Source organism: Fibrobacter sp. UWB3, assembly GCF_002210405.1.
Lineage (GTDB): Bacteria > Fibrobacterota > Fibrobacteria > Fibrobacterales > Fibrobacteraceae > Fibrobacter.
Genome location: NZ_MWQJ01000002.1, coordinates 173,015 through 403,700 on the forward strand (window position 1 = coordinate 173,015; position 230,686 = coordinate 403,700).

Below are 230,686 nucleotides of genomic sequence, written 5' to 3' on the forward strand. Positions count from 1 at the left end.
CAGCATTGCCGAACGCAAAAAGCAGTTGCAGAGCGAAGAATCCGAAACGCCGATTGTCGATGACAACGTTATCCGTGACGTCATCAGCAAGATGACGGGAATTCCGGTTCGCAGGCTCGGTGGCGAAGAAGCTCAAAAGCTCATCCACCTTGGCGATGAAATCAAGCAGCGCGTGATTGGGCAGGACCAGGCTGTGGATGCAATTGTGAAATCCATTCGCCGTAGCCGTGCAGGCATCCGCAACAACAAGCGCCCGATGGGCAGCTTCCTCTTCTTGGGCCCGACGGGTGTGGGTAAGACGGAACTCGCGAAGGTGCTTTGCAAGGAACTTTTCGGTAGCGAAGATTCGCTTGTGCGTATCGACATGAGCGAATACATGGAAAAGCATAGCGTGAGCCGCTTGATTGGCGCTCCTCCGGGATATGTGGGCTTTGAAGATGGCGGTGGTCAGCTGAGCGAAAAGGTTCGCAAGCATCCGTATTCTGTGGTGTTGCTCGATGAAATTGAAAAGGCGCATCCGGACATTTACAACTTGCTCCTCCAGATTTTGGACGATGGCATTTTGACGGATAGCTATGGCCGCAAGATCAACTTCAAGAATACGATTATCATCATGACGAGTAACGCTGGTGCCCGTGAAGTTCGCCATAGCAGTGGCATGGGCTTTACCAAGATGGGCGAGACCGACGATTACGAACGCATGGAAACCGCTATTCGTGAAGAAGTCAAGCGCGTGTTCTCTCCGGAATTCCTGAACCGTGTGGACGAACAGATTGTGTTCCGAGCTCTCTCGAAGAAGGACCTCGTTTCTGTCGTGGATATCCAGATGGGATTCTTGCAGAAGAATCTTTCCGATCGCGGTATCCTCTTGGAAATGAGCCAGGAAGCAAAGGAATTTGTCGTAAACCACAATTACGATGCTTCGCTGGGTGCACGCCCGATCCGCCGCTCCATTCAGAATCTGGTGGAAGACGAAATCGCCGAAGGGCTTTTGCTCGGGACGATGACGGACTTCTCCACGATTTACGTGGGCGTTGAAAATGGCAAGCTCTCGTTCAAGTGCGAAAAGATCAAGTCGTAGTGCTTTGTTACCTCGGCTGAGCCTGCCCCGGACGAGTTCCAGGGTGTCGGGGTCATCTTTTTTTCTATATTTGTCGCGAAAATTAACAATCAACCTATGAGGTTATAAATGTCTCAGATTTCTGCAGTTCTTATCTTCGGTGCACCGGGTTCTGGCAAGGGCACTGTGGGCGCAAAGCTCGCCGCTACGACCGCTCTCAAGCACCTCTCCACGGGCGACATCTTCCGTGGCATCGCTCCGTCTAGCGAATCCGGCAAGCTCCTTGCTTCTTACTCCAGCAAGGGTCTCCTCGTTCCGGATGAAGCAACCGTTGAAATCTTCGGTCGCTTTGTCGAAGGCCTCGTGAACACGAACAAGCTCAACCCGGAAAAGGACACCCTCCTCCTCGACGGTATTCCTCGCACGGTTGCTCAGGTCGATCTCATCAAGCCGATCGTTGACGTGAAGCACATCTTCGTTCTCGACATCAAGGACGAAGAAACCATCGTTGCTCGCCTCCTCAACCGTGCTAAGATCGAAGGCCGTAAGGACGACGCTGACGTGAACGTCATCAAGAACCGCCTCAACGTTTATAAGGAATCCACTGCTAAGGTTCTCGAAAAGTACGATCCGAAGATCATTAGCCACATCGTTGGCGACAACACTCCGGACGAAGTCTTCCTCGATGTGCTCAAAGCATACGTGGACTTTACGAAGAACGCTTAATTCGTTCGCTGAAACTTATTCAGAATGCACCTTGCCCCGCGGCAGGGTGTTTTTTTTGTGCTGTTATGCCCGTCACTTGTCATTCCCGACTTGATCGGGAATCGCCTTCTTGTATCGCAAAACACTATGCTGTGTCATATACGAAAAATCTTTATTTTTAGTATTGAATTTTAACGAAAAATACGTGTTTTGTATCATTGAAAGCGTTGAATAGGGTATATTTGGTTACATGAAACCGATAACAGAATACAAAGATTATTATTCCTTGATCAAGGATTTCTACGAAGATCAAAAAAGAACTTCGTATTTCTCTTGGCGGGAATTTGCAAAACTTGCGGGTTTTTCTTCTCCGACTTATTTGCGACTTGTGAGCGAAGGCAAGAGCAAGTTGAGTCGAGTGTCGATGAACCGCATGATTTCGGCAATGGGGCTTGCTGGTTTCGAAGCGAACTACTTCATAGCGCTTGTCAATTTTTGCAACGCTAAGAATGATGAAGCCAAAAAGCCGTATTGGAAAGAAATGCGTCAGATTGCGCTTGAGTACAAAGTACGCGTCGTCGATAAAGAAGCTGTCGAGTATTTCGATGGTTGGAAAAATCAGGTTGTTCGCGAACTTGCTCCGATGATGCCTGGCGCCACTCCAGGGCAGATTGCTAAAACTTGCTGCAACGAAATCACAGCCGCAGAAGTCAGCAAATCGCTCGAATTCTTGACGAAGGCGGGATTTCTGAAGAAAGGTGCGGATGGTTCGTATCGCCAGACCGAAAAGAATGTAGCCGCGTCAAAGGAAGGTATGGCCTATGCCGTGCACGCTATGCAGCACAAAATGTTGCAGCTTGCCGATGAATCAATTGAACGATTTGAACCGCAAGAACGCAGCGTGTCTAGTGTGACTTTTACGGTCAATCGCGAATGCTATGAACGCATTGTGCAAGAAATCGATTCGTTTCGAAGAAAAATTGCCGCAATGCCTTCGGAAATAGAAAAGGCTGATCAAATTTATCATTTGAATATGCAACTATTCCCGCTAACCTGGAAATTGAATAAAGATGAGGACAAATAATATGAACAAGAGAATTTACAGCTTGATAGCTTTGGGTGCGCTTCTTTTTGTGGCTTGCTCCGACAATTCATCTCCAGTTTCGGGATCGACGAGTGTTCCGAATATGGGAAATAATCTGAATAACCTGCGATCGCCTGTGCTGTGCAGTGTGGCTGGCGTGAAGGATTCCTTGGAAGCCGTGGAAAAAGGGTGTATATGGTCACCTGAAATGTGGAACCGTACATCGGGATACCGCGTGCACACAGGTTTCGATAATGGGACGAATACTTCGGGTATTTGGACTTGGCATGTAGAACAGGGCGATGGTGGCGATGTACGATTTGAATGGCCTGGTGTGGCTACGGCCGAATATGATTCCATGGCGCTTGCCGATGTGATTGACAAGTGCGGTGGTAGCTTGTGTGGTAAGGTTGTATATGAATTGAATGAAAATAAAGCTGATTCCGATGCCGAAAATGTATTTGACAGGCGCGCTTCTGTGGAATTCTATTTTGCGGGGAAGGATTCTTTGGGAAACATTAAAGAAGTCGATGCTAGCGCTTTGCAAGGAATTTGTATGGAATATTCGGGGGATATTACGGTAGAATTTATACCTAGTGATTCTATTGCTAGTTTAAATAAAATATCTACTTATGGGTTCCGTACATATTCGTGGGATTCTGAAAATTCTCTGTCTAAAAGTAAAAAATTGTGCAATATGTGGGGTGGATTTGGATTTTACACTGATAATCAAAATTGGTCTGAAATTGGACTTGTGCCAATGGAAGATGTCCTCGCACATTTAAAGGGCGTTCGATTTATATTCAACTATAATGCAGAAAATACAGACTTTAATATTATAAGTATTGACTGGTATAATTTGGCTAATGTTCCAATGACGGATTCTCATCCTTACGATGGAACATGTGAACCGATTTACGTGGAAGCATCTTACTGTGAATGCGAGTTCTCGGAAGAAAGTGCTATTGATATGGCTTCGGTTGACGCAAGGCTCTATCTCGATAGAAAGAAGAATAAGGCTGAAAATGATACAGTCCCCCTTTCTGATTTAACGAAAGTATGTTTAAAAAATGCCCTTGATAGCTTGGATAATTTACATGAGATAAGACGGAGTAAGGCATTTGGTTCTGCTCCTTGTGACAATCCTCGACCTCTACAGTTTGCATGCGCCGATGGGTCACATAGTACTACAATTGAGTTTTATGAAAAATATGGGGAATATAAGGATAAGATTGTAAAACCTCTTGCAGAAAAAATGGAAGTTGCTGTTGATTCCCTTTTCGATCATTGCATGTCTTTAAGTGATTAAGTTGTTGTTTGTTTTTAAGTAATTCATTTGCGATTGTGTGAAAATGTAAAAAGCGACCAGAGTAATCTGATTGCTTTTTTTATTAGAAAAAGTTTGTTTTTTATGTATAAACTTTGTATATTAGGCCTTACGATTAAAATAAAAAAGGAGTGTTATATATGAATTACAAAAAGATAGGCCTTGGCCTTTCTCTTTCTATGGCTATGAATTTTATGGCTTGCGGTGATGATTCCTCATCTCCAGTGTCAGCTTCTGATACGCCTGATACGAAGGTGTCTTCTAGTTCTGTTGAGTCTTCTCCGAGTTCTAGTTCTGTGGTTGCAAGTTCTTCGAGCGCTGCAGAAGAACCGTCTAGCTCTTCCGTAAAAGAAGCAGACCCCTGTGGCTTTGCTGCAACGGACGATGTCTGGACAATTTCGTACAAGGGGAGTGATGGAAAGAACAGTGCAAAAATTACAACAACGTATGAAATCAAGGGCGAAGACCTTGTCATTCGCGATTCCATCCGCTATACGGGCAGCATGACGAGCATGATGTGCCGCATTGATCCGACATCTTCCAATAAGTCTTCTGACGGCATTTTTGTGGGTGAACGTTCTTGTGACGAAGATGGCAACACTGTTATCTATGTTTCTAGCACGACGGAAAAAGGTTACTTTGCAAATAGAACTCGCGAAAATGTCTTTCACAACGTGCAGAATGCGTGCAGGGCCGGTATTGAAGGTGGTGAGTTTGACAAGATTACGTTTGAACCTGTGACCAAGTGTGACTTTACCATGGATGATGCTGAATGGAGCTACTTTTATAAGGATGAAGACTTGAAGGGCGATACGGTTCCCAAGAAGAAGCTTGTGTTCCTTGATCCGGAAGATGGACGTTATGTCAATATGAACTACTCGATTTACCCGATGTCCCATCTTGAATGCGTTTCCAAGAACTTTGCCGATTTCAGCGGCATCCACTATTGCACTGCTGATGCATACTTGAACATTGCATCTTCTAGCACATCCTTTGATAAGGCTACGCTTTTTGAAATCGAACAGAAGGCTTGCAAGGAATTCATGCCGGCTCAATCTACCGCAACAGAAGATCCTGAAAACAAAGATCCTGAAAACAAGGGCTCTGGTGAAACGCCGGCAGGCGACATGGTCTCTTGCGATATCCCGGGTGTCTTGGGCGAATGCCTTGAATTCCCGGCAGGTAGCGACGAAGCTATTGCGATGAAGACTCAGTGCGAATCCGTTTTGGAAGGTACGCTCGGCACGGGTTGTGCTAAGTAATAAAAACCGTCTGATTCGCGAAGGTTAAGTTATCCTTCTTACAAAAAAAGCGGCCGGAGAAATCCGGTCGCTTTTTTTGTAAAAGGAGATTCCCGGTCGGAACCGGGAATGACAGCCTTCGCAGGAATGACAATGCGATTAGGCGAGGGCCTTAATAATGGCGTCGCCCATACCAGTCGTGCCGACCTTGGTGCAGCCTTCCTGGTAAATGTCGCCAGTGCGGTAACCCTGAGCGATGACCTTTTCGCAAGCAGCTTCGATAGCCTTTGCAGCTTCTTCTTCCTTGAAAGTGTAGCGGAGCATGAGGGCCACGGAGAGAATCTGTGCGAGCGGGTTAGCAATACCCTTGCCTGCGATGTCCGGAGCAGAACCACCGGCCGGTTCGTAGAGACCGAAGCTTCCTTCGGCGATAGAAGCGGACGGGAGGAGACCCATGGAACCGGTGAGCATGGCGCATTCGTCGGTGAGGATGTCGCCGAAGAGGTTCGGGCAGAGGAGCACGTCGAATTCACGCGGGCGCTTGAGGAGCTGCATGGCAGCGTTGTCCACGTAGAGGTGTTCGAGTGTGAGTTCCGGATAGTCCTTGATGACTTCGTTCACGACTTCGCGCCAGAGAACGCTTGTGGTGAGCACGTTGGCCTTATCGATAGAAGCGACCTTCTTGTTGCGGAGCATGGCGGCGTCAAAGGCGAAGCGGGCAATGCGTTCGACTTCGTAGCGGCTGTACTTCATGGTGTCAAAGCCGATTTCTTCCTTGGAACCCGGAACGCCTTCGCGGCCCTTCGGCTGGCCAAAGTAAACGTCACCCGTCAGTTCGCGGACGGTGAGGATGTTGAAACCATCGCCAACGATGTCTGCACGGAGCGGGCATGCGCCTGCGAGTTCCTTGTAAACGCGGGCCGGGCGGAGGTTGCAGAAAAGCTTGAAGTGCTTGCGGAGCGGGAGGAGGGCGCCGCGTTCCGGCTGGAGGTTCGGCGGAAGGTGTTCCCACTTCGGGCCACCGACAGAACCGAAAAGAATACAGTCAGAAGCTTCACCGAGCTTGAGGGTGCTTTCCGGAAGCGGAGAACCGCTTTCGTCGTATGCTGCACCACCGACATTTGCCCATTCGGCGTTCACGTCGAAACCGAACTTCTTGGAAACAACGTCCAACACGCGGACAGCTTCTTTCATCACTTCCGGACCGATACCATCGCCCGGGAGCACTGCAATCTTGTAATTCTTGCTCATTGTTAATCCTTGTTTAAATTTGAACGGCGTAAAGATAGAAACTTTTGCTGCTATTTGTCCTTGACACAGCGGATTCCGAAGCGGTAGAGGTTGTTACTCATGTTGATCGATCTTTTAATAACTCTCTTGTTCACGCGATTGGTTTGGGTAGACGACATGATGTAATAGTAGCCCCTCTCGTTTACAACGTCTTCCGCACCAATGCACGCCACGGCCTCGTCACTGACATTGGCCAAGTCGTAGCCGTCATTATACCGGTAGCAGGTATTCGGGATAATGCCCATGCCATACGTATCACCACCCTGGCTGTATGAAGGCCATCTGAATGTGTATCTCAAATCGTAGGCATATGTTGCTGAATCGTTTGCTTGGGCAAAGGCGAGCAGGCTATCCCAATCTGCGGTCGTCGAAACATGCCAGCCATCGGGGCAGAGGGGGTTCGAACCTGTTGAATCAAACGGGTAAGTGTAGTGTAATCCGTAGATGTCGCAGGAATCTTTATTGCAGGTGCTGTTTTTTGATTCGTATTTGAGGTTTTCGGCCATCCATGTCGTGCCGTTGATTTCTACAGTCCTGTATTCATGGCCGTCGCGTTTATCGACAAGCGTGCCGTATGTCCCCTTATACCCGTACGCCACCTTCTCTTCGCTCACGCAGCGGACGTTAAACTTAGAGTTTTCCTTGGCGTATGCTTTAGAAACGTACGCAGAATCTGTATAGGCAACTCTATAGGCGACCAAGGTGTATACCGCAGAATCTTTGTACACTGTACTTGACCACAGATAGGTAGCCGTATCTCTAAAATCATCCCTGCCATTCCATATATACCCTTTCATTATAAGCGAGAATCCCAAAGTGTTGTACCCCTTGTAGGTATCATTCTCCTCGGATACCAAATAACGGGCTTTTTTACTAGGGGCTATATACACCAATGTGTCGAATTCTTCCTTTGTGGGCAGGCGCCACCCTGCAGGGCAGGCCGTCAACGCATCTTCGTACAGATAATACCTTCCGTATCGGTTACATGAGAACGAATTAATATCGCGGGTTCCTCCATTACAGACGCTGCTGTCAGTCTCAAATTTCAGGTTTTCCGCCATCCATTTGGTGTGCCCGATGTCTATGGTCTTGTAAGTCCTGTTATCGCGTTTATCGGTAAATTCCCCATATTCAAGATTGGGGTTCATTAAACTCAATGTATCATCAATAAGGCGACCCTTCATGCAAAGCACCCCGGACACGTTCGCGGTATCGTCACTTAAAGTCGCGATATTCGAGCCTTTCTTAAATATTACGGTTCCCGTTATTTCGCCCTTCTTGCTCCCTCCTATAGGAAACGTGACCCCATCACTGTCCATGGGCTTAATACCGACACCAAGTGCATCAAGGGCGTAATCATCGCCCCATCCATCTTGCGCCTTGAGTGTGTACCCTGCATAGCAGGAGCCACCGGCAGTATATAAAAGATCTTCCCATTCGCTTCTGCTAGGAATATGCCATTCAAAGGGGCACGTCTTTTTGCCTTTTTCTTCAATGAATAGATTAAATGGGCCATATTCAAAATAGTAATCGCTAGAACTGCGTATCCATTTTGAAATATAGGTGCTGCCGTCTGCTTCTTTTCTACACTTGTTTTCTCCGTTTTTATTGCAAGCCTTTGTGCTAATAAAAGATTCTGGTTCAACTCCGTTACACACCTTGCGGTCATCGCCACGCACACCCAATGTAGTCGTCGGCCTAGTTACATCGGGAATCAAATCTCCTTTAATGCACCGCAACGAGGCTGAGTCCGTAACATTTGCGGGACCATGGACTCCGGCTCCCGAATAGGAAAATCTAATGAAGTCTGGTGAACCGGACGACCATTGCGTAATTGTAAAGAAATCAAGGGCTGCTTGATCATCTTTTCCCGGGACGGCGATTGATAAACCATACGCATCAATTCCCTCGTAATAATCATTATCCTTGGAAAATAGATACGGAGAGAGACCAGACCATTTGTGGAAATCGGGCGACGACCCATACAGTTTGTTTAGCAACTCAATCCATTCCCATGCAGCCGGAATTCTCCATCCATCCGGGCAAATTCCCTGTAGAGGCGGACTACACTTATCATGGAGTCCACAATGCGATTTAGTGGAATCGAGAATATCACCCCAAGTGTAGATTCTTCCATATTTGGTGCAGTCCTTGTTGTCTCCTTTATGGCAACCGATGCTAGATGCTTTCGCGTAGTTCAGGTTCTGTGCCATCCATGTTTGCCCATCAATGGTAACGGTTTTATACTTGTGACCGTCGCGCTTGTCGGTAAACGAGCCCGTCTCGATTTTAGAGACATCGAAAAGGGAACTTGACGAAAGCGGAGCCCTATGGGAAGAGCTGGAACTAGTACTGGAACTGGAGCCCTTCTTGCTCGAACTGGAACTTTTTTTGTTAGATGAACTAGAATCCTCTTCTTGAGATGTTTCATCATCAGGTGCGGAAACGGATGACTTGTCATCTCCGCAGGATGTCATGGCTAACAAAAATGCTGTTAGTAGAATGAAAATTTTATCTCTCATAGAGCCCTATTTTGATGAACGCTGCAATAATGTTTATATAAAGTTTTCTTTATAAAATATAAATTACTGGTGCTTTGAAACAAGGTTCCTTGTATGAAATTTGTACTTAAAATAGGTTGATGGCGTGGTTATAAAAAAAAGGAACCTTGCGGTTCCTTTCTGCTTGAAAGGTCGATGAAATTATTCGTCGGCAGCGGTACTCTTGGGCTTAGCGCAACGGTCCCTAGACCAGTTGGTTTGCTTGAAGCAGGCACTTCTGGTGTAACAACATCCCTCGGCGTTGTTAGTTGTTATTTCGCAATTGCAAGCGATTCCGTCTCCTTCCTTCTCTTCGTCGATAAGTTCACCGTTAGCGCAGACCACCATGAATCCGCCTTTGTGATAACTTGTGTTGATGCAGGTCTGCAGGGTGTTGTGGCATTTGCCGAAGTAGGTTCCCAAGGCGTTGCACGATACGCGGCGCGTCTCGTTTGTAAGGTCAAACTCGAAAGGCCCCACTCGGTCATTAACGTCAGTGTGGGTATAGTCTTTCCAGTTGTATCCTGTAACGATCTTCACGGCCATTTTTTCTTCGGGAATCAGGGCCTTCCATTTATTTTTCGTTTCGAAATCCCTGAACGGCGGGTAGTCGGGATCTTCATCCTTGAGAATTTGTTTGCAACGTTTCTCGTCGTAGCAGGGGTTTGGATTGGAGGGAGATCCCACCATTGGTTCACCCCAGCATGGATCACAATCAGAACATTGGTTTATGTCGCATTCGTAATCCATCTTCTGTGGATCGGTGCCCTCTCTACAAGCGACGGGACATTTGTAATAGTCCTTGTCGAGCGGGTCGAACTTGTTATGGAGCCGTTCCCATTGCCCGTCGACGCACCTGTACATGATGGCGTTGTTGTTGATGTCATTGTCGCACCTCAGTTCGCCGTTAAGGCACTCGCCGCAGATGGCCTTGTCGGTACGGCACGACTTGTTGCCGCATATGGAAACGGCTTTCTTGGCTTCGCCGGCGACACATTCGTAGACGGTTCCCTTTCCGGCTTTATCGTTGGTGCAGGTGTGTTCGTAGTTCGTGCATTCGCCGCAACCGTTGTTGCTTTGATTGCAGGATTTTTCTCCGCAACTTTCGGTCACCTTCTTACCGTTTTCGCAGCGGGTGACTGTTGCGTGGAAATTATTGTCTTCGGTACAGGTCTGGACGTCGTCAAGGCATTTACCGCATTCTGTTCCTTCTTCGTTGCAAGAGACCGTGCTGCACGAGCGGTTCACGAAGACTCCTTTTACGCATTCCTTGACAATGCCGACTCCTAAGGGGCTGTTGGAACATGTGCTCTTGTCGCTGTCGTTGCATTCTTTTTCAAAGACGTCCTTGTTGGCGCATTCCTTGCTCTTGGTATTGCAAAGCACGCCTTCGTCACAGGGGGAACTCTTACAGACGCAGACTCCGTCGTTTTCTGTACCGCCGGATGCCTCGCACAAGTCGGCGAAGGTTGGTTCTGTAGAAGAACTGGACTTGGAATCCGAAGAGTTTTCGACAGGTTCACTCTGGTTTCCGCAGGCACCCGTGATGGTGTTGCAGAGTACGCCTTCGTCACAGGATGTTTTCTTACAGACGCAGATGCCATCTTTGGCATTACCGCCAGACGCCTTGCACAAATCGTTGAAGGTAAGGTCGGTAGAAGGGTCGATGGGGTCGGATTCCGGTGGAACATCGGAGGGCTTGCTCTGGTTCCCGCAGACTCCCGTGATGGTGTTGCAGACAGCACCTTTGTCGCAGCGTTCGCTATCGCAGATGCAGATACCGTCTTTTGCTTTACCGCCGGAAGCTACGCAAAGGTCAGCGAAGGTGAGTTCTGTAGGGTCATCGCTGGATTTAGAGTCGCTGGATTTTGAATCCGATGGAATATCGGTGGGCTTGCTTTGGTTGCCGCAAATACCTGTAACGGTATTACAGACTGCACCGACATCGCAGAGCTCTTTTTTACAGACGCAAACACCATCTTTGGTGGTACCTCCAGAAGCCTTACACAGTTCGGTGAACTTCTTGAGTTCGTCCTTGGTCATGGACGAGGAACTTACCTTGCTGCTGCTAGATGATTTTTCAGATTCTTCATTGGAAACGGGGATCCAGTTTTCGTTGTGGCAGTAGTATTCGGCGTCTTCTTTTTTGGCGTATACGGTGTCGCCTTCGTTTTCGTCGCCACATTTTCCAAGTTCGTAGATCGACTCGACTTCCGTAATGATTTCTCTTGGGAGGTTCTCGTCGCTAGACTCGTTACTACAGGCTACAAAGATTGTAGCAGCTGTAGTGGCCGCAAATAAAAGGGCTGGAATTACTTTTTTCATGATTTTCCCCGATGATCAGGATAAAGAAATAAAATTTTTGCGGAAAATTTAAATAGAAAAACAGCGCATGTCAATGCGCTTGTTCTCTCGGGTGGAAACTGCGGTGTTCTACTTTGATAAATTCTTTGTCGATGTGCGTGTAAATTTGCGTGGTCCCGATGTCGGCGTGTCCGAGCAGTTCCTGCAATACGCGCAAGTCCATACCCGCTTCTAGGCAGTGCGTGGCAAAGCTGTGGCGGAACGTATGCGGCGAGACTTGCTTGCTCAAATGCATCGTATGCAGTTGAACGATTTTCCATGCCCCCATGCGGGTCATCGGCTTACCGTGCGCGTTGAGAATGATGTTGTCTGTAGTCGGGTGGGTGAGGGGGCGGCCCTCTTCAATCCATGCGCGGAGGTTTTCTTTGGCCTTGCTGCCAAGTGGCACAAGACGTTGCTTGTTGCCCTTGCCGATGGGCATCAGCCATTCGTTTTCCAGATCGATTTGCGAAAGCTTTATGCTGAGCGTCTCTGAAATTCTGAGCCCGCCGCTGTACATCAGTTCGAACAATGCGGTATCGCGGAGCGGGTTCTTGCCGTTTGCTGCGCTCTCAAATACGCTATCGATTTCTTCACGGGTCAGGTACTGCGGCAGGTAGTGCCCGAGTTTGGGTGTTGCAAGCATCGATTCAGTGCTGTAATCGTACTCGCCTTGGTTCTGCATGTACTTGAGGAACCCGCGCAGGCTCGAAAAATGCCTAGCGACAGATGTGGGGGAGTATTCCTCCTGCCCTGCGGTGAATGTCAAAAATTCGTCTAGCTTTTCGGGCTTTAAATCCTTGAGGTCAATCCCATTTTCGTCTAGCCAGGCAATAAAGTGCCGCAAGTCTTCCTGATAGCTCTGGATAGTCACGGGCGAAAGGTTTCGCTCGACTCCGAGGTGCGAAAGAAATGCGTCTAGACGGTTGGAATTGAAACTCATTATTTGGATTCTTCGTTAAAGAGAGTGTCGTTTAGGCAACGGACGGACGCGTAGGTTCTCCATGATCCAGATGTTTTTGAATAGCTTGCACGTAAAGTGTCAGACACATCGCTTTTGTACGCATATAACCCGTATGCAGTAGAATCAGATTTTGGCGTGCTGCTCCAAAGGAACGCCACACCGCTATAAGACATTTTTTTTGCTTGTTTTTTGTCGTAAAAACCACTAAAAAACGTAGAACCTTCTCCACTACCCGCCATAACTAATGAAAATCCGTAAGTATCATCACCAAAGTTGTAGGCCGAGAACAAGTTGTTTGTTTTGTGGTAAATGGCTCCGAAGGACATCAGTGTGTCGAATTCGTCCTTTGATGGTAAATGATACCCTGCGGGGCATGCGTTTTGAGCATCCTCGAACGAATATAGCCGTCCTAGTGATTTGCAATAACTTGAATAAAAGTAGTCTTGATAGCAGACGCTAGAATCGCTTTCGTAATTCAGGTTCTGAGCCATCCATTTTTGCGGACCGATTATTGTCGTCTTGTATGTTTTCCCGTCGCGAGAATCAGTGAATTCTCCGTAATTGAAATTTGGATTAAAGAAAGAACTTGAGATATCCGGCGCAGGGGTACTTGTGACGCAATAAAGATTGGCACTATAATCATCATTGTATTGCAAAAAGAACGAACGTCCTGTGGAAAAATATGCCATGTACTTATATGTTGTATTTAAGCTGTCTCTGACGACAAATGTGGTTGCTGTTTCTTTTTCATAAAATTCTCGCCCTTGAGAAACTCTTTTTTTCTCGTAATCAAGCCATGTGGAGTAGTAGCCCGTCGGCTTAATGTCAAATCCGTAAGCGTTAAATCCATTCCCGCTTTCCCAGCCTTTTTGCGAAGCCAACATTTTGGTGGCAAAACATTTTCCTCCGACATTTTGAATGAGTTCATTCCAATCTTCTGGGTCTGGAACTCGCCATCCTAAGGGGCATGTTCGCGAGTCGTAAAGCGGATATACGATTTTATCGTAGTCCATCCATTTTTGATTTCCGATTTTTATTGTTTTTTTGCCCTCAAATTCGCCGTATTCGCAATTGTCTTTGCCATTGATATTGCAAGGCGGAATCTTAGGGGTCCAAACCGAATCTTTGCAGTTTTTGTCGTAAGACCTGATTGTAGCTGGGTTGTTTAAATCTGGTTTGGGGGTTGTATCTTGAATGCAACGAAGATATGCTTTTGGATAGTCTTGGGCAGATCCAGACAAGTATGCGTCCTCACCTAATTTAGCGGTTACAACGCGTCTGTCGTCTCTTTGGTCTCTGAAGTTTGTTGATGTCCAAAATTCCACGGTAAGCGCAGAAAATCCGTAAACGTCAGAACCGTAGAAGTCCTTTGAGCGAAGGCGATAACCTGCTTCAATTTTTATTCCGTCTTTATCTCGAATGCCGATGCGAGTTATAAGTGTGTCCCATTCATCTCTTGTAGGAATTCTCCATCCGTCGGGGCAAATACCTTGAATGGGTTCAGCGCATATTCTATAGGATTCGCAATAACCTGAAGCGGCATCGATTATGGCTTGCCATTTGTAGAGTAATCCTTTTTTCTCGCACTTTTTATCTGTGGAGTCGGCTTCGCATTCGCTGTCGGAGCTCGTCTTGTAGTTCAGGTTCTCAGCCATCCATGTTTGGTCGCCTATGGTTACGGTTTTATAGACTCTTCCGTCGCGCTTGTCGGTGAATTTTCCTTTGGAGACCGTTTTGGGGTCTATTTTAAATTCTGTGGAGTATGTTTTTGAACTGGACGAATTTTTTGTAGAGGAGGAGCTATAGCTAGACGAAGAGTTTTTCTTCGAAGAAGAACTGTCTTTTTTTGAAGAAGAGCTGCTTTTCGACTTGTAATCTTTTTGGGAAGAACTGGAAATATCTTCGTCATCGGGAGAATTTGGGGATTTTTCATCGCCACAGGCTAGAAATAACAGCGAAAATAGAAGTGCGGGGAGCAGTTTTGTCATGGTGATAGATGCGAAAAATTGTTTACAACGTAGAATATAGCAAAAAAAAATGAATTTTTTCTCCATATTCCCCTTGCCAATCGCTTTCAATATTTCTAACATTGAGCCCGTCCTAAGCGACTATGGATGATTAGCTCAGTTGGTAGAGCAGCTGACTCTTAATCAGCGGGTCGCAGGTTCGACCCCTGCATCATCCACTAAATACCAAACCGCAAGGTGAGGTATTGCAAATACAAAAGCGTCAGACAAAGCTAAGCGTTTTTGAAAGCGAAAGCGGAATTTAACGAACTTTGAAACTGCGGCTTTTGATTTTTGCAAAGACATAGCTGAAAAGCGACCTAAGAATTTTGGATGATTAGCTCAGTTGGTAGAGCAGCTGACTCTTAATCAGCGGGTCGCAGGTTCGACCCCTGCATCATCCACTAAATACCAAACCGCAAGGTGAGGTATTGCAAATACAAAAGCGTCAGACAAAGCTAAGCGTTTTTGAAAGCGAAAGCGGAATTTAACGAACTTTGAAACTGCGGCTTTTGATTTTTGCAAAGACATAGCTGAAAAGCGACCTAAGAATTTTGGATGATTAGCTCAGTTGGTAGAGCAGCTGACTCTTAATCAGCGGGTCGCAGGTTCGACCCCTGCATCATCCACTAAACACCATCTTTAACGAGATGGTGTTTTTTTTATAGAACTTGTTGCGGGAGCAGTGATTACATAGAATGAAAAAAGACCTTAATAAATGCTTATGCTTTTTTTTAGATACAATTTTTTTATATTTTGCCTTAAGTAAGGGTGTTTGATACACACTGTAATAAAAAGGGTTTTGAATGAAAATTGTTCTTCCTGTTGCTGGAAATGGCATTCGCCTACGTCCATACACGGAAAATTTGCCTAAGTGCTTGCTTCCTGTTGCTGGTAAGACAATCATAGATTGGATTGTTGATGGTGCTCTTTTTTTGAAGCCTTCTGAGACGATTTTCATAACGGGGTATAAGGCTTCCGTTGTCGATGATTTTTTAAAGCAGAGATCGGAATGGGGCGCTGTGCGCACGGTGGTTCAGTCTAATCCGCAGGGGCTGGGTGAAGCTATTAGCCTTGCTCTCCCGTATGTGAACGACGATGAACCTCTCTTGATTATTCTTGGCGATACGCTGTTCGAGGCGGACTTGTCTATTCTGGACAAGGCTACGGAAAATATTCTCTACACGTTCAAGGTCTCTGATCCAAAGCGTTTCGGTGTGGCAGTGACGGATAAGAATGGCCATATTGAACGTCTTGTAGAAAAACCGCAGGAGTTCGTTTCGGACGAGGCAATTGTTGGTATTTATTATATCAAGGATGTCAAGGCTCTTAAGGAGGCCTTGAACTACCTCATGCAGAACGACATCCGTACGAAGGGCGAATTCCAGTTGACGGATGCTCTTGAACGCATGATTCAGGGCGGCAGCAAGTTCCGCACGGCTCCGGTTGAAAAGTGGCTGGACTGCGGCCTTGTCGAGACGCTGCTTGAAACGAATGCGCATGTTCTTGAACGCAACGAAAAGGTGGCTCCGAAATTTGACGGTTCTGAAATTGTCATGCCTTGCTACATCGGCAAGAACGTGGTCATCAAGAATTCCAAGGTCGGTCCTAACGTGTCGGTTGGGGATGGCTGCGTGATTGAAAATTCTGAAATCAGCAATGCGATTCTCTGGGACGGCGTGAAGGTTCAGGACAAGAAACTTGAAAAAGTTGTGGTCCACGAATAAAATCGAAATAGACGCAATTAAGTCTTTGTTTATAAGCCCCTTTTTGGGGCTTTTTCTACTTTTAAAATATGGTTACGTTAGCTCTTTCCCATTTTGAAAAAAGTTTCCCGGCAGCGCTTCGTGGTAAGCGCCTGGGTGCGGTTCTCCATCCAGCTTCGGTCTGTGCCGATTTGAGTTATACGCTTGACTTGCTCAAGGATTTGGATGGCAAGCTCTTTAAGCTTTCGGCTTTGTTTGGCCCGCAGCACGGCATCAAGGGACACACGCAAGACAACATGATTGAATGGGAAGGCTACGAAGATCCGGAATTGCATATTCCGGTTTACAGCCTTTACGGTGAACATCGTGAACCGACCGCAGAAATGCTTTCGCATGTGGATGCGATGCTTGTGGATTTGCAGGATGTGGGCGCGCGTTACTACACGTTCATTTGGACGCTTTTCCTCTGCATGAAGGCATGCGAAAAGGCGGGAATTCCGGTGGTCGTGGTGGATCGCCCGAATCCGATTAACTGCGTGGACGAAGAAGGGCCGGTGCTCGACCTCAATTACACGAGCTTTGTGGGCTTGCATAGCATCCGCACTCGCCATGCCAAGACGATTGGAGAACTTGCTGAACAGTTCAAGGCCGAACGTTTCCCGAAGTGCGAACTTTATGTGATGCACATGGACGGTTACGATAAGCGCATGTGGTTTGATGAAACGGGACTGCCGTGGATTTTGCCGAGCCCGAACATGCCGACGCTCGATACCGCAATTGTGTATCCGGGCATGTGCTTGTTCGAAGCGACTAACGTGAGCGAAGGCCGTGGCACGACGCGTCCGTTCGAAATTTTCGGTGCGCCGTTTATCGATGCAGTCAAACTTTGCAAGTACATGAACGGGCTCAAACTCCCGGGCGTGTATTTCCGCGAAAACTACTTCCAGCCGACATTCCACAAGGGTGCTGGGCAGATTTGTGGCGGTGCGCAGATTCACGTGACGGACCGTAACAAGTTCCGCAGTTTTGAAATGGCGGTGAAGTTGTTGCAGTACATCTTCAACGAATACCCGAAGGACTTTGCGTGGAAACAGCCTCCGTACGAGTATGAATTCCACAAGCTGCCGATTGATATTTTGCTTGGTAACGGAACGTTCCGCAAGGAATTTATCGAGTCGAGTATTTAATGCTTGTAGGGACTGCCGCGAAAAATGCGAAAATGCGCCTAGCTTTGTTTAATCTATGAAACTTAGACTTTCGACAGAAACTTTGAACCGCCTGAAGCGCTTCCGCAAAAACAAGCGCGCCTTTTGGTCGCTTGTGATTTTGGTGGTGGCGTACTTGCTTTCGCTCACGAGCCCGTGGACGGTGAATGACGAACCGTTCTATTTGCGCTACAACGGCAAGAGCTATTTTCCAGCGTTTGCGCGTTACAGCGAAGCGGACTTTGGTGGCGAATACAAGACGGAACAGGATTACGCAAAGCTTTTTGCAGATGTCGAAGAATGTAAGCAGGACGAAGAGGACGGATTCCCGCGTGCTGGAGGCTGCCCCGAGATGTGGGCGCTCATGCCGCCAGTGCCGCACGATCCGCTGAAGGCGGATCTGAGCGAGGAGGGAACCCCTCCATTTGCGCCGAGCGCAAAGCACTGGCTTGGGACTGATAGCAATGGGCGAGATGTTCTTTCGCGTTTGATTCACGGGTTCCGCATTTGCATTAGCTTTAGCTTGCTCTTGACCGTGCTCGGAACGTTCCTCGGCATTGTCATTGGCGGTATCCAGGGCTATCTCGGGAAGTTCTGGGATACGGGCATGCAGCGTATGATTGAAATCTGGTCGTCGCTCCCGATGCTTTACGTGGTGATTCTCATCGGCAGTATTTACGGCCGCAGTTTCTGGCTTTTGATTTTGATTATGGCGGCGTTCAACTGGCTTTCGCTCAGCTATTACATGCGTGCGGAATTCCTGAAGCTCCGCAGCATGACGTACGTGATGTCTGCGAAGGTGCTTGGACTTGGGCATCGCCATATCTTTTTCAAGGAAATCTTGCCGAATGCAATGACTCCCGTGGTGACGCTTTTCCCGTTCACGTTGATTGGTGGAATCGGAAGCCTCACATCGCTAGACTTCTTGGGCTTTGGACTCCAGCCGCCTACGCCGAGCTGGGGCGAACTCATGAGCCAGGGCCTCAACAACCTCTATGCTCCGTGGATTTCCGTGAGCACGGTCGCGGCGCTCTTTGTGACGCTTTTGCTCACGACATTCGTCGGTGAAGGCGTGCGAGATGCCATGGACCCCAAATCGGGAGACCGTTATGTTTAGTCAAGATAATCGCGTCATCCTGAGTCCCGGAACGGAGTCCGGGATAAACTCCGTCGAAGAATCCAGTAAAGTCCCCGTTTTGCGTGTAAAAGATGTTTCGGTGGCGTTTGGGTTTGACAAGAACGGTAACTCGCGTGATGGTAGATCACCGTTGCAAGTGACGGACCGCGTCTCGTTTGACATTTTCCCGGGCGAATTTTTTGCGCTGGTGGGCGAGTCTGGTTGCGGAAAGAGCGTGACTGCGATGAGCATTTTGCGCTTGTTGCCGTGGCCAAGCGCAAAAATTGTGAACGGCGAGATTTTGTTCGATGCGATGGCTCAAGATTCGCGCGATGCTGACGATGGGAAAGTTCGCGACCTTGTAAAGCTCCCGCTCAAGGATTTGCAATCCGTCCGCGGTTCTGAAATTGCATGCATTTTCCAGGAACCAATGCAAGCGCTGAATCCCGTCGTCACCATCAAAAAACAACTCCTCGAAGTTTTCAAGTTCAGCGCAGTCTCGATGGGCGCCGTTTCAAAAAGCGCGCAGTCCAAGCAAGATTCCGCGCCATCTCGGAATGCGCAAAACAATCCTCTCGACGTTATCCGCGAGCAGCTCCGCTTGGCCGGTTTTACCGATCCTGATCGTGTCTTAAATTCGTACCCGCACGAACTTTCGGGCGGCATGCTTCAGCGCGTTTGCATTGTGATGGCGCTTTTGCCAAAGCCCAAATTGATTATCGCCGATGAACCGACGACCGCTTTGGATGTGACTGTTCAGGCTCAAGTTCTTGCCGTACTCAAGGAAATGGCGGAAAAAACGGGAACAGCTGTTCTCCTCATTACGCACAACATGGGTATCGTTTCGCAGTATGCCCACCGTGTTGCCGTGATGTATGCTGGTCGCATTGTCGAAGAAGGCCCCGTTCGCGAAGTCATCAACCATCCGATGCACCCGTACACGCAAGGACTCTTGGCGGCTATTCCCGAAAGCCATAGCGACTTGCGTACGCTTGCGTCCATTCCGGGTTCTGTGCCTCATCCGAAAGACTTTGCTGAGGGGTGCCGCTTTGCCGACCGCTGCTGCAAATGCGCCCAATCTTCTGCCGAAGTTCGCGAAAAATGCCTTTCCGCCGAACTCCCGACGAAAATTGCCGAAGCAAATCATTTTGCGTATTGCTTTTGTGCCAAGTAATTAATCCTAGCGATTGTTTTTTGCATAAGTTTTACATCCCGTTCTTTCTCGTTTTTTAATATTATCATCGAAGGTTGCCGCTAAATTTTTTAGAGGCTCCCTATGGATGTTGAAAGCTCGATAATATTATTGGGGAAAACGCTATGTTCTGTAAAGAGTGTCATAAGAATCTAAAGGATTTTGAAACTTTAATTGATAAAATGGAAAATTGCCCGTTTTGCGGTGCAAAATTGGTGCGCCCAGCGGTCAAGGTGGCGCAAAAAGATGTCAAGGCTTTGTGTGATGCTCTTGTGCAAAAAGTCGGTGATTCTATTTTCGCAAACGAATCGACTTTGGAAAAAGAACTGCGCAATTTAAACGTTCCCGAATTTGCAGATGCCAAGGACCGTTTGTTCCTGCTTGTCTTAAAGCAAATCCCGTCAAGCATGTATGAGATCAGAAGTTTTTCGGATGGCGAACAGCAAGAAGTTTTGGAGGCTTGCCAAAGACGACTTTGCGTGGATTTAGGGCTCTCTTTTGAACCGTGCGCACAAATGCTCGATATCTTGCAGGAATACATTTGGCAAAAAAGGTTTTCGCTTTCCCCGAATCTTTTTGAATCGCAGTTTGTCGACCCTCGCGATGGTCAGGTCTACAAGACCGTAAGGATTGGCGATCAAGTGTGGATGAAGGAACCCTTGAAGTACAAGTGCGTGGGTTATACGGGCGAGGGCTTGTACGAATGGAGCTCGGTGAACAAGTATTGTGCCGTAAGGGGCTGGCGCGTTCCGAGCAAAAAGGACTTTGAAACATTGATCAAAACTGCTGCTGGTTTAGGGCTTGGTGACCCGTCGAGCGTGCTCATGTCTCGCAAGGGCTGGGAAAAGTGTAATGTGACCCCGACAGATAACTTGGGATTTGAAGCGACTCCGGTCAAATGTAGCACAGGTATCAGCAATAACTTCTTTAGTCATTTCTGGACCTCCGAGGACAAGTTCTGCTTTGAAATTTTCCCCGGCCGCGTGACTTTCAGTACACATTCGCAGTCTTTTGTCCGATTGATTAAAGACGATACTGCCGAAAAGAAAATTGAAAAGTAAAGAAAAGGCTGCTCAAAACGAGCAGCCTTTCAGTTAGCAATGGATTTTTTTTAAAGCATTCCTTCGAGCGTTTCGAACAAGATATCGGGCTTTACAGGTTTGCTTAAATGTGCGTTGAGGCCTGCTTGCAAGCTGCGCTGAACATCTTCATCGAATGCGTTTGCCGTGAGCGCGATAATCGGAATCTTTTTGGCGTCGGGGCGGTCCAATTTGCGGATTGCCGCCGTCGCTTCCAAGCCATCCATCTCTGGCATGCGCATATCCATAAGAATGGCGTCGTAATAGCCGACTGGTGATTTTTCGAACATCTCGACGGCGATTCTTCCGTTTTCGGCATGCTCCGTACTCACCTGACGCATCTTCAGAATTTCAATCATGATTTGGGCGTTCACTTCCATGTCTTCGGCAAGGAGGATGCATCTTCCTGTAAGTTCCGCCTTCGTCTTTTTGGGTGCTGTATGCTGGCGTTTCTTCTTGAGGATGTCCTTGAGTTCGTCCAGAAGGTGGTCCGTCAAGATCGGTTTTGCGATAAAGCTATCGACGCCAGCGGCGTGCGCTTCGTCCAGAACATCGTCCCAGTTGTAGGCCGTGAGCACGATGATTGCCGTGTCGTCGCTTGTGACTGCGCGAATTTGTCGAGCCGTTTCTACGCCGTCCATTTCGTTCATCTTCCAGTCCAAAACGACAAGGCTGTATGGGTTGCATCTGGCGTGGCGGAGCTTTACCATCTCAATGGCTTCTCGTCCTGAAGGGGCTGTTTCGACGGCAATTCCCGACTTTTCAAGAACGACCTTGGCGTGTTGTAATGCCACATCATCATCGTCGACGACGAGGACGCTCATTTCGCTCGGACGGATTTCCACATCGTTACTTTCGATAACATCGGAGCGGCCAGAATTCAAAAGCGTGAGCGTAATCGTAAATGTCGTACCCTTGCCCTTTTCACTTTCGACTTCAATCTTGCCGTTCATCATGTCGACAATACCCTTGGTAATAGCAAGCCCAAGACCGCTACTTCCGTACTTATTTGTCGTTCCCGAGTTTTCCTGGCTGAACGGTTCAAAGAGCTTGGGTAAGTATTCCTTGCTCATGCCGATGCCAGTGTCGCTAATCTTGAAGGTTAGCGTAGAATTTTTGTCGAATTTAGCAGTCTTTTTGATGTCAAAGGCTATATTGCCGTCCTTCGGCGTGAATTTGACTGCGTTTCCAAGAATGTTGATGAGAATTTGGCGGATCTTTATGCCGTCACCAATATAATAGCTGTCGATTTTCTGGTCGACATTGCAGCTGTAATGGATGCCTTTTTCTTCGCACTGGCCGTTGAAAATGGTATTCACTTGTTCGAGAAGTTTCGTGAAAGAAAATTCTTCGTTGCGGATAGTCAGTCTTCCACTTTCGATTCGGCTCATGTCTAGGATTTCGTTGATGAGGCTCAAAAGGTGCTCGGCAGAGGAACCGATCTTTTCGAGATAGTCTTGCATCTTTGGGGAAATGTTTTCTTCGTGGAGTGCAAGGCTGTCAAGGCCGATAATGGCGTTCATCGGGGTGCGTATTTCATGGCTCATGTTCGAGAGGAAAACGGTCTTTGCCTTGTTCGCTTCTTCGGCGACCTTTAACGCATCAATGAGTGCTTGGTTTTTGGCGAGAGAGTCGCGCATTTCTTCGTCAATGTCGGAGAACCCGACGCCAATAATGCGGAGCGTTTCGCTGTTCTCGTCATCTCGCACGCCTGCCATGCGAAGCATTTCGTAGCTTTCCTTGCCGTCGCGGATGACCATGTAGCGTAACGCAATGAGTGCGTTTTTCTGCAATCTCCTGACAATGTTTGCGGGGTCGATAAATTCAAGAAATTTCTTTTGGTATTCCGGAGCGACGTATTTATGGGCGTATTGAGTAAACGATTCGCTGAATTTAAACTTGTCACCCTTCTTGAATGGTGTTGGAACGGAATCGTTTTTGCGATAGCAAATAGAGATGTCCTTTTCCAGGTCTACATAAAAAACGCTTTGGTAATCTGATGCCATTGCCGTAATCATGTAACTTTGTTCGTTACGCTTGCGCTCCTGGTCGATGAGCTTTTGCTGGAGCTCAAGTTCGTCTTCAAGTTTCTTCTGCTTGACTCTGTTTTCGGCATCAATGATTTCACGCTCGATTTTGAGCTTTGCTGTGCGTCGTGTTTGGATAAGGAAGAAAATGAATAAGATAATGATGACGAATAAAATAATAATAGCGATGATGAGGTTCCTCTCAAGAATGCCTTCAGAAAATGAACTCATCTGTTCTGTGGAAACGTTATCACGAACGAGGTATGTCAACATCCAGTCTGTAGACTTGACGGGCATATAATAAACGGTTTCTTGCATGCCGTTGTATGAAAATGACGTAGAACCCTGCCTGTGAGCCGCGAAGTCATCACGAATCTTGTCTATGGTGTAGCCATCTTCAAATGTTGCGTGCTCCATGGCTGTGAACAAGTTCTCATCGTTGGTGAGTCCTCCGAGAACCATGCTCTTCAGCGACTTGCCGTCTTTTGTATAAATGTTGCAAGATGCCGCGCTATTCGTGTCTAACTGTAGGGAAACTCCTTCGAGAAGGCGCGCAATGGTGATTTCCATAAAGGAAACGACAAGTTTTTTCTTGTTGTAATATTTGTTGTTAATCGGAATAGCGACGATGAGTGTCTTGTTTTCGTCTTCGGCTTTTTTTAGTGAAATTACGGGCTTGGTGAGATTCTTGTAATCGAAATCGTAAAGATCGATGTCGTTACGTGTTCCGTTGGAGGTGTAAATGAGCCCGTTTGAATCGACGAAGGCGAATCGTTCCAATCCATAGACATGCTTTAGACGGTGCTGGTATGATTGAAAGTTTTTTTCACTAGATAAATTTTCTGTTGTCAAAAGCTCAACAGCAAATTCAAGGCTGTTGATATAGTCTTCAAGTTTTGACTCGACAAACTGTTCTCTACGTCCGGCCAGTTCTTCCATGAACATGGAGCTAACGTTTTGTACCGCGCTATAGCCTAGGACTATAAAGCCTGCGATTAGAGCTATGGCCATAACGATGTTTCCGACGGCTGTGTCTTTTATGCCGTTCCTTTTTTTCCACACCATATAATCCTTCCCTTTATAAGTTAGGTTGTATTTGTATTAAGTAAGCGCAAATATAAGTAACGTTGTGCTATAAGTTGTCATTGTAATAAATTTGATAGCAAAGTTATATAAATGTAAGAAGTTTTAGTAAAATGACATAAAGTGTCATTGTTATTTGTGAAATAAGTAATAAAAAAGAAATACTCATACATAAGTTTTATGTTTAAATTTGTCACACCTTTTTTACGGGTGTGGAAATTATGGACAAAACAAATAAATTGATTGGATTGATGATTCCCGATATCGGAAATTACGAAGAAGACATCGTGAACCTGTAAATAAAGCTTTATAATGAATAAAATGTAACTAAAAAAACATAATCTATTTTGTGTCTATTTCTTACATTTAGACTCATAGAATGGATTGGAGATTGCCCACATGGATTTTGTTGGACAACAGGGTGTTTTAAGGCGTCGTGTACTTGTTGTAGACGACGAAATGGTGAACCGCGAAATTTTAGGAAATTTCCTTTCGACGGTTTATACGGTCGATTACGCTAGCAATGCGAAAATCGCACTTGGGATGCTGATGAATCCTGATGTCGAGTATTCGCTTGTGTTGCTGGACTTGATTATGCCTGTGATGAGTGGCATCGAGTTCCTGGAACACCGCGTTGAAAGCGATCGCCTCAAGTCGATTCCTGTTGTCGTAATGACTTCGGAGAAGGCTTTTGAAATCAAGTGTCTAAAGCTTGGAGCCGCTGATTTTATCACGAAACCGTTCAATTTGCCCGAAGTTGTATTAGCTCGGTGCGAGCGCATTATTGAACTTTTTGAAAAGAAAAGTATCATCCGCAATACCGAAAAAGATGTGCTTACGGGGCTTTTGGCTAAAGACTACTTCTTTGAGTATGTACGTCGATCGGAACTGTTGGGTAAGCAGATTCCCAGGGACGCTCTGGTTTTCGATATTGAACGCTTCCATTTGGTGAATGAATTTTGTGGGCGTGCTTTTGGCAATATGCTCCTTTCCAAAATTGGTGAAGCCCTGCTCGCGCTCGTTCCGCAGATGAATGCTTTTGCGTGCCGTGCCCATGCGGATACGTTCTACATTTTTGCAGAGCATCAGGAAGATTATTCTGATTTGCGTAAAGCCTTAGATTCTGTAATTGCCAGTTTTTTCCATATCAGCAATATTCGAATCCGTTATGGAATTTGGGAAAATGTCAGCCGAGAATTCGAAATTGAAGTTTGGTTTGACCGCGCAAAGATCGCCTGTGATTCAAATCGCGGAGATTCATCGAAATGTATTGCGCGTTACAATAATGAATTACATGCAAAGTATATCTTTGAAGAAACGCTCATCCATGATCTTGATGAAGCCATTGCCAATAAGGAATTGAAAGTCTATTACCAGCCCAAGTATAGCATTGTGGGTGAAAAACCGCGACTGACGAGCGCTGAGGCTCTGGTGCGTTGGATTCATCCGAAACTGGGCTTCATTAATCCAGGTGATTTTATTCCTTTATTTGAATCTAACGGGCTTATCCGCAAAGTGGATAACTATGTGTGGAAGGAATCTGCTGCACAAATCCGACGTTGGAAAGATTTGTATGGAGAATCTATACCGGTATCTGTGAACGTCTCCCGTATCAACATCATGGATCCAGATCTTGAAGCGAAGCTGGAAGACATTTGTTCAAGGTATGAAATTTCTACGAGCGAAATCATGCTGGAAGTCACAGAAAGTGCATATTCCGAAAATACGAATAGACTTGTCGAGGTTGTTGACAAGCTACGTAAAAATGGATTCCGCATAGAAATGGATGACTTTGGTGCAGGATACTCGTCCTTGAACATGATTACTACGGTTCCGGTTGATGTATTAAAGATTGATATGTCTTTTGTCCGTAATATGGAAAAGGACGAATGCAACTTGAAACTCGTAAAGATTATTATTGAAATTGCGAAGTTTCTCAAGATTCCGTCAGTTGCTGAAGGCGTTGAAACCGAATCTCAGTTGAACATGTTAAAACAAATGGGCTGTGATATTATTCAGGGGTATTACTTCTCCAAGCCTGTGCCTGCAATGGATTTTGCTCCATTTATAGAGCGTGAAATAAGTGAAAAAAATTTGAAAAAAGGGGAATAACCTGTGATTACTATTGAAAAATTGAATTCTTTCGGTGTCGACACGGCCGAAGGCCTTGAACGCTGCTTTGGAAACGAAGCCCTGTATTTGAAACTTGTGACGACGATTCCTGACGACGCTACTTTTGAACGATTGGAGAAGAAAGTTGCGGCCAAGGATTTGGATGGTGCGTTTGAAGCGGCTCATGCGCTAAAGGGCGTTCTCGGGAACCTTTCGCTCACGCCGCTATATACGCTTGCTGTCGAGATTACCGAACTCTTGCGCAATCGCACGCAAATGGATTACAGCGCACTTTTGGTCAAATTTTTCGAAAAACGAGATGAGCTCGGCAAGCTTTGTGCTGAATAAAAATAGTCAATAGTCATTGGTCAATAGTCGATAGAATTATAATCGTGAAATTCGTCAAACTATTAACTAAAAACTAATGACTAAAAACTAATGACTACTTGAATTCTTCGCACCACTTGGGAACGATTTCTGTTGCCTTCCCTTGAATGACGACGTCCGTGTATGGGTCGCCATAGGGGGTTTCTAGATTTAAGCAAGTGACTTTTGCTCCGTAGGATTTCGCAAAACTCTTGAACCCTGCAGCTGGATACACGACGCTGCTTGTGCCGATGTAGGCGAATTCATCGCAGTTCATGAGCGCTTCCTGAATCTCGTCCATGTACAAAGGCGTTTCGCCAAAGAACACAATGTCCGGGCGCACGGGGCTTCCGCAAATCGGGCATTTTGTGTCCAATGTTTCTTCACCCGTAAATTCAAATTCGTGCTCGTTTTTAGTGCAACGGAGTTTCATCAGGTCTCCGTGCATGTGCAAAACGCGCTTGCTTCCTCCACGTTCGTGGAGGTCGTCGACGTTCTGCGTCACGAGCAAGAATTCGTCGCCGAGGCGCTCTTCGAGCTTCGCAAGCGCGATGTGCGCCGCATTCGGAGCGTGCTCGGGGAGTCCCTTTCGCAAGAAGTTGTAAAAGTCCTTGACGCGTTTCGGGTCGCGACGGAGGGCGTCTGGCGTGCAGACGTCTTCGATGTTTTCGTGTTCCCACATGCCGTCGTTTCCGCGGAATGTGCGGAGGCCAGATTCTGCGCTGATTCCAGCGCCAGTCAGTACGACGAGTCTTTTACGTTTCATAGATCCTCCTTACGAAATGGATGCAAAGAAAAGCGCTTCTGCAACGATTCCGCTTTCGAAATCGGGCAGGTAAAGGCTTTCGTTTTCGCCATGGGCGTTGCATTCCGGGTCTTCGAGGCCCGTGAGCAAAATCGGGATGTTACCGAGCGTGTTACGGAAAAGCTCTGCACCTGGGATGCTTGCGCCGCAGCCTATGAATTTGGTGGGGGAGGCGTAAGCGTCTGCCATGGCTTCGCTCATCTTCTTGAAGAACGGGTGATTCGTGTCGGTCGTGAATGGATTGGCGCCGTCTTCCTTGTCGATGGTGATTTCCATGTTGTTCGGAACTTGGGCCTTGAGGAAGTCGGCGAGCATGTCGGTGCATTTCACGGCGTCCATGCCGGGAGCAAGGCGGATGCCGATTCGGGCATAGGCGCTGTCTTGCAAAACGTTACCGGCGTTCACGCGGGAACCGGATTCAATTGTGCTTACGATGATGCTCGGGCGGCGCCACAGTGAAAGCAAAATCTCATCTTCGGGCACGTTCAACTTTACTTGTTCAAGAACGCCGCCGTCGTTGCGGAAAATTTCTTCGGTCATGCCGAGCGACTTGTAAGATTCAAGCTCTTCCTTGGTCGGCGGGATAATGTCATCTTCGTAATGCGGGATGAGAATCTTGCCGTCCTTGTCGGTGAGGCTTGCAATCATGCGGCAAAGAGCCTGGGCGGGGTCTGGAATCGGGCCGGACCAAGAGCCAGAATGGAGCGGAGCCTTTGTCGCACGGAGCGTGACGTTGATGGCGCTCATGCCGCGGAGCGTCGTCGTGATGGACGGTGTTCCCTTCGCGAAGTTTCCGAGGTCGGCGATAATGACGGCATCGCTCTTCAAGAGTTCTGCATGTTCCGTGAGAATTTTTTCGAAGCCTGCGCTTCCGGATTCTTCTTCGCCTTCAATGATGAACTTGAGGTTCGGACCATTGCCTTTGAGTTCTCGGCGAACCTGTTCAAGGGCTGCGAGATGCACGATGATGCCCGCCTTGTCGTCAGCCGTGCCGCGTCCAAAGAGACGGTCGCCTTTCTGCGTGGCCGTAAACGGCGGCGTGTCCCACAATGCTTCTCGCATGGGCGGCTGCACGTCGTGATGAGCGTACAAAAGGATGGTCGGCTTGTCCGGGCTTGTAAGGCTTTCGGCGTAAACGCTCGGACGCCCGCTTGGCGGCATCAAAAACTGGATGTTCGTGAGTCCCGCTTTTTCAAACATCGCCTTGACGGCGTTTGCGCTATCCAAAACGTACTTCTGGTCAAAATTGTCAAAACTGATGGATGGAATGGCTACCAGGCTCGAAAGCATGTCGATATAGCGCGGCATGTTTTCGTGAATATCTTTCTTGATTTTGTTTTGCATAATTTACTCTCTTGTCTAGTAAGAATTATAAAATTTTTCGTATCATGGCAATAGGTGGTTTGTTGGTTCTATAAGTCTAGCTAGGCTGTCTTTGGTATCAGATTTTTCTATTTTACTACTCATGAACAATAATTGCATCAACCACGAATACTATATGCGCGTGAGTGACCGCATTTTGGCACTTATTCGCCGTATTTTCCACAATAATCCGGAATTTCGCCATGATTCCCTGAAGCATGTGGCACGCTTTGCTCCGGTGATTCCGTTCATGGGCGGTCGCCCGGACTTGAGCAAGACTCTGAATCGCGTGGTGACGTTTGCCGATGGCTCGAATCCGCTCCATTTTGGGGCTCCGATTGTGCTTGCGGCTGGTGCAAACAAGACGGCTCTTCGCATTTGCGATTTTGCCAACATGGGATTTGGCGGCATCTCCGTCGGGACAGCCACTCGTCACGTCCGCGAAGGAAATACGCATAGACCGCGTATCGGATTTATTGAAAAAGACCGTGCTATTCACAACAGCATGGGCCTCAATAACGATGGCGTTGAAGCGGTGACACGTCGCACGGACGCTCAAATTGCAGCCGCTCATAGGGCTGGTATGTGCGTGGGCATCTCCGTTGCCGAAACTCCGGGCCTTACGGACGAAAATGAAAAAGTCAAGGACATCATCGAAAGTTTCTCCATTGCTTACCGCGTGGCAGACTACATCGAAATTAACGTGAGCTGCCCGAATACGGGCGAGAACCGCCTCGATCTTGACATGTCCTTTATCGACAGGATTTTCTCTGAAATCAAGAAATACCGCGATGCTCAAAGCTACCGCAAAGCCGTTTATGCAAAGCTCAGCCCGGATATGGCCGAAGCACATACGGCGACCATCATGGATGCTCTTGTGAAGGCAGGCGTGAATGGCGTTGTCATCGGCAATACGTATCCGACTAAAAAGCTCACCGACCTCCCGGTTCATGTGAAGTACGATGATTTGACCCCGCTCCGTGCTGACGGCGATCGCGGTGGCATGTCTGGCCGCCCGCTTTACGAAAACATGGTCAAGAATGTCAAGTTCATTCGCGAACATTACCCGCAGATGAGCGTGATGGCTTGCGGTGGCATTGACCATGGCTACAAGATTTACGACCTTATCAAGTTAGGCGTCGATGCGGTGCAGTGCTATTCTGTTGTGGCTTTCCGCTGGATGGCTGCCCATGCCATGCGCAAGGAACTTGAAGAAGCTCTTTCGAAAGACGGTTTCAGGACTCTCGCCGATTATGACGCCAAGAATTTCGACGCCAAGAATCCAAAGGGCTGATGATCGCTGATGCTCCGGAGCCTTAGGATATTCTTCGCAGCGCTTTTGCTTGTATGTGTCCAGTCTTTCGCTGGATACTTTATCGAGCAACCTTACGAAGAGGCTCCTGTGGCTGATACGCTTTCGGCGCTCTCGTTTGGAGGCGAGCTAGAACTTGTCTATTATTTGGGGGCTGTGCATCCAGGCGTTTTGCTGAGTGGCGAGTATCGCTTCCATAAGCACCATTCGGTGGACTTCTTTGGGGCAGCCTTGTTTTCGGGCGATTATTTTGAACTTGGCGTAGATTGGCGATTCTTTTTCCGCGGAACTCGCGAAGATGACTTTGTTCGCCTAGGCGCTTCGTTTGTCTCTTTTGAGCACTTTGACAAAAGCTATTTCCCTCCGCGAGTAACGCTTGGCTATGGACGTGATATTACCTTTTTCAAAAACGCAAGTTTCTTGTGCCGTATCGAATTGAACGCCAGTTACATTATTGGCGAGCCTCTAACCAAAAAGGAAAATGATTTTTCTTATCGCGAGGCTCATTTTACTGCAGCTATGAATATCGGTTTTTATCTCTTTTAAATAGCAATTTATAGGATGGATCAAATGTCGAAAATCATTCGTGCAATTTGTGTTATCATGCTTCTCTCGGCTTCTGCGTTTGCGGGACCGTGGCTTGGACTCATTTACAAGAAATCCCTCTATGAAAATCACCTTGCGCTTCTTGTTTCTGGTGTGCATCCGGAATCGGGTTGTTTGGCAGCTGGTGTTGTTTCGGGCGATTTGGTTATCGGTTTTGATGGCAAGGATTTGGTCAACGTGGCGCAGATGCAAGATGTCATGAAGAAGGCGAAAGTCGGTTCGAAGGTTGCGATTGAAATTTTCCGCGATGGCAAGCGTATCCCGCTGACTGTCACGCTTACGGAACGCCCGGACGATATTTCAAGCCTCACGGGTTCTGCTATCGGAAGCAAAATGGCTGAATTTGGCAAGAACTTCTACAAGAACGGCGAAAAGAGAAAGGAAGCTCCGAAGGCGACTCTTCTCGATTTCTGGGCCACTTGGTGCGGACCTTGCCGCCAGACGCTCCCCGTGCTCGAAAAAATCTATAACAAGTATTCTAGCCAGGGGCTCGAAGTCATCGGCATTTCGTCTGAACAGACCAAGCCGCTCCTTGCTTTCTACAAGAAACAACATGCATCTCCGTATCCGCTTTACCGCGATGCTGATCAGGGACTCTGGCGCCGTTACGGGATTCATGCGGTCCCGACGCTCATGCTCCTTGATTCAAACGGCTATATCAAGCGCGTCTGGAGTGGCGCTCCGAGCTTTGAAATGCTCGAAAAGCTCGTGCTTGAAGTTCTCGAAAAGTAGCTGCGGCCTGTGAAGCGGATTCATCGTACAATAGCGAAACTCCTCGTGGTGAACGGTTACTTGCCAAAGCTTGGGCTTGCCGCTGTAATCGGTTTTGTGACGGGGCTTGTCGCGGTCGCGTTCCATTGGGGGCTTGACCACGCGGTGGATTGGGTTCGCATGCCGTGGACGCTTGGACTTTTGCCGTGGTACGCTTTTGCTGCGGTGCCTGCGATTGGCGGACTTGTTGTCGGGCTTTTCATCCACAAGGTGGCGCATGCACCAGAGACGGCGGGGCAGGGCACCGACAAGATGATTTATTCATTCCATCATCAGGGCGGGAACGTTCGTGCGCGCGTGGCTCCGGTCAAGTTCTTTGCTAGTATTATCACGCTTGCGACGGGTGGCTCGGCGGGGTACGAGGGACCGATTTCGCAGATTGGCTCTGGCATTGCATCCACGATTTGCAAGTTTTTTAAGATGCCGCGCATGATGCGTGGACAGTTCTTGCTGGCGGGCACGGCGGCTGGGCTTGGTGCTATTTTCAAGGCTCCGCTCGCGGGAGCGCTCACATCGGTCGAAATGCTTTACCGTGAGGACTTTGAATCGAACGCTTTTGCGACTTCTATCGTATCCTCGGTGGTGTCATTTGCGGTTTACGTAGCGTTTGTGGGGACTTCTCCTTTGATCGGTGGCGTGCCTGCGTTCCCGTTTACGGGCGGCGTGGAGCTTTTGGCATGTGCGCTTCTTGGCGTGCTGTGTTTTCCATTCTCGTATCTGTACGTGCGTTTTTACTACGAGTCGGAGCGCCGTTTCAGCAAGTGGGAAATCCCTGTATGGCTCAAGCCTGCGTTGGGTGGCGCGTTCATTTCTCTGTTGGTTTTTGCGTACCCGGAAGTTTCGGGTGGCGGCTTTGATTTTATTGACAACCTAATGGCGGGGCTTGTGCCGCATTCGCTGTGGGGCGTTTTGCTCTTGCTCGGTATCGTGCTTGCAAAGATTGTGGCGACCGCGCTTACGGTCGGTTCGGGCGGTTCCGGGGGTGTCTTTGGACCATCGCTATTTATTGGTGGGGTTATTGGCGCTATGTTTGCAGGAATATGCGAACTTGCGTTCCCGGGAGTTATCCGCATGCCCGAAATGTTCATTCTCGTCGGGATGGCGTCGTTCTTTGCGGGGGCTGCGAAGGCTCCGATTGCAGGCGTCGTGATGGTCTGCGAAATGACAGGTAGCTATAGTTTACTGCCGGGGCTTCTGATTGCATCCGTGATGCACATTGCCTTCTCGCGCAACTGGACGATTTACAAGAGCCAGGTGCTCAACAAGTTTGCGTCCCCGGCGCACCGACGTGACATGGACCGCGAGCTCATCCAGGCGTACGATAAAATCGCTAAGGAATAGCGTTTGTTTTAGGTTTATGGAAAACCTTAAAAAATCCCAAAATTTTGTATTTGTAGCTTGCACGTAACTTGTTGATTTTCACCAAGTTACATTTTTTATAATGCAAAAAAGTGGCGTTTTTGAGCAAATTTCGCCATTTGTATAATATTTTGTATGCTTAAAGTAAGAAAATTCTTGTCAAGGGATGTTTGAAAAAATACCTGTTGATAACTTGTGCTAATAATAAGTGATAATTTTGTTGCACATACGTTCGTAAGGGTGGTGTAAACTGGAAAAAGTGTGATAAAAATTGTTTCTAAAAATTTTTTGCCATTTTTGAGCGAAAAATAGGGATTTCGAAAAAAAAATAGTTGGGGTGCTTGTGGTTCGGGATTCGTTTCTTATTTTTTGCTTGCTCTTTTATACTTTGGATTGGTTTTTTAGATCGTGGAAAATACTGTTTCTTTGTTGGATATTGCAGAGTCGCCCTGGCAACAGGTGCTCGATCGCGTGCGTTCGGAATGTAAGGACTTTTTTGGTGCCGTCATTCTCGACGCTCTTGGTTATGAGGGAATGTGCAATGGCTATGCCTTGCTCACTGTTCCCGACGAGCTTCGCGAGAACTGGGTGAATTCCCACTATGGCGATTTATTGCGCAAGTCCTTTACAGCTGTATTTGGTAGTGAATTTGTTGATTATCGCATTCGTCAGATTGCTCCTTCGGATCCAATTCCCGAAATCAAGCTCACGATGCCGGTTATTCCACGTCCCGAGAAAAAGAAAGCCGAAGTTAAGCGCCCGAAGCAGCCTTTAGCGCTTTATGCACGCTATACTTTTGAAAACTTTGTCGAAGGGGAGTGCAATTCCACGGCTTTCCGCGCATGCCAGGCTGTTGCTGAAAATCCGGGTGACCCGGCTTTGAATCCGCTTTTTGTCTATGGCGAAAGTGGCCTTGGCAAGACGCACTTGTTGCAGTCCATTGCCGCAAAAATCCAGAAGAGCCGTCCAGAAGCTTCCATTGTCTATTGCCACGCTTATGACTTTTTGCGTGATGCAACGGCTATGGCTTCTGCTCTCCACAACAAGACGGGCAATGTGCGTGAACTTGCAGAAAAGTTCCGCGAACGCTATGAGCTTTGCGATGTGCTTTTGCTCGACGATGTGCAGCTCTTGGAAAAGGGCCTCTGGACGCAAGACCGCCTTGCTATTCTGATTAAGCATTTGCGCGCCGAAGGCAAGCAGGTCGTGATTTCTTGCGACCGCCATCCGAACTTGTTTAGGGTGGTCGATACGGATAACGAATCCCGCGGTTCTTCGAGATCTTCGATTCCGAGTATTTCCAAGAAACTCCTTGCTCCGCTTGCCTCCTGTGTGGCTGTGGGCATTGATGAACCGGACCTTGCAACCCGCATGAACTTGATTAGCAAGAAGTCCGAGGACTTGCCGTTTGCAAAGGCTGACCGCGAAGAAATTTGCCGCTACCTCTCGATGCAGCCGCGTAAGAACGTTCGCCTGATTGAAGGTCTCTTGAACTTCCTTGGCGCGATGAACATGTTCTGCAAGGCTGATTTGAACTTGAATGGCGTGAAGCGCCTCGTGGCACCGTCGGAACATGGCGGCCATGTGGAACTCACAGCCAAGAACATTATTGAAGCGGTGGCTATGGATTACCGAGTCGAAGTCTGTGAACTCTCGTCCAAGCGCCAGTCTGCCGCAATTTCTATGCCCCGCAAGGTGGCGATGTTCCTTTGCCGCGAACTCACGACCGATTCGCTCCAGAATATCGGTGCGATGTTCTGCAGGGACTATGCCACTGTAATCGCCGCCATAAATTCCCTCAAAAAGCAGATGGAAACGGATGCGTCCCTCGCAAGGCGCGTTCAAGATATCCGTTATATGCTGGAAGCCTAGCATGATTGCTCTTTTAACGGGTGGCGCCGGCGTCGTAGGGAAGGCGTTGTGCCGGGAACTAATAGCACGGGGAGTGTGTGTCCGCGTCTTGACGCTTCCGGGCGATTCTTTGGCGAAGTCCTTACCGAGCGAGGTGGACGTCCGTTATGGCGATGTGACTGATTTTGATTCTATCCGAGATGCGTTCGAAAACGTCGATGTCGTCTATCACTTGGCGGCAATTCTTTTATCGACAAAACGCGGTGCTTTTGAACACGTGAATACGTGGGGAACCCGCAATGTTATTGAGGCTTGCAAACTTGCTGGTGTGCGGCGATTCCTTTATGTTTCTAGCATTTCCGTGACGTACCCAGTGCTTACGCCTTATGGCGAAAGCAAAAAGAAGGGCGAGGCTTTGGTGCATGCCTCCGGACTTGACTGGACGATTGTGCGCCCGACGCTTGTGATTGGCGATGGGGGCGGTGTCGAGTTCAACATGTTCCGCGATTATGTAAAAAAGTTCCCGCTCTATTTTATGCCGGGGGGTGGCAAATGTCTCAAACGTCCGGTTTGCAGTGTGGACTTGGTCAAGGGTATTGCTGTGGCTGGGCTTATGAAAAGTGCGGTGGGGAAGACTTACGCCCTTGCGGGCTCGACGGTTATGACGATGGCGGAGATGGCTAAGCATGTGCTGACTGACGCCGGGATGCATCACCTGATGGTTCCGCTCCCGTGGTGGATTTCCAAACGACTTGCCGTCCTGAAAAACTGGATTGGCGGCAAGCGCGTGTCTGCCGAGCAGGCTTTGGCTGGATTTTTGTACGATGCTGCCCCGTCCATCGAAGATGCCGAATGCGACCTCGACTACCATCCGGGTTGCCCTTTTTAGTAATTAAGAATTAGGAATTGTCATGCCCGTCCCGGAAAAACATACGAGGCGAGTGCCGCGACAAAATGCTTGCATTTTGGCATGGTTGAGCCGAAGGGTGTTGCGCTTGCGCAACAAGTCCGGGATGACAGTCGGGCATCTCCATATAATACATTTTCTCGAAAATTTGGCGTTTTTGAGCGTTTTTTGCTTGTTTACTGTGTAATTTGTAAACATTTATTGGTCCAAATTGGACTAAATAGATTATATTAATATGTATGAATAAGAAAAAGTTACTTGCTCTTTTAGTTTCCTCGGCTTTCCTCTTTGCTGCTTGCGGAGACGACGATAGCCCTTCTTCTCCAAAGAATAACCAAGAAGAAGTATCATCTTCTTCCGAAGAAGATGATTGCGATTCCGATGAATGCGACGAAAAGTCCTCTTCGTCGAAATCCAATGATAAGAAGTCTTCTGATTCAAAGGATAATGACAAGTCCTCCTCTTCTAAGAAGGGTGATGACAAGTCTTCCGATTCCAAGGACGAAAAGAGCTCTTCTAGCTCTGCAAAGGATGATGAAAAGTCTTCTGATTCCAAGGATGATGACAAGTCCTCTTCGAGCGCTGAAGAGCCGGAATCTTCGTCTTCTGCGGACGCGCCGAAAGGGGCCCGTGCAGCAAAGCTTGCAGACCTCGAAAAGAACTATGAACTCAAGATTTTTGATCAGACAGTTTACCTGTCGACCGGCAGTAAGCAGGGCCTTATCGCTCTCCGCATTCCAGATGAAATGTGGCTTGTGACTTATACGGATTTTGCAAATGGCGAAATTAAATTCACTGATGACAATGTTGGCAAGCAGTATGCAGAAACGGATGCTGTTAAAAAGATTTTGGAAAAACTCAAGTCCAAGGACGGTTTCACGCTTTCGTTCATTGTCGATAAGGATGACGTTGTCAAGTATTCTGTCAATGGATCGAAAGATTATAACGAAGCTGTAAAGGCTAGCGTCGCTGTGACAAAGGGCAAGGTTTCCAAGGCTGCCGACATTCAGGACAAAATTTTCGAATGCACCGATGGCGATACGACGAGAACATTTACGTTCTTCGACAATTCGTATATCGTTGACGTTACGGCGGGCAAAAAGCTTGCTTACTGGATCGGCGGGCATTATGACATCCAGCGTAGCACGTTGTTGATGCGCCCTGCATATTTCAGCAAGCCTGTTTATTCGATGTATGCCTATTCTGTCGGAACGGACAACACTATTGCTTCAGATGGTGCGACAATGAACTGCAACGTCGAAGCTAGCGAATATGAATACGAAAAGGCTAGCGATTTTGTCGGCGAATGGCAAGCTAAGAAAGATGGTATCGATTGGGAATTCACGCTCAAGGCTGATGGTACCTACGAACTTTCAGCATTTGAAGGCAACAAGAATGTTGAGGCCAAGAATGGCGTCTGGGAAATCTATGGTTACCACATGATGATGCGCAATAAGGGGTGCTTGCATCCGGATAAGTGCACATCGAGCCTCCATGGACAGCTCCAGACGGGACCGATCGATAAAGCAACCAACAAAATTAGCGGATTCTCGTTCATTCATAATGATACGGATACGCCGAAAATCCCGACCTCTTTCGATGCTCCGCAGTACGAGTAGTAGTTAGAACTTAGAACTTAGAACTTAGAACATTGCTCGTCTCTCTAAGCTCTGCTAACTAAGTTCTGCCAACTTGCATTTTATAGTGCATTTAAAAAAGTGCATCGCTCATGGGCGGTGCATTTTTTTATTTTCTAGAGCAGAGGATATCCAAATGAAACTTTATGTGGTACAGATGAAGATTTTGCCGGGCAATGTCTCGGCAAATATGCAAACGATGAAGGCCGCTTTTGATCGCGCTAAGGCTGCCGAAGTAGATTGCGTTGTGTTTCCACGAAATGCTTTGACGGGGCCTTCGAACAAGGCTCTCCCTGTAGACTGGGCCGAAATCCGCAAGTATGCGGGCAACATGCCGTTCTTCTTGTGCGGTGACGTGCTTGACGATACGCCACTTTTGAATGTGGCCCATGTGACCCATGGCAGTGACTTTTATGTGGTTGGCCGTCGCGAAGTCGAGAACAAGGAACTTTCGCACTTGGCGAAGGATTGTGCGATGCCGGTCATTTGCCTGAACGGTGTTGGGACTGACAATACCGGTAAGAACATCTATGCGCTTGCTGGCGGCAGCCGTGTGTTTGACTGCGATGGAAAAATCGTCTTTGAAATGCCTCTCTTTAGCGAGGCCGGAGCGGTGGTCGAATTTGTCGATGGCAATGTGCAAGTTTATGCGGATTCTTCAAAACCGTACACGAGCGAAATCGCCGAAATTCACGATGCGCTTGTATTCATGATCCGCGAAAACTTGAAGATGTTCCATATCTCGCGCATGGTCATTGGCGCAAGCGGTGGCATTGATAGTGCTGTTTCTGCTGCGCTTTATGCCGAAGCGATTGGACCGCAGAACGTGTATCTCGTGAACATGCCGACGCGCTTCAATTCGGATACGACAAAGAATGCGGCTCGTGACTTGGCCGAGAACCTTGGAACGCCGTACATGGTCGCTCCAATTTCGGACATTATTGAATCTGTTTGCCACACGCTGGAACGTTGCTCCTTTGTGCGCAACGACACCGTGATGAAAATTGCAGGGATCAACCACGAGAACTTGCAGGCGAGGACGCGCTCTGCATCGATCCTTTCAACGGTGGCTTCTGTTGTTGGCGCTGGTGTGACTTGCAACGGCAACAAGAGCGAGGCGATGGTCGGTTACTGCACTCTGTACGGTGACACTTGCGGCGTGATGTGCGCTCTTGGAGACTTGTGGAAAACGCAGGTCTATGCGCTTGCTCGTTACATTAACCGTGATTCAGAAATCATCCCGAAGGCTTCGATCGATATTCCGGCGAGTGCGGAACTCTCCGAAGCGATGAACGTCGATGAAGGCAAGGGCGACCCGATCCTTTACCCATACCACGACAAGCTCTTTGCCATGTGGGTCGAGAAGGGCGTGAGCCTTGCGCATACCGAAAGGCTTGCGGTGGAAGGGACGCTTTGCGAAACGCTCGGCGTAGATGCAGCTTACTTCAAGTCGAAACTCCCGACGGTCGAAGCGGCTCTCGAGGACATGCGGTTCTGGTACCGTAGGTTCAAGGGACTTGCCTTGGCTAAGCGCATCCAGTTCCCGCCGATACTCTCTGTAAGTGGGCATGCCTTCGGCGGCGAATACCGCGAAAGCCAGATGAGCTGCTAAGATCGCTCCGAAATCCTAATTCTTAATTTTTCTACATTTGCGGCTCATAGTTCAACCGCGGGTTTGACTCGCGATTCTAAAGGATATTTATGAAAATTGCAGAAAAAACAGTCGTCCAGATGCATTACACCCTCAAGTCCGACGAAGGTGCCGTGATCGATTCTTCGGAAGGTCGCGAACCGCTCCAGTACATTCAGGGCATGCACATGATCGTTCCGGGCCTCGAAAAGGCCATGGTCGGTCACGATGTGGGCGACAAGTTTGATGTTGTCGTCATTCCGGCTGAAGGTTACGGCGAATACGATGAACGCATGACCCAGGAAGTTCCGCTGAACGTTTTCCAGGGTGTCGATCATGTCGAAGCCGGCATGATGTTCTATGCCCAGACTCCGAATGGCCCGATGCCGATTCGCATCAAGTCTGTTAGCGAAAAGACGGCTATCATCGATGCAAACCACGAACTTGCTGGCAAGAATCTCAACTTTGCTATTGAAGTTGTCACTGTCCGTGAAGCAACAGAAGAAGACCTCAAGCCGTTTGAACATCACTGCTGCTGCGGTGGTCACGACGGCGAAGACCATGAATGCAAGTGCGGCGAAGAAGGCCACGAATGCGAATGCGGTGGCCATGGCAACAAGGAAAATTGCGATGGTAACGGCGGCTGCGGCTGCGAACACCACGCTGAACACCACGGTAAGTAAGGCTTTGGGCGAGGCTCGCTGATTTCCCTTAAAAAATGTGAAAAAAGACTGGAACCGGACGTACGTTCCGGTCTTTTTTTATTTAATTTAAATCGAGGAGTGTGGCAATTTACACCAGAGGTTGGATATGCGTTTTGCGAAAATTTTATCTGTGGCAGCGTTGCCAATGTTTCTTTTTGCCTGTAGTGATGATAATTCATCGTTTGCAACTACAGCGCCTGAAAGTGAAAAACCTGAAGAACAGCAGCCCCCGCTTGACTCTATTCCAGAAAACGAGAAAGAGGTCAAGCTAACTCGAGATTTTTCGGATGTCTGGAGTGGTAGCGGAACAGCTGAAGATCCGTTCCTTGTTACCAATGAACAGCAACTTGCATCCATCGAGTTCTATGTAAGCGATTCTGCAATGACCTTTAGGGGCATGTATTTTAAACAGACCGCAGATATTGCGCTTACAAAAGCATGGAAGCCGATTGGCATTTTTGGAAAGAATGCCTATGGGTATGGAAATCGCTCCTTTAGCGGTTCTTATGACGGTAGTTCCAAAACAATTTCAGGCTTGACTATCAGCGATACGGCTAGCTATAGCGGTCTATTTGGCTTGACCCGTGGAGCTCGCATCAGTAATGTTGTGCTTAAGGGCGCCAAGATGAACGTCGGCACAAATGCAGGTGTCCTTGCCGGAAAGATGGATTCGACGATCGTAGAAAACTGCGTTCTTGAAGATATCGAAATTAGCGGAAAGGACCGCGTAGGCGGCTTAGTCGGTGAAGCTTCGAATGTCAGTGTGGCTAATGTTGCAGTCTCCGGTATTGTAAAGGGCGAAAATTCTGTGGGTGGTGTTGTTGGCCGCTTGCAAGATGGTTCATTTGATAATGTGGTGAATAAAGCTGATGTCACGGGTAAGTCCACTGTAGGTGGTGTTGCTGGTGCTTTTGCCACTACAAGTAAAAATGAAGCTGCTGCTGAAAACGTTGGCTTTGTTCGTGATTTGCTGAATTACGGTAACGTGACAGGAACTTCGAATGTCGCTGGTGTTATCGCCTCCCTTTCATCGACTAAGGCTGATCACGTTGGCAATTATGGTGCTGTTACCGCCGATGAAGGCGCGATGAGCAATGTTGCAGGTGTCTTTGCGGAAACCTCGAACAATTCTGTTGTCAATGAAGTTTTCAATGCAGGGAAGGTCTCTGTAAAGAAGGCAATGGCAACTGGTGGCGTTTTCGGTAGCTTGAAAAACTCTACGGCAAAGAATGTGTTCAACCAAGGTGAATTGGCTGGGCAGGCTTCCAATTTGGGCGGTCTTGCAGGCATTATTGATGGCCAGTCCAATGTCGAATCGAGCTATAATGCAGGAACGATTCCTAATGAAAACTATGCAGGAACCGTGGCCGGCAGTGGCAAATCGACAATCACCTTGACAAAAGTCTTTTATGATTCGACGGTTGGTGAAGGCTGCCAGGTCTTTGGTGGTGATGCTCCGTTTGGCATCGCCATCCCGACGGGCGTTACGACTGCCGATATGAAGGCTGCTACGTTTGTGGCTACATTGAACGGCGCCGGCAGTGTTTGGACCATCGATCCGACCAAGTTTAACGGCTATCCGTCTTTTAGCTGGATTAAGTAATTTCTACATTTAGAACATGGCTAAAAAGAAAAAATTTTGGAAGTCGCCTTCTGCTGAGGCGGCTTTTCGTGGTAAAGAAGACCGTCTTCGCAAGACTCTTTGCGAAATTGTGAACGGACAAAGCCGTTTGTTGCACCGTCCGGACGAACTGTACGAGGCGATTGCGAACGGTCTTGACGATATTGAAAAAATCAAGGATGTGAAGCTCCAGCTTGAACTTTTGGCATGGACGCTTCGCTGCGATTTCTTGGCATTCAAGGCTGATGACGAAGAAATGGATACGTGGAACGACTTGTTCTACGATGCCGGAACGTTCTTTATCGAAGTCGCGAAGACTTATGACGACAAGGATTACATTGCGGACCTGATTCACGATTTGGCTGTGCGCCACGTGGGTGGGGAAGGTCGCGAGGTCGTTTTCCTCTCGATTGAAGACGTGATGCCGGTGCAGCGCGCAAAGGCTTTGATTGAAGAACTTCTAGGCGTGATCGATGCGACTGAACTTGAAAATCGCGAAGACGTTCTCGATGCGATTTGCGATATGGCGGATGCCATCAAGGATACTGAAAACTTTGCGAAGGCTTCGCTTTACAAGGATCCGGACAAGAGCAATGCAACGCTCATCGACATTGCAAACTCCTACTTTGTCGCTGGCAACATTTCTATGGCAAAGCAGTGGCTTGGCGATGTGAAAGATCCGGGTGCCGAAGACGAAGAAGCGTTCCTCGATTTGCAGGCCGCCATTGCTGACCGCGAAGGCCGCAAGACGGATTGCCTCAAGTACGCCACGCGTTTGTACGAATGCTACCCGAAGGTCATGAACCTTTCGAGACTCTGTATGCTCAAGGACGACGCTGGCGTCGACAAGCTTTTATTCGATCACATCAAGTACCGCGATAGTGGTAAGTGCGATACGAGCTTGATGATGCTCCTTGCAAATCTCAAGAAGTTCGAATTGCTCGAAAGCTACGTGAATCATTACGAACGTGATTTGCCGGGCCTTGAGGCCTCTGAGCTGAATGCGATTTCGGATGAGGTGGAACGCGCTGGAGCAACTGAACTTGCAAAGCACATCCGCGAATGGACTGTTGAAGAACCCGAAGACGCCGAACCCCTCGACGATCGCGAATAACGACTACTTGTCGCTTTTCGCGTATTAAGCTGTCATGCAGGATTTGTTCTGACATAGCTCATTATGCTGTCATGCCGGATTTATTCCGGCATCGCCATTTTTATAAATTTCTATTTTTACCCACATGAAAGTCCTTTTATACGATACAACGCTCCGTGACGGTAACCAAGACCGTAAAATAAGTCTCTCCTTAGCTGATAAAGTCCAGATCGCTCGAATTTTGGACCACTTTGGATTTGACTATATTGAAGGCGGTTGGCCGAACCCCAGCAATCCGACCGATGAGGAATTTTTCAAGCTCATCAAGGACGTAAAGCTCAAGCATGCAAAGATTGCCGCATTTGGTTCTACGCGTCGTCCGGGAATTTTGCCCGAGAACGACCCGCTTTTGCAGGCGCTCATCAAGTCCGAAGCTCCTGTCAAGACGATTTTCGGCAAGAGCTGGGATTTGCATGTGACGGATGTTATCCGCACGACTCTCGAAGAAAACCTCGACATGATCGAGTCTTCTGTCGCATATCTCAAGGAACATTCCGAAGAGGTGATTTACGATGCGGAACATTTCTTCGATGGCTATAAGGCTAATCCGGAATACGCGCTCGAAACGCTCAAGGCGGCTGAACTTGGCCATGCCGATTGCATCGTGCTTTGCGATACGAACGGCGGAACGATGCCGTGGGAAATCGAAGAAATCGTAAAGAAGGTTCAGACTAGAATTTCGACGCCGCTTGGCATCCACGTGCATAATGACAGTGGACTTGCCGTGGCAAACTCGATTTACGCTGTGAAGGCGGGCTGTATCATGGTGCAGGGCGTGGTGAATGGCTACGGCGAACGCTGCGGTAACGCAAACCTCACGACAATTGCTGCCGATTTGAAGTTCAAGATGGACTGCGATTTTACGGCTGCAAAGAAGCTCTCTCACTTGCGTCAGCTGAGCGGCAATATCGACCAAATTGTGAACTTGCCGAGCGACGTGCATGCCCCGTACGTGGGCGATGCCGCATTTGCCCATAAGGGCGGTGCTCATATCGATGGCGTCATGAAGGTCAGCCGCAGTTTTGAACATATCGACCCGCATACGGTGGGTAACGACCGCGTGTTCGTGACAAGCGACCAGGCCGGTGGTTCTCTCGTTGTCGAAAAGCTCAAGGCCATCAAGCCGGGCATCGACAAGAAGGATCCGGTGGTGGCAAGCCTCCTCAAGGAAATCAAGGAACGCGAAAATGCGGGCTGGCATTTCGACTCCGCCGAAGCGAGCTTTAAGCTCTTGGTCTACCGCCACTTGGGAATGGTCAAGGAACCGTTCAAGGTGCTCAACTACCGCGTGATTGAAGACAAGACGCCGCAGGGTGTTTCTGTGTCGCAGGCTACGGTCAAACTCCAGGTGGGCGACAAGATTAGCCACCAGGTGAGCGAAGGTGACGGTCCGGTGAACGCTCTTGATGCCGCTCTCCGTAAGGCGCTTTTGCCGTTCTTTCCGTGCATGGAAAGTGTGCGCCTGGACGACTTCAAGGTGCGCGTGCTCGGTTCCAATGTGGCATCCGATGCAACGGTTCGCGTGTGGACGACGTTTGGCGATGAACACGGCTACTGGAACATGGTCGGCGTTTCGAGCAACATCATTGAGGCCTGTTGGACTGCTTTTGTCGATGGCCTTACGTACAAGATTTTGCTTGAAGACAACGTTATCCCGAATGCATACAAGCATTTGGATGTGGCGTCTGTGTAAAATAGCTGAACCGTGACAATTTGCCAAACCGCGCTGGGTTTTAGAGTTTAAAAAATAGAAGGTCTGTTAAAATGAAAATCGTAAAAGTCACTCCGAAGTCTCAAGAGATTGACAGAATTTGTGGTCGTGAAGTTGCTCCGAGCAAGGAAATTCACGACAAGGTCATGGACATTCTCGCCGACATCAAGAACGGCGGTTATGCCAAGGCTGTGGAATACGCTCAGAAGTTCGATGGCCTCAAGGGTAAGAACCTCCGCGTGTCCGAAGCCGAAATCAAGAAGTCTGCCGCCAAGTGCCCGCCCGAAATGCAGCGCGCACTTAAGCAGGCTATCAAGAATGTTCGCGATTTCCACGTGAACCAGATGGAAGATTCTTGGCTCATGGAAGGGAAGGACGGCGTGGTTCTCGGTCAGCGTATCCGCCCGATGAAACGCGTGGGCCTTTATGTTCCTGGTGGTGCTGGCATTTACCCGAGCACGGTCATTATGAATGCGGTTCCGGCCATTGTTGCTGGCGTCAAGGACATCGTTGTCGTGACTCCGATCAAGGGCGAAATCAACCGCGCTGTGGCTTTTGTGCTTTGCGAACTCGGCATTACCGAAGTTTACCACATCGGTGGCGCTCAGGCTATCGGTATGCTCGCTTACGGTGCCAAGGATGGCAAGGGCAAGGTCGTCGTGGAACGTGTCGACAAGATTGTGGGCCCGGGTAACGTCTTTGCCGCAGTCGCGAAGAAGGAAGTTTTTGGCATTGTCGATATTGACATGGTGGCAGGCCCGTCCGAAGTGCTCGTGCTTGCAGACAACACCTGCGATCCGGACTTTGTCGCTGCTGACCTCTTGAGCCAGGCGGAACACGGTTCTGGCTTTGAAGCCGCCATCTGCATTACGGACAACATGGAAACCGCACAGATGATTAGCGAATGCGTCGATATCCAGGTGGAAAATTCTCCCAAACGCGAATTGCTCCAAAAGGTGCTCGACAACTTCGGTCGCATCCTCGTTGTGAAGGACTGGTTCGACGGTGTGGCGATTGCGAACGCCATTGCTCCGGAACACATGGAAATCATGACCGACGAAGCCGAATCTATGGCCGCCCAGATTGAAAATGCGGGTGCCGTGTTTATCGGTCCGTGGTCTTCTGAACCGGTGGGCGACTACTTTGCAGGCCCCAACCACGTTCTCCCCACGAACGGCACGGGTCGCTTCTTCAGCCCGCTCGGTGTTTATGACTTCCTCAAGCGCATGAGCATCATCAAGTATAGCGAAAAGGCTATCAAGAAGAACGCAAAGGCAATCGCTGTCGTGGCTAATGAAGAAGGCTTCATCCACCACGCCGCCGCAGTTCTCAAGAGACTGTAATTGTGAATTGTCATGCCCGCCGGAGCCTGTGCTGAGCGCAGTCGAAGTAAGCGGGCATCTCCCGGCAGTGATGTCATTCCGGCCTCCGAGCCGGAATCTCCTTACACAGTTCTATTTACATTTTATCGAAACGGCTCCGCATTTTGCGGAGCCTTTTCCGTTTGAAAATATCCTCAAATTGCTATATTTGGGGCGGTAAATATTTAGGCTAAAAGAGGTCAAAATGCTCATTCTTCGTGGTACTCCGGCTCTGTCGGATTTCCGTCTGCAAAAGCTTTCATCTGATTTTAAGGCCGCTGGGATTCCGGTTGCATCTGTGTATGCCGAATTCCTCCATGTGGTGGATCTGTCCGCCGACCTGACCGCTTCCGAAAAGGAAACGCTCGAAAAGGTCCTTCATTACGGCCCGATGCGCGAAGTCAAGGCGCTCGAAGGTGAACTCTTTGTGGTCTGCCCGCGTCCGGGTACGATCAGCCCGTGGAGCTCGAAGGCTACCGATATCGCTCACATTTGCGGCCTCCCGGCAATCAAGCGCATCGAACGCGCCATTGCTTACTACGTGAAGTTTGAAGGTGCTGCTCCGGCAGGCGCTCGCGAAAAGATTTCTGCCAAGATTCACGACCGCATGACTCAGGCCGTGTTTGCTGATACTGCCGCTCTCGAAGTGCTCTTCAGCAAGGAAGAACCGCGTCCGCTCAATGTGATTCCGGTGCTTACCGAAGGTCGCAACGCTCTCGTGAAGGCCGACAAGGAAATGGGCCTTGCCCTCTCCGCCGACGAAATCGATTATCTCGTCAAGAACTTCACTGAACTCAAGCGCAACCCGACCGACGTGGAACTTTACATGTTCGCTCAGGCCAACTCGGAACACTGCCGCCACAAGGTGTTCGGTGCCGAATGGACCATCGACGGCGTGAAGCAGGACAAGTCCTTGTTCCAGATGATCAAGAACACTTACCAGCTCCACAATTCCAACATCTTCAGCGCTTACAAGGATAACGCTGCTGTGATGAAGGGTGCAACGGCAGGCCGCTTCTACGCTGACCCGCGCAACAACAAGTACGACTTCCACAACGAAGAAGTCGATATCCTCATGAAGGTCGAAACCCACAACCATCCGACTGCAATTTCTCCGTTCCCGGGTGCCGCTACGGGTAGTGGTGGTGAAATCCGTGATGAAGGTGCAACGGGTAAGGGTTCCAAGCCGAAGGCTGGCCTTACGGGCTTCAGCGTTTCGAACCTCAAGCTTCCGGGTGCAGTTCAGCCGTGGGAAAAGGACTTTGGTAGCCCGTCCCGCATTGCATCCGCTCTCGACATTATGATTGACGGCCCGCTCGGTGGTGCCGCATTCAACAACGAATACGGTCGTCCGAACATCCTCGGTTACTTCCGTACGTTCGAACAGGAAGTTTCTTCTGAAAAGGGGACCGAAGTTCGTGGTTACCACAAGCCGATTATGCTTGCTGGCGGTCTCGGTAACATCAAGCACCAGCACATTGAAAAGGGCCACATTGACCCGGGTGACCACTTGATTGTTCTCGGCGGTCCGGCCATGTTGATCGGTCTTGGTGGTGGTGCAGCAAGCTCTGTGGCTAACGGTGCCGGTAATGAATCTCTCGACTTTGCTTCTGTGCAGCGTGAAAACCCGGAAATGGAACGCCGCTGCCAGGAAGTCATCGACCGCTGCTGGGCGATGAACGAAGAAAACCCGATTACGTTTATTCATGACGTGGGTGCAGGTGGACTTTCTAACGCCTTCCCGGAACTCGTGAACGATGGTGGTCTCGGCGGTAAGTTTGAACTCCGCAACGTGCCGAACGACGAACCGGGCATGAGTCCGTTCGAAATCTGGAGTAACGAATCCCAGGAACGTTATGTTATCGCTATTGCTGGTGACAAACTCGATGTGTTCGACGCTATCTGTAAGCGTGAACGCTGCCCGTACGCAGTTGTGGGCGAGGCTATCCCTGAAAAGCACTTGACCCTTACGGACAAGCACTTCGGTACGACTCCGATTGACATGCCGCTCGGAGTGTTGCTCGGCAAGCCGCCTCGCATGATTCGCAATGAAAAGTCCCAGAAACGCCCGCTCTCTTCTCAGGTGGTGCCGGCTGGCGTGACGGTGAAGGACCTTGCACATCGCGTGCTTGCTAACCCGACCGTTGCAGATAAGACGTTCTTGATTTCCATTGGTGACCGTTCCGTGACGGGTATGATTTGCCGTGACCAGATGGTTGGTCCGTGGCAGGTGCCGGTTGCTGACTGCGCCGTGACGAGTGCAACACTCGACACGTACGAAGGCGAAGTCATGAGTATGGGCGAACGCGCTCCGATCGCTCTCATTTCTCCGGCTGCAGCAGCCCGCATGACGGTTGCTGAATCCCTCACGAACATGGCTGCCGCTTGTGTCCCGGATATGGGCCGCGTAAACTTGTCCGCAAACTGGATGGCTACGCCGAATTACGAAGGCGATGGTGCTGACCTTTACGAAGCTGTGAAGTCCATCGGTATGGAACTCTGCCCGGAACTTGGCATTACGATTCCGGTCGGTAAGGACTCCATGAGCATGAGCACCGTGTGGCAGGACGAAAAGGGTAGCCACCGCGTGACCGCTCCGATTTCTCTTGTGATTAGTGCCTTTGCTCCGTGCGCTGACGTTCGCAAGACGCTCACGCCGCAGCTCTTGCAGAAGAAGGACACGACGCTTGTGCTCGTGGACCTCGCTCGTGGCAAGAACCGCATGGGTGCATCCATTGCCGCTCAGGTTTACAACCTCCTCGGCGACAAGGCTCCGGATGTCGATTCCGCTAAGGAACTCCGCGCCTTCTTCGAAACGATCCAGAAGCTCAATGCCGATGGAAAGATTCTCGCTTACCACGACAAGAGCGATGGTGGCCTCTTTACGACGGTTGTCGAAATGGCTTTCGCAGGCCACGTGGGTGTGACACTCGATGCTACAGCTCTCAAGGGCAATGTGATTGACGCTTTGTTCAACGAAGAACTCGGTGCCGTTCTCCAGGTCGCAAACGCAGACCTCGCTGCTGTGAAGGCTGCTTTCGAAGCTGTCGGTCTCGGCGATACCGTTTCTGAAATCGGTAAGCTCAACGATACGTACAACATTGTGATTGGCGACTACGCCGAAGGCCTCTCTGACCTCCGCGCCATCTGGAGTGATACGACTCGCCGCATTGCCGCTCTCCGTGACAATCCGGAATGTGCCGAAAGCGAATACAAGCTCAAGCTCGAACAGGACGATCCGGGTATTACGCCGAAGGTCACCTTCGATCTCGCTGCTAGCGCCAAGGTCATCAAGGATTACGCAAGCCGCCCGAAGATGGCAATACTTCGTGAACAGGGCGTCAACGGTGAACTCGAAATGGCTGCTGCATTTGCAAAGGCTGGCTTCGAATCCATCGACGTTCACATGACGGACATCCTCTCTGGTCGCGTAAGCCTCAAGGACTTCAACGGTCTCGTTGCTTGCGGTGGCTTTAGCTACGGTGACGTTCTCGGTGCAGGCGAAGGCTGGGCCAAGAGCATCTTGTTCAACCCGAAGGCTCGCGCTGAATTCGAAGCTTACTTCAACCGCAAGGATACCTTCACGCTCGGCGTTTGCAACGGCTGCCAGATGGTCTCGAACCTCAAGGATTTGATTCCGGGCGCTAAGCACTGGCCGCGCTTTGTGCAGAACATCTCCGAACGCTTCGAAGCTCGCTACTGCTCTTTGAAGGTCGAAGATACGCCGGCTGTGCTCCTCAAGGGTATGGCAGGTTCTGTCCTCCCGATCGCTGTTGCTCACGGTGAAGGCCGTGCTGAATTCGCAAGCCGCGAAGCTGCCGAAGCCTGCCTCAAGACGGGTCTCGTGGCACTCCGCTATGTCGACGGCAAGCACGAATACACCGAACGCTATCCGCTGAACCCCAACGGCTCCCCGTTTGGCATCAACGGCCTCTGCTCTGAAGACGGCCGCGCTCTCGTGATGATGCCGCATCCGGAACGCGTGTTCCGCACTTGCCAATACTCTTGGCACCCGGCAGAATGGGGTGAAGATGGCCCGTGGATGCAGCTCTTCCGCAACGGCCGTATCTTCGTAGGGTAATGGTGTCGAGGCGAACATGCCCCGCGCATTGTCTTTCCCGCTTTCGAGCGGGAACAACCTTTGACCGAGTCTTCCTGAGCGGCGAATAGCCTCGAAGGATCCAGTTAAGTCTAGACAAATCCGCTTCTTGCTTTACCGCAGGGGCGGATTTTTTTATAGCTTGTTTTTAATAGTTTATTTGTTTTGTATAATAAAGTATTATTTACAAAGTTTTGTTATATTTTTATTACAATTAGCTAACCATAAAATAAATTTTTAAGATAAATGATGAATTTCCAATAATTCACCAAAAAGAGGTATTTTATGGCAAAAGAAATGGTTGTATTACAGGGTCAATCCTTCTCGATTGAACTGCAATCAATGTTCGGTTCCACAAATTATGGTTGGACTCTGACCAAACTTCCGCAGGGCATCGCTCTGTTGAGTACAGAGACAATCTCAACAGCAACAGGGGTTGCTCCTGTTATCCAGAGATTCTGGTTTGGAGCTGTTTCTGCAACGGAAGACAAGTCTGAACTTGAATTCACGTTGATTAACTTTACGGATATGTCCGCTACGAAAAAGACGCATACGGTGCTGTTGAACGTAATTCCGAGCGATTCTGATGAATTTGCAAAATTTAGCGAAAACTCTGACGCTACAATCAGAGCTGTTGCCGGCCCAGCAATGCCCTATGGCCTTGTTCTCGGCTCGCAAGAAGCCGTTGTGAAGTATGGCTATCCTTGTGGAGTTCAGGATGCTCCCCTGATGAAGTATGGCTATCCCTGTGGCGTTCAAGATGCACCCTTGATGAAGTACGGTTATCCTTGCAATACAAGCGAAGCACCTGTAGTGAAGTATGGGTATCCTTGTGGTGTAAATGATGCACCCTTGATGAAGTATGGTTATCCTTGCGATTTGCCTTTGATGAAGTATGGCTATCCTTGCGGAGCTCAGGACGCATCTCCAAATCGAGAAGCCGCTTTGAAGTACGGTTACCCCTGCGGCACAAATGATGCTCCTTTGATGAAGTACGGTTATCCTTGCGATTTGCCTTTGATGAAGTATGGCTATCCTTGCGGTGTTCAGGATGCTGCATCGAACAGGGAAGCAGCCATGGCATACGGTTACAAGAACTGTACAAATGACGTCGCTTTGAAGTATGGTTATCCCTGCGGAGTACAGGATGCCGCCTTGAAGTACGGCTATCCGTGCGGCGTTCAAGATGCAGCAACGAAAAAAGACGCTGCTTTTATGTACGGCTTCAAGTGCGATTCGCAGAAGTCTGACTGTTAAAATAAATCAGAATACATGATAAAAACAGCCTGCTGGCCTTGAATGCTGGCAGGCTGCTTAGAGGTTTTTATGGCAAATATTGGGTATCAGCCCATCACTGCAGTCTGGGAAGTAACGATGGGCTGCAACTTTCGCTGTGGGCATTGTGGTTCTTCTTGTGAGGGCGCTCTCCCGGGACAATTGAGCACCGAGGAAGCTCTTGATTTGTGTGATCAGATTGCTGATATTGGACTGAAATGGATTACCTTGTCTGGAGGCGAACCTCTTACGAGACAAGATACGCCTGAATTGGTGAAACGTCTTTCTGGTAATGGCGTTATCGTGAATATGATCACGAACGGTTGGCTCCTTGACGCAAAGATGGCAAAAAAGTTAAAAGAGAATGGAATTGCCACGGTTGCGATTAGCATTGACGGAACGCCTGAAATCCATGATAAAATCAGGAAAAAAGGTGCCTTTGAACATGCTAGGCAAGCTTTCGCCGCAATGAAGGAATTGGGAATAAAGACCGGTGCCGTCACGACTATCACGAAGCAGAATATGGATATTCTTCCGGAATTGAAGGAAGAGCTTATCCGCATGGGCGTTGACACGTGGCAGGTTCAACTTGGTTTGCCTATGGGCAATTTGAAGGAACGCCCTGATTGGCTCCTTGAACCGAGACAGGTCAGGGATATCATTGATTTTTGTTACGATACGGCAAAAGAGGGTAGGATCGATATTTATCCTGCGGATTGTATTGGATACTATTCAATGAAGGATCTTGAAACAAGGCGTATGTCCTACAAGTCAAATGGTTATTCCTTGTGGGATGGCTGCAATGCGGGAATTCGTGGTTTCGGGATTTTGCATAATGGTGATATCTTGGGTTGTACTTCGATTCGTTCCAAGGAATTCATCGAAGGGAATATCCGCGAAAGAAAGCTGCGTGAAATTTGGGAAGATGAAAATGCGTTCTTGTGGCGTCGCCAGATGACAAAGAACAAACTTTCTGGCTCTTGCAAAAAGTGCATTTATGGTTCCAAGTGCCTTGGCGGCTGCCCGAATACGCGTCTCACGATGAAGGGTAGCATTTATGAGGAAAATGAATATTGCGCATACAACCTTTCTCTAAAGGAAAAGGAAACGAAGTATGGCAAGTGCGACAGTGCTTCTGCTTTGCTCAAGCTGGCCGAAGCGTTGATTCCTCAGGGCAACTACCAAGAAGCCTCCTTTGCTTTGAAACGTGCGCAAGAACTGGAACCCAATAACGCCGATGTTTACAGGGCGATTGGTTACAGTGAATTCATGTGCGGCAACTATGAATCGTGCCTTGAAGCAAACGAGAAGGCCTTGAACATCAATAGCATGGACACTTATGCTATGGGTGGTCGTGCTTTGGCCTTGTACCGACTCGGTCAGGCTGAAGAAGGCTTGCGCGCTATGCAAGAGGCCGTTTCGCTGTCCGGAGGTCAGGATCCGAATCTTATACAAGATCTCAGATATATGACATCTGACATGGCTGCAAAAGCTGCATACGCAAGCAAGTAAATAGCTTTGTAGCATTATGTAGTAAATCCGCTTCCTGCTTCACCGCAGGGGCGGATTTTTTTTATAAAAATAAACTGCAATGTCATAATATGACATTCTGAAAATCTATTTTAATTCTTGAACGATTTTATGCCGTCTTTTTTTGTATGTAGTCGGCTGGAGGTATTATGAATAAGAAAAATTTATCATTAGATGGTGAAATTATCATGTACCAGCCTGAAGGTGCTATTCAGTTGCCTGTACGAGTTGAAAACGAAACAGTATGGCTGACGATTGATCAAATGGCTCTTCTTTTTGGGAAATCTCGTTCAACTATAAACGAGCATATATTAAATGCCCTATCTGAGGGTGAAATATTGAAAAATGAATCGGTAAGAAAAATCGGAAATTCCGATTTTTCTACCAAACCTACAAATTTCTACAATCTCGACGTCATCATTTCTGTCGGGTATCGAGTAAAATCTATCCAAGGTACACAATTTCGTCGATGGGCAAATCAGGTTCTCAAAGAGCATTTGCTTAAGGGATATAGTGTTAATCGACGATTGATTTCTCAAGAAAATAAACTCGAGAATTTGGACTCTCGTGTTATTAACCTTGAAAAACAGGTGGACTTCTTTGTCAAAGCAAATTTGCCTCCTAGTGAAGGTGTTATTCCTGCTAATGCTCATTGGAGTGGTTATGAATTTGCGGTTCAGTTAGTTCGCTCCGCGAAAAAAGAAATCATAATCATAGATCCGTTTGCTAATGATACATCGCTTTCGCTTGTTGCAAAACGAGTTGCTGGTGTCAATGCCGTCATTTATTCCGCTCGAATTACGCGTGCGATGAACGATGAAGTTGACCGCATAAATCGCCAGTTTCCGACTGTTGTATTGCGGACAATGCGTGAGGTTCACGACAGATTTATCATTATTGACGAAACTGTATATCACATTGGTGCGTCGATTATGGATTTAGGCTGTAAAATGACGGCGTTTTCGGTACTGAACCTTGTGACCAAGGAACAGTTGCTTGCTTTGGTAAAATGAATCTCAATCTCTAGCCGAAAGGTGTAGTTTTTTGTATTTTCTATGTGAAAAATGAAAAAGCTCGTTATTTACATTCACGGGAAAGGCGGTAACGCCGACGAGGCCAATCATTACAAACCTCTTTTCCCAGATTTTGATGTCATCGGTTTTGATTACAAGGCGGAAACCCCGTGGGACGCCAAGCAGGAATTCTCGGCTTACTTTGACTCGGTTGCTGTAAACTACGACGAAGTCGTGCTTATCGCAAATAGCATTGGCGCGTTCTTCTCGATGAACGCGCTCGGCGGTAACCGCATCAAGCAGGCGTTCTTCATTTCGCCGATGGTAAATTTGGAAAAGCTCATTTGCAATATGATGCTGTGGGCGAATGTCTCCGAAGATGAACTCCGCGAAAAAGGCGAAATTGCGACGAATTTCGGCGAGACGCTTTCTTGGAAATACCTTTGCTACGTGCGAGAAAATCCCATCGAATGGAATATCCCGACGCATATTTTGTACGGTTCCAATGACAATTTGACCGACCTCGAAACGATGCGAGATTTTGCTCAAAAAGTGGGCGCGTCGCTCACGATTATGCAAGGCGGTGAACATTGGTTCCATACCGACGAACAGATGGATTTTTTAGACAGGTGGATTGAAAAATGTCAGAACAAACATTAACTCGCGAAAACTTAATTGAATTTTTCGGTGAACAAGAATTTGAAAAACTTTGCCGCCACGAGGCGGGCCACGCTCTAATCGCATTCCTGTTCAAGCGTCAAATTGATTACGTCAGAATCAACAATTCCAAGGAAAAACCGAGTGCCACGCGCATGCCCGGGAGCTCGCTCGATGGTGCCGCTCACATCGCCATTGCTGGCCACATGTCGGACTTTTTAATCCGCAAAAATTTCGCTTGCGATCTCGACACTGTTATGAAAGAACTTCCGATGGAACTTTACAGGAGCGATCCCGATTACCAAAGCTTTCAGGCGGCCTGCTATTACTACCAACTTGCCGAAACAAGCGTTGTCGAACAAGTTTACAACCTCATGATGGCTTGCCAAAAGTCGCTTACCGCAATCGTTGCCGCCCTTAACGAAAAGACCAATTTGAGTGGAGCCGACCTCGCCACCATCATGAGCGGCAAATAAACCCGTTGCACCCCTGTCATTCCGGCTTGTCATCTTTGGAGACCGTCATCCTGACGAACGAAGGGAGGAAGGATCCAGTCAATTTTTCGCTTTTGCACTACAAGAATTTACTGGATCCTTCATTTCGCTAGCGCTTCATTCAGGATGACGAAATGCAGTATGTCATTCCCGTCCCGGAACAAGTCCGGGATGACAGTCGGGAATCTCCATTTTATACTTTATTTTACCATTCGTCATTAAATCTGCTAATAACGTTATATCTATATTATTAGCATGAAATGTTGCTACAAATTCATTTTTCTCTTCTTAGCCGCATGCGTTCTGCTCTCTTGCGAACAGAAACGTGATAATGTTTCTGTTGATTTTATTCCTGGAAAACCGCGACTTTTGCAAGAATCTTTAGCGTTGGCGGACTCTATGGTTGTTTATAACGCGCAGGGCTTGGCCTACACAACGAATAGCTTGAAGGAAATCAAAAAATTTGCCAAGGCCGCGGTGCTTGATGAAGAAAATGTTGAATTTGAAAGAATTCTTAAAGATGATTTCTTAGATAAAGTGAATTTGTCTGTTAGTTTATTTCAAAAAGGGAAACTGATTGATTATTTGTTCTACTATGAAAATTCTTATTCTTGGGATACCCTGTTTGAAGGAATTGTGTATTCGCTGCAAGGCTACGGCAGAATGAAAAAACTGGCCCCTATTTATACTTTTTTCAAAGATCGAAAAATTTCTACGGAAGGCAAAACTGCGGAATTCAAAACACGACCGAATCTACCAGCATTGAAAGTGAATATATATGTTGATACATTTGAATTAAAAGAAGGAAAATTTCTTAGTGATACGATGCCACCACGCGAATTTGAAACGGGACTTGTTAATAGTGTGAAAAGACCTTGTCGTTGGCTTCTTGACAGAACTTTCAAACGATATTATAAAGAGGGCTTTAATCTTTCTGTTGATGCTACGATTACGTTTGGGGATAGTGGCCGCGTTACGAATGTCTCGATGAACACGGAACATCTCGAGTATAAGGATTTTTTGGAAGAAGTTAAGTCCATTTTATATTATGGCTGGATGCCGCCAAAAGTGCAAACTCGTCTTATGGATCCCCTTCCGTGTATGTATATCTCCGATAATTTGCCACCGGAATTACAATCGCGTAAAATTTGGAGCTATGTCGCTGCACAAGAAATTGTCAAGTCAGAAAAGGTCCATCTCTCTTTTTCTAGAGAATATTCCCAAGAATGTAGGGGTGAGGGGAATGAAAAAGATTCCGTTGAAATTATCGGCTATTCAGATAAAATCAAAGAACATTGTGATGAAATCCGATTTACGAAGGACTTTGCTACGGGCGGAATTAATTATTTGGAATGTATAAAAAGAGAGCCGCTATTCACTAAAAAGCCGATTAAATTTCCGACAATATACACGTTGTTTGATAGATATCATGCTATGTACGTCAAAGAAGACCTTTCTTTAAATCAAGTCGTGAAGCTTAAAATTCCGGCCTGCTTTGTGGAAGAATAAATTTTTTATATTGTTAGTATGCGTAGCCTTTACAAATTCTTTTTCCTCATCCTTGCCGCATGCGTTCTCTCTTCTTGCGGAGACGAAAAAGTCATCAAATTGTCTTCGAACGTGAAGCAAAGTTTCGAAGGCTTTGTCCGCGATACGAGTGCGTATGTCATGATCGTTGATTCTAGCGTTCAAAGCAAACCTTTTAAAGAAAAACTTGTTCCTGTTGAAAAGGGTGGTTTTGCAGAACATTTTTCTAAAAATAAACAAGAAAGAGGGCGCAAGATTTTTTATGCGTATTCTGATTCGATAAGCCCTTTTATCAGTGGAACGTCTGATATATCATCATTCTTTGATGTCGTTGAACTTGCGTTTGCCAATCATTATTCCCTGGAAATAAATCCAGATGATATTTGGCTTATGATTTTGGATGGTTTCCGCTACCATGTCAAAAGCAATCGCGAAGCTTTGAAAGATAAGTTTGTTACTCCGGGAACGGATACTGTAGTTACTTTTGAGGACAATTCGCTGACCACCGAATCAACGCATTATGAATGGTTCTGGACGTTTGCGAATTTGTTTGATGCATTGCAGTCTAAGTTGCCTGAAGAGACTGGATTACCGTTGAAAACAAAGTTCTCGACGACAAGTCCGGTGGATTATAACATTTCTAGTGCGATGGTCATGGCTGTGGCTGCGGAATATTACGAGTATGTGGTTTCTACGCTTTGCGGAATCCCCAAAATCAAGATAAATGGTAAAAAAGAAGACTGGGTTTTGCTCAAGGATGCTTTTAACAGACTTGCATCGCGTCTGGATATGGATTGGTGGGCCGTTGGGCTTAATCCTGTTCTTGATGAATTTATCAATGTCTTTGAAGGCAAAATAAATATGGAACATTGGAGAGGGATATACAAGCGTTACATTCCAGAATTTTGTGGAAATGTGACCTTTAATGGTTGGATTTCTAGATTTTTCCCGTACACAGGATTAGATATAAACGAGAGCAATTACATGAACGAACGTATTGATGCTTATAGAAGGCATTCTTCGGATTGGAATGAACAACTGGATGTTAGTAATGTTCCTAGAGGTGTGACCTCGATACGGATTGAATGGAAGTATTTAGGTAAAATGATTCCTTTGAGGCTTTATACCGGTTTTATTGGTATTCAAGTTGATACCACCACGAATATGTTGAAAGCTGCCCGAGGCTACGCTCTTTTCGAAAGCTTAGCGACCCCATAGCCCATACCTCATTTGACAAATCGTCAACGCTTTTAACGGCAGAATTTGGGCTTTCGCCGTTCTTTGTTATATATTTAAATTCGGTGTATGATCTTTCGTTGTTTGGGGATAAAACGCGAATGGCATAGAACCAAAGGATTAACTATGTTGAAACAGCACATTCGCGTTGCTGCTCTTTGCAGCGCGTTCTCTTTTGCATTGGTGTCAAATTCCTTCGCGGCTGATTTGCCGACGGCAAACGAAATGTTTGCGAAGATGGGCTTTGGCATAAACATTGGAAACACGATGGAAGTTCCAGGGAATCCGACGGGGTGGGGCAACAAGTTCCCGACCGAGGCGTATATTGATTCGGTCAAGGCGGCGGGCTTCAGCACGATTCGCATTCCTTGCGCTTGGGATAGCCATGCGAGTAATGGAGTCATCAACAAAAGTTGGATGGATTCGGTGCAGACTGTGGTGGATATGTGCATGCGCGCGGGGCTCGTGACGGTTCTCAATATCCATTGGGATGGCGGCTGGCTCGAAGAAAACTTGAAGGATGCCAAGAAGGATGAGGTGAACGCTAAGCAGAAATCTTATTGGACGCAAATCGCAACGCACTTCAAAAACTACAACGAAAATTTGCTTTTCGCCAGTGCAAACGAGCCTGCAACTACAGATGACAATTACAAGCACGAAACTGAAATTTTGATGGTTTATCATCAGTCGTTTGTGGATGCCGTGCGTGCAACGGGTGGCAATAACGCTAGCCGTACGCTCGTGATACAGGGCCCTTCGACAAGCATCGACCGCACGAGTGAAGTGATGCCTGTGAGCAAACTCCCGAAGGATGTAATTGCGAGCCGCCTGATGGTCGAAGTGCATTTCTATGACCCTTATACCTACACGCTGTTGAATGACGTTGTTGATTGGGGCGCGCAGGTTTACCCGCAGTACTACTGGGGCGATGACCTCGCGACAGGTGCGGATATCGTGCATAACTGCGGCTACAACGCCTGGGCGGGGGCCATGGGCGACAAGTGTACCAGTGCTCAGATTCAGGACCAGTTTGGCAAAATGAAAACAAATTTTGTCGATAAGGGCGTGCCTGTGATTATCGGCGAGTTCGGTGCGAATGACCGCGTGGGCGTGTTGACGGGTGACAATTATGCGAAACACCGCAAGGGCCGCCTCGCTTATTACGATGCTGTGATGAAACTTGCAAAACAAAACAAGGTGGTGCCGATTGCTTGGGATACGGGTCACGAAGGCGAAAACAACATGACGATTATCCGCAGGCAGTCTGCTCCGGACGGCTCCGTGTTCGACAAGGACGTTCTGAACATCATGCGTCACGCATACGGCCTTACGGATTACGTGAATAACGGCATTACGCATGTGGAAAACTTCAAGACCGATGATGGTACGATTTCCATCTTTAAGCGCAATCGCCCGGTGCAGTCCCGCAGCTTGCGCACCTCCCGCACTTACGACTTGCTCGGCAAGCAGAACCCGCAGGCAAGAGTCGTGAAAGTGAAAAAATAATAGACCCCGGAACGGCGTCCGGGGTGACAAGTGTATAAGTCATCCCTAACCTCATACATAAAAGGCGGAGCTCAACTCCGCCTTTTCTCGTCATTAAAAAAGCCGCGCTTTTCAATGCGCGACCTTTGTTTAAGCTAGAATCCTATGCTTGCTTGCACCATGTAGATTCGGTTCTCGTCCTGACCGGTGTAGTATCCGCGTTCTTCGCCCCACGTAGCGGCTTCGATCGAGAAGAATCGCAACACTTCAAGCCCGATACCCGCTGACGGGTAACCGCCTCTGAAACCGCCTGCAAGTCGCAAAGCGATAAAGCGGATTTCGTTATTGAGTCCCGGAATTGCGGCAAGCGTCTGTTCAATTTCAAAACCGAAATTCAGGTGGCTAAAGAACTTGTAATTTCTATCGGCATTGAACATGTCGGCAAAGTCTACGGCCACGTTAAATTTGCGGCCAAAGCCTGTATTGCTGTTCATGAATTTCGGGCTGTAGTTTGCACCGATGGTAAAATTCGGAGTTAACGTTTCACCAGCGAGAGACTTGAAGTAAATGTCTCTGAGCGATGCGCCGAATCGTATTTCACGGTTGAACTGGTAAAGCACGCCTAAGTCGAGGCCAAACGAGAACGTCTTGGAATCGAAGAAATTGTCCGTGGCGTCGCTTGCTTGATCCTTAAGGGTGTCGACGATCGTGCTGTAATTGGCAAGGCCGATGGTTACCATGTTGGTCTTGTGTCGCTTGGCGATTTTACCACCCAAACCGACTGAAAGTTGGTTGGGGATGATTTCGTAGGCACCACCAATCTGTGCGACTGCGTCGATAACGAAAGTGTCCACAACGACGTAGGGGAGGATTAAGCCTGCATCGATGTACGGCGCAACACCTCCGTTTATCCAGAATGCGGCACCAAAGTTATGGAATGCCATTTCTGCATCGAACTTCACTCTTGCTTCCATGGTCTTATGGTCGTAAGAGTTTAATGTCTTGATGTACTTGGGGTTCTTGACCAAGGAATCGAGAATGGCACTTGTCTGGCTGGATTGGGATCCGGCATCTTTTTGTGCATCTCTGAACAAGTCCTGGACATCCTTCACGTCGCTATACGTAGATAGGAACTTGAAAATGTCACCCGCACCACCGAATGTGAGGCGCATGTCGCCAATCCAGTTTCGGGGGTAATATCCTTGCTCTGGGCGCTTTTCGTAATTGCCTAGGCGGTTGATTTGGCTCAAACCAGCATAGTTATAGTGGATGGCTTCTTTATCATCGACAACTGCGACATGGGCGCCACCCATGGATTCCGCACGCAACGAAAAATGCGTCGGCGCTTTTGCAGAAGCTATACTAAAAGTACAGGCGAGAACGGCAAGTAAAGTTAATTTATTCATTCTGCGTCTCCCCTATTAAACCACTGGAGGAATTGTTCTTCCGTGTAATTGTTCCAGCATCCGCCTACCATTTTCTTGCGATCCTTCAAACTGTACTTAGGCGGGTACAAAGTGTCTTTGCGGATGAGTTCCTTGTTCTTGATCAAGGATTCGATTTCTTCAGCGTCCTGCATCACAGGATCGTTATCCTTTTCGAGGAACAACCCGTTCTTGGTATAATTGAATTTGAGTTTGTTTGTGAATTGGAGCAGGTGGTTCTTTTGTTCGTCTCTTTCATTTGGATCGCTGTAGACGTAATGCCATTCATAAGGGTCATTTGGGGGAGATTCAGGATCACCTTCAACCACAGGACCAAATACTCCATTCATGTCGATGTCTACTGGATGGTATTTTTCGATGAATTTTAACGAATCCACTTGGGCCTTCGTGAGGTCGTAATTCGTTACATCTTGGCTTGCTGCTTTTAATTCTTCATAATTTTGCGGTCTCTTCTTCATCAAGACAATCGAACGGCTGTCGCGAACGTCTTCGTCTATTTCGCCGTCGCCATCGTTGTCGTAATTGTCAAGAACTTCTTCGTCTACGCAGCCATCGCCGTCGTCATCACGACTGTTGCCGAATTTGAAGAACACGTCATTACGGTCTTCTTCGACACTCTGGGCTCTGTCGTTCATCTGGATAATGGAGTTGGCAAGCCCAACGGATACATCGGCGTAGTCATCGTCGTCAAAGTCCTGGCGGGTAGAGTCGGGGAGGTAAGCCTTGATGATTTCAGCGGCGGCTTCTGGAGCAACCTTGATAGCTTCAGCGGCGGAGGCCATGTCGTTAAGGAACGGCTTGAGGCTGTCGCCCATTTCGCTAAGCACGGTAAGGTCCATCATCATGCCTGAATTGTTAGCAGAGACTACGGATGTAAGTGAAAGCTTTTCTTGCATTTGGTTTCTTACGGCCCTGATACGGAGGGCGGCCTTGGTGAGCTGCAAAATGGTGTAGCTGTCGGCAATATCCCTGAACCTGACTTTCTTGTCCGTCTTGCCTGTAGTGTCTCGGGCTATGAACTTGTTCAGGTAAATCATGACGGAATCGATTCCTCTTGAAATGGAATCCGCCTTTGCGTCGGACATCGTATTGAATGCGCTTTCGGTTTTGCCGTTTTCTGATTCCTTGGTCTGTGCGTAGGAAACTAGCTCAAATACATTGATACCTTTTTGGGTGTGGAGGACTGATTTGGACAGCCCGACCCAAGCTTCCGAGTGTCCGGAGTCGGCTTTGATGGCTCTGCTGAAAAATGTACGGGCCGCGTGGTAGTTTGCGTTCTGGAATTCTTTTTGACCTTCAAGAGTCAGCGCTGCAGCATCATCGCTATCTGCATCGCGGCCATCTGTTGGGTGGAACAGGTTGCAACCTGCAATGCCTATAGACAATGCTATTGCCGTAGGCCACATCCATTTGCCTTGCAATGTTTTTTTCATATTGCCGATCCTGAAAAATATTATTTCATTACCCTATGTAATAAAATAATTTCATTTTTTCAAAAATGAATAAGGTGCTTTTTTTTATTTGCGCTTTTTACGGTATTCTCGTAAAAAAATATATTTGCGCTCGATGAATGCTTATAAAGAGTATTTTCCGACGAAGGCTTATCGCATTGCCGAAATGCGACTGTCCACCCTGCTCCGGGTCGAAAGGGACCGTCTAGACGGAATTGCGACCGCCTTGGGCCGCGAATGCGCCATAGGTCCGGACAATTTGCGCGAACAGTTGCCCGAAATACTCAAGTTCACCGAAGCATATCATGCCGCCTACGACCAGTACTTGAAGGCCGTGCTCGTACAACAGCCGCGCCCAATCCAGTGTAGGCCCGCCTGCGGGAACTGTTGCCACCACTACCCGATGTCGGTGGAACCGTTTGAGCTGATTTTCATGTACAGCGAGCTGCGCAAGAGGGACGACCTCCTGTCGTTGATGGAGGCCTGCCAGATGCGGTCGGACAAGTTTGAATCTCTGTTCGAATCGCGCAAGGAAGAGGGCTTTTCTGAAGATGATGCCGAAGACAAGGCGCTCCACGACTATTTCTCCTGGTGGCACTCGTGCCCGTTCTCGAACGGGGTGGGGGACTGCACTGTCTATCCACTGCGCACGGTCTCTTGCCGTATGTACTTTAGCGAAACAGATCCGAAGTACTGCACGCCAGATATGCTCCAGACCGAAAAGAATGATAGCTACATAGTTTATATGCCAGATGTTGTTGAAGATGCTGTTTACGGGATCTCGGAACATTATGCGGCTCTGGACTTGCCCGAAAGCTTTTTTGGCGGTCTCTTGGCACTGAATGGCTATGAAGGAGTGCTTGGCGCGTGAATGATGGGCAGTTGGATTTGTTCGGCTTTGTCGCTGAACCGGAGGTGCCCGAAGTCAAGGCGCCGTCGCCGGAATGTTCCGCCAACGGCCTTGTGCATTTCAAGTACAATCCCCTGATGAAAAAAAGCATCCGCTGCAAGGGCGGGTTCTTGTTCGGGCATCCGGAAGTCCTGCTGCCTGCGTATATGAAGGCCCCTGAATTTGCCGATGCTCGTGAACTGGCCGCAGAGTGGGCTGAACATGCGGTGCGTCGTAAAACGCAGAAAAACAAGGCTATTATCAAGGACTTGGTAAACCGCTTTTGGCAGGCGGTAGACCAAATTTTTACAGATAAAGGTGAAGCTCCGCTGGCGAGCAAGGGACGCTTGCCGCCAATTCGTCCGCAGGGCGTCCATCACAACTTGACGGATGTGCTCGCCGCTATCAACAATACGTATTTCGATGGAGCGCTCACATGCCGAATCACGTGGAGCAACCGCGTGGGTGGCTTAAGCTTCCATTCCGTGCGCAAGGATCCGGTGACGGGCGAGAGCTTCCATCTGATTAGTATCAGCCGCGGTTATGATGCAGCAAATTGTCCTTTGTATGCAATTGCGGGGGTCGTTTATCACGAGTGCCTGCATATCGTGATTCCTGTGGAAGAACGGGGCGGGCGCCGCGTTGTGCATGGGCGCGAGTTCCGCCAGCGTGAAAAACGCTACATCTATTACGATGAATGGATCAAGTGGCACAAGGAAGTCTTGCCGCGCAACATTCGTGCCATGCGGCACCACAAAGCTATTTAGAACTTAGCTCGCTTCGCTCTTAGAACTTAGAGCTTAGAACAATGCTCAGATCTCTAAGTTCTGCCGACTAAGTTCTGCCGACTTAATCAAACAAGTCTTGTATTTTCTGGAAGATTTGGCTTAAGATTCCTGTGGAGTCACCGATTTTTTCGATGGCGTGCTGGGGCGTGTGTACGACGATGACGGATTCGTTCTTGTCGTAAGGAATCGAGAAGTCGATTAGACTGCTGCGTTCTTCGGTGATGCTCATGGCCGCAATACAGAGGTCTGTCTTCTCGTTCACGAGCGACGGAATCAACACGTCAAAATTCATGTCTGCAAACTTGATGTTCTTGTTCAGCATCTTGCCGATGGTGTACATGATGTCGATGTCGATGCCTGAAAGCTCGCCCCACTGGTAAAATTCATAGGGCGCATAAAGTGCTTCTGTACCGACAACGAGCGTGTCCGTTCCGATCCAGTCCTGTTTCATCACTCTGACGGCGGACTTGTTCTTGGACCACTTGTTCTTGATTTTCTGGATTTCGCCTTTTTGCTGTAACACCTTGATGCAGGAATCGATACTGGCCTTGAGCGGGCTGTTCTTGCCCATGGCGATACCAAATTCATCCTTGTTCAGGCGGTCTTTAAGAATCGAAAAATCCGGATGTTGCTTGAGGATGGATTCTGCAACCGAGTAGTCCACCGCGATGCCGTCCAGGTTTCTTTGTTCCAGAGCCTTGGTCATTTCGGGAATGTTCGCGAAATACTGGATGCGCGGAAGCTTGATGAGCTGCTGCACCTGCTCGTCGAGCGTTGTCCCGGTCTGGACTCCGACAAATTTACCGGAGAGGTCGGTAAGCTTGTATATCTCGTCCGGTTTCTTCGGTTCGAGATACGTCATCTTAGGAACTTTGCTGATTGTTGCCTCTTTGCCAAAGTCGTTTCGGATGGCAAAAGCCGTTTTTCCGATGTAGTAGGGCTTTGAATAGTCTATTTCGTTCTGGAAGCATTCGCAGACGGTGAATGCCGAAATGATGAGGTCTGCGTCGTTGTTCTTGAGTGTCGTGACGAGCTTGTTGCGGTCCGTCTTGATAATCTTGGTCTTGACGTTCAGTTTTTCTTCGAGGAGCTTCGCTAAATCGATATCAAACCCGACAATCTGGTTCCCGCTAGTGAATGAAAACGGGGGAACGTCGGCTGATGTGGCGATTCTCAGGACTTGTTCGGATTCGCTTTCCTTGGTGCTGATTAGCGGATTTGTTTTTGAGTTCTTGTTCCAATGGTCGTTTAGCTCGGCGAGAGTCCCTGCGGCGTTTAAGCTATCGATAAGCTTGTTGATAATTCCCTTGAGATCGGGGATGGCACTGTGCTTGTTCATGCCGATAACGAATTCTTCGGGCAAGTTCATATCGTTATCGATAAACGTAAGCCCGCTCATGCTGTCGTTAAAGGTATGCGAGAGGATAATCTCGTTGTATGACAAGATGTCGATATCGCCAACTTGCAATGCGAAATAGGCGGTTATTAAGTCTGGATACTGCTTGACTTTGGCCTTGGTAAGCTGCTTTGAGACATTCTCGTAGATGCTGGAATTTTCTTCGACACCGATTGTGTATAGGGATGAATTTGCGTTGGAGACATTGTGTGGAGGGTCCTTGGAAAATCCATTACAACCGGTGATGTTAGCGAAGAAAACACCGAAAACAACGAAAAGTAGAGCAACTCGTTTTTTCATATACGCTAAATGTAAGAAAATAAAATGAAAAAGCAACAAAAAAGTGCTAAAACTCCGGATATCCATCCTTCAGGGAATCGTTGTAGTGCGCACGCTCACCTCCGATGAACTTGGGGCGGGTACGGGCTGCAATAATGATGGCTTTGCCGATGTGGTTCTGCTTTAAGCGCACCGGGACGGCGACTTCGCGGAGGTGCATGCCGATAAGGGTCCCGCCGATGTCTATGCCTGCATTTGCCTTGATGTGCTCGAGCGCTACGGGAGCCTTGAAGCTTGCGTAGCAAGCGGTAGCGAAGGAGCCGCCAGCTTTGGGCTGTGGCACGACATTTACGATTTCGGCATTCGGGACGGCATCGTGCTCGATGATGATGGCGCGGTTCAGGTGCTCGCAGCACTGGGCGGCAATGTAGACGCCTTTGGCCCCGAAAATGCTCTGGAGACCGTCAAAAATGGCCTTGCCGACTTCCGGGACGGAGTGGCTACCGACCTGGTTTCCTAAAGTTTCGCTGGTGCTGCAGCCGACGACGACAATGTCGCCCTTTTTGAGCTTTGCCACTTCGACGAGTTCTGCTGCGACCTTCATGGCATCAGACTTGATTTGTTCAACGATGTTCTTGTCGTCAATTTCGTAAGTAATTCCTGCCATATTAAAACTCCTGCTAAAAGCAATTCAAAAGATAGTCTTTTTTGCCGTTTTAGGCAAAAATAGCGCAAATTGGAACAAAAAAATAGGATGTTCCCGTCCAAAAAATGATATAGCAATGTATATTATTAATAAGAAACTTGATGGGTTTATATGAGTGGAGAAATTGACAATTCTTCGAACGTCGTTGGACTCGACCGAAAGAGAATCAAGGAGTTCTTTTTGCGCAAGCTTCCCGATATGAAGGAAGCGGTTATTGATGCTATTATCGAAATTTTGCCGAGCGTACCGCATTATCAGGAAGAAAACGACCATTTTACGTTCAGAATCATCATGGGTAACGGAAACCCGCCCATGGGCTGGAACCGCCGCATTTATGAATTTTCGGGAGATGCTTTAGAGAGCCTTTTCAAGGAACGCGTCAAGGCCTGCTTGAAAGACGTCATTCATTTCTGCAAGAGCGGCTGCGACCTGATTATTCAGCAGACCCAGACCCGAGAAAAGGCGGAGTCCGCGATCCAGGTGGGGGTGTTCCAGTCGGATATCGGCAATGCGGGTGAAACCGAACGCGCTCTTCTCGAAAAAGGCTTTTTGCTGATTGAATGCGTCAACCGTTCCAAGATTTGTATAAATTCCCATACCTCGTCCGGGGTCAACGATCACTTGCTTATCCGTTTTGACCTGGATGAAAATGAGTTCTCTGACAATTTAGAAGACAATAACCTGGAATCGTACCCCAAGGGCTTCTGGGCGGGGCTTTTCTCGCAGATCAAGAGGGAAGTCCATGGCACAATCTGCCTGTTTGTCGATCCGTCGTGGAACGGCAATGAAGACGAAAATTTCGACAGCGGCAAGATTGTTTTTGACGATTACAAGGAAATGCAAATCAAGCCGGATTCCATGCTTGAAACGCAGACTTTCCGTGACCTGTATGAACAGAACTTTATCCGAAAGATGTTCATCTCGATGCTGAACTACGACGGTATTACGGTCATCGATACGAACGGTTGCGTGCGCGCATTCCACTGCTTTGTTTCTATCCATCGTGGTAAATTTACGTCTGGGGGTGCAAGACACCGCGCTTACAGGGCTCTTGCAAATTTGTTCAAAGACAATGACAAGTACAAGGCTCTTTATTTCCAGTCGCAAGAAGGAAACATCAGGTTCTATCACAAGTTCCGTGTTTCTTCGTCGTTTGATTCCACGGTCATGGATCAATGTGAAAATCTGGAAATTCAGGCCAATGCCAAGAAATCGGGTGAGGTCGTAGATGGCAAGACTGCTTCGCTTGCGTCTGCCGTCAATGCCGGGGTTGCTGAAACTACGGCTGTAGATGATTCTTCGCCGTTGTCGGATTTCCTCAATCATTTGCGTGATGCGCATTTGGGAATTGACAACTTCTATAACGAACCGAAGCCTGCTGAAGACCTGTACAATGCGACTCTCGACATGACGGACGAAGCGTGGAGCCGTGTCAATGTCGGGCGCGTTATCAATGTGCCTTTGATTTGCTTGATCGGTAATTCTTATGGCTATTCTACGAATGCGGAACCGTTTATCAAGAAGTTCCTTGAAAAAATCCCGCAGTCTGTCTGGAAGTCTTACATGGACAATAAGTGCTACGAGGATACGTCGCTTTCGTCTACGTTAGGCAGCAAGAATCAGGAAAGCCAGTGGATGAAGCTCATGAATGAGGCTGGTGCCGACGATGGCGGTGCTGAAAACTATGTGACCGACGAGCTCGCTAAACACGTCAAGGCGGTTTACAAGAAAGTGAGCAAGCTGTTTGCCCAGAAGTTCGAAGAAGAACGCAGCCTCTGGGAAAACCTGTTTAAGGGTTATTAGCTTTCTTTTCTTTATAGAACAGATAAATCATCCACACAAGGCCTGCGAGGATCATCACGGAGCAGAGAGTCTGTCCACGGCTCATGCCAAAGAGGTCCACGCGTCCGAGGTGTGCATCCGGCTTGCGGAAAAATTCAATGAAGAAGCGGAACAGTCCGTAACCCATCAAATAGAGGCAAGGAATCTTGTCGTGGAGCTTTGGGATCTTGCGCAGGTTGTACAAGACGATAAAGAGCACGATGCCTTCGAAGACCATTTCGTAAAGCTGGCTCGGGTGGTGGAGAATCGGGTTTGCTAGCGTGCTGTCGTGAGCGAGCGGGAACCACATGCCGATAGCGCTAGTCGTTGCTTCGCCAAAAAGTTCACCGTTGATGAAGTTGCCCCAGCGGCCCCAGGTGTAGGCTAGCGGGGCGGCGAGCATGGCGAGGTTCAATGTTTTCCAGACGTCGAGCTTGTTGCGCTTTGCGCCGATACAGAAGAAGATGATGCCGAGAATAAGGCCGCCATGGTATGACATTCCGGAAATCCCGACAAAATGGTAACCGAGGTCGTCATGGATCATCGGGAATAAAATTTCAGTCGGGTTTGCAAGATAGTAGCTTGCTTTGTAGAAGAACACATAACCGAGGCGTGCGCCTAGCAAAATGCCCGCGATAATCCACGTGAAGATGTTGTCGAGTTGTTCCTTGGTGTAGCCGAGCTTTTCTTTTTGGCTGATTTTCCACATGGTGATGTAGGCAGTCACGAACGCAAAAATGTACATGATGCCGTACCAGCGCACCGGGAAATTCCCGAGCTGGAATGCCGTTCCATCAAAATAAGTCGGTATTAAGTTCCACCAAGATAATTCCATGATAAGCCTTCTTCTTTTGTGTTTAAATCTAAATTATTTTTTCAGGTCCAGGTTTTGGTGTGCCCAGTAATTGATGACGGTTGCGGCTACCTGCGTTGCCGGTTGTGAACGCATTTCCTTGTGCATCTGCATCACGATGACGACAATGGACTTGTTCGGATCGTTTTTCGCTTCTGCAAATCCCATGAACCAGTCGTAGCGTCCGGCGGGGTCGTTTCCATCGAGAGAGCCTGTCTTGCCGCCGAGGCGGAGCGCTTCGAAATTCTTGCGGGCCATGTTCTTTGTGGACATGTGCTTGCGGGCTGTCCCCTGTGTCACGGAACGGAGCATGGATTCGCGGAGACCGTAGTATGTGTTTTCGGTGAATTTACCAAGGTTGAGGGCGAGTGGCTTTTGCGGGGCGAATGGAGCCATGTCGCGAGCCCATGGAATTTCAAGGGGCTTCTTGGTGAGGATTGCACGGACTTGCGCTGCGGCGAGGAGCGGCGTAAGTGTCGTCGAGGTTGTAAAGCCGCAGGCGACTTCGGCAAGGCCGTAACCCGTGTCCGGGGCGGTGTAGCGCGAGGCATTCGGGGCGTTGCCAGGGAAGTTCTTGTTGTAGCCGAGTTTTGCGGCGGCGGCGTTGAGGCGCTTTCCTCCGACGTTTTTACCGACGATGGCCATTGGCGGATTGGCGGAGCGGGCGAACGCTTCGGAGAGTTCCATCGTGGGGCCGTTATACTTTTCGGGGACGCGGAGCTGGTTCAGGTAAAGCGTGTGGTGGCGTCCGATCATCGGAATGGGCGTGTTGAGCGAGTAGCGGTTGCTTTCCATGGCGGCGGCAATCGTCACAAGCTTTGCAAGCGATGCTGCGGGGAAGGTGGTGCGGCCAATGTAGTCGGGCTTGTTCTGAACCTGACCGTCTCGGCGTTCTCCCCAGGCGATGATTTCGTTTGTCTTGGTATCCACGACGAGGATAACGCCCAAGTCCGGGTGGTAACGGCGTAAAAGAATGTCGATTTTGTCGGCGAGGAGCGGATCTTTTTGTGCTTTGATATGGAGCGTGTCGCGGACGCTGTCTGTGCTTTCGGCAGTAGCGTTTGTGGCGCTTGCCACATTTCCGTTGGCTGTGTTGCCCGAGCTTTCAAAGTCTTCGTCTTCGATGCCTTTCAGGGCGACAAGTCCGTTCGGATTTTGATTTGTATCGCTTGGGGCTATGGCTTGGGCGAGTGTGTCTACGGCTGTTGCAACTTGTGGCTCGGCAGGTTCTGCGGGTGGAACCGGATCGTCTTTGGTGGAACAGTGAACAATGGCAATAATAATCGTGACAAGAACAGTAATCGCAATGCAGCGGTTGCGCATTCTCTGGGCATAGGGGAGTCTTTCCATAGAATTACTTGAAGATGGTCTTTCGGTAATAGGCGAGTTCGGCGATGCTTTCGCGGATGTCGTTTAAAGCTTCGTGGCGTTTTTCTTTCTGAAAATCTTCGAGGTTCGGGTACCAGCGGTAACTGAGTTCCTTGATGGAGCTCACGTCAATATTGCGGTAGCAGAGCCATTCCGAAATTTCGGGCATGTACTTGTACAAAAAGCGCCTATCTTGCGTGATGGAATTTCCGCAGAGGAGGTTCTTGCCTTTTTCGGTAAACGGCTTGATGAACTTGAGCGTTTCTTGTTCGGCGTCCTTGAGGGAATACTGCGAACGGCGGCAACGGTCCACGAGGCCGCTCTGGTTGTGGTGCCGTGTGTTCCATTCGTCCATGCTTTCGAAAACGTTTTCGGGCTGGTGGATAGCGATAACAGGGCCTTCGGCGAGGATGTTCAAGTTGGCGTCAGTAACAATGGTCGCAATTTCGAGAATGACATCTTTTTCAGGATAGAGACCGGACATTTCCAGGTCCATCCAAACTAAATTTCGAGAACTCTTTGGCATACGCGCGAATAATAGCATTTTTTTGAATCGTGTTCCCGCCTTGTTTTTGTCATTCCCACCTCTTGACTTGTCATTCCCGCTTCTTGACTTGTCATTCCCGCCACTGAGCGGGAATCTCCATTCCTAGCATGAAAATTTCACTGGATCCCTCGACTCTACTTACGTTGCGCTCGGGATGACACAGGGGACTATATCTACTGACTAATGACTAATAATGGTTTGTGAGTATTGCGTAATTAAAATAAAAGAAAATGCTATATATATGGATAAATTCTTGCAAAGTTATAAAAATATTCTTGAAAATGTAATTTTTTGTTACAAATTGTCTTTTTCTTGCGTCGCTTACGAAAATGTTACCGTTTTTTTTATTATATTTGGCACATTATGGAAAATGTTGTTATTACAGGTATGGGCTGCGTTTCCTCTCTCGGAAACTCCCCCGAATTATTGTGGCAGAACTTGCTCCAGGGCAAGTCTGGCATTGCTCCCATTCAGCGTTTCGACGCTTCGGCTTACACCTCTCGCATGGCTAGCGAAATCCGTGAGTTCGACGCTTCGGAAATCTACAGCACCAGAGACCAGTCCAGGTTCTCCCGTTGCATCCAGTATGCTGTTTACTCTGCCTTCCAGGCTTTGCGCCAGGCTGGCATTGCTCCGGAAAATGAAAATCCGGAACGCTGCGGTGCTATCATTGGTAGCAGTATCGGTGGTTTGCAGTATTGCTATGACGCCGCTGTGGCTCTTAGCACTCGTGGCCCGTCCCGTGTTTCCCCGTTCTATATTCCGATGGCTATCGTGAATATGCCGGCTGGTGAAGTCTGCAACAAGACTGGCTGGATGGGTCCGTCTTACACGGTCACTTCCGCTTGCGCAACTTCCAACCACTCCATCGCCAATGCCTATGACATGATTCGTCTCGGCCGCTGCGATGTGATGCTCGCTGGTGGTGCCGACGAAACGGTGAACCCGCTCAGCCTCGCTGGCTTTACCAGCATGAAGGCCGTCAGCAAGCGCAATGATGCTCCGGAACAGGCTTCTCGCCCGTTCGACAAGGATCGCGATGGCTTTGTGATTGGTGAAGGTGCTGCAGTCCTCGTGCTCGAAAGCGAATCTCACGCTAAGGCTCGTGGTGCAAAGATTCTCGCCCGTATCGCTGGTGTCGGTGCAAGCTCTGACGCTCACCACATCTCCGCTCCGCGTCCGGATGGCAAGGGTGTGATGCTCGCAATGGCTAACGCTATCAAGGAAGCTGGCATCGAAGCTAAGGATATTAGCTATATTAACACTCACGGTACATCCACACCGCTCGGTGACATTGCAGAATGCTCTGCCATCGAAACGCTCTTCAAGCAGTCCTCTGCATCGGCTCTCGACAACCTCAAGGTCAACTCGACGAAGTCCATGCTCGGCCACTGCCTGGGTGCTGCAGGTGCTCTCGAATCCGTTGTGACCATCATGTCCGTTATGAATCAGAAGGTTCACGGTACGCTCAACGTGTTCGACCAGGATCCGGCTATTCATCTTGATGTCTGCGCAAATGGTGCCGTCAACCAGAAGATTGACTACGCTATGAGCAACGGCTTTGGCTTCGGAGGCCAAAATGGAGTTATTATCTTTGCGAGGAATTAATGCGTAAGTCCAACAGTTCTGCTATTGGCTTACTCGCGTTTGTGCTTATGCTGTCGCTGGTGTTCCCGGCGGCAGCTTTGTCGTCTCCAGGGGATCCGCTCACGTGGCGCGATTCGACCTGGGATTACCGGAGTGAAGATTCTGCCGATATCAAGTCGGAAATCGAGCCTGCTAAGATTTTTGGCGTGGCGTCTCTCACTCTGATTGCCTATGGCGCGGCCTATGGCTTTGTCTTTGAAAAGGGCTGGTGGGATGATGAACGCACCCATTTCCATTTTGAGAACGACTTTGATTATGCGCTGAATTTGGACAAGTTTGGCCATTTTGCGGCAGGCGTTGTCCTTGGCGAGTTCTTTTACGAAGGCTACCACTGGGCAGGGGCTAGCGAATTCCAGTCCTATTTGTTTGCGGGTTTATCCGCTTTGGCAACGCATATTGCCATTGATGTCAAGGATGGCTTTGCTCCGACGTGGGGCTTTAGCATTTTTGACGTGCTTTCGGGTGGGCTTGGCGGATTCTTGCCGATGGCGGAACGCTATGTGCCCCTATTTAAATATATAGACCTCAAATGGAGCTACTGGATTAATTCCAATGCTTATTATGATTCGAATCATGCGGCTTCGGGCGGCGTGTTTACGGATGACTACGTGAACCAGACGTTCTGGCTTTCGGTCAAGCCCTACAGGCTTTTGCCGGAATCGGCTCGCAAGTATTATCCGAGCTGGCTTGCCATTGCCGTTGGTCTTAGCATTGACGAGAAGGTTTTTACCAAGGAACCGCATCCGCGTCGTGAAGTTTATGTCGCCTTGGATTATGACCTTGAAGCATTCCGTCCGCAAAGCCGTTTTGCGCGTTTTGCCATCAAGATGCTGAACTACTTTAAGCTCCCGGCGCCTACGATTCAGGTGTATCCGGAGTTCCACTGGTACTTGCTTTACCCGATTAAGTTCTAGATTTGTGCATGAGGTAAATGATGACAGAAAGAGAAAACTTTAAGTCCCGTCTTGGTTTTATTCTGATTGCTGCCGGTTGCGCCATCGGTCTTGGCAACGTTTGGCGTTTCCCGTTTATCACGGGGCAGTATGGCGGTGCCGCCTTTGTTTTGATTTACCTCTTCTTCCTGTTGATTTTCGGATTCCCGATTCTTGTGATGGAATTTGCGGTTGGCCGCTCGTCTAAGCGTGGCGTGGGCCGTTCGTTCGCCATCCTTGAAAAGCCTGGGCACAAGTGGCATTATGCGGGGATTCCGATGATTGCCGGTAACTACCTTCTCATGATGTTCTATACGACGGTGACGGGGTGGATGCTCTATTACTTCTACCGCATGGTGACGATGGGCGACCTCATGAAGATGACGCCTGCAGAAGTCGGTGCTGAGTTTGGCAAAATGCTCGGAAATGGCCCCTTGCTCTCGTTCTGGATGGTCGTTGCAACTTTTGCTGGGCTTTCGATTGTGGCGCTTGGACTCCAGCGCGGTGTGGAACGCATCACGAAGACGATGATGTCTGCGCTCCTTATCATTATGCTCATCTTGATGGTTCGTGTGCTCACGCTCCCTGGTGCAGGCGAAGGCCTTAAGTTCTACTTGTTGCCGGACTTTGCAAAGCTCAAGGAAGCGGGGATTGGCGAGGTCGTGTTTGCGGCTCTTGGCCAGTCGTTCTTTACGCTTAGCATTGGCATTGGCTCCATGAGCATTTTCGGTAGCTACATCAAGAAACAGCATTCGCTCTTGACCGAAGCTGCTCATATATGCGTGCTTGATACAGGTGTCGCTTTGATTGCTGGGCTTATCATTATTCCGGCGTGCTTTGCGTTTGGACTCAAGCCGGATGCTGGTCCGGGGCTTATTTTTGCAACGCTTCCGAACGTGTTTGCGCAGATGCCGGCAGGTCGTGTTTGCGGTGCAGCATTCTTCCTCTTTATGTCGTTTGCAGCGCTTTCTACGCTTGTGGCGGTGTTTGAAAATATTGTCGCTTACTGGATGGATGTGCGCAATGTGGAACGCAAGAAGGCGGTGAAGTGGAACTTTGTCGCAATTACGATTTTGTCGCTCCCGTGTGCGCTCGGCTTTAACGTGCTTTCGGGTTTTGAACCGTTTGGCCCTGGCAGCTGCGTTTTGGATTTGGAAGACTTCCTCGTTTCGAATACGCTTTTGCCGCTGGGTTCGCTTATCTTTGTGCTGTTCTGCAACTCCCGCTATGGCTGGGGACAGTTCAAGTTTATCTCTGAAGCGAATTTGGGTGTGGGCATGAAGTTCCCGAAGTTAAAGATTTTGCATCTCTACTTCAAGTGGGGCTTGCCGATTATCATTTCCGTGATTTTCGTGCTCGGGTACATGCAGAAGTTCGCACCGGGTTTGTACAACAAGATATTTGAATAAAATCGTTTAGTAAATCGCTTAATATGCCCGCCAGAATGAACTGCGCGGGCGTTGTTTGTATGTCATGCCCGCCTCCGAGCGGGCATCACCTTTTTTAGCTGAATGAAACAATTAATGTTAAGGCAAAGCAAAGCAGAATGCCTGCGTAAAATCCGCCGAGCAGATCATCTGCCATGACTCCCCAAGCTCCGGGGAGTTTTTCCATTTTATGGATGCCGAGCGGTTTGAGAATATCGAAAAAGCGGAACAATCCAAATGCAAGCGCGAGAATCCAAGGACTGTGTATAATGACATCGCACGGAACGAAAGCTAGTGCCATGAAAATCCCGCAGACTTCGTCAATCACGATCCAGCCAGGGTCTTCGGTGCCGGTATCTTTCATGGCTTTTTTCACAAATGGAATGGCGGCGAAAAAGACGAATAATGCGGCAGCAAGGAAGGTCAGGCTTATGAAAATACCGAAGTTCGTGCCGCCGATGTAGAGAACTTCGTCTTGCCCTAAGTGCGATTGTGAAAAAATTGCTATGGGGTAGGCGACAATTGCTGCAGCCAGACTTCCCATGGTGCCGGGCGCTTTCGGGCTCATGCCTGAGCCGAAAAATGTCGTAATCAATGCTGAAATTTTGTCGGTTTTGCGCCATTCGTGCGGAACGCGCTTCTTGCCATACTTTTCTTTAAGTTCTTGTTTATTCATGATGAAGTGGTTGGTAAACAGTGGTTAGTGGTTAGGGGGAATGGTCGTTAGTCATTAGTCATTGGTCATTGCTTGATTGGGTCGTTATGTTTTTTCGTCATGCTGAGTGTAACGAAGCATCCAGGGCGATTTGAAACTTGACTGGATTCTTCGCGGTTTCTCACCGCTCAGAATGACGAATCATGAAGTTTAATTCTAAAAGCCTCATGCCTCAGAGTGGCGTAAGCCTCGAGCCCATACCCCAGAGGCACAACGTGCCGACCTCACACCTCATCCCCCTACCTCCGGCGGCCACGGGGCTTCGGCGATTTCTTTTTCGTGCTTCTCGGCGGCGGCTCGCTTCTCGTGCCAGCGTTCGAGCTGTTCCTTGAAGGCTGCGCGCAGACGTTCCATGCCGATGTTCTCCTTTGCGCTGATTTGAATGGCGTCAGGATAGTTCTGCAAGAGTTCTGTGCGGCGTGCTTCGTCGGCAACTTCGACCTTGTTGAATACGCGGAGTCTCGGAGTATCCTTGTCGATGATGCTTTCGAGCGTATTGTGCGTGACTTCCAAATGATCGCGGTAGTCCGGGGCGCTTCCATCAACGACTTCCAAGATGCAGTCCGCATGGGCGGCCACGCCGAGCGTACTCTTGAATGTTTCAATCAAGTTGTGGGGAAGCTTGCGGATGAATCCGACTGTATCGGAAAGGATGATGTTTTCGCCATCGAGGAATAGCTTACGCGTAGTGCTGTCAAGCGTTGCAAAGAGTTTGTCTTCAACATAAACGTCGGCGCCTGTTAAGCGGTTCGTGAGCGTGGACTTGCCCGCGTTCGTATAGCCGACAATGCCGACCTGGAAAATGTCATTTCGTTTATCTGCTTGCTGCTCGCGGGCATCTTCGATTTTCTCAAGCTTTTTCTTGAGTTCCTGGATGCGCTTGCGGATCATGCGGCGGTCAGTTTCGAGCTGCGTCTCGCCCGGCCCTTTGGTGCCGATGCCGCCATTGTGCTGGCGGCAAAGGTGCGTCCACGCACCGGTGAGACGCGGCATCATGTACTGCAATTGTGCCACTTCAACCATCAGGCGGCTTTCTGCCGTGACGGCGTGCTTTGCGAAAATATCGAGAATAAGTCCCGTGCGGTCGAGAACCTTGATGCCGGGCATGCGTTCTTCGAGATTGCGCACTTGCGAACCCGAGAGGTCGTCGTCAAACACGACCATCTTAGCGTTGTCTTCTTCGAGAGCGCGTTTGACTTCGTTTACCTTGCCTTCGCCAATGAGTGTTGCCGGGCTGAAGTTCTGTACGCGTTGTAAAAAGCTGCGAGTGACGTATGCGCCTGCGGTTTCGGCGAGGCGACCGAGTTCTGCAAGTTGCTCGCCTGCAAGCCACGGACGAACTTTAGGGGTCGCGATGCCTACGAGAATGCATCGTTCTTGCTCTTTCTTGTGCTCGACCGGTTTAGCGCCTTTTTTCTTTGGTTCTTCCATATTCTCTTTCGTTATAAATACGGTTGAAATATATCAAAAAATAAAAGCGTTTTTTTTACGGACTAAAATGGAATATGGTGAATCTATTAAAAAGACTGTAATGGTTTGTTTACCTAATTTGTGGTGTTCTGAATTTCTCAATATTTCGGAAATGTGTTTTTTGAAATTTTTTCAATGTTTATTTGCATACAAATTGCTTATTTGTAATATTTCGTTTATTGTGATATATTGCACATGAAAAAACTTATACTAAATTTGAGGATACAAAAGTTAGGGATTTGTATGAGGAAATATATCTGCCTTGGAATGGGGGCGACGTTTGCGTTCGCCATGAGCGTCTATGCTCAAAATTACAAAATTAATAAAGTCGGTAGTGACGAAGAACAGTCGTTCAACGTTATGCTGAATCAAGCTGTTGTCAGTGAAGCGCCTGCAGGCTCATGGCTTAGCGTAACACCGATAATCCCTGATGGAAAAGTATTTAAAGGCTTTACCGTTTATGATGCATACGGCGATGCTCGTGATCAAAGAACTGTTTCTACGACAGAAAAAAATGATGCGCAGTTCTTGATGCCAAATCATGATGTTTATGTGACAGCTTCGTTTGAATCGCTTCGCTATTTCCTTATTGTTAAAAATACAGATAACGGAAATGTATCTCTTGCGTTTAATGACCGTTATAGGGATCGTACCAAGCCGGGTACAAGAGTTACTGTAAGTCCGAGTGCCGCCAATGGCTTTAAGCTTGCTTCGATTCGCGTAAGCAAGAACCTTGATGATGGTACAATAGTGCCTTGCACTCAGGTAGAACCTGGCTCGCAAATTCCTGGCATGTGGGGAATGGGCGGTAACGCTGTTGAAGGTAGCTGCGCTTTTGACATGCCGAATTTTGATGTTGAAGTTACTGCATCTTTTGTTGCTGAATCTGTTGATTTATCTTCGTCTAGTGCAGAAGAGTCCTCTTCTAGCAGTGAACAGGCAGCTTCTAGTTCTAGCTCCGTGATTGCATCGAGCTCATCGAGTGAGGTTGTAGTTTCTTCTAGCTCAAGTGCAACGCCCGCTTCTTCTAGCAGTGTAAAGGTTGAGTCCAGCTCAAGCGCAAAATCTGTTTCCTCTAGCAGTGCAAAGGCTGTGTCCAGCTCAAGCGCGAAGCCTGCATCTTCAAGCAGTGCAAAGGCTGTGTCTAGTTCGAGTGTCAATGCCGCTTCTTCTAGCAGCGCAAAGGCCACATCCAGTTCAAGCGCAAAATCTGTTTCCTCTAGCAGTGCAAAGGCTGTGTCTAGCTCGAGTGCCAAAGCCGCTTCTTCTAGCAGCGCAAAGGCTGCGTCTAGCTCGAGTGCTAAGCCTGCATCTTCAAGCAGTGCAAAGGCCGCATCTAGCTCGAGTGCCAAAGCCGCTTCTTCTAGCAGTGCAAAGGCCGCATCCAGTTCAAGCGCAAAGCCTGCTTCTTCTAGTAGTAAAAAGTCCTCGTCTAGCTCGAGTGCCAAAGCCACTTCTTCTAGCAGCAAAAAATCAACATCTTCAAGTTCGAAGGCTGTATCTAGCTCCAGCGTTATCCCTGATATCGTTGTCGAAGCTGTGGGCACCGAAGAAGATATGCCGAGTTGCACTGTCAAGCGCGAAAATATGACGTATTATGTGACAGAGCTCAAGACCGTGTTTGTGTGCAAGTCTAGAATTTGGACAAAGTTTAATCCGGGAATGAAGCTTGAAAAGGTTGCGCCTATTGCAAAATTCACGGCTGTCGTGAATGGCCGCAATCTCAAGATTTCGGGCGCTAAAATTGGAAGCGACATTAATTTGCTCGACATGCAGGGCCGCGTGATTTACAACGCTCGCGTTGACGCCGCTAACTTCTCGGTGAATGTTCCTCAGAGTGGGGCCTATGTGCTTCGCATTGGGTCTGAGCAGAGGATTGTGAATGCTCGATAAGTGAAATGTTTTAAGACTCCATGAGCAAACTAGACCCTGCGCAAGTGGGGTCTTTTTTTTTCTATATTTGTCCCCGTCAGGGCCTATCATCCAGGTAGGTTCCTAGTCCGGCCAAAACATGCCTCATGGGCACGGCCGATAAAGGATATATAATGGCAAAGAAAGTTCAGGATGCCCTCAAGGACATCATCTCCCTCTGCAAACGCCGCGGCTTCATTTTCCCCGGCTCCGAAATTTACGACGGCCTCGCCAACACTTGGGACTACGGTCCGTATGGCGTGGAACTCAAGCGCAACATCAAGAATCTTTGGTGGAAGAAGTTCGTGACTTCCCGCCACGATGTGCTTGGTCTCGATAGCTCTATTCTTTTGAACCCCCGCGTTTGGAAGGCTTCTGGCCACGTGGGTAACTTCTCTGACCCGCTCGTGGACTGCCTCGCTTGCCACGAACGTTTCCGCGCTGACCAGCTCCTCGAAGAAAAGCTCGGTGAAGGCTGCTGCGCTGGCAAGAATTTTGACGAAGTTCACCAGATGATGGTGGACAACAAGATCGAATGCCCGACTTGCGGCAAGACCGATTGGACAAAGCCGCGTGCTTTCAACCTCATGTTCCAGACTGAAATTGGCGTGATTGAAGGCGAAGGCAACAAGGTTTATCTCCGTCCGGAAACCGCTCAGGGTATCTTCGTGGACTTCCGCAACATCGTTGACAACGTCCGCCCGCGCATCCCGTTCGGTGTCGGTCAGATCGGTAAGTCTTTCCGTAACGAAATTACTCCGGGTAACTTCATTTTCCGTACTCGCGAATTCGAACAGATGGAACTTGAATTCTTCTGCGAACCGGGTACCGAACTTGAATGGTACAACTTCTGGCGCAAGTATTGCTTCGACTGGCTCGTGAACGATCTCGGCGTGAAGAAGGAAAAGCTCCGCCTCCGCGAACATGCCAAGGAAGAACTTTCTCACTACTCCAACGGCACCACCGACGTCGAATACGAATTCCCGTTCGGCTGGGGCGAACTCTGGGGCATTGCTTCTCGTACGAACTACGACCTCACGCAGCACCAGAACGAATCCAAGGTCAAGCAGGAATACATCGACCCGGTCCAGAACAAACGCTACATCCCGTACGTTGTCGAACCGTCTCTCGGTGTGGAACGTTTGCTCCTCGTGCTTCTCTGCAACGCTTACGAAGTCGAAAAGCTCGAAAACGACGAACGTACCGTGCTCCACTTCGATCCGAAGGTTGCTCCGGTCAAGGTCGCCGTGCTCCCGCTCGTGAAGAAGGGCAAGGTCAAGGAAAAGGCCGAAGAACTTTATCAGAAGCTCCTCAACCGCTGGAACGTCGAATACGACGAAACGCAGTCCATCGGTAAGCGCTACCGCCGTCAGGACGAACTCGGCACGCCGTTCTGCGTGACCGTTGACTTCGACACTGTTGGCGAGGGTGAATCCGATCCGGCAAAGCTCGGCTACGTGACTGTTCGCGAACGCGACTCCATGAAGCAGGAACTCGTCGCTATCGACAAGCTCGAAGCTTACCTCTTCGAAAAGCTCGGCTGCTAATTAGTAGGCTGTAGGCAATGGTGGCGCTTTGCTCCACAATTGTCATGCCCGCCCCGGAACACAGTCCGGGGTGAACTCCGGCGGGCATCTCCTTGTCGGAGGTATGTTTGTAAAAAGAGAACTCGGAAACGGGTTCTTTTTTTATATTTCTGCCAAATGATTCTGAACAAATTTAAAAGTCTGCTGGCCATTCTACTGCTTGCATCGACCTGCCTGTGGGCAGAACCAGTCGGTACATCTGGGAAAAGTTCCGATGACGAACGGAGCTATTGGATCGATATCGCTTTATTCTTTGGCTCGTGGGTTGGTACTACTACGGGTGATGTGAATAAGTATCTTGATGTGAAGATGGGATTTCCGTTCATTATTGATTTCGAATTGCAGCTTTCACGAGTGGCGGTAGGCTTTTACTACAGTTGGGGATTGATACATAGTTTCCCATACCTCTACGACGATGGTTACTTTACCGAATATGATCGCGACAATGAAGCAACGGACGAATCCCTTGGGCTTACTTTGGGTTACGCGGTATTCAATACGCGTTATGTGGAACTGCAGCCTTTTATTGGTATTGGAGGAAATATCTTCAATAATGGCGCTGACGATATGCAATTTTCTACGTTTATCATGGGAGGAAACGTAGATTTTCGCTTTGATTCGGGCTATATTAATGCGGGTGAAATCGGTTTTAATTTGGGACTTATGCTTCGTCTTAAGTATATTGCGGAATTTGGGTCGTTCTCCGATAAATACCGTGATGTCAAATATGAGAACTACTACATAAATCACATATTCGCAATAAGCCTAGGTATAGCGATTATGTAAATTGAGGCTACCTACTTTTTTTTGTACGAAATTTATTATTTTGTAATAGAAGGAGGTGCTGAATTGTACTATTTAATGCTTTTGCTTGCGATTGTCTGCGAAACGGCGGGGACAACGCTTTTGAAATTTTCGGAACAGTTCACGCGTGTTGTGCCGACGGTAGCTTCGCTCATTTGCTATGTGGCATCCCTTTATTTCTTGAGCGTTTGCCTAAAAGTCATCCCAATTGCGGTCGCTTATGCGATTTGGTCTGCACTTGGGGTTGCTTTTATTACTATAATCGGAATTGTAGCCTTTAAGCAGGTGCCAGATATTGGTGCTTATATTGGCTTGTTCCTGATTGTATCGGGAGTCGTTGTGTTGAACCTGTTCTCTAAAATGGATGTGCACTGATGAATTTTTTGAAGGCTTTTGCGATTGTCGCTATTGTTGGTGGAATTGTTGCCTGTAGCGATGAGAATGCGTCGGCTGTATGGAACTCCGCGGAATTGTCATCCAGCACTGTCATCCCGGATTCTAAGGTCTCTGAGCCTGCCGAAGTGCCGGAATCTTCTTCAGGCGTTGTCATCCCGGACTCTGTTCCGGGAACGCCATCTAGTAGTAGCACGGAAAATGTCGCACAGTCTTCATCAAGTGAAACAGTCGCGGATACCGTTTGGCATCAGGCGAATCTTACTTGGTACACGTCATGGCCGGAACCGGATAGTGAAGAATGCATTGAGTACAATGGCTGCACCTGGGCGGGTTACTTTGCTGGCGTTGAAGGTCAAATGACCGAAGAATGGGTGAGTCAGCACAACATCATTGCCGTTCACGAAAAGGACTGGAATCAGTATAAGCTTAAGACTTTTAGGCTCCGCATGAACGGCTCCACGATTGACGCCGTGGTTTATGACATGTGCTCCGACAGCGATTGCGATGGATGCTGCACTGAAAATGCTGGCGAAATTGGATTCCTCATCGACATCGAAAAGTACACCCGCGAACGATTTGATGGCAATGGCGATGGTGTAGTGGAATGGACCTGCTTGGATTGCGAGTGATTATGAAGTTGAAAACATTAAGTCGTTATTCGATAGTTTCTGCCTTTGCGTTTGCTGCTGTTGCCTTCCTTGCCTGTGGAGGCGAAGTTATAAATGGCGAAAATTTGGGCTGCCCTGAAGATGTTGTTTGCGATACTGCGTTCGTAAATACCAAGGCCTATAGCTTTGTGTATTTCTCTGGCAAAGACAAATTGGATACGGTGACCGCGACAACCGATAAAATGTCCTGCAATCTTTGGAAGGGATATTTTGAATGTACCTTAAAGAAAACGTATTCGACTTGCAGAGTTGTGTATTCAAAAGCAGAAGCGTCCGTTAAATCGGATGACGAGCCGGTAACTCACCAGAAGGTAGAAATCAAGCGTGGTGACACGACTTACATCAACTATGGCAAAAATCGACTGATGGATTATATTCCGCCTTATGTTGAAATCCCCAAATTTGATTCGAAAAAGCTAAAAGCAGCCTTTGATACGGTAATTGTTGAACCGACGAGTTATGAATCCGAAAAGTTAAAGGGTGAATCCCGGAAATTTGTTGATGCATACTATATAGAATACAGCGGTTTGCCTGATTGGGCGTATGTTTCTAAAAATTCAGGGCAGTTACTTGTACTAGATGGAGAAGATGGTACACGTAAAGCGGATACGACGTTTATTTCGGATGGGATTTATCTCATTGAAATATCTAGCTGTACAAAAACCGTGTATATCGATTATCCGAAAAAATTAATTGCGTATCAGTCCTATGTGAATGTTTATGCCGATTCGACGGAATTGCCGCGAAAGGATACAACGGTCAAGTGGATGGCTCATTACACAGATATGTATGGCACTGAAGATTCTTTACAAGTCAAGACTTTGTTTAAGATAAAGCGGAAAAAGTAAAAGAAAAAGCCGAATGAGTTTGTCTCATTCGGCTGAATTTTTTTGAGGGGTTAACCTCCTTTGGTGGTTACTCCCACTCAATTGTTCCGGGCGGCTTGTGCGTCACGTCGTACCACAGGGAGCCTGCGCCTTCGGCTTCGAACTTGCGCCAAAGACCGGCGAGCATGCCCTGGTCGATTTCGGCGAAGTTTGCCGTCATGGCTTCGGTGGAGTTCACCGGGCGCATCACGATGCAGGGCTTGTTTGCCGTGCGGAGCGGAACGAGCACGACCGGCATCTGCCAAATCTTTTCGTACAAGTCGTTGGCCTGCAAGAATTCTGTGCATATGTTATCGAACTTGCGGAGCGTATCGAAGTTTTCGCGGGTGGCGTACTGTTCGACAAGCTTCGGATCTTCATCGGCGACGCTACCAATCTGGTAAATCACGCGATTGATGGCCTTGAAGCGGTTGGCAAGTTCGGTAGAGAACTTTTCGCAATCCTTCCAGCTTAGGCCCGGAGTCGTGATGAGGAACGGCTGTGCGTAAGTACGGCCGTCACCCTGGACGCCCACGCTCTTAATCGGGAGCATGCGGCCTGCAATGTTGTTTGCCTTGAGGTAATCGGCGAGGGACTGACCAGCGGTGTCCTTCACGTCTTCGAACTTTACCATGTCGCTTGTGAGCTTGCCTTCGCTGCAGAGCAAACGAACGCCGAGACCCGGACCCGGGAACGGGTGACGCCACACGAGGTTGTGCGGAATGCCGAGTTCTTCGCCGAGGGCACGGACTTCGTCCTTGTACAAGTCTGCGAGCGGTTCGAGCACAAGGCCCTTTTCCATGAGGTCCAGAACTTCTTGCACGCGGTTGTGGTGCGTCTTGATCTTGTCAGCGTTCTTGGTGCCGCCGCTTTCGATGGTGTCGGGGTAGATGGTGCCCTGAGCCATCATCCATTCGTTCGGATCGAGGTTGAGCTTAGCCATTTCCTCGTCCTTCACCGTCAAGAATTCCTTACCGATGATGCCGCGCTTGGTTTCGGGAGCGGTTATGCCCTTGAGCTTTGCAAGGAAGTGTTCGCTGGCGTCGCGGATCTTGAGGTTGTTCATACCTTCCTTCGTGAGGAAGTCCATAATTTTCTGGGATTCGCCGAGGCGCATCATGCCGTTATCCACGTGCAAGCCGAGAACCTTTTCCGGTCCGAGTACGCGGTTCAAGAGCACGAATGCAACGGTGGAGTCCACACCGCCAGACACGAGCAAGAACACCTTGCGGTCCTTGACCTGGTCCTTGATGCGCTGCGTGATGAGCGGCAAGTAGCTCTTCATGTTCCAAGTTTTCTTGGCACCCGTAAAGTCGACGAAGTTTTCGAGAAGCTTCATGCCGAACTTACTGTGCGTGACTTCGGGGTGGAACTGGATGCCGAAAATCTGGCGTTCAGGCTTGTCGCTATCGAATGCAACGGCTGCGATTTCGCAGTCCTTGGTGCTGGCTACGATCTTGTAGCCTTCAGGAAGCTTTGTGACTTGGTCTCCGTGGCTCATCCACATCGGGGAAGCCTTCGGGAGTCCCTTCAAAAGCGGGCACTTTTCATCGCCGACGATAAGGTCTGCAATGCCGTATTCCTTGACCTTGCCCGGTTCCACGTGACCGCCCAACTGCTGGGCGATGAGCTGGTGACCGTAGCAGATGCCAAGCTTCGGCACCGGGAGGTTCAATATTTCAGGATTGTATTCCGGAGCGTCTGCAGCATAAACGCTGGACGGACCACCACTGTAAATGATGCCCTTCACACCTTCGAGTTCAGAAACCGGGGCGGCAGGGGAGTGAATCTCGGTAAACACGCCGAGACGGCGTACACGGTTGGCAATCAAGTGAGCGTACTGCCCACCAAAGTCCAAAACGGCAATAGTATCAACGTTTTTCATACATCGCAAAGATAGAAAAACCTTCAGAAATCTGAAGGTTTTATAATACTCACTTTGAGGATTTGATAAGCAAATTATTTAAAATCCGCTTATGCTTCTACAGCGACATATTCGCCATCTGTATCTTTGTTTGCGGCTTCTTCGCAAACTACGCCGGACATGCGTCTTGCAAGTTCGATAAGCGTTTGTACGCCAAAGCCGGTTGCACCGAAGTCGGTGTACTTCCAGCTCTTGCTTACAAATGCTGTACCTGCGATATCCCAGTGTGCCCAAGCTGTGTTTTCAGGAACGAATTCCTGCAAGAAGAGGGCGGCGGCAATGGCGCCGGCGTCGCTTCCGGTGTTCTTGAGGTCGGCGAAATGATCCTTCAATGCGTCGGCGTATTCTTCTTCGAGCGGCATGCTCCAGAACTTTTCGCAGCAGGCTTCGCCGCAGTTGATGACCTTCAAGGCGAGATCGTCGTCATTGCTGAAGAATCCGGCAACAGCGTAACCGAGTGCGCGAACCATGGCTCCCGTAAGTGTCGCGAGATCGATAATGTGCGTTGCTCCGATGAGGCCTGCTTCGGCAAGGCCGTCCGAGAGAACCAAGCGGCCTTCAGCATCCGTATTGTCAACCATCACGGTCTTTCCGTTCTTGGCGGTAAAGATGTCGCCCGGCAATACGGACTTGTTTCCGATGGCGTTTTCGGCGAGGCAGCAGACTGCACTCACCTTGATCGGGAGTTCAAGCGTTGCAATGGCCTGGATGGCAGCAAGCACTGTTGCGGCTCCGCTCATGTCGCTGATCATCTCGGGCATGGATTTAGGCGGCTTGAGGCAGAGACCGCCCGTGTCAAAGGTAAGGCCTTTGCCGACAAATACCAAGTGGTCTGCGGACGTGCGCGCATTTTTATTCGCGCTTTTAGCAGCAGCCTTACCGCGTGCGCTCTTGCTTCCATCGTAGCTGAGCGTAATCATGTACGGTTCATGCGAGCTGCCCTTGCCAACGGTCACGTGGCCCATGAAGCCTTCCTTTTCGAGTTGCTTCATGTTGCGCACCTTGATCGAAAGGCCCGGAGTGTACTTGGCAATGGTATTTGCGTTTTCGACAAATTCTGCAGGCGTAAGGTCAGAAGCGCTTGTGTTGATGAGGTTCTTGGCGAGGACAATGGCCTTGTGCTCGATAGCGACGGTGTCGGCTATTTTCTTGAATTCAGCCGTTTGATCACCAGCGACGAGTTCGTATGTAACCTGGAAGGCTTCTTTCTTTTTGCTCTTGTAGGCGTCAAAGTTGTAGCTTGCATAGTGGAGACCGTGCAAAATGCTCTTGAACTGTTCCGGGGCTGCATCGGCAAGCATGATCGATACGACAGGAATCTGGCGCTTGCTTGCTTTCTTGGCGAGGCGGTAGGCGGCCATGCGCAAGTGGTCGAGCGACGAAAGGCCGCGTTCCTTGGCGGCGTTTACAAAAATGGTCGGCTGGTTGTCGATTTCCAAAAACTCTAAGTCTTCGAACGGACCCTCTTCCATGCCGTTCAAGACGGATTCAACTTGCTTTTCTGCGCTTTCCGAAAGGACGTTGGAAAACTGGACAGATTTCTTCACGAAAAAGAGGGCGTATGCATTCGCTTTGCCCGAAGCTGTAGATACAATATTTGTTTTCATATAGCGTAATCTAGTATTTTATCAAAGGTTTGCTTGTATTTTATATTGGTTTTTCGATTATAAAAATACTATAATATTACGTGATTACCATTGGAGGATTATATGAATCTGAAATGTACTGGAATTTTGGCAGCTCTTGCGGTTTCTGCCGCTATGGCTCAAAATGCTGCACCTGCTGAAACGGCTGTTTCCGCAGCTCCGACTGCAGCTCCTGCTCAAGAAGCCTCTGCTGAGGCCGCTCCTGCAGTACAGGCTGCTCCGCAAGATAAGTTTACCGCCGTCGAACAGGAACTTGCTCCTGAAAATCTGTTTGCAGAACCTTCTGCCGTTCGTGGGGCCGACGCTGCAAAGCCTGTCGCCCAAAAGACAACGACCAAAAAGTTTGTCTACCAGCCGGTTTATTCCCCTGCGGATGTCGAAACGAGTGGCGCTGTCGTGAAGACCATCTATGTGACTGAAGCTCCTACTGCCGATTCGACCGATATGGACAAACTACGTGGCCTTGTCCCGCTGAACTTTACGTTCGGTGTCCAGGGCTTTATTGGTGGCGCGTTCCTTATGGGCGATAACGGCCGCTATGAATATGACGATTATTCGGGCTTGGCCTGGAGTGCAGGTGCTTTTGCACTCTTCCCGTTGGATGAATACAACATGGCTATTAAGGCTGGTGTCATGTTCGAACACGACAAGGTGCTCAACACCTATAATTACGTTTATAAGGAAACTTATGGCGAATATCGTGTAACGTTTAGCCAGTATCGCATTTCTCTTCCGATACTCCTCTCCTTGAAGAGTGCTAGATCCAGCATCTTCTTTGATGTGGGTGTCCAGCCGTCTTTTGCGACTGCAGACAAGTTTAAGCTGAAGGCTTCGGATAAGTCCGTGAATATCAAGGAAGACATGATGGATAACGACTGCCGTTCGGCTATCGACTGGTCTATCGTATTTGGCCTGGGTATCCGTGCTAACCGTTATGTCGGTTTTGACGCTCGCTTTACTTGGGGCATCAACAACCAGTACGAAGACTATAACGGATGGGCTGTCAACAACCTGTCTTCTAAGTCGTTCACCGTCGGTGCAACTTTCTACGCATTCTAGTATAACATGATTCTATCTATTGTGGCCATTGTCGTGGGCCTTGTTCTTCTGGTCTGGAGTGCAGACTGGTTTGTGGATGGGGCCGTCGGCGTGGCCCATTTTTTTGGCATGAGCACATTCCTTATCGGGATGGTGATTGTCGGTTTTGGAACATCTGCGCCGGAGATGGTCGTTTCAGTTTTGTCTGCGTTGAATGATACTCCGCAGCTTGCTCTTGGAAACGCTTATGGCTCCAATATTGCAAACATTGCGCTAATCCTTGGCGTAACGGCGCTTATTATTCCCGTGGTCGTACAAAAGCAGGCGATGTCGCGTGATATCCCGATTCTCATCGCGATGACTGTTTTGACGGTCTTTTTGCTTATTGACGGGAATGTTTCGCGTATGGATGGTATCGTCTTGTTGCTTGCGTTTGTGGCAATTATGGCGTTTAACATCATGAGTGAATTGAGGCAAAAGCGCAAACGAAAAAAATCTGCAGCGGCAGATGATTTAGACTCGGAATACGGCTCTGCAGAAAAGGTTTCTATCGTCAGGTCCTCGTTGCTTTTGCTGATGGGACTTTTGCTTTTAATCGTAAGTTCGCGAATGCTTGTGTGGGGCGCTGTAAATGTCGCTCAGGCATTGGGTGTGAGTGATTTGCTCATTGGGCTTACAATTGTTGCTGTGGGGACTTCTCTCCCTGAATTGGCAAGTTCGATTGCTGCGGCACGCCGTGGCGAGAATGATCTTGCCGTTGGAAACGTAATTGGTTCCAATATTTTTAACACGCTTGTCGTGGTCGGGCTTGCATCTGTCATTGCTCCGATTCAGGTGGCTGATCCAGAAGTGATGAGCCGTGATGTGCCGATCATGTCGGCACTGACGCTATTTCTTTTCTTGATTTGCATTCCGGTCAAGAAGAAGAACGGCAAGCGCGTGAGTGGCTTTGGGCGAATTGGCGGTGCGCTCTTCTTGAGCTTGTACGTCGCTTATTTGGTGCTGCTCGGAATCCAGACCGTTTAATTCCTAATTCCGAATTCCGCATTCCTAATTACCAAAAGTCCAGACGATGCCGTAAGCGAAGCGCAACCCTTCGGGGGTGTAGCCGGCTTCCGGCGCGTAGATGCTATGGTTGAAGTTCTCGATGCGGTTGTACAGTTCAAATGAAAGAACCTGCATGCGAGCTTCGAAATCCATGGCCAAGTACTTGTTGAGCTCGACAAGCTTGGGCTTTCCGTTCTCGTCTATCGTGCAGTCATAGCGGTTATTAAACCACTGGAAGTCCACGCGGACACTTACGCCGAGCCTGTCTTTCACAAATCGATTTTGCCAATGGATACTGCCTTTGTAGTAAAGCGAAGGCGTATCGATCAGCTTGGTGCGCGTCATCTTTTGCCCGCGTTCCAGGTAGAATTTCCAGTTCCCAAGACGGAACCCCACTTGCATCATCCAGTCGAGTGTGTGCGCGTGATCGAGATTCCCATAGCGGAATGCGTATTCCAGGGAATCGGTAACTTCGCTCATCGAAACATCGTTAATGTTGTCGTAAGTCGTTGTGGAATCGAGGTATCCTTTGATGGCCCAGTTGGGCTTGATCAGGTTGTTGGCGTGTTCATAGCGTAGGCCAAGTCCATAAAAGACGTCGCGCATTTTCCATGTGATATTGGCTGTTGCACGGTCGCGAACTTCGTATTTGAGGTTTTCGTTTGGGAACGATACTCGGCCGGATTCGTTCAGCTTGAGCTGTGTGACGTCGGGGAACTTGTTGTCGTGACGGTACGATGCTGTTGCCATCAAGTGGTAGGGGAGGATGTATGTTCCGTCAATCGAGAAGGCCGGTGCAAATTCAACAGTGTCTAAAAGCGAACTGTTGCGCTGCATGCCTGCTTGAACACGGAAAAATGCCTTTCCGAACAGTGTGTCAGAAACTTCGGCGTAGCCGATTTCGCGGTCCTGGTAATATTCTTTCTTTTTATCGTCGTTTCCAGTTTCTTGAGTGTTCAAAAATTCATATTCAAAATGAATTCTCGGATTCAGGAACATGTTGTAGCGGATATCGAAACTTCCGAGAATGGTTTCAAAGTTACGGGTCTTGTTGGTGTCGTAATAGTCGTATGTATATACCGGAAGATTGTAGTTGTTATAAGTGGTGTCAATGCTTTTTTGAATTTTAGGCAAATTGCGCAGTTCCATTTCGTGATTGCCATAATGGATTTCTGTGCCGAGCGTCAAATCCTTGATGGGGTAAAATTCAACGCCACCTCCGTAAGTGCGTGTCTCAATGACAATCTTGTACGGATCTGTCTGGAATTTGCGGACTGTTGGATCGAGCGTATCGAGCAGTACTTCATGCGTTGTGTTGTCGGCATTGTCGAGACTCAAATAGTTTATCTTAAAGAAAGCCTTGCCGTAGCCAAAACGCCATGTGACAATTGGTTGGATATGCATGCTGTTCATGGCGATGTTGCGCCCGCCAAAGGGAATATCTGTCGAGTCGCGGCCTAGTGCAAAAAACGGAGAATGCGTCACCGGCTGGTATTCGAATGGTTTCGAAAGCAGGTTGGAATGGCTTTGCAATCCAAGATCGAGCGTGACGGAATCTGTAATGAGGCGTCGGAAATCAAGGCGCAATGCGTTTCCTTCGAATGCGCTGCGTTCCCAGTTGATGTCTGTAATCGGGGTGTCAACCGGGATACCTCGGCGTTCTTCAAACAGGATTCCGTTCTCGCCATTGAGGGCGAGCGTCGAACCGTCATAGCTTAAGCGCGTGGTGTATATGCCCGCAAGCTTGCTCGGGTAACGTTTGGATAGCGTCCCGATACCAAGGGACCTTGCATGGAGTTCCGGACTGCCAAGGATGGACGTGCCCAGCACCCATTCGGACTTTTGACCCGAGACGTCGTACGTGCGTTGCATGACTTCGCGCAGCGGAATGATCCAACGGCCGGCGTCGGTTTCTCGTGGAGCCGGATCGGGTGCGTTAACCGTTTCAAAGATGGAGTCTTGCGGTGTCGGGAGCGTGTAGCGTTTGGCGTGAATAACGTCCGCAAAAACGCTTGAGACAAGCGTCGACAATACAGCTATTAGAAGAATACCACGATTCATTAGAACCATTCTGCACGAGATTTTTCGCGCCTTTCTCGGAGTGCCTGGACGACGGTGTAGGGCATTTTCATGCAACCTGGGGGGTAAGTCCCGTTTTCGGTGTGGAAGTCGGAACCGCCAGTGCCCACAAGTCCGAACCTTTGTGCCATTTCCTTGTACTTGCGGCCAACAGCGCCTTTTTGCGCCGGGCTGTAGACTTCCATGCCCTGGATGCCCCATTCCACCATGTTCTCGATGAACTGGTCGCTGAGCCCAGACTTGTACGGGTGGGCGAGTACGGCAATGCCTCCGGCATTTTCAATCAGTCGAATTGTTTCTTGGGGGTTAAGGCCTTTCTTTTCGACAAAGGCGATGCAACCGTCACCGAGGTACTTCGTGAACGCTTCGGAGAAGTTCGAGATGTATTCTTCATCGACGAGCGACATCGCAATGTGCGGGCGTCCAATGATTTTGCCCTTGCAGTACGAATGCACCTTTTCGAACGTGATGCCGATGCCAAGCGCGTTCAGCTTCTTGATAATTGCCTTTACGCGGGCAATGCGCTGCTTGGCGAAATCCTCGAGTTCCATGTTCAAGGCGAGGTTTGTCGGGTCGCAGAAGTAACCGAGAATGTGGATGTCCTTGCCCTGCCACACGGCAGAAATTTCAATCCCCGGGATGATTTCGAGGCCGATTTCTTTGGCAGGCTCTTCGGCGAGCTTGTAGCTATCGAGATTGTCGTGATCCGTAATGGATATGCAACGAAGTCCCTTGCGCTTGCAAAGCATGAGCAACTCGTCAACGGACAGGGTGCCGTCGGAGAGCTTGGTGTGCATGTGCAAGTCTGCATAGCCGCCATTTTCGGTGATGATTGTCGAAAACATCTTTTGCATGGCTAGCCTATTTTACCCTTTATAAAATAGCGGGCAATCATCCTCGCTGGCGAAATCGTCTTGAGCTCGTGGAGACTCATATTGAGGAATGGGTACTCCTTGGCGCAGTCAAAACCGATTCGGCAAGCGGCTCCGCTAATGAGGGCGAGGTATAAAAATTGCGGTTTATGGGGGCCTGGATAAACGCAGGCGACGGGGGCGTAAGTTTTTACCTGGTATTCGATTCTATCGAACTGATCTTCGCCGTAGCGGCATCCATCATCAGTGTAGTAAGAAACCTGAGCCTTTTTCTGTGAAAAGAGAATTTCTTGATCGCCGTGGGCAATAAACAAGATTGTTTTGAGACTTTCTACGGGGAGCTCGTCGAGGATGATTTTTGCGACTTCCTTTTCCTCGGGCATAAAGAATACGACTTTGCCGCCATTCTGCAAGCACTCGGGGAACGAAAAAGTCCTGGAGCTCTTTCGTTTGCCCGCTTTGTGAATAAACCACCGATAAAGCAGTGGCTTGCAAAGCTTGCGCAAAACGCAATAACGTATGCCTTCAGCAAAGTACTGTGAAGAAAACAAAAGGTCTCCTAATTCTAAATTCATTAAAAATATATTAAATTTGCGCCATGCCTAAACAGAAGTTCTATGCCATAAAAAGCGAAAATGAAAAGAAAATTGTAACCACGTGGGATGAATGCCTTAAGCTCACGCATGGCGTTAAAGGTGTTTTGTTCAAATCCTTCGGTTCCCGCGAGGAGGCTCAGGCTTGGCTCGACGGAATGGAGGCTCCTGCGCCCGATGGGATCCGTGTATTTGTCGATGGTTCGTTTTCGCCGGGATTTGGTCCTGCCGGCTGGGCTTTTGTTGTAACCGAAGACGACAAGGAACTTGCCCGCGGTTCGGGAATTACGGCATTCGATGCTGAGAGTCGCAATATCGATGGGGAAGTGATGGCTTCGTTCCAGGCAATGAAATGGCTTGATGCCCATAATCAAAATGGCGTTATTTGCCATGACTACGAAGGCATTGCGCGCTGGGCTAAAGGCGAATGGCAAGCCAAGAGCAATATCGCCAAGATGTATGTGGCGGCTGCAAAACCTTATCTGCACCGTGTGCAGTTCGAAAAGGTCGCCGCCCATACAGGTGTCAAGTGGAATGAACTTGTAGATAAACTAGCAAAAGAAGCAATCGCAAAAGCGAGAAAGAAATAATTACTCGCTTTCGTGCTTGCTCATGCAGTGGAGGCTGCCGCCTTCTTCGATCACGGTGCGGCAATCAATGCCTATTACCTTGCGATCCGGGTACACGCTCTCAAAATACTTCTTGGCCTTCGCGTCGTTCGGACACTTGTATTTCGGGAAGATGAGTCCACCGTTCACGTAGATGTAGTTCATGTACGATGCCGGGAGAATTTGTCCGTCATCGAGCACGCGCTGCGGCGGGAGCGGGAGCGTATCGACCTTGGCGGTTTCGTAATGATCCTTGAGCCAGCTTTCGATGAACTGCTTGGCTTCGGTCAAAATCGCGTAGTTAGGGGAGCGCTTGTTGTCCGTCATGCACATGACGACTCTGTCTTTCTCGACAAAGCGAGCTACGTTATCGATATGGCCGTCCGTGTGGTCGCCGTGCAATCCGTGCGGGAGTACGAGCATTTCCTTGAGGCCAAAAGCCTTGCAAAGAGCCTTCACGACTTTCTTCAAGTCCTTTTCATCGTTGCGGTTCTTGCCGACGAGGCAATCTTCGGTCGTGATGCCGAGACCGTCACCGTTGACTTCAATAGCGCCTCCTTCGAAGATGAACGGAACGCTTTCGTTGAGCGGGAGTTTTTGCTTTTCGGCTATCTTCTGCGGGATGGCGTTGTCGAGTCCCCATGGCGGGAACTTGGCGCCCCAAGCGTTGAACTGCGTTTCAGAGACAACCTTCTTGTCGCCCTTCTTCATAAAGAACGGACCGTAGTCGCGAATCCAGATGTCGTTTGTCTTGATGACGATGAAGTTCACCGGGAACGGGCGGTTTACGAGAGCCGCCTTTTCTTCATCGGTCAAAAAGTTCTTGGCCGGGAGCAAGAGATTCACCGGCTGGAATTCCGTGATGTTACGGATAAGTTCTACATAGAACTTGCGGATGTTGATGCCGCGTTCACCATACCAGTTCGTCTTGTTGTGCGGGAATGCAAGCCACGTGGCGCTCTGCTTTTCCCATTCCGCCGGATAACGAATTGAATTTTTCGTCATGGAAAAAATCCTTTTAATTGTCGTTCTTCATTAATATTTGACAATGTTTGTATGCTCGTCATTCTGAGTCCTTTAGGACGAAGAATCCAGTCATATCTTGTTTCGCTTTATCAAGACTTTACTGGATGGGGCAAGCCCCAACTCTTTGGCTCGGTTATGCCCATGCAAGCATGGGCGCAACACTCGCCTTCTGAGTAGTCCTCGCTTTGCTCAGGATGACGGTGATGCTAATCAGCCCAAATCTTGAGGATGTCCTTGTACAAGTCCACGCGTCTGTCGCGGAAATGCGGCCACCAACGGCGATTTTCTTCGGTTTCGGCAAGGTCGAGCTCGACATAGCTTGCACCCAAGAATTCCGGATCGCACTTTTGCAAGATGTATCCGTCCGGTGCAGCGACAAAGCTTGTGCCCCAGAACGTGAGGTGACCTTCGACGCCCGAGCGGTTAGCGGCAATCACGAATGTGCGGTTTGCAATCGCATGTCCGCGCATGACCGTCATCCAGCTATCTTGCTGTCTCGGATAAATTTCCTTGGGCTCAGAATCCATCCAGCCAATAGCGGTCGGATAGATGAGTATGTCGGCGCCCTTGAGGCTCATGATGCGGGCGGCTTCGGGGAACCACTGGTCCCAGCAAATAAGCACACCAAGAGTTCCTGCGCTAGTCTTGATTGGCTCAAAACCGGTGTCACCCGGAATAAAGTAATACTTTTCGTAGAAGGCGGGATCGTCGGGAATGTGACTCTTGCGATAAAGCCCTGCGATGCTTCCGTCGCGTTCAAATACGAATGCCGAGTTGTGGTAAATGCCACGGGCTCGCTTTTCAAAGAACGGGAACACGACAACGGCGTTCAGTTCCTTTGCAATTTCTTGCCATTCGGCGACAATCGGGTGGTCCTTTTCAATCGCCAAATCGAAAAAGTCTGCGTTTTCTTCGAACGGGAAGTACGGAGTGTGGAAAAGCTCGGGGAGGACGAGCAAATCGATGTCTTTGCCCTTGAGCTTGAGAGCTTCGTCCTTGTACCACTTGTTGTTGGAATCAAAGTCCCCAGTCCATTTACCTTGCAACGTATATACTTTAATCTTGTTCATGTAAAACAATTTAGAAAAAACATGCCCTATCTGCAATTTTTTGTAAGAACATTGTTTTGTTTGCGTAAAATCACACTGATGATACGCTCGCGCGTTGTAAGTTTTCTATATTAACCCTTGAATTTTAAAACCCTTGATTTTTTTATAAAAGGATAAATAATGTCTCTTAAACTCATTTCTCGTGGTGCTGCTGCCGTGCTCCTTACTGCAGGCATTGCCTCTGCTCAGTTGATGAATTCGAAAAGCCTCGATGTTATTCGCGTCGAAAAAACTGGTATTTCTGGTGGTAAGATTGATAGCCTTGCAACCATGCTCGGTCAGCAGCAGGCTCCGGGTCAGAAGTTGACCGACGAAATGATGACTCAACTTCGCTATGCGGTTGTCGACAATCTCGTGGGTCAGGAACTCATCAAGCTCGAAGCCAAGAAAATGGGTATCAAGGTGTCCGCTGGTAAGGTTGATAGCTTGACTGCTCTCTTCAAGAAGCAGTTCCCGAGCGAAGATGCTTTCCAGAAGGAACTCAAGAAGTCTAACACGACGATGGCTCAGTTCAAGTCCAAGATTGAAGACCAGCTCAAGAGCGAACAGATTCTCGAAAAGAAGGTTCCGTATCCGAAGGATCCGACCGAAGAAGATCTCAAGGCTTTCTGGCAGCTCAACCAGTCCAAGGTTGCTATCAACGATACCATTAGCGGTGCTCGTATTTTCATCTCTACCAAGGGTAAGAGCGCTCAGGAAATCAGCGATGCCAAGGACATGTTGAAGGGTCTTGCTGCCCAGGTTCGTTCCAAGAAGGCAACGTTTGCTCAGCTCGCCGCTATGTACAGCGACGATAAGGAAGCCAAGAAGACTGGCGGTATCATGAACAAGTTTGTCGCCAAGTCCAAGAGTGCCGCTTTTGCCAAGGCTGTTGGCAAGATCAAGGTCGGTGAAATCTCTGAAGTCATTACCGAAAATGATGGTGTGTCTATCTTCATGCTTACCGAAAAGAACGACGGCAAGTTTGAAAGCTACAAGCACCAGATCGACTACATTTTGCGTGTACAGCGCGAACAGGAACGCCAGGCAAAGCTCAAGGCTTACCTCGACGAACTTGGCAAGACCTACAAGGTCCAGTACCTCGACAAGAAGTACGAACCGCCTCAGGCAATCGGCTCTGCTAAGTAATAGCACGAACTGTTTGTACGTGTCATTCTGAGCGAAGCGTAGCGAAGTCGAAGAATCCAGAGATCTTTTGGATCCTTCGATTTTGAATCTACGGTTCTGCACTCAGGATGGCACTTCTTTTTTTTAACTAGCTGATATTAGAGGTTTGATATGGCATTCAACACTACACATACCGGGCTTATCGAGTTGCGCAGCCGCATCGATAAACTCTGGGGGTATCTTTGACTTAGAGGCAAAGACCGAAGAACTCTATGTCCTTGAAAAGGATTCCGGCGACCCGAACCTGTGGAACGATCAGGAAAAGGCGCAGGCGATGATGAAAAAGATTGGGAACCTCAAGGGACTCATTGATTCCTGGAAAGAAGTTTCCCAGACGTGCGACGATCTTGCCGAGCTTTATGAAATGAGCAAGGACGAAGAATCCGCGGACCTTACGGCAACGCTCGAATCTGACATTGCTGACCTCAAGTCTAGAGTCGAAGCGATGGAATTTAAGAAGATGCTGAACGGTCCGGATGATGCTTGCGCATGCCTCATGTCTATCCATCCGGGTGCAGGTGGCACGGAGTCCCAGGACTGGGCGCTTATGCTTTTCCGCATGTACACGCATTTCTTTGAACGCGAAAAGATGGACTTCAAGGTCGTGGATTTCCAGGAAGCAGAAGACGCGGGTCTCAAGAGCGCTACGATTGAAGTCACTTGCGAAAATGCTTACGGCTTGCTCCGTTCGGAAATCGGCGTTCATCGCCTGGTGCGCATCAGCCCGTTCGATGCCAACGCCCGCCGCCATACGAGCTTTACGGCCGTTTATCTGTACCCCGAACACGAAGACGTGGAGTTTGATCTCGATATGTCTGAAGTGCGCGTGGACACGTACCGCAGTAGTGGTGCTGGAGGTCAGTACATCAACAAGACGGATTCCGCAGTGCGTATGACCCACTTGCCGACAGGCATCATGGCTAGCTGCCAGACGGAACGTTCGCAGATCCAGAACCGCGAAACCTGCTACAAGATGCTTAAGACCATGGTTGCAGAACATTACCGCTTGGAAGAAGAAGCGAAGCGTGATGCCCGCATGGCCGAGAAGAAGAAGGTCGAATGGGGTAGCCAAATCCGAAGCTATGTGCTGCAGCCGTACCAGCTTGTGAAGGACCTCCGCACAGGCGTTGAAACGTCTGACACAGCAGGCGTTCTCGACGGAAAAATCAAGCCGTTCATCGACGCTTACTTGCTAAGCACAAGCGAAGCGAATAAGGGATAGAAAATGAGGCGGGCATTGCCCGCCTTTTTTTGCAAGTTTGTCATGCCCGTCTTTCACACTTGTCATGCCCGCCACCGAGCGGGCATCTCCTTCTTGAAACAAAAAAAGAGAAGCTCTGTTGAGCATCTCTTTTTTGCTTTATGCAATCAAAGATTACATTGCACCACGTTCGAGCTTGATCGTGAAGTTCGTGATGTCGCAAACTTCGCTCGGACCCCAGTACTGGATCGGACCCGGATAGGTGTAGGATTCAGTCTTAGCCCATTCGTCGCGGCGAGCGGCGAAGTACTTGAACGGAGCGCTCATCGGGCCTTCGAGTTCAACGAGAGCCTTACGGATAACCGGCTTGTCGGCGCCGTGACGGCGTTCGATGTTCATCATCATGGTGATCGGAAGGCCGCCAGCGACCCAGTTTTCGATACCCTTGGTGACGTTGCGGACAGAGCTCATGTAGCCGTTCATGCCATTGAGGGCGAGAACAGAGGCTGCAAAGCCGAGGCTGTAGCAGTAGTCAGCGTCGAAGTTAGACGGAGCTGCGCAACGGCCTTCGTAACCGAAGAAGTGGTTGAGAGCAGAGAACTTGCCCTTGAAGTCACCACGGTTCTTGAGTTCCTTCTTGACCATTTCGATGATGAGCTTTTCAGTTTCGATGAGGGAAACCTGAACGTTGCCATGGCTGTCGCGTTCGAGCATGAGCTGGGCCTGGATGCCAGCCGGGAGGCTCTTGAGGACTTCAGCGGATTCAGCGCTGACCCATGCGCAGAGCTTTTCGACCTTAGCAGCCGTGTCGAGACCTTCGACTTCGGCTTCGTGGTGGGCGAGGGCTTCAGAAAGTTCAGAGATAAGGACACCAACGTCCGGGATGAATTCGAGGAGGCCTTCCGGAATGAGGGCGACACCGAAGTTCTTGCCCTGAGCTGCACGAGCGTAAACAACGTCAGCAACCTGCTTGATCACGTCCTTGAGCTTCATCTGCTTAGCCTTGACTTCTTCAGAGATAAGGCAGATGTTCGGGTGGGTCTGGAGAGCGGCTTCGAGAGCGATATGGGAAGCAGAGCGGCCCATGAGCTTGATGAAGTGCCAGTACTTCTGAGCGGAGTTAGCATCGCGCATGATGTTGCCGATGAGTTCAGAGTAGGTCTTCACAGCGGTGTCGAAACCGAAGGAGGTTTCGATGAATTCGTTCTTCAAGTCACCGTCGATGGTCTTCGGGCAACCGCAAACGCAGGTCTTGACGCCCTTGGACTGGAAGTATTCACCGAGAACAGCAGCGTTCGTGTTGGAGTCATCACCACCGATGATAACGATAGCGTCGAGGTCGAGCTTGTTAGCAACAGCGATGCACTTGTTGAACTGTTCTTCAGTTTCGAGCTTGGTACGGCCAGACTGGATCATGTCGAAGCCACCGGCGTTGCGGTAGGCGTCCATCTTGGCGTCGTCAATTTCAATGTACTTGCCGTTTTCGAGACCGCTCGGACCGCCGAGGAAACCGAAAAGGACGGAATCCTTGGAAACGGACTTGATGCCGTCGTAGATACCGGCGATAACGTTATGTCCACCCGGAGCCTGGCCACCAGAGAGAACCACGCCCATGCGGAGAGCCTTGCCAGCCTTGGCTTCGGCAGCTTCGAACTGAACAACCGGAAGACCGTAAGTGTTCGGGAAGAGTTCCTTGATCTTGGCCTGGTCGCTAACGGATTCCGTAGCTGCACCCTTGTTAATCTTCACGCTCAGGGCACCGTTCTTGAGGGAGACCGGGAGCTTCGGCTGATAGGCCTGACGGGCCTTGGTCAGTACAGAGAGATTTTCGGACATTGTTTATTCCTTTTTAATTTGCCCCGCATTTGCGGGTTTTTGGTTAAAATCCGGCGTAAATATAGTAATTATTCTTTTCAAGAACCAAAAAGTACGTCATGCGGGCGGGGCCCCAGCTCGGAAAAACTTAAACCCATCCTGGCGCAAGCGCCAACCTTACGGCTCGACCATGACCATACAAGTATGGTCGCGGCACTCGCCTTTTAAGGTTGTGGCCGACGCTTTTATTCTCACAACGATAAGCTTTGTATACATTTGTATATTAAGCCTCGCTAGTTAAGTATAAAATCAGGGCTTTATTTATTTACAAAATGTGATAAAAATCAAATTTTTGTATGATTTTTTTAACTTTTTATTCCAAATTAGAGTAAATTTTACTATATATGCGGCGCGTAATAAAAAAGTAATGAGTGCCGTGTGACAATCATTACACAAAAAGCAATAAGAAGGTGAGTGTATGAATGTTTTAATCTGGGGATCCGATACGATCCTTGGCCATGGGCTCCTGTCCATGCTCAAGGACATCAAGGATGGTGTGTTCAACGCTATCGGTAATATTGAAATTGGGGAAATCTTTGCCTGTGATGCAGAATCCGACAAAGATGTCATCGACGAGGCTTGTGCCAACGCCGACTTCGTTTTCAATTTGTCCTATGGGTTTAAATCTGACAAGCTCATCGAAGGCTTGAACGTTCATAACAATACTTGCCCGGTGCTGTTGGGTCATTCCGTTGGCGATAAAAGCCTTTTCCGCGAATATGCCCAGACCAACAACGTGCCTATTCTCGAATGGGCTCCGAATTACGACATGGAACTCCTCAGTGTCGAAGCGCAAGTCTACGACATGCTTGGTGCACTACAGTGCGCATAAATTAGACAAAAGATATTTTAGGCGGTCTTTAGGACCGCCTGTTTTGTTATTCCAGCATTAGTTCATTCGGAATTGCTCCCTCCATGCAGAGTAGCCTTCTTTTTAATCCGACGCCAAGTGCATAACCGCTCAGGTGACCGCGGCTGTCAATTACGCGATGGCAGGGGATGACGACTTGAATCGGATTCCTATGCAATACATTCCCGACGGCACGAACGGCTCGTGGATGGTTTACGGCTTGTGCAACTTGTTTGTAAGTCCAAGTTTTGCCGTAAGGAATTTGTTGTGTGACCTCAAGAACTTTTTTCTGGAAGTCTGTCCCGTAGATTTTTATGGGTATAGAAAACTCGCAGATTTTACCTGCGAGATACAAATTAAGTTCGTTCACCGCCTTGCGGTAGGCACTACGAACACGATTGCTTGTTTGTAACTCCGAATCAGGACTTGCGTACGCACATGCCTGCACATTGCTCGGAGTTGCTTTTACTTCGTCTGTATTTTCCCGAAATTTTAGGCCACAAAGTTTGGATCCTTCGAAGATAAAGGTCCATTCGCCCCAGACATTCCGGTGGCTTATCTTTGTGAATTTCGGGTCATCAAACTTCATACCATGCGGTATTTCTCCTAGCGCAAGGGATATTCCTTGTATTCCTGCACGCCGAATTCTTCCTTGAGGAAGTCCCAACGCACAAGGCGGTTTTTCCAATAGTACTTGCGGTACAAACGGCGAGCCACACGGCTTGTTAGTTCGTATGGAATCGTGTGATGCTCGTCGGCAACGCTTTCCATCGAGATGCGGAAGTCGAGTTCACCATTGACAACATCAACAGTTTCACCAACTTGCACATCAGGAATGTGGCTTACGTCGACCATCGTCGCATCCATGCAAACGCGTCCGAGAATCGGGCAGAGCTGTCCGCGGATAAAGACGAATCCCTTGTTGTATTCGCCACGGAGATAACCATCACCATAACCGATTGCGATGGTTGCAATGCGTGTAAGCTGTTGAGCAGCCCAGTAACCACCGTAGCTCACCGTTTCGCCAGGCTTCACGTCGTGCACGTGGCGGATGGTAGATTTAATCTTCATGACAGGCTTGATGGGCCATGGGGAAGGAGCTGCCCCCATGCAGTTGTAACCATAGAGCGCAAGGCCCGGACGCACCATGTCGAAGTGGCTTTCGGGGTGCGTGAGCGTGCCTGCAGAACTGGAGCAATGGCAAATTTCCGGGCGAAGACCTTCAGCTTCAAGAACATCGACAAGGCGAGAGAACCGCTGAATTTGCACTTCGGTCTTGGGATTCCCCGGCATGTCGGCCGTAGCAAGGTGCGTGAACATGCCTTCGAACTTGAGGTGCTTGAGAGAAAGCGCTGCGCGGATGTTGTTAAAGTCTTCGGCATCAAAGCCATAGCGGTTCATGCCAGTGTCAATAGCGAGATGAGCCTTGCATTCTGTACCAGTTTCACCAAGGAACTGGTCAAAGGCCATTGCAGTGCGGATGTCGGTAATGGCTGCCGTGAGCTGGTATTCAACAAAGTACGCAAAGTCAGAAGGTGTGCAAGGACCAAGCACGAGAATCGGCAAGTCCATGCCGTACTGGCGAAGCAGCATGCCTTCGCTGATGTGGGCGACACCGAGGTAGTCGGCGCCACCGAACTTGGCAGCAAAAGAGCAGGCGAGGCTTCCGTGGCCGTAAGAGTCGGCCTTGACGGGAAGCAAAATCTTTGTGGAAGCCGGAATTTGGCTTCTGATAAATTGAATGTTGTTGCAGAGAGCGTCTAGGTTGATTTCAATCCAGTTCGGGCGAGCAATCTTATTTAAGTCAGGAGGAGTAGCTAAAAGTTTCATGATATTGGAAATATAGGTAACTCTTTTAAAAATGGGCTTGAGATCAGTAAAAAAGCGCAAATATAGGGGGTGTTTTGCAAATTTAATTCCAAATTGGAATAAATTACACTGGGCTAAGTTTTGTAAAAATCTAGGACGGATGAAAATTCCAAAATCAAGTGCGAACCCAATAACTACGCGCAAAGCCTTATTTTATCTGAGTTTACAATCTTTCGTATGAAATTTTCTTTACTGTTTTGGAGTGGTTTTTGCGATTTTTTTATTGGTACTTTATGGGTGTGGTAAGGATGTGGGTTGTTTAAGTAAATACCTTACTTTGTAATAAAGTTTTTCTGACATTGTATGTAATCGCGTGAAACTTCGCAATAAAGGCTTGTTCGGGTAGCCTTATTCCGAAGTGTTGCCATTCGGCAAATTGATACTCCGCTCACGGGGTAGTTGGTTTGCTGATACCAAAAAAACAAAAACATCCAATTTCCTGAAAAGGGAGGATAAAATCATGAAAACAACAAAGCAAAAACAAGATGCTTTCATCGCATCCTTGATGCCAGATTCCGACAAGAAGATGGTGCGCATTTCTGGTGCATCGCTTATTGTCGCGTTGATGCTTGGCTTCTGGGCGTCTACGTATGAAGCGTTGATTGGTGAGGTCATGTTTGAACCAGCACCTGAAAGTCCAACAATCACAACAACAATGAAAATTGACGAACCTTTAAAGGAGGAACCGAAAGTCAAAAAAGATGTAAAGAAAAATGATGAAAAAATCAATCGTAAACATAAAGGAGGTGCAGCAAAGCCTAAAGGTGAAGGTAACCCGAGGGCTCCTGTCAACCGCGGTGTCCTTAAGGAACTTGCCATACGAACAAGTAAAGCAGGCTTGTCACCTTACGATTTGATGGGTACGAAGTTTGCTAAAGATATCCATGATGTTCTCACTCATGTCAATGGCGTGATGAAATCTGGAAAGACAAAAATTGGTGAGCGTCGTGGCAAAAGAGGCGACAAATTCAATCCTGGAAGCATTGCGGGAGGTTCTGGTGGAATTGGCGACATGCTTGACGGCTTGCTAGGTGGTTCTGCAGGGGCCATCTCGACACAGGCTATGGGTACTATGAAGGAACCGAAGATGAATGAAATCGATATGGGATCTCCGAGTGCATCCCGTTCGGCTTCTGAAATCATGAAGGTCGTTAAGCAGCGTACACCGGGGCTTCGCCACGTTTACAACAAATACTTGAAGAAGAAACCTGGATTCCAGGGCAAGGTTACATTGAAGTTCACTATTGCGCCGGGAGGCGAAATCATCAGCATCGCTGTGGTGGGTTCTACGACGGGATATGCAGAATTCGATAGCGAAGTCAAGAAGTCTGTGAGTGGATGGAAATTCAGCAAGATCAAATCTGGAAATACGACAGTGACGATTCCGTTTACCTTTACGGAGTAATGGAATGGCAATTGGAGTAGAATAAAGACAAATAGATTTTTAAATTTAAGTCGGCGATTCTTGTCGCCGACTTTCGGTGATTTTAATTTATGGGGTAAAGAATGAAAGATCCTCGCATTACGCAACTTGCAGAAAATTTGATCAACAACGCCATAGCTCTCAAGGCGGGCGAAAATATTTTAATCGAAACGACCGATACGCCGGACGAGCTCTCGACAGAGCTCATCAAGGCTGTTGCCAAAGTTGGTGGTAACGCATTTGTCCACAATTACAATAGCCGTGTGCGTCGTGAAGTTATCCGTAGCGCCTCCGAAGAACAGATGAAGCTCTCTGCGGACCTTGCGATGAACGAGATGAAGCAGATGCAGGCTTACCTCTCTATCCGCGCGATGAACAATGCGATGGAAAACTGCGATATCGATGACAAGAAGATGCTTGCCTACAGGACCATCACGCAGGACGTGCTTAACTACCGTGTGAACAACACTCGCTGGTGCGTGCTCCGCTGGCCGAACCCGTCCATGGCCCAGGGCGCAAAGATGAGCACGGAAGCGTTCGAAGACTTCTACTTCAAGGCTTGCCTTGCCGATTATCCGAAGATGCAGCGCGCTGCCCAGGCTTTGGTCGACCTCATGAACAAGACGGACAAGGTGCGTCTCGTGGCTCAGGATACGGACATCACGTTCAGCATCAAGGACATTCCGGCGGTGCCGTGCTGCGGCAACATGAACATTCCTGATGGCGAAGTCTATACTGCGCCAGTGCAGGGGAGTATCGAAGGCGTCATCCATTACAACACGCCGACGCTTTACGAAGGCAAGCAGTTCAGCAACATCCGCCTCGTCTTCAAGCAAGGCAAAATTGTTGAAGCGACTTGCGAAACGGGTGACAATAAGAGCCTGAATGCCATCTTTGATACGGACGAAGGCGCTCGCTACGTAGGCGAGTTTGCTATTGGCTTCAATCCGTTTGTGCTTTCTCCGATGTGCGATATTCTGTTTGACGAAAAAATTGCGGGTTCCATCCACTTTACGCCGGGCATGTGCTACGAAGATGCCCCGAACGGGAACAAGTCTGCCATCCATTGGGACTTGGTTTTGATCATGCGTCCGGAATACGGTGGTGGCGAAATTTGGTTTGATGACAAGCTTATCCGCAAGGACGGTCTCTTTGTAGTCGATGAACTTAAGTGCTTGAATCCTGAGAATTTAGGATAGTGGTAAAAATCTTTCTTCTAGCATCATTGGCTAAAGACTGATAACAAGAATTAATTATATTTTTATCACACAATTCAAAAAATCTTATTACAAGGAAAAACTATGAATTTAAAAACGATGTTTGGCATTGGCCTCGTTAGCTTCGGTGTCGCATTTGCACAGGAAGCTTCTGAATCTGCTACAACGGCTCCGTCCTATAGCGAACAGCAGCTCCAGCAGCAGGAAGAACAGGCTGCTGCTTCTGAAAGCCTCACGTCTCCGGTTCCGTTTGTGAAGCCGGATATTCCGAAGGAATCTAGAAGAACTCAGTTCAATGCTATCTTGCATGGCAAGTCCTATAACAGAAACAGCAACATGGCTGCCGCTAACAACACGGACCTCTTGCTCGACTTCCCGAACTTGTTTGCAAACCGCAAGTTCTTCTACATTGAACCGGTTAACAAGCTTGGCATTGTCTCTCTCGGTTCTTTCTTCACGGCCTTTGATATTTCTAAGGCTCCTCATGCAAATGACGAACAGCTTGGCCGTCTCACTCTCGGTTACGCTGTTCCGGGCTTCGGCTTCTACATCAGAGCCGGTCTTGGCCGCGACAGAGTCAGCAATGATGCTGGCGTTGTGAGCAAGACCTACGGTGGCGATGACTGGGCTGCTGCAATTGCCAAGGGCTTCTTGGGCATGAACGTCGCTGCAAATGTGGACTGGGTTACCACGAAGACGCAGACCCACAATGACCCGGACAATGGCGTTGAAACCAAGGACCGCTTTGATAGCCTTACCGTTGGCCTTAGCTTGACCAACGCTCCGACGGCAAAGAACTTCACCTGGACTCTCGGTGCAAGATTCGTCAGCTTCAACAATGAAACTGAAATTGACGGCGATGTCCAGAAGGCTAACGACCCAGCTTCTTTCTGGGACGTTTCTCCGTACATCCGCGGTGGTCTCTCTGTTCTTGAAAACGAAAATGCCCGTATCCTTATTGGTGGCGCTGCAATCTTCTCTTACAGAAACTATGATGATCCGGTTGAACAGTATGCTTTTACCGCTGTTCTCCAGCCGAGCATGATGGGTGAAGTTTTCGTTGGTGAAAACAAGAACTTCATGTTCTATGGTGAAGTTGGTTATGACTGGGTTGCTTTCCAGTATTGGAAGGATAGCGATGCTGATGTAAGTCGCATGATGGATAAGATGGATGCAGTCAATGCTTCTGTCGGTTTCCGTTACCAGTACAAGGACTTCCTCGCTGTTGAAATGGGCCTTGGTCAAAGGCTCTTCACGGGCATTGGCAACTTCTTCCAGGCCGATGGCACGTTCATCGACTTCAGCGCAATGGTCCGCTTCTAATTGCTAGGATTGTCATTCCCGCCTGTCATCCCGGACTCCGTTCCGGGAGGGAATCTCCACAAAATGAATACAGGAAACGCCTCCCATTTGGGAGGCGTTATTTGTTTGTTTGGCTAATGTGTCATTTGGATACCCAAAATAGCTTGAAACCCTTGCAAATACTGGGCTACAGCAATATTTTTTTTAAATGGGTAAAATTTGCTTTTTGTTTGAGAAATAACTGGATCCTTCGCTTTGCTCAGGATGACGGTTTAATTCGGCCGGGATGACGATAAAAAAAGAGTCTAGCAAAGGCTAGACTCTTTTTTAAATGCGTTTCGCGGCTTTTGGCCGGAGCGCAACGCGATTACAGGCGTTCTGCAATCTGGACGGCGTTGAGAGCAGCGCCCTTGCGGATCTGATCGCCAACAATCCAGATGTTCATGCCATTGTCGCAAGCGAGGTCCTTGCGGATACGGCCGACGTAGACGTCGTCAGTGCCCATGAGGTTGAGCGGCATCGGGTAGACGTTGTTTGCCGGATCGTCACAGAGCTGGAGGCCTTCGCCGTTCTTGATGGCGTTGCGGACTTCTTCAACAGAAAGTGCGCGTTCCGTTTCGAAGCTGATGGCTTCGGAGTGGCAGCGGAGTGCAGAAACGCGGACGCAGGTTGCTGCGCAGCGAACGTCGCTGTGCATGATCTTCTGCGTTTCGTTGAACATCTTCATTTCTTCCTTCGTGTAGCCGTTGTCGGTGAACACGTCGATGTGCGGAATGAGGTTGTATGCGAGCTGGTGTGCGAACTTCTTCACGGTGACCGGCTTGCCTTCAACGATTTCCTGGTACTGCTGCTTGAGTTCAGCCATACCAGTTGCACCTGCACCGCTTGCGCTCTGGTAAGAGGAAACGTGAATGGTCTTGATCTTGCTCAAGTCGTTGATCGGCTTGAGAGCGACAACCATCATGATGGTCGTGCAGTTCGGGTTAGCGATGATGCCCTTGTGGAGCTTGATGTCTTCCGGGTTCACTTCCGGGACAACGAGCGGAACGTTCGGGTCCATGCGGAAGAAGCTCGTGTTGTCGACGACGACGGCACCTGCGTCAACAGCAATCGGAGCAAATTCCTTGGAAACGCTTGCGCCTGCAGAAGAGAGCACGAGGTCAACATTCTTGAATGCGTCCTTGCAAGTCAGTTCAACCTTGAGCTTTTCGCCCTTGAATTCATATTCACGGCCGACACTGCGTTCGGAGGCGAGGAGCTTCAAGTTCTGAAGCGGGAAGTTACGTTGTTCAAGAATCTTGAGGAGTTCCTGACCTACTGCGCCAGTGGCGCCCATGATCGCTACGTTACGAATCATAGATTTAACCTTTGTTTTTCTTATTGTTGAGGTTGATTGTTCGTTAAATTTTGAATGTTCTTGTTGAATTTGTCGATATGCCTTTTGGCAATCACGATTAATTCACGAGCCTGCGTGTATTTTTTCATGGCTTCCTCTGGGTCTTCCAGAAGGCAGTATGAATACAACGCGTGAGAGGCACTGCGGATTGTTTCAGCGGCCTGAACTAGTTCCGAATGGGCTTCTCTTGCTTCCATGGGGTGGAATATCCCGATGGTCTTACGGTTCAGCGATGTTGCCTTGTTGTTGATCGCGAGAGCCTGCTGGCTTCTTTTTTCGCGCTCCATTTCGCCTGCGTTTTGTTCCAACGGCTCAAAGGAATCGACAGCTCGCATAATGTCGAACATCTTGTCGATGACCGTTTCGGTTTTGCTGGCATACGTGTCAAGGCGGTCCATGACTTCAGGAGCGAGTTCGACATCTTCATCGATATCTACGTTTGCAGGCTTGCTGTTGTCTTGAGCGGCCGTGTTTGGAAGTTCCTGAACATTGCTTTCTCTGTTTGCGTTGTCAAAAGACGAAATGTAGTCTTCGTACTTTTTGTTGTGCGACACAAAATCAGTTGGAGAATAGGAGGACGTGAGTACCAGGGTCGGGCGTTCGAAACATGCCGTACCGATGCAGCCAACGAGCATGCACATAGAGAACAATAGGAATGAAGCTCGTGTGGACCATTCTTCGCTTTGTACAATGCAAAAAATGCTGAACAGAAATAGCAAAAAGAACGACAGCAAAATACCACCTTCAACATTCTGGATGATGATGGTGTTTTTTACGAAATAGAACAAGCAGTCTATAACAATCGTAAGAGTCGAAAGAATCGCTCCTACGACCTTCGTGTTACGCCCAGGACTTGTTGCCGTAGCAAACAACGTGACAAACGAGATTGCTAACGGCAATGCGTAGATGAGCGCTATTTCTGCAATTCCTTGATTCATTCACAAAGTCTTGAATTAGAACGGAAGATCGACGTCTTCTTCTGCCATGCCTGCATCATAGGCCGGAGCGCTATTCTGCTGCATGCCGTTAAAGCTGTTGGACTGGTAGCTGTTAGCCTGGCTGAAACCACCTGCTGCCGGTGCGCCACCCTGGCCACGCGGAGTGAGGAGCTGGAACGTGTCCATGTTGATTTCGGTGACGTAGCGCTTCTGGCCGCTTGTCTGGTCTGTCCAGCTGCGGTTGGTGAGGGAACCTTCAACATAGAGGCTCATGCCCTTGCGAATGCCAAGCTGTTCAACGATATCTGCGATTTTGCCCCAGCCAATGATGTTGTGCCAGTCGGTCTGTTCCTTCTGTTCGCCGTTGTTGTCACGATAGCGACGAGAAGTGGCGAGGGAGAAAGAAACGCGCTTGCGACCGCCGTTGGGATTAACGCGTACTTCCGGATCCTTACCGATATTACCGATGAGCATAACCTTATTCAAATAAGCCATATAACTATCCTATTTTAATTTTTAAAAATTTCGAAATCAAAAATACAAAAACTAATTTGACATTTTAGTGTCAAAATTCAAAAAAAATGGAGAAATTCCCCTAATTTTAGTGGACATAACAAAAAACCATGTGGCATAAACCACATGGCTTTTACGATAAGGAGAATTATAAAGAGAAACTGCCACGATTAGTATTCGAAGTTCACACGATAACGCTTGTGACCGTTCGGATTTACCTTTGCACCCTTGGCGTTCACAAGTCCACGATGTTCCCTTGTAACTGTCGGAGTCGTGCGGATTCCGTGGATGGAGTTCGTTACGCTAGAAGAACTCGGCGGAATAATTTCGCTACTCGAAGAAGCCGGTGCGCTCGAAGAGCTCGAAGCGATACTGCTGCTAGACGGAGCGGGGGCGCTGCTCGAAGATGCCGGAGTGCTGCTGGAAGAGACCGGAGCGGATTCGGTGTCTTTCGGAACTTGGCCGTTGAAGTTTTCCTGACCTTTGCGGGTGAGGGCGAGAATCAACATGCCGTCTCTGGAGTAAATATTCTTGTCGGTGAGGTCCACGCGGTTGCCGTCGAAAGTCCAGTCACCTTTGCCCCAGCGGGAGCCATCGAACGTATCGAAATTGTCGGTCCAATCGAGCGTAAAGTCGCTACCGCCTTCGCCCTGGCCCGGCGTGTACTTATAAACTTTGACCCAGTTGATGAACTGGAAAAGCGGAAGCTTCGATTCATCAAACTGGCCAACCCAAGCCGCACTCTCAGACGACCAAAGGTTAAAACGGAGTCCCTGTGTACCTGTCAAGTTGGAAACCTGGCCACCTTCCGTCTTGCGAACTTCCTTGCCGTCTACAGTCCAGCGGACGTAATTCGGAGTCCATTCGAGACCGTAGGTGTGGAATGCCTGATCGGCGGCGGGGCTAACAGCATGGTGCTTTTCGCTTGTTATCTGAGAGCCTGCCTTACCGGTAATGATGTTGGACTGAAAACTGTTCGGGTTCTTGCCGAGAACTTCGATATCCACTTCTACCCAGGGCCTTCCATCAGCGATTTCGGAGCCATTCTGGTAGAGGAACATGGAACTGACTGTTCCCGATGCGGCTGCCATCTTCATACGTGCTTCGAACTTGCCGTACTGAACTTCTTCTAAAGTATAGAGTTCGGCACCGCTAAAATCCTTTGCGCTAACATTGGTGGTGAGGGCTGCTGCGGCGGCTGCTACGGCGAGAGCGCTCTTGACTGCAGTTTTCTTGATGTTCATATTTTATCTCCATGAAGTTTCTGTACAAAACAGAATCCCATTTAACCGAACATAAAGATAAGTTAGCGAGCCTGAATAACCAATAAAATAGAATGTATTTAGAAAATCAACTGTATCGGCTGTATTGTTGATGCAATGCCAGCCGATATTTGGGGTGATTCAATTAGCGAGTTATGCTAAAACGGATTGCTTTTTCGCCTTGTACGCGCAACACATAAACGCCGTTGTTCAAAGCAGTCAAGTCAACGGATTGGCCTGCGGATGCTTTGCCTGTCATGACTGAACGGCCTCGGATATCCATGATTGCGTATTTTAGGTTGTTTCCGCGTGCAATGTTAAAATACATGTTGCCTTTCCCCATCTGGATGGCGGAATTTGGGGCTTGAGCAAATACGCGGTGCTTGATGTCTGTAGAACCTGAATTTTCAGCCGAAGCGAGTTTGTATAAAAAGTTGAAGACTTTGTCTTGAACAGGCTTTTCGTATTCGTAATCGTCGTAGAATTCGTGCTCGGCACCGTCGACAAAATAAGTTTCGTGTTCGGTTTTCTTGGCGGTCAAAATCGAATCAATGACAAAACTTCCGTAAAGAGTTGGGGTGTGGATGGCCAAGGTCGAGCCTGCCATAGAATATCCACCGCCTAAGGGTCTGCCTGTTTTGAATAGTACGGTTTCGTCATCAGTTCCGTGGACGAGGAGAACTGGGGTCTTGTTGTCTCCAATGATGTCTTTGTTGTGGATTGCTCCCCATAAGGCGACTGCGCCGTTTGCATGAGAATCAACGCCCTGCTCGCCGTAAATATCAATAGCGCTAAGTTTTGGAGCGTCTGCTTTGTTCATGTAACTCGGGAAGTCAGATTCTTTTTTGGCATAGATGTTTTCGAGCGAGAGTATTGCTCCAGAACTGTTGCCAATAAGGTAAATGCGATTGGGGTCTACTCCGAGTTTGTCTGCGTTTTTGCGCATGTAGCGGACTGCGGCACTGACGTCTTGAACACCGCGGTAGACCGTACGAGCGAAATCGACGCTGTCAATGCTGTAGCTCATACCGCTGCCAGAAACTGTGACTCCTCGACGATATTGGATGGATGCTGTGACATAGCCACGAGCGGCAAGGGAATCGCAGTAGTTGACCGTCTGCTGGTCTGTATCGTCTTTAGCGCCTGCAATCATGGCGCCACCATGACTGACGATAACGGCGGCTCGTTTTTTCTCGGTATCGCCGGTTGGCGTATAAATGTCCATTAACAGGGGCTTGCTTTCGACTTCGTTTTCGCTACTGTAAAAATAGAGCGTTTCGCCTGCCATAGACTGGATCACCTGCGTCAACATGTGTGGCGAACTTAAGTACGGAACGTCAGATGCAAAAGTTACGTCCTTTTTCTTTTCGACCTCGAAAAGGCGGTCTTTGTAGCGGACGTCGGCGGAATTTGCTGTTGACGCGAATAGGGCAAATGTTGCAATAGCAGCAAACATCCCCTTTTGGCTGATTTTATGGGGGCTCATCTTCTCTCCAAGGATTTATTGGTATATTGTAAATATAGACAAAATTTAACATTTGTCAAAAATATTTTGATTTTTTATACTATTTTAGTAGGTAACATGGAGGTTCTAAAATGAAGGTCATCTTGTTTAATGGCAGCCGTCGTGAAAATGGCTGCACTTATACAGCTCTGAACATCGTCGCAAACCAGCTCAAGGCCGCTGGAATCGAGACGAAAATCGTGTTTGTCGGTGGGCGAGTGCTCAAGGGCGAGGTGAACGAAGTTGTCCACGAAGCCAAGGAACTCTTGGAAACGGCGGACGGCGTTGTTTACGGTTCTCCGGTTTATTACGCCTCTCCGAGTGGCGAAATGCTGATGTTCCTCGATCGCCTTTACGGTATCGCAGAAGCAAATCTGTTGTTCAAGCCGGCAGCAAACGTGGTTTCCGCACGCCGTGCAGGGACGACCGCAACTCTCGATGTGCTCAATAAGTACCCGACCTATGCGCAACAGCCGCTCGTGACTTCGCGCTATTGGAACATGGTCCATGGTTCTAATCCAGAAGATGTGCTGAAGGACGAAGAAGGCGTGCAGATTATGAAAGAACTGGGCCGCAATATGGCATGGCTCCTCAAGAGCATTGATGCGGGCAAGCAGGCGGGCGTGACGCAGCCTGACGCCAAGCAGAAAGTCTATACGAACTTCATACGATAGAAACTTCGCGAGACTCCGCGTTGTTTCGAAAAGTCGCGCGGCACGTTTAATTACGAGATGCCGCGCTGATTCGAGATGCTGCCGGGGAATGCCATTGAAAAATGTGCACGACCTGTCATACCTACGACTTGTCATGCCCGACTTGGATTCTGTCATGCCCCACTTGATGGGGCATCTCCTTTTTGATAGAAAAATACCGCGCAATTTTCTATATTGCGCCGCAAATGAATACGCTATTGAATTTCGACAGCGAGCATTTGTGGCACCCGTATGCTGCGCTGAAAAATACTCCCGCAAGATTCCTTGCAAAGTCGGCTCACGGAACGACGATTGAAACCGCCGACGGATTGAAACTGATTGATGCCGTATCGAGCTGGTGGTGCATGGCTCACGGGCATAACGCTCCTGAAATTGTTGAAGCGATTCGCAAGCAAAGCGAAAAGATGTGCCACGTGATGTTCGGCGGTTTTACGCACGAGCCTGCAATTGAACTTGGCGAAAAGTTGGTGAACTTTTTGCCCGAAGGCTTGAACAAGATTTTCTTTGCTGATTCGGGAAGCATCGCCGTGGAATGCGCCGCCAAGATGGCGGTGCAGTACCAGCATTCGCTGGGTCGCCCGGAGCGCTGTAAGTTGGTCGCCTTGAAGGGCGGCTACCACGGCGATACTGCAGGTGCAATGGCTTTGAGCGATCCTGACGGCATGCATGTGCTTTTCCGCGGAATCATGCCGCATCATTACTTTGCGGAACGCCCGAATTGCCGTTTTGATAGCGCTTGGGACGATAGCGATTTTGCATCGATGGAATGCGTTGTCGAAGAGCATAAAAATGAAATTGCGGCTGTCATTTGCGAGCCTGTTTTCCAAGGCGGAAATGGCATGTGGCTTTACAATGCTGGCTACCTCAAGCGCCTCCGCGAGCTTTGCGACCGCTATGGCATCTTGCTTATTTTGGATGAAATTGCGTCTGGATTTTATCGCACGGGCCCGCGATTTGCGATGATGCATACCGCAACACAGGATTGCGCCGACTTTATAAAGCCGGACATTATGTGCATCGGCAAGGCGCTTACGGGCGGTAGCATTACGATGGCGGCTTGTGTCGCATCCGAGAAAGTTGCCGACACGATTACAAATAGCAAGATTCCTGCATTTATGCATGGCCCGACGTACATGGCAAACCCGCTAGCGTGCGCGGCTGGGATTGCTTCGCTTTCGCTGTTTGAAAGTCGCGATTATGCATCAAGCGTGGCGCGTATTGAAAAGCGCTTGAAAGCGAATTTGGAACCGCTACGTTCGCTCGAAAATGCGGCGGACGTGCGTGTGCTCGGTGCAATTGGCGTTTTGGAACTTAAGGCAAAGCCAAGTGCAGACGATATCTTGCGCGTGATTCGCGAAACTGGCGTGTGGCTACGTCCGTTCTGCAATTACGTCTATACGATGCCGCCGTTCATCACGAGCGATGCTGAAGTGGACCGCATTTGCGAAGCGATTAAGATGATTGGAGAATGCGAACCCGCGCCGATTGTGGATGGCGAAGACGAATTCCACGAGTAAATACAACTTAAATTTTTTCTTCAAACGGAACTAAGGTCACACAGTTCCGTTTTTTCTTTGATACGTAAAGCGCCTTGTCGGCAAAGGAGAGCATGTCTGAAACAATTCCGTCTCCGAATGTTCCGCCAAAGCTCATCGTCAACTTTACATCTGGGTAATCTTGCAGTTTAATTTTTTCTGCCCGAGCGCGCATCTGTTCAAGTCTGTTTCTCAGCACTTCATGAGTAATACCCTTGAACGAGATTAAAAATTCGTCGCCACCATAACGTACTACGCGGTCTAAATTACGAACAGATGAACTCAATATCGATGCTACGGCGGCAAGGGCTGCATCACCACACTGGTGGCCGTAATTGTCATTAACATCTTTGAAAAAGTCAATATCAGCCATTACGACGGCTTGACTATTACGCGATGATAGTTTATCATCAAAATACTTGCGGTTCATCACTTGAGTCAACGAATCTCTGTAGATTTTATCGTTTATTTCTGTGATTTCGTTATTTTTGTCGGTGAAACCGAACACGGTTGTTTCTTCGCCGGTTCGCACAATTTTCATTTCAACATATTGGCCGACTTCGTTGTGGAAAATTTTTGACAAACTATTGCCGACTGGCAAGTATTCCTTAATATAGGACTCATCAGCCACTTCTCGGATACTTTTTCGATCCTCTTCGTGTACAGCCGTATTGATAAGTTTTTCAACAAGGATCTTGAACGGAGGCGGTTCTTTCATGAAGCCAAGAGCACTTTTGACTCGATCGCTTGTGCGGAAAAATTCCACCTTTTCTGTGACAAAATCAACTCCGACTACAGAGGCGTATCCGTTCATGAGCGCATTTATCATATTTTGTTGTTTGCGGTTCTGCTCCAAGAGCTCTTTCTCTTGTTCCAGCTTTGTCATTTGCGCATTCACGTTTTCGACAACGTACAGGACTCGACGTAGTGGCTTGTCATCACCAACGCGTACAAACATCGCCTTACTCCAGCCGTGAATCTTTCCGTGAAAAATTTCGGAAATAACATTTGCATTCTTCATGCGTTCCGACAATGTTGAAAGGATCGTAAAATTCTTGATGGTTGAAACGCTTTCTGGGCATGCAAGGTTCACCATGATATTGGTAATACTATCCTGTAGGGTGCTGCCGCATTTCATGAACTTATCGATGAATTCGTTGGTCTTGATAGGAAACGCAGTGTTATTCTCAAGATCAAGTACATGCATTGAAATGTACAGCTCAGATGTGGCGTAAGTTATAGCTGTGAAAAACTCCGCAGAGTCCACAGGAAAGTCCGCTATAAAATTTTTGCAATCACCCATATCAGTTACCAAGAAAAGTCATTACTCCCGTTACTAGTAAAAATATATTCATTTCAATGAAAAAATAAAGACCTTTTTTCTAAATTGTGGCGCGTAAAAGAAGGCTCTTATGGATTACTACAGTTTAAAAATGCGAGCCTCGCAGCATGTTGGCGAAGGCGAAAACTCCCATGAACAGCATATTTCCGGTGCTGAACGTATTGTTGGTCGTGATTCCGTGGAAACTGTCTGTGCGGCGATGGTGCGCCGTGCGATGAATCATTCCAAAGGCGACCCGGATTTTATCAATGTGAAAATTGAAAAGGTTCACGAAAGCGATATTCAGGTCTTGAAATCGCTCCCTGTAACGCGCGTAGATGTAGAAACGTGGCAGAAAGGCTTGGAGAAAGCGTTTGGCTTGATTACTCCGCTGATGGCCCTTCGGCAGGCTCAGGGACCTTGTGATGGCGCAAAAAAATTTAAAGAAAAATTGCAGGATCTTCTGCGCGAGACGTTCCCGATGCGTGGGGCGATGCTTTACGACATTGCGACGGGAAACCGCCTGGAACCAGACCACGAACGCGGTGTACGTGCGACTTACATGGATGCGCTCCATTCGAGCGAAGTCGATGGCTGCAAGAATCATTTTAACGAAGCGATCGTCCTTGCGACCAAGGTGGCGAATGCACCGGGTATGGTGGCAGAATTCTGCGTAAGCGATGACCCGAATTATGTGACAGGCTATGTCGCGAGCAAGGAACTCGGCTATGTGCGCATCATGAAAATGAAGGAAATGGGCGACGAAAACGGAGGCCGCATTTTCTTGTTTGATTCCCGAAAAGCCTCCGCCGAAGAATGCATCGAGTACTTGCAAAAGAAGAAAGTACTCGTGAAAATTCAGAAGTAAAAAATGAACGAACAAATTTTAGACTTTTTCACGAAAGATGCGCTTGAAGCGGCGCGTGCGAACAATACGTACCGCACGTTGCGCCATATCTCGTCGCCAGAAGCATCGCATGTGACGATTGCGGGTAAGGATACGGTTTTGCTCGCTTCGAATTCTTACTTGGATTTGGCGAACGTTTCTGAACTCAAGCAGGCGATGGCGGATGCGGTCCTTGAATGGGGAACGGGGAGTGGTGGCGCTCGCCTCACGACCGGCAACAAGACTCCGCACGATGAACTCGAAGAGTTTATTGCAAAGTTCAAAGGCGAAGAGGCGGCAATTGCTTTTAACACGGGCTACATGGCGAACGTGGGAACGATTTCTGCGTTGTGTAGCAAGAACGATTTTATTTTCAGCGACGAACTGAACCACGCAAGCATCATTGATGGCATTCGCCTTTCGCGTGCAAAATGCTTTGTGTACAAGCACAATGACATGGCCGATTTGGAACGCGCGATTGAAACTGCCAAGGCGGAGTTCTTAGCACAAAGCGCATCGGCAAGCGCCGCTTTAAGTGATGCGGGAAATGCGAAACAAGGTGCGCATCCCTTCCGTGGTCTCATCGTGACGGATGCCGTTTTCAGCATGGATGGCGATTTGGCGAATTTGCCGGAACTCTTGCGGATTGCGAAAGCGCATGGCGTGTTGCTCATGATTGATGAGGCGCATGCCACGGGCGTCCTTGGGCGCACGGGGCGCGGACTTGCGGAACATTACAATTGTGAACATGCCGATGTAACTGTTGGGACTTTGAGCAAGGCCGTGGCCGCCGAAGGCGGCTTTGTCGCCGGCTCCAAGCAGTTGATTGAATTCTTGAAAAACAAGTCTCGCAGTTTTATTTTCACGACAGCGATGGCCCCTGCGGTAGCGGCGGCGGCACTCCGCAATTTGCAGTTCATCGATGCGCACCCGGAACGCGTCCAGCAATTGCGTGACAACGTGAAATTCTTTTGCGATGCTTTGCGCTTGCATGGGTTACAAGTTCCGCAAACGGAATCGGCGATTATCCCGATTATCATTGGGGATGAAGCGAAGGCTTTGCGGATTTCGGAAACGCTCCAGAATGAGGGCGTCTTGATTCCAGCAATCCGTTATCCGACGGTTGCAAAAGGGCAGGCACGCTTACGCGCGAGCCTTATGGCAACACATACTCACGAGGAACTTGCTCTTGCCGCCAAGGAAATTGCAGAAGTTCTCTCCAAGACTTAACTGGATCCTTCACCCCTTCGGGGTTCAGGATGACGACTCGTAAAAACGGATAAACCTATGTTTGAAGAAAAATTGCAAGCTCAAACCTCAGAGTTCGCCAATGGCGAACGACCTCATACCTCAAAGCCCAAAGGTTATTTCGTTACGGCGACGGGTACGGATGTCGGTAAAACTTTTATCACGGGTCTTTTGGTGAAAAAATGGCGCGATTCCGGCATTGACGCGGGCTATTACAAGGCGGCTCTTAGTGGTGCTGAACTCCGTGATGGCAAGTGGATTGCGGGCGACGCTGATTACGTCAAGCGCATTGCAAATCTCCCAGACACGCAAGAACAGCTCGTCAGTTACGTTTACAAAGAGGCTGTTTCGCCGCATCTGGCCGCACAAAAAGAAGGCAATCCCGTTGAACTTTCGAAAGTTCAGGCGGACTTTAACGCAGCCTGCTCCCGCCACGAATTCATCTTTGCCGAAGGTAGCGGGGGAATCATTTGCCCCATCCGCTATGATGACCAGAAAATCTTCCTCGAAGATATCATCAAGACGCTCAAGCTTCCGCTGCTTATCGTAACGACGGCGGCGCTCGGCTCCATCAACGCTTGCGTGCTCACTATAGAATACGCTCGTAGTCGCGGCCTAGATATCCGTGGAATTATCGTGAACCGTTACGGCTGTAGCGGCAATTTTGAAATGGAAGATGACAATATCCGCATGATGCAGGACTTGACAGGGCTTGAAATTCTTGCAAAAGTCAAGGACGGCGACACCGATTTAGGCGTACAGATATTTTAAAGCATGTCCATTTTTAATATTTGAAAAGTGTCATAAAAATTCTATCTTTGACATTAGTCAGTTCGAGACCCATCCTGACTTTAAACAAAACTAGGAGATTTTATGAAAGACGCACTGCTGGTCTTGTCCGGTGGAATGGACAGTGTGACCTTGCTCTACGAACGCGCCGCAGAAATTGCTCTTGCAGTTTCATTCGATTACGGCAGCAATCACAACGACAAAGAAATTCCTTTTGCGCGCATGCATTGCGAAAAACTCGGGATTCCGCACATTACGATTCCGCTCAAGTTCATGCACGATTACTTTACCTCGTCGCTCCTTTCGGGTGCTGACGCTATCCCAGAAGGGACTTACGCCGATGAGAACATGAAATCGACGGTGGTGCCGTTCCGCAATGGCATTATGCTTTCTGTGGCGGCAGGGCTTGCCGAAAGCCGTGACCTCAAGCGCGTGATGATGGCAAACCACTTTGGTGACCATGCGATTTACCCGGACTGCCGCGAAGAATTCGTGAAGAACATGTCGGCGGCGATTTCTGCAGGTACATACGCAAACATCACAATTGATGCTCCGTACACGAACATTTCCAAGGCGGATATCGCTCGCAAGGGTAAGGCTCTTGGCTTGGATTACAGCGAAACTTGGTCTTGCTACAAGGGCGGTAAAATCCATTGCGGCAAGTGCGCAACCTGCTTGGAACGCAAGGCGGCTCTCGCCGAGGCGGGCATCAACGACACAACGGAATACGAGGCGTAATATGTACAGAGTTATCAAGCGTATTGAAATTTCTGGGGCTCACAAGCTCTCGCTCCCGTACGAAAGCAAGTGCCGAGGTCTGCATGGCCATAACTGGATTGTCACGGTGTTCTGTCAGTCCGAAACGCTCGACGAGAACGGAATGGTGGTCGATTTTTCGCACATCAAGGAAATCGTGAAGGGCAAACTCGATCACCAGTTCTTGAACGATGTTGTGGACTTTAATCCGACGGCGGAGAACATGGCTCGCTGGATTTGCGAACAAGTGCCGCATTGCTACAAGGTGCAGGTCCAGGAAAGCGAAGGCAATACCGTCGAGTACGAAGTGTAAGGGTGACTGTGCCGCGGTTTGCGCTGTCATCCTGGAGCGCAGCGATAGGATCCAGTCAAGTTATGGGTGTTTTTATGAAAGTCTCCGAAATTTTTAAGAGTATCGAGGGCGAAGGGATTCGCATGGGGCAGGCGGCGGTGTTCGTGCGTCTGCACGGCTGTAACTTGCGCTGTAGCTATTGCGATTCGATGTATGCGGTCGAAGGTCCCAACTTTAAGCTGATGAGCGTGGGGGAGGTCCTTGCGGCAGTTGAAGCGTATCGCAACGAATCCGGTGTCAAGTGCGTTACGCTCACGGGCGGCGAACCGCTGATTCACGAAAACGTGGGCGAGTTGCTTACTGCATTCAGTGATGCGGGCTTTGAAGTCAACATCGAGACTAACGGCACGGTTCCTTGCAAATGGCAGTTACCGGGGCTGTTCTACACAATGGACTGGAAGTGCAAAAGCAGCGGCATGTCAGCCCGAATGAAGATGGAAAATATCATTTCACTCGGCAAAAATGACGTACTCAAGTTCGTTGTCGGGAGTGTCGAAGACTTGCAAGAAGCGGAAGGCGTTGTCGCGCGACTCTCGCTAACATCTCCAGATAATATGCCGCACATCTTTATTTCGCCTGTATGGGGCGAACTCACCAACGAGCAAATTGTCAATTGGATGGTGAGTAGCAAGGTCATGACGCAAAACAACGCACGCTTCCAAGTGCAACTTCACAAAATCGTGTGGGACCCCGACATGCGCGGGGTATAAAAAACGAGCGGCAAGAGATCTCTTGTCGCTCATTAATAGTTTATCGATTTACTTGTTTTGTGCTAGAAAATCTGATGGCAATATCGCAGGAACAGATGAATTTTTGAAATCGTCTATATTCCACGTTACAATGTAATCTAGTCCGCTTTTAGTTGCACACTGGAATTACAGTAAAGAACTGGCAGAACATTTCAACCAGTTTCAAACGCTGGATAACAGACAAATCCTTCCTGAGGATGTAATAGATGTCGCATAACGAGTGTGCAGAAACAAAACCTTGATATTTTTGTTTGATGCAGTCCGCTATGATTTCTTTGGAATTGGCCGAGAATGGTTCACGACGTTGGACCATATCGAGGATAATATTTGAATCAATTAGCAGATTCATTTAGCATCCCTGCTTTCTTCTCGTTCTTTTTTGAAGTCAATATCACGATTTACAGAACCCGCGATTTCGTCTAGCATTGCCAGACCGACAGAAATGTTCCTTTCGGCTTTTCGTTCTTCCAAAATATTGTCCAGTTTCTGACGAAGGACAATAATCTGAAACAGGGGGAGTTCTTCCACCTGGGTTTCAAGTTCTGCAAATGCTGCGTTTGTCATATCGACCTCCGTTTACCATAATATATTATTCTACTCGTTTGTGCAATACACAATGTAATATGGTATAATTTGTGAAAAGAGGGACGCCCGCTTCTAAATAAAAAAGGCCCCGTTCTTATGAGACTCCGCATTCAACTATCGCATATAGTAACTTATGATGGAGTTGAATGCTCCGCGCTACGAAGGCTACTTAAGAGTAGCCTCCTTCGCTTGGCAGTGAACGTCCTCTTTAAAACAAAACACCCCGCCACTCATCGTGACGGGGCGTTTTTTAATTAATCGTTAACTGATTAGAGGCTAATCAGACCTTCGGTATCCTTGCTCATTGCTTCATAGAATGCGTAACGAGCATCGACTTCCTTCTGGAGGTCGTCGGCGAGTGTCTTGGCGACTTCCGGATTGGTGCGGGTGAGGGCCTTGAAGCGGTTTTCGGTGTAGATGTATTCTGCAACCGGGATTGTCGGCTTCTTGGAGTCGAGGATAAGCGGGGCCTTTCCTTCGGCAGCGAGAGCCGGGTTGTAACGGAGCAGAGTCCAGTAACCGGAATCCACAGCCATCTTCTGGTGCTGAAGCTGGCTGTTGAGATCGAAACCGTGGTTGATGCAGGGGCAGTAGCAGATGATCAGGGACGGACCATTGTGTGCTTCTGCTTCCTGAAGAACCTTGAGGGCCTGAGCGTCGTTTGCGCCGAGGGCGATACGACCCACGTAAACGTTCTTGTAGCTCATGGCGATGAGGCCGAGGTCCTTCTTGCCGGCACGCTTACCAGCGGCGGCGAAGAGGGCGACTGCGCCACGGTTCGTGGCCTTGGAAGCCTGTCCACCGGTGTTGGAGTACACTTCGGTATCGAGGACGCAGATGTTCACGTTTTCACCGGTTGCCATCACGTGGTCGAGACCACCGTAACCGATGTCGTATGCCCAACCGTCACCACCGAAGATCCACACGGACTTCTTCACGAGGTAGTCGGCGAATTCGTCGCGGAGGCTGACGGATGCATCGTCGGTAGCACCGGCGAGAGCGGCCTTAAGGGCGGCAACGTTTTCACGCTGGGCCTTGATGCCGGCTTCATCGTCCTGCTTCTGGGTCGTGAGCTTTTCCTTGAGTTCTGCAGGAACGTTCACGGCTTCGAGGAGGCTCAAAGCCTGCTTGGCATGCTTCGTGATAGCGAGGCGCATACCGAGACCGAATTCAGCGTTGTCTTCGAACAAGCTGTTTGCCCATGCCGGACCGCGGCCTTCCTTGTTCTTTGCCCACGGAGTGGTCGGGAGGTTACCGCCGTAAATGGAGGAGCAACCCGTAGCGTTGGCGACAACCATGCGGTCGCCGAAGAGCTGAGAAACGAGACGCACGTAAGCGGTTTCGCCGCAGCCTGCGCAAGAGCCAGAGAATTCGAACAACGGTTCGAGGAGCATGGCCTGCTTGACGAGGTTCTTGTTGACCTTGGTGCGGTCGAATTCCGGAAGATCGACGAAGAAGTCCCAGCACTTGCCTTGCTGAACCTTGATCGGTTCCTGCGGCACCATGTTGATGGCCTTCTTGGTGGCGTCGGTCTTGTCCTTACCGATACAGGCCTGCGTACAAACGCCGCAACCCGTACAGTCGTAGCTGGACACGGAAATTGCAAATACCGGTTTTTCGGAACCTTCGAGCTTGAAGCCCTTGGCCGGGGTGTACTTGAAGCCTTCCGGAGCGTTCTTCACGGCGGATTCGTCCACAACCTTCATACGGATGGCTGCATGCGGGCAGACCATGGCGCACTTGCCGCACTGCACGCAAGCGTCCGGATTCCAGGACGGGATGTTGAGGGCGAGGTCGCGCTTTTCGTACTTGGTGGTAGCGGTCGGGAACACACCGTCGCAAGGCATCTTGGAAACGGGGAGCTGTTCGCCGTTGCCCTTGATGATTTCTGCGGTGACTTCGTTCACGAACTTCGGAGCGTTGCCGTGAATCGGAGCGCGGAATTCCTTTGTGCTGGTGACAGCGGCCGGAACCTTGACTTCGAAGAGGTTAGCAAGAGAAGCATCGATAGCGTCCCAGTTCTTCTGGACCACTTCCATGCCCTTCTTGGCGTAAGTCTTTTCGGCGTACTTCTTGATGTACTTGATAGCAGTTTCTGCATCGAGCACGTTACCGAGCTTGGAGAAGAAGCAGGTCTGCATCACAGTGTTGATGCGGCGGCCCATGCCGGTCTTTGCGGCAACGGCGTAAGCGTCAATGACGAACACCTTGAGGTGCTTCTTGATGATGGCTTCCTGCACCGGACGCGGGAAGGTATCCCAAACGGTGTCGGCGGAGTGCGGGGTGTTCACGAGGAACGTTGCACCGACCTTGGCATACTTGAGCATGTCGATGGATTCGAGATGCGGAGTATGGTGGCAAGCTACGAAATCAGCTTCGTTTTCGCCAATGAGATACGGGGCGTCGATGATGCTCTTACCAAAGCGGAGGTGAGAGGTGGTCATGGAGCCAGACTTCTTGGAGTCGTAAACGAAGTAGCCCTGAGCGTAGTTGTCGGTTTCGTTACCGATAATCTTGATGGAGTTCTTGTTGGCACCCACGGTACCGTCAGAGCCGAGACCGAAGAACATTGCCTGGAAAAAGTCGCTTTCGAGCTTGAAGTTCGGGTCGATCGTGAGGGAAGTGTGGCAAACGTCGTCGTTGATACCGACGGTGAAGCGAGCCTTCGGTTCAGCCTTGGAGAGTTCGTCGAAGATGGCCTTGACCATAGCCGGCGTGAATTCCTTGGAGGAAAGACCGTAGCGGCCACCGATCATCTTCGGCATAGCCATCTTGCCAGCCATCACTGCTTCGGAAATAGCGGTAAGGGCATCCTGGAAGAGCGGTTCGCCAGCGGAACCCGGTTCCTTGCAGCGGTCGAGGACGGCAATCTTCTTGACAGTCTTCGGGAGAGCGGCAACGACAGCTTCCATCGGGAACGGACGGTAGAGGCGAATGTTCACGAGACCGACCTTTTCGCCCTTCCCGTTGAGGTACTTGACGGTGTCACCGATGGTGCAGGTCGAAGAACCCATGGAAATGATCACGCGGTCAGCGTCAGCGGCACCGACGTAGTCCACGATGTGGTACTGACGGCCAGTGTAGCTAGCAACCTTGTCCATGTACTTCTGGACAATTTCCGGAACCTTTGCATAGAACGGGTTCACCGTTTCGCGGCCCTGGAAGTAAACGTCCGGGTTCTGGGCGGTACCGCGCATAGTCGGGCGGTCCGGTGTGAGGCAGCGTTCACGGCAAGCCTTCACATACTTTTCGTCGATAACGTTACGGATAACGCCGTCTTCGAGAGCTTCGATCTTCATCACTTCGTGAGAAGTGCGGAAGCCGTCAAAGAAGTGCATAAACGGAACGCGGCTTTCGAGAGTAGAAGCGTGGGCCACGAGAGCGAGGTCCTGGCATTCCTGGACGCAGCTGGAGGCGAGCATTGCAAAACCCGTCTGGCGGCAAGCCATAACGTCGGAGTGGTCACCGAAAATGGAAAGGCCCTGCATAGCAAGAGCACGTGCAGTGACGTGGAAGACCGTGGGGGTCAGTTCGCCCGCAATCTTGTACATGTTCGGGATCATCAAGAGAAGACCCTGAGATGCGGTGAAGGTCGTGGTCAAAGCACCGGCCTGCAAAGCACCGTGAACGGTACCGGCAGCGCCACCTTCGGACTGCATTTCAAACACGCGGGGAACCTGTCCCCAAATATTCTTCTTGCCTGCAGCACTCCAGTTGTCGGCGTGCTCAGCCATAGGACTAGACGGTGTAATCGGGTAAATAGCAGCAACTTCGCTAACAGCAAACGCTACGCTAGCGGTGGCTTCGTTACCGTCACACGCAATCATCTTTTTTGCCATGGATATCTCCGTTTTTAGGTTTTTTCGTAAAAAATCTGATCATATACACCTTCGGCGTGCATTACACGCAAGAAGGGCAAAAATCCACGCATAAAATTAAATAAGATTACCCCAAACGGACAACCAATTTTTGAAAAAAGTTTAAAAATTAAGCAGCTTTTGGTTAATCTCGATTTCAAGTCCCGCGTAACTTGGGCCGAACTTTTGGCGAAGCGTGGTCGTAAGGCCATCGGACTTGCCCAAATACGGGTAATTTTTGCGGATTTTAAGCCACGGGGCGCGTTCGTGGATGTTCTGGATGAGCGTTTGCGCAATTTTTACTTCGGCAGGTCGGCTCGGGTCATAGAGAATCCCGACATCGGCATCGCGCTCGATACCATTTAATATAGGCGTAAAGCTATGAATACCGAGGTGGATGACCTTGAGCGGCGCTTCCTTAGGTGCATTTTTCTCATTTTTGCGCGCTCTCGCAGGAATTTCACTCGCGACAAATTTTTCAATTTTCTCACGGTACTTTTCCCAAAGGCTCAGCATGTGCGATTTTACAGAGCTTGGTAATCCGACGGTGTACTCCGAAAAGAACGTCTTGTTGGTCGCACTGCGGTTCATGTCGACCACGAGTCTTGTAAATCGGCTAGAGCAATGGAAGTCGGGCTTTAAACGTTTTACAAGAATTGAAAATACTTTGTATGCGCCAATGTCGTAAGCGCGGTGGGAGGTGAGAATGTCATCGGGAATCTTTGAATCGCGGAGCGCGCGCAGGACGAAATCCGGCACAGCGTTGCTCGCATGTTCGCAGGTAATCATCAGTGCCGGAGCTTTCATTACTTTTTCTCCACAACAAGAATATTTCCGTCATAAGTCATGACACCCAGCAAAATGCTGTGAATCAGACGGAACTTGTCCACTTTATAATAAGGACCGTTTGCCATCGGGTTTGTACAATCAGGGTCAGCGACCATGAACTGCTTCTTTTCATCGAGTCCGTAAAGCACTACGAAATGCCCCATCGGCTCGCCGTGGATATCGTCAAAGACGGACTGGTCTTTTTCGTTTGTGTATTCGCGAGGGGAACGATAAAGATAGGTGGCGCTGAGGCCGCAAAGCACTGGAATGCCTCGCTTGAAATAGCTTTCGAACATGCTTGCGCGAAGGTCTGCGGTAGCGACTGTTCCGCCAAGGTCAATGAATCTGATATAGGCATCAATTGCTTTTTTGAGCTTGGGGGCGTGTTTTGCCTTGTGCAAAGCGACCAGTTTCTCGCGGAGCTCGGGCATCTTGAGCTTGCTCCACGTCGGGTCAAAAATCTTTAAATTGTAAGAATAAATGGTAGCCTTGAATCCGCGCTTGAGGGCGTCGATACCAAGGAAAACGCCTAGCGTGCCACCTTCTTCCAAAAATTCGATTTCGGAAATGAGCTTTTTAAGGGGAATGTTATAGCCAAGATAAGAGTAAACAGCGTGTAGGCTAGTCGGTCCGCACGTAACATCGTCTGGCTGAGGGAGTATTTTCAAATCCATCGAGTGCCTCGTTATTAACCGTGGCGGTTTGTTCATCAAATCGTCAATCCGCACGCAAATATAGAAAAATTTTGTTGGGCTTACAGCCCAAAGCCCTTTTTGAAAAAGTCAAAAAAGAACTTTATGCGGGCGGGGCCCCAGCTCGGAGTTGACGCCTACGGCGTCAGCGGCTTCACTCGGTCATGTTCGCCAGCAAGCTGTCGCCCGCGACTCTCGTTTTGCACGCTACTGCGAAGGAATAGCCTTGGCCGACGCTATTTCTTGTTACGAGATTTTTTGATTAGTGTATTAGTTTAATGTAATTAGTTATTTTTTTTATTAGTATGAGAGATTTTTTAGGGGCTTTCGTTTCTGTCTTTTTTGCAATCGCGTTTTGGGCGTGTTCGGATTCTTCGGTGGGCGCTGGGGACGAGGATTCTCGCGCAGGCATTTTCGTTGACGCTCGCGATTCGCAAAGCTACAAAACCATTGAAATTGGTGGCCTAGTTTGGATGGCTCAAAACTTGAATTATTTTGATGCTTCGGACTCGCTTTACAAAAGAACATCTTGCTATAACGACAGCGCAGAATATTGTGAGAAGCAGGGGAGACTTTACGCCTGGAATGTAGCGATGGTCGCTTGCCCGGAAGGTTGGAAAATTCCATCAAAATCTGATTTTGATGGCTTGATTGAAGCTGTAGGCGGTTTTGATTTTGCCGCCGATTCCTTGATGTCATTGGACTTTGTATCAGAAGTTGGTGGCGGTTACCATTTCTTGGAGTACTATAATTATTTTGACGAATACGCCTATTTTTGGACGACAGACGAGGTCCGTGCAAATTACGCCCGCACTGTAATGCTCGAAAAAGACCGCTCTAGCGTATCGTACGATGAAACCTACGAAGAATTTACCCTCTCCGTCAGATGTGTGAGGAAATAAAAATGCGACTTTGGCTTTATACTTGTCCTGATGATTTTGCCGCAGAACATGACGATATCGAAGAAATGTTTCGCCGAGGCTTAACCCGTTTGATTCTTGACAAGCGCGGGCGAGGTGGCAATGCACGCGCGACTTTCAACGATTATGACCGTTGGCTGCTTGGCCTCCCGATGGAATTGCGCGACCGCATCTGGGTGCGTGGAACGCCAGACATGGCCGAAGAGCTTGATGTTCGCGGTTGCGTCTGCGATGCACAAAGTTTCATGGGCGAGGTCCCTGAAAGCTGGAAACGCATCAACTGTGTCGCCCTTTGCAAAAATGCGGAAGAAGCCGAAAAGCTCCCGGAATGGGTGGCGGGCGCTCTTGTTGGCCCGATTATGCAACCGCTTTCGGCGATTGAACCAGTCGAAACTCTAGGAACATCTTTAAGCATAAACGCAAAAGCCTCCCTCATTTTATGGGGAGGCGTCGATATGGATACGATTGACGATTTCAAGAAGTTGTCGCCAGCCGGCATCGCTTCGCTCGGTGGCGTCTGGAATTACGCCGACCCCGTGAATGCGTTTATAAAGCTTAATAGGGTTGTTACAGGAATCTGATTTTACTGGATCCTTCCCCCTGCGGGGTCAGGATGACGCGTTCGCGTCATCTCACCACAAACATTCCGTTTTTCGGTTTGCTTTTGAGCCTGTTACCGAGTAAATCAAAATAGATGGGGTTGCGTTTTAAATGTAAATCCCTGCTGCTTTCGCGGGTGCGTTTTCCAATTGCAGTCGTTGTCGAATCTGGTTCTTTGTACGGATGGTCCGGATCGTCTACGACAATTTTGATTTTAGCAACATTCTTGCAGCCTGTTTCGTTTGTGTACGTCACTGTGTAATAGCCGCTCTTGGTACCATCCAGATTCTTAAGCGTGTTTTCTCGGGTTGTGGACTTGAATCCGTCTGGACCTTCCCAGCTCCAAATTTTGCCATCCCACGGGTGCGGGCCAAGTTGCACTGTTGCGCCCTTGGCGACTTTCAAATCGGTTGTTTCTTTCCAACCGTCATCGCCAACTTTTACGTACGGGATAATCTTTGTCGGGCTGCACGGACCTACGACTTTCTTGCCGTCGCATACGCCAATGGAATCAGGAATTTCAATCACCTTCGGTTCGAAATCTGGCGTGGGGAAGACCTTCATGAGTGCTGCTGTTTCTTGTGCGGTGATCGGAAGGATCGTACCATGGCGGGGTGTGAACGCACCGCTCGTCTTGGTGTTCTGCACGAATTTGAATGTATTGAGGTCCGAGCTAGACGTGAACTGGTAATGCCCATTCACGTAGCAGTCGTACATCAAGACCCAGGAATTTTGGTTGATGAGCTTGAACACTCCTGCCCCTTCGACCGCTTCGGTTGTTTGCTGCAAAGCGCCGGTTCTGTTGTACCACGTTGGCCCCTTAGTCCCATTTTCGGAGGTGAGAGTCCTTGCTTGCACCTTGCAGATGCCGCCGTCGCCTTCGTTCTTGTAGAACCCGTGGTAGAGCTTGTCCACTGGGTTGTAGACGATGTCCATGTCGATGGTGGATTTGCCGCGGTCAAAGAAGTGCTTCGGGTCGCCTTCGAGGTCGGTAAAGTCTTCGTTAGCGTAGTTGAAGAACACTTGGTCGTAAGAGATGGTCCCGTCGTTAGTCAAAAGCGAATAATATACGAGCGGGCGGCCTTTGCTCCCGTCCTTGTTTTCGTAATTTTCGTCCCAGATTGTTTCTGGAGCCCAAACTCGGGTCACGTTCGCGAAGTTCTTGCCTTTGTATTTTTCCGGGAAATGCACTGTGCTGTGCTTCCAGTTGATGAGGTCACGGGACTTCATCAGCACCATGCCGCGATTACTAGCCCAGCCTTCAGCGCTCTTCATGTCGGTATTGACCATGTAGAACCAGCCGTCCGGTGCGCGGAGCACGTGGGGGTCGCGGAGCCCTTTCTTGATACTCACGGAGTCGGCGGCAACGACGCGTTTGCCGTTATTCATCGGGGTGAAGTTGTATCCGTCGTTACTGAGGGCGTAATAGATGTTTTCGTCGTTATTGGCGGGGAAGTAAGCGAAAAGGTAGTTGGAATAAGGCTCGAATCCGTGGATGGAAACCTTGTTCTTTACAACTTGTTTTTTATCGCTCAAGTAGTCTTGCACGGTCGCCGTGAGCGTGACTTCTTTGTTTTCGCCGACAAAACGACCATTGATGTGTCCATCATGGGTGAGGAACAGCGTATCGCTGCTTTCCCAGGTGATTGCAAAGGATTCCCCGCCCAACTTTATTGTGTCGGGGAGGGTAAGGTCATTATAAAGGTCGTTGATTATGTTGCCAAGGGCCACGCTATCGACAGCTCGATAGAACGGAGTGATATCGACAATTTCATCGGCTTGAACTGTGCTAGCCAGAAATGCGCTAGTAAAGAGTACTTTGGTCCATCCCAAACGATTTTTCATAAAAGCTCCAAATTTATACTTCTAATATACTTTCTGCTATGACGAAAATCACTAAATCATGGTGTGGAACCTTTGAGAAATAATCCATAGAGAAAAATAAGACTATTTTATGTTCTATGGTGTAATAAAATGAGTTGTAATAATTAGATTATTTAACGTATATTATGAATATGGATCGCACTCGTTTAAAAATTTTAGTTGTAGACGATACCAAGACGAATATTGACGTGTTGGAAGGTATTTTGTCGAATGATTATGACGTTTGTGTTGCCCTCAATGGGAAAAAGGCTATTGAACTCACCGAAAAGATTCGCCCTGATCTGATTTTGCTCGATGTCATGATGCCTGAAATGGATGGCTATGAAACATTGAGAATCATGCGAGAAAAGAACATCTTGCAGGGCATTCCTGTCATATTCCTGACGGCTAAGGCCGATAGCAAAAGTGAGCAGACTGGGCTTGATCTCGGTGCCGTCGATTACATTACCAAGCCGTTCAATCCAGCTCTGGTTACGCTTCGAATCAAAAATCAACTCCAGCTCAAGCAGCAGCGAGATCACTTACACGAACTTGTTGATGAAAAAACGGCAGATTTGCGCCGGACGCTTAAGGTGATGCTGACAAGCCTTGGCTCGCTTGCCGAATACCGCGATCCTGAAACGGGGGAGCACATCAAGCGGACGCAAATTATTGTACAGCGCATTGCTGAAGAACTGCAAAAAAATCCGAAGTTTGCAGATACGATTACGCCGGAGTATATTGAAAATCTCACCACTGCAGCTCCGCTTCACGATATAGGCAAGGTCGGCATTCATGACCGCATCTTGCGCAAGCCGGGATCGCTCACGCAAGACGAACGCGAAATCATGATGCAGCACCCGCAGATGGGCTACGATGTGTTGCAGGAGGCGACCAAGGAACTGCACGATAGCCCAATGGTGCGTATCGCCGCTGAAATGGCTCTTGGCCACCATGAACACTGGAATGGCGAAGGTTACCCGAACCACAAGAAAGAAAACGATATTCCTATAGGCGCCCGTATTATGGCGGTTGCCGATGTCTACGATGCGCTTGTATCGAAACGCCCGTACAAGGAACCATACCCGCACAAGGTGGCGGTTGAAGAAATCATCAAAGGCCGCGGGACGCAGTTTGACCCGGATGTCGTCGATGCGTTCTTATCGATAGCGGAGCAACTTCCTGAAATATACGAGCAGTTCAAGGACACTTCTTCTTCTGAGGAATGTAAGGATTGACACCAAGTCCAATCAATGAAAAGAAACGCCATCTCAGTTGGCGTATTTCGCTCGTTTATACGATCCCGATGCTTGTTTTCACCATCGTGTTGGTGATTGTATTTTCGAATTATCTTAAATCCACGTTGATTTCTTCGTCGTACAGTTCTTCTGAATCAAAGTTTCAGGATAAGACTGTACAAGACATGGAATTGTTTTTCTCCAAATTTGAAAAGCAGTTCAAGCCTCTTCCGCAACTTCTTCAGCATACAAAAGAAACAGAAATCAAGAAAATTCTAAAAAAGCACCAGCAGTCTTCGTCGTTTATTGTCGATGCCTATTACGGCAACAAAAATGGCAAATATATATCGGCTAGGGATTTTAAGCTAGATGAAGGCAAAAAGGAATTTCGAGTAAAGCCTTGGTACCTAGAAGCCTCAAGACACAAGGGGCTTGCCATTACGGGGCCAGAAATCAATGAAATGGCCAAAAAAAGGGTACTGACCTACTCGTATCCGCTTTGGGAGAAAAATCGCAAATTTATGGGGGCTGTCGCTGTTGATGTCGACTTACAGAAAGTTCGGCAGTTGATGGGGGAATATGCAAGGATTGACGGTGGCATCACGATGCTCGTGAGTACCGAAAACGATAGCCTGTTTACGTATTTCCCGTACGAGACCAGCTTGCATAATATTGTTGCAGATACCGTTGTAGGCCTATTGCACTTGGTGCAGGAGGATATTGTTTTTGATAGCCTTGACCATGAAGGGGTGACCCGCTTTGAAAAGACTGACGTTCAAAATCGTAAGCTGATATTCATGGTCGTTCCTTTAAAGAACGCTCCTTTTTATGTTATCCATGCTGTTCAAAAAAATAAGGTTGTCGCAAAGGTTCAAGAAAATCTAAATGCGATTATCGTGGTGGTGGCTTTTGTCGTCTTGGCGCTGATATTCCTTACATGGCTCATTGTGAGATTCCTTTTCAAGTTGTTTATCCAAAAAGACTTGAACGAAAGCGTCAGCTCCAGTACAATGTTCGAGACCCTTTTGGGGAGTGATAATTTCAGGCTTGTCCTTACTAACGATACTTTTGATATCCTGCATGCGAGCGCCTACATCGCAGAATTCTTCAATAATGGAAACGACATCCGTGGTCAAATCCTCTGGAAATATTTCCGCTCGGAACAATTTAAAAAGTTTGTCTATAAGGTCTCGAAGGGCGGTGAAATGCATGCGAGCGAACGCCAGATTATCATTCCGGTTCGCAGCTGTACGGGGGAAGATGCCTGGTGGAAAGTTATTTTCCAGTTCCTCGTCGAAGACGACGGTTCCATCCGCTATTTGTTCTTGATTTCAGATGAAACGAGTGGCATCCAGAAGGATACAATTCTAGATACGATTATGCTCTCGGCAGGGAATTCCATCCTTGTGATTTTTGACAAGAACCGTAAAGTCATGTACATGTCCAGGCAACTTGCCGGCTATCTTGTGACGGACTGGAAAGAAGTCATTGGACAGCCTTTGGATAACTTGCCGAAGTGTGGCATGCCCGAAGATGTTGTCGAAGCGCTTAAAAAGACATTTGATAATCAAGGAGTCTGGAAAGATACATTCATGCTCCAGACGCTCAATACGCATACGGACACTTGGTTCCGTGGCGAAGCCTGTACGCTCAAGGTGCAGGATTCTATTGTCGGTTACATGCTTTCGATGATTGATATTTCTGAAGTTGTTGCCGCCCGTGAAATTGCTGAACACGCCACTCAGGCAAAGAGCGAATTTTTGGCGAACATGAGCCATGAAATCCGTACGCCAATGAATGCCATTATCGGTATGGCTCACTTGATTCAAGAAACGAAACTGGATGAACGCCAGCTTGGATTTATAGAGCGTATTAGCCATGCCGCAACATCTTTGCTCGGCATTATTAACAACATTCTTGACTTCTCGAAAATCGAAGCGAATAAACAGGACTTGGAAATCACGCAGCTTGTGCTGCAAGATATTATCGGTGAAGTGGCAGCCCTTGCTGAAGTGCGTATTGCTGGCCGCCCGATTGAATTGATTATCGATATCGATCCTGAAATTCCTGAAATCTTGATGGGGGATCCGCTTAGACTTTCACAGATTTTCACAAACCTCATCAATAATGCGACAAAGTTCACTGAAAGTGGGAGTATTACGCTTCAAATTAAGCAGGAACAGGTTGTCGGGAACAATGTCAAACTCTCGTTTAGTGTGATTGATACTGGCATCGGCATGACTGATGATCAGTTGCATCATTTGTTCAATGCTTTTACGCAGGCGGATGGATCCATTACGCGTAAATACGGAGGAACGGGACTTGGCCTTGTTATTTCAAAGTCACTTGTGGAACTCATGGGCGGTGAACTGCAAGTTGAAAGTGAATATGGTAAGGGTTCCAGGTTCTTCTTTACGATAATGCTTGCTATGGCGCCGCAGGCCGCTGTGCCAAAGTGGAAATCGGTCACGACATTCCGTAACAAGAATGTTTTGCTCGTCGATGATTGCGAATGCCTACGCGATGTGTTGAGACATTACTTGACGAAACTGCGTTGCGTTGTTGAAGAAGCGGCTTCTGTGGATGAGGCTCTTGACTTGATCCAGGCTCATGAAGAGGCGGGGGAGACTCCGTATGACCTCTTTATTGTCGATTACCAGATGCCACTTTTGAATGGCTTTGATTTTGTACAAGGCTTGCCTGCAAACATGAGGAAAATCCCGAAAATCCTCATGCACCCCATTCACTTCGATGAACGCAATTATCACCTGGCTGCTGAAATCGGTTTCGATAGCTGCGCTGCAAAGCCGCTACAGATAAGCTCCTTGCTTAGTGCCATGCAGGAAGCTTTTGAAGAAAAGCTGACGTATCAGAAGCCCGCCAAGGTCGAAAAGAATAAAATTTTCTTCAAGGAAGCTAAAATCCTGCTTGTTGAAGATAACGATATGAATCAGGAACTGGCCGTATCGCTTTTGAACAGCGTGGGGCTTGCGACCATGGTGGCTGCAAACGGTAAGATTGCGCTGGAGCTGCTCAAGCAAAATGCGTTTGATCTTGTGCTCATGGATATCCAGATGCCGGTGATGAACGGTTTGGATGCGACGAGGGCTATTCGCAACCGTTCTGATGAGTATTTCAAGAATGTTCCTATCATTGCCATGAGTGCAAGAGCGTTCCAGAAAGACCGTGATGACTGTATCAAGGCTGGCATGAACTCTTATATTGCAAAGCCGATTGACCCCATGTTGTTGTATGCGGAACTTGCCAAGTATCTGCCTGTCGCTGATAAAATGCCAGTTGTTGCGAGCGTAAGCGAACCAGAGTTAAAGCCTGTAAGTACGGATGACAGCGTGGTTACTCAGTTCCAGAAAGTCCGCAACTTTGATGCTGCGGCTGGGTTGTATCACGCTAATGACAATAAGAATCTGTACTTTAAGATTATTCAGGGATTTGTTCGCGATTACAGTAGTGAAACTATCAAGCTTAAGAAGGCTTTTGAAGGTGGGGACTATGAAGAGTCAACACGCATTGTCCATACGATAAAGGGCCTTTGCGGGACTATCGGTTCTTATCATGTGCAGACGCTTGGCGTGATGCTCGAAAATTCGCTCCTCAAGAAAGAGCAGAATTACAGCGAATACAATGCGTTTGTAGATGCACTAGAAGATTTAATTGACGACTTGAAAATTGTCTTGCAGAATATCGCTTCCGAGCAGTCTAATGCAGCTGTTATTATCAAGCATGTGGATCCTGAAGCTATAAGCAAGCTCACTCAAGCGCTTGAAGAACTCAAGCCGGCTGTGGAGTCTTGTTCGCTTACTGCCAGCAAGCGAATTCTCGATTCGCTCGACGAAATCATGTTCTCGCAGGAACAGGAATCTCTTTTGCAGAAACTGCGTAATCAAATTGACGATTACGACTTCTCCGCTGCTGAAGAAACCCTCAAGAGCTTGGAAGAGACGTTGTCGTCTAACATCTAAAATGTCATGCCCGCCGGAGCCTGTCCTGAGCGAAGCCGAAGGATGCGGGCATCTCCATCTTGTTTTATCAGAAAATCATAGTCGCGATAAATGCAAGTGCGACAATGATGGCGGCTGCAATGGCAAGCGGGCTTGCTTTTTTCTTCTTTTCGCCGAATTCATTCTCGACGATTTCATCGTAGTCGGGGAGGTCAAGGTCGCTGTATTCAGCGCCCTCTTTCCAGCCGGTGTTCTTGTCGCTCCCGCAGTGGGGGCAGAAGGTTGCGCCTTGTTTCAGTTCGGCGCCGCAATGAGGACAAATCATAATAGACCGATGTGTCATCCTGAACGGCGGTAGCCGTGAAGGATCCAGTATTATTTTGTGAACTTGAATCGTCCCAGAAGGTCGAAGTAACGGGCTTTGGGGGCGATTTTGACGGGCTTTACCGTTTTACGGAGGGAAGTAATATTTTTATCTTCATTGATAACGAATAATTCGATGTAATTGTCGCCGTTTTTTTGTTTTAAAGAAAACCCGTTCTCAGTGGTGCTGTATGTAAATGTGTATAGAAGATTTAGCTGTTCATCGTATCCATAGCATTTGTTGTCATCATTAATGTCTGCGATGTAAAATGTTTTTTCTACTGAAGATGAATCTGTATTGTAGTTGGAATGGTTTATTTCTATTATCGTGTCCTGCTTAAAAAATGATTCTAATAAATCTGTCTCATCTTCGTAAATCCTTTTTTCACTGTAATAATCTGTCGTTATCTTAATGATCCATGTATATGCGTATTCCGTTTTATAGTATGCTTTTAAATAGTGGAACAAAGTATCCTGTTTTCTGTAAGTGGAGTCAATATATTCGTAAAAGTCCTTTTGATTTATAACGGTTTCATTTGTATCTCTATAAAAGAACCAATAAGCGGGTGGCATCACGTTGTTTACAAAGTCAACCACAACCTTTTCAATTTGCGATTCGTTATAAAAATATTTTTTTCCATTCCATCCAGCTGGTGATTGGCTGTAATAAATAGAGTCTAAGCGCAAATTGCTTTCTTGATTAAAAATTGAATGTGCTTGCGCATTGAAAAAAGCTTCCGTGCATTTGTTTGCCGAAGCGACGGAACCCAAAGTTAAAAGAACAGCTGAAATAAAAAATAAAAGATTGCACTTTCCGAGCATAAACATAAAATCCTTTTTAATTTGCTTTTAATATAACAAAAGTTTTTATATTACATTCCATGGTCAAATCGTTTGTGTTTACTTTTTTGTCTGCAATTCTTTGTTGTAACTTGCTTGGGTGCGCTTCGACAAATTGTTCTGCTATTTCTGCGGAAAAGACGCAATACGAAGAATGTGTTGCTGAAGAAAATGCGAAATCAGAAGCCGCTTCAACAATAACGAAGGTTGGGATTGCTGCGGCATCCGTATCTGTTATTGGAATAATTGTAATTCTTGTTTCATCAAAAAATTAAAACCGCCAGGCGGATTGCCTAGCGGTTTTGTAAAGCTTTTACGCAATGCGGCCGAGCCGCATCTCATTAGAGCTTGTCGTTGGAGCCGAGCACATCCACGATCTTGTGCATGTACATCTTCTTCATGTTTTCACGAGCCGGCTTGAGGTACTGGCGCGGGTCGAAGTGTTCCGGATGTTCGTCGAAATACTTACGGATAGCGGCAGTCATAGCGAGACGGCTGTCAGAGTCGATGTTGATCTTGCAGACTGCAGAGCGAGAAGCTTCGCGGAGCTGTTCTTCCGGAATACCAACTGCATCCGGGAGCTTACCGCCGTGAGCGTTGATCGTATCAACTTCGTCCTGCGGGACAGAAGAAGAACCGTGGAGAACGATCGGGAAGCCCGGGAGCTTCTGTTCGATGGCGTGGAGCACGTCGAATGCCAGAGGAGGCGGAACGAGCTTGCCCTGAGCGTTACGAGTGCACTGTTCCGGCTTGAACTTGTATGCACCGTGAGAAGTACCGATGGAGATAGCGAGGGAGTCGCAGCCCGTACGGGTAGCGAAGTCGATCACTTCTTCCGGCTTCGTGTAGTGAGAAACTTCAGAAGCAACTTCGTCTTCAACACCGGCGAGAACACCGAGTTCAGCTTCGACGGTAACGTCGTGAGCGTGAGCGTATTCAACAACCTTCTTGGTGAGGGCGATGTTTTCTTCGTACGGAAGAGCAGAACCGTCGATCATCACGGAAGAGAAACCGTTGTCGATGCAGTCCTTGCAGAGTTCGAAAGAGTCACCGTGGTCGAGGTGGAGCACGATCTGCGGATTTGCGCAGCCGAGTTCCTTGGCGTATTCAACAGCACCCTGAGCCATGTAGCGGAGGATGGTGCCGTTAGCGTAGTTACGAGCACCCTTAGAGACCTGCATGATCACCGGAGACTTGGTTTCAACGGCGGCCTGCACGATGGCCTGCATCTGTTCCATGGTGTTGAAGTTGAAAGCCGGGATAGCATAGCCACCCTTAACTGCCTTAGCAAACATTTCCTTGGTGTTAACCAAGCCGAGTTCCTTGTAAGAAACTGCCATTTGTTTTACCTCTTGTTTTTGATTGGCGACTTGCGCCGCCGGTTTAAAAGTTACGTGCCTTAATTTAGAAAAAATAGGCTCGATTAAAAGGCTTTTCTATCAAAAAGTTGATGATTTTTCCTGTATAAAAAGAGACCCCGGCACTAAGGCCGGGATGACTCCAAAATAATTCCGAATTACTTCTTCTGCGTTCTGTCGGTGATGACGAGGTCCACGCGGCGGTTCTTCTGACGACCTTCCTTGGTGGCGTTGTCGGCAATCGGCATCGACATGCCAAGCCCCTTGGCGGAGAGGCGGTTTTCGGCAATGCCCTGTTCCACGAGGAAGTTCATCACGTTCTCGGCGCGCTGCTGAGAAAGCTTCAAGTTGAATTCTTCGGAACCGACGTTGTCGGTGTTGCCTTCGATAGAGACGTCGAACTGCTGGTAAACGGAGAGGATACCGGCAATCTTTGCAAGGCTTGTCTTGAGGTCGGTCTTCAAGGAGGCCTGGCCGATTTCAAACAAAATGTCAGACATCGAGAGGATGATGCCGCGAGCGTCCTTTGTCACCTGGATCATCTGGGACTGGAGGGCGTTCAGCTTGTCCATAGCTTCTTGCTTGCTGGCTTCGAGCTTGTCCTTCTGGGCCTTAATGGCCTGCTTTTCGGCTTCGAGGTCCAAGACCTTACCGCTACGGGCGTTGCCAATCTGTTCCTGGATGGCTTCGATGGTGCGGTTCGTGGCAGCGCGCCTTTCCCAGTTTTCAGCAATGTGGTTGCGGACGGCCTGCGTTTCACCCTGGAGCTTGGCGATTTCTGCATACTTGTTGCAGTTTTCCAAGACGGTCGGAATGAGCTTGGAATCGTCATCGTCTGCATAGATTGTTTCGAGGGCGCTCAACGTGCCGTAACCTTCGGCGAGTGTAAGCTTTGCGGAGTAGGCGTTTGCCGGGAGCGATGCCTTGGCGTTGTCGAGGGCAAGGCGGCACTGGTCCACTGGAGTGACGGAGGGAGCTTCTTCAGCAAAGCTCATGGTGGCAGCGAGGGCGAGTGTGCCGAGTGTCAAAATCTTCTTCATCTTTGCGGCTCCTTACTTCTTAGTTTCCTTGTTGAGAACGCTCTGATACAGTTCCTTGCGTTCTTCATCTGCGCGGAGGGCTTCTTCGAGTTTCTTGTCTTCGTTTTTGGCCATTTCGTTTTCGGACTTGGCTATAGCGAGTCGCATTTCGAGTTCACTCTGTTCTGCAAGAGCCTGTGCTTCTTCTTCTTTGCCATCTTTCTTGAGAGCTTTGGCATTTTCAAGCTTGGAGTTTGCGCTTGATGTGATGTTTTTGTCAAGTTCTGTGTCGCTGGCGAGCGTGCGGGTCGCTTCGGCCTGGCCAAGAGAACGGTTGACAGCATTTTGGCTGCTCGAACAGCCGGTGAGGGCTACGAGAGCAAGGGCAGAACAACATGCGAATATTTTAGCCTTCATTGGGGCTTCTCCTATGATTGATATTCCGCGTTAAAATTACATTTTGGTTTGTTAAAAAGTTCTTTCATTCTCACGAAAACTTTTTTTACTTGCATATATATAGGTATTTGTGTAGATTGAAAGTGTGTATAGGAAGGTTTTTTATGAATCTTTTTGTAAAAAAATCAAGTTTTATAGGAATTTTCTCCTTCCTGCTTCCGTTGTCTAGCGTTTTTGCCGGCAACGTTGAATACCATTTGAATAAATCAGCGAACCCTACCCAGGACGAACTGGACGCCTACGAACATATTACGGCGGCGATGGATTCGGCGGTATTCCTGTACAATAAATATTCAGACCTTTCAAAGCATATCGAAGTTTACTACAGCACGGGCGTTCCTACAGCTGAAGCGAGCAGCAATGGCGACTTACGTTTTGGTAAGGATCGCAATTATATGTATGTGGGCACTGCCATGCACGAAATGGCGCATACCATGGGCATGGGTACGACCTCGGAATACAAGGCTATGTTTAAGGATGGCGTGTTCCTGGGCGAAAAAGCCCAAGCGCTTATCAAGGAAATTGATGGTCCGGATGCCGTACTCAAGGGCGATAGCCAGCATTTCTGGCCATATGGCATCAATTACAAGAGCGAAGTCCATTCCGAACAGGATTTGATCAATCACGTAAAAATCGTGAACGCCATGTATCAAGACATCTTCAAGGAAGCGTTCTACATGCAGGGGAGGGTCGTGTCTCTCCTCGATGAAAAAACTTGCATGGGGATTACGTCATCTAATGCTCTTGAATTGATGAGCTGCACTGATTCGGCTACTTTCGTGAAAATTTATTCGGTAGGCGAGAATCCTGTTACTTACCGCATCCAGCTCGGGAACCGCGTGGTCGATATCCCGAACGAATCGACGGCGGCGGGCGTTGTCGCTTCGACTTACGGTTACAACGGCGGTGCTCACCAGCGTTACGTGTTTGAAAAAGCTGGTGCGCCTAGAGCAAACATGCCGAATGTCTTTTTCCTCAAAAATTTCAAAAGCGGACTTTATTTGCAGGCTGTTGGAAAAAATGTGGTTCAGAATAAGTTGGTTTTATCTGTAAGCTCGGAACCGCAGCCCGATTTCACTTGGCAGATTGTAGAAGCTGGGCAGGACACCTCTTCAAAGGATGGGCCGGTGTCTATTGCCAAGCGAAGAATTCCTAATAAGATTTCGGATGTTTCTGTGCCGGAGCGATTGTTTGACGCTTTAGGGCGTGCTGCCGGCCAAATTCGTCGCGGTGTAACGTCGAGAATCTTGAAAAGAAATTAATTGAAAGGGTGATGCCTGTAATCTAAAAATTCCGACTCTCCGGAGTAGTTTTTTTTGTCATTCCCGCGAAAGCGGGAATTTCCTTCTCGTTAATAAATGGGAGATGCCCGGTCCGTGCCGGGCATGACTTTGTTCAGCTTTGGATACTTCGCGACTATTCGCCACTCAGTATGACGGTGATGAATCATTATGACGACAAAAAAAAGACCGCTCGAAAGCGGTCTCTTTTTGAAATCTTATTTTTCGAAGATTAGAATGCGTCAGTTGCGGCTTCGCTTGCTTCTGCAACAGCTTCTGCAGTCGGAGCAACTTCTGCAACGGATGCCTTTACTGCATCTTCAGTCACGTCATTAACGCCCTTTTCAACCATCGTAAGCTTATGTTCCTTGAAACGGTTCATAGCAATAGTTGTCGGCTTCTGAGTGAGCTGAATGTAACCCTGTTTGGCCTGATTGTTAATGAAGCGGGCTTCGTGAGCCATCATGACAACAGCGCGGAAAACCGAACCCTGACATTCTTCACTAGCATAGATATCATCAAGATAAACTCTTTGAGATTCAGCCATTAGGTACCTCGAAAAATTTTTAGAAGAGGGAGAGGGATTCGAACCCTCGTTACCGTAAGGTAAACACGCTTTCCAAGCGTGCGCCTTCAACCACTCGGCCATCCCTCCGTTAGGATGACCTCCACTGGGGAGGTGCGCCAATAATAACTTTTATTTTTTCGTTTGTCAAGGGTATTGGGCTAAAAAATCAAAAAAAGTGAAATTTTTTAGATTTTAGGGGAAAAATAAAGCCCGCGCGGAGGCGGGCATGCTAGAGAATCAATTCATCCATCCTAATTCCGAATTCATAATTTACCAAGCTCATCCCACACAACTTGCATCAAGGGTTCTAACGTCTTGGGCGTGAAATCGAACTTGATGTTGGCCGTAGCGAAGAGTTCTGGAATCGGACGGCTGCTGCCCAGGCTTTCGGCCTTGAACAAGTCGTCGATTGCCTTTTGCGGGTCCTTCTTGAAGTTTGCCCAGACCTGCAAAGCGCCAATCTGTGCGATGCCGTATTCGATATAGTAGAACGGGCATTCGAAGAGATGGAGCTGCTTTTGCCACAGGTTACGGCGAACGGCTTCAAGTCCGCTGTAATCCACGCCTGCATCGTAACGGTCCATGATTTCGCTCCAGATATCGCTGCGGTCTTCGGCGGTGTGCGTCGGGAAGTTGTACAGACGATGCTGGAAGCTGTCGATGCTTGCCACCCACGGGAACAACCAAATCACGTCGGCGAGTTCGCCTTCGGTGCTGCGGACAATCGCTTCGTGGTCGTCACCGTAGAACGGCTTCAAGTTCGACATGCCGATGAGTTCCATACTCATGCTTGCGACTTCGGCAAATTCAGCAGGAACATCGCGGTAAGCAAAAATCGGCTGGTTTGCAAGTGCAAACTGATGGAACGAATGGCCTGATTCATGCAACAGCGTATAAATGTCGCGGTCCGTATTGGCGGAGTTCATGAAAATGAAGGGAAGGCGGCTTTCGTCAAAACCAATCTGGTATCCACCCGGAGCTTTGCCCAGTCTGGAATCCGGATCGATAAGCTTTTTTGCCTGCATTTCACGAGCCCACTTGCCGGCTTGCGAATGGATGCTTTCAAAAATGGAATCGACTTTTTCAATCAGCTCGTCGCCGCTCTGGTACGGCTTGAGAGGCGGTCTGCTCAGCGGATCGACATCCAAGTCCCACGGGCGCAAACGATCAAGTCCCATCTTTTTGGCGCGGCGCTTGTACATTTCTTTCTGCAACGGCAGTACGAATTTCTCGATGCTTTCGTGGAAAGCTTCACAGTCTGCCGGAGTGTAGTCGAAACGGTGCTTTGCAAGGAAGATGTAGTCGATGAAATCCTTGCAGTTAGCATTCTTGGCAATCTGCTTGCGAATTTCGAACAACTTATCGTAAGAATTGTCTAACGCTTCTTTGTCCTGGAGGCGGCGTTCCCACATGGCTCGCCAGGCGCGTTCGCGGAGATCTCTGTCAGTCTTTTCCATGTAGGCAGCGAGCTGCTGCATGGTCTTGACTTCGCCGTCGAATTCGACGCTCATGCCACCAGTGATTTTCTGGTAGGCCTGAATAGCCTTGTTCTCTTCGGTTTCAAGAGGAATGTTGTCGGGGGAGAACAAGTCTAGAGAAACTTGCACGCCCTTGAGCCATTCGCCAAATTCGCCTTTGAGTGCGTCCTTGGACGGGTGCGCCATGAGCTTCCTGTTCAGCTTGTCATCGTATTCAATCATGAGCGGCTGAATATTTTCGACAAAATCTGAATAAGCCTTGGCTGCCTTTTCGTCGCTGGTATCGCAGGTCATGGCTACGTAACGTCTAGAGCTAACTTCACCGAGTACTGATTCCAGTTCGCTCCAGTCCATTACCCATTGACGGAGGGTTTCAACGTTTACAGGAATATCGCGCTGCAAGAGAGCGCGATATAGTTTAGAGATTTCTTTTTCATCATCCGGATTCAAATTCTCCGGAACAAAGTTGCGTTTTTTCATGTGCTATTATTTAATAATTTTTCCGAGCCATTTGTTCACGAGGAGATCGAACAATCTGTCGCGGACGAGGTTCTGGAGCTTTTCGACGTCTTCAGGCTTTACGTCTCTCTTGATTTCGAAGTCCTGAGTGACCGGTTCGCCACCTTCGGTGAGGGATACATCGATAAAGCCGGCAATGCCGTAGTATGTGATTTCGTTGATCTTAAAGACATTGGCGTCCAGAGGGAACGCTGCATTGAAGTGCAAGTCGTTGTCACCCGGAGCAAGTCTGACGGTGTCTTTGAGTGTCAGCGGAACAGTCACAAGCGTATCGAACTTGATTTCGATCTGGAGCTTGTTGATCCACAAGGTATCCTTGGTTGTGTTGTTGGCGTTCAGGTAAACGTCAAAGTTTGCATTACCGAGGCTCTTGTTGATGATGTTCTGAGACAAGTCCTTGACCAGCATAACGGCCTTCGGGTTCGGCAAGAAACCGTCCATTCCGTTATTCACGAGTTCCATAACGTCCTCGTAAACATCGACGTTATCGAAGGTGAGGTCCTTGTATTCCATTTTTGTCTGGATGAGGACTTTAGCTGCCTGAATCTTCTTGAAGAGCGAGCAGCCGGTGAAGGTCGTTGCGACAAGTGCGAGAACACCTGCGATAACGAATGATAGAGTAAGGTGTGAGAATTTGGTTTTCATATTATCTCCTTTTCTTCATGTCCTTATTATAATAAAATATTTGTTTCTTTGTCAGTTCTGTTTAAAGTCACTAAGCGTTTGTATGAGCTTTTGAACATCGATAGGCTTTGCCAGATGGCTGTTCATCCCTGCTGCAAGTGCATTTTTCTTGTCTTCTTCGAAGGCGTTTGCGGTCATGGCGATAATTGGAATGTTTGACTTGCCTGGGTCGCTTAACTTGCGGATTTCCTTAGTGGCTTCGTAACCGTTCATATGAGGCATCTGCACATCCATCAAGATGAGCTCATAAGTGCCTGCTGGTGCTTTGCGCACTTTATCGACGGCGATGTCTCCATCATTTGCCGTATCGACGACAAGGCCGTTCTCGGTCAAAATTTCTTCTGCAATTTCGCGGTTCATTTCGTTATCTTCGACAAGCAGAACCTTCATTCCGTTAAGAGGGATGGTCGTAACCGTTTTCTGCTCGGAGTTTTCAGGATGAAGGTCATCGCACCACTTGATTGGTAAGACTACGGAAATCTTTGTCCCTTGTCCGATTTGGGATTCAATATGGATTGTGCCTCCCATGAGATCGGTGAGCTTTTTTACAATCGTCATGCCTAGGCCTGTTCCCTGGATTCGGCTGACTGTGCTAGACCTTTCGCGAGTAAACTCGTCGTAGATGTGCTCCAAAAAGTCTTGGCTCATTCCGATACCTGAATCTTCTACGGTAAGCGTGTAAAGCCCGTAGCCTTCGCGGTCGCATTCCTGTTCGCTGAATGAACATGTGATTGTTCCGTTTTCTTTTGTGTACTTAATGGCGTTGCCGATAATATTTGCTGCAATTTGGTTGAGGCGGTCTGCGTCAACTAGAACAAACTTATGGATAACATTTGAAATTGTCGCCGAGAACAGGATTCCCTTGGACTCTGCATGTGTTCCGTATGTGGTTGATATTGCTTTGATGATGCTTTCAAGGTCGCATTTCTGTTCGTTTAGAAGAATCTTTCCAGATTCTATTCGAGACATTTCGAGAACCTGATTTACCAATGACAAAAGCTGCTTGCCGGCAATATCGATCTTGTCCAGATATTTCTTGGTGGTTTCTGTATCTGTGATGTGCTTTTTGGCCATTGCGGTAAAGCCCATGACTGCATTCATTGGGGTTCGGATGTCATGGGACATGTTGAACAGGAATGTCGTCTTGGCATTACTTGCATCACGTGCTGCGGCTAGGGCTTGAGAAAGCTTTTTGTTCGCTTCGATTTCTTTTGATTTCTCTGTAGTGATATTTCTAAATAAAATAATTCCTTTGTGAACAAGATTGCTCTTAACTTCTACAGGGATATAGACCATTGTGATATATTCTTTGGATCCATCAGGCTGGGTACTGCAGAATACGACACTTGGTATGCGGTTGAGAACCTTGCGTTCTTTGATGACGACTTCGAAGAAGTTTCTAAACTCCTCTCCGTTTTGCATATCGTCATTGTAGCGGATGAAGCCTTCTTTTAGGTTTTCGAGATTCCCTGTTTTGGGGAATGGCATTGGCATGAAGGACAGGTCTTCGAAGGTTCCTTTCTCGGCATCGACAAAGATCATTGCTCTTGCGATGGCGTTTTCTGCTTTGGCGATGTAGCTTTCGAGGCGCTTTTGGCGTGCTTCCTTGCGCCTGATAATAATTTGCACGATCATGAGGTAGGCTATGTAGCTACCGAATATGCAAATGAGCAAAAACTGCAAAGTGCGGCCGGCTTGGATGCCCATGGAATAAAGACTTTGGGCGGCCTCGATAGGAAAGTTTGAATAAACGCTTAAAGGGACTGCGCGCAGCGGAGCTATGTAACCGTGAATTTCATCGGATGAACCTTGGTATTTGTAATGTGATTGGGTGCGTGTTGCGTAAGCGCGGATGATGTTGTTGCGGTTTTCTTCGTCAAATTTTGATGTGTAGAGAAAACTTTTGAAGTTGTCGCGGGGGAGACCTTGAATCGAAGTTTGATGGATTTTCATGGTTTCTAGAGCGATGAAACTTTTGCCTTCGACGTTTACGATGCCTGCTGATGCGTGTGCGCCGTAAACCTTGTAATCGAGAAGTCTCTTGATTGTATTTTCGTCAAACGAGGTGGTGAGGATGCCGATGATTTTATCGTGGTTAAATACGGGGGCGTAAAAAAGAATGTAGGCCATTGATGTGTTTGTGGGCATTACGACAGAAATACCGCTGTTGCCGTTCATCCCCTCGATGTAGTAAGGCTTGTTTGCAGATTCCATTTTTTCGCCCGATGACATCTGAGCTATTCCGTTCGTATCGATGAATTGCACATGGTCGAATTGCACCATCTTTTCGAGTTCGGCTAGAAAAACGCTGTTCATCTGGCCGTTTTCGATGACATCTGAACTGAGCTTTGCGAGTGCTTCGATTGATTTGAGGGAGTTGGATAAAATGTCGTCGATTTTATCGGCCATGGCCAAGGTGATATCTTTAATATAGTCCTTGTTTCGTGCCGCAACTGCCGTTCGGTCTTCGTCCTGGAATGTCGTAAATGCTGCAATGACTAAGTAAATGACGACGATAAGAGGAGCAAACCTTATAACGGAGTGCTTTAAGCGATTATTCTTTTTTTGCGATTTTTGAAAAGTTTGCACGTTGCTCCCCAGCCTTTTTTTCATTAGAAATATAACTAAATCTCGATGTAAATCATTTTTTTTCGGATTTTTTTGGGATGGTTAATTTTTTTTGCAAAAATAATGTAGTTTTCTGTTAAGTCAATTATTCCAACTTGGAATAGTAGCAAAATCAAGGAATATAAATGAATCGTTACGATCTAGTATTGCTCGGCCTTATTTTGGAACACGAACGCAGTGGGTACGATATCATCACGGAGATTCGTGACCGTGAACTTGACCGCTGGGCTAAGATTAGCACTTCGACCGTTTATAATAGACTGATAACGCTCGAAAAGAATGAATGCATTGTCGGTCATTCCGAACGCGACGGAAACCGCCCGGAACGCATGGTGTTCAACATCACGGACAAGGGTAAGGACGTTCTCCGCAAAGAGGTCCTGAAGCATTTGACTGGTTTCAATGACGATCCGCGTACGCTTGGTTTTGCTTTCCTCTACGGTGCCGACAACAAGGAAGTTATCCGTACGCTCGAAGTGCATGAACGTAGACTGGTTCAGGAAATCGAAAATCTTGAAAAGATGATTGCCGAAGAACCGCGCCCGACGCTTTACCCCGAAGGACCGTTCCTCAACTGCATGAGCCGTGACCACATTCTTGTGGAACTCAAGTACGTGCGTGCTGCCATCGGCATTTTGCGCGACCCGGTCCGTAGCAAGAAACTCGGTGGATACTTCTATATCAATTTCGGTAACCGCGATTTCGAAAAGTTTGATGAGTAGAGTTTAGACGAAAACTCGTCATCCTGACACCGTAGGTGGAAGGATCCAGTGCATTCTTTGACTGGATTCTTCGCTTCGCTCAGAATGACGAAATAAAAAACTATATTTACCCCGCAAAAGTTTAAAGGATATTTCCGAATCCAGAACTTCGAATCCCTGATTCGCAATTTTGGATTCCAAATTCCTACTTACGATTTTAACTAACCCCCCTCTCTAACGGAGATACAATGGCTACAAAAACAGTGAAGAAGAGCGCTGCAAAGAAGGCCCCGGCAAAGAAGACCGCTAAGGTCGCTGCCCCGAAGTATGGCTACTTTGATGACGCTGCAAAAGAATACGTGCTCACCACCCCGGCAACCCCGATCAAGTGGTGCAACTACGTCGGTACACTCAACTTCGGCGGTATCGTCGATACGACCGGCGGCACTCTCGTTTGCAAAGGCGACCCGGCTCTCAACCGTATCACCAAGTACATTGCACAGATGCCGTGCTCTGACTTCAAGGCCAGCACTATCTACATCCGTATCAAGGATGGCAAGAGCTACAAGATTTTCTCCCCGTTCTACGTTCCGACTCTCGTCAAGCTCGACAAGTGGGAATGCCACGTGGGTCTTTCCTACATGCGCTGGATTGCCGAAGTTTACGGCCTCCGCGTTCAGGTGACGATTTTTGTCCCGACGGGCTCCAACACTCTCCTCCAGGACATCCAGGTGACGAACATCGCCGGTGGTTCTAAGGAAGTGGACATCATCCCGGTTTATGAATTCAGCCACTTCGAAGCTGAAAAGCAGCTCACGAACGCCGACTGGGTTCCGCAGACCATGACCCTCAAGGGCCACTGGGAAAAGGACGGCCACGTTGTTTTGGAACAGTACGCTTACATGAAGCGTGACTACGCCGTGAACTACGTTACTGCTGACTGCAAGGTTGGTTCCTTCGATGGTGACCGCCGCGTATTCCTCGGCCAGAACGAAATGGGTTCCTGGGCAAATCCGCTCAGCCTCCAGAACAAGGAACTTGCTAACAGCGAATGCGACCGTGGCGACAACATTGCCGCTCTCATGATCCACGCTGGCAAGATCGCTGCCAAGAAGACTTTCCGTACCTGCACCCAGCTCGGTCAGGAACAGAGCCTCAAGGTTGCAGCCAAGGCTATCAAGAAGTACCGCGATCTCAAGAACGTGGACAAGGCTTTCGAAGAACTCGCAAAGTTCTGGGAAAACTACCTCTCCACGATCCAGGTCAAGACCCCGGATGCATCTTTTAACACGATGGTGAATGTGCACAACCCGCGTCAGTGCCACACCACCAAGAACTGGAGCCGCTACTTGTCCCTCTATCAGTTGGGCTACGGCACCAGCCGCGGTATCGGTTACCGTGACTCTACTCAGGACCTCATGGGCGTCATGAGCCACATGCCTGAAGAAGCTCTCGTTCTCACCAAGAACCTCATCTCCGTGCAGCGTCCGGAAGGTAACGCTATGCACCAGTACGCTCCGCTCGCCCTTGCTGAAGACACGGGTAACGAAGCTAACGCCGGTGACTCCCGCGAAAAGGCTGGCGTTCTCGACGCTAACGGCAATCCGGCATACGCTGACTGGTACGGCGATGACCACCTCTGGATCGTCCTCACTGTCGCTACCTACCTCAAGGAAACCGGCAAGATGGACCTCCTCAACGAAGAAATTCCGTTCTACGTTGCAGGCAAGAAGCATGCTGAACGTCCGAAGGGCACTGTTCTCGAACACTTGAAGCGCGCTCTCAAGTTCACTCGCGAACACCTCGGTCAGCACAACCTCCCGCTCCTCGGCTTTGCCGACTGGAACGACTGCATGAACCTCCCGCTCGGTGCAGAATCTACGTTCAACACTGCTTTGTACGCTAAGGCATTGCTCGAAATGATGGGCATTGAAGAAGCTCTCGGCGACAAGGAAGCCGTTGAAATGTACAAGGGCTGGTACGAAGATGTCAAGAAGGCATTCAACGACAGCGCTTGGGACGGCAAGTGGTGGACTCGTTGGTTCGACAAGGACGGCAACGGCTACGGTGTTTCCTCTGCCAAGTACGGCAAGATTTACTGCAACGGCCAGTCCTGGCCGGTCATCGCTGGCATCGCTTTCGGCGACCGCGCAGTGCAGGGCATGGACAGCTTGAACAAGCTTCTCAACACCAAGTACGGTGTGAAGAGCTCTACTCCGGGTTACCGTGGCTTTGAACCGGCTGTCGGTGGCATCTCCACCTATCCTCCTGGAGCAAAGGAAAACGGCGGTATCTTCCTCCACACGAACCCGTGGGTGATGATTGCCGAAACGATCCTCGGCCGTGGCGACAACGCATTCCAGTATTATAACCAGATCAACCCGGCTTCCAAGAATGGCATCCTCGACGTGTTCGAATCTGAACCGTACTGCTATCCGCAGAACATCCTCGGTGACGAACACAAGCAGTTCGGTATGGGCCGTAACGCATGGCTCTCCGGTACTTCTACTTGGACTTACCAGGCAGCAACGCAGTTCATCCTCGGTATCCGCGCAAGCTTCAACGGTCTCGTTGTCGATCCTTGCATCCCGAGCGCATGGGCTGGCTTCGAAGCTACCCGTAAGTTCCGCGGTGCTACTTACCAGATCACGGTGAAGAACCCGGATCACGTCTGCAAGGGCGTTGCAAAGATGGTTGTTGACGGTCAGGAAATCGATTCCAACGTCGCTCCGATCTTTACGAAGGGTGTGCACAAGGTCGAAGTCACTTTGGGTTAAGAAACACATATAGCCGTCGCGATAGTTCGTCAATCTCGCCCTCACGTAGGAAACTACGCTACGGGCGATCTTTCCTGCTCTCGCTAGGCTCTCTGTGTTTCTTGAATGAGAAGATTCGTTCTAATCCAAATTCGAAATGTTAGGTCTGCTTCAAACGAGGCAGACTTTTTTTGCTCTCTGTATTTCTTGAATGAGGATGTCATGCCCGCCATCGAGCGGGCTCCTCCTTCTCGGAGAATCTTGAACATTTCAAAAGCGCCAGTCTCTTACGAGGCTGGTGTTTTTTATACAAAAATTCCCGTTGTGTTCGCAATGGAATTTTGAATTTATACTTAAAGGCGTTTTATCCTGAAATTCGCATATAAACGCAAAGTACACGACTTACGGTATAACCGGATTTGAGAAGCGATTTAAGCATGGGAACCACGTTGATGGTACAAATTAGATTGCTATCATCAAATTTACCCTTCCAGCTTTTGGGCGAGCCGTTATCGAATACGTCCCTGATCATGGAATCGTAATAGGGAAGGTACTTGACGGAGATGACGTCTTTCAAAGATTGATTGACGACTTCGTCCGTTTTGGCAAAGCCAGAATCTGTGGCGAACGCGTTGTTGCAGCCGAGAATGGTGAAGTTGCGGTCGACCCAGAAAATACCGATGTTTGGGAAGTTGAAAAGTGAATTTATCAAAGATTCCTCGACGCCGCTTTTCATGAGGAACGGAATTTCTGGGGATGTTTCAACACGGCGGGCAGACCCCATCATCACAATGCGGTCTTCATCATCGGGGGCGAGGTGGCCACGGAAGTCGTACCACACGAGGTTCTTTTCACTGTTCCAGCAACGAATCTTGAGCGTGCCGAAGCGGGCGTTTTCATTGGCGAGGCGGTTGAGCTGGCTTTGTTCATCGAGCAAGTGCCCTTTGTCATCATAAGCGGCTTCGCCACCGGCCTTCATCATGCATTCGTTCATCACGCGTTCAAGCAACTTGAAATCGTCTTCTGGCATGAGCGATTCGATATCGACAACGCCGCCAGAGCGAGGAACGTCGCGGTAGTCATCGTCCATCATCGGTGTGAGCAAAAAGAGCTGTCGGCTTTCGAAATCGAATTTCCACAGGAAATCGCCGGTATTGCGGAGCAAGGACTTGAGCTTTGTTTCGGCTTCGTCTAGGCGGTGCTGGTTTTCGACGGTGTTCGAAATATTCTTAATCAAGCAGATATAACGAGATTCGTCCATCGAAAGACGCTGGTGCTGGCATCGCATTTCAAACCAGAGCGTAGTACCATCATCGCGCTTGTACGAGAACATAAACGGCATTTCAGGGTGCTTGTCAATGTCATCGAAGTAAAGCTTAAGGCGAGCCCAGTCCTTTGGTGGAAGAATGTCTCGGAACAAGCGGTCCTTGCTCAAGTTGTCAAAGAGCGGGTCCGACATGAACTGCGGCAGAGAACTGATAAATTCAAACTTGTCGGAAAGTACGACGATGAACTCACCGAGGTTGCCCGCGAAAAGCGTATAAAGCTTTTGCCTTTTCCAGTAGTCGAGCAACAGCAAAATGGTGACAATTAATAATAGCAAGAGTACGGTGCAGACATAGCACCAACCCACAGACCAGTCAATCGAGTTCATCATACGTTTATAAGATAATCAATTTTACAGGGGTGGGACAATAGAGCAAAGAAAAAAGCCTGCCACGATGGCAGGCTTGCAATTTAAAAGTCTGTGTTGAAATGGCGATGCCGCAACAGAGTGCGGCATGACATCTGTACACGCTTTCGTCTCTCGTCTGTAGCCCGCTAATGCGGGCGTTCTTTCGTCTTATTCTGCGAAGTATTCCTTGGCCTTGGCGATGACGTCTTCGACCTTGACCATGGTGAACTGCTTTTCGTTGCGGAACTTCCATTCGACTTCGCCGTTTGCGAGGCCCTTCTTGCCGATGGCGATGCGCACCGGAGAACCCCAGAGGTCGGCGTCCTTGAACTTCACGCCCGGACGTTCGTCGCGGTCGTCCACGAGCACGTCGATGCCGGCGGCTTCAAGTTCCTTTTCGAACTTTTCAGCGAGTTCCATGAGTTCGGCTTCCTTGCCGATGGGGACGATTTCCACCTGGAACGGAGCGATGGACTTGGGCCAGATCGGTCCGAAGTCATCGTGGCTGTTTTCCACGACGGATGCCATCAAGCGACCCACGCCAATGCCGTAGCAGCCCATGATGGCCGGAGCGGTCGTCTTTTCGGCGGTGAGGAACTTGGCGCCCATGGATTCTGAGAACTTGGTGCCGAGCTTGAAGATGTTGCCCATTTCGATGCCGCGAGTTTCGGTGAGGAGTTCGCCGCAGCAGGGGCACTTGCAAACTTCGGAAGCTTCTGCGATGTCCGCCACTTCGAACTTCGGGAAGTCGCGCTTCGGGTTGCAATGCTTGAAGTGATAGCCTTCTTCGTTTGCGCCGGTGACGAGGTCGAAGGAATCAGCGATAGCTTCATCGACAATGATGCGCGTGTCGTGAGCGTTAATCGGGGAAGCAAAGCCCGGAACCATGCCGCAAGATTTGATGAGGCTGTCTTCAGCCGGATAGAGTTCCTTGGCCTTCAAGAGGTTGTGGAGCTTGATTTCGGAAACATCGAGGTTGCCCGGAACCACAACCGTGATGAGCTTGCCTTCGAAGTCGAAGAACACGCACTTGGCGGTCGATTCGGCAGGCACGTTCAGGAACTTGGTGAGTTCGTCGATGCTTTCGCTGTTCGGCGTAGCGACCTTTTCGAGAGCTGCATTTTCGTCGCCCTTGAACGGCACACGCTGGAACTTGGCGATTTCGCGATTGGCCTGGTAGCCGCACTTCTTGCAAAGGATCAAGTAGTCTTCGCCGTTCGGAGTATCCAGCATGAATTCGTGAGCGACCTTGCCGCCCATGATACCCGTATCGCTCTGCACCACCACCGGTTCAATGCCCACGCGACGGTAGATGCGGAGGTAGGCGTCGTATTCTTCCTGGTAGTGACGGTCGAGGTCTTCCTGGCTGGTGTGGAAACTGTAAGCATCCTTCATCAAGAATTCGCGGACGCGGATAAGACCGCCACGGGCACGGGCTTCGTCACGGTACTTGGTCTTGAACTGGTAGAGCATCACCGGCAGCTGCTTGTAGCTGTTGAGCACGTAGCGCACGAGGTCGGTCATGGCTTCTTCGTGCGTCATGGCGAGCACCATGTTGTGGTTGTTGCGATCCTTGAAGCGGAGGAGTTCTTCGCCAATAGCCTGGTAACGGCCCGATTCGCTCCAGAGTTCAGCGGTCTGCACCACCGGGAGATCCACTTCGATACCGCCAATCTTGTTCATTTCTTCGCGGATGATGTTTACGATCTTCTGGATGACGCGGTAACCGATCGGCATCATGGAATAGATACCGGTAGAAACAGGCTTGATATAGCCGCCGCGCATGAGGAAGATGTGGGAGGGCATGGTGGCATCGCTCGGCGTTTCGCGGAGCGTGACGTAAAAGTACTTGGAGAGTTTCATTGTTTTTGCCTTTTAAAATTTTTTACGGCGTAAATGTAGAAAATAGACGACAAATGCGTAAGTCGAGTGCCGAAACAATACTTGTATTGTTATGGCCGAGGCTAGCATTTGGCACATGAACGAAGTGAATGTGCAAAGGCGAGAGACGAAAGATTATTAATCTTTATGGGATTTTTTTTATTTTGCTATCATGGAATTTTTAGACAGATTGCGGGAAAAAGCCGCAGTTCAAAAACTTGAAAAGTTTATCCCGGCTGTAGCATTTTTGGGTGGATTTAGCTGGGACTCGATGACTATCGGGAGTAAGGTCTATGGGAGCGATTTGATTTTCTTGTCGTTCTATTATTTGCTTGCTTTAGTTTCGATATTTTTTATTGCCTCAAAAAGTGTTGTCAAAGATGAAAATCAAATTGATGTAGAATCATCTTTTTTTAGCAGAGTCTTGAATCACGAATGGGATTCGTCTTGGATTGATCGATTGACCTGGGCTGTGCAATTTTGCTTTGGTAACCTTTATAGTGCGCTTGTCATTTGCTATTTCAAAAGCTCCGGTTCTATTGCAGCGTTTATCATCGTATTAATCCTAGTTGCGCTCCTAGTTGGAAATGAATTCTTGAAAAAGAAATATGAAAAATTTGGCGTAAGCCTTGCGTTCTTTTGCCTGCTTGGAACGATGTTCTTTAATTTTTTAATTCCGCATTTGGTTCATGGGATGGGGGCTTTCTGGTTCTTTTTAAGTACGTTTGTTTCTGCTGCAATCTGTTATTTACTTTGGTTTAAATCGGAACGCCATAAGCGAGTCTTGATTGCTCCTGTCGCTATAAGCGTCTTGCTTTCTATTGCCTATATCGTCAATTGGATTCCGCCTGTTCCGCTAGTTCTGAAACAGCAAATTGTCTGCAAGAACTTTGATAACGAAACATACTCGTGTGATGCTGATCGGCTCAATTTTTGGCAACGGAATGGCTTTAGTCAGGCGACTATCCATAAAGATGAAGGGGACGAAATTTATTTTATGTCGTCGGTCTATGGCCCGGCAGAGCTCAAGGCCCCTGTTGAATTCCGATGGTACTACAAAGAACCTTCTACGGGAAAATTTAAGTTGACGGATAAGATTTCGTCGAGTCGAATGGTCATTCGTGGAGGGCGAGATGCTGGGTATCGCAGCTATTCCAAAAAGAAAAATATCCCAACAGGGGATTATCGTGTAGAAACAGCATATAAAGATGGGGCTGTTATCGGTTCGACTTCATTTAAAGTGCTTGAAGGAATGCCTAAAAAAGGTTTTGTCCGTGATTCCCTACGCTAAAAATATGTATATTAAAGCGCGATAATAGGAATGGGTGCATTCCTAAAGATTTTTTGACTTAGGAGTCTAAAAAAATGAAACTGAAAAAGATTGCTCTTGGTGCAGCCGCTCTTGCTTTGGTTGCATGCGGTGAAGCCCAGAAACCGATTGCTAAGGTTGCTGCTGTTACGCCGAACTCTACAGATGACGAAAAGTTTGCCTACATGCTTGGTGCTCAGTTCGGTCTTCAGAATTTTACGAATCTTCCGTGGCAGACGGGTCATGGCATTGATGAAGATGTTACGGTTCAGGGTTTCCGCGATGCTTTGGCAAACTTGAACGATTCTACGGCTAAGCTCCAGCTTCCGCAGGATTCCATTGCTGCTGTTAGCAGACGTGTTCAGCAATCTATGCGTGAACGTTATTTCAAAACCCAGCCGGATACCGCTGTTGTTAAGGGTATGAACGACGAGCAAATCCGTGCTTATGTGGATTCTCTCCGCAAGGCTTTGCCGGTTGAAGCCGCTCCGGCAGTCAAGAACGAAAAGGTCATGCTCCAGGCAAATGCTTCTGAACAGCAGAAGTTCTCCTATGTTGTCGGTGCTCAGTTCGGTAACCAGTTCTTTAGCATTGGCCGCCAGTTCCAGACTCAATTTGATGCGGAATATTTTGTTCTCGGTCTTCGCGATGCTGGCAAGAAGCATCGTGATTCGACGGTAACGTTGGTTCTCTCGGATGATTCTCTTAAGGCTGTGGGTGATCGCTTTACAGAAAAATTGAAGACAATCCGTGAAGAAATGAATAAGAAGCAGCAGGAAGAAGAAGAAAAGCTCAAAGCAGAAGTCGCATCTCTCCGTGGTGACACGCTTGCCAATGGTATGCCGGCCAAGATGAATTTCAAGGTGAAGGCTTCTGGCGTTACGGTCAAGGGCGAAGACTTGAGTGCTTATGCAGGTAAGCCGCTCCTCATGTTCTACTTCTCCGCTACTTGTGGTCACTGCGCACACGCCGCTCCGCAGATTCTCGAAATTGCAAAGGAATTTGCTCCGAAGGGTCTTACCACAGTTGCTATCGCTAGCGGTGGAAACAATAAGCCGGGTATTCGTCGCTTTATCGACGATGCCAAGTTTGACGAAACGATCAGCGTTATGTGGGATGAATCCCGCCAGTTCGGTGAACTTTATAGCGATGGCTACGTTCCAAAGGTCTATCTCGTGAACCCGGATGGCTCGTACAAGCAGTACGCTGCATTCGAACGCGAAAAGGATGACTTGAAGAAGGAAATTGCTGAACTTCTCCAAGGCAAGAACGTCGAATGGAAGATCGAAGTCAAGAAGCCGGCTGCTGATTCTGCAAAGGTCGAACCGAAGCAGGAAGTAAAGAAAGACGCTAAGGCAAAGGCCAAGAAGTAATCTTTGGTCTCGGCATTCAGTCATTCCCGCCTGAGCCTGTGCTGCCTGTACTGAGCAATGTCGAAGTGTTCGCAGTCGAAGTAAGCGGGAATCCTCTGAACTTTCTGTGCTTGGCTCGCTCGACACTTGTCATTCCCGCCTCCGAGCGGGAATCCCCTTACACAGTCTTGTTAAAACGCATCTCGTAAACGCGGGATGTGTTCTTTTTTGTAGTGCGTTTTTTCTATAGCCGTATTGATTCATATTTTTTAAATTTGGCGCATGATTATCGCAGAATTTGATGTTGTCGTCGTCGGTGGCGGTCACGCCGGTATTGAAGCCACGCATGCCGCATGGAAGATTGGTGTCAAAACCGCCATGCTCACGATGGATTTGAACGCAATTGGTAGAATGTCGTGCAACCCTGCTGTGGGTGGCGTTGCTAAAGGTCAAATTGTTCGCGATATCGATGCTCTCGGTGGTCTCATGGGGCTTTTGACTGACAAGGCGGGCATCCAGTTCCGCATGCTCAACATGAGCAAGGGCCCCGCTGTCTGGGGACCGCGTGCGCAATGCGATATGAAGTATTACAGCGAAGTTGCCCGCGAGACAATGGAAAGCTTGCCGGGACTCACGCTGATTCAAGGCGAACTTGCATCGTTTGAACGCATGAACGACGGCCGCTTGGAACTCACGCTTTTAAACGGCGACCGCTATATCACTCGTGCGATTGTGGTGACGAGCGGAACGTTCCTTGCCTCCAAGATGTTCACCGGGCTTGAAACGAGCATCGGTGGGCGAGTGGGAGAACCGAGTGCAGACAAACTTTCGGAATGCCTTGCGAAAAACGGCATCCGCTTGCGCCGCCTTAAAACAGGTACGCCAAGCCGTTTGGATCCAGATTCTATCGACTTTAACGAATGCGACGTGCAGCACGGCGACGAGCACCCGTGGCCGATGAGCGACCGCCATTTTGACGGTGCAACTCCCGACAAGTTCTGGGGTGACCAAATTAACAAGTTTATACGCAACGATTGCGTCTGCTGGATTACGCGCACAAACATCAAGACGCATGATATTCTGCGCAGTGGCTTTAAGGATAGCCCGATGTTCAGCGGCCGTATCCACGGCAAGGGCCCGCGCTACTGCCCGAGTATCGAAGATAAAATCAACCGTTTCGGCGACCGCGACGGGCACCAGCTGTTCCTCGAACCGGAACAGGCTGACATCGGACGTGTGTACATCAACGGTTTCAGTTCGAGCTTGCCGGCAGACATCCAGCTTGCTGCCATCCACACGATTCCGGGCCTTACCCGCGCGAAAGTGCTCCAAATCGGTTACGCTGTGGAATACGATTCCGTTGATGCCACGCAACTTTACCCGACGTTCGAATGCAAGAATGTTCCTGGACTCTATTTTGCAGGTCAGGTCTGCGGCACAAGCGGTTACGAAGAAGCCGCCGGTCAGGGCCTTATGGCTGGTATCAACGCTGCACTCAAGGTCAAGGGCGAGGAACCGTTCATTCTCGGGCGCTCCGAAAGCTATCTCGGCGTGATGGTCGATGACCTCGTGAACATTTTGCTCGATGAACCGTATCGCATGTTTACGAGCCGTGCGGAATACCGTCTGTTCCTCCGCAGCGACAATGCCGAAATGCGCCTCAAGGAAAAAGCCCGCAAGATTGGAATGATCAGCGACCGCGATTGGGAAGACTGGACTCGCCGCCGCGACCTCATGGCAAGTCTCAAGACGCAATTTACGGAAACATCTGCAACGCCGGAAGAAGCAAATACGATTCTTGAAGCGGGCGGTCAGGCTCTCGCCTCCGAACGTACCCGCTGGATCAACGTGCTCCGCCGTCCGGGAATCGACCCCGAAACCTTCTTCAAGGTGGCTGCACCGGATGCAAAAATCACGCGCCGTGACCAGTGGTACATGTACGCCGAAGAACTCTATGCCGGTTTCTTCGATCGCCAGGAACGCGAAATTGACGACCAGAAGAAGATGGAAAAGGTCAAGCTCTCGCCGGACTTCGATTACATGTCCATTACGGCCATCAGCATCGAAAGCCGCCAGCGCCTCAACGCCCACAAACCGCTAACGCTTGGGCAAGCTAGCCGCGTGCCTGGTGTGCGCCCCGCCGACATCACAGTCCTCGCGCATTGGATTGAATCTAGAACCTAGTCAATAGTCATTGGTCAATAGTTGATGATGCCTCAAAAGGTACGGCAATTTGGCTAACGACTACTGACTAATAACTAAGGACCATAGCGTGTTCACTTGCAATTTCATAGTTTTTTACTATCTTTGCGCCCGTCAACTTAAACAATTTTCCAAGAGGTATATATATGGCAGAAGAAGCAGAAGTCAAATCCACAGAAGAAGTTAAGCCTCAGGAAACAAAATCCCAAGAAAAATCTCAAGTAAAGAAGGCTCCGTCCAAGAAAAAGCGCCCGTTCAACGGCAAGCGCAAGGGTGGTGCTCCTGCTGCTGCAAAGAAGCCGGCTGTCTTTAGTGATTCCCTGGAAGATCGTTTCCCCAACCTTGCCGCAAAGCTCAAGAAGTCCATCGAAGATGGTATCAAGCAGAAGATCAAGGACGCTCAGAACGATCCGAAGGTCAAGGCCGCCTCTAAGAAATTTGCTAAGGATAAGTAATCTTACTTCTCAAAATCTTTTGAAAATGCTCCGCACTGCGGGGCATTTTTGCTTTTAGAAAAAGCGTGGCAAAGCCCCAAGTTAGTTGCCAAATACATCTCCAATAGTTAATTTTATGGCGCTTACGGGAGCTCGTAAAACGGGCTGAGAGGAAGTTGAAAACTTCGACCGAACCTGATTTGGATAATGCCAACGTAGGGAGGTTCCATTGAACTCAAATCCAGTCAAAATCAACGGTGAAAACGTCGCGGCAGCAGGCATGACCATTGCCGAATATTTGGCGTCCGCAAATTACGATACAAAGCGCATCGCCGTTGAGCGCAATTTGGAAATCGTCCCCAAATCAAAGTATGCTGAGGTCGTCCTCGAAGCGGGGGATGTCGTCGAAGTTGTGAACTTTGTTGGAGGCGGGTGATGGAAAGCGTTCGAATCCCGAGCAGGGAAGAGTTCCGACGCGCACTCGTACAAAAGCAAGGCGAAGATATCGTTCAAAAACTGGAACAGGCCTCAGTTGTCATCTGTGGTGTTGGTGGACTTGGCTCTAATGTTGCCATCAATCTCGCTCGCGCGGGCATCAAGAAGCTCATTCTCGTGGATTTTGACCGTATTGACGTGACGAACTTGCAACGCCAGCAGTACAAGGCATCTCAAATCGGAGAACCCAAAGCGCTTGCTCTCGTTGAAAATTTGAAAGAAATTGCACCGTACACAGAACTCGAAGTGTACGATGAAAAAATCACGGAAGAAAACATCGACAAGTTCGTAGCAAATGCCGATGTTGTATGTGAAGCGTTCGATAATCCCGAAACAAAGTCGATGCTTGTAAACGCTGTGCTTGAAAAGTATCCGCAAAAGTATCTCGTGGCAGCTTCTGGAATGGCTGGCACGGATGATGCGAATTCCATCAGAACGCGTAAGATTTCAAAACATTTTTACCTCTGTGGCGATGGCAAGAGCGACGTTACTCAAGGACTTGCGCTCCTCGCTCCACGCGTGCAGATTTGCGCAGCGCATGAGGCGCTCACGATTATCCGGATTATTGCCGGTCTAGAAGTTTAACATAAAGGACATGCAAATGAATTCTGACAAACTTGTTATTGGCGGTCATGAATTTGATTCTCGTTTTATTCTCGGTTCTGGAAAGTATTCCCTCAAACTCATTGAAGCTGCGGTCAAGGATGCGGGCGCTCAGATTGTAACGCTTGCCGTTCGCCGTGCAAACACGAAGGAACACGAAAACATCCTCGACTACATTCCGAAAAACGTCACGCTTTTGCCGAACACGTCGGGCGCTCGCAATGCCGAAGAAGCTGTCCGCATTGCAAGACTCTCCCGTGAACTCGGTTGCGGCGACTTCGTGAAAATCGAAATCATGCGCGATACCAAGTATTTGCTCCCGGACAATGCCGAAACCATCAAGGCTACCGAAACGCTTGCAAAGGAAGGCTTTGTGGTGATGCCGTACATGTACCCGGATTTGAACGTGGCTCGCGACCTCTTGAATGCGGGTGCTGCCGCCGTAATGCCTCTTGCATCGCCGATTGGTTCGAACAAGGGCCTTTGCACGAGAGACTTTATCCAGATTTTGATTGACGAAATCGAACTCCCGATTATCGTGGATGCGGGTATTGGCAAACCGTCTGAAGCTTGTGCCGCCATGGAAATGGGCGCAGCCGCCATTATGGCTAACACCGCTCTTGCAACAGCGGGCGACATTACGCAGATGGCTTCTGCATTCAAACTTGCTATTGAAGCGGGCCGCAAGGCTTATCTCGCCGGGCTTGGCCGTGTGCTTTCTCGTGGGGCATCTGCCTCTGATCCGCTTACAGGATTCTTGAGGGATTAAAATGGCCGAACGCAAAGACAACAATTACTTTTTTGATTCTGGAAATCTTTCGCCGGCGGCTCTAGAACGCAAGCACAGAATTGAAACAGATCCGTCTGTCCGTACGGACATCATGGAATACTTGCCGGGAATGGAAGTGATTCACTCCGACATCCGCGACAAGGTTCTCGATGCATTTGAAAGCTATGATGCTTCCAAGTACACCGCACGCGATGTGCAGTTTGCCTTGCAGCACGACACTTGCTCTATCGAAGATTTCAAGGCTTTGCTTTCTCCTGCAGCAGCGCCGTTCCTCGAACAGATGGCGGCCAAGGCGAAGATTGAGACGGGTCGCCATTTCGGCAACAACGTCTATCTCTTTACGCCGCTCTATATTGCAAACTACTGCGAAAACTACTGCGTCTATTGCGGATTCAACTGCTACAATCACATTAAGCGTATGCAGTTGAACATGGAACAGATTGAGCACGAGATGAAGGTCATCGCCGACAGTGGCATGGAAGAAGTCCTGTTGCTCACCGGCGAAAGCCGCGCTAAAAGCAGTGTCGAATACATCGGTGAGGCTTGCAAGCTTGCCCGCAAGTACTTCAAGCTCGTAGGCGTCGAAGTCTACCCGGTGAATGTCGACGAATACAAGTACTTACACGAATGTGGCGTTGATTATGTGACGGTGTTCCAAGAAACCTACGACCGCAAACGTTATGAACAACTTCATTTGCTCGGTCACAAACGCGTATTCCCGTACCGCTTTGATTCTCAGGAACGCGCCCTCATGGGTGGCATGCGTGGTTGCGGATTCTCGGCACTTCTTGGACTTTCGGACTTCCGCCGTGACGCACTCGCAAGTGCTCTGCATGTTTACTACTTGCAAAAGAAGTACCCGCATGCCGAAATGAGCCTCAGCTGCCCGCGTTTACGCCCGATTGTGAACAACGAAAAAATCAGTCCGCTTGACGTTCACGAAAAGGAACTCTGCCAGGTGCTTTGCGCCTACCGCATTTTCCTTCCGTTCGTGGGTATCACTGTTTCGAGCCGCGAAAGCAAGGAATTCCGCAATGGCATCGTAAAAATCGCCGCCACGAAAATTTCCGCAGGCGTCTCTACCGGCATAGGCGACCACGAAAGCAAATACAGTGGTCACGACGATGGGGAAGGCGGCGACGAACAGTTCGAAATCAATGACGGCCGCAGCATCGACAAGATGTACGCCGACATGAGCAGCGAAGGCATGCAGCCCGTGCTGAACGACTACTTGTATGTTTAGGCTTTAGGTTGTAGGTCTTAGGAATTAGGACTATGATCGCGGCTTTGCCGCAGTTACTAGAAAACGCCTCGGAAAAATCCGGGGCGTTTCGTTATTTCTGGCAAATTATTATTTCTTCTTACGACAACCTCTATTACCGTAAGTAGAGAAGCATGTTCCATTATCAGAACGGTAGGCGCTTTCCCAATCGGCTTTATTTGGAAGTAAGAATACTTCGACGGAATAAGGATCGTCAGGATCGGTCCAACGAACATTCATTGTATAACGTGTGTTATCCTCATACTTTCCGATATTTAAAGCTCTACTCTGGAACAGTTTCTTTTTCGGAGCCGTACGGTAGTCCGATTTATTTTCGGCGTTTTTGTATTCTTTCGAAGTGTAAGTATCTCCGCTAGATTTCCACGAATTACCGCTAAGTCTTGCGGCGATGATGTCTGCAACGCCATCAAAGTTTGCGGTTTTCAAAGCCGAATAGAATGTTCCGTCTGTACCGACCATTTCGCAAATGTTATATGTGTTGTTTGCGTTCCAATGTTTACCCTGTACGTTGATTGAAAGGTCGCTACGCAACTCAATCACAAACAACGCTGCACCTCCATTTGATGATAACCCGTTTTGCAGTTTGCTTATAAAACTATTTCGGGTTGAATCATTTTGAGATTGTACAGGAGAGTAGTTTGACATGGCTTCACTATCTTCAATGAGCGCTATGTTGATAGCGTTTCTGAGGTCATAAAGCTTCATCAGGTCGATTTTTTCACGTGCTTTTTCACCGAACCCGAAAAGCTTTGGCATCGCTACGGAGGAAAGAACGCCCATAATAGCGATAACCACCATAAGCTCCATAAGGGTAATACCCCTCTTTGAATTTATAGTATTCATAATATCGCTCCATATAGTTTAATTGGGTTTTGTAACCCTTATAATGGAAATCTATATATTGCAATTTTGAATTGACATATTTCTATGATAAAAAAGTAATAAACGTGAGAAAGCGCACAAATATAAAGCTTCAAGATGTTCTATTCCAAACTAGAGCAATTTTTTCTACCTTTAAAAACATGAAAAATCTTGATACAACGCTCTACTTCATTACCGATAGCACTAGTGTGCCTTCTGAACGTTTTTTGCCAACTGTTGAAGCCGCTTGCAAAGGTGGAGCGACGCTCATTCAACTTCGTGAAAAAAATCGCTCGACTCGTGAATATATGGAACTTGCAACTGCAACTCACGAAATTACCAAGCGTTATAATGTCCCGCTGATTATCGATGACCGCGTTGATGTGGCTCTTGCTATTGATGCAGATGGTGTACACGTGGGGCAAACAGACATGCCTGTGAAAATCGCACGTCAGTTGATGGGTGCAGATAAAATAATTGGCGCGACGACGAAGACTGTTCCTCAGGCTTTGGAGGCTTACGAACAGGGGGCCGATTATCTTGGTGTTGGGGCTATCTACCCGACAACGACTAAAGTTGTCACTATCCTCACGAGTGTCGATACGCTCAAAGCTATCGTGAAGGCGGTGCCGATTAAGGTGAATGCCATTGGCGGGCTCAATAAGGACAATATCGATGTGCTTAAGGGTTCTGGCATTTCAGGAATTTGTGCCGTTTCTGCTATCATGAAATCCGCAGACCCGGAAAAAGCAACACGAGAATTGAAGCAAGCGTTTTTGAATTTGAATAAATAACTATCTTTCATTCCGATGAAAAAGAATTTAAAGAATACTTTGTCGTTTGTGGTCGATGTGGGTAACTCGCACACCGTTCTTGGAATTTACAAGGGCGACAAAGTTGTAGATCATTGGAGGCTTACAACCCGCAAGGAAACAACTTCGGACGAAGTGATGAATCGTGTGGGTGGCCTTATCCATCTTTCAAAAATCAAACTTGAAGCTGTAACGCATGTTGGCCTTTCGACGGTTGTGCCGTCTTTGGAACGCCCGTGGGTCAAGGCTTTGCAGACGCTTTTAAAACGCCCGGTGCAGGTGGTGAGTTCATCAAACTGCCTCAATTGCCCGATTGCTTACCCGAACCCGAGTTCGCTTGGTGCAGACCGTCTTTGCAATGTGATTGCGCTTAAGGAACGCGGCTACAACGATGCAATTGTTATTGACATGGGTACCGCAACGACTTTTGATGTCATGAAGGATGGCGGCTTTGCTGGTGGTATCATCATTCCTGGCATTAGTGCTAGTCTCGATGTGCTTACGCAAAAAGCGGCTCGTCTTTTGCCGGTAAGTATCGAATGGCCCAAGCATTTAATTGCGAACAATACCGATGATGCTATCCGCGCGGGTCTTCTGTTTGGCTTTATGGCTGAACTGGAAACGCTTGTTGCTAAAATCAAACAGGAAATGGGTAAGAAAGACGTTCCTGTTTTTGCAACAGGTGGCTGGGGCCGCACAATTGCAAGCCATACCAAAATCATAGACACTTACGATCCGTATCTGACGCTTGACGGTATTCGTTTGGTGGCTCTTCGCGGAGATTCCGCGGCAGAAGTCATCGACAAAGACGCCGAAGAATAATTGAACTCGGAGGGGAAAATGAAAGCTATTTTCACAAGCCTTATTTTAGCAACGATGGTTTTTGCCGAAACCGGTCGTTCTCCTGTAATCAGTTCTGAACGCACTCGTAACCTGCGCGGGCTCGATTATGCTCCGATGCTTTTTGAGTATCATAGACAGACTGTAGACGATGGCCGCCACTTCTTTATTTATCCACGTCGCGATACAACGTTCCAGAAGGATTTTTACAAGAATCATGGAAATGCGATGGCGTTTTTTGAAAGTGATAGCGCGTCTTCGCACAAGTTCGCTATTGCGGTAAGCCCGATTCTCGGTATTGACTACAAGTCGTCTTCGGCACTTGGCGATACGATTTGGCCGGCGATTGATGGTGGGCTTTTCATCCGCGGCTTTGCTGATTCTCTTGACTTTGACCTCGATGCACGAATCTATTCTGAAGGGCATGCCGCCAAGAAGCCCAAGAGTTACGACCACGAAGTTTTTGACGTGCAGTCCAAGGATCGTGGCGATGGAGGAATTGACTATGTGAGCTTTGCGCGTTACCGTGCGCACTTGGCTCTAAACTACGCATGGGCAAGACTCCAACTCGCTCGCGATGTTTTACATTGGGGCCCAGGCTACTACAACAACCTCTCGCTGAACCAGTTTGCGCTCCCGTACAACATGCTTTCGCTCGACCTTACATTTGGTCCGTTACGTATTTATAGTGTGTATGCGGATCTTCGTGTGAATTCCTGGAGCTATAGCAAAGACAACCTGAACGATCGCAATCTTTATGCTCACCGTTATGAGCTAGCTCTCAAAAATGTGACCTTTGGTATTTCTGAACTTCAGATTCTTTACAACGAAAATAAACCTTGGCTTTTTGTTCCGGTAGCTCCGCTTTTCATTGAGAAGGGGAATTATTCCGAACGCGTAAACAACGGTGCCTTGGCGGTGGATTTTAATGTGCAGCTCTTCAAGCTGGCTCGTGTCTATGGTGAATTCTTCTTGGATGACATGGAATCACCTTATGCTGTTTATCAAAATCGTTACAGCAATAACCGCTGGGCCGCAATGCTTGGCTTTCAGGTGGCTCATGACATGGAAGTAAATGGTAAACTTTTACAGCTCGGAACTATCGCAGAAATTGCGCGTGTTGAACCTTATACCTATTGCCATTACGACACGGCTCAGGCTCAGATGGCGCACCTTGGACTCCCGCTAGGGAATCCGAATGGTCCGAACTCGCTTGCCATTGACTGGACTCTTTACAGCCGCCTCTTCTGGAACCATTCAGCAAGTATCTTCTTTGGTTTGCACAACAAGTGGCTTTGGAAAGGTATTGATCGAGGTAGCGATATCAATGACCCGTATAAGACCGTTCGCAAAAAATTTACCGATAAAGCTCCGCTCCAATACACAATTGCTCCGTCTGTAAACTATAGTGGATATCATGCTTCTTATGAATTAGAGCTCATTTTAGGCGAAATAAAGGCCATTTTTGTACGTACTACCTTGTTTTGGTAGTCTTTTGTAACTATCTTATAACATAAGAAACCGTTTTTTAAGACTTTTCTGAACTAAAAAAGTAGGGCTTGGCTATGTCCAAATTGATGGGATTGTTCACTAGTTTTAGGATTCGCAAACGTGTATTGGCGTTGGCGGATGCTTTTATTGTTGTTGTTGCTGGTTTATTTGCAAATTACCTACTCCCATTATATGCAGAACCGATTGGACGTGCTGACCTTTTTGCCATTTTCTTTTTGTGTGTCATTATGTGCTTTAGTGGGCTTCTCTTTTTTGGAGCTTACAATAAGCTGTGGCGTTATCTTAACCGCTATGACTTTTTTAGTTGCTGTAAAGGCGTTTTTGTAGGCCTTGTCGTAACTTATTTTTTCTTCTATTTGGTTCAGGGGAAGCTCTATTGGGAATTTGGCCTTGTCCAAGCTTTGATGGCGAGTTTTGGCGTGTGTCTTTTCCGCTACATGTTCCGTAATGCTTTTATTTCGATTATTAACACGGGTCACCGTGAAGCGATGAAAAAGCGCACCATGATTATCGGTGCCGGTAATGCGACTAAGCTTTTGCTCGATGAAATCAAGAACAGCACCAAGGATGCGGAAAAGGGGCTTTCTACTTCGGAAGCTGCAAAAATCAATCCTGTTTGCCTCATTGATGATGACCGCTTTAAAATCGGGAAACCGTTCGAAGGGGTTCTTGTTGCAGGCTCGACAAGTGACATTCCTAAAATTGCAAAGCAAGAAAATATTGAGCAGATTCTTTTTTCGATTCCGAGTTGCCCTCCCAAAGACCGTCAAGTCATCATGGACTTGTGTGGTAAGACCGGACTTCCGGTGAAGGTTCTTCCGTTTGTTGGTACTCTTTTGGATTCTTCCAATGTTGGCGATGGCTCGACTAATTTTGCAACGCAAATCCGTGATATCAAGGTCGAAGACTTGCTTGGCCGTGATCCTATCAAGTTCGATAACAAGGACATCCGTGCCTATATCGAAAACAAAGTTTGTATGGTGACTGGCGGTGGTGGTAGTATCGGTAGTGAACTTGTTCGTCAGATTGCAAAGTATAATCCTAAACAAATTATCATTGTCGATATTTACGAAAATAACGCTTACGATATCCAGCAAGAACTGGTGATGGAATACGGAAAGTCTTTGAACCTTGTGACTCTTATCGCAAGTGTCCGTGACTATTTCCGTATGAACCAAATATTCAAGACCTACAATCCGGAAGTGATTTTCCATGCCGCCGCTCATAAGCATGTACCGCTGATGGAAAATAATCCGATGGAAGCCATTAAGAACAACGTTATTGGTACGTTTAACGTTGCAACACTTGCCATGTTCAACAATGTGAAAAAGTTTGTGATGATCAGTACCGACAAGGCGGTGAACCCGACAAATGTCATGGGAGCTTCCAAGCGCTGCTGCGAAATGATTGTCCGCTTTATGTCCATGCAGAAGGATAGCAATACGGAATTTGTTGTGACCCGCTTTGGCAATGTGCTTGGTTCAAATGGTAGCGTGATTCCACTCTTCAAACGCCAGATTGAACAGGGCAAGCCTGTGACGGTTACACACCCGGAAATCATTCGTTACTTCATGACGATTCCTGAAGCTGTGAGCCTTGTGCTCGAAGCGGCTAGTATCGCTCATGGTGGTGAAATCTTTGTGCTCGATATGGGCATGCCGGTAAAGATTGTGACGCTTGCAGAAAACTTGATCCGTATGTATGGAAAGGTTCCGTACAAGGATGTTCCGATCAAGTTCACGGGGCTCCGTCCTGGGGAAAAGATTAAGGAAGAGCTCCTGATGAATGAAGAAGGCTTGAAGAAGACTAAGAACAAGCTTATCTTCATTGGCAAGCAAATCGATATTGATACTTCTAAGTTCATCAACGAATTGTGGAAGCTTAAGAGCGCGGCTTCAGAAAACGATGTTGAAATCGCTATCCGCGCTTTGCACGAAATTGTCCCGACGTTCACGACTCCTGAAAAGTTCAACAGTGCAATTTTAAAGAAGTCTGAACCCGTGGAACAAAAGTCTTAACAACAACGACAAACTCAAAAGAAGGATAAAATATGAAAAAGATCATCACTCTAGGTTTGTTATCTAGTACTCTAGCTTTTGCACAGGCTGGAATGCTGGGTGGCTCGGAGGGCTTGCATGAAATCAATGCAAAGACCCTTGGTCAGTGGCAAGTCAACCTCGGTGCAAGCGGAAATCTTACGTTTGGCTCCTGGGGTTTGTCTCGTGGCGGTATCTATGAAGTAAAGGGGAAGAGGTACGCATTTAATGATGCTGATGCTTCTCTTTCAGGCAACGTCTTTGTAGAAGTCGGTGTCCTGGATTTTATTGATGTCGGTATGTCACTTCCGCTTTATTATGAACATGCCAATTCCAAGTGGGGTGGAATGGCAAATATGTGGACGACTAGCCGCGGTGACTTGGATGTCTTTGCAAAGATCGGTCTCCCGTTTGCATCGGCTGGCGTCTATAGCATGGCCTTGATGCTTGACCTCTATGTTCCGACGGGTGAAGAAAGCGCCGGTGTGCGTCCCCGCCATGCCTGGTATTTGGATGGTAGCAGCTATACGCATCCATTTACTGCTGATAGGTGGGCTTTTGCTGCGGGTCTCGCATTCACGTTCGACTTCAATAAGGTCGGTGCTCCGATTGTGTGGAACTTGGCGGCAAGCTATGTTTCTCCGGCTAGCTATAACTTGACTCAGACGCTCGTCTATAGCACGGGCTTGAACTGGAACGCCACTTCCTGGATGACTCCGTTTGTGGAATTCTCTGGCGAAATGCGCTTGCAGGATAACGGTCGTTACTCTTTCGACCCGCTTGTTGACCCGATGCTCATCACTCCGGGGTTCCGTTTCCACCTCCCATATGATATTGATTTTGCTTTTGGCGTGGACTTTGCTGCCCGTTTCTTCCAGAGCGGTTTCGATCACCATGCTGATATCAAGTATGGTAAGGATCATACCATCTACTATCAGGGCCAGAGAGGTGTCAAGGCCAAGTATGGCTATACCGGCGTTCCGCTTATTTCCGGTTCTGCCCTCTTGAGCTTCAAGTTTGATGCTGCTGGTAAGCCGGTGGATTCCGATGGCGATGGCATCCCGGATAGTGAAGACAAGTGCGCTCGTACCGAAGCCAGCGTAAAGGTCGATGCTGAAGGTTGCCCGATTGATGATGCAAAACTTGCTCGTGAAAGAGCTATTGCTGACTCTCTCGCCCGTGTTGATACAGACAACGACGGTATTCCTAATATAAGCGACAAGTGCCCGAATACGGCTGCCGGTATTTCTGTGGATTCTACGGGTTGCATGCTTGACTTTGATAAGGATGGCGTTGCTGACAACCTTGACAAGTGCCCGAATACTCCGGCCGGCATTCCTGTGGATTCTACGGGTTGCCCGATGGACTTTGACAAGGATGGCGTTGCCGATTACCTCGACAAGTGCCCGAACACCCAACGCGGTGCTGAAGTTGGCCCGAACGGCTGCATGCTTGATAGCGATAAGGATGGCATCGCAGACTTTAAGGATAAGTGCCCGGGTACTCCGGCTGGCCATGCTGTAGACTCTACGGGTTGCTTGCCGGACTTCGATAAGGATGGTGTTGCCGATATTATCGACAAGTGCCCGAATACACTTCCGGGTGTCCGTGTTGATGGTGAAGGCTGCCCGATCAATAAGAAGGAAGACCTTGATCAGCTTAAGAAGGGTATTCAGTTTAAGACGGGTTCTGCAAAGCTCACCAAGAACAGCTATAGCACTCTTAACGACATTGCCGATCTTATGAACAAGATTCCGGAAGCAAACCTCGAAGTTCAGGGCCATACTGATAACAAGGGCTCTGATGCTAAGAATCAGAAGCTCTCTGAATCTCGTGCTCAGGCTGTTGTCGCTTATCTCGAAAAGCGCGGTGTGAATAGCAACCGCTTGCGTGCTGTGGGTTATGGTCCGTCCAAGCCGATCGCCGATAACGGTGATGCCGCTGGCCGTGCCCAAAACCGTCGCGTGGAACTCGTTCCTTTTGCAAAGTAATGAGTAATTTGGTAAGTTAGACAAAGTAAAAGCTATCCAACATAAATGGTTGGGTAGCTTTTTTATAAATCAGCTTGTTTATGAAAAAACTAAGTTGAATGTCAGCGAAAAATAAACTAATATTTCCCATAATTCAAATGCTTTTTGGATGGCTTTAATGACTCGATTTGAAAATAAGGTTTGGCTTAGCAGCCCGACGATGCATGGCGATGAAATCAAGTACGTGACCGAAGCGTACGAAACCAACTGGATGAGTACCGTTGGTAAAAACATCAATGAAGTTGAACGTCTTGTTGCCGAAAAGGTTGGCTGTAAGTATGCTGTTGCTCTTAGCGCAGGTACTGCCGCGCTCCACCTTTGCACCAAACTTGCTGGTGAAGCCCTTTATGGAATGTCCAAGACGGGCGAGGGGTCTTTACGCGGACACAAGGTCTTTTGTAGTGACATGACCTTTGATGCGACTGTCAATCCTGTTGCATACGAAAATGGTGAAGCCGTTTTTATTGATACGGAGCGAGAGACCTGGAATATGGATCCTGTGGCTCTGGAAAAAGCTTTTGAAATTTATCCCGATGTTCGCCTTGTGGTCGTGGCTCATTTGTACGGCACACCGGGCAAGGTAGATGAACTCCGTTCTGTTTGCAAAAAGCATGGCGCACTGATGATCGAGGATGCCGCAGAAAGTTTTGGCGCTACATATAAAGGCGTACAAACCGGCATGTTTGGCGATTATAGCGCTATCAGCTTTAATGGAAATAAGATTATTACTGGTTCAAGTGGTGGCATGTTCCTTACGGATAGCAAGGATGATGCAGACAAAGTTCGCAAGTGGAGTACGCAATCCCGTGAAGCAGCCTCTTGGTACCAGCATGAAGAAGTTGGCTACAATTACCGCATGAGCAATGTGATTGCAGGTGTTGTGCGTGGACAGATGCCTTATCTTGAAGAGCATATTGCCCAGAAAAAGGCTATTTACGAACGTTACCGTGAGGGGCTTCGTGGGCTTCCTGTGCAGATGAATCCGTTTGACGAAAAGAATAGCGAACCGAACTATTGGCTGAGTTGCCTGATTATTGACAAGGACGCCATGTGCAAACAGGTCCGCGGTGAAACGGATTGTCTTTATATTCATGAAAAGGGCAAGAGCTGCCCGACTGAAATCCTCGAAAAGATTGCTGAGATTAATGCCGAAGGACGCCCCATCTGGAAGCCGATGCATATGCAGCCGATTTACCGCATGAATCCGTTTATCACGGTTCAAGGCAACGGCCGTGCTCGTACGAATGCTTATATTGCAGGTGGATGCGAAGACGTTGGTGCTGATATTTTTGAACGTGGCCTTTGCTTGCCGAGTGACAACAAGATGACACCCGAACAGCAGGACATTATTATTCAAACAATTCGTAATTGCTTTACTTAATTAGGATAACGTATGGCTGAAAAAGAAGAAAAAAAAGTTGTTAGCCAAGCTACAATTCAGTTGCCTCCAGACAACAATACAATTACGTTGCTTGAAGCAATGCAAATCCTTTGGGAAAAGAAATTCACGTTATTGCTGTTCATTCTGGTGGGCGGCCTTGTCGGATTTTCGATTGCAAACTGGCTACGTCCGCAGTACACTAGCGACATCTTGTTGCAAATCGACGCGAAGGGTGGTAACGCGACGAAGGCTATGGGTGAGATGGGCTCCATCCTTGATGTGGCAAGCCCGGCCGATGCTGAAATCGAGCTTATCAAGAGCCGCATGGTGTTGAGCTATGTCGTTGAAGCCGAACGCCTTTGCTTCAATGCAACGCCTGTTGGTGCCGTTGACCGCTTTACGCATAAAGAGGGGCGCATGGACTTGGATTCCCTCTATATTCCTACGCTCGCTCGTGCAGAAAAGTGGATGGCTAGAGCCCTCGATGAAAATACATACGAAGTCATTTCGCCTGAAGAACAGGTCATCTTGGAAGGTAAAGTCGGTGAATTGTACAAGGCTCCCTACGCTGGCGATACTCTCGATATTCATGTTTCAAAGATGCTTGCTCAGCCGGGGCAGGAATTTGTTCTTTCTCAATCGGGTTTGCTGGGGTCCATCGCTGCATTGAAGGCTGGACTTAAAGTTGCCGAAAAGGGTAAGAAGAGCGGTATCATCGAAGCAAGCTTCAATCATCGCTATCCTGATAGGGCTGCTTCTATTTTGAATACGGTGGCAAAGACTTACTTGCGCCAAAATGTTGAAATGCGTAGTGCCGAAGCCGCTAAGACTCTCGAATTCTTGGAAAAGCAGCTCCCTGGTGTGAAGGCTAAACTTGACAGTGTCGAAAAGATTTTAGCCGATTACCGTTACAGCATCGGGTCTGTGGACATGACGGGCGAAACGCACGCTCATTTGAACAAGGAAAGTGAAATCCAGAGACAAATTTTGGATTTGGAACAGCAGAAACAAGCTGCCATGCGTTTGTTTAAGGAAGAACATCCGAGCGTTCAGACGCTCATTCGTCAGCAGAATCGTTTGAGGGCTGAACTTGCCAAGTTGAAAAAAACGGCTGAAAAAATGCCTTTGACGCAACAGGAAGTCGCTCGTTTGAAGGAAGATGTGGCGGTCAATAATGAAATTTATACGACTATGTTGAATAACATTCAGCAGTTGCGTGTTGTGCGTGCTGGTGAAGTAGGCAATGTCCGTATAGTTGACTTCGCGCAGATTAACGGAGCTCCGAGCAAGCCGAAGAAAATGAACATCATTATCTGCTCTGTGGCTGCTTCGTTTATGCTTGGAGTACTCTTGGTATTCCTCTTGCGTATGATGCATAATGGTGTTCGCAGTGTTACGGAAATTGAACGTGAAACGAATACAAGCGTGCTTGCAAAGGTTCCTCAATATCCTGATACCGGCTTGAACTTGAAATTTAGAAAGACAAGAAAAACTCATGTCCAAACAGATCCTGATGATCCTCTTAGCGAATCGATTCGTTCGATTCTTACGGCGATTGATTTCTCTTTCAATATGAATAAGGAACATCAGGTGATTATGGTTTCTGGTATTACGCCTGGTGTCGGTAAGAGCTTTATCTCGACGAACCTCGCTGCTACTTTTGCGATGGTCGGTAAGAAGACCTTGTTTATTGATGCGGATATGAGAAAGGCCACGTGCCGCTTTACGAAGGTTGGACTTGTCGATGTTCTTATGGGTAAGGTTACTTTCGAAAACGCTAAAATCGCGAGTACAAACCTCCCGAATCTTGATATCTTGGAATCTGGCAAGTTTACGCTTTCTGCATTTGAACTATTGCGTGGTGACATGCTTAAGAAATTGATTGACGAAATTCGTCCGCAGTACGATGCAATTATTATTGATACTCCGCCGACGAATTTGGTGACTGATGCATACATGATTTGCCCGTTGATCGATTTTGCACTCGTTGTGTTGCATTATGGTCGCCATTCTATGGATTCTATTAAGGAATCCTTACATACCTTGGAACGCTATTGTGATAAGCCTAAAGCCTTTGTTTTGAACCATTGCGAACACAGACACGGTTACGGTTTCGGTTACGGTTACGGTTACGGTTACGGTTACGGTTACGGTTACTACGGTAGCAAATCTAAAAAGCATAAAAATTAGCAATATATCTTAGTAACGAGCAATGCTCGTGAAGTACAAGATCCCGCTTCACTAAGTGAAGCGGGATCTTTTTTATCGAGTGCGCAGGAAAATGACAATTCGTCAATAATTTCTTGTGTTGGGGTGTCCGCTTTTCCGTAAAAAAATGGATTTTTAGAGAGTAAAGAACCGCGCACTTAGAAATGCGCCGAGACAAGGGGTTGAGATATTGAAGAGTAAACTGATTTTTGTTGCAACAGCAGTTGCATTCGCTTGCGGCGCCACCTACGCCCAGACGAAGGTCGTCGTGGACCCGGGTAAAAAATACCAGCTTTTTGAAGGCTGGGGTACAAGTCTTTGCTGGTGGGCAGAACTCGCCGGCGGCTGGGACAAGGCGAACTACACAAAACTTTTGGGTGCAGTGGCTGACCCGGACACGGGTCTTGGCTACAATATTTTCCGCTACAACATTGGTGGTGGCGACCAACCCGGTCATAACCATTTGACCAAAGGCGATGGGGGAGCCGCGGTTCCTGGCTACAAGCCAACCGAAAAAGGCGATTACGACTGGACGGCAGATCCGAACCAGCGTAACATCGCATTTGCTCTTGCAAAAATGGCGAAAGACCCGATTTTCGAAGCGTTTTCGAATTCCCCTCCGTGGTGGATGACAAACAGTGGTTGCGTTTCGGGCGGTGTCAATGGCGCCGACAATCTCAAGTCCGATTACTTTGACGATTTCGCTGATTACCTCTCCGAAGTCGCTAAGCACTTCAAGGAAGAATGGGGCATCACATTCCGCACAATTGAGCCGTTCAACGAGCCAAGTGCAGGCTGGTGGAAGGCGAACGGTGACCAGGAAGGCTGCGGTTTCAAGAACAAGCAATCCGAAATGATTGTGGAGCTTGGCAAGGCACTCAAGAAAAAGGGGCTGTTCCCAGCAACTTCTGTAAGTGCAGCCGATGAATCAAACATTGGCGATGCTTTGGCGCGTTTCAATAGCTATAGTGCCGAAGCTCGTTCTTACATGTTCCAGGTGAATACGCATAGCTATTCCGGTTACGATTCCCGAGCCAAGCTTTATAATGCAGCTTTTGCCGCCGACAAGCGCGTTTGGCAATCTGAATCGGGACCGCTCCACCGCAGTGGAAATCTCGATATTACGCTCTGGATGGCGGATGTGATTTTGCATGACCTTCGCGATATGCATGCAAGCGCCTGGGTCGATTGGCAACTTTCAGACCCTGCCGAGAACTGGCGCACCATTGCTGTTGACCATAAAAAGCAGACATTCTCGTACGCCCCGCGATTCTACATGCACGCCGCGTTTAGCCGCGCCATTCGTCCGGGTTCTCGCTTTATCGATAGCGACAACAGCAACACGCTTGCCGCCATTCGCGAAGATAGCTCGCTCGTGCTCGTGGTGCTGAATACAGGCTCTAGCGATGCAAAGTACACATTCGACTTGAGCAAATTTACGACGATTGGTAAGAAGGCTAAAGTTCATCGCTTTACGCTCCCAGCGGCGCTCAAAGCAGATTCTGATATTGACGTTACGAACAATGCAATTACGGTCACTGCAGGTGCGCAATCCATTGTTACTATGGTCATTGAAAATGCAACCGGTGGTGTATGCGAAGCAAGTGCAATCATTCCGTACGCCAAGATTCACGATGGCGGCTGGAACGAAACGACGGAAGTCAAGGTGAATCCAGGAGATTCACTCGTGATTGGCCCGCATCCGTATGATGGCGGCCGCTGGACTTGGAAAGGTCCGAATGACTTCTATTACTTGGGCCGTGAAGTGCGTTTCAAGAATATGCAATGGCAGAGCAGCGGCATTTACACGGGAACGTACGTGAATCCGTATGGCTGCGAAAGTACGGTCGACATCAAGGTCATCGTCGATGATCCGGAGCATCCGTATGTAGAACCGGAAAAGCCGGATTCTGGCAGGGTGAACATCGATTCGCAAATTGCAACGAGACTCTCGCAAGGTGCTGGGAAAATCTCGGTCACGAGAAGCGGGGGAGACCTGCTAGTGAACGCCGGGAATGCAGCGTGGAATGTCGCGCAGTCCGGGAAGTCCTCGCTGTCCGGGAATGCGCCGCTACAGCTCACAATACACGACTTGCAAGGTGTACTCCTGATGCGTCGCTCCATTGATGGTTCAGCAGTTGTGCCTGTCGCGCACTTGGCAAAAACGCCGTATATTGTACGAATCAAGAGCGCTGGGAAGACCGTTTATCAGCAAAAATTCAAATAACTTATAGAGATCCTCGCAAATGCGAGGATTTGCTTTTTATGTTGAACTTTACGAATGTTTGTGGTGGAGCTTATTGGCGAAGCTACGGCATTTGGCGATTTCGCGTGAGGTGAGTTCTTTGTTCTTGACGGTGCCACCTTTTTGCAGAACACCGGCAATCTTGAACCCGCTCCAGCAAAGAACTTCCTTGAGTGCACGAACAGTACCAGCAGATTGCTTGAATAAAATGTTGAACGGCCATGGGGTAGAGCAGGTGGTGATAATGACAGCCTTTTTGCCTTTGAGAAGCGGAATTGGATAGCCGCTTTCGCTGTGGTCCATCATGCCGTAAACCCAGCGGTCAAAAAGCATTTTGAGTTGCCCCGTCATGTTGCCCCAATAGCACGGAGAACCTACAATTAGCGCATCGCAATCTTGCACGCGCCGCAGAACTTGTTTGGCATCGTCATTAGGCATAACACAGTCATGTGTGCTACGGCATTTCATGCAGCCGATGCACGCGCGGAATTGTAATTTGCAAACATCGATGTAAAGGACTCTGTCGCCACAGGCCAACAGTTCATTGCGAACAATTCCAAGCATTTGGCTGATATTGCTATTCGGGCGAGGGCTTGCATTCAAAATAACGTACTTCAATTTCGGACTCCTTAATAAATTCATAAAAGCTATTCGAGATTGCCGCGCTTCTGCGACGTTCGCAATGACATATTTTGCATGTGCTTTCTAAGCTTTTACTTATTAAACACCTAAGGAGCGGAAATGTGTTACTATAAAAAATCCCGAACGCTTTTTTGAACGTTCGGGAGATTTTTCTTAGTTCCTTCGATGCTTTACTTGAACAGATTCTTCATCTTCTCGAGGAAAGACTCTTCCTGAGCAGATTCCTTGTCCTTGCGGAGTTCGGCGAGCTTCTGGTAAAGCTCCTTCTCTTCGTGGGAAATGTCCTTCGGAATGTCCACGCCAATTTGCACGTAGAGACTTCCACGGTCGCCCTGTTTCTTGAGAGGCCACAAGCCCTGATCGCGCAGACGGAGAACGCTGCCAGCCTGAGTGCCGGCCGCAATCTTGATCTTCACTTCGCCACCGTCCAGCGTCGGAATTCGTTGCGTACCGCCAAGGACCAGCTTGTGGACCGGCACCTTGATTTCGCAGTGTAAATCGTCGCCTTCGCGGGTGTAGAAGTCGTCGGGCTTTTCGGCAATGACCGCCAGCAAGTCGCCGCAGGCACCGCCGCGAGGCCCGCAGTTGCCTTCGCCACGCAGGTTCAGGTACTGGCCCTCGGCAACGCCCGCCGGAATCTTGATGGAAATCTCTTCCGTTTCCTGCACACGGCCTTCGCCATGGCAGTTGCTACACGGTTTCGCGATAACTTCACCCGTACCGTTACAGGTGGGGCAGGCGCTCTCGGTAATCATCTGGAAAAATCCGCCTGTAGAGCGGCGCACACGACCCGTTCCATGACAGGTGCTGCATTCCTTGATGTCCTGGCCACCCTTACCGTTACATTCCGTACAAGGCGTGTAGCGTTTCAGGCGAACCTTCTTGGTGCAGCCTTCGAAGATTTCCTTGTAGCTGAGCGCCACCTTGATCTGCAAGTCGTTCCCGCGGGGAGGCCCGGCCTTGCGTGAGCTCCTGCGGCCACCGCCGCCAAAACCACCGAATCCGCCACCGAAAATATCGCCGAAGTTCGCAAAGATATCCTCGACCGAGAATCCCTGGCCGCCGAATCCGCCGCCACCAAAGCCGCCACCAGGGGCGTTGAAGCCGAACTGGTCATACTGCTTACGCTTCTCGGGGTTGCTGAGCACGTCGTAGGCCTCGGCAGCCTCCTTGAACTTCTCTTCGGCTTCCTTGTCGCCCGGGTTCTTGTCCGGGTGGTACTTGATGGCAAGTTTCTTGTAGGCGTGCTTGATCTCGTCAGCACTCGCGTCCTTGCCGACGCCTAGAACTTCGTAATAATCTCTTTTTTCAGCCATTTTTGCGCTCGCTCATTTTACGCAAAAAGGATTGCTCCCTAAAAGAGAGCCAATCCTTTCTGTATGAGGCCGATAACCGGCGACACACCGATTACCTGCCGTACGCTTAATTAGTCAACCACTTCCGCGTCGACGACTTCCGGACCGTCGCCCTTCTTGTCGTTCTTCGGCTGTTCAGAAGCACCCGGCTGCGGACCCGGCTGGGCCTGGTTTGCACCGGCGGCCTGAGCCATGGAGCTGATCATGCCCTGGAGCTTGTCCATAGCGGCCTTGATCTCTTCCTTGGTGCCGTTGTCCTTCTTGGCCTTGATGTCGTCGATGGCAGCCTGCAGCTGGCTCTTGGTGTCGGCCGGCAACTTGTCGCCAAATTCCTTGAGCTGGCCTTCGGCCTGGTAAGCCATCTGTTCGGCCTGGTTCTTGATGTCCACCAGTTCGCGCTGTTCCTTGTCCTTGGCAGCGTTGGCTTCGGCATCCTTCACCATCTTGTTGATTTCGTCTTCAGACAAGCCGCTGGAAGAAGTAATCTTGATGGACTGTTCCTTGCCTGTTTCCTTGTCCTTGGCAGACACGTGCACAATGCCGTTAGCGTCGATATCGAAGGTCACTTCGATCTGCGGCACGCCACGCGGCTTCTTCGGGAGGTCGGTCAGGTCGAACTTGCCAAGCGTACGGTTGTCGCGGGCAAATTCGCGTTCGCCCTGGAGCACGTGAATCGTCACGGCAGGCTGGTTGTCTTCGGCGGTAGAGAACACCTGGCTCTTCTTGGTCGGAATCGTGGTGTTACGGTCGATGAGCTTGGTCATCACGCCACCGAGAGTTTCGATACCCAGAGAAAGCGGGGTCACGTCGAGGAGCAACACGTCCTTCACGGAGGAGTCGCCGCTAAGCACGGCACCCTGGACGGCGGCACCGATAGCCACCACTTCGTCCGGGTTCACAGTCTTGTTCGGTTCCTTGCCGAAGAACTTCTTCACGGCTTCCTGCACGGCCGGAATACGGGTAGAACCACCGACCAGGATCACTTCGTCGATTTCGCTCAAAGAAAGACCGGAGTCCTTGATAGCCTTGCGGCAGGGTTCCATGGAGCGTTCCACCAGGTGGGCGGTCAGCTGGTCAAACTTTGCACGGCTGAGCGTAAGGTCCAAGTGTTTCGGACCCGAGGCGTCGGCAGTGATGAAGGGGAGGTTGATGTTCGTAGAAGTCGTGGCAGAAAGGTCGATCTTCGCCTTTTCCGCGGCGTCTTTCAAACGCTGCAGGGCCATCTTGTCCTTCTTCAGGTCGATGCCCGGATTGTCCTTCTTGAACTCGTCGTTGATCCAGTCGATGATGACTTCGTCGAAGTTGTCACCGCCGAGCATCGTATCGCCGTTGGTGGCCTTCACGCTGAACATGCCGTCGTCGATTTCGAGGATAGAGATATCGAACGTACCGCCACCGAGGTCATACACGGCGACCTTTTCGCTCTTCTTGGAGTCAAGACCATAGGCGAGGGCTGCTGCCGTCGGTTCGTTCACGATACGCAGCACTTCGAGGCCAGCAATCTTGCCGGCATCCTTCGTAGCCTGACGCTGGGAGTCGTTAAAGTAGGCGGGAACCGTAATCACGGCCTGCGTCACCGGCTGGCCGAGGTAATCTTCGGCAATCTTCTTCATGGTCTGAAGAACAGCAGCGGAAATCTCAGGAGGAGCAAACTGCTTGTCGTCGATCTGCACGCGGACCGGATCAGAACCCGAGCCGACGAGCTTGTACGGCATGTTCTTTTCGGCAGCGGAGCATTCGCCAGCCGTACGACCCATGAAACGCTTGATAGAATAAATCGTCTTTTCCGGGTTCGTGATTGCCTGGCGCTTTGCAACGTGACCCACAAGACGTTCACCGTTCTTGCCGAAAGCGACAATAGACGGCGTGGTGCGGAAACCTTCTGCATTGGCGATGACGACCGGCTTGCCACCTTCCATCACGGCAACGCAGCTGTTTGTCGTACCCAAGTCAATACCAATAATCTTACCCATGATTTTATCTCCTATTTTAAATTCTTGATCCCCAGTGTTTTTGTTTGAGTGGGGAGTTTTTTACGCCGATACATTAGCAAAAGCCGTGCCAACCCCGAAAAACGTCCTTTTTGTTTCGTTCTGAAACATTTTTTAGGCGGAAATCGGGCAAATTTAGGGCTGTTTCAAAAAAGAACGCCCCACAGCGTCATCCAGACAACCGTAGGGCGGAAGGATTCAGTGATGTCTTGAATAGGGGTGGGGGAAGAATCCCCCTGCCTTCAGCCTTGCCCTATTGTCATGCCCGGCTTGACCGGGCAGCTCCTTCTTGGGGCAAGTCTTCCATCACCCCTTCGCCTAAGGGGCTCTGCCCCTTAAAAACCCCGGCCTCTCATAAAAAATTTCAACTGTTAATTTTTGACAGCAGATTGAATATATATTATACGCATGGCTAAATATCAATATGCAAAAGATCAAAATGGGAACATTTTCGAAATTTCTGATGTAACTCCCAAACTTAGAGAAACTACCATATTCACATGTTTAGGATGTGGCAAACGGATGCAGGCTAACTTAGGCAACCATAACGAGCATTATTTTTCCCATAATCCAGGCGAAGACTCTCTATGTAACAGAGAAACATATCTCCATCAAATTGCTAAAGCAAAATTTTTAAATCTATTCAAAAAGTGTAAAGATAAAGATGTACCTTTAATTTTAGAGTATGCAGGTCCTAGTAAATGCGAAGAATTCCCCTGTCCATTTGGGATGCAGTACCCATGTACAAAAGATATTTCCGCACAGCATTTTGAAATCCTGCCTAAATTTTCTACAGCACAAGAAGAGCAATGGGACGAAAACTTTAAGCCGGACATTTTACTAACTAATCCAAACGGAGACTCTCTATATATCGAAATCGCTGTAACACACAAATGTTCCGAAAAGAAAAAAAACTCCAAAGTACCGATTATTGAATTTTTAATGAAGGACGAAGATGATCTAAAAATATTTGAGTCAAGTACGTTCTTTGAATCAAGGGAGTCTAAAATAAAGTCGTTCAACATCTTTAAGCACACAACATTCGTTCCCAACAAGCAAGAGTGTCAAAAAACTTTTCCAACAAAAAGGAATAACAATTCTTATGATTTTGAAAAAGATGACTGTCGTTTAATAGCAATATACAACCATGATGGCTCTATTGATACAAAACTCATGGAAAAAGAGGATGTTCCTAATTTTATTGGATCCTTAAAAGGGCAAGCTACTCGTTGGCTTATTTATGACTGCAATGATTTTATGGAGGCCGTAGGATATACCGACGAAGAACAGAAGGAATTTATGAATGACAGGGACATCGCCTTTAAAGCATATTTCGAAAATAAATCAGTAAAAGTTCGAAATCCAGAAAGATGGGTAAACGCCATTCGTAATATGCAAATTGAGAAATAGCAAAAAAGATACTGAGTATTCCGGAGCAAATTACACCACGAAACCGGAGTAAAGGAAACCGGCGTACCGGTCAAAGGGAAACCGTCCTTTCTAATGATTAATTTTATGCTAGGAAGAATGCTTATGGCTGGATAAGACCAGATGTTTTGTGCAGGCCCTCTCTCTTAGCATCTGAATATGCTTGTATGCAGATTGCTCGCGCGAATGAGCCGGAGAAATCCCGCGCGATCCCAACACTCTGAAATTGACTGAGTTGATTAGAGCTATTAAAGAGGTTTCCTATATCCCGGTTAGGCGGTTTCCGCCATTCCGGAATGTCAGTTTATTTTTTTCGGAATATTCAAGATACAGTATTCAATTAGAAGATGTTATACATGACTGTACATGGTCGAAAGAACGCTTAGATGCGGAATTCGAGAAGGGCTACAACGATATGTTGAGCGGCCGCGTTACTCCCTGGAACGATATATACGCAGAACTCTCCAAAGCCATCTCCGAAATCAAAAACGGAGCACTAGGGAGCGATGCGGAAGAATACATCAAGGGATTGATGAATTAAATCGATCCACTGGTCTAGACTATGCTTCACGTGATTGACGCGAAATATATTGGCGATTATAAGATATCCGTCGAATTCAACGACGGATACCGTTTTGTCGCTGATTTCGAAAGCGTCATCAAGTCGGATCATCGCCCCATCGTGCAGCAACTTGCAGATATCAAATTTTTTAAAGATTTTACGCTGCAAGTGCATACGATTACATGGCCGAACGGCGTCGATTTCGCCCCCGAATACATCAAGGACCTTCAGTAAGCTGAACCTAGTTTGATGCGCCATTTGGGGTCTTAGGGGCATAGCCCTTAGGAGAGAGGGGGGTGAACAACGAAGTGCGGGCCAGGGGGAGGCATCCCCCTTTAATTGTCAAACATCTTCGTAATGACCTTTGCACGAAAGGATGTCGATGAGCAATTAATCGTTCTCCATTGACTCTAATTCGCCGAGCTCATTATTTAGGTTGCATTTCGGTGTGTTTTTATATATATTTAGAGAAAAGAGGTTACTTTTATGCCGCAAATCACCTTTAGCATCAGAATGGATGACAACCTGAAAAAAGACTTTGATAAGCTTTGTGAAGAGTTTGGCATGTCGATGACCACGGCGATAAATGTCTTCGCTCGTGCCGTTGTGCGCGAGAAGAGGATTCCCTTCGAGGTTTCATCCACAAAGGCTCCCGCCTATGCCGCCGACAGGCGCGTTTTCTACAATGCAAGTCCAGTTGCGAGCCGTATGTCGATGGTAATGCGCCAGCTTTCTGCCGAGGCAGAAAGAGCTGGGGCCGCCGATATGACTCTAGACGAAATCAATGCCGAAATTGATGCTGCCAGGAGCGGCCGATGAAGTTTTATGCGGTCATTGACACAAATGTCATTGTTTCCGCTTTGCTGAAATGGAACTCTGTTCCTGGAGTCGTATTGCAGGCAGTTTTCAATGGATTTGTTGTTCCTGTATACAATGATGAAATTCTGAATGAGTATCGCTATGTTTTGAATAGGCCGAAATTCGGTTTTTCTTCAGAGTTGATTTCAGAAACCATATCCCAGATAGAATCCTTGGGTGTTATGGAAAATGCTTTGGAAACTGTTGCAGAAGCCATGCCCGATCCCAAGGACATTGTCTTTTATTCCATTGCGCTTTCTCATGGCAAAACCGCCGAAACGCATCTTGTAACGGGGAACGTCAAGCATTTTCCTGCAAATCCGATTGTCGTCACGCCGCGACAGATGTTGGACATTCTGTGCATGTAGTTAATTCGCCACAGAAATTGCATTAAACTTTGACACTAAAAATCCCCGGCCTCGTGAGTGAGGTCGGGGACTTTAAATGTGGGGGAGGTAGGGCTTATTCCCCGACTTGCAATTTTAGGGGCTTTCCAGCAGGATTCCGGACGACGTAGACTCCGCGCCCAAAGCCGGCCGTCTTGAGTCCGGTCTTGATTTCTGTCAGCGAAGCTCCTGCGTTAAGGCGGACTTTGCCAACCATATTGCCCATCAGGTCAAAGACCTTGTAAACACCTGCGGTTTTTGCGAAAGCGTTTGCAGCATCCGAAGCAAATTTCGGCAAGATGCCCGTGGTGCCATTGCGCTTGTCCATAATATCGCCATCAATTTTACCGAAGGCAATCCAGTCGAGGTTTACGTAGTCGCTTGTTATTAGGACTTTGAGCACGTGTTCGCCTTTGGTGAGTTCCTTGGTTGTTTTGCCTTTGTACGTAGCGTATGTATCGAAGTCATCGGTTCCAGAAAGCGAGAGTGTATCGGTGATGGGTTCATTGTCCATAAAGAATCGTACGCTTGCGCTTTCCATGCCTGTTGCGTAAGAAAGTTCGAAGGGGAGGGTTCCGCTAGTTTCGACGTTCACGGTGTATTCCAGCCATTCACCCTTCTGCGTGTAGCCCACGGCAAATCCATCGCCGTTCTTCACGATATCCACGCGATCTTCGCGATATTCCTTGCCTTGGTTTTCGGTGTCCATGTCATAGTAGGCCTTGCCGGCACCGCCCACGTCATAGTTTTCGAAGTCAATGAAGTTTGCGGGGCCTTCAACGCTTGCACCTACGGCTGGTACATCACACTTGGCTTCTGCATCTTTGAGTTTTTCCTTGCAGAACGGGCTTTGCGGAATAGCGGTCTTGCTATCCTCGAATTCCCAGTAGTCCGCTTCGAAGTCGCCTGCGAACACGAAGAATACGTCGTGCTTGCCAACGGCACCTGTGAGCGGAACTGTTACGAGGCCGTCTGCGGAAAATTCCGCCTTGCCAACAATTTCGCCGTTCACCTTGTCCAGGCGGACGGTGATGCTCGACGCCTTCTTGACGCTCAGCACCGACGCCGAGAAGCTTTCCGCGCCCGCGTCGCCGAATTCCACGCCGCTAATCTTGGTGTATTTTCCTTCGGAAAGATTGGTGATGACCGTATTGCCTGCAGCGCCGCTCTTGCGGACCCTCACGTCTTCGCCCCACGACATGGTTTCCGCTTCCACGCGCTTGTATGGGTCGAAATCTTCCAGCTGGGCCACGCCATTATCCGGCCAATAGTCAATTTTTTGAATAGTGCCGTCGGCGTTATACTTCATTTCGGAAAGGCCGACAGAACGACGCTCCTTGTGTTGGAATTTCTGGCCCATCTTCTCGGACTTGTAACGCCAAAGTTCGTAATTGAGGCCGAAAACGTAGGATTTCCCCTTGAAATCGATGATACCCGGGTGGTTTCCGTTACTGCGCGAAGAATGCGGCATAATGTCGCCCTTGTAGGTCCAGGGGCCAGTAATCTTGTCGCTCATGGCATACCCGATACCTTCGGCACAGCAGGTGGATGCGAAAGTCATGTAGTAATGGTCGCCGTGCTTATAGACCCAGGGGCCTTCTTGGTAATCCTTGATCTTGGGGTAGGTGACGATGGACCCCTGAGTACTAATCATGTCCTTGTTCAACTTGATCATGTACAAATCGGGGTTGCCCCAGTACATGTAGGCCTGTCCGTCGTCGTCAATCCAGACGGTAGGGTCGATATCGTTCCAGTGCTCGCGCTGCCAGACCAGTGCCTTGTTCAAAGGTTCCTTGAAAGGGCCGTAAGGGTTGTCCGCCACCAAGACGGAAATGCCGTTGCCGTGAATGGGGACGTACATGAACCACTTGCCGTCGCGCTCGATGACCTGTTCCGCCCAGGCCCCGTTGGTTTTTGAGCTCCACTTGATGTCGCCCAGGCTCGCTACGGCACCGTGGCTGGTCCAGTTGACCATGTCCGTGGAAGTGTGCAGCAACCAGTCGTACATCATGAACCCGTCGGCATTGTCCTCGTCGTGGGTCGTGTACAGGTAAACCGTATCCCCATGGACATAGGGCGCCGGATCCGCCGTATAGTTCGTCGTGATTACAATTTTCTGAGCGAAACCCGTACAAGCCAAGGCCAATACGGAAGAAACGATTAGGATTTTACCAAACATCTTGATCTCCATTCCTTGTTAATTCCTACACCCAATAACAAAGATATATCTGAAAATGTTTGCGGTTAATCGCTTGCGTAAATCTCTATTGTCATTTTATCAAAAGGGAAGGATTGTAAAAAACATTTACCCAATAAAAATTGAGACAAAAGCCTTAAAAAAGCGTGTATATAAGTAGGGTGCAAACTATGTTTAGACATTCTATTCCAAAATAAATACACCTACTTGACGTATACACATGAAAAAGGTATATTAGACTATGATAAAAAGCTTTGCAGATAAAGACTCAGAGCTCATCTATAACCAGGAATTTTCAAGGCGATTGCCAAACACGATTCAAAAGGTTGCTTTAAGAAAATTAATGATGATAGATAATGCCAAATGTCTTGATGATTTACGTATTCCGCCAAACAATCGTTTGGAACAGTTACATGGAGATAGAATTGGGCAATACTCTATTCGCATAAATGACCAATGGCGTATATGTTTTAGAATGTATGATGGTCACTTTTACAATATTGAAATTGTAGACTACCACTAGGAGTTAGTTATGAACAAGCATATTGAAACACCGACTATCGGAGAAATATTGAACGAAGAATTTTTGATTCCTATGGGGTTGTCCGCTTACAAGGTCGCTCAGGCTATAAATGTTCCCATTTCTAGGATTCAAGATATTCTTCATGACCGTAGAAGGATTACTGTCGATACGTCTTTAAGATTAGCCAAGTTCTTTGGAGTATCTGATGATTATTTCATCTCGCTACAAGACGATATTGATATTCGCAATCTAAAAATTGAATTGGCTGAGGAACTTGAGAAAATCAAAACTTTTGTTCCTGCATAATAGAAAAGCCCGCTCACGGGGGAGTGGCGGGCATAAAGGCGGGGGATATGGGGGTTATTTCCCGGAGGAAACGATAACCTTTGCGGTCTTCAGGATCTTGTTCTTGAGCTTGTAACCCTTCTGGAATACGGTGACAACATGACCTTCCGGGATAGTTTCGGAGGGCTGCTGCATCAGAGCTTCGTGGAGGTTCGGGTCGAATTCCTTGCCGGTCGGGTCAATCTGTTCAAGTCCTGCGTCCGTGAGAACCTTAGCGAACTGGTTATAAATCATCTGCATGCCTTTTTCGAAGGCTTCGAGATCCTTGGCCTTGTTTTCGCTGGCGAAAGCACGTTCGAAATTGTCCTGGACTTCGGAGAGTTTTTCGAGGAGCTTGCCGTTGGCTGTTTCGATGAGTTCGAGCTGTTCCTTGGCGTTACGGCGGCGGAAGTTTTCGAATTCGGCCATCAAACGAACGAAGCGATCGTTGGATTCGGCGAGCTGCTGTTTCAAAATTTCTTCGGCGGAAGGTGCTGCGGGCTGTTCGGCGGCTTTTTCGTCGTCCTTTGGCGCTTCGGCATTTTGACCTTCTACGTCAGCGGGCTTTTCGGCGTTGGCATTGTCGGTTGCTGAGCCTGCCGAAGCATTAGCTTCGGCTTCGAGATTCATTGCGTCTTGGGCGGCTTTCAGCACATCCTGTTCAAATTGAGCACGTTCAGCTTCGTTCGGTTCAATATTCTGTTCCGGATTCTTTTCTTCAGCCATGATTTATCAATATTCCTTTAATAATTGTCCGTGCGGACATCTGTTTTACAATTTCGACATAAAGATAGCAAATACCATGCCAACAAAAAACGTCAAAAATTGTTTTAATGTGAAACAAGCCTGACTCCCCTTTCTAAATCGTTGTTTCCGATAATGCGGATTATGTAAACTAAAATATTGCGATAATTATCGTTTTCTCGAGCAAACGCTCTGACTGCGGCACGGTTGATTTGCACGCCGCAAGGAACGCAATGGCGATTATGGGTAAAATTTTAAGGAATCTCATTTTTAGTTTTCATCAGATCGCTGTCCGCAATAATTGTGGTTGAATATTAGCCACCGAACACATTGACAATATAATTCATCCTCGAGATTCTTTAATTCGATATCGCTAAAGTTATATTTTACGGTGTAAATTATGGTTTTATTGATGCATTTGACATCTTTTACTTTTTTATCAATTTGGTGAAATTTGCAAAACTCTGCCAATTCAGCATCGTTGTAGTGGCTTGTAAATTCTTCTTGGACCGTTGCAATTCCGTTAGCAATATTTACTGTTGTTTTTACGTTTTTTTCTTCAGATAACACATTTAGCTGGATTTTATCATCTTTAAGAAGAACCTTACAGGATGAAACGTCATGATCGAATCCACATCCTGATATATTTTTATCTGTTAATAACACTGGGAATATGGCTTGTTCTAAAGAATCTTTTGCGGCCTTAAGTTTCAAATTTTCTGGTCTATTTCTGCAATTGTGTGATTCATATTCTTTATCAAAAGCTTGAAAAGCTGAATCTAAATTTAGATTGTCATTGTCAGACTCGGTTTCTGCATACGAGAACGACCAGCACGCCGCGAGGATTGCAATAACGATTATAGGTAAAATTTTAAGGAGTTCCATGTTATCCCAATTTTTTAATTTTCACCATTACCGAAATAACATTGTGAACGTGTATTATCCATACGCCAGGCGTCGCAAGCTTCTTTGTCGAGTTCATTAGCAAGGATTTTTAAATCGTTATCGCTAAAATTATTTTTTTTGGTAAACGTTATTGTATTTTCAATGCATTCAACATGCTCTATTTTGGGGTCTTCTTTGTGATAACTACAGATTCTATCAAAAAGCTCTTTTTGTGAATAGTTGATTTTTTCTTGTATTGTTGCGAGACCTTTCGTTATTGTCACAGAAATTGTCACCACACTTCCAGCAGATGACGCGTTTAATTGGAGCTTATTGTCTTTATATAAAACTTCGCACGCTGAAATCAAAAAAGTGCCACCGCAACTTTCTTGAAAATAGACATAAGCACCTTGATGCAGTGCATGATATAAGGAAGATAATAACGAATATTCCGCTATTCTGAAATTCAATAGTGAATCTTTTAGAAGTTCATCATAATTCCAACAGAAAAGACTCCCCCACATAATACAAGTATCGCCGAAATCGATATGATCGTCTAAAGTTAAAGTATCCCATGCTATAGGAAGTACTATTGTGCTAGAACTAGAGCTGAAACTCGAACTACTTTCTGGAATAAGCTCCGTTACTGAACTCGAACAGATCTCCCCCGCCGACGAGACGTGTTCTTCAAGCAGGCTTTCGGACTGCGGCACGGTTGATTTGCACGCCGCGAGGAGCGCTATGGCGATTATGGGTAAAATTTTAAGATGTCTCATGTTTTAATATTACAGATTTGTGCAAGAAAAGCCTACGTAGAAATTTTTACGGTAGAAAAATATACAAAAAGTAGTTTCACACTCTGTAAATAAAAAGCCTTTCTTACAATTCTTGTAAATCTTTCAATTGAGGAATCTTTCTACCCTACACTGCCCCGCAACCCGCATAGAATAAGGGATTGCGAGCTTTTTTATGTGTTGGAAAAATTTTTGGCACGCATTTTGCAAATACGAGTGCGAACAAAAAGAAACCTCAAAAAAAGGATACCAACATGAAGCTCGTCACAGCTTACATTCAACCTGAAAAGCTCAATAGCGTAAAGCAATCGCTATATGAGAACAAGATCTACAAGATGTCTGTCACTAACGTTCTTGGTTGCGGCCAGCAGAAGGGTTACAATCAACGTTTCCGTGGCGTTGTTACTGAAGTTAATTTGCTCAAGAAAATTTGTCTGAAGATTGCTGTGAATGATGAATTCGTACAGCCTTGCATTGATGCCATCATCAAGGGCGCTCGTACGGGTGAAATCGGCGATGGAAAGATTTTCGTCACGTCGCTTGAACAGTGTGTTCGCATCCGCACGGGTGAAACTGGACCGGAAGCGATTGGATAATTCGGAATCAGGAATTCAGAATTAGAAACTAAAATTTTCAAAAAGGATTTATACAAATGAACGAAGTAGCAACAGTCGCAACCGTCAACGACGCCATCTTTATGACGGAAAACATTTGGATCATGATCAGCGCCATGTTGGTGTTCATCATGGGTCTCGGATTTGCATGTGTCGAAGCAGGCCTTGTGCGTGCTAAGTGCTCTGCAAACGTCGCTTTCAAAAACATCGCTGTGCCGGCAATCGGTATCACGATGTATGCCTTGCTTGGCTTTGGCCTTATGTACCCGGGCACTTTCAACGGAATTCTCGGTTTCGCAGGCTTCGGCATTGGCGATTGGGCAAATCCGGCAAACTTCACCGCAGCCTACAACGGACACTTTACGTTGTTCACAGACTGGCTGTTCCAGGCAATGTTTGCAGCAACCGCCGCAACGATCGTGTCTGGTGCCGTTGCTGAACGTGTGAAGCTCAACTCCTTCCTCGTTTTCACCATCGCCTACGTGGCTCTCGTCTACCCGGTTGTCGGTAGCTGGACATGGGGCGGCGGCTGGCTCTCCACCTTTGGTGCTCACGGTTTCCATGACCTCGCCGGTTCTACCCTCGTCCACTCTGTGGGTGGTTGGGCAGCTCTCGCTGGCGTCATGATTCTCGGACCGCGTATCGGTAAGTATGTCGGTGGCAAGGTTCACGCTATCCCGGCTCACAACATTCCGCTCGCAACAATCGGTGTGTTCATGCTCTGGTTCGGTTGGTGGGGATTCAACGCCGGTTCTGCTCTCAACGGTGACCCGAAGGCTACTAGCTGGATTCTCGTGACCACGAACCTCGCTGCTGTCGCAGGCATTATCACTGCAACGCTCACAAGCTGGATCGTTTCCAAGAAGCCGGACGCCACCATGGCTCTCAACGGATGCCTTGCTGGTCTCGTCGCTATCACCGCTGGTGCAGACGTCGTGACCCCGCTTTCTTCCTGGATTATCGGTGCTATCGCTGGTGTGCTCGTCGTCGGTGCAGTCTTCATGTTCGACCGCTTGCACTTGGATGACCCGGTCGGCGCTCTCTCTGTTCACCTCGTCAACGGTGTCTGGGGAACGCTCGCTGTCGGTATCTTCGATATCACCGGTGACTACACGCTCGGCACTCAGGCTGTTGGCGTCCTCGCCTACGCTGTCCCGTGCTTCGCTGCAGCAAGCCTCATCTTCTTCATCATCAAGAAGACCATGGGCCTCCGCGTTACAGAAAAGCAAGAACTTCGCGGCCTTGACCAAGCTGAACACGGTCAAGAAGCTTACAGCGGATTCCAAATCTTCAGCAACATGTAATTTAGCACTTAGTTATTAGTCAATAGTCATTAGTTAAAAAAACTTACTGAAGTTTCCAAGTCTTAAACTAACGACCAACAACCAATAACTAACAACTACAAAAAGTATCTCTGTTGACTAAAGTACCCCGGAACGAATGTTCCGGGGTTTTACGTTTGTGCGTGGCGACTATTTTTCGATTTTGTGCTACAAAAAAAGCCGCACGAGGCGGCTTGGAAATGTTCGTTTGGTGAATTCCGCGCGACTCAGAGATTCTCGATTTCTTTGAGCCAGTCCGCAGAAGATGCATCGCTGGGCATTCGCCAGTCGGCTCGCGGAGAGAGCGAAATCGTTCCGACCTTTGGACCATCCGGGATGCAACTGCGCTTGAATTGCTGCGCAAAAAAACGCTTCAGGAAAAGCTTGAGAACGCGAACGAGTTCTTCACGCGGGTATTTCGCTTCAATTGCGGAGCCATCCTCGCCCACTTTAGCCCCAAAAGCTTTCTCGGCCAAGTAAAGCAATTTACGTGGTTCTGCACCATATTTTGTAAAATGATACAGATAAAAATCGTGGATTTCATAAGCCCCGAGAATGGACTCCGTTTTTTGGGCGATTTGTCCGTTGCTATCGGCGGGCAAAAGCTCTGGTGAAACAGGCGTATCCAAAATGTCGCGGAGAACATCGGCGAGGGCTTTCGCGGAATCCAGGGAATTTGCCGCACTCACCCCCATCAATTCCTGCACATGATCAGCGTACCATGCGACAACGTGACGCACGAGCGTCTTGGGAATATCGCAGTTCACGGCATACATGGACATGTGATCGGCGTTATACGTGCTCCAGCCAAGAGCGATTTCGGAAAGGTCGCCCGTTCCAACGACAATGCCGCCTTCTTTATTTGCCAAGTTCATCAAAATCTTGGTACGTTCGCGAGCCTGTACGTTTTCGTACGTCACGTCAAGCTTTGCAGCATCGTGACCGATGTCTTTGAAATGCTGCAAGCAAGAGGGCTTGATATCAATTGTTCGAAGTTCAACGCCCAAGAGTTCCGCCATCGCAACAGCATTGTTCTTTGTGCGTTTGGTCGTGCCGAATCCAGGCATTGTAATCACGAGAATTTCGTTTAGCGGGCGATTCAGCAATTTGAATGTTTCGACAACGACAAGCAATGCAAGCGTTGAATCTAGACCGCCACTGAGCCCGAGAACTGCACGCTTGGCATACGAAGATTCCAGACGTTTCGCAAACCCTGCGCATTGGATGTTGAAAATCTCGCGGCAGTTGGAATCACGATGTGCAATGTCGCTTGGAACAAAAGGCGTTGGCGCAATGTAGCGGTATTTAAGACCTTCCGTGGGCTTTTCAGAATCATTCGCAACAACGGGAAGTGATGCAAAATTTGCGGCCTTTGCAAAATATTCTGTGGAATCGAAATCTTGGAAGCTGCCCTCGCTTAAGCGCTGGGCATTCAAACGCTGTACATCGATATCGGCAAAAACGATTTCACTTTTGCGACTGTAATTCTTGCGTTCGGCGAGCATGGAACCGTTTTCGGCAATCATCAAATGGCCGCTAAAGACCATGTCGGTCGTGGATTCGTGAACGCCGGCAGATGCATAAACGTACGCCGCCATGCAGCGCGCAGACTGATTCATCACGAGATTGCGACGGTAATCGCCCTTCCCCACGAGCGCATCGCTTGCGGACAAATTTAAAACCACATTAGCGCCAGCCAAAGCGAGTTCACCGCTAGGCGGTGCCGCTGTCCACAAGTCTTCGCAAAGTTCCACGCCAATGCGTATTTCTTCGCTACCGTTTACCGTAAAGAAGTTTGTTATCGGAACCTCGCCCAAGCCATCAAACGAATACGTGAGTGGAGTTTTCCCATAACCGCCAATTTTAGCACTGTTTGTGCTTAGCAAATCGCGACCGCTATTGAAATGGCGTTTTTCGTAAAATTCACGCTGGTTCGGTAGGTGAATCTTTGGTGTAATGCCAATAATCTTTCCGCGTTGCAAAAGGGTCGCGCAATTATAGAGCTTACCGAACATTCGGAGCGGGAGCCCCACAGCGACAATCATGTCGGAATCGTCAAATGCCTTTGCAATTTTCAAAAGCGATGCAAACGATTTCTTCAGCAAAAGCTCTTGATGGAACAAATCACTACAGGTGTAACCCGTAATGCAGAGTTCAGGGAAAACGACAACTGCGGCCTCTTCGTTTTTGGCGAGGAGACCGCAGCGTATGATTTCATCAGTATTGAATTCCGTATCCGCAACTTTCAAAGTTGGGCACACAGAAGCGATTCTGTAAAAACCGAACATTTTATTTTGTAATCAATCCTAGTTTATTCATTCGATAATTCATCATTCGCGGAGAGATGCCAAGTTCACGACCCGCTGCCGAAATATTACCGTCGTTGCGCTTGATAGCTTCTGTGATCAATTCCTTTTCGTAATTGCACATCATCACGTCAAGCGGAGCGTGATCGGTAATAATCTTTCCGGTACCCGTGCTTAAGCTAGTCTGCAATGAAGGCGGAAGATTGTAGCTATGGATGCAATCGTCTGTTGCCGTAAGCACGGCGCGTTCAATGCAGTTTTCAAGTTCACGGACGTTACCCGGCCAATGATAACTCATCAAAAGATTAATTGCTGTTGTGGACAAGCGAACAATCTTTTTGCCGTACCTGAGATTCATCTTTTCAATGAAATGCTCGGCAAGCAAAATAATGTCGCTCTGGCGCTTTGCCAAATCCGGCATCGCAATCGGGAAAATATTCAAGCGGTAGAACAAGTCTTCGCGGAAGAGCTTCTTTTCCATGAGTTCTTCGAGGTTACGGCTTGTGGCCGCCAAGAAGCGAACATCGGAATGGAGTTCTTCGTTGCTGCCGACTCGGCTGAATGTGCGTTCTTGCAAAAAGCGCAACAGCTTGACCTGAGTCTGCATTGTTAAATCGCCAATTTCGTCGAGGAAGAGCGTTCCGCCATCGGCAATTTCTGCACGACCCTTGCGCATGTTGATAGCACCTGTGAATGCGCCTTTTTCGTGACCGAAAAGTTCACTTTCCACAAGGTTTTCTGGGAGGGCTGCGCAGTTGAGCGTTACAAACGGCTTGTCTTTACGAGAAGAAAGCTGCACGATTGCGCGAGCAATCATCTCTTTACCCGTACCGCTACCACCGCGAATAAGCACGGTCGCATCCGACGGAGCGACTTGACGCACTTGTTCGTACACAATCTGCATTTCGCGGCAGTTGCCAACAAGTTCACTCGGCTTACCGCTGAGCATGTCGCGCAGCTTCTGGTTCTCGTCAATCAAGGACTGGCGTTCCACAAGCATTGTCTGGCATTCGCTAGCGGCATCACCCGTGATGTTGGCGATGATTTCCAAAAGTGCGACATCGCGGTCCAGATCCGTCGTCACATTGACAGGGCGGTCTACAGAAAGCGTTCCGATAATTTGTTCATCGTGAATCAGCGGAACGCAGATAAATGCGACCTGGCTATCGTAATTGCGAGCGCCTGTGCGGTTCAAGAATCGAGAATCCTTGCGCAAGTCGGGAATCACGTGGCTGCGGCCTGTTTCTGCCACATGTCCAGTGATGCCCTCGCCCACCTGATATTGGCCCAGGCGCTTTTTCTTTTCATCAAGTCCATGCGATGCTTCAATTTTCAAGGTATTACCGAACAGCAAAGTAAACGTGCCGTTCAGCATACCCATGTCGGTATCCAAAATGGTGAGCACATTATCCAAGAGCTTTTCAACGTTTCTCTCGTGGATGATGATTGTACTGATCTTTTGAACGACCGCGATTTCTGGACCTATTGGTTGTTTCATAATTTGTAAAATAGTAAATGATTGTTATATACTAAAGGGCTTTGACCAATAACTAATGACTTCGTTTTACAACTTTTCCCTAATGCGCTTGAGGGCAACTGCAGTCTGATCTGGGTCGCCAAAAGCGGTCAGGCGGAAATAGCCTTCACCGCACGGGCCAAAACCACTACCCGGCGTGCCGACAACTTCGCACGTGGCAAGCAAGCGGTCAAAGAAGTCAAACGATTTTTCGCCTTCCGGCAATTTCCACCAAATGTAAGGAGCGTGTTCGCCACCGAAAACGGTATAACCGCATTCCGTCAATTCCTTACGGATTCTTGCAGCTGTATCCATATAACCGCTGATGACGGCCTTTGTCTGTTCCCAGCCTTCCGGTGTGTAAATAGCTTCTGCAGCGCGCTGTGTCACGTAGCTTACGCCGTTGAACTTAGTGCACTGACGGCGGTTCCACATGGCACGGAGCTTTTCAAGTTCGTGCGGGACAATTGTGTATGCACAACGAACGCCCGTGAATCCGGCGGTCTTACTGAAGCTGCGGAATTCAATGGCGCAAGTGCGAGCGCCCGGAATTTCGTAAATGGAGTGCGGGAGCTTTTCGTCGCGGATGTAGCAGTTGTATGCACCATCGAACAAAATAATTGCACCTGTTTCGTTGGCGTAATCCACAAACTTCTGGAGCGTTTCTCGAGTGAGCACCGTACCGGTCGGGTTATTCGGGCTGCAAAGGTAAATCAACTGGACTGGATTCTTCGGCAAGTCCGGCTGGAAGTTGTTTTCTGCCGTTGAGGCGAGATAAGTCACTTCGGAGAAATGACCATCGTCCTGAAGAACACCCGTACGACCAGCCATCACGTTGCTATCGAGATACACAGGGTAAACCGGGTCCGGGATTGCAATTTTGGCGTCAGCTGAGAAGAGTTCCTGGATATTTGCAACATCGCACTTGGAACCATCGCTCACGAACACGTCGTTCGGATCCATTTCAATGCCGCGCGGAGTGTATTCACCACGGATAATGGCTTCGCGGAGGAAATCATAACCTTGTTCTGGACCGTAACCGCGGAACGTCCACTTGACTCCCATTTCGTTCACGGCCTTGTGCATGGCTTCGATCACAGCGGGGATAATCGGAGAAGTCACATCGCCAATGCCCAAGCGGATGATGTCTGCATTTTCGTGGGTGCCTTGGTATTCCTTGATTTTCTTGGCAATCGTTGAAAAAAGGTAACTGCCAGGAAGACGATCGTAGTACGGATTGATGATTGAATTGTTCATTTTTAGTATTCGTTTTAGGTAATAGGTTTTACGAGCTCTCTCGTCTAAACGATTTAGATTTCGCCCTTAAAGACTTCTTTTGCGGGGCCGGTCATAAAGACGGGGCCGCCTTCTTCGTGCTTGATGTGAAGCGTACCGCCATCCAAGACAACGTCTGCTTCGAGACCGATGCGACCCGTGCGCTGGGCGGCAACAAGCGTTGCGCAGCTTCCGGTGCCACAAGCCATCGTCACGCCACAACCGCGTTCCCAGACGCGCATGCGAATCGTATTTTCGTTGATCACTTGTGCAAATTCGATGTTGCAACGGTCAGGGAAAATCTTGTCTACTTCGAGGATGCTTCCCCAGTTTTCAAGCTGGATTTTTTCGATGTCGTCTACGAAGATAACGGTATGCGGGTTGCCCATAGAAACTGTTACGCCCGTAAAATCAAAAGTGTCTGCCGTAAGCTTGATGGTTCCCAAGAATTCGCGCGGGAGGCCCATATTTACACAAACACGGCCATCCGGCAGAACGGATGGCTTTACAAGACCGCTTTTGGTGTGCAAAATAAAATTGCTATCATCGCTAAGACCGCGACTTTGGATAAACTTCGCAACACAACGCGTGGCGTTTCCGCACATGGCGGCTTCGGAACCGTCTGCGTTGAAGATGCGCATTTCAAATTCGTTACTTTTTACATTTTCGTTTATCGGAGTTACGACGACTACCCCATCAGCGCCAATGCCAAAGCGTCTATCGCAAAGTTCAATTACACGCTGTTCCAGAGCCTTGCCCGGAGTCATGTCGAAAGACTCACCAGGTTCGACAAGAACGAAGTCGTTGCCAAGACCAGTCCATTTTGAAAATTTTAAAGACATAAAATGTAATCCTTTTTACGCTATTCGCGCTCTATAGGCAAAAATCGTGCCACTTTTACAATTTCAGTAAAAGCGCTGATTTTGAAGTAATTTCGAGGATTTTGAAAATTAAGAGATTTTCAGGAAATGAAATATTTTACAAAACGTGTAAAAACAAGAAAAGAGTTTTACAAAAATTGTAAAACTCTTGAGTTTCAGGAACGGAGATGTATTACTTGAGTCGGTTTACGACCTGCTTGGCGCTTGCCATGGCGCGAACCACAAGCGAAGCTCCGTTAGCACAGTCACCGACCGCGTAAATGTTACGTGCAGGGTCCGGGATGATTGCCGTACGTGGCGTAAGTTTCAATCCCAAGTCGTTCACGAGGCCTTCAGCCGGAACGCCTGTGAAGCCCATGGCGAGCACGACCAAATCAGCTTCGATGATTTCCGTAGAATTCGGAACTTCATTCGGCTTGAGCGGCTTGCCGAGCGGAGACATATCCCATTCGACACGGACAGCTTCGACACCAGCCACATGACCGTCCTTGACAATAAACTGCTTAGACGAAACATTCCAGCGACGTTCGCCGCCTTCGTGGTGTGCGTAGCTTGTGCGCAGCAAGTACGGCCAATCCGGCCACGGCGTAGAGGGTGAACGAGTCTCTGGCGGCTTTGGCATGAATTCCACCTGGAGAACACTCTTGCATCCTTCACGAATTGCTTTACCCACGCAGTCGTTACCCGTATCGCCACCGCCAATGATCAAGACTTTTTTGCCCTTGGCATTGTACTTTTCCGGATCTTTGCAATCAGGCATTTCGGCACCGTGCAAGTAATCGAGAGCGAGGTAAATGCCTTCGGCTTCACGGCCCGGAATTTTCAAGTCACGAGCGTTCGGCGTACCAATAGCGAGGAACGTGTAATCGAAATTGCGGTGGATGTATTCAGCAGAAATATCCTTGCCGATTTCGGTATTGCAAATAAACTTGATGCCAGCAGCTTCGAGGAGTGCCACGCGGCGGTCAATCACCTGCTTTTCGAGTTTCCAGTTCGGAATGCCGTAACGCAGGAGTCCACCCGGCTTTTCGTGCTTTTCGTAAACCGTCACGGCAAAGCCTTTGCGACGGAGCGCTTCGGCGGCAAACAAGCCTGCAGGGCCAGCGCCAATCACGGCGGCAGTCTTTCCGTTCGGTTCAGCCGTCGGGAGGCTCACCCAGCCTTCATCGAAGGCTGTTTCGATCATGAACTTTTCGACCTGACGGACCATCACAGCATCGTCATTCAAGTTACGTGTGCAGCAAGATTCGCAAAGAGCCGGGCAAACACGTCCCGTGAATTCCGGGAAGAATGCCGTCTTGCTAATGATATCGTACCCCTTGCGGATATCGCCTGCGGCAACCGCTTCGTTAAATTCCGGAACGAGGTTTCCAAGCGGGCAACCTGCGCCGTGGCAGAAAGGTACGCCGCAATTTGAGCAGCGACCTGCCTGAGCCACAATTTCAACGGCAGTCAGCGGGCGTTCAACTTCTTTTACGTCCTTGACACGTTCATCAACCGGACGGTAAACATCTTGTATTCTCTGTACTGTTTCCATTATATCCTCCGTACCGGTTTACTTCTGAGTGTGCATAGCTAAAGCGTGACGGTATTCAACCGGGAATACCTTTACAAATTTCGGACGGGCATCATTCCAGTCTTCGAGAATGCGCTTGCCTTTTGCAGAACCAGTAGCTTCGACGTGCTGCTTGATGATGTCGAGGAGTTCCTTTTCGCTTTCCGTACCCGGAAGCACGCTTTCAAGGTCCACAGAATCCACATTGCAGCTCAAGTCAAAGTGACCCGTTTCGTCGTAGACGTAAGCGAGACCACCCGTCATACCGGCAGCGAAGTTCACTCCCACGCGACCGAGCACGACCACGCGACCACCCGTCATGTATTCGCAACCATGGTCACCCACGCCTTCAGAGACGAGGAGCATACCGGAGTTACGGATACCGAAGCGTTCGCCAGCGAGACCGTTGATGAACACCTTACCGCTCGTGCCACCGTAGCCGATGACGTTACCAGCGATGACGTTGTCTTCGGCCTTGAACGTTGCGTTGTGCGGCGGGCGAACGATGATCTTACCACCGCTGAGTCCCTTTGCCATAAAGTCGTTGACTTCACCTTCGAGGTCAAGAGTAATACCCGGAGCGAGGAATGCACCGAAGCTCTGGCCGGCAACACCCTGCAAATGAATCTTGATCGTATCTTCCGGGAGACCCTTTGCACCGTAGAAGTCATCCACGTAGCCAGAAGTTTCTGTACCGACCGTACGGTCCGTGTTGTGGATCATAGCGCAAAGTTCCACCGATTTGCCTTCCTTGAAGGAATCCTGCACGAACGGGAGAATTTCGCGGCGGTCAAAGTTGACGAGTTCTTCGGGTTCATAATTTTCGTCGTAAGACTTGCAGCCTTCAACAGTCTGGAAGACCTTGCTGAAGTCGAGGTGCTTTGCCTTGTAGAATTCGATAGCGTTGTTCACGTCAAGCAAGTCGCTACGGCCGCAGGCTTCATGGAGGCTCTTGAGACCGAGGCTTGCGAGGATTTCGCGGACTTCATCAGCAATGAAGAACAAGAAGTTCTTGACGTATTCCGGCTTGCCCTTGAAGTGCTTGCGGAGTTCCGGATCCTGCGTGGCAAGGCCCATCGGGCACTGGTTCGTATGGCAGCGGCGGTCCATAATGCAGCCGAGCGATACGAGCAAGTTCGTGGCAAAGCCAAATTCTTCGGCACCGAGGAGAGCGCCAATCACAACGTCACGACCGGTCTTGAGCTGACCATCGACCTGGAGCTTCACGCGGCCACGGAGATTGTTCAAAACGAGAGTCTGTTCAGCTTCGGCAATACCAAGTTCCCACGGGAGACCGGCATGCTTAATGGAAGTGAGCGGAGATGCGCCCGTACCGCCATCGTGACCAGAGATGAGAACGACGTTTGCGTGAGCCTTGGCAACACCGGCTGCAATCGTACCGACACCGACTTCGGACACGAGCTTCACAGAAACACGAGCCTTCGGGTTGGAGTTGTGCAAGTCGTAAATGAGCTGAGCCAAGTCTTCGATGGAGTAAATATCGTGGTGCGGCGGCGGAGAAATGAGCGACACATTCGGGATAGAGTGACGCACGCGAGCCACAAATTCGTTCACCTTGCGAGCTGGGAGCTGACCACCTTCACCCGGCTTTGCACCCTGAGCCATCTTGATTTGCAAATCCTTAGCGTGACGGAGATAGTCAATTGTCACACCGAAACGACCAGAAGCGATCTGGCGAATAGCAGAGCTGCGGATTTCACCGTTCGGCCCCGGAGTATTGCGATCCGGGTCTTCACCACCTTCACCGCAGTTGCTCATGGCACCCACGCTGTTCATAGCGATAGCGATAGTTTCGTGAGCTTCCGGGCTCAAGGAGCCAAGGCTCATAGCGCCAGCGACAAAGTGCTTGACGATGCTTTCACGAGATTCGACTTCGGAAATGTCAATCGGAGTCGTTTCTTTGAACTTGAATAGACCACGGAGCGTTGCGAGGCGTTCGGACTGATCGTCAATGAGCTTGGAGTAAGCCTTGAACTTTTCGTAATCGCCCATCTGCACCGCCTGGCGGAATGCAGCGATAGACTGCGGAGTCCACAAGTGGCGTTCGCCTTCGCTGCGATAGCGGTACTGACCGCCTTCCTTGAGAACGCTGCTAGCGTCGGCAAGGGCGATATGGCAACGAGCGTCGATTTCCTGAGCGATTTCCTTGAGGCCGATACCTTCGATGCGGCTTGCCGTACCCGGAAGGTACTTGTCGATGAATTCGCGGTTAAGGCCGACGGCTTCAAAGATTTGTGCGCTGCGGTAGCTACGGAGCGTAGAAATACCCATCTTGGACATGATCTTGAGGAGACCCTTGTCGACTGCCTTGATGTAGTTAGCGGCGGCAGTGACCGGATCCACGTCGAGCTCGCCCGTATGGCAAAGGTTCGAAATACTCTCGAGAGCGAGGTACGGGTTGATCACTGTTGCGCCGTAACCAAGGAGAAGGGCGAAGTGCATGACTTCGCGGACTTCACCAGATTGCACAATCAAACCGATTTCTGGACGGACACCGGCTTCAACGAGCGAACGGTTTACGCAAGCGGTTGCCAAGAGCGACGGCATCGGCACATAGCCCCAATCCACGTTCTTATCGGAAAGGACGATGATGTTGAAGCCATCCTGCACAGCGCGGATAGCGTCACCAGCGAGCTTCTGCAAAGCTTCTTCGAGAACTTCGCCATTGCCGCCAATCGGGAACTGCATCTTGAGCACCTTGGCGGTAAAGCTCTTGTCGCCGATGTTTTCGAAACGGCGGATTTCGTCTTCGGTCACGACCGGGCGCGGAATCTTGATGAGGTGAGCCTGTTCCGGAGTTTCTTCGAGAATGTTGCCGTGGTTACCGATGTAGGTCGTAAGGCTCATCACGAGTTCTTCACGAATCGGGTCAATCGGCGGGTTCGTCACCTGGGCAAACAACTGCTTGAAGTAGTTGAACAGCGGCTGCGGCTTGTCAGAAAGCACGGCGAGAGCGGCGTCGTTGCCCATGGAGCCGAGCGGTTCTGCGCCCGTCTTTGCCATCGGCTGCAAAATTACGCTCAAGTCTTCGGCAGAGTAACCAAAACGCTTCTGCTGGATAAGCAAATCGGCAGGAACGTCAGACGGATTGATTTCGCTGAAGAGGCCGCGAACGCTCATCTTGTTTTCGGCAACCCAGCGGCGGTACGGCTTGCTGCGGGCGACGAGAGCCTTCATTTCCGCATTCTTCAAGATGCGGTGGTTTTCAATATCGAGGTAAATGATTTCACCCGGTTTTAAACGACCCTTTTCTTCAACCTGGTCGTCGTCGATGTCGAGCACACCCGTTTCGGATGCCATGACAAACAAACCGTCTTTGCATAAAGTGTAACGTGCCGGACGAAGACCGTTGCGGTCCAAAATGGCACCAGCGTTCACGCCGTCGGAGAATGCGACAGCTGCCGGACCATCCCACGGTTCCATCAACATGGATTCGTATTCGAAGAAACCACGCACATCGCGGCCGAGGTAATGCTTTGCACCCCAAGCCTGCGGCATCATCATGAGCATCGCATGCGGGAGGCTACGGCCAGCGGCCACCAAAAGTTCAAACATGTTGTCGAGGCTAGCGGAGTCGCTTTGGCCTGCGGCAATCAGCGGCAAGCACTTCTGCAAATCTTCGCCAATGCGGTCGCTCTTGAGGTACGGTTCACGAGCCTTGAGGCTGTTCAGGTTACCGCGGAGCGTATTGATTTCGCCGTTGTGAGCGAGGTAGCGGAACGGATGGGCCAGGGGCCAAGTCGGGAACGTGTTGGTCGAATAACGCTGGTGGACAAGTGCGATAGCACTTTCGAAATCGTTATCCTTCAAATCCTTGTAAAAGCCTTCGATCTGTGTGGCTAGCAAGAGGCCTTTATAGACAATCGTCTTGGAGCTGCAAGAGCAGATGTAGAGGTTCTTGACAGACTTTTCGATCAAGCGGCGGAGCACAAACAGCTTGATTTCGAATGCTTCGTTCGATTCGAACTTAGAGCCGTCAAAAATGTACTGACGGATGTGCGGGAGCGTTTCGCGAGCCGTGTGACCGATAGCGGACGGGTCCACCGGAACTTCACGAATCTTGACGACCGGAGCACCTTCGGCAGCAGCGAGCTTTTCAATTTCTGCATCGGCAGAATCGGCAGCCACCGTATTTTCGACAAAGATCATTGCCACGCCGTAACGGCTCGGAAGATCGTTGTAGATCTTGTGGAAGAACTTGTGCGGCATCGAAAGCAAAAGGCCGGCACCATCACCCGTTTCCGGGTCGCCACCTGTTGCACCACGATGGAGGAGGCGTTTTAAGACGGTGATACCCTGGACAACAATCTGGTGAGAAGCAATATTATTTATATTGGCGACCAAGCCGACGCCGCAGGCGTCATGTTCGTTGGCTGGATCATAAAGAGCTTGTGCTTGCATAGAAATCCTTTTTAGTTTTTGCGCCCTATATGCAAAAACTGTGCCAACTCGCGACAAGATGCGTAAAGCCCGCTTCAATTCATGAAAAAGCGGTTAAAAATGTAAAAGAAAGAAATTTCTGAACAGAATCTCTAAAATTTGATACAAACGCGGTTTACAGTTTTTGAAATTAAATTTTGAATTTTTACAAAATACGTAAATCTAAATTTGATGAATTTGCTCTTATTAGACTTCTTTGAATGCTGTGTTGTGATTTTCGGATTCTTTGTTTTGCAATTTTATTGTTTCCGTATAGAAAGGCGTTTTTTAAAGGATCTTTGGAGTTGTCGACTTGACTTTTACATTTCTAGCTAAAAGATTATCGTACATAAAGACCGTGTTTTCGCAAAAAACGCCTTCAGAATTATAAAGTAGTAAAAATTTAAGTTTTATAAAGGATTTGTAGACAAAAATTGGAAAATGAGGGCTGTTTAAAAATTTTAAATTTGGCGCCATGATTAATTTTATCAAGTCTATTTACTCCGGTTTGTGCATAGGGCTCGGCGGAACGGTTTACCTTTCTTGCGACAATAAGATCCTCGGATCGTTCTTGTTCGGGCTCGGACTTTTTACGATTTTGAATTTCGGATTCAACCTTTTTACGGGTAAGGTCGGCTATTTCGTCAACAATAAGATTAATTATTGGGGCTTTTTGGGAATTGTCTGGCTCGGGAATTTTATCGGGACGTTCGTTTTCGCAAAATTGATGGCGGCGACTCGCTATGGTGCGGCACTTCAAGCGAAAGCAAATGCTCTTTGCGTTATCAAGGACGGCGATGGTTTTGCTAGTTTGCTCGTGCTCGGGATTTTCTGCGGGATGCTCATGTTCATTGCAGCGGACGGCTACAAGACTGTTGAAAACCAGGTCGGGAAAGTATTTATCGTGTTCCTCCCAGTGATGGTCTTTATCTTGAGCGGTTTCGAGCACTGCATTGCCGACATGTTCTATTTTTCGCTTGCAGGCGATTTCTCAATGACGATGCTCAAGGCGCTTGTCGCGATTACGATTGGCAATTCCATTGGCGGTGGGCTCATCCCGCTTATGCAAAAGCTGAACGCCAAGTCCGCGAAAGCGTAAATAAGCGAATTTATACCCTTTTTACAATGGGTGCCTTGCCAAAAAATCTATGTAACTTACATTTCTTTTGCGTTTCTGAGTAATGCGCTGTGGCATCCAAAAATTTGGATGTCTTTTTTAATTTAAGGAGATAAGCGCATGAAAGATGCATCACAAAACGACATTAAAAATATAAAGATGCCATTTACAAAAATAATCAATGACGAATAATCAAAAATTGATTATATTATGTATAATGTGACCGTAACAAAACGGGCTCAGAAAAATGCAATGACTATGCCTAAAGCTGTACAAAATAAGTTTAAGGCTCTTCTGCAATCATTGAAAGTTTCTGGTCCAATTCAACCACTATTTTGGCATTACTCAAAACTTGGAAACGAGACATACCATTGTCATCTCGCTTTAAATTGGGTAGCATGCTGGACTTGTAAAGACGGATCTATAAATATAGAGGTGTACTATGCTGGCAGTCGTGAAAAGGCCCCGTATTGAAATCAGAGCGAAACATATTCCTGCCCCACTTGTACGTTTTTTACGAGACACTTATAAACCCGAAAACGTAATTGTTAGCGACGATAACGAATCTGAACCGTTTGAACAAACGGAATGGTTTAAATCGCTTGATACTACACCAGGGGAAATGATTGTCGCAAATAGGGATTTGCGCAATTGGTCTCAAGTGACTCTTGCAGAAAAACTCGGTATTCAGGTGCAGAATCTTTGCGCTATGGAAAACGGTCGAAGAACGGTATCTCGAAAAATGGCTGTTAAGCTCGGTGAAATTTTTGGCACTGATCCTGCCGCATTTTTTGATTTCGAAAAATGACAAAGAAAAAGCGCAATCCACGAGGGATTGCGCTTTTTTTCGTGAAATAATGGATTCCCTCCTTTTGGTCGAGAATGACGATTCTAAGGATGAATTGTCAAGAGGGACCGTGGAGGAAACGTTTATCCGAGGTCTTTGATGACCATGATGCCGCTGCGTTCGATCTTCGGGTATTGACGCATGCCTTCCCCGCCCTTACCCTTGTCGAGAATCTCGAGGAGCTTGCCATCTGTGGAGTACAGGTGCAGTTCCCACGGGCCGTTCGGTGCGTTGAAGTAACCGGAGTTCTTTTGCACGTTGCGCTGGAACGTTCTGTTCAAACGGTCGGCAACGCTGCGGGCATGAACGAGCGAAACATCGGCGAGATTCCAGGAAATCGGCACGCCGCCCATGTCGAAGATGAGCACAGCGTCGACGTCGGTTTCTTCCTTCATCGTGAATTTCCAGCTGAAGTTCTGCCAGCTCGTACTCAAGTCGAGAATACGGCCGTTTGCATACGGTGTATAGCTTTCGCAGTCCTTCTTGATGTTCACGTTGAGCGTACGCGGCTTGTCAGCCTTGGCGCGCATGCTAAAGATGTACGTTACACCCTTGTGGAGCGCAAAATGCTGCTTGAACTGGAGATTCCAGGAATCCTTGCCGCCCTTCTTGATGTCGAAATGCACAACGCCATCTTTGACGGTGACATCGCCCTTTCCACCCCAAAAGTCGGTTGTCCAGCCAGAAAGCGGATCTTCGGCATTGAATTCGCCGTTTTCAATGATATTCGCTCCAGTTCCCTGAGAACCGGTCGTGAAATCCTTGTTCTGGATAAAGTTTGGAATCACGCTTGTGTTCTGGATGCCGAGAGGACTATCGACAGCGACTTCCTTGCCCCAGCCAATAAGCGTGTTGTAGGAGCCGTGAACTGTCATATCCATTTCTGGACTGTCGAAGTTACCCGGACCCCAACTCCATGCGAGCCAGCCGATGTTCAAGCGTTCGCATTCCGACATGATAAACTTGTACGGAATTTCACGAACACCGCCTGCAGCCACCGGAGCAAATTCACCGACAATCAGGGGAATCTTACGCTTGAGGGATTCTTCGAGCGTACCCTTGATGCGGTCCTTGACGGTTTCGTAGCCTGTTGCCACCGGATTGTGGCGTTCGGTCGGCCACCACATGTGAATTGAAAAAATTAAGTTGTGTTCGGGGTCTGCCTGCAAAAGCTTCGGGCCCACGTTCAACAAATTCTTTTCGTTCTGGCCCCATTCATCGGCGTCGATCATGATCGGCACACGCACGCCAGAGGCGCGGAGCTTTGTAACGATGATGTTGTAGGCATTGAAAAATTCATCGGCGCTCTGGGCCTTGTCGCCCGGTTCGTTACCGATGTTCAAAATCAAGTATTCCTGATGATTGTAAATCATCTGGAGTGTTTCTTCGCGAAGCCAAAATTCAAGGGCGTCGCTCAGGCGGTCCCAGTTACCGGTCGTGTCATGAATTTCCGGGATAGGAATCATGCCGTTGGCAATACAAAGCGAAATGATATTGTCGAGGTCGCTGATGCGGCCACGCGTATTCCAAACAATTCTTACACAATTTGCGCCAGTCTTTGCAATTTCGGGAATGGTCTTGCCTTCACGATCCGTCCAAATAAACATGTGGTTTACACCACGAAGAACAACCTTTTCGTTGTCCTTGCTATACAGAAAAGAATCTTGAACGAAAAAACCCGGTTTCACAGATGAGCCGTTCATGTCTTTAATTTTCTCCATAATGTCAATTAATCCATTATAAATATACAACTAAATGTATTTTAGAGCCAAAATTTTTTCGCATATATAAAAAATTCAGCGCTCAACCATGGACTTTTCAAGCAAAATATGTGCCACAAGGCGTAAGCTCGGCTATTTGAGCCTTATGGATGCTGACGCGTTTGATTTGGCGACTTCAGATGGAAGTTGCGGCGGCACTACATTTCCGATGTTTTTCGCCGAGTAGTTCGATAACGAACGTTCAGGAAGATGTTTCCAGTAGCGTACAGGCAGGCAACGTCGAAGAAGGCGCGGGTTGAGCCGCTCCTTGATCGCCATCGTGTCGTAGTAAGACTTCCACATACGCGTAAATTCATCGGGAGGGGCGTGCGCTGAAATGTAACTCGGGTCGGGAACCGTTACAAAATGTGTTCGGTAATTCTCGTAATAGACGCCAAAGCCACGCTTGACATCGATAATCGCCCATGTGCCGTTGGGGAAACGGCATCGGAAATGCCCGACAATCATTTCGAGAATGTCGTACTTCGGTTCGATTTCGGCGATGTACATACCATCGGGGGCTTTATTGAAGCGCACCATTCCGTACATGTTGTCCATTTCGCGACGCACGGAACGCGCGATGGTAATGAGCGGAATCATTTCGAGACTTGACGGATTGCGACCGTAATTCGGGTCTAGCCCCGCAAAAAGCTTGCGCAAGTACGCAAGAATGTTCATCTCGATGTTTGCGTCTTCGGAACGGAAACACGTTTCGAGTAAATTCAATACGTCCTTGCTTGCTGCTTTGGTAATAGCTCGCTTGAGGCGGTTGGCTGAATCTTCAGACGTTTCAACGTGGAAGGGTTGCGCGAAAAGGTCGGTTGCCGCTTCACGTTCCGCTTCGTACGTGCGTTCGGCGACAAAGCAAGAAACATCGAGATGTTGGCGGTAAATCTCGAAAACGGCACTCAAGAAGCCGTCGAAAGTAGAATCGTAATGAATCGCGAGGGACATAATTTTGATGCGAAACTTAACTGGATCCTTCACGCTTTCGCGTTCAGGATGACGAGATGAGAATGGTTAGTTGTTTGCGATTGACAAAGCGTTAGTGTATGGTGCGGCTTTTGGCTGTGGCAGCGCTGCGGGCATGGAGTCGAATAGGTCGAGTTGATCGTTCTTGGGTTTGCCCGCTATGAGCAAGGGACGAATCATTTCGGGGTAAAGCTTGTGGAGTTCTCGCGGCACATCGCTATCATAGATGAAGTATTTCGCGCGCTTGAGCACCACCCCCATTTTCTTCAAATGTTCGAATCTGATTTTAGAATAACGCCTTCCACTGACAATGAGCTGTGCAGACCTCACGCCAATGCCGGGCACGCGCAAAATCATCTCGTAATCGGCGGTTTGCAAATCGACCGGGAAGCATTCCGGATGGCGGAGTGCCCACATCACTTTCGGATCCAAATCCGGATCCAAAAACGGATTTTTCTCGTCGAGAATCTCGTTGTACTCGAACTTGTAAAAACGCATGAGCCAATCGGCCTGATAAAGCCTATGTTCGCGTAAAAGCGGCGGTTTTGTGGTGATTACAGGCAAGCGCTTGTCTGCATTTATCGGAACATACCCCGAAAAATAAACACGCTTCATTTGCTGTTGCTTGTAAAATCCCGCCGAAAGCGTCAAAATCTGGAAGTCTGTTTCCCCCGACGCTCCGACAATCATTTGCGTACTCTGCCCTGCTGGCAAGAACTTCGGAGAATACTTGGACTTGTCCGTTTTGTATTCAAGCTTGCGTTCTGCCAAAAAATTCATCGGGCGGTAAATGGATGCAAAATTCTTTTCGGGTGCGAGGTATTGCAACTGCTTGTCCGAAGGGATTTCGATATTCACGCTGCTGCGGTCGGCATAAAGCCCGGCCTCGAACAAAAGCCTAGAACTTGCGCCAGGAATCGCCTTTAAATGGATGTAACCGCCAAAATGGTGTACCAAACGCAATTCCTTAGCCACCTTAATTAACAGTTCCATCGTGTAATCTGGCGAGCCAATCACGGCCGAGCTCAAGAAAAGCCCTTCAATGTAATTGCGGCGGTAAAATTCCAACGTGAGGTTAATGAGTTCTTTGGGAGTAAAAGTCGCTCGTGGGATATCGTTACTACGTCGGTTCACGCAATAAGCACAATCGTACTTACAGGCGTTACTGAACAGTACTTTCAATAGCGAAATGCAGCGACCATCGGCGCTCCACGTATGGCAAATGCCCGAGCTGTGCCCGCACCCCATTCCGCCTTTTGGCGAATTGCGTTTGGAACCGCTCGAAGAGCACGAAACATCGTACTTGGCGGCATCGCCTAGAATGTTCAGTTTATCGCGTAAATCCATTTTTGCCCATCGTTTTTAACGACACACTTGTTTACTTGCCTTTTTGTTCACTAAATATAATATCAACTGCACAAAAAAGCAAGCGTAAAATGGAGTTTCGTGGATTTTACGGCAAAGTTTGCAAAAGAGAATTCAAACGCTTGGTCATTTGAATAGCCCCTTCGTGGGCTAGATGGTTGCTGTCAAAAGCCATGTCGTCGGTGTAGTCGTGCTCCCCCATCTTATTTTCGTCCATAAGGACAAAGTTGGGGTGTTCATCGTGTAAATCGGCGAGTTCCTTGATGAGCGCGGGAGCCTTGCTCCTCTGTATTCCGTGGAATCCGAGTGCACCGGTATTTTTGTATGCGGGGTTCTGCGGGAAGATGACGCCAATGACGTAAATTTCTCGTGCTTCACATTCTTCAATCATCGTTTTTAATAAATTAAAATTGTCGTAATAAAGATTGGGGAATCGGTTTAGCCACAAACTGTCTGTCCAGACTTTTGGTTCTCCCCACCCTGCGGCTTCAAGTTGTTCGTACCCCATGGTGTTCAATAAAGGTTCGAATTTAGAATACCCCGGTGATTTTCTTGTGTATTCTGCGAGCTTGCTTGGAATGGCGTCTTTCCAGTAATTATGATCTTCGTCGTATGCAAAACCAGGATAATTGCGGTGGTTGTTTAACAAGAAACTGTTGGGCGCCGTATTGAACCAGATATCCATATCAATGGAAATGACGATGTATTTGAGGTGGCTGACATGCGGCAGAACATAATTTTCAAAAATGAAATTTGCGCAATAGAGCATGCTGTTTGAATTTGCCATATTGAGCGCCTTGAACTTTTGATCGAAAAGCGACGGGATAACACCGTGAAGCGCACGCGACGATCCGAGAATGACTGTGTTTAGCGAGTCGTATTGATGCCAAAGCAAATCAATTTTATAGCGCCACTTGACGGCTATTTCAGACGTACCCGGGACAAAGTAAATTCCCGCACTGTCGGGATTAAGCTGGAACGTGTCTTTGGGAACTGAATCATTCTTGATTACTTTTTTTACCCATAAATTGGGGTGCCAGAGTTCATCGCCTTCGGCAAGTTCCAAAATGCTATTGTCGGTAGGGTTTGCAAGCACGATTTTCGTGTGGGCTCCGTTTAAATTAACAAGAGTCGCTACGATGTTGGATCGATCCCCATCGGTAGCCCATTCACTGTGATCGAATGTATAGCCATCAGGAGATTTGACGCTCTGCAACAATTTGCCATTGCTGTCGGCGATGAAGATGCGTTCGTGCGTGGCGTATGGAGTTCCGACAAATGCTGTACCGGTTTCTCCGGCGAAATCAAGGAATGCAGTGCGCTTGCTGCCGTCTTGTGCTAGGGACGTATTGCAAGCTTGTTCGTTATTGTACCATATAGCAGAGTTCGTTTTTTGTGTAATGTCAGAACCAGAATCCGCAAGGAGGGCTCGCAACACTCTTGCTCCGGTAACGGCGAGTTTGTTGTCTTCGCTAACGCCGCCGTGATAAGCTCCATCAAAAAGTTTTTCTGGGACGCCAAATTTGCCATTTGCGAATTTGACTTGCCACGTACTCGTCGCTGCAAATGCGGCTTCGTCTTTGTTGTTGCCTGCATCTGTGACGTAAACGATAACCGTGTCGCCGTTTACAACGCGCCAGCGCGGGATTGCAGCGCTTGGAACATCGAGCTTTACAAGATTTGAACCGCTTGCGTTCAGGTCGCGAACGTAAAGACTGGATTCTCCAGCAATACCTTCAAATCTCGTGCAGAATGCTACATGTTTTCCGTCAGGCGAAATATCGGGATGGTAGACTTCCAAAGTGTCTTCAATTTCTGTAACGGATAACGTTCCTTCATTGTAATTGATGTAAGCAAGATTCCCGCTGATGTCGTTTCTGAAAGCGAGAATCATGTTGTACGTTCCCGTATAAGATTTTAAGGCTGTCGCGCTTGCAAGCGGAGAAACTACGCTTTGTTGCACCTTGCCATTATCATCAAGCCATGTCGGAGATGGAATTTTTCCAAAAGCGAGTCGGAACCCAATTCGTTCTGCATGAGATGAAGATTCTACGGTGTAATCATCGCCACGGGAAACCAAATTTATTTCTGATGCGCGGTCTGAATAATATCCGCCTTTTAAAACTCTTTCCCCAACAGCGCCACCATCTGGAGCACCGACATAATTTGTAACAGTCGTGTTGCGGAACGTTCCAGCCCAGTCGTTCACCCACTCTTTTACATTTCCTGCCAAGTCACAAAATCCTAAAGAATCCTTCCCTGCAGTACAGACGGGGTGCGCATGAAATTCGGAATTGTCAGAATTCCAGCTTTTTTCTTTGGGATTCCAGCTTTGTGATGCTGCGAGAACCCACTCTGCTTCTGTCGGGAGTCGAAAAGCGTCTGCCTCAGGATGGAACGCAAAACCTTCTAGATTTGTGCAATGGCCTTCGGTATCGTAAGTTGCTTTTGTGTACGTGTAAGCGGTATCGTAGTTGAGTTCAACGCTTTTGGCGTTTGCATAAAGAACGGCGTCGAAATAAGTAACATTGGCTAATGGCAGCTCATCGTTTGCGCATTCGCCAAAGTCTTTCACCTTGCCTTTTTTCGCGAGAATTCGATAGTCCCCGCAAGTAACTTCGTGAACATCTAAATAAAATTCATAATCGAGATGGACTTTCATGGCAGGGCGTTCAGCAGCCCTGAACGAAGATTCGTTACTCCCCAAAACCAGATCACCGCCTTTGATGACCTGCATGCCCTCCATTATTTCAGGTTCGGGTTCGACGTCGGGTACAATATCGTTGGACGAGCTACTGCTATTGCTACAAGCTCCCCATAATATTGATGTAATTAACAAAAAAAGCCAAATTTTCATGAAAAACACGCTATACGAGCTTACTTTTCTACGTCAAAATTATGAATTGTAATGGTTTTTGTCAAATAAAGCCCAAGTTGGCTACGAAAGGCTTAGTTCAAGCGCGTTTTTACATCCTGTTTTTACACTTTCTGTAAATTAACATTCGATTTTCCATAATTTGGAAAACATCGCATTTTGTAAAGAGGGACAAAACCCGCAAATTACACTTTTTTCGCGTAAAATCATTCAAATTCCATTTTGGCACGCTTTTTGCAAATAGGGCAGCGAAAAACAAAAAACAATAAGGAGTTTGCCAAATGAGCAACGCATATAGATTAAAAGCAATCAAGGAAATCGCGAGCGAAGCCGCCGGCGCAAACATGGCCGCAGCCCCCGCAAATATCGACTTTTATGGTGAAGATGTTTTCAACGCCGACGCCATGCGCACTTACCTGCCGAAAGACATCTGCAAAAAGCTTTTTGCAACTATCGATGACGGCGCACCGCTCGATCCGAGCATCGCTGGCGAAGTTGCACACGGCATGAAAAAGTGGGCCCTTGATCGCGGCGCTACTCACTTTACTCACTGGTTCCAGCCTCTTACCGGTTCCACTGCCGAAAAGCACGACTCTTTCTTGGAACCCGAAGGCGACAAGGCTATTCTCGCTTTCAGCGGCAAGAACTTGATTGTCGGTGAACCGGACGCATCTTCTTTCCCGAGCGGTGGTCTCCGTTCTACTTTCGAAGCTCGTGGTTACACCGCTTGGGACCCGACTTCCCCGGCTTTCATCAAGCGTCACGGCAACGGCGCAACCCTTTGCATCCCGACTGCATTCTGTAGCTACACAGGCGAAGCACTCGACAAGAAGACTCCGCTTCTCCGTTCTATCCAGGCTTTGCAGAAATCCGCAGACCGCCTCATGGGCCTCTTCGGTGTTGCCCAGCAGAAGGTCACCGTTACGCTCGGTGCCGAACAGGAATACTTCCTCGTCGACAAGCGCTTCTACCTCCAGCGCCCGGACCTTTATCAGGCTGGCCGCACCTTGTTCGGTGCAGCTCCGGCAAAGCACCAGCAGATGGAAGACCACTACTTCGGTAGCATTCCGTCCCGCATTTTGAACTTCATGAACGATGTGGAAAAGGAACTCTGGAAGCTCGGCATTCCGGCTAAGACCCGCCACAACGAAGTCGCTCCGGCTCAGTTCGAACTTGCTCCGATGTTCGAAGAAGTGAACCTCGCTTGCGACCACAACATGCAGATTATGGAAGTCCTCCGTCAGGTCGCTGACCGCCACGGACTCGTCTGCCTCCTCCACGAAAAGCCGTTTGCTGGCATCAACGGTTCTGGTAAGCACAACAACTGGTCTGTGAACTACGGTAAGACCAACCTCTTGAACCCGGGCAAGGACCCGCACCAGAACGCTATCTTCCTTACTACGCTCTGCGCTGTGATTTACGCCGTCGATACTCACGCTGACCTGCTCCGTATGGCTGTAGCAAGCGCTGGTAACGACCACCGCCTTGGAGCAAACGAAGCTCCTCCGGCAATCATCTCCATGTACCTCGGCGACCAGCTTGCTGATGTCGTCGATCAGCTCGAAAAGGGCGATCCGAAGTCCAGCAAGCAGGCTGGCGCTCTCAAGCTCGGTTCCGATACTCTCCCGCCGCTCCCGCGTGACGCTACGGACCGTAACCGTACTTCTCCGTTCGCATTCACTGGTAACAAGTTCGAATTCCGTGCACCGGGTTCTAGCCAGAGCTGCTCTGAACCGAACGTTATCCTCAACACGATTGTTGCAGAAGCATTCGACATCATTGCAGACAAGCTTGCTAACGTTCCTACAGACAAGTTCCATGAAGAACTCCAGAACCTTCTCCAGAAGATTGTCAAGGAACACAAGCGCGTTATCTTCAACGGCAACGGTTACACGGACGAATGGGTTGAAGAAGCTGCAAAGCGTGGCCTCCCGAACACCCGCACTACCATGGAAGCCCTCCAGGCACTTACCAAGAAAGAAAACGTCGCCCTCTTCGAAAAGTACGGCGTGTTCAACAAGCGCGAACTCGATTCCCGCTACGAAGTCAACATGGAAGACTACCACAAGAAGATTCACATCGAAGGTGAAATCGCTCGCGACATGGCGAAGGACATCATCCTCCCGCAGGCCATCGAAGCTTACTCCGCTGCTCTCAAGGCAAACGAAATGGCTCTGAACCAGGGCTTTCCGGCTCTCGATTCTTACGCCAAGCCGCTTGGCGAAGGCATCAAGAAGTTGCTCGCTGCTATCGAAGTGATGGAAAAGGCTCTCGCAGGGAAGCACGAAGATATCTTGAACGGTATGCTCGACCTCCGCTTGGTTGTGGACTCTCTCGAAAAGATTGTTCCGGACGAAAAGTGGCCGCTTCCGAAGTACCGCGAGATGCTTTTCATTTACTAGTCAATGGTCATTAGCCATTGGTTATTAGTTGAAATGCGCATCACTCGTAAAACGATTTAAGCACATCAAAACCGAAGACAAAATCACTCGTCGAAAGGCGGGTGATTTTTTTTGATAAACTTCTTTTTGTTGTAAAAACTTACATCGGGATTTTGTCTAAACCACTATAAAAAAAGGCGAAATGAAAATATAATTGTTGTCATGAAATCAACAAAACTTTGTGCATTCTCTCTTTCCTTGCTGTTCAGTGCCGCCATGGCAACTGCAGCCAATACCGCAGGTAATTTCTTTGATGAAAACGGCGCTTACTATGGCCCGGACTGCGAAAAAGACGGTTCCCAGTTTAACGGTGCATATTACACCGGCAACTATGAAAGCCCATTCAAGACCTACTTGGGCAAGACCGACGCAGAAATCAAAGAAAAAATGGATGCGATGTGGGAACACTATTTTAAGGGCGACAACAATTCCAAGGTGTTTTTCGACAATGGTAACGAAGGTTACATCAAGGACATCAACAACAATGACGTTCGCTCCGAAGGTATGTCTTACGGTATGATGATTGCCGTGCAGACAGGTCACAAAGAAGAATTTGACAAGCTCTGGAAATGGGCCAAGAACCACATGTGGCACAAGGGTGGTGACTGGGACGGTTACTTTGCCTGGCAGCGCAACGATAGCGGCATGGGCGGAGACGACAACTGCGCGCCTGATGGCGAAATGTATTTCATGATGTCTCTCTTGTTCGCAGCAAACCGCTGGGACGATGATCAGTACAGAAAAGACGCTCTGTACATCATGGACAAGATGTGGAACAACCCAAGCCACAAGCTCTTTAACCAGGGCAACTACATTATCGTGTTCCAGCCGCTCGGCAACGGAAACGATTTCTCTGACCCGTCTTATGACTTGCCTGCTTACTTGGAACTCTTCTCCCGCTGGGCAGAAAAGGATACTGACAAGTGGAAAAAGGCAGTCACCGCTGCACGCGATCACCTTTACAAGTCTTCTAACACGAGCTCCGGCTTGTTCGCCGACTACAGCTCCTTCAATGGTCAGCCGCAGTCCTATTCTTACAACTCCAATTCCACCAAGTACATGTACGACGCCATGCGTTGCGCAATGAACTTCGGTATGGACTATTACCTGTTCGGTGCAGACTCTACCAGAGAAATTGAAATGGCAAATCGCATCATCAATTTCTTCGAAAAGGACGGCTATCAGCACGCTCGCTTTAACTGGGACGGCTCCAATCCGCAAGAACAGTACACGCAGGGCGAAGCCGGTGCAAACGCCGTTGCCGCAATCGCTTTGAGAAGCACTGCTGATTCTGAAGAAAAGATCAAGAAGAACCTCCAGAATGCTTGGGACACGAAGTTCATGACCGGTCAATACCGCTACTATGATGGCCTTGTCCACTACCTCGCTATGCTCCACCTGAGTGGCAACTTCAAGATTTGGAAGCCGAAGCCGACTGCCGAAGACAAGTCCGTTGAAGCAAACGAATACTGTGGCGTGAAGATTGAAAAGGACACCACGTTCTACGCTTTCGAAGATTGCAAGCTCTACAAGGTTAGCGCAAAGCCTGTAACGAACGCAATTTCTGCTAAGATTCGATTGAACAACGCCGTAAGAGTTTGGTCCACCAATAGCGCTATCGTTATTGAAAACGCTGTGGTTGGCACCAAGTTCGCTGTTACGGATCTCAATGGTCGCGTGCTCAAGTCTGCAAAGACAAGCTCCGCCATGCAAGAAGTCCGCATCAATAGCAGAGGCAACTTCCTCGTCATCGTTGGCGATAAGACCTACAAGGTTGTGAAGTAATAAGACATAGAGATTCCTGCTTTGTGTCGGGATCTATAAATGGGCGTGCACAAATGCGCGCTCTTTTTTTTTGTAAGTTGTGATTACATAAAATGTAAAACAAAATTGAAAATTTACAATTTATGTAAAATACTTTCGAGCGTAGTTTGAGCCCGTTGTTGAAAATTTCGCAAAATTCGCCAAATCACCATTTTTGGCACGCCTTTTGCTTATAACGACAAAAAGAATTACAATTTGTGTAAATTAGGAAAGTTAAAATGGCATTACAGCATAGATACAACGGAAAGACTAAGTTTATTATCGTCACCGGAGGCGTCATCTCCGGACTCGGCAAAGGGGTAGCGGCAGCGTCCATCGGGGCGCTGCTTTCTGCTAGAATGAAGGTGGTTCCGGTCAAGTGCGATGGTTACCTCAACACAGACCCGGGCACAATGAACCCGACCGAACATGGTGAAGTTTTTGTTTTGGATGACGGTGGCGAATGCGACATGGACTTCGGCCACTATGAACGCTTTTTGAACGTGACCGCCAAGAAAGATTGGAGCCTCACGATGGGTCGCATCTTTAAGATGATCCTCGAGAAAGAACGTCGCGGTGACTATCTTGGTCATACAGTGCAGTTCATCCCGCATGTGACCGACCTTATCAAGGAACAGTTCTACAGAATTGCAAATCAGGAAAAAGCCGATGTGCTGTTGATTGAAATCGGCGGTACCGTGGGTGACCTTGAAAACCAGTTCTACATCGAAGCCGCTCGCCAGTTGAGCCATGAAGTTGGCGACCACAACGCCATTTTCGTACACCTCACCTACGTCCCGATTCCGTCTGGCGTGAACGAACAGAAGTCCAAGCCTACGCAGATGTCTGTGCGTGATTTGAACAAGCTCGGCATTTACCCGGAAATTGTTATCGGTCGTTGCGAAGAATATATCAAGCCGCACCTCAAGGCAAAAATCGGTTTGTTCTGCAACCTGCCGGCAGACCATATCATCTCTGGCATTGACGTGAAACACGTTTACGAATGCCCGCTCGTTTACGATGCCGAAGGCATTCCTGAGATTCTTTCCAAGACGCTTGGCATTTACGCCCCGCCCAAGCTCGATCAATGGAGCAAGCTCGTGGACGCCCTCAAGCGCAATTCCGTGAATCCGCGCAAGACGCTTACCGTTGCCATTTGCGGCAAGTACCTTGCCCTCGAAGATTCTTACGCATCCGTTGTCGAAGCGATTACGCACGCCTCCGCCCATTTGGATTTGCATGCCAACATCCGCTGGGTCGATACGGAAAAAATTGAAAATGGTACCGTTTCTGTCGAAACAGCTCTCAAAGGAATCGACGCAGTCATCGTTCCGGGTGGTTTCGGTAGCCGCGGTATCGAAGGCAAAATTCAGGTCATCCGCTACGTGCGCGAAAACAAGATTCCGTTCCTCGGCATCTGTTACGGTATGCAACTCTCCGTCGTGGAATTTGCACGCCACGTCTGCGGTATGCAGGGTGCAGGTACGGTCGAAATGGAAAGCGAAACGAACCACGTCGAAGTTCCGGTCATTGCATTCCTCCCCGGCCAGGAACACATCAAGGATCTGGGTGCGACGATGCGCCTCGGTGGTCACGATGTCGTCATCAAGGAAAACAGCCTTGCCGCCCAGGTTTACGGTTCTACCGCCATCCGCGAACGCTTCCGCCACCGCTACGAAGTAAACCCGCAGTATGTCGAACAGATTGAAAAGGGCGATCCGACCGGTGCAAATCTGCAAAAGCTCGTTTTCTCCGGAAAAGCTGCCAACGAAGACATTATGCAGATTATGGAACTCACGGACCACCCCTACTTTATGGCCTGCCAGTTCCACCCTGAACTGAAGTCCTCGCTGATCCACCCGGCACCGCTCTTCCTCGGACTCCTCAAAGCCGCAGACGAGAAAAATTAAAAAGCAAAAAATCTTAAATAATGGATTGTCGTAAACCTGTCAATTTACTATAATTAGCCCCCGATGAAAAGAATGGAACTTGTCGACTTCGAACTCGCCTTCAAGGAAGCAGTTTCGGCCCACAAAAAGGTCGGTTGGGTTTCAGTTTTTGACAAGACTATTCATTTTTTTAAGAGTTTTATTTTTAAGGCAAAGGCATTTAGCTTTTGCCTTTCTTTTTATACACAGCCTTTTTACATTCTAGCAACGAGTAAATCATGAACGAAAAATTTCAATGGAAAGCAAAGCGCGAGCGCAAGGCTTTTATAGCCTTGGCTGACGGAGCCGTATTCCACGGTTACGCCTTTGGCGAAAAGAAAGACACCGTCGGCGAAGCCGTGTTTAACACCGGTATGGCTGGCTACAAGCAGATTTTGACCGACCCGTCTTACGCCGGTCAGTTCGTGGTTTTCACCACGGCCGAAGTTGGCGCTTACGCTACAAACTTTGAAAAGTCCGAATCCCGTCAGGTTTTCTTGAATGGCATTGTCGTGAACTCCCTCGACTGGGTTTCCAAGGAACTGAACGAAGAATCGCTCCATGATTACATGCTCGCCCAGAAAAAGGCAGGCATTGCAGGCGTCGATACTCGCGCCCTCACGCTCCACCTCCGCGAACATGGTGCCCAGAAGGCTTACCTCCACGTCGAAGACACGGAAATGACCGAAGCCGAAGCTATCGCAAAGGCCAAGGCTTGGGAAGGCCTCGACGGTCAGGACTACGCGAGCAAGGTCTCCGACCCGAACGGCTACGAATTCAATAACGAAGGCAAGTACCACATTGTCGCTCTCGATTTCGGTATCAAGACGAACATCTTGAGAAACCTTGCCGCACAGGACATGCGCATCACGGTTATGCCGATTGGCACGAGCTACGAAAAGATCATGGAACAGAAGCCGGATGGCGTGTTCCTCTCCAATGGTCCTGCCGACCCGAACAGCCTCCCGCAGGTTTACAACATGGTCAAGCAGCTCCTCGGCAAGATCCCTCTCATGGGTATCTGCCTTGGTAACCAGCTCCTCGGTCTTGCTCTCGGTGCTAAGGTTTCCAAGCTCAAGTTCGGCCACCACGGCTGCAACCATCCGGTCAAGAACCTCTTGACGGGCGCTGTCGAAATCACGTCACAGAACCACAACTACGCCATTGACGAAACGTCTCTCCCCGCCGATGTCGAAGTCACGCACATCAACCTGAACGACAACACGGTCGAAGGCATCCGCCACAAAAAGTTCCCGGCATTCAGCGTGCAGTACCATCCGGAATCTGCCCCGGGTCCGAACGATTCCATGTACTTGTTCGAAGAATTTAAGAAGATGATTGAAGATTTCAAGGGAGGCAAGAATGCCTAAGCGTACCGACATCAAGAAGATTATGCTCATCGGTTCTGGTCCGATTGTGATTGGCCAGGGCTGCGAATTCGACTACTCCGGCGTGCAGGCCTGTAAGGTGCTCCGCCGCGAAGGTTACGAAGTGGTGCTCGTGAACTCCAACCCGGCAACCATCATGACCGACCCGGAAATGGCTGACCGCACCTACATCGAACCGCTGAGCGTCGATATTCTCCACGAAATCATTCGTCGCGAACGCCCCGATGCATTGCTCCCGACTCTCGGTGGCCAGACCGCCTTGAACCTCGCCATGGAACTCAACGAACGCGGTATTCTCGACCGCTACCAGGTGGAACTCATCGGTGCTAAAGCCGAATCCATCCAGCGCGCCGAAGACCGTCACTTGTTCAAGGAAGCCATGCTCAAGATCGGGCTTGACCTTCCCCGCTCCGGTTCCGCACACTCCATGAGCGAAGCAACCGCAATTGCCCACACCATCGGAAGCTGGCCCTTGATCATTCGTCCAGGCTTTACGCTTGGTGGTACTGGTGGCGGTATCGCCCACAACGAAGAAGAATTCGAAACCATCGTGAACCGCGGTCTTGACGCCTCGCTCAACAACGAAGTGCTTATCGAAGAATCGCTCCTCGGCTGGAAAGAATTCGAAATGGAAGTCATGCGCGATAAGAAGGGCAATGCCGTTATCGTGTGCTCCATTGAAAACCTCGACCCCATGGGCGTTCACACGGGTGACTCCATCACGGTCGCTCCGATCCAGAGCCTTGATGACCGCGCCTACCAGGCCATGCGTGACGACTCCCTGAAGGTCATGGAAGCTATCGGCGTGGAAACTGGCGGATCCAACGTGCAGTGGGCTATCGAACCGAAGACCGGCCGCCGCATCATCATCGAAATGAACCCGCGTGTGTCCCGTTCTTCTGCTCTTGCATCCAAGGCAACGGGCTTCCCCATCGCAAAGATTGCAGCACTTCTCGCTGTGGGTTATACGCTCGACGAACTCCGCAACGACATCACGCAATCGACCCCGAGCTGCTTTGAACCGGCTCTCGACTACGTTGTCGTGAAGGTTCCGCGCTTTACATTCGAAAAGTTCCCGAAGGCAGATTCCACGCTCGGCACTCAGATGAAGTCTGTGGGCGAAGCGATGGCAATCGGTACGAACTTCAAGCAAGCCATGCAGAAGGCCCTCCGTTCTCTTGAAACGGGATTCGGTGGATTCGGAGCCTGCGCCAAGTGCGAAAAGTTCAAGGAATATGACGACGAAACACTCGCCAAGGAAGTTGCACGCCCGAGCGCAGAACGCATCTTCGTAGTCTACGAAGCATTCCGCCGCGGTTGGGACATCGAAAAACTTTACGAAGTCACCAAGATTGACCGCTACTTCCTCCGTCACCTCGAAGAACTCGCCTGCTTCGAAGACGAAATCACGGCTGCAGGTTCTCTCGAAAACCTCGCCAAGGATAAGGCTCTCTTCCGCCAGGCTAAGGAATTCGGCTTCAGTGACATCCAGATTGGTTACCTTTTCCACAAGACTCCGGAAGAAGTCATGGCAGTGCGTAAGCAGATTGGTCTCGTCCCGAGCTACTACTCCGTCGATACTTGCGCCGGCGAATTCGAAGCCATCACTCCTTACTACTATAGCTGCTATGCCGACAATACTGAACCGGTCCGCGAAATTCCGGGTCACGGTCACAAGAAGCGCATCATGGTGCTCGGCGGCGGCCCGAACAGAATCGGTCAGGGTATCGAATTCGACTACTGCTGCTGCCACGCCGCCTTTACGCTGCGTCGCGAAGGCTACGAAGTCATCATGGTGAACTCTAACCCCGAAACGGTTTCTACCGACTACGATACTTCGGACAAGCTCTACTTTGAACCGCTTACGCTCGAAGACGTGATGGGCATTTACGAACGCGAAAAGTGCGCGGGCGTGATTGTTCAGTTCGGTGGTCAGACTCCGCTGAACCTTGCTATGCGTCTCAAGAAGGCTGGTGCAAATGTCATCGGTACAAGCCCCGAAGACATCGACCTTGCCGAAGACCGCGACTTCTTTAAGCAGCTCGTTACCAAGATTGGCATCAAGCAGGCCGAAAGCGGCATCGCCCACAACGTCGAAGAAGCCCTCGCCATCGTCGAGAAAATCGGCTACCCAGTTCTCGTGCGTCCGAGCTTCGTTCTCGGCGGCCGCGGCATGGTGATTGTCTACAAGGAAAAGTACCTCCGCAAGTTCGTGGAAGAAGCTGCTGCCATTGGCGAAGGCAAGCCGATCCTCATCGACCGCTTCCTCGAAGACGCAACCGAACTCGATGTGGACTGCATCAGCGATGGCAAGCACACTGTTATCGGTGCTATCATGGAACACGTGGAACCCGCAGGCATCCACTCTGGTGACTCCGCTAGCGTCATCCCGCCGATGACACTCTCCAAGGAAATTCAGGACAAGGTCCGTGAATTCGCCAAGGAATTTGCCAAGGAACTCCACGTTGTCGGTCTCATGAACATGCAGCTCGCCGTCAAGGATGGCGAACTCTACATGATCGAAGTGAACCCGCGTGCATCCCGTACGGTGCCGTTTGTGTCCAAATCCATCGGCGTGCCGCTTGCAAGCTATGCAACACGCTGCATGACCGGCGAAACGCTCGAACAGATTGGCTTTACCGAAGAAGTCCGCGTACCTTACGTGAGCGTCAAGGAAGCCGTGTTCCCGTTCGTCAAGTTCCCGGGCGTCGACATCACGCTTTCTCCGGAAATGAAGTCCACCGGCGAAGTCATGAGCATCGATCGCGACCGCGGCCTTGCCTACCTCAAGAGCCAGCTCGCATCCGGCAACAAGGTTCCGAGCCAGGGCAACATCTTCGTCTCGCTCAAGGACGAAGACAAGCAGAAGGCAGTTCCGCTCATCAAGCGCCTCGTGGACATGGGCTACCAGATTTACGCCACCCGCGGCACCTCCACCATGCTCTACAACGAAGGCATCAAGACCCGCGCCGTGTTCCGCATCTCCCGTGGCCGCCCGAACCTGCTCGACCTTATCCACGACAAGGAAGTGCAGTGGATCGTGAACACCACCGAAACTGGCGCAGAAGCCATGGTCGACGAAATCCAGATGCGCTCCAAGGCTGTGGTCTCTGGCATTCCTATCACGACGACGATTGCCGCCCTCACCTCTACCGTGGAAGGCCTCATGGACAAGCACGACTTCGGAAGATTCGAAGTGTGCAGCTTGCAAGAATATCATCGTCACGTGAAGAAGTAAGGCGGATGGAAGAGGGAAAAGTCTTCCCCTCGCTTCAGCCCCGTCCCACCCTTAGTGTCAAGCCCGCCTCCGTGCGGGCTTCTCCTTTATACCCCCCACCCAAGCCGGGTCTTTCGCTACCCCTTCTAGCGGGCTTCAGACGCCAGCCCGCAACGTCCGGCTTTTCTTTAGTTAGACAGTTTTGCCCTAATTTGGGCATCCTTGAACGGCTTGAGATCAAAGAACATCAGACGAGTTGCATCTTTGCGGTCTTTCTCCGTAAAAAAATCAAAGTTGTTCTTGATATAGAACCCCGTTGCCTTAGCGTACGCATCAACCGTAATGAACCGGCAACCAGTTCGATTGCCGTTCGTGAATGCATGCTTTATAAAATCCAAAATTGCCCTACCGATACCCTTGTTGTCGTAATCTTTCGAAACAGCAAGACGACCTATTTTCACCGAGGGGTAGGTCTTGCGGCGTTTGTTATTCGAAATTCTGCGATTAATTCGATTCCAAAGAGAACGTTCTTCGGGGTCATAAGAGACCTTATCATTCAAAAGACTGAAATAAGCAACAGTCTTTTGTGCTTGCCGATCTACAAACAGATATGTAACTGCCATAAGGTCTCCAAGATAGTTCTTGGCATCATCAAACAAGAAATTGTTCAAGTCAGTATCATTGCAGTCAAATGGCAAGATTTCGGTATCTTCGCCAAGGGGCAAAAAATCAAATGAAGACAAATTCATTATTAAAAGGAGAATTTTGCAATGGACATGACACTATTATAGGCGTTCTGAGCTGCCAGAACGTCTTCTCTCGAAACAGGCTTCGGATTCGCGATTTTCTTCTCGAAAACGCGAGCATCTTCACCTCGGAGCGTCGGAGTTTCTTTAATTGGTCTTGCCATAATTCAAACCTTTTATCTCCCATAATATAGGTAATAAAAAAAACGATGTCAATAGCGACTCCTTGTGAGGAGAACGCAGGTTTATCATAAAAATATTTTCCTCAAAAAAGGATGTCAATAGAGCTAAATTTCGTCAAACAGGCATTTTTCTCGTTTTTCTATAGAGAAAAAGACAAGGTTCATATAAAAAAGTGGCGATTTTGACGAAAAATCGCCACTTTTAACGAAAATTTTAAAAATTTAACGAATCAAAACTAACCTGCGCCCCCCCCCCCTCGTTTTGAACTGTTGCAAAAAATGCAATAGTTGCACATCTAATAAAAAAGTCGTCCCTTGCGGGGCGACCTTTTACTTATCTCAACACCACTCGTTGCGTCTTTGCATTGCCGTGTTTGACCACATAGACACCGCGACCTAAGCCGACTCCAGCCAGGGTATTGCGGAGCTCGCTAACATCTCCAGCTTGGAATTCGCCGATAAACGCACCAATCGGACTAAACACTTTATATGTGTTTTGAAGAACTCGGGGAACAGAAATTCTCCCGAAGGAAATTGCTTCTGTTGAATCCTTGGGCGGTTCCACCTTGGGCTCCTGCCACAGAATGAATTCGACGGTCGTTGCGCTGCGAGCCGGGGCGCTGTAACTGCATTTTGTGCCATCGACCTTGACTTCGTTCCCTTCCTTGAGGTTGCTATTGTCGTCGGTGACGTAAGGCTTGAAGCTTCCAATTTTTGTGCTTCCGAAATCAAAGTCCGCCTTGAATTCCTCGTTCTTGGAATTGAGAATGACGACTGCGATTTTCGTCTTGAGGGAGTCGCGGTAGGCGGTGACCTTTACATCTCTTTCGGGATTCTTGGTAGCATCGATTCTCCTCGCGCCGGGTCGTGCAAAGCGGCTGTAGTTTCCCATGACCCAAAGTCGCTTGGTAGGCTCCACGTTATCGGGGTTGCCTTGTCCTTGCGGCCAAAGCGCTCCGTTGCCGCAGCTGGGTTCGCTGCAGGAATAAATCCACCAAAAATGCCAGGCGTTCATGTTCGCAATAGTAAGGGCATCGTGGATTACGCCTGCAACGCGGAGCGCGCTTCCCATGCCTACGTCTTCCCTGTTGCTTCCAAGATCATAGACTTCGGTTTCCCAGAATTCTTTGCCAGCCTCGTGAATTTCAGGGTAAGCTGCCGGGTCCCCGCCATATTCGTGCGTTCCAAAAATGTCCGTATATTTCAGAGCGGCGGGATTGTTGAAGAAGGCTTTTTTGTAATTGGGGAATCCGTACCAGTTGATGGCTTCGGTGCCAATGATTTTGATACCCGTGGTATCGAGGGTGGGGCCAAGGTAGTCGCCAACCCAACGTGCCAATTCATCGGGTTCGTAGTGGTTATCGCCGGTGCCGTCGGGCTCATTTTGCGACGAAATCGCGTACAGGTTGACTCCAGCTTTACGCATATCTTGCGTAAACTTCAAGATGGTGTTGGCCCAGTCTTGGGCGTGATTGAAATCTAGGTGCTTTTTGTCGCCATCGTAATTGACAGTGTATTTAGATGTCCATGGGGCCGCCCAAACTTTGACACCGTATTCACTCGCCTTTTTGGCGATACTTGTTTCGGAGGTGGAACCGTCCGGAGCAATGCGGATGCGATGCAGCGTAAGTCCCGCGCCGCTAGTGGAATCCCAAAGGAAGGCCGCGTTCTTGTCGGTGATGGACCCTGCCCATGCCGATGCGGCACCAAAGCCGCTGATGCGTTGGTATTCCTTGCCCATGTCAACGTTTATCGTTGCAGCACAGGCTAGAGTGCTCAAAAATGCGATGGAACCCGCAAAAAGAGAAAATCTCTTCATTGAATACGTCATAAAGCCTCCTTTTTGTCCCATACTTTCTTTAAAGTAAGTTGAAAAATTCACTTTATATAAGGCTAAAATCGAATTTGTCTTGATAAAATGACAATAGCTTTATGGCGTTATACCCAATTTTAGCAATCACAATCTCTAAGCATCACATTGAGCTCAGCGTTCGCTGGTTTTCCGCATAAAATCCGGCGTTATCAAAACCGGATCATGTTCCCGATAGCAAAATTCATTTATTTCTTCATTCGTTTCTTTTCCAAGCCACTCGTTTTCTGCAATAAGACTTTTGTCTGTCGGAATGTTCCCTTGCGCGGCACGGATTCGCTCAACTTTTTTCTTGAATAGATTCTTGATTTCATCAGGACTGATTTCCAAATCCTGCGTCCCGGACAGAGACTTATCGGCAAACGTATTAAAGACTTGCTTTTTGAATTTGAGCAGAGTGTTGATTTTCTCGTCAATCGAATCAAGCATCAAAAGCCTGTACACAAGCACATTTCGAACCTGACCCATTCGGTATGCGCGAGAAATCGCCTGCATTTCGGCACTCGGCTTCAGCTGCGGTTCGCACAAGATGACCACATTGGCGGCCTGAATGTTCAAACCAAGCCCGCCCGCGTTGATTTGCAGCGGTAAAACAGTCCCAGCAGGGGATTTTTCAAACGCATCGATAATTTCTTGCCTATGGCTCACAGGCACTGCACCTGTAATGGGTTCCATACAAGATTCGTTCAAATACGCGCAAACTAAGTGTCAAACTCGAATTATTGCAGGGCTCGTTATCCCCTATTCGATATCGTCTGTAATTTTCGTAAATGTCAGTCTGTGTGTGATCTTCATATAGCCCGCATCTGTTACTGTTTCCATAATCATGGTTTTGCCATTCGATGAAGCCTGTATTGAATATGTTTCGCCATCTACATCCGTATAAGAAAGTATGCCTTTCGTTTTATCATAGGTGTAGTGGAATGACGTCTGTTTTTTACCAGCTAAATAATCAATTGCGCCGTCGGAATAAACATTCATAGCGTTTCCAACGCAGTAATCATCCTCTTTTTCATAATCACGGCATTCTTCTTTTGCAAAGCTGTCATCGCCATCACCACCGAACGTTTTATAGCATAAATCACGATTCGTAATTTTATGGATGTAAACTTCTTTTGTGACCTCCCAACGTCCGTGAATACTACTCGGATATTTTGTATTCACTTTTGTTGATGATGATGAACGAATAATTTTTTTACTAGCCGAACTTTTGGCTTTTGCTGAAGCCGAACTTGTTTTTTTCAGACTATCACGAATATCTTTTTCATTCATCTGTCCTATAATTTCTTTGAGTTTTCCTGTTACTACATCGATTTCTTGAGTCAGCTTATTACCGGCTGTTGTCAGGAAAGACACTAGATGCTTGCCGGCATCCTTAACAACAATCTCTACCTCGCCGTCTTTATTTGCGCTTAAGGCAATCGTCGTCTTTCCAGTTTCTCTGAAAAAGTCAATTCTTTTGTTATTTTTTATTAACATCACCATGGCCAATGTTTTTTTTGACGAGTTCTTTAAAAAACGCTATATAAAACGCTTTGTTGCATATAGCAAATATTTTAACATTTTCGTTAATAAAAACTTCGATATTTAAAAAATTTACACATTTTTGTTGCGTATATGAATTATATTTAAGCTGTAAAAAAGAAGAAGGAGGCTTTCAAATGAAAAAGAAATGGTTGGCGATTATTGCGTTTTCGCTATTGAGTGCCGCTTGTAGCGACGATAACGGAGCGGATATTGCGAGTACCGCAGGCATTGACGAAACACCCTCAAGCTCTAGTATTGAATCGACTATTGAAAGTTCTTCAAGCGACTCGCCCAAAAGCAGCGCTGCAAATTTCGCAGATGTCCCCTCCGTCGGAGATCGTGATTATGTCATTTTAGATAGCTATGACAGTTACGAAGGTGGTGGTTTCGGTGGTGGTGAAACCTCAAAAGGTGGCGTTGCTGTTGATGTCATGGGTGGCGCAGGTGGTTCGAACAACAGAACTTCGGGTCTGCTCACGGCAGGTGAATGGAACGACCTCAACAATTGGAAGTTCTGGAGTAACCTCCTTAACGAAAACAAGTATTACGATAAAACAAGCTACTGGAAGTTCTATCCCAAGAATCTCGTGGCCGTACAAGTTGTCGATGGCAATAACACCGCCGTTGCAAATGTTCCCGTGGAACTTCTTAAGGGTGGCACCGTGCTGTTCTCCACAAAGACGGATAACGCCGGGTTTGCTTACTGCTGGCAAAGCCTCTTTGCTGATGATGATAGCGATATCGTAGCCTCAGATTATTCGCTTAACGTCAATGGCGCAAGCTATAAGGAACCGCTCCAGTTCACATTGCAGGGCGATGAGAAAGTCAACTTCAACGTTGTTGTAAGTGATGACGCCAAGCCTGCCGCCGCAAAGGCTGATATAGCATTCATCGTGGACGCCACGGGCTCCATGACCGATGAAATTCGATTCCTTATTTCCGACCTGAATTACATTATCGATCACGCTAGTTCGGGCAATAAAGTTGCTTTGCGCACGGCAGCATTGTTCTACCGCGACGAAAAAGACGATTACCTCACCCGCCATGATGATTTCTCGGATAACGTTTCCACGACTCAGGAATTTGTATCTAAGCAACAAGCAATGGGTGGTGGCGACTATCCCGAAGCTGTCCACAGCGCACTCGAAGATGCTTTGCAAGAGCTTTCCTGGAATGAATCGGCTCGCGCACGTATTGCCTTCTTGATTCTTGATGCTCCTGCGCATCACAAGGACGATGTCATCGAAAGTCTCCAGAAGTCCATTTCACTTTTTGCCCAAAACGGCATCAAGATTATTCCGGTGGCAGCAAGCGGCGTGGACAAGGACACTGAATTTATGCTGAGATTCTTTGAACTTGCGACGGGCGGCACATACGTATTCCTCACAAATGACAGTGGTATCGGCAACGAGCACATCGAAGCATCCGTGGGTGACTACGAAGTGGAAAAGCTAGCCGATTTGATGGTTCGCCTCATCAAGAAATATGTAGAATAAATTCATAACCAATAACATACTCAAAGTGCCGCGATGATAAGCCGCGGCACTTTCTTTATATACAAAAACACCCTTGCGACTTTCATCGCAAGGGTATTTTTAAAGGATTATGCGTTGCGCTCTGACGAGCACAAACCCATTAAGCCTTATTAAGACGATCCTGGATCATGTCGATGATTTCAGAGAGTTCCTTCGGGAGGTGCTTGCCGAACTTCGGATAGTGGTTTTCCTTAACGTCAGCGAGTTCCTTCTTCCAGCCTTCCACGTCAACCTTCGTGATCTGCGGGAGAGTTTCCTTATAGTAGTCAGCGAGACCATCAGTATTGATGGCGCCTTCCTTCGGCATGTAACCGATCGGAGTTTCGACAGCGTTGTCAACACCGTTGCAGCGGTCGAAGATCCAAGCGAGCACGCGGCTGTTGTCGCCGTAACCCGGCCACATGAAGCCACCCGGAAGCTTTTCGTTGTTGGCATCCTTGCGGAACCAGTTCACGTAGAAGATCTTCGGAAGCTTGTCTTCAGTGGACTTCTGACCGATTTCGATCCAGTGCTTGAAGTAGTCACCCATGTTGTAGCCGCAGAACGGGAGGATTGCGAACGGGTCGCGACGGATCTTACCGACCTGAGAGGCGTCAATCGTAGAGGCAGCAGTGATTTCGGAACCAACGATGGAGCCGAGGAACACGCCGTGGTTCCAGCTGAGGGACTGGTGGACCAGAGGAATGGTGGACGGACGACGGCCACCGAAGAGGATTGCAGAGATAGGCACGCCTGCCGGATCTTCCCATTCCTTAGCAATGCACGGGCACTGCTTAGCCGGAGCGGTGAAGCGAGCGTTCGGGTGAGCCATTTCTTCACCCTTAGGAGCCTTGTCCTTCGGGAGAGCGTCACGGGTCTTGCCCTTCCAGTCAACGAGCTTGCCCTTAGCCGGGTAGCCGATGCCTTCCCACCACACGTCGCCGTCTTCAGTGAGAGCGCAGTTCGTGTAGATCGTGTTCTTTTCAGCAGAAACAAGAGCGTTCTTGTTGGATTCTGCAGAAGTACCCGGGGCAACGCCGAAGAAGCCAGCTTCCGGGTTGATAGCATAGAGACGGCCATCCTTGCCAAACTTCATCCATGCAATGTCGTCACCGATGGTTTCGACCTTCCAGCCCGGGATAGTCGGGATGAGCATGGCGAGGTTCGTCTTACCGCAAGCAGACGGGAATGCGCCAGTCACGTACTTGACTTCGCCCTTCGGGTTGGTGAGCTTGAGGATGAGCATGTGTTCAGCGAGCCAGCCTTCGTCGCGAGCGAGAACGGTAGCAATGCGGAGAGCAAAGCACTTCTTGCCGAGGAGGGCGTTTCCACCGTAACCGGAACCGTAGGACCAAATGAGGCGTTCTTCCGGGAACTGCGTGATGTACTTGTATTCAACGTCAGCGCACGGCCAGATGCCGTTGTCGCTTTCGCATTCGCGGAGCGGCTTACCAACGGAGTGGAGGCACGGAACGAATTCAGCGTTCACGTCAGCGTTGAAGATATCGAGAACCTTCTTGCCAGCGCGAGTCATGATGTCCATGTTGAGAACGACGTATTCGGAGTCAGTGACTTCGATACCGTTCTTGGAAATCGGGGAGCCGAGCGGGCCCATGCAGAACGGGATCACGTACATGGTACGGCCGTGCATACAACCCTTGTAGAGCTTACGCATCGTCTGCTTGAGTTCAGACGGGTCGATCCAGTGGTTGGTCGGACCTGCATCTTCTTCCTTGACGGAGGAGATGAACGTACGGGATTCGACGCGAGCCACGTCAGACGGAAGAGAACGGAACAAGTAGCAGTTTTCCTTCTTAGCAAGCTTCGTTGCGAGGCCAGCCTTGACGCACTTCTGCATGAGGGCATCATATTCTTCCTGAGAACCATCAACGACGACGACGTTGTCCGGTTCGCACATGGCAATCATTTCATTCACCCAAGTACTGATTTTCGGGTGCTTGATATCGTTAAGAGTAAGACTCATTATGAGCTCCTATTGGTTTAACGTGTTAGATTTCGAGATATTTCGAACGCGCTACAAGATAGCAAAAAAAATGGGTGTTGGTCAATGAATTTTAGCGATTAGTAGGCGGTAGGAAGTAGGCAGTAGGAAGAAAATGGAAAGATTCAACCTAAACATTAAACCTGTCATGCCCGCCGGAGCCTGTGCTGAGCGAAGTCGAAGTAAGCGGGCACCACCCTTTCAAGAACGATTTTATCTTCTAACGCACGGCAGACCTGCACATCTGGACAGATTTACAATTATTTAGGGCGTTTTTTTTGAAATTACTGCCGTGTGCATATATTCTAATTTGTCATAGAAATTTTAAGGATTTATTGACTTTTTCTCTTTTGCGATATATTTTAAAAGTGTCTTAAAAAAAAAATTCTCAATAACGGAGGGGAAAATGATGAAAAAAAGTATCATGTTTTTTTGCGTAATGGGACTAATTTCCTTATCCGTTGCAGCCCCTGAAAAGAGCGGAACATTTAAAGATCCTCGAGACAACAAAACATATAAAACAGTTCAAATAGGAAAACAGACCTGGATGGCTGAAAACCTGAACCTTCATATGGAAGGCTCGTGGTGCTACGACTACAAAAAAGAGAATTGCAAGCTGTACGGACGCCTATACACTTGGAAAAAGGCAATGAACGCTTGCCCCGAAGGCTGGCACCTCCCCTCTCGCGGAGAATGGCGTGAGCTAGAGGAATACGTCGATGCAAATTCGAAGAAAAAGGCCGGCAACGCTTTAAGATCTAAAGATGATTGGAAAATCAAGAAAAAAAAGAAGAAAGTCTATGACCAAAAGACCGGAGAAGCCTATTATCTAGACGAATACGAAATCATCAACAGTGGAACGGATGAGTTCGGTTTTGCAGCTCTACCCGGTGGGCATGTTTCAAATCAGGGCGAATTTGTGATGCAAAAAGAAAAAGCTGTTTTTTGGACTTCTAGCAAAGATAAAAAGCAGAAACTCAAAAAAGCCTACAGTCGACAGCTTGAATATGGCAACGGAGCCTTTGAAGAGGGCATAAATTACATGGAAAACGCTCTTTCTGTTCGTTGCATCAAGGATAGTCAGTAAAAATCGAATCTTTTACAGGTTTACATTTTTTTTGAAATACCTCGTCAGCTAATGGCGGGGTATGTTTTTTTTAACAAAAATTCAAAAAAATAAGGTTTTTTGCAAAAAAAAAAGTATTTTATGGACGGCTATTACAAAATTGAATTTACAGAGGAATTTCATGAGCTGGTCTTACTCAAGAGAGCATCAAAAGAATATTCTTTGCATGATCATGGCTGGTGGACAAGGGAGCCGTCTACAGCCCCTCACCCGCGACCGTGCAAAACCCGCCGTACACTTTGGCGGAACCTACCGCATTATCGACTTTGTTCTTAACAACTTCATCAACTCCGGCATTTTCAAGATCAAGGTTTTGACGCAGTTCAAGAGCGATTCGTTGAACAAGCACATTTCTGCCGCCTGGAGCCTGAATGCAAGTTTGGACCAGTATGTGGACCTCGTACCCGCCCAGATGCGTACGGGTGACGAATGGTACCGCGGTACTGCCGATGCTATTTTCCAAAACATCAACTTGATTACCGACGAACGCCCGGACCTCGTGGCTATTTTCGGTGGCGACCACATTTACAAGATGGACATCAACCAGATGATTGATTTCCACCTGAGCCGTGCAGCCCTCCTCACGATTGCTGCTATTCCGGTGCCGGTCGAAGAAGCTCGTGAATTCGGTATTATCGAAATTGACGCGGACAACCGCATGATCGGTTTCGAAGAAAAGCCGAAGGAACCGAAGCAGATGCCGAACCGTCCGGGTTGGTGCCTCGCCAGCATGGGTAACTACCTCTTCACAAGCAAGTTCCTCGTGCGCGAACTCTTGAAGGGCGCAAACGACGGTGCAACGGACTTTGGCAAGCACATCATTCCGCGCTTGTACAAGGAATACCCGGTGTATGTTTACGACTTCAACACGAACATCGTGCGTGGCGAAAAGGCTTCTACGAAGGGTTACTGGCGCGATGTGGGTACGCTTGATGCATTCTT

Annotated in this window: 178 protein-coding genes, 4 tRNA genes and 1 riboswitch (2 of these 183 cut by a window edge); of the genes, 107 read left to right on the forward strand and 75 right to left on the reverse strand. The window is 48.5% G+C overall.

Translation table 11 applies throughout. The features are described from left to right. The 5 genes from B7991_RS03330 to B7991_RS03350 form a co-directional block, all read left to right on the forward strand. A protein-coding gene (locus B7991_RS03330) for an ATP-dependent Clp protease ATP-binding subunit (protein ID WP_088629586.1) crosses the window boundary here: on the forward strand, nt 1-1,081 show its 3' portion. Its footprint begins 1,436 nt before the window's first position; the window shows 1,081 of its 2,517 coding nt (coding positions 1,437-2,517); the start codon falls outside the window, past its left edge; the stop codon is at nt 1,079-1,081. Between the two features lie 108 nt (nt 1,082-1,189). Then, nucleotides 1,190-1,786, forward strand: coding sequence for a nucleoside monophosphate kinase (locus B7991_RS03335; protein ID WP_073424361.1), 597 nt, complete (start codon nt 1,190-1,192; stop codon nt 1,784-1,786). A gap of 229 nt (nt 1,787-2,015) precedes the next feature. After that, nucleotides 2,016-2,849, forward strand: coding sequence for a TIGR02147 family protein (locus B7991_RS03340; RefSeq protein WP_088629587.1), 834 nt, complete (start codon nt 2,016-2,018; stop codon nt 2,847-2,849). Nucleotide 2,850: 1 nt separating this feature from the next. Continuing rightward, on the forward strand, nt 2,851-4,158 hold the full coding sequence (locus B7991_RS03345; protein WP_088629588.1) for a hypothetical protein: 1,308 nt from the start codon (nt 2,851-2,853) through the stop codon (nt 4,156-4,158). Nucleotides 4,159-4,316: 158 nt separating this feature from the next. Further along, the gene (locus B7991_RS03350; RefSeq protein WP_088629589.1) at nt 4,317-5,438 is read left to right on the forward strand and encodes a hypothetical protein; all 1,122 of its coding nucleotides are present in this window, start codon (nt 4,317-4,319) and stop codon (nt 5,436-5,438) included. A gap of 138 nt (nt 5,439-5,576) precedes the next feature. On the opposite strand, the gene leuB is transcribed toward B7991_RS03350, so the two are convergent. The 5 genes from leuB to B7991_RS03375 all read right to left on the reverse strand — a co-directional run bounded on the left by leuB (nt 5,577) and on the right by B7991_RS03375 (nt 14,644). Then, nucleotides 5,577-6,668 carry a 3-isopropylmalate dehydrogenase gene (gene leuB / locus B7991_RS03355; RefSeq protein WP_014547244.1) on the reverse strand — a complete coding sequence of 364 codons (1,092 nt, stop codon included), beginning with the start codon at nt 6,666-6,668 and terminating at the stop codon, nt 5,577-5,579. 50 nt (nt 6,669-6,718) lie between these two features. After that, complete coding sequence (locus B7991_RS03360; RefSeq protein ID WP_088629590.1) at nt 6,719-9,229, reverse strand: FISUMP domain-containing protein; 2,511 nt, start codon at nt 9,227-9,229, stop codon at nt 6,719-6,721. 180 nt (nt 9,230-9,409) lie between these two features. Continuing rightward, the gene (locus B7991_RS03365) at nt 9,410-11,572 is read right to left on the reverse strand and encodes a hypothetical protein (RefSeq protein WP_088629591.1); all 2,163 of its coding nucleotides are present in this window, start codon (nt 11,570-11,572) and stop codon (nt 9,410-9,412) included. 70 nt (nt 11,573-11,642) lie between these two features. Then, nucleotides 11,643-12,533 carry a tyrosine recombinase gene (locus B7991_RS03370; protein ID WP_088629592.1) on the reverse strand — a complete coding sequence of 297 codons (891 nt, stop codon included), beginning with the start codon at nt 12,531-12,533 and terminating at the stop codon, nt 11,643-11,645. Next, nucleotides 12,533-14,644 (reverse strand): FISUMP domain-containing protein, encoded by a 2,112-nt coding sequence (locus B7991_RS03375; protein WP_088629593.1) that lies wholly within the window; start codon nt 14,642-14,644, stop codon nt 12,533-12,535. Before B7991_RS03375 ends, B7991_RS03370 begins: the two co-directional genes overlap by 1 nt. A 22-nt stretch (nt 14,645-14,666) precedes the next feature. Here B7991_RS03375 and B7991_RS03380 point away from each other — a divergent pair. From B7991_RS03380 to B7991_RS03415, 8 genes are all read left to right on the forward strand, one after another. Continuing rightward, nucleotides 14,667-14,739 (forward strand) — tRNA-Lys (locus tag B7991_RS03380). A gap of 152 nt (nt 14,740-14,891) precedes the next feature. Further along, nucleotides 14,892-14,964: transfer RNA gene (locus B7991_RS03385), tRNA-Lys, on the forward strand. A 152-nt stretch (nt 14,965-15,116) separates the two neighbouring features. Beyond that, nucleotides 15,117-15,189 (forward strand) — tRNA-Lys (locus tag B7991_RS03390). A gap of 177 nt (nt 15,190-15,366) precedes the next feature. Beyond that, on the forward strand, nt 15,367-16,287 hold the full coding sequence (locus B7991_RS03395; protein ID WP_088629594.1) for a sugar nucleotidyltransferase: 921 nt from the start codon (nt 15,367-15,369) through the stop codon (nt 16,285-16,287). A gap of 68 nt (nt 16,288-16,355) precedes the next feature. Beyond that, nucleotides 16,356-17,453, forward strand: a complete 1,098-nt coding sequence (locus B7991_RS03400) for an exo-beta-N-acetylmuramidase NamZ domain-containing protein (protein ID WP_073424074.1) — start codon at nt 16,356-16,358, stop codon at nt 17,451-17,453. Nucleotides 17,454-17,508: 55 nt separating this feature from the next. Continuing rightward, nucleotides 17,509-18,588 (forward strand): ABC transporter permease, encoded by a 1,080-nt coding sequence (locus B7991_RS03405; RefSeq protein WP_088629595.1) that lies wholly within the window; start codon nt 17,509-17,511, stop codon nt 18,586-18,588. After that, a complete protein-coding gene (locus B7991_RS03410) occupies nt 18,581-19,762 on the forward strand; it encodes an ABC transporter ATP-binding protein (protein WP_088629596.1) in 1,182 nt (393 codons plus the stop codon). The genes B7991_RS03405 and B7991_RS03410 overlap by 8 nt, the downstream gene beginning before the upstream one ends. A 143-nt stretch (nt 19,763-19,905) precedes the next feature. Then, nucleotides 19,906-20,841, forward strand: coding sequence for an FISUMP domain-containing protein (locus tag B7991_RS03415; protein ID WP_088629597.1), 936 nt, complete (start codon nt 19,906-19,908; stop codon nt 20,839-20,841). Nucleotides 20,842-20,891: 50 nt separating this feature from the next. Here B7991_RS03415 and B7991_RS03420 read toward each other — a convergent pair whose 3' ends face one another. Next, complete coding sequence (locus tag B7991_RS03420; protein ID WP_088629598.1) at nt 20,892-23,951, reverse strand: hybrid sensor histidine kinase/response regulator; 3,060 nt, start codon at nt 23,949-23,951, stop codon at nt 20,892-20,894. Between the two features lie 417 nt (nt 23,952-24,368). Between B7991_RS03420 and B7991_RS03425 the strand changes: the two genes are divergently transcribed. Next, entirely contained in the window at nt 24,369-26,081 is a 1,713-nt protein-coding gene (locus tag B7991_RS03425; protein ID WP_088629599.1) for an EAL domain-containing protein, read from the forward strand. Nucleotides 26,082-26,084: 3 nt separating this feature from the next. Further along, nucleotides 26,085-26,429, forward strand: a complete 345-nt coding sequence (locus B7991_RS03430) for an Hpt domain-containing protein (protein WP_088629600.1) — start codon at nt 26,085-26,087, stop codon at nt 26,427-26,429. A gap of 94 nt (nt 26,430-26,523) precedes the next feature. On the opposite strand, the gene B7991_RS03435 is transcribed toward B7991_RS03430, so the two are convergent. Together B7991_RS03435 and B7991_RS03440 are read right to left on the reverse strand one after the other, a co-directional pair. Then, on the reverse strand, nt 26,524-27,213 hold the full coding sequence (locus B7991_RS03435; protein ID WP_088629601.1) for an NAD-dependent deacylase: 690 nt from the start codon (nt 27,211-27,213) through the stop codon (nt 26,524-26,526). A 9-nt stretch (nt 27,214-27,222) separates the two neighbouring features. Continuing rightward, on the reverse strand, nt 27,223-28,596 hold the full coding sequence (locus tag B7991_RS03440; RefSeq protein ID WP_088629602.1) for a M20/M25/M40 family metallo-hydrolase: 1,374 nt from the start codon (nt 28,594-28,596) through the stop codon (nt 27,223-27,225). Between the two features lie 121 nt (nt 28,597-28,717). Between B7991_RS03440 and B7991_RS03445 the strand changes: the two genes are divergently transcribed. The 22 genes from B7991_RS03445 to B7991_RS03550 all read left to right on the forward strand — a co-directional run bounded on the left by B7991_RS03445 (nt 28,718) and on the right by B7991_RS03550 (nt 58,574). Further along, complete coding sequence (locus B7991_RS03445; RefSeq protein ID WP_088629603.1) at nt 28,718-29,908, forward strand: dihydroorotate oxidase; 1,191 nt, start codon at nt 28,718-28,720, stop codon at nt 29,906-29,908. A 9-nt stretch (nt 29,909-29,917) separates the two neighbouring features. Then, on the forward strand, nt 29,918-30,472 hold the full coding sequence (locus tag B7991_RS03450) for a hypothetical protein (RefSeq protein WP_088629604.1): 555 nt from the start codon (nt 29,918-29,920) through the stop codon (nt 30,470-30,472). Between the two features lie 24 nt (nt 30,473-30,496). Next, entirely contained in the window at nt 30,497-31,264 is a 768-nt protein-coding gene (locus B7991_RS03455; RefSeq protein ID WP_088629758.1) for a thioredoxin-like domain-containing protein, read from the forward strand. A 9-nt stretch (nt 31,265-31,273) separates the two neighbouring features. Then, a complete protein-coding gene (locus B7991_RS03460) occupies nt 31,274-32,644 on the forward strand; it encodes a chloride channel protein (RefSeq protein ID WP_088629605.1) in 1,371 nt (456 codons plus the stop codon). 426 nt (nt 32,645-33,070) lie between these two features. Beyond that, nucleotides 33,071-34,534: a DnaA/Hda family protein gene (locus tag B7991_RS03465; RefSeq protein ID WP_088629606.1), complete on the forward strand. Its 1,464-nt coding sequence runs from the start codon at nt 33,071-33,073 to the stop codon at nt 34,532-34,534. A gap of 1 nt (nt 34,535) precedes the next feature. Further along, nucleotides 34,536-35,402, forward strand: a complete 867-nt coding sequence (locus tag B7991_RS03470; RefSeq protein WP_176421749.1) for an NAD(P)-dependent oxidoreductase — start codon at nt 34,536-34,538, stop codon at nt 35,400-35,402. A gap of 257 nt (nt 35,403-35,659) precedes the next feature. Beyond that, nucleotides 35,660-37,039: a hypothetical protein gene (locus B7991_RS03475; RefSeq protein ID WP_254917829.1), complete on the forward strand. Its 1,380-nt coding sequence runs from the start codon at nt 35,660-35,662 to the stop codon at nt 37,037-37,039. Nucleotides 37,040-37,193: 154 nt separating this feature from the next. Beyond that, on the forward strand, nt 37,194-38,669 hold the full coding sequence (gene nadE / locus B7991_RS03480; protein ID WP_088629609.1) for an NAD(+) synthase: 1,476 nt from the start codon (nt 37,194-37,196) through the stop codon (nt 38,667-38,669). A gap of 89 nt (nt 38,670-38,758) precedes the next feature. Beyond that, nucleotides 38,759-39,370, forward strand: a complete 612-nt coding sequence (gene slyD / locus B7991_RS03485) for a peptidylprolyl isomerase (protein WP_088629610.1) — start codon at nt 38,759-38,761, stop codon at nt 39,368-39,370. Nucleotides 39,371-39,536: 166 nt separating this feature from the next. Beyond that, entirely contained in the window at nt 39,537-40,994 is a 1,458-nt protein-coding gene (locus tag B7991_RS03490) for a hypothetical protein (protein WP_254917830.1), read from the forward strand. Nucleotides 40,995-41,010: 16 nt separating this feature from the next. After that, on the forward strand, nt 41,011-42,126 hold the full coding sequence (locus B7991_RS03495; protein WP_014544875.1) for a hypothetical protein: 1,116 nt from the start codon (nt 41,011-41,013) through the stop codon (nt 42,124-42,126). 124 nt (nt 42,127-42,250) lie between these two features. Beyond that, nucleotides 42,251-43,858 carry a citramalate synthase gene (cimA, locus tag B7991_RS03500; protein WP_088629612.1) on the forward strand — a complete coding sequence of 536 codons (1,608 nt, stop codon included), beginning with the start codon at nt 42,251-42,253 and terminating at the stop codon, nt 43,856-43,858. A 71-nt stretch (nt 43,859-43,929) separates the two neighbouring features. Next, nucleotides 43,930-45,219, forward strand: coding sequence for a histidinol dehydrogenase (gene hisD / locus B7991_RS03505; protein WP_014544877.1), 1,290 nt, complete (start codon nt 43,930-43,932; stop codon nt 45,217-45,219). A 223-nt stretch (nt 45,220-45,442) separates the two neighbouring features. Further along, nucleotides 45,443-49,318: a phosphoribosylformylglycinamidine synthase gene (gene purL, locus B7991_RS03510; RefSeq protein WP_088629613.1), complete on the forward strand. Its 3,876-nt coding sequence runs from the start codon at nt 45,443-45,445 to the stop codon at nt 49,316-49,318. A gap of 303 nt (nt 49,319-49,621) precedes the next feature. After that, complete coding sequence (locus tag B7991_RS03515; protein WP_088629614.1) at nt 49,622-50,593, forward strand: hypothetical protein; 972 nt, start codon at nt 49,622-49,624, stop codon at nt 50,591-50,593. Nucleotides 50,594-50,662: 69 nt separating this feature from the next. Then, nucleotides 50,663-52,123, forward strand: coding sequence for a radical SAM protein (locus tag B7991_RS03520; RefSeq protein ID WP_176421750.1), 1,461 nt, complete (start codon nt 50,663-50,665; stop codon nt 52,121-52,123). 167 nt (nt 52,124-52,290) lie between these two features. Further along, a complete protein-coding gene (gene rhuM / locus B7991_RS03525; protein WP_088629616.1) occupies nt 52,291-53,154 on the forward strand; it encodes a virulence RhuM family protein in 864 nt (287 codons plus the stop codon). Nucleotides 53,155-53,205: 51 nt separating this feature from the next. Further along, nucleotides 53,206-53,814, forward strand: a complete 609-nt coding sequence (locus B7991_RS03530) for a carboxylesterase (RefSeq protein WP_088629617.1) — start codon at nt 53,206-53,208, stop codon at nt 53,812-53,814. Continuing rightward, a complete protein-coding gene (locus B7991_RS03535) occupies nt 53,796-54,287 on the forward strand; it encodes a hypothetical protein (RefSeq protein WP_088629618.1) in 492 nt (163 codons plus the stop codon). The genes B7991_RS03530 and B7991_RS03535 overlap by 19 nt, the downstream gene beginning before the upstream one ends. 273 nt (nt 54,288-54,560) lie before the next feature. Further along, a complete protein-coding gene (locus B7991_RS03540; RefSeq protein WP_088629619.1) occupies nt 54,561-55,814 on the forward strand; it encodes a hypothetical protein in 1,254 nt (417 codons plus the stop codon). A gap of 18 nt (nt 55,815-55,832) precedes the next feature. Further along, a complete protein-coding gene (locus tag B7991_RS03545; protein WP_088629620.1) occupies nt 55,833-57,050 on the forward strand; it encodes a DUF4419 domain-containing protein in 1,218 nt (405 codons plus the stop codon). Between the two features lie 144 nt (nt 57,051-57,194). Further along, nucleotides 57,195-58,574: a glycoside hydrolase family 5 protein gene (locus tag B7991_RS03550; RefSeq protein ID WP_088629621.1), complete on the forward strand. Its 1,380-nt coding sequence runs from the start codon at nt 57,195-57,197 to the stop codon at nt 58,572-58,574. 134 nt (nt 58,575-58,708) lie between these two features. On the opposite strand, the gene B7991_RS03555 is transcribed toward B7991_RS03550, so the two are convergent. Together B7991_RS03555 and B7991_RS03560 are read right to left on the reverse strand one after the other, a co-directional pair. After that, a complete protein-coding gene (locus B7991_RS03555) occupies nt 58,709-59,959 on the reverse strand; it encodes a hypothetical protein (RefSeq protein WP_088629622.1) in 1,251 nt (416 codons plus the stop codon). Further along, nucleotides 59,956-61,431: a hypothetical protein gene (locus tag B7991_RS03560; RefSeq protein ID WP_088629623.1), complete on the reverse strand. Its 1,476-nt coding sequence runs from the start codon at nt 61,429-61,431 to the stop codon at nt 59,956-59,958. The genes B7991_RS03555 and B7991_RS03560 overlap by 4 nt, the downstream gene beginning before the upstream one ends. Nucleotides 61,432-61,564: 133 nt before the next feature. Between B7991_RS03560 and B7991_RS03565 the strand changes: the two genes are divergently transcribed. Both B7991_RS03565 and B7991_RS03570 read left to right on the forward strand, forming a co-directional pair. Further along, on the forward strand, nt 61,565-62,320 hold the full coding sequence (locus B7991_RS03565) for a hypothetical protein (RefSeq protein WP_088629624.1): 756 nt from the start codon (nt 61,565-61,567) through the stop codon (nt 62,318-62,320). Then, nucleotides 62,317-63,105, forward strand: a complete 789-nt coding sequence (locus B7991_RS03570) for a hypothetical protein (RefSeq protein ID WP_088629625.1) — start codon at nt 62,317-62,319, stop codon at nt 63,103-63,105. The genes B7991_RS03565 and B7991_RS03570 overlap by 4 nt, the downstream gene beginning before the upstream one ends. 82 nt (nt 63,106-63,187) lie before the next feature. On the opposite strand, the gene B7991_RS03575 is transcribed toward B7991_RS03570, so the two are convergent. After that, on the reverse strand, nt 63,188-64,822 hold the full coding sequence (locus B7991_RS03575; RefSeq protein WP_088629626.1) for a transporter substrate-binding domain-containing protein: 1,635 nt from the start codon (nt 64,820-64,822) through the stop codon (nt 63,188-63,190). 46 nt (nt 64,823-64,868) lie between these two features. Beyond that, complete coding sequence (locus tag B7991_RS03580) at nt 64,869-65,468, reverse strand: TIGR01440 family protein (RefSeq protein ID WP_088629627.1); 600 nt, start codon at nt 65,466-65,468, stop codon at nt 64,869-64,871. Nucleotides 65,469-65,618: 150 nt separating this feature from the next. Between B7991_RS03580 and B7991_RS03585 the strand changes: the two genes are divergently transcribed. Continuing rightward, the gene (locus B7991_RS03585; RefSeq protein ID WP_088629628.1) at nt 65,619-67,310 is read left to right on the forward strand and encodes a hypothetical protein; all 1,692 of its coding nucleotides are present in this window, start codon (nt 65,619-65,621) and stop codon (nt 67,308-67,310) included. Here the strand turns inward: B7991_RS03585 and lgt are convergent. From lgt to orn, 3 genes are read right to left on the reverse strand one after another with little or no spacing between them, the layout of a single operon-like run. Next, nucleotides 67,297-68,163, reverse strand: coding sequence for a prolipoprotein diacylglyceryl transferase (gene lgt / locus B7991_RS03590; RefSeq protein ID WP_088629629.1), 867 nt, complete (start codon nt 68,161-68,163; stop codon nt 67,297-67,299). The two genes, B7991_RS03585 and lgt, sit on opposite strands and share 14 nt — an antisense overlap. A 33-nt stretch (nt 68,164-68,196) precedes the next feature. Further along, nucleotides 68,197-69,531, reverse strand: a complete 1,335-nt coding sequence (locus tag B7991_RS03595) for a penicillin-binding transpeptidase domain-containing protein (protein WP_088629630.1) — start codon at nt 69,529-69,531, stop codon at nt 68,197-68,199. A gap of 4 nt (nt 69,532-69,535) precedes the next feature. Further along, on the reverse strand, nt 69,536-70,075 hold the full coding sequence (gene orn / locus B7991_RS03600) for an oligoribonuclease (protein ID WP_088629631.1): 540 nt from the start codon (nt 70,073-70,075) through the stop codon (nt 69,536-69,538). A gap of 384 nt (nt 70,076-70,459) precedes the next feature. On the opposite strand from orn, the gene fabF reads away from it, so the two are divergent. The 3 genes from fabF to B7991_RS03615 are packed head-to-tail and all read left to right on the forward strand — an operon-like array spanning nt 70,460 to nt 74,084. Beyond that, on the forward strand, nt 70,460-71,704 hold the full coding sequence (gene fabF / locus B7991_RS03605; RefSeq protein WP_088629632.1) for a beta-ketoacyl-ACP synthase II: 1,245 nt from the start codon (nt 70,460-70,462) through the stop codon (nt 71,702-71,704). Continuing rightward, the gene (locus B7991_RS03610) at nt 71,704-72,657 is read left to right on the forward strand and encodes a hypothetical protein (protein WP_088629633.1); all 954 of its coding nucleotides are present in this window, start codon (nt 71,704-71,706) and stop codon (nt 72,655-72,657) included. Before fabF ends, B7991_RS03610 begins: the two co-directional genes overlap by 1 nt. A gap of 20 nt (nt 72,658-72,677) precedes the next feature. Further along, nucleotides 72,678-74,084 carry a sodium-dependent transporter gene (locus tag B7991_RS03615; protein WP_088629634.1) on the forward strand — a complete coding sequence of 469 codons (1,407 nt, stop codon included), beginning with the start codon at nt 72,678-72,680 and terminating at the stop codon, nt 74,082-74,084. A gap of 94 nt (nt 74,085-74,178) precedes the next feature. On the opposite strand, the gene B7991_RS03620 is transcribed toward B7991_RS03615, so the two are convergent. Both B7991_RS03620 and hflX read right to left on the reverse strand, forming a co-directional pair. Beyond that, nucleotides 74,179-74,778, reverse strand: coding sequence for a phosphatidylglycerophosphatase A (locus B7991_RS03620; protein ID WP_088629635.1), 600 nt, complete (start codon nt 74,776-74,778; stop codon nt 74,179-74,181). Nucleotides 74,779-75,048: 270 nt separating this feature from the next. Further along, complete coding sequence (hflX, locus tag B7991_RS03625; protein WP_088629636.1) at nt 75,049-76,248, reverse strand: GTPase HflX; 1,200 nt, start codon at nt 76,246-76,248, stop codon at nt 75,049-75,051. Nucleotides 76,249-76,530: 282 nt separating this feature from the next. On the opposite strand from hflX, the gene B7991_RS03630 reads away from it, so the two are divergent. From B7991_RS03630 to B7991_RS03655, 6 genes are all read left to right on the forward strand, one after another. Further along, entirely contained in the window at nt 76,531-78,180 is a 1,650-nt protein-coding gene (locus B7991_RS03630; protein WP_088629637.1) for a hypothetical protein, read from the forward strand. A 152-nt stretch (nt 78,181-78,332) separates the two neighbouring features. Beyond that, a complete protein-coding gene (locus tag B7991_RS03635; RefSeq protein WP_088629638.1) occupies nt 78,333-79,745 on the forward strand; it encodes a glycine--tRNA ligase in 1,413 nt (470 codons plus the stop codon). A 156-nt stretch (nt 79,746-79,901) separates the two neighbouring features. Further along, a complete protein-coding gene (locus B7991_RS03640; RefSeq protein WP_088629639.1) occupies nt 79,902-80,570 on the forward strand; it encodes a hypothetical protein in 669 nt (222 codons plus the stop codon). A 75-nt stretch (nt 80,571-80,645) separates the two neighbouring features. Further along, the gene (locus B7991_RS03645; protein WP_088629640.1) at nt 80,646-80,963 is read left to right on the forward strand and encodes a multidrug efflux SMR transporter; all 318 of its coding nucleotides are present in this window, start codon (nt 80,646-80,648) and stop codon (nt 80,961-80,963) included. Further along, on the forward strand, nt 80,963-81,613 hold the full coding sequence (locus B7991_RS03650) for a hypothetical protein (protein ID WP_254917833.1): 651 nt from the start codon (nt 80,963-80,965) through the stop codon (nt 81,611-81,613). The genes B7991_RS03645 and B7991_RS03650 overlap by 1 nt, the downstream gene beginning before the upstream one ends. 2 nt (nt 81,614-81,615) lie before the next feature. Continuing rightward, on the forward strand, nt 81,616-82,500 hold the full coding sequence (locus B7991_RS03655) for a hypothetical protein (protein WP_088629641.1): 885 nt from the start codon (nt 81,616-81,618) through the stop codon (nt 82,498-82,500). A gap of 67 nt (nt 82,501-82,567) precedes the next feature. Here B7991_RS03655 and guaA read toward each other — a convergent pair whose 3' ends face one another. Both guaA and B7991_RS03665 read right to left on the reverse strand, forming a co-directional pair. Then, nucleotides 82,568-84,403: a glutamine-hydrolyzing GMP synthase gene (gene guaA / locus B7991_RS03660; protein ID WP_088629642.1), complete on the reverse strand. Its 1,836-nt coding sequence runs from the start codon at nt 84,401-84,403 to the stop codon at nt 82,568-82,570. An 89-nt stretch (nt 84,404-84,492) separates the two neighbouring features. Continuing rightward, nucleotides 84,493-86,049 carry a M17 family metallopeptidase gene (locus B7991_RS03665; protein ID WP_088629643.1) on the reverse strand — a complete coding sequence of 519 codons (1,557 nt, stop codon included), beginning with the start codon at nt 86,047-86,049 and terminating at the stop codon, nt 84,493-84,495. Nucleotides 86,050-86,151: 102 nt separating this feature from the next. Between B7991_RS03665 and B7991_RS03670 the strand changes: the two genes are divergently transcribed. Further along, nucleotides 86,152-87,147 (forward strand): porin family protein, encoded by a 996-nt coding sequence (locus tag B7991_RS03670; RefSeq protein WP_088629644.1) that lies wholly within the window; start codon nt 86,152-86,154, stop codon nt 87,145-87,147. Between the two features lie 6 nt (nt 87,148-87,153). Then, complete coding sequence (locus tag B7991_RS03675) at nt 87,154-88,152, forward strand: calcium/sodium antiporter (RefSeq protein WP_088629645.1); 999 nt, start codon at nt 87,154-87,156, stop codon at nt 88,150-88,152. A 24-nt stretch (nt 88,153-88,176) separates the two neighbouring features. On the opposite strand, the gene B7991_RS03680 is transcribed toward B7991_RS03675, so the two are convergent. From B7991_RS03680 to B7991_RS03690, 3 genes are read right to left on the reverse strand one after another with little or no spacing between them, the layout of a single operon-like run. Beyond that, on the reverse strand, nt 88,177-90,234 hold the full coding sequence (locus tag B7991_RS03680; RefSeq protein WP_254917834.1) for a hypothetical protein: 2,058 nt from the start codon (nt 90,232-90,234) through the stop codon (nt 88,177-88,179). Beyond that, on the reverse strand, nt 90,234-91,106 hold the full coding sequence (locus B7991_RS03685; protein WP_088629647.1) for a PHP domain-containing protein: 873 nt from the start codon (nt 91,104-91,106) through the stop codon (nt 90,234-90,236). The genes B7991_RS03680 and B7991_RS03685 overlap by 1 nt, the downstream gene beginning before the upstream one ends. A gap of 2 nt (nt 91,107-91,108) precedes the next feature. After that, complete coding sequence (locus B7991_RS03690; protein WP_088629759.1) at nt 91,109-91,675, reverse strand: hypothetical protein; 567 nt, start codon at nt 91,673-91,675, stop codon at nt 91,109-91,111. 47 nt (nt 91,676-91,722) lie between these two features. On the opposite strand from B7991_RS03690, the gene B7991_RS03695 reads away from it, so the two are divergent. Further along, a complete protein-coding gene (locus B7991_RS03695; protein WP_088629648.1) occupies nt 91,723-92,307 on the forward strand; it encodes a viroplasmin family protein in 585 nt (194 codons plus the stop codon). Here the strand turns inward: B7991_RS03695 and B7991_RS03700 are convergent, their stop codons facing one another. Then, nucleotides 92,308-93,330, reverse strand: coding sequence for an agmatine/peptidylarginine deiminase (locus B7991_RS03700; RefSeq protein ID WP_088629649.1), 1,023 nt, complete (start codon nt 93,328-93,330; stop codon nt 92,308-92,310). 227 nt (nt 93,331-93,557) lie between these two features. Continuing rightward, nucleotides 93,558-94,421: a carbon-nitrogen hydrolase gene (locus B7991_RS03705; protein ID WP_088629650.1), complete on the reverse strand. Its 864-nt coding sequence runs from the start codon at nt 94,419-94,421 to the stop codon at nt 93,558-93,560. Between the two features lie 159 nt (nt 94,422-94,580). Between B7991_RS03705 and B7991_RS03710 the strand changes: the two genes are divergently transcribed. Further along, nucleotides 94,581-95,588 carry a peptidylprolyl isomerase gene (locus tag B7991_RS03710; protein WP_088629651.1) on the forward strand — a complete coding sequence of 336 codons (1,008 nt, stop codon included), beginning with the start codon at nt 94,581-94,583 and terminating at the stop codon, nt 95,586-95,588. A 150-nt stretch (nt 95,589-95,738) separates the two neighbouring features. After that, nucleotides 95,739-96,849, forward strand: a protein-coding gene (gene prfB, locus B7991_RS03715) for a peptide chain release factor 2 (RefSeq protein ID WP_103143256.1) whose coding sequence is annotated in 2 segments (ribosomal slippage) — nt 95,739-95,810 and nt 95,812-96,849 — 1,110 coding nt in all. Because the reading frame shifts where the segments join, the coding sequence is not laid out codon by codon here. A 153-nt stretch (nt 96,850-97,002) separates the two neighbouring features. Here the strand turns inward: prfB and B7991_RS03720 are convergent. After that, on the reverse strand, nt 97,003-98,664 hold the full coding sequence (locus tag B7991_RS03720) for a diphosphate--fructose-6-phosphate 1-phosphotransferase (RefSeq protein ID WP_088629652.1): 1,662 nt from the start codon (nt 98,662-98,664) through the stop codon (nt 97,003-97,005). A gap of 457 nt (nt 98,665-99,121) precedes the next feature. Between B7991_RS03720 and B7991_RS03725 the strand changes: the two genes are divergently transcribed. Then, complete coding sequence (locus tag B7991_RS03725; protein ID WP_088629653.1) at nt 99,122-99,535, forward strand: hypothetical protein; 414 nt, start codon at nt 99,122-99,124, stop codon at nt 99,533-99,535. Nucleotides 99,536-99,581: 46 nt separating this feature from the next. Here the strand turns inward: B7991_RS03725 and B7991_RS03730 are convergent, their stop codons facing one another. After that, a complete protein-coding gene (locus B7991_RS03730; protein ID WP_088629654.1) occupies nt 99,582-100,142 on the reverse strand; it encodes a methylated-DNA--[protein]-cysteine S-methyltransferase in 561 nt (186 codons plus the stop codon). 17 nt (nt 100,143-100,159) lie between these two features. Beyond that, nucleotides 100,160-101,383, reverse strand: coding sequence for an alanine racemase (gene alr, locus B7991_RS03735; protein WP_088629655.1), 1,224 nt, complete (start codon nt 101,381-101,383; stop codon nt 100,160-100,162). A gap of 499 nt (nt 101,384-101,882) precedes the next feature. On the opposite strand from alr, the gene B7991_RS03740 reads away from it, so the two are divergent. The 3 genes from B7991_RS03740 (at nt 101,883) to B7991_RS03750 (ending at nt 105,385) form a co-directional block, all read left to right on the forward strand. Then, nucleotides 101,883-102,827, forward strand: a complete 945-nt coding sequence (locus B7991_RS03740; protein WP_088629656.1) for an AgmX/PglI C-terminal domain-containing protein — start codon at nt 101,883-101,885, stop codon at nt 102,825-102,827. Nucleotides 102,828-102,928: 101 nt separating this feature from the next. Continuing rightward, nucleotides 102,929-104,044, forward strand: coding sequence for an aminopeptidase (locus B7991_RS03745; protein ID WP_088629657.1), 1,116 nt, complete (start codon nt 102,929-102,931; stop codon nt 104,042-104,044). 102 nt (nt 104,045-104,146) lie between these two features. Next, complete coding sequence (locus B7991_RS03750; protein ID WP_088629658.1) at nt 104,147-105,385, forward strand: hypothetical protein; 1,239 nt, start codon at nt 104,147-104,149, stop codon at nt 105,383-105,385. Nucleotides 105,386-105,731: 346 nt separating this feature from the next. Here B7991_RS03750 and B7991_RS03755 read toward each other — a convergent pair whose 3' ends face one another. From B7991_RS03755 to B7991_RS03775, 5 genes are all read right to left on the reverse strand, one after another. Further along, nucleotides 105,732-106,721 (reverse strand): aspartate-semialdehyde dehydrogenase, encoded by a 990-nt coding sequence (locus tag B7991_RS03755; protein WP_073424174.1) that lies wholly within the window; start codon nt 106,719-106,721, stop codon nt 105,732-105,734. A 20-nt stretch (nt 106,722-106,741) separates the two neighbouring features. Continuing rightward, nucleotides 106,742-107,698 carry a hypothetical protein gene (locus B7991_RS03760; RefSeq protein WP_088629659.1) on the reverse strand — a complete coding sequence of 319 codons (957 nt, stop codon included), beginning with the start codon at nt 107,696-107,698 and terminating at the stop codon, nt 106,742-106,744. 15 nt (nt 107,699-107,713) lie between these two features. Further along, nucleotides 107,714-108,193 carry a single-stranded DNA-binding protein gene (locus B7991_RS03765; RefSeq protein WP_072828643.1) on the reverse strand — a complete coding sequence of 160 codons (480 nt, stop codon included), beginning with the start codon at nt 108,191-108,193 and terminating at the stop codon, nt 107,714-107,716. Nucleotides 108,194-108,381: 188 nt separating this feature from the next. Beyond that, the gene (locus B7991_RS03770; protein WP_088629660.1) at nt 108,382-109,455 is read right to left on the reverse strand and encodes a family 16 glycosylhydrolase; all 1,074 of its coding nucleotides are present in this window, start codon (nt 109,453-109,455) and stop codon (nt 108,382-108,384) included. 163 nt (nt 109,456-109,618) lie between these two features. Continuing rightward, nucleotides 109,619-110,959, reverse strand: a complete 1,341-nt coding sequence (locus tag B7991_RS03775) for a carboxylesterase family protein (protein ID WP_088629661.1) — start codon at nt 110,957-110,959, stop codon at nt 109,619-109,621. A 110-nt stretch (nt 110,960-111,069) separates the two neighbouring features. Here B7991_RS03775 and B7991_RS03780 point away from each other — a divergent pair, with 110 nt between their 5' ends. Together B7991_RS03780 and bioA are read left to right on the forward strand one after the other, a co-directional pair. Continuing rightward, a complete protein-coding gene (locus tag B7991_RS03780; RefSeq protein ID WP_014545064.1) occupies nt 111,070-111,651 on the forward strand; it encodes a flavodoxin family protein in 582 nt (193 codons plus the stop codon). 224 nt (nt 111,652-111,875) lie between these two features. Next, complete coding sequence (gene bioA / locus B7991_RS03785; RefSeq protein ID WP_088629761.1) at nt 111,876-113,207, forward strand: adenosylmethionine--8-amino-7-oxononanoate transaminase; 1,332 nt, start codon at nt 111,876-111,878, stop codon at nt 113,205-113,207. A 7-nt stretch (nt 113,208-113,214) separates the two neighbouring features. Here bioA and B7991_RS03790 read toward each other — a convergent pair whose 3' ends face one another. Beyond that, the gene (locus B7991_RS03790) at nt 113,215-114,528 is read right to left on the reverse strand and encodes a GGDEF domain-containing protein (protein WP_088629662.1); all 1,314 of its coding nucleotides are present in this window, start codon (nt 114,526-114,528) and stop codon (nt 113,215-113,217) included. Nucleotides 114,529-114,637: 109 nt separating this feature from the next. Here B7991_RS03790 and B7991_RS03795 point away from each other — a divergent pair, with 109 nt between their 5' ends. The 6 genes from B7991_RS03795 (at nt 114,638) to B7991_RS03820 (ending at nt 119,287) form a co-directional block, all read left to right on the forward strand. Beyond that, on the forward strand, nt 114,638-115,414 hold the full coding sequence (locus tag B7991_RS03795; RefSeq protein WP_088629663.1) for a 6-carboxyhexanoate--CoA ligase: 777 nt from the start codon (nt 114,638-114,640) through the stop codon (nt 115,412-115,414). Between the two features lie 3 nt (nt 115,415-115,417). Continuing rightward, nucleotides 115,418-116,662: an 8-amino-7-oxononanoate synthase gene (locus B7991_RS03800; RefSeq protein WP_088629664.1), complete on the forward strand. Its 1,245-nt coding sequence runs from the start codon at nt 115,418-115,420 to the stop codon at nt 116,660-116,662. Between the two features lie 57 nt (nt 116,663-116,719). Continuing rightward, nucleotides 116,720-117,451, forward strand: coding sequence for a dethiobiotin synthase (gene bioD, locus B7991_RS03805; RefSeq protein ID WP_235002980.1), 732 nt, complete (start codon nt 116,720-116,722; stop codon nt 117,449-117,451). 102 nt (nt 117,452-117,553) lie between these two features. Next, nucleotides 117,554-118,207 carry a 7-cyano-7-deazaguanine synthase QueC gene (gene queC / locus B7991_RS03810; RefSeq protein WP_088629665.1) on the forward strand — a complete coding sequence of 218 codons (654 nt, stop codon included), beginning with the start codon at nt 117,554-117,556 and terminating at the stop codon, nt 118,205-118,207. 1 nt (nt 118,208) lies between these two features. Continuing rightward, nucleotides 118,209-118,538, forward strand: a complete 330-nt coding sequence (gene queD / locus B7991_RS03815) for a 6-carboxytetrahydropterin synthase QueD (RefSeq protein ID WP_088629666.1) — start codon at nt 118,209-118,211, stop codon at nt 118,536-118,538. A 74-nt stretch (nt 118,539-118,612) separates the two neighbouring features. Beyond that, complete coding sequence (locus B7991_RS03820; protein ID WP_088629763.1) at nt 118,613-119,287, forward strand: radical SAM protein; 675 nt, start codon at nt 118,613-118,615, stop codon at nt 119,285-119,287. 148 nt (nt 119,288-119,435) lie between these two features. Here B7991_RS03820 and B7991_RS03825 read toward each other — a convergent pair whose 3' ends face one another. The 5 genes from B7991_RS03825 to B7991_RS03845 form a co-directional block, all read right to left on the reverse strand. Then, nucleotides 119,436-119,675 (reverse strand): PIN domain-containing protein, encoded by a 240-nt coding sequence (locus B7991_RS03825; protein WP_088629667.1) that lies wholly within the window; start codon nt 119,673-119,675, stop codon nt 119,436-119,438. Further along, entirely contained in the window at nt 119,672-119,890 is a 219-nt protein-coding gene (locus tag B7991_RS03830; protein WP_088629668.1) for a hypothetical protein, read from the reverse strand. Before B7991_RS03830 ends, B7991_RS03825 begins: the two co-directional genes overlap by 4 nt. 290 nt (nt 119,891-120,180) lie before the next feature. Beyond that, the gene (nifJ, locus tag B7991_RS03835; RefSeq protein ID WP_088629669.1) at nt 120,181-123,750 is read right to left on the reverse strand and encodes a pyruvate:ferredoxin (flavodoxin) oxidoreductase; all 3,570 of its coding nucleotides are present in this window, start codon (nt 123,748-123,750) and stop codon (nt 120,181-120,183) included. 141 nt (nt 123,751-123,891) lie between these two features. Then, on the reverse strand, nt 123,892-124,575 hold the full coding sequence (locus tag B7991_RS03840; protein WP_088629670.1) for an N-formylglutamate amidohydrolase: 684 nt from the start codon (nt 124,573-124,575) through the stop codon (nt 123,892-123,894). After that, nucleotides 124,575-125,270, reverse strand: coding sequence for a hypothetical protein (locus tag B7991_RS03845; protein WP_015732445.1), 696 nt, complete (start codon nt 125,268-125,270; stop codon nt 124,575-124,577). The genes B7991_RS03840 and B7991_RS03845 overlap by 1 nt, the downstream gene beginning before the upstream one ends. 323 nt (nt 125,271-125,593) lie before the next feature. Here B7991_RS03845 and B7991_RS03850 point away from each other — a divergent pair, with 323 nt between their 5' ends. Together B7991_RS03850 and B7991_RS03855 are read left to right on the forward strand one after the other, a co-directional pair. Further along, entirely contained in the window at nt 125,594-126,190 is a 597-nt protein-coding gene (locus B7991_RS03850) for an FISUMP domain-containing protein (protein ID WP_088629671.1), read from the forward strand. Nucleotides 126,191-126,192: 2 nt separating this feature from the next. Then, nucleotides 126,193-126,789 (forward strand): hypothetical protein, encoded by a 597-nt coding sequence (locus tag B7991_RS03855; protein WP_088629672.1) that lies wholly within the window; start codon nt 126,193-126,195, stop codon nt 126,787-126,789. 46 nt (nt 126,790-126,835) lie between these two features. Here the strand turns inward: B7991_RS03855 and B7991_RS03860 are convergent, their stop codons facing one another. Beyond that, on the reverse strand, nt 126,836-128,653 hold the full coding sequence (locus B7991_RS03860) for a glycoside hydrolase family 43 protein (protein ID WP_088629673.1): 1,818 nt from the start codon (nt 128,651-128,653) through the stop codon (nt 126,836-126,838). Between the two features lie 170 nt (nt 128,654-128,823). On the opposite strand from B7991_RS03860, the gene B7991_RS03865 reads away from it, so the two are divergent. Beyond that, nucleotides 128,824-129,909 carry an HD domain-containing phosphohydrolase gene (locus B7991_RS03865; protein ID WP_235002979.1) on the forward strand — a complete coding sequence of 362 codons (1,086 nt, stop codon included), beginning with the start codon at nt 128,824-128,826 and terminating at the stop codon, nt 129,907-129,909. After that, on the forward strand, nt 129,906-133,889 hold the full coding sequence (locus B7991_RS03870; protein ID WP_088629675.1) for a response regulator: 3,984 nt from the start codon (nt 129,906-129,908) through the stop codon (nt 133,887-133,889). Before B7991_RS03865 ends, B7991_RS03870 begins: the two co-directional genes overlap by 4 nt. A 67-nt stretch (nt 133,890-133,956) precedes the next feature. Here the strand turns inward: B7991_RS03870 and B7991_RS03875 are convergent, their stop codons facing one another. The 5 genes from B7991_RS03875 to B7991_RS03895 form a co-directional block, all read right to left on the reverse strand. Beyond that, a complete protein-coding gene (locus B7991_RS03875; protein ID WP_235002978.1) occupies nt 133,957-134,193 on the reverse strand; it encodes a zinc ribbon domain-containing protein in 237 nt (78 codons plus the stop codon). A gap of 50 nt (nt 134,194-134,243) precedes the next feature. Beyond that, entirely contained in the window at nt 134,244-135,059 is an 816-nt protein-coding gene (locus B7991_RS03880) for a hypothetical protein (protein ID WP_088629677.1), read from the reverse strand. 353 nt (nt 135,060-135,412) lie between these two features. Next, entirely contained in the window at nt 135,413-136,411 is a 999-nt protein-coding gene (locus tag B7991_RS03885; protein ID WP_088629678.1) for a class II fructose-bisphosphate aldolase, read from the reverse strand. Between the two features lie 176 nt (nt 136,412-136,587). Next, nucleotides 136,588-137,469, reverse strand: coding sequence for an OmpA family protein (locus B7991_RS03890; RefSeq protein WP_235002977.1), 882 nt, complete (start codon nt 137,467-137,469; stop codon nt 136,588-136,590). A gap of 12 nt (nt 137,470-137,481) precedes the next feature. After that, nucleotides 137,482-137,865, reverse strand: a complete 384-nt coding sequence (locus tag B7991_RS03895; protein ID WP_088629679.1) for a DUF4398 domain-containing protein — start codon at nt 137,863-137,865, stop codon at nt 137,482-137,484. 143 nt (nt 137,866-138,008) lie between these two features. Here B7991_RS03895 and B7991_RS03900 point away from each other — a divergent pair, with 143 nt between their 5' ends. Continuing rightward, nucleotides 138,009-139,166, forward strand: coding sequence for an RICIN domain-containing protein (locus tag B7991_RS03900; protein ID WP_088629680.1), 1,158 nt, complete (start codon nt 138,009-138,011; stop codon nt 139,164-139,166). Nucleotides 139,167-139,416: 250 nt separating this feature from the next. Here B7991_RS03900 and B7991_RS03905 read toward each other — a convergent pair whose 3' ends face one another. The 5 genes from B7991_RS03905 to B7991_RS03925 form a co-directional block, all read right to left on the reverse strand. Next, nucleotides 139,417-139,731, reverse strand: a complete 315-nt coding sequence (locus B7991_RS03905; RefSeq protein ID WP_088629681.1) for a hypothetical protein — start codon at nt 139,729-139,731, stop codon at nt 139,417-139,419. 23 nt (nt 139,732-139,754) lie between these two features. Then, nucleotides 139,755-139,839: transfer RNA gene (locus B7991_RS03910), tRNA-Ser, on the reverse strand. A gap of 176 nt (nt 139,840-140,015) precedes the next feature. Further along, nucleotides 140,016-141,710 (reverse strand): M3 family oligoendopeptidase, encoded by a 1,695-nt coding sequence (locus B7991_RS03915; protein ID WP_088629682.1) that lies wholly within the window; start codon nt 141,708-141,710, stop codon nt 140,016-140,018. Nucleotides 141,711-141,716: 6 nt separating this feature from the next. Next, nucleotides 141,717-142,394: a hypothetical protein gene (locus tag B7991_RS03920; RefSeq protein ID WP_088629683.1), complete on the reverse strand. Its 678-nt coding sequence runs from the start codon at nt 142,392-142,394 to the stop codon at nt 141,717-141,719. A gap of 51 nt (nt 142,395-142,445) precedes the next feature. After that, nucleotides 142,446-145,022 carry a response regulator gene (locus tag B7991_RS03925; protein ID WP_176421751.1) on the reverse strand — a complete coding sequence of 859 codons (2,577 nt, stop codon included), beginning with the start codon at nt 145,020-145,022 and terminating at the stop codon, nt 142,446-142,448. Nucleotides 145,023-145,186: 164 nt separating this feature from the next. Here B7991_RS03925 and B7991_RS03930 point away from each other — a divergent pair, with 164 nt between their 5' ends. Both B7991_RS03930 and B7991_RS03935 read left to right on the forward strand, forming a co-directional pair. After that, nucleotides 145,187-145,783 (forward strand): PadR family transcriptional regulator, encoded by a 597-nt coding sequence (locus tag B7991_RS03930; protein ID WP_088629685.1) that lies wholly within the window; start codon nt 145,187-145,189, stop codon nt 145,781-145,783. 227 nt (nt 145,784-146,010) lie between these two features. Then, nucleotides 146,011-148,539, forward strand: coding sequence for a glycosyl transferase (locus tag B7991_RS03935; RefSeq protein WP_088629686.1), 2,529 nt, complete (start codon nt 146,011-146,013; stop codon nt 148,537-148,539). A gap of 343 nt (nt 148,540-148,882) precedes the next feature. Here the strand turns inward: B7991_RS03935 and B7991_RS03940 are convergent, their stop codons facing one another. Further along, on the reverse strand, nt 148,883-150,175 hold the full coding sequence (locus B7991_RS03940) for a PAS domain-containing protein (protein ID WP_088629687.1): 1,293 nt from the start codon (nt 150,173-150,175) through the stop codon (nt 148,883-148,885). Between the two features lie 186 nt (nt 150,176-150,361). Next, nucleotides 150,362-152,056, reverse strand: a complete 1,695-nt coding sequence (locus tag B7991_RS03945; RefSeq protein WP_088629688.1) for a proline--tRNA ligase — start codon at nt 152,054-152,056, stop codon at nt 150,362-150,364. A gap of 190 nt (nt 152,057-152,246) precedes the next feature. Here B7991_RS03945 and B7991_RS03950 point away from each other — a divergent pair, with 190 nt between their 5' ends. The 8 genes from B7991_RS03950 to thiH all read left to right on the forward strand — a co-directional run bounded on the left by B7991_RS03950 (nt 152,247) and on the right by thiH (nt 160,502). Then, nucleotides 152,247-153,365, forward strand: coding sequence for a DUF2914 domain-containing protein (locus B7991_RS03950; protein WP_088629689.1), 1,119 nt, complete (start codon nt 152,247-152,249; stop codon nt 153,363-153,365). 74 nt (nt 153,366-153,439) lie between these two features. Further along, nucleotides 153,440-154,756 (forward strand): FKBP-type peptidyl-prolyl cis-trans isomerase N-terminal domain-containing protein, encoded by a 1,317-nt coding sequence (locus B7991_RS03955; RefSeq protein ID WP_088629690.1) that lies wholly within the window; start codon nt 153,440-153,442, stop codon nt 154,754-154,756. Between the two features lie 261 nt (nt 154,757-155,017). After that, nucleotides 155,018-156,919, forward strand: a complete 1,902-nt coding sequence (gene mnmG / locus B7991_RS03960) for a tRNA uridine-5-carboxymethylaminomethyl(34) synthesis enzyme MnmG (RefSeq protein WP_088629691.1) — start codon at nt 155,018-155,020, stop codon at nt 156,917-156,919. A gap of 164 nt (nt 156,920-157,083) precedes the next feature. After that, nucleotides 157,084-157,392: a hypothetical protein gene (locus B7991_RS03965; RefSeq protein WP_014545014.1), complete on the forward strand. Its 309-nt coding sequence runs from the start codon at nt 157,084-157,086 to the stop codon at nt 157,390-157,392. 113 nt (nt 157,393-157,505) lie between these two features. Beyond that, nucleotides 157,506-157,610, forward strand: a riboswitch (TPP riboswitch). Beyond that, nucleotides 157,601-157,807: a sulfur carrier protein ThiS gene (gene thiS, locus B7991_RS03970; RefSeq protein ID WP_014545015.1), complete on the forward strand. Its 207-nt coding sequence runs from the start codon at nt 157,601-157,603 to the stop codon at nt 157,805-157,807. It overlaps the preceding riboswitch by 10 nt. Further along, a complete protein-coding gene (thiF, locus tag B7991_RS03975) occupies nt 157,807-158,451 on the forward strand; it encodes a thiamine biosynthesis protein ThiF (protein ID WP_088629692.1) in 645 nt (214 codons plus the stop codon). The genes thiS and thiF overlap by 1 nt, the downstream gene beginning before the upstream one ends. Before the next feature lie 16 nt (nt 158,452-158,467). Next, nucleotides 158,468-159,238 carry a thiazole synthase gene (locus tag B7991_RS03980; protein ID WP_088629693.1) on the forward strand — a complete coding sequence of 257 codons (771 nt, stop codon included), beginning with the start codon at nt 158,468-158,470 and terminating at the stop codon, nt 159,236-159,238. A gap of 1 nt (nt 159,239) precedes the next feature. After that, a complete protein-coding gene (gene thiH / locus B7991_RS03985) occupies nt 159,240-160,502 on the forward strand; it encodes a 2-iminoacetate synthase ThiH (protein ID WP_074208471.1) in 1,263 nt (420 codons plus the stop codon). Nucleotides 160,503-160,610: 108 nt separating this feature from the next. Here thiH and B7991_RS03990 read toward each other — a convergent pair whose 3' ends face one another. Continuing rightward, a complete protein-coding gene (locus B7991_RS03990) occupies nt 160,611-161,384 on the reverse strand; it encodes a type II secretion system protein (RefSeq protein WP_088629694.1) in 774 nt (257 codons plus the stop codon). Nucleotides 161,385-161,563: 179 nt separating this feature from the next. Between B7991_RS03990 and thiE the strand changes: the two genes are divergently transcribed. The 8 genes from thiE (at nt 161,564) to B7991_RS04030 (ending at nt 174,448) form a co-directional block, all read left to right on the forward strand. Continuing rightward, nucleotides 161,564-162,196 carry a thiamine phosphate synthase gene (gene thiE / locus B7991_RS03995; protein ID WP_088629695.1) on the forward strand — a complete coding sequence of 211 codons (633 nt, stop codon included), beginning with the start codon at nt 161,564-161,566 and terminating at the stop codon, nt 162,194-162,196. Nucleotides 162,197-162,211: 15 nt separating this feature from the next. Beyond that, the gene (locus B7991_RS04000) at nt 162,212-163,036 is read left to right on the forward strand and encodes a type III pantothenate kinase (RefSeq protein WP_088629696.1); all 825 of its coding nucleotides are present in this window, start codon (nt 162,212-162,214) and stop codon (nt 163,034-163,036) included. 18 nt (nt 163,037-163,054) lie between these two features. Further along, nucleotides 163,055-164,545, forward strand: coding sequence for a hypothetical protein (locus B7991_RS04005; protein WP_088629697.1), 1,491 nt, complete (start codon nt 163,055-163,057; stop codon nt 164,543-164,545). Between the two features lie 74 nt (nt 164,546-164,619). Further along, complete coding sequence (locus tag B7991_RS04010; protein ID WP_254917835.1) at nt 164,620-166,584, forward strand: nucleoside-diphosphate sugar epimerase/dehydratase; 1,965 nt, start codon at nt 164,620-164,622, stop codon at nt 166,582-166,584. Between the two features lie 32 nt (nt 166,585-166,616). Beyond that, nucleotides 166,617-168,593, forward strand: a complete 1,977-nt coding sequence (locus B7991_RS04015) for an OmpA family protein (protein WP_088629698.1) — start codon at nt 166,617-166,619, stop codon at nt 168,591-168,593. A gap of 157 nt (nt 168,594-168,750) precedes the next feature. Further along, nucleotides 168,751-170,013 carry a DegT/DnrJ/EryC1/StrS aminotransferase family protein gene (locus B7991_RS04020; protein ID WP_088629699.1) on the forward strand — a complete coding sequence of 421 codons (1,263 nt, stop codon included), beginning with the start codon at nt 168,751-168,753 and terminating at the stop codon, nt 170,011-170,013. Nucleotides 170,014-170,025: 12 nt separating this feature from the next. Continuing rightward, a complete protein-coding gene (locus tag B7991_RS04025; RefSeq protein ID WP_088629700.1) occupies nt 170,026-172,203 on the forward strand; it encodes a polysaccharide biosynthesis tyrosine autokinase in 2,178 nt (725 codons plus the stop codon). 208 nt (nt 172,204-172,411) lie between these two features. Next, nucleotides 172,412-174,448, forward strand: coding sequence for a glycoside hydrolase (locus B7991_RS04030; protein ID WP_088629701.1), 2,037 nt, complete (start codon nt 172,412-172,414; stop codon nt 174,446-174,448). A gap of 48 nt (nt 174,449-174,496) precedes the next feature. On the opposite strand, the gene B7991_RS04035 is transcribed toward B7991_RS04030, so the two are convergent. The 3 genes from B7991_RS04035 to dnaK all read right to left on the reverse strand — a co-directional run bounded on the left by B7991_RS04035 (nt 174,497) and on the right by dnaK (nt 178,436). Next, on the reverse strand, nt 174,497-175,084 hold the full coding sequence (locus B7991_RS04035; RefSeq protein ID WP_088629702.1) for a flavodoxin family protein: 588 nt from the start codon (nt 175,082-175,084) through the stop codon (nt 174,497-174,499). 194 nt (nt 175,085-175,278) lie between these two features. Further along, entirely contained in the window at nt 175,279-176,424 is a 1,146-nt protein-coding gene (dnaJ, locus tag B7991_RS04040) for a molecular chaperone DnaJ (protein WP_088629703.1), read from the reverse strand. 110 nt (nt 176,425-176,534) lie between these two features. Beyond that, nucleotides 176,535-178,436, reverse strand: a complete 1,902-nt coding sequence (gene dnaK, locus B7991_RS04045) for a molecular chaperone DnaK (protein ID WP_088629704.1) — start codon at nt 178,434-178,436, stop codon at nt 176,535-176,537. A gap of 426 nt (nt 178,437-178,862) precedes the next feature. Here dnaK and B7991_RS04050 point away from each other — a divergent pair, with 426 nt between their 5' ends. The 4 genes from B7991_RS04050 to B7991_RS04065 all read left to right on the forward strand — a co-directional run bounded on the left by B7991_RS04050 (nt 178,863) and on the right by B7991_RS04065 (nt 181,670). Beyond that, nucleotides 178,863-179,864, forward strand: coding sequence for a hypothetical protein (locus tag B7991_RS04050; protein WP_088629705.1), 1,002 nt, complete (start codon nt 178,863-178,865; stop codon nt 179,862-179,864). 580 nt (nt 179,865-180,444) lie between these two features. Continuing rightward, nucleotides 180,445-180,678: a DUF2442 domain-containing protein gene (locus B7991_RS04055; RefSeq protein WP_088629706.1), complete on the forward strand. Its 234-nt coding sequence runs from the start codon at nt 180,445-180,447 to the stop codon at nt 180,676-180,678. A gap of 252 nt (nt 180,679-180,930) precedes the next feature. Next, nucleotides 180,931-181,263 (forward strand): type II toxin-antitoxin system RelB/DinJ family antitoxin, encoded by a 333-nt coding sequence (locus B7991_RS04060; protein WP_088629707.1) that lies wholly within the window; start codon nt 180,931-180,933, stop codon nt 181,261-181,263. Next, nucleotides 181,260-181,670 carry a putative toxin-antitoxin system toxin component, PIN family gene (locus B7991_RS04065; protein WP_088629708.1) on the forward strand — a complete coding sequence of 137 codons (411 nt, stop codon included), beginning with the start codon at nt 181,260-181,262 and terminating at the stop codon, nt 181,668-181,670. Before B7991_RS04060 ends, B7991_RS04065 begins: the two co-directional genes overlap by 4 nt. A 94-nt stretch (nt 181,671-181,764) precedes the next feature. On the opposite strand, the gene B7991_RS04070 is transcribed toward B7991_RS04065, so the two are convergent. Further along, nucleotides 181,765-183,867 (reverse strand): family 43 glycosylhydrolase, encoded by a 2,103-nt coding sequence (locus tag B7991_RS04070; RefSeq protein ID WP_088629709.1) that lies wholly within the window; start codon nt 183,865-183,867, stop codon nt 181,765-181,767. 259 nt (nt 183,868-184,126) lie between these two features. Here B7991_RS04070 and B7991_RS04075 point away from each other — a divergent pair, with 259 nt between their 5' ends. Then, nucleotides 184,127-184,408, forward strand: a complete 282-nt coding sequence (locus tag B7991_RS04075; protein WP_088629710.1) for a type II toxin-antitoxin system RelE/ParE family toxin — start codon at nt 184,127-184,129, stop codon at nt 184,406-184,408. Nucleotides 184,409-184,417: 9 nt separating this feature from the next. Next, entirely contained in the window at nt 184,418-184,714 is a 297-nt protein-coding gene (locus B7991_RS04080; protein WP_088629711.1) for a HigA family addiction module antitoxin, read from the forward strand. Between the two features lie 54 nt (nt 184,715-184,768). Here B7991_RS04080 and grpE read toward each other — a convergent pair whose 3' ends face one another. The 3 genes from grpE to B7991_RS04095 all read right to left on the reverse strand — a co-directional run bounded on the left by grpE (nt 184,769) and on the right by B7991_RS04095 (nt 187,074). Further along, nucleotides 184,769-185,458 (reverse strand): nucleotide exchange factor GrpE, encoded by a 690-nt coding sequence (gene grpE / locus B7991_RS04085; RefSeq protein ID WP_088629712.1) that lies wholly within the window; start codon nt 185,456-185,458, stop codon nt 184,769-184,771. Between the two features lie 288 nt (nt 185,459-185,746). Then, nucleotides 185,747-186,361, reverse strand: a complete 615-nt coding sequence (locus B7991_RS04090) for a hypothetical protein (protein ID WP_088629713.1) — start codon at nt 186,359-186,361, stop codon at nt 185,747-185,749. A 14-nt stretch (nt 186,362-186,375) separates the two neighbouring features. After that, nucleotides 186,376-187,074 carry a hypothetical protein gene (locus B7991_RS04095; RefSeq protein ID WP_217898037.1) on the reverse strand — a complete coding sequence of 233 codons (699 nt, stop codon included), beginning with the start codon at nt 187,072-187,074 and terminating at the stop codon, nt 186,376-186,378. A 335-nt stretch (nt 187,075-187,409) separates the two neighbouring features. On the opposite strand from B7991_RS04095, the gene B7991_RS04100 reads away from it, so the two are divergent. Both B7991_RS04100 and B7991_RS04105 read left to right on the forward strand, forming a co-directional pair. Continuing rightward, complete coding sequence (locus tag B7991_RS04100; protein ID WP_088629766.1) at nt 187,410-187,751, forward strand: P-II family nitrogen regulator; 342 nt, start codon at nt 187,410-187,412, stop codon at nt 187,749-187,751. A gap of 56 nt (nt 187,752-187,807) precedes the next feature. Continuing rightward, nucleotides 187,808-189,073, forward strand: a complete 1,266-nt coding sequence (locus tag B7991_RS04105; protein WP_014546485.1) for an ammonium transporter — start codon at nt 187,808-187,810, stop codon at nt 189,071-189,073. Nucleotides 189,074-189,318: 245 nt separating this feature from the next. Here the strand turns inward: B7991_RS04105 and B7991_RS04110 are convergent, their stop codons facing one another. The 6 genes from B7991_RS04110 to gltB form a co-directional block, all read right to left on the reverse strand. Further along, a complete protein-coding gene (locus B7991_RS04110; RefSeq protein WP_088629715.1) occupies nt 189,319-191,379 on the reverse strand; it encodes an NAD(+) synthase in 2,061 nt (686 codons plus the stop codon). Between the two features lies 1 nt (nt 191,380). Beyond that, on the reverse strand, nt 191,381-192,895 hold the full coding sequence (locus B7991_RS04115) for a sigma 54-interacting transcriptional regulator (RefSeq protein ID WP_088629716.1): 1,515 nt from the start codon (nt 192,893-192,895) through the stop codon (nt 191,381-191,383). A gap of 66 nt (nt 192,896-192,961) precedes the next feature. After that, nucleotides 192,962-194,170: an LL-diaminopimelate aminotransferase gene (locus B7991_RS04120; RefSeq protein ID WP_085490364.1), complete on the reverse strand. Its 1,209-nt coding sequence runs from the start codon at nt 194,168-194,170 to the stop codon at nt 192,962-192,964. Nucleotides 194,171-194,223: 53 nt separating this feature from the next. After that, nucleotides 194,224-195,030: a diaminopimelate epimerase gene (gene dapF / locus B7991_RS04125; RefSeq protein WP_088629717.1), complete on the reverse strand. Its 807-nt coding sequence runs from the start codon at nt 195,028-195,030 to the stop codon at nt 194,224-194,226. Nucleotides 195,031-195,241: 211 nt separating this feature from the next. Continuing rightward, complete coding sequence (locus B7991_RS04130) at nt 195,242-196,606, reverse strand: glutamate synthase subunit beta (RefSeq protein WP_088629718.1); 1,365 nt, start codon at nt 196,604-196,606, stop codon at nt 195,242-195,244. Between the two features lie 18 nt (nt 196,607-196,624). After that, nucleotides 196,625-201,046, reverse strand: coding sequence for a glutamate synthase large subunit (gene gltB, locus B7991_RS04135; protein ID WP_088629719.1), 4,422 nt, complete (start codon nt 201,044-201,046; stop codon nt 196,625-196,627). 493 nt (nt 201,047-201,539) lie between these two features. Between gltB and B7991_RS04140 the strand changes: the two genes are divergently transcribed. Both B7991_RS04140 and B7991_RS04150 read left to right on the forward strand, forming a co-directional pair. Beyond that, complete coding sequence (locus B7991_RS04140) at nt 201,540-202,163, forward strand: formate/nitrite transporter family protein (RefSeq protein WP_085490369.1); 624 nt, start codon at nt 201,540-201,542, stop codon at nt 202,161-202,163. Between the two features lie 460 nt (nt 202,164-202,623). After that, nucleotides 202,624-202,989, forward strand: a complete 366-nt coding sequence (locus tag B7991_RS04150) for a helix-turn-helix transcriptional regulator (protein WP_085490371.1) — start codon at nt 202,624-202,626, stop codon at nt 202,987-202,989. A gap of 122 nt (nt 202,990-203,111) precedes the next feature. Here B7991_RS04150 and B7991_RS04155 read toward each other — a convergent pair whose 3' ends face one another. The 4 genes from B7991_RS04155 to B7991_RS04170 all read right to left on the reverse strand — a co-directional run bounded on the left by B7991_RS04155 (nt 203,112) and on the right by B7991_RS04170 (nt 209,982). Continuing rightward, nucleotides 203,112-204,749 carry a cellulase family glycosylhydrolase gene (locus tag B7991_RS04155; protein ID WP_088629720.1) on the reverse strand — a complete coding sequence of 546 codons (1,638 nt, stop codon included), beginning with the start codon at nt 204,747-204,749 and terminating at the stop codon, nt 203,112-203,114. A gap of 132 nt (nt 204,750-204,881) precedes the next feature. Continuing rightward, a complete protein-coding gene (locus B7991_RS04160) occupies nt 204,882-205,775 on the reverse strand; it encodes a TIGR03915 family putative DNA repair protein (protein WP_254917836.1) in 894 nt (297 codons plus the stop codon). A gap of 33 nt (nt 205,776-205,808) precedes the next feature. Further along, nucleotides 205,809-207,107, reverse strand: coding sequence for a putative DNA modification/repair radical SAM protein (locus B7991_RS04165; protein WP_088629722.1), 1,299 nt, complete (start codon nt 207,105-207,107; stop codon nt 205,809-205,811). Between the two features lie 106 nt (nt 207,108-207,213). After that, on the reverse strand, nt 207,214-209,982 hold the full coding sequence (locus B7991_RS04170; protein ID WP_088629723.1) for a TIGR02171 family protein: 2,769 nt from the start codon (nt 209,980-209,982) through the stop codon (nt 207,214-207,216). A gap of 299 nt (nt 209,983-210,281) precedes the next feature. Between B7991_RS04170 and B7991_RS04175 the strand changes: the two genes are divergently transcribed. From B7991_RS04175 to carB, 5 genes are all read left to right on the forward strand, one after another. Further along, nucleotides 210,282-212,402, forward strand: coding sequence for a glutamine synthetase III (locus B7991_RS04175; protein ID WP_088629724.1), 2,121 nt, complete (start codon nt 210,282-210,284; stop codon nt 212,400-212,402). A 201-nt stretch (nt 212,403-212,603) separates the two neighbouring features. Continuing rightward, nucleotides 212,604-214,226: a glycosyl hydrolase family 8 gene (locus tag B7991_RS04180; RefSeq protein ID WP_088629725.1), complete on the forward strand. Its 1,623-nt coding sequence runs from the start codon at nt 212,604-212,606 to the stop codon at nt 214,224-214,226. Nucleotides 214,227-214,483: 257 nt separating this feature from the next. Next, a complete protein-coding gene (gene pyrG / locus B7991_RS04185) occupies nt 214,484-216,154 on the forward strand; it encodes a glutamine hydrolyzing CTP synthase (protein WP_088629726.1) in 1,671 nt (556 codons plus the stop codon). A gap of 257 nt (nt 216,155-216,411) precedes the next feature. Further along, the gene (gene carA / locus B7991_RS04195) at nt 216,412-217,542 is read left to right on the forward strand and encodes a glutamine-hydrolyzing carbamoyl-phosphate synthase small subunit (RefSeq protein WP_073424206.1); all 1,131 of its coding nucleotides are present in this window, start codon (nt 216,412-216,414) and stop codon (nt 217,540-217,542) included. Continuing rightward, a complete protein-coding gene (carB, locus tag B7991_RS04200; RefSeq protein WP_088629728.1) occupies nt 217,535-220,798 on the forward strand; it encodes a carbamoyl-phosphate synthase large subunit in 3,264 nt (1,087 codons plus the stop codon). The genes carA and carB overlap by 8 nt, the downstream gene beginning before the upstream one ends. 167 nt (nt 220,799-220,965) lie before the next feature. On the opposite strand, the gene B7991_RS04205 is transcribed toward carB, so the two are convergent. The 5 genes from B7991_RS04205 to B7991_RS04220 all read right to left on the reverse strand — a co-directional run bounded on the left by B7991_RS04205 (nt 220,966) and on the right by B7991_RS04220 (nt 225,060). Further along, nucleotides 220,966-221,526, reverse strand: a complete 561-nt coding sequence (locus B7991_RS04205) for a GNAT family N-acetyltransferase (protein ID WP_088629729.1) — start codon at nt 221,524-221,526, stop codon at nt 220,966-220,968. A 2-nt stretch (nt 221,527-221,528) separates the two neighbouring features. Further along, nucleotides 221,529-221,687 (reverse strand): hypothetical protein, encoded by a 159-nt coding sequence (locus B7991_RS14785; RefSeq protein WP_176421752.1) that lies wholly within the window; start codon nt 221,685-221,687, stop codon nt 221,529-221,531. Between the two features lie 352 nt (nt 221,688-222,039). Then, entirely contained in the window at nt 222,040-223,536 is a 1,497-nt protein-coding gene (locus tag B7991_RS04210) for a glycoside hydrolase family 30 beta sandwich domain-containing protein (RefSeq protein ID WP_088629730.1), read from the reverse strand. A 153-nt stretch (nt 223,537-223,689) separates the two neighbouring features. Continuing rightward, nucleotides 223,690-224,250 (reverse strand): C-terminal helicase domain-containing protein, encoded by a 561-nt coding sequence (locus tag B7991_RS04215; protein ID WP_254917837.1) that lies wholly within the window; start codon nt 224,248-224,250, stop codon nt 223,690-223,692. A gap of 66 nt (nt 224,251-224,316) precedes the next feature. Next, nucleotides 224,317-225,060 carry a hypothetical protein gene (locus tag B7991_RS04220; RefSeq protein WP_088629731.1) on the reverse strand — a complete coding sequence of 248 codons (744 nt, stop codon included), beginning with the start codon at nt 225,058-225,060 and terminating at the stop codon, nt 224,317-224,319. Between the two features lie 176 nt (nt 225,061-225,236). Between B7991_RS04220 and B7991_RS04225 the strand changes: the two genes are divergently transcribed. Continuing rightward, nucleotides 225,237-226,598 carry a hypothetical protein gene (locus B7991_RS04225; protein WP_088629732.1) on the forward strand — a complete coding sequence of 454 codons (1,362 nt, stop codon included), beginning with the start codon at nt 225,237-225,239 and terminating at the stop codon, nt 226,596-226,598. Nucleotides 226,599-226,737: 139 nt separating this feature from the next. Here the strand turns inward: B7991_RS04225 and B7991_RS04230 are convergent, their stop codons facing one another. Beyond that, entirely contained in the window at nt 226,738-228,600 is a 1,863-nt protein-coding gene (locus tag B7991_RS04230) for a phosphoenolpyruvate carboxykinase (GTP) (RefSeq protein ID WP_073424191.1), read from the reverse strand. A gap of 457 nt (nt 228,601-229,057) precedes the next feature. Between B7991_RS04230 and B7991_RS04235 the strand changes: the two genes are divergently transcribed. Both B7991_RS04235 and glgC read left to right on the forward strand, forming a co-directional pair. Then, nucleotides 229,058-229,705, forward strand: a complete 648-nt coding sequence (locus B7991_RS04235; protein ID WP_159462297.1) for a fibrobacter succinogenes major paralogous domain-containing protein — start codon at nt 229,058-229,060, stop codon at nt 229,703-229,705. 160 nt (nt 229,706-229,865) lie between these two features. Further along, nucleotides 229,866-230,686, forward strand: partial view of a glucose-1-phosphate adenylyltransferase gene (glgC, locus tag B7991_RS04240; RefSeq protein WP_014544985.1) — the 5' portion only. 430 nt of this gene lie beyond the right edge of the window; the window shows 821 of its 1,251 coding nt (coding positions 1-821); its start codon is at nt 229,866-229,868; the stop codon falls past the right edge of the window.

Coding starts and splice junctions, on each gene's coding strand:
- B7991_RS04120 (WP_085490364.1), bottom strand. CDS start 194,170: ATGAACAATTCAATCATCAATCCGTACTACGATCGTCTTCCTGGCAGT.
- rhuM (WP_088629616.1), top strand. CDS start 52,291: ATGAATAAGAAAAATTTATCATTAGATGGTGAAATTATCATGTACCAG.
- B7991_RS03410 (WP_088629596.1), top strand. CDS start 18,581: ATGTTTAGTCAAGATAATCGCGTCATCCTGAGTCCCGGAACGGAGTCC.
- B7991_RS03400 (WP_073424074.1), top strand. CDS start 16,356: ATGGTTACGTTAGCTCTTTCCCATTTTGAAAAAAGTTTCCCGGCAGCG.
- thiE (WP_088629695.1), top strand. CDS start 161,564: ATGAAAAATCTTGATACAACGCTCTACTTCATTACCGATAGCACTAGT.
- B7991_RS03845 (WP_015732445.1), bottom strand. CDS start 125,270: ATGGATTTGAAAATACTCCCTCAGCCAGACGATGTTACGTGCGGACCG.
- B7991_RS03675 (WP_088629645.1), top strand. CDS start 87,154: ATGATTCTATCTATTGTGGCCATTGTCGTGGGCCTTGTTCTTCTGGTC.
- dapF (WP_088629717.1), bottom strand. CDS start 195,030: ATGTCTTTAAAATTTTCAAAATGGACTGGTCTTGGCAACGACTTCGTT.
- B7991_RS03405 (WP_088629595.1), top strand. CDS start 17,509: ATGAAACTTAGACTTTCGACAGAAACTTTGAACCGCCTGAAGCGCTTC.
- B7991_RS04080 (WP_088629711.1), top strand. CDS start 184,418: ATGAACAAGCATATTGAAACACCGACTATCGGAGAAATATTGAACGAA.
- B7991_RS04105 (WP_014546485.1), top strand. CDS start 187,808: ATGAACGAAGTAGCAACAGTCGCAACCGTCAACGACGCCATCTTTATG.
- B7991_RS03750 (WP_088629658.1), top strand. CDS start 104,147: ATGAATTTAAAAACGATGTTTGGCATTGGCCTCGTTAGCTTCGGTGTC.
- dnaK (WP_088629704.1), bottom strand. CDS start 178,436: ATGGGTAAGATTATTGGTATTGACTTGGGTACGACAAACAGCTGCGTT.
- B7991_RS03990 (WP_088629694.1), bottom strand. CDS start 161,384: ATGAATACTATAAATTCAAAGAGGGGTATTACCCTTATGGAGCTTATG.
- B7991_RS03890 (WP_235002977.1), bottom strand. CDS start 137,469: ATGAAGAAGATTTTGACACTCGGCACACTCGCCCTCGCTGCCACCATG.
- B7991_RS03830 (WP_088629668.1), bottom strand. CDS start 119,890: ATGACAAACGCAGCATTTGCAGAACTTGAAACCCAGGTGGAAGAACTC.
- B7991_RS03370 (WP_088629592.1), bottom strand. CDS start 12,533: ATGAGTTTCAATTCCAACCGTCTAGACGCATTTCTTTCGCACCTCGGA.
- B7991_RS03545 (WP_088629620.1), top strand. CDS start 55,833: ATGCGTAGCCTTTACAAATTCTTTTTCCTCATCCTTGCCGCATGCGTT.
- B7991_RS03490 (WP_254917830.1), top strand. CDS start 39,537: ATGTTTCTTTTTGCCTGTAGTGATGATAATTCATCGTTTGCAACTACA.
- leuB (WP_014547244.1), bottom strand. CDS start 6,668: ATGAGCAAGAATTACAAGATTGCAGTGCTCCCGGGCGATGGTATCGGT.
- B7991_RS03880 (WP_088629677.1), bottom strand. CDS start 135,059: ATGTTTATGCTCGGAAAGTGCAATCTTTTATTTTTTATTTCAGCTGTT.
- B7991_RS04050 (WP_088629705.1), top strand. CDS start 178,863: ATGGCTAAATATCAATATGCAAAAGATCAAAATGGGAACATTTTCGAA.
- B7991_RS03680 (WP_254917834.1), bottom strand. CDS start 90,234: ATGAATCGTGGTATTCTTCTAATAGCTGTATTGTCGACGCTTGTCTCA.
- B7991_RS03825 (WP_088629667.1), bottom strand. CDS start 119,675: ATGAATCTGCTAATTGATTCAAATATTATCCTCGATATGGTCCAACGT.
- gltB (WP_088629719.1), bottom strand. CDS start 201,046: ATGCAAGCACAAGCTCTTTATGATCCAGCCAACGAACATGACGCCTGC.
- B7991_RS03585 (WP_088629628.1), top strand. CDS start 65,619: ATGAGTGGAGAAATTGACAATTCTTCGAACGTCGTTGGACTCGACCGA.
- B7991_RS03695 (WP_088629648.1), top strand. CDS start 91,723: ATGCCTAAACAGAAGTTCTATGCCATAAAAAGCGAAAATGAAAAGAAA.
- B7991_RS03665 (WP_088629643.1), bottom strand. CDS start 86,049: ATGAAAACAAATATTGTATCTACAGCTTCGGGCAAAGCGAATGCATAC.
- B7991_RS03950 (WP_088629689.1), top strand. CDS start 152,247: ATGGAATTTTTAGACAGATTGCGGGAAAAAGCCGCAGTTCAAAAACTT.
- B7991_RS14785 (WP_176421752.1), bottom strand. CDS start 221,687: ATGGCAAGACCAATTAAAGAAACTCCGACGCTCCGAGGTGAAGATGCT.
- B7991_RS04165 (WP_088629722.1), bottom strand. CDS start 207,107: ATGGATTTACGCGATAAACTGAACATTCTAGGCGATGCCGCCAAGTAC.
- B7991_RS03345 (WP_088629588.1), top strand. CDS start 2,851: ATGAACAAGAGAATTTACAGCTTGATAGCTTTGGGTGCGCTTCTTTTT.
- queC (WP_088629665.1), top strand. CDS start 117,554: ATGAAAGACGCACTGCTGGTCTTGTCCGGTGGAATGGACAGTGTGACC.
- B7991_RS03555 (WP_088629622.1), bottom strand. CDS start 59,959: ATGAATAAATTAACTTTACTTGCCGTTCTCGCCTGTACTTTTAGTATA.
- B7991_RS03495 (WP_014544875.1), top strand. CDS start 41,011: ATGGCTAAAAAGAAAAAATTTTGGAAGTCGCCTTCTGCTGAGGCGGCT.
- B7991_RS03645 (WP_088629640.1), top strand. CDS start 80,646: ATGCTTTTGCTTGCGATTGTCTGCGAAACGGCGGGGACAACGCTTTTG.
- B7991_RS03610 (WP_088629633.1), top strand. CDS start 71,704: ATGCGTAAGTCCAACAGTTCTGCTATTGGCTTACTCGCGTTTGTGCTT.
- B7991_RS03395 (WP_088629594.1), top strand. CDS start 15,367: ATGAAAATTGTTCTTCCTGTTGCTGGAAATGGCATTCGCCTACGTCCA.
- B7991_RS03780 (WP_014545064.1), top strand. CDS start 111,070: ATGAAGGTCATCTTGTTTAATGGCAGCCGTCGTGAAAATGGCTGCACT.
- nifJ (WP_088629669.1), bottom strand. CDS start 123,750: ATGGCAAAAAAGATGATTGCGTGTGACGGTAACGAAGCCACCGCTAGC.
- slyD (WP_088629610.1), top strand. CDS start 38,759: ATGAAAATTGCAGAAAAAACAGTCGTCCAGATGCATTACACCCTCAAG.
- B7991_RS03770 (WP_088629660.1), bottom strand. CDS start 109,455: ATGAACATCAAGAAAACTGCAGTCAAGAGCGCTCTCGCCGTAGCAGCC.
- B7991_RS03850 (WP_088629671.1), top strand. CDS start 125,594: ATGAGAGATTTTTTAGGGGCTTTCGTTTCTGTCTTTTTTGCAATCGCG.
- B7991_RS04115 (WP_088629716.1), bottom strand. CDS start 192,895: ATGAAACAACCAATAGGTCCAGAAATCGCGGTCGTTCAAAAGATCAGT.
- B7991_RS03535 (WP_088629618.1), top strand. CDS start 53,796: ATGTCAGAACAAACATTAACTCGCGAAAACTTAATTGAATTTTTCGGT.
- B7991_RS03365 (WP_088629591.1), bottom strand. CDS start 11,572: ATGAAAAAAGTAATTCCAGCCCTTTTATTTGCGGCCACTACAGCTGCT.
- guaA (WP_088629642.1), bottom strand. CDS start 84,403: ATGAAAAACGTTGATACTATTGCCGTTTTGGACTTTGGTGGGCAGTAC.
- B7991_RS03635 (WP_088629638.1), top strand. CDS start 78,333: ATGGCAAAGAAAGTTCAGGATGCCCTCAAGGACATCATCTCCCTCTGC.
- B7991_RS03920 (WP_088629683.1), bottom strand. CDS start 142,394: ATGAAAACCAAATTCTCACACCTTACTCTATCATTCGTTATCGCAGGT.
- B7991_RS04210 (WP_088629730.1), bottom strand. CDS start 223,536: ATGACGTATTCAATGAAGAGATTTTCTCTTTTTGCGGGTTCCATCGCA.
- B7991_RS04150 (WP_085490371.1), top strand. CDS start 202,624: ATGCTGGCAGTCGTGAAAAGGCCCCGTATTGAAATCAGAGCGAAACAT.
- B7991_RS03415 (WP_088629597.1), top strand. CDS start 19,906: ATGTTCTGTAAAGAGTGTCATAAGAATCTAAAGGATTTTGAAACTTTA.
- B7991_RS04055 (WP_088629706.1), top strand. CDS start 180,445: ATGCTTCACGTGATTGACGCGAAATATATTGGCGATTATAAGATATCC.
- B7991_RS03335 (WP_073424361.1), top strand. CDS start 1,190: ATGTCTCAGATTTCTGCAGTTCTTATCTTCGGTGCACCGGGTTCTGGC.
- alr (WP_088629655.1), bottom strand. CDS start 101,383: ATGAAACTTTTAGCTACTCCTCCTGACTTAAATAAGATTGCTCGCCCG.
- B7991_RS04025 (WP_088629700.1), top strand. CDS start 170,026: ATGGCTGAAAAAGAAGAAAAAAAAGTTGTTAGCCAAGCTACAATTCAG.
- B7991_RS04100 (WP_088629766.1), top strand. CDS start 187,410: ATGAAGCTCGTCACAGCTTACATTCAACCTGAAAAGCTCAATAGCGTA.
- thiH (WP_074208471.1), top strand. CDS start 159,240: ATGGCCGAACGCAAAGACAACAATTACTTTTTTGATTCTGGAAATCTT.
- B7991_RS04065 (WP_088629708.1), top strand. CDS start 181,260: ATGAAGTTTTATGCGGTCATTGACACAAATGTCATTGTTTCCGCTTTG.
- B7991_RS03530 (WP_088629617.1), top strand. CDS start 53,206: ATGAAAAAGCTCGTTATTTACATTCACGGGAAAGGCGGTAACGCCGAC.
- B7991_RS03420 (WP_088629598.1), bottom strand. CDS start 23,951: ATGGTGTGGAAAAAAAGGAACGGCATAAAAGACACAGCCGTCGGAAAC.
- B7991_RS04230 (WP_073424191.1), bottom strand. CDS start 228,600: ATGAGTCTTACTCTTAACGATATCAAGCACCCGAAAATCAGTACTTGG.
- B7991_RS03650 (WP_254917833.1), top strand. CDS start 80,963: ATGAATTTTTTGAAGGCTTTTGCGATTGTCGCTATTGTTGGTGGAATT.
- B7991_RS03595 (WP_088629630.1), bottom strand. CDS start 69,531: ATGGAAAGACTCCCCTATGCCCAGAGAATGCGCAACCGCTGCATTGCG.
- B7991_RS03350 (WP_088629589.1), top strand. CDS start 4,317: ATGAATTACAAAAAGATAGGCCTTGGCCTTTCTCTTTCTATGGCTATG.
- B7991_RS04000 (WP_088629696.1), top strand. CDS start 162,212: ATGAAAAAGAATTTAAAGAATACTTTGTCGTTTGTGGTCGATGTGGGT.
- B7991_RS03575 (WP_088629626.1), bottom strand. CDS start 64,822: ATGAAAAAACGAGTTGCTCTACTTTTCGTTGTTTTCGGTGTTTTCTTC.
- B7991_RS03795 (WP_088629663.1), top strand. CDS start 114,638: ATGGATTACTACAGTTTAAAAATGCGAGCCTCGCAGCATGTTGGCGAA.
- B7991_RS04180 (WP_088629725.1), top strand. CDS start 212,604: ATGAAATCAACAAAACTTTGTGCATTCTCTCTTTCCTTGCTGTTCAGT.
- B7991_RS04225 (WP_088629732.1), top strand. CDS start 225,237: ATGAAAAAGAAATGGTTGGCGATTATTGCGTTTTCGCTATTGAGTGCC.
- B7991_RS03900 (WP_088629680.1), top strand. CDS start 138,009: ATGAATCTTTTTGTAAAAAAATCAAGTTTTATAGGAATTTTCTCCTTC.
- B7991_RS03730 (WP_088629654.1), bottom strand. CDS start 100,142: ATGAAGTTTGATGACCCGAAATTCACAAAGATAAGCCACCGGAATGTC.
- bioD (WP_235002980.1), top strand. CDS start 116,720: ATGTTTGAAGAAAAATTGCAAGCTCAAACCTCAGAGTTCGCCAATGGC.
- B7991_RS03520 (WP_176421750.1), top strand. CDS start 50,663: ATGGCAAATATTGGGTATCAGCCCATCACTGCAGTCTGGGAAGTAACG.
- B7991_RS03630 (WP_088629637.1), top strand. CDS start 76,531: ATGAGGAAATATATCTGCCTTGGAATGGGGGCGACGTTTGCGTTCGCC.
- B7991_RS03440 (WP_088629602.1), bottom strand. CDS start 28,596: ATGCAAAACAAAATCAAGAAAGATATTCACGAAAACATGCCGCGCTAT.
- carB (WP_088629728.1), top strand. CDS start 217,535: ATGCCTAAGCGTACCGACATCAAGAAGATTATGCTCATCGGTTCTGGT.
- B7991_RS03445 (WP_088629603.1), top strand. CDS start 28,718: ATGAACAATAATTGCATCAACCACGAATACTATATGCGCGTGAGTGAC.
- B7991_RS04175 (WP_088629724.1), top strand. CDS start 210,282: ATGAGCAACGCATATAGATTAAAAGCAATCAAGGAAATCGCGAGCGAA.
- nadE (WP_088629609.1), top strand. CDS start 37,194: ATGAAACTTTATGTGGTACAGATGAAGATTTTGCCGGGCAATGTCTCG.
- B7991_RS03965 (WP_014545014.1), top strand. CDS start 157,084: ATGGCAGAAGAAGCAGAAGTCAAATCCACAGAAGAAGTTAAGCCTCAG.
- dnaJ (WP_088629703.1), bottom strand. CDS start 176,424: ATGGCTGAAAAAAGAGATTATTACGAAGTTCTAGGCGTCGGCAAGGAC.
- B7991_RS03655 (WP_088629641.1), top strand. CDS start 81,616: ATGAAGTTGAAAACATTAAGTCGTTATTCGATAGTTTCTGCCTTTGCG.
- B7991_RS03475 (WP_254917829.1), top strand. CDS start 35,660: ATGAATAAGAAAAAGTTACTTGCTCTTTTAGTTTCCTCGGCTTTCCTC.
- B7991_RS03765 (WP_072828643.1), bottom strand. CDS start 108,193: ATGGCTTATTTGAATAAGGTTATGCTCATCGGTAATATCGGTAAGGAT.
- B7991_RS03615 (WP_088629634.1), top strand. CDS start 72,678: ATGACAGAAAGAGAAAACTTTAAGTCCCGTCTTGGTTTTATTCTGATT.
- B7991_RS03775 (WP_088629661.1), bottom strand. CDS start 110,959: ATGAGCCCCCATAAAATCAGCCAAAAGGGGATGTTTGCTGCTATTGCA.
- B7991_RS03945 (WP_088629688.1), bottom strand. CDS start 152,056: ATGAAACTCTCCAAGTACTTTTACGTCACGCTCCGCGAAACGCCGAGC.
- B7991_RS03705 (WP_088629650.1), bottom strand. CDS start 94,421: ATGAACAAGATTAAAGTATATACGTTGCAAGGTAAATGGACTGGGGAC.
- B7991_RS04235 (WP_159462297.1), top strand. CDS start 229,058: ATGGGACTAATTTCCTTATCCGTTGCAGCCCCTGAAAAGAGCGGAACA.
- B7991_RS03540 (WP_088629619.1), top strand. CDS start 54,561: ATGAAATGTTGCTACAAATTCATTTTTCTCTTCTTAGCCGCATGCGTT.
- B7991_RS04170 (WP_088629723.1), bottom strand. CDS start 209,982: ATGAAAATTTGGCTTTTTTTGTTAATTACATCAATATTATGGGGAGCT.
- B7991_RS03640 (WP_088629639.1), top strand. CDS start 79,902: ATGATTCTGAACAAATTTAAAAGTCTGCTGGCCATTCTACTGCTTGCA.
- orn (WP_088629631.1), bottom strand. CDS start 70,075: ATGCCAAAGAGTTCTCGAAATTTAGTTTGGATGGACCTGGAAATGTCC.
- B7991_RS03620 (WP_088629635.1), bottom strand. CDS start 74,778: ATGAATAAACAAGAACTTAAAGAAAAGTATGGCAAGAAGCGCGTTCCG.
- cimA (WP_088629612.1), top strand. CDS start 42,251: ATGAAAGTCCTTTTATACGATACAACGCTCCGTGACGGTAACCAAGAC.
- B7991_RS03915 (WP_088629682.1), bottom strand. CDS start 141,710: ATGAAAAAACGCAACTTTGTTCCGGAGAATTTGAATCCGGATGATGAA.
- B7991_RS03340 (WP_088629587.1), top strand. CDS start 2,016: ATGAAACCGATAACAGAATACAAAGATTATTATTCCTTGATCAAGGAT.
- B7991_RS04110 (WP_088629715.1), bottom strand. CDS start 191,379: ATGTTCGGTTTTTACAGAATCGCTTCTGTGTGCCCAACTTTGAAAGTT.
- B7991_RS04075 (WP_088629710.1), top strand. CDS start 184,127: ATGATAAAAAGCTTTGCAGATAAAGACTCAGAGCTCATCTATAACCAG.
- B7991_RS04020 (WP_088629699.1), top strand. CDS start 168,751: ATGACTCGATTTGAAAATAAGGTTTGGCTTAGCAGCCCGACGATGCAT.
- B7991_RS04060 (WP_088629707.1), top strand. CDS start 180,931: ATGCCGCAAATCACCTTTAGCATCAGAATGGATGACAACCTGAAAAAA.
- B7991_RS04140 (WP_085490369.1), top strand. CDS start 201,540: ATGATTAATTTTATCAAGTCTATTTACTCCGGTTTGTGCATAGGGCTC.
- B7991_RS04220 (WP_088629731.1), bottom strand. CDS start 225,060: ATGGTGATGTTAATAAAAAATAACAAAAGAATTGACTTTTTCAGAGAA.
- B7991_RS03940 (WP_088629687.1), bottom strand. CDS start 150,175: ATGATGAACTCGATTGACTGGTCTGTGGGTTGGTGCTATGTCTGCACC.
- B7991_RS03580 (WP_088629627.1), bottom strand. CDS start 65,468: ATGGCAGGAATTACTTACGAAATTGACGACAAGAACATCGTTGAACAA.
- purL (WP_088629613.1), top strand. CDS start 45,443: ATGCTCATTCTTCGTGGTACTCCGGCTCTGTCGGATTTCCGTCTGCAA.
- B7991_RS04205 (WP_088629729.1), bottom strand. CDS start 221,526: ATGAATTTGTCTTCATTTGATTTTTTGCCCCTTGGCGAAGATACCGAA.
- B7991_RS03905 (WP_088629681.1), bottom strand. CDS start 139,731: ATGGCTGAATCTCAAAGAGTTTATCTTGATGATATCTATGCTAGTGAA.
- B7991_RS03560 (WP_088629623.1), bottom strand. CDS start 61,431: ATGAAAAAAACATTGCAAGGCAAATGGATGTGGCCTACGGCAATAGCA.
- B7991_RS03840 (WP_088629670.1), bottom strand. CDS start 124,575: ATGAAAGCTCCGGCACTGATGATTACCTGCGAACATGCGAGCAACGCT.
- B7991_RS03550 (WP_088629621.1), top strand. CDS start 57,195: ATGTTGAAACAGCACATTCGCGTTGCTGCTCTTTGCAGCGCGTTCTCT.
- B7991_RS04015 (WP_088629698.1), top strand. CDS start 166,617: ATGAAAAAGATCATCACTCTAGGTTTGTTATCTAGTACTCTAGCTTTT.
- B7991_RS03515 (WP_088629614.1), top strand. CDS start 49,622: ATGGCAAAAGAAATGGTTGTATTACAGGGTCAATCCTTCTCGATTGAA.
- hisD (WP_014544877.1), top strand. CDS start 43,930: ATGAAAATCGTAAAAGTCACTCCGAAGTCTCAAGAGATTGACAGAATT.
- grpE (WP_088629712.1), bottom strand. CDS start 185,458: ATGGCTGAAGAAAAGAATCCGGAACAGAATATTGAACCGAACGAAGCT.
- queD (WP_088629666.1), top strand. CDS start 118,209: ATGTACAGAGTTATCAAGCGTATTGAAATTTCTGGGGCTCACAAGCTC.
- B7991_RS03790 (WP_088629662.1), bottom strand. CDS start 114,528: ATGGGTGATTGCAAAAATTTTATAGCGGACTTTCCTGTGGACTCTGCG.
- mnmG (WP_088629691.1), top strand. CDS start 155,018: ATGATTATCGCAGAATTTGATGTTGTCGTCGTCGGTGGCGGTCACGCC.
- B7991_RS04090 (WP_088629713.1), bottom strand. CDS start 186,361: ATGGAACTCCTTAAAATTTTACCTATAATCGTTATTGCAATCCTCGCG.
- B7991_RS03455 (WP_088629758.1), top strand. CDS start 30,497: ATGTCGAAAATCATTCGTGCAATTTGTGTTATCATGCTTCTCTCGGCT.
- B7991_RS03860 (WP_088629673.1), bottom strand. CDS start 128,653: ATGAAAAATCGTTTGGGATGGACCAAAGTACTCTTTACTAGCGCATTT.
- B7991_RS03435 (WP_088629601.1), bottom strand. CDS start 27,213: ATGAAACGTAAAAGACTCGTCGTACTGACTGGCGCTGGAATCAGCGCA.
- thiF (WP_088629692.1), top strand. CDS start 157,807: ATGGAAAGCGTTCGAATCCCGAGCAGGGAAGAGTTCCGACGCGCACTC.
- B7991_RS04215 (WP_254917837.1), bottom strand. CDS start 224,250: ATGGAACCCATTACAGGTGCAGTGCCTGTGAGCCATAGGCAAGAAATT.
- B7991_RS04070 (WP_088629709.1), bottom strand. CDS start 183,867: ATGTTTGGTAAAATCCTAATCGTTTCTTCCGTATTGGCCTTGGCTTGT.
- B7991_RS03755 (WP_073424174.1), bottom strand. CDS start 106,721: ATGATTCGTAACGTAGCGATCATGGGCGCCACTGGCGCAGTAGGTCAG.
- B7991_RS03700 (WP_088629649.1), bottom strand. CDS start 93,330: ATGACGAAAAATTCAATTCGTTATCCGGCGGAATGGGAAAAGCAGAGC.
- B7991_RS03360 (WP_088629590.1), bottom strand. CDS start 9,229: ATGAGAGATAAAATTTTCATTCTACTAACAGCATTTTTGTTAGCCATG.
- B7991_RS03855 (WP_088629672.1), top strand. CDS start 126,193: ATGCGACTTTGGCTTTATACTTGTCCTGATGATTTTGCCGCAGAACAT.
- B7991_RS04130 (WP_088629718.1), bottom strand. CDS start 196,606: ATGGAAACAGTACAGAGAATACAAGATGTTTACCGTCCGGTTGATGAA.
- B7991_RS03895 (WP_088629679.1), bottom strand. CDS start 137,865: ATGAAGGCTAAAATATTCGCATGTTGTTCTGCCCTTGCTCTCGTAGCC.
- bioA (WP_088629761.1), top strand. CDS start 111,876: ATGAATACGCTATTGAATTTCGACAGCGAGCATTTGTGGCACCCGTAT.
- B7991_RS03685 (WP_088629647.1), bottom strand. CDS start 91,106: ATGCAAAAGATGTTTTCGACAATCATCACCGAAAATGGCGGCTATGCA.
- B7991_RS03450 (WP_088629604.1), top strand. CDS start 29,918: ATGCTCCGGAGCCTTAGGATATTCTTCGCAGCGCTTTTGCTTGTATGT.
- B7991_RS03745 (WP_088629657.1), top strand. CDS start 102,929: ATGAAAGATCCTCGCATTACGCAACTTGCAGAAAATTTGATCAACAAC.
- B7991_RS03930 (WP_088629685.1), top strand. CDS start 145,187: ATGAATCGTTACGATCTAGTATTGCTCGGCCTTATTTTGGAACACGAA.
- B7991_RS04010 (WP_254917835.1), top strand. CDS start 164,620: ATGTCCAAATTGATGGGATTGTTCACTAGTTTTAGGATTCGCAAACGT.
- carA (WP_073424206.1), top strand. CDS start 216,412: ATGAACGAAAAATTTCAATGGAAAGCAAAGCGCGAGCGCAAGGCTTTT.
- hflX (WP_088629636.1), bottom strand. CDS start 76,248: ATGGAAGAACCAAAGAAAAAAGGCGCTAAACCGGTCGAGCACAAGAAA.
- B7991_RS03875 (WP_235002978.1), bottom strand. CDS start 134,193: ATGATTTGTCCTCATTGCGGCGCCGAACTGAAACAAGGCGCAACCTTC.
- B7991_RS03720 (WP_088629652.1), bottom strand. CDS start 98,664: ATGTCCGAAAATCTCTCTGTACTGACCAAGGCCCGTCAGGCCTATCAG.
- B7991_RS03740 (WP_088629656.1), top strand. CDS start 101,883: ATGAAAACAACAAAGCAAAAACAAGATGCTTTCATCGCATCCTTGATG.
- B7991_RS03760 (WP_088629659.1), bottom strand. CDS start 107,698: ATGAATCAAGGAATTGCAGAAATAGCGCTCATCTACGCATTGCCGTTA.
- B7991_RS03725 (WP_088629653.1), top strand. CDS start 99,122: ATGAATGTTTTAATCTGGGGATCCGATACGATCCTTGGCCATGGGCTC.
- B7991_RS03865 (WP_235002979.1), top strand. CDS start 128,824: ATGGATCGCACTCGTTTAAAAATTTTAGTTGTAGACGATACCAAGACG.
- B7991_RS03885 (WP_088629678.1), bottom strand. CDS start 136,411: ATGGCAGTTTCTTACAAGGAACTCGGCTTGGTTAACACCAAGGAAATG.
- B7991_RS03935 (WP_088629686.1), top strand. CDS start 146,011: ATGGCTACAAAAACAGTGAAGAAGAGCGCTGCAAAGAAGGCCCCGGCA.
- B7991_RS03980 (WP_088629693.1), top strand. CDS start 158,468: ATGAATTCTGACAAACTTGTTATTGGCGGTCATGAATTTGATTCTCGT.
- B7991_RS03425 (WP_088629599.1), top strand. CDS start 24,369: ATGGATTTTGTTGGACAACAGGGTGTTTTAAGGCGTCGTGTACTTGTT.
- B7991_RS03820 (WP_088629763.1), top strand. CDS start 118,613: ATGAAAGTCTCCGAAATTTTTAAGAGTATCGAGGGCGAAGGGATTCGC.
- B7991_RS03470 (WP_176421749.1), top strand. CDS start 34,536: ATGATTGCTCTTTTAACGGGTGGCGCCGGCGTCGTAGGGAAGGCGTTG.
- B7991_RS04155 (WP_088629720.1), bottom strand. CDS start 204,749: ATGGAGAAAATTAAAGACATGAACGGCTCATCTGTGAAACCGGGTTTT.
- B7991_RS04005 (WP_088629697.1), top strand. CDS start 163,055: ATGAAAGCTATTTTCACAAGCCTTATTTTAGCAACGATGGTTTTTGCC.
- B7991_RS03800 (WP_088629664.1), top strand. CDS start 115,418: ATGAACGAACAAATTTTAGACTTTTTCACGAAAGATGCGCTTGAAGCG.
- pyrG (WP_088629726.1), top strand. CDS start 214,484: ATGGCATTACAGCATAGATACAACGGAAAGACTAAGTTTATTATCGTC.
- B7991_RS03565 (WP_088629624.1), top strand. CDS start 61,565: ATGAATGCTTATAAAGAGTATTTTCCGACGAAGGCTTATCGCATTGCC.
- B7991_RS03375 (WP_088629593.1), bottom strand. CDS start 14,644: ATGTTAGAAATATTGAAAGCGATTGGCAAGGGGAATATGGAGAAAAAA.
- fabF (WP_088629632.1), top strand. CDS start 70,460: ATGGAAAATGTTGTTATTACAGGTATGGGCTGCGTTTCCTCTCTCGGA.
- B7991_RS03955 (WP_088629690.1), top strand. CDS start 153,440: ATGAAACTGAAAAAGATTGCTCTTGGTGCAGCCGCTCTTGCTTTGGTT.
- B7991_RS03670 (WP_088629644.1), top strand. CDS start 86,152: ATGAATCTGAAATGTACTGGAATTTTGGCAGCTCTTGCGGTTTCTGCC.
- B7991_RS03710 (WP_088629651.1), top strand. CDS start 94,581: ATGTCTCTTAAACTCATTTCTCGTGGTGCTGCTGCCGTGCTCCTTACT.
- lgt (WP_088629629.1), bottom strand. CDS start 68,163: ATGGAATTATCTTGGTGGAACTTAATACCGACTTATTTTGATGGAACG.